This window comes from Kitasatospora sp. NBC_01560, from assembly GCF_045208415.1.
Classification (GTDB): Bacteria; Actinomycetota; Actinomycetes; order Streptomycetales; family Streptomycetaceae; genus Kitasatospora.
Genome location: NZ_CP109364.1, coordinates 57,672 through 288,357, shown reverse-complemented (window position 1 = coordinate 288,357; position 230,686 = coordinate 57,672). Strand labels below are relative to the sequence as shown.

Here is a 230,686-nt window from a genome sequence, read left to right as displayed (position 1 = left end):
GGGGGCCGCCGCCAGCTGCACGCCGGGTTCGGCGCCGACGCCCCAGAGCAGCCCGACCGCCGCCTCGAACCGGTGCCGCTCGGCGAACCGCACGACGTCCACTCCGCGGTAGTAGAGCCGGCCGTCCTCGATCAGGGTGAGCTCGGTGTGCACGGTGACCGGCTCGGTCGACGGCCACTCGGCCCCGGCCCCGCCGGCCGTGCCAGCAGCGCCGGAACCACCCGCGCCGCCGCCGGGCCGGGGCAGCTGCCGGCGCTGCCCCGTCGCCAGCGCCGCCACCTCCGCGGCGTCGAAGGTGCTGCCCTTGCCGCCGGGCACCCGCTCGCTGCTCAGCAGTCCGCGGCTGGCGTAGGCGTACACCGTCTGCACTTTGACTCCGAGCAGCTCGGCGACCTGCTGCGTGGTCAACCTGCCGGTGCTCATCCATGGCCTCCCATCAGGCCCGCCGGCCTCCCGGCGACCTGTCCGCAGTATCTCACATTGACTCCAATCAACGTTGACAACATGTATCAATGCTTGCAGAGTACTGGCTGTCAAGCCGTTCCGAGGAGGTACTCATGTCGACCGCGATAACCCCGTCCCGGACGAACGTCGCCGCCCCCGGCAGCGAGGGCATCGAAGTGCCCCGCGGCCTCAAGGGCGTCGTGGTCACCGAGACCGCGCTCAGCGACGTCCGCGGGCTGGAGGGCTTCTACCACTACCGGCAGTACTCGGCGATCGAGCTGGCCGAGCAGCGCACCCTGGAGGACGTCTGGCACCTGATGCTGCTCGGCGAACTGCCGGACGCCGCCGCCCGGGCCGCCTTCGACGCCCGCACCGCCCCGCTGCGCCGGCTGCCCGAACCGCTGCGCGCCGTACTTCCCGCGCTCGCCGCGGCGACGGCCCCGGCCGGCCCGCTGGCCGCGCTCGGCCCCGCGCTCTCCCTCGCGGCCGCCGACCGCGGCCTGCGCCCGCTCTACGACACCGCCCCCGAGCAGCGGCTGGCGGACGCGCTCTTCGCCACCGCCCTGGTGCCCACCGTCCTCACCGCGGTGCACCGGCTGCAGCACGGCGAGCAGCCCGTCGAGCCGCGCGCGGACCTGTCGTACGCCGCCAACTACCTGTATATGCTGACCGGCCGCGAGCCGGGCCCGGCCGAGGCCCGGGCGATCGAGCAGTACCTGATCGCCACCGTCGACCACGGCTTCAACGCCTCGACCTTCACCTCGCGGGTGATCGCCTCCACCGGCGCCGACCTGGCCGCCTGCCTGGTCGGCGGGCTGGGCGCGCTCTCCGGTCCGCTGCACGGCGGCGCCCCCAGCCGGGCCCTGGACACGCTGGACGCGATCGGCACCCCGGACCGGATCGACCCGTGGATCCGCGCCCGGGTGTTGGCCGGCGACCGGATCATGGGCTTCGGACACCCGGTCTACCGCACCGAGGACCCGCGCTCGCGGATGCTGCGCGGAGTCGCCGAGGGCTTCGGCGGCGGGCTGGTGGAGTTCGCCGTGGCGGTGGAGCGGCAGGTGCTGGCGATCCTGGCGGAGCTGAAGCCGGGCCGCGAGCTGCACACCAACGTCGAGTTCTACGCGGGTGTGGTGATGCACCTGTGCGGTCTGCCGCGCGAGATGTTCACCCCCACCTTCGCGGCCGCCCGCGCGATCGGCTGGAGCGCCAACATCCTGGAGCAGGCCCGCGACAGCAAGATCATCCGCCCGGCCGCCCGCTACGTCGGCCCGGCCGTGCCCCAGCCGGTCCCGCCGGCGTAGGGCGTGTCCTTCGGGTCACGTCGGATCGGCGGGCGTCGTCGAGGTGCGCGCCCCGGGAGGCCAGGTCGCCGTCTCTGCCACCGCCCGACCGCCGCCCGCGGACACACTGTGACCTTCACTGGGTTCAGCGGCAGCATGCACACCCGGGGCCGGCGGCCGGCGCGCTGGTCAGAGCTTCGACGGCGGGCTGCCGTGGCCAGACTCGGCCGACACCAGCCGCCCGTGCGAGACCGAGACGAGACACCACCCCGGATGAAGGAGGATCAGGCCCGCACGGTGGCGGCGCTGTCCGCAGCCGAACACGCGGATGTCGCCGCGCTCCGGCACGGGATCGACCTGCGGGTCGCGGTCGGCGACTTCGACTGGGTCGTCGACCTCGCCGGGGACATCGCCGGGCAGGCCGCAGCGGAAGGGATTCCCTCCGGCAACCACCTCGCGGTGCTGGGCCACCTCCTCCGACGTCTGGCCGGCTGCGCGGCACCGGAGAGCCTGCGCGCTCTGCTCCGGACGCCGCTTTCGCTCGCACCGGACGGCCGGCAACGGCAGCGGGAGGAGCGCGCGCTGGCGGCGCTCGTCGCCCACGGTCAAGGTGCCGAGGACATCGAGCGGGTGGTGTACGGGGAGCAGGCGGATGCGGTGCACCCCCGGGAGGCCCAGCACCGGTGTGGCCCACCACTGTGCCTGCTGTTGCCCGGCTGTTCGGTCCCGGCCCGGTTCGGCCGTGGTGGGCTGCTGCGCGGCGGGTCTTCCGGGGTGGAGTGAGATGACGTTGCCCGGTGGCGCTGGTCAGTGGTTGTTCCACTCCCGGGCGGGAATCGGTCCTTCCGAGGTGTCACCCAGGCGCTCGATCCAGGCCGGGGCGGCGAAGACCGGCCGGGTGAGCAGGATGTCGCCGGCGCGCTGGACGCGCAGCAGGAGGCCGATTTCCCCGTAACTGTAGGTGCCTTCCTGGGAGAAGCGGATCTGCTTGTCCAGGCCGCGGTCCTGGAGCTCGGCGTGTACCGCGTCTTCGGTCGCCGACGGCACGCGTCCGGTCAGGGCCAGACCCTCCCAGCGGACCTGCGGACCGAACCGGGCGTCGACGGCGAGTGCAGCGAGCACGCCACCGCACCTGTGCCCGGGCATGTACTCGTAGCCGTCGTCGATCTCCTCCGTGGGGGAGTGGCCTGGCAAGTCCGGCGGAACGTCGTCCGCTCCGGCGGGGCGGAAGTAGGCCGTGAGCATGGTCCCCCATACCCGTGGGTCGGGCGGGGAGTAGACCGCGCAGTCGCCGCTGCTCATCCCGGGCCCGCGTCCCAACGCGGCGCTGACCTGCCCGCGCGTCATACCGAACCGCAGCGGACCCACCCCCACCAGCGGCATGGCCTCCCACCGCTCACGCTCGCTCTCCGCCAGCACCGACCACATCGAATCCGACACCCGACTTCTCCCGCTGTCCGCCCCTGGAACCGGCCACGCGGCCGAGCACGGCCGGATGCCACTCGGCAGCAACGACACCCCTGTTGGGAGGTGTCGGCCTCATTGGGCCGTGCGCTCCAGGACCGTGCGGTGGCCATCCTTGCACCCCGGCCCGGGCGGGGGTGGTGGGTGCACGGTGCCGGCCTGGAGCTGGAGGCTTGCGGGACCTGCCCGGCCTCCGACAGTGCGACAGCGGCCGTCCGGATACACGGCTGATACACGACTGCGCGATGGCGGAAGCCGCGCCACCACCGGGCCGAAGTGCCGGTCGCGGAGCCTGTAGGCACACCCGGTGGCCACCGCCCCGGGACGTTGTCCCTCTGGCTCCGGGAGGCCGCCGTCGTGTCAGTCCCCACGCAATCCGAAGACCGAGACCGGCGTACCGCGCCCGGTCGGCCCGGTCGGCTTCCCCCGGTCCGCCGCAGGGCGCTGTGGGCCTTGGCCGTTGTCCTGCTCGCCGGAGCCGGTGCCGGTGCCGGGGCCGGCGGTGGCATCCCGGCCATCCGGCAGGGCGGCGACGCGGCCACTGGCAACGACACCCGGGCCGGCGGGGCGCTGGTGCTGCCGGCACCCGACGCGATCGCCGCCCTCGGTCTCCCGTGGCCGGAGGAAGGACAGTCGGCGGTCGCGGCGGCGAAGGTCGGCGTGCTCGGCGTCAAAGGACCGCAGCAGCCGGTGCCGATCGCGAGCGTCACCAAGGTGATGACGGCGTACGTCGTTCTCAGGGACCACCCGCTCAAGGACGGCGAGCACGGGCCGACGATCACGGTCGACGCGCAGGCCGCCGCGGAGGCGGGTTCGGCGGACGAGTCCACCGCCCCCGTCACCGCCGGGCAGCGCCTGACCCAGCGCAAGCTGCTGGAGGTGATGCTGCTGCCCTCCGCCAACAACGTGGCCCGGCTGCTGGCCCGGTGGGACGCGGGCAGCGAGGAGGCGTTCGTGTCCCGGATGAACGCGCAGGCCGCCCGGCTGGGGATGGCCGGCACCACCTACACCGGGGCCAGCGGCCTTGAGGCCACGACCGTGTCCACCGCCGCCGACCAGCTCAAACTGGCCCGTGAGGCGATGAAGGACCCGGCGCTGCGGGCCACTGTGGCCCTGCGCGACACCACGCTCCCGGGCCGCGCCGCACCGCTGCGCAACACCAATGGGCTGCTCGACCTGCCCGGGGTGGTGGGCCTGAAGACCGGTTCGAGCACCCCGGCCGGCGGGAACCTGATGTGGGCGCTGGAGGTGGCCGACGGCAGGACCGGCTCGGGGCGCCGGCTCGTCTACGGTGTGGTGCTCGGCCAGCGTGCCGGCACCACCCCCGCCGACGGCCTGCGGGCCGCCCTGGAGCGCAGCAGCCGGCTCGTCGACGCCCTGCGGCAGAAGCTGCCCGACGTCCTGCCGGCACTCGACGGCGGCCGGCAGGAGTGGGCATGAACGCGCTCACCGGCACGGATCCGACGACACCCCCGACCGTGGACACCGCCACGCCGGCCCACCGACCCGGCAACGACGACGGGCGCAGACCCCGCCGCCGGACGGTTCGCCACCGCGTCCTTCGCCACCGCGTCCTTCACCACCGGGTCCTTCGTCGTCGTGCCGTGGGGCGGCGCGGGCGGCTGATCGCGGGGGCCGCCGCTGTGCTCGCCGCCCTGATGGCCCTGAGCCCCTGGCTGCCGAACGGCCCGTTCAACCTCGTCAGCCTCTGGCAGACCGTGCTGCCCTGGACGGGCCTGGGCATCACGCTGCTGCTCCTCCTCGCGGCACTACGGCGCTCCGCCCCGGCAGCGGTGGCCGTCCTGCTGCCCGCCCTTGTCTGGACCGTTCTGTTCGCACCCGCCCTGGTCGACAAGCGCACGGACGGCGGGGACTTCACCGTCGTCAGCCACAACGTGAACGAGGACAACCCCGACCCACGCCGGACGGCACGCGCCCTCGCCGGCTCCGGAGCCGACGTCGTGGCGGTGGAGGAACTGGCCGGCCGGGCGCAGGAGACCTACCGGCGCGAGCTGGCCGCCACCTACCCCTACTCCCAGGTGCACGGTGGTATCGGCCTGTGGAGCAAGTACCCGCTCCAGGGGGTGGAGCCGGTGGAGATCATGCCCTGGACCCGCGCCCTGCGCGCCACCGTCCTCACTCCCAAGGGCCCCGTCGCCCTCTACACGGCGCACCTCGCCTCGGTCCGGGTGCGCCCGGACGCGGGATTCACCACCGCCGGCCGCAACGAAGCGGCGGCCAAGCTCGCCGCGGCCGTCCAGAACGAGCCGCTCGCGAGGATCGTCGTCCTGGGCGACCTCAACGGCTCCTTCGACGACTCCGCACTGCACAGGCTCACCGGGCCGCTGCGCTCGGCCCAGCAGGAAGCCGGCGACGGCTTCGGCTTCACCTGGCCCGCGCCGTTCCCGGTGGTGCGCATCGACCAGATCCTGGTGAAGGGCATCACCCCGCGCTCCGCGTGGACCCTGCCGGACACCGGCAGCGACCACCTCCCGGTCGCGGCGTCCCTGCGGCTGTGACAGTCCCGCCTGCCCGCCACACCTCCGGCGGCGGGCTCCGCGCGGCAGCCCCGGCGACGGAGACCGCCCCGGACGTGCTGGAATGATGCCCCAACCCCACGGCAATGACAACGGAGAGCTCTTGTCCGCCACCCGAGTACCCGAAGCGGTCAACGTGCTCCTCGTCGAGGACGACGCGGTCATCCGCCGCTCGGTCCAACTGGCACTGGAACGCTACGGCTACCAGGTCGACGTCACCGGCGACGGGCTCGACGGCCTGGACGCCGTCCGGGCCGGCGCACACGACGTCCTGATCCTGGACGTGATGCTGCCCGGCCTCGACGGCATCAGCCTGTGCCGGCGGGTCCGCGAGGAAACCCTCACCCCCATCCTGATGATGTCCGCCCGCGGCGACGCCCTCGACGTCGTGGCCGGCCTGGAGGCCGGTGCCGACGACTACGTGGTCAAGCCCGTCGACATCCCCGTCCTCGTCGCCCGCATCCGCTCCCTGCTGCGCCGCGCCACCTTCCGCGACCGCCCGGCTGCGGAGCCCGTGCGGGAGGAGCCGATCGCGGCGGGCGAGCCGAACGGTCGCCACCGGTACGTACCTGCCGGGGAAGCACCGGACCTGCTCACCTTCGGTGGCCTGACCATCGACCCGCGCGGCCTGGACGTCTGTACGGACGGCCGTGCCGTTGCCCTCACGCCCACCGAACTGCGCCTGCTGCTCGTTTTCGCGGAGAACCCCGGCACGGTCCTGGACCGCCGCCGCCTGCTGCGCGAGGTGTGGGACTACGGCTGGGAGGGCGACACCAGGGTGGTCGACCTGTGCGTGGTACGGCTGCGCAAGAAGATCGGCGCCGACCGCATCGAAACCGTCCGCGGCTTCGGCTACAAGCTTCTGCGGAGCTGACGCGATGACCGCACGACACATCGGCCCGCACCTCCTGGACCCGCGCTCCCTGCGCTGGAAGATCACTGCCCTGGTCGCGCTCGCCTGCGGTGCGGTTGCCGTGGTGATCGGCGTGCTCGTCCACCAGGCGACCGCGGAGCGCGGCGACCGGACCGGGCGCGACCAGGCGGTTGCGCAACTGGCGGCCGCCGAGAAGGAGTTCTCCCGTACCGGCCGCCGCCCCGACAACGCCTCCCTCGAACCCCTCGACGGCCTGCCCCGGCCGCTGGCCCGGGCCGTCGAAGGCTCGAAGGCGCCGGGGGACTACGCCCTGTGGTACGACGTCAAAGCACCGAACTGGTACTGGATGTGGGCAGCCGTCCCGGTCGGTGACGGCCAGGTGCTTGCCGTCCGGACCGACATGAGTGCCACCGTGCGCAGCCTCCAACTGCTGGACCGCAGCATCGTCAAGGCCGCCCTTGTCGCCCTGGCCGTTGCCGTCCCCGTCACCGTGCTGGCGGCGGAGCGGATGAACCGACGCCTGCGCCACGGCTCCCGGACCGCTCGCCGGATCGCGGACGGCGACCTCGATGCCCGGATCGGCCGCCGGGGCCGCGCCCGGGACGAGATCACCGAGATGTCCACGGCCGTGGACGAGATGGCCGCGACGCTGCAGGGCCGGCTCGCCGCGGAGAAGCGCTTCACCGCCGACGTCGCCCACGAACTTCGCACCCCGCTGATGGGCCTGGTCACGGCCGCCGGACTGCTGCCCGAGGACGACGAGGCCACCGATCTGGTCCGCACACAGGTCCGCGCCCTGCGCGCCCTGGTGGAGGACCTGCTGGAGGTCTCCCGCCTCGACGCCGGCGCCGAGAGCGCCCGACTCGACGAGGTCCCCCTGGGCGATCTCGTCGACGAGGTGAGCAGGAAGGGCGACGGCGACGTCCGGCTCCGGCTGACGACGCCCGCCACCGTCCGCACCGACCCGCGCCGCGTGGAGCGGATCCTCAGCAATCTCGTCGCCAACGCCCACCGGCACGGCACCGCCCCCGTCGAGGTCACCGTCACCGGCAGCCGGATCACCGTGCGAGACCACGGACCGGGCTTCCCGGACGCCCTCCTCGCCGACGGGCCGCAGCGCTTCCGCACCGGCGCCGCCGAACGGGGCCAGGGACATGGCCTCGGCCTCACCATCGCCACCGGGCAGGCGGTGGTCCTCAACGCCCGGCTGACCTTCGCGAACGCTCCCGACGGCGGAGCCCTCGCCACCCTCGACCTCCCCGACCCCTGAACCCCGAACCCCGAACGCACCCGGCAACCCCTGCGCCGGCGCCGACCTCGGCTGTGGTACCGGCGCAGCCGTTGTCGCTGAGAAGGATCATGGTTCGAGGCCGTGGCACGGGCGGCGACAACCACCTCTGTGCGGACACGCTCGTCACACGGTTCGCGGTCGGGAGCGAAGGTGTTCAGGGCCTGGCGGAGGTCATCCTCGAAGGCCGCCCGGTCGGGGCCGAGTGCGGCCGGGCTGGTGAAGCCGTAGGAGAGCTGAAGACCGATGATCTCCTCCGCGCTGCGGCTGACCGTCCGGTCCCAGTGGACCTCCTCGATCCGGGAGAACGGCGAGCGGAGCAGGACCTCCTGGTGACGCACGTCGGGGTACCCGGCCGGCCCGGATCCCCGCAGGCGTTCCGGGGCCGGATGGCAACGGCGGACCTCCTCGACCACGCGCAGCCGGGGCGGCGGTTCGAGGTCGTCGTGCTGGGCGCCGCAGGTCGCCAGCACCACCGCACCCCCGGGCTCGATCAGGGTGTCCAGGTCGCGTAGCAGCCGTTCCCGGTCGGTCCAGTGGAACGAGGCTCCCATCACCGCCAGCAGCACCGGTCCCACGTCCATCGCGAGCAGTGTGTCGGAGCTTCCGAGGCGCCAGTCGATGCCGGTCACCCCTGCCCGGGCGGCGAGCCGGCGGCCCTCGGCGAGCATGGCAGGCTCCGGATCGACGGCGATCACCTCGCGCAGGAGGGGAGCCGGCGGCAGCGTGCGAGCCCCGCTGCCCGCCCCCAGGTCCAGCACGCGCTGGGACCCGTCCAGAGCGAAACGCCGGCCGAGCAGGGCGAACAAGTGGGGATCGTACGCGGGCCGGACGTCCGGGATGGTTCCGGCGGGTGGAGCTCCTGACCCTGCCCGCGTTGCCAGGCCTGCTGTCCCGCCCGTTGCTTCGGGGCCTGCTGCTCCTGGCCGCCGCGGCGTTACTGTCCCCGACCCCCCGCCCCTGCCGCTCCTACTCGGTTTTCAGGCGGGTAGCTTTCGTGTCATGACGGTTGGGGGCGGTGCGGGCCGGCGGTGGGCGGTCGGGCTGTGGGCAGTGCTGACGGGGATGTGCGTGTGTGCGGCGGGCATCGCCCTCGTGCTCGGGCTGTCCCTGGTCGCGCCGCAGGAGTCGCTGGAGCGTGTGACGGTGTCGGAGTGTGAGACCAGACATGCCGGCCGCAACGACTACGTGCAGTGCGACGGCCTTCTCGCCGACGGCACCCATGTCTCGCTACGCCACGACGGTCACCCCGGCGAGCATGTGGACGCGGTGAAGACGCCATGGGGCTCCTACGTCGTCCCCTGGAAGGGCTTCACGGCCTGGGCTGCCGCCTTGGCGGCTCCACTGGCTCTGCTCCTGGCCGCAGTCGCGTGCACCATTGCCCTGCGAAAAGCGCTCCGGCAGACGCGGTACCGGGCATCGTTCAGTCTTCGCTGGGACGAGTGTGCGCCACGAAGTACTGGACGATCGCGTGGAGCTGAAAGACCGTCTCGGCCGGGCCGTCGCAACGCTCTGGTGAAGCAGGGGACGGCCTGACCCGGGGAACGCCGGGGAGGGCGCCAAGCTGCCCCGAGAACGGTGGGACGTGCCGGGACCACCGGACGGCGCGGGTCGGTCCAGCGAGGTTGAAGCTCCGTAAGCAAGGAGCCGGCTCAAACCTGGTGGATGGATTCGGGGAGACGTCGTCCACACCAGGGGCAGAAGTCGATAGTGATGCTCGATGTGCCGCCGTCGTGGATGATCAGCCCGTACTCCTGGAACTTGGTGCTGAAGGTGATCAACGCGTCCGGACAGGCAAAGGGATCGTTGTGCTGGTCGCAGGGCACGTTCACCCGGCGGCTCATCGCCTCGCAGCAGTGACTGGTCATGACCTCGGCTTCTCGTTGATCGACACTACGCCCCGAAGTAGATCACGGTCTGTGATGATCGCTGGGTGGCACGTTCGTGCACGACAGTGACCGCATCCGCCCGGTGCCCGAACCCGACGAACCGCCTCCGAGTACCGGCCCCCACCTCGGCACCTGGCGGGACGCCGTCCGGGTTCCCGGCGAACTGGCCGGTCCGCCCGGCACCGTCCAGGCGGACCGCTGCTGGCGCCTGGTCCGGCTGCGCGCGGACGGCGTGTGGCGGGTGTCCGCCCCTGGGCGTACGCCGCAGGTCCCAGGGCTGGATGGTCTCGCGGGATGGATGCCATATCGACCACCGCGTCGCCCGCGGGCGACGCACCGCGCGGCCTTCCTCCGGAGAGGGCACACCGCCTGGAGAGGGCACACCTGCGATGACGAGAACGAAGGTCATGACCTGGGTGGGGGGTGTCCTCTGCGTCCTCGCGGTGGGTCTGCTCATCGGAGGTGCGCCGCGGGCTTCGGGCACGGTCCACGGCATCGGGCGCTGCTGGCGGCGAGCCTGCTCGTCGGCGTTCTGCGACGCGGGCCGATCCTGGCTCTGGCCATGGCACTCTTCGGATCCATCGCCGTGGTTGTGGGCCTCCGGAGCGCCGCCCCGGTGGACCTGTCGGCTTCGTACCAGAACCCGTTTCTGCCGTTCCTGGCGGTGGACCTTGTCCTCGGCTTCATCGTCGCCACCCGCGCCCAGCGGGCTTCGACCGTCGCCTCCTGGACGACACGGTAGGCCGACCGGTCGATGTCGGCCGGCAGCGGGCGCCTTTCCCCCGCTGCGGCGCACGTCGACCTGTACCCCGGTGTCTGCCGCAGGTCCTGCGCGCCCACCTCGCCCGCGCTCTGGCCGACCAGGGCAGTCGTAGCCGGCCTGGCTCCCGCCTCGGATACCGTGTTCCTCTACGGGGTGCCACAACGGATGTGACGCCCCCCACCGGAGGTAGTCAGCGTATGAGTTCAAAGCGCAGCAAGAATCCAGCCCTGCCCGTGCTCGACGACGCATTCCGACTCGCGTCGGTCAAGGACGCCGAAGAGTCCACCCGTGACTTGGCCGCGCGGCTGGCCACCACCGAGCTGCGCCGCGTTTCCCACCCGGGCCGGGTCACCTGGGATCCCACCGATCAGGCCGAGCCCGTGCCGGTCCCGCCGACTGTGGTCGACGGTGACGGGGACCTGTGGCTGCGGGACCGGGGCACTGGCACCTGGACCATGCCCGAGTTCGACCCGAAGGAGTTCCCGGCCCGCTGTGGCGAGGTTCTGACGTGGAACGAGCTTGCCTGCGAGTTCGGCCCGCTGACCGGACTGGCCGACGACCGCCGCATCGGCGGCGGCCGGCGCTGACCGCGCAGCCTTCCGGGACGACCGCGCCCCTGAAGCGCCCGTTGCGGGTAGCTGGGAGCTCCGGCTCACCGCCGGGCCCGACGATGGCGGCGAGCAGGTGAGCGTGGTGGTCGGTCACGATGTCTCCATGTTGCAGCCGGATACGTCGTCGCTGTCCGTGGGGGTCGGGGTGGAAGAAGCGGGTCTAGCGGAGTCCGGTCTCCGGAGTGATGTTGAACACCGCGCATAGGTGCTGCGGGTCAGCGCCGGTGACGGCGGCCTCTTCGAGGATTCGGTCCTCGCGAAGTTGCTGGGCGGTGACCGGGAGGCCGCGCAGCAGAGGCTGCATCCAGCCGGTTGTGACCGGGGCCCGGGTGTGCGCGGTCTGCGAGCTGATGAACTCGTCAGGGTTGCGGGTATGTGGCCAGCGCTGGTGCCGGCGGGGTGTTCACCCTGCTGGCTCCGGCTCGCCGAGCAGCGGGGCCTCACGGACACCGAGGTCGTCGCGGACAGCTGGTAACAGGGCGCGAATTCGATGCTCGCCGATTCGTCCGCTCCTACTCGGCCGGCAAGCGCGCCGCGCGCACGGGTGAGGCGATCGAGACCGCGGCGTCCCGGACGGTGAAGTTCACCGCGGGAAGGCTTTCAAGGACGCCGTCAACACCCGGGGTTGACCTGGCCGCCGGCTGCTGCTGCGTCTGCGCGGCAGGGTGCGGCGGTCCGCCCCGGACGGCGTGGTGTGCGGTGGATCCGGATCCGGATCCGTGGCCGGCTGCGCCGTTGGCGCCTGTCTCGTGCCGGGAACCGGCCGGGCCGGCCGCCCGCATCCGAGATGCGGGCGGTGGCCGTCGTGTGTCGATGGTGCCGGAACCGGTCGCGGGGGCGGGGCCGGTGAGTGGGCCGGGTGCTCATTGGCCATTGAGTGGCCGCCGCGAGGTCCGGCGGGCTGGCCTGTGTCCGTCCGGGCGTCGCCGTCGTCGCGAGTCGGTCACCCTCCGGACCGTGACCGGGACATCCGGCCGTGCGCGGCGTCGTGCGCGAGCGGTGTGCGGGGGTGTGGTGCGGTAGGCGATGTGGAGGGTGTCGCCGCTGCCCCCGGCCAGTGCGGGCCCTGACATCGTGGCCGCGTCGGGAACCTGCTGGTTCCAGCCGGTCCAGGTGCTGCCGTCCGCTGCTCGATGGACACGGCCCGGCCGTCCAACGTCTCCTTCAGGACAGCCGTTTCGGGGTTCAGGTGGACCACGCCGTCGACCAGCACCAAGCGGGCCGCACCCGGGTGGCGGGTGGCCGTACACCCGCTCGCCTGCTGACTACTGGGGCAGTGCGGTCCCGCCTTGGCGGGCGCGGGGTCGGAGTGCGTCGCGCAGGTCGGTGAGGTCGGTGAGGGTGGCCTGTTCGGCGAAGCGGGCCAGGAGCCGGCGCAGGGTGCGCTCGTCGCGGTCGCGGACGGCTTCGGCGAGGGCGGTCAGCAAAGACTCCCTCGTATGGGGGACGGGCGTGCACGCTGCCGACATGTCCCGGATTCCTTCCACCGGTCACCTTCCTGCTCGTCGTCCCTGGTCCCGCGCGGCGTGTTCCGGCCCGCGCGCGGGCCGAAGACTACCTTCCCTCCGAACACCGAAAAATCTGTGCTGGCTGAAGTAGACATTGATGGGGGGAGTGGCTAGTGTTTCTCTCGTAACCAGCAGTCAGCAGGGCCCGCCAGACACGAACTGGCGGGAGGCAGCGCAGAGAAGTTCGCAGGTCGGCACGGTTGTGGGGTTCTGAAGCCAGGTTGGTGCAGTACGGCGACGGGACCGGCGGCCGGGCCGGGCGGCCCGCAGTGATCAGGGGCCGCCGCCCAGCGGTACCGCAGTGAGTGGAGCAGCAGTACCGGCAGTACGCCGGGCGCGCCGTGCAGGCGGGCGTGAGGCAGTGATGCAGGAGAGCGGCACGGCAGCGGAGCTCCGAAGCCAGAGCAGAGAAGTACGGCGACGGGGTTGGCGGCCGGGCCAGGTGGCCCGCGCTGGTCAGGGGCCACCGAGAGCGGCGGTACCGCAGTAAGTGCAGGCGAAGTCGATTCGCAGTCACCAGTGGTTGCAGTACGCAGGGTCTCAGCAAAGGCGCCGGACTGCGGGCGCGCGTGCTGGGAAGTCCGGGCAGTGGGGTTCCGAGCCGAGCGGTGTGCAGGACGGGCGACGGGGCTGGCTGCTGGACAACCGGTGGGCCTGCATGGCCACCACAGCGGTACGCAGTATCGGGCAGTACCCGTGTTGACCAGGCAGTTCGCAGTACCAGCAGTTGGCAGTACCGAAGTTCCAGTAGTTCGCAGGATGTCAGTTGACGCAGAGGAAGAACGGAGGGCGCTAGCGCCATCAGGATCGCCCGGCCCGTGAGATGAGTGGTTCTTCGTCCGGGCGGACACCGCAGACCCCTCAGTTACGAAGGACGGTGGTTTCCGGTCACGCATACGCGATCCCCGCGATCATCCTCCCCGGAGGAGTTGCGGACACAAGGACCGGCCCAGGGCCGGTAGATGGTGAAGTTCCCCTTCGGGGCCCCGGAGCCGCAATGGCGCCGGGGCCCCTCGATGCGTTCCCGAACCCAGATATGAAGAGGTGCAGTGACCACGGCCACCAACCGACCGGACACCCCGGACGCCGTCAGCTCCTTCGACGACGATGACTACCCCGCCTACACCATGGGCCGCGCCGCCGCGATGACCGGCACCACCGCCGGCTTCCTACGCGCCCTCGGCGAACAGGGCCTCATCACCCCACTGCGGTCCGACGGCGGCCACCGCCGCTACTCCCGCTACCAACTGCGGATCGCGATGCGCGCCCGAGACCTCGTCGACCAGGGCACCGCGATCGACGCCGCCTGCCGCATCGTCATCCTCGAGGACCAGCTCGAAGAGGCCTTGCGTATCAACGAGGAACTCCGCCGCTCCGGCGCCGCCCCCCGGACCGCCGCCGACACCTGATCCGCCCGCCCCCGGTCTGCGGTGAGCGCACACTCACCGCCGGCCGCCCGGCACACCCCGCCCGTCCGCGATGCCGTGGTGCGTTCGGCTCCGCCGCCCCTCTGCGGAAACCGCCGGTTGGGCCGGCCGGTGCGCAGCGGACCGCCCGGCCCGGTTTCGGTGGCGGGGTCCACGATCCCCGGGTGCCCGACACGATCACCCCCACCGAGGCCCCCGCACCCGCCGAGACCACCGGCGGGCCGGCCGAGGTGCCACCGGCACTCCAGGTCTGGGATTCGGCGCCACAGGACTGGCGCCGCCGCCGGTGGCGTCGGTGGCCAAGATGGCGCTGGAGGTCACCTCGTGCCGCCGGCCGCACTCGGCACAGCGGACGTCGGTTGGCCCGCCGGTCCAGGTGTGGGCCTGGCTTGTGCTCACCGCGTCGACGTCCAGTACCGATTCCGGGACGAACCTCACCGCCCTCAGTGGCGCGGCTACGGGGCCTGTTCCGTCAGAGCCGAGAGGTCGACCACCTGGTCAGACGGTGGAGCGGTCACCAGAACGGGCAGGCCGTAGTTGCTGAAGTCGATCTGGAAGTCGTAGGCCTGGGACTCCACGCGCACGGGACGCGGTGAGCCCTCCGCCGCGATGTACCCCAGGTACGGCGGGTTGTCCGGGCTGGTGACCAGGAAGCTCGCTGCCTTCCTTCCTCCCACCGTGATCCCACCGCCCGAGCGCGCCTGTTCGGCCGGGTTCGGGGCGCCCACGACGGGGACCTTCGTCAGGTCGCAGAACCCTCCGACGTCCTCGAGTTCCTGACCCGGAGAGAGCCGGACCCATCGTTCGCCGTACCTGGTCGCAACCGCGGCGCCCCACTGTCGGACGAATGCCTGCGGGTCCAATCGGACGAAGGTCTCCTCCTTGATTCGAAGAAACCGGCTCGGGCCCTGTCCCTGCTCGGTCGAGGTGCCCGTGCATCTGCCGTCGCGATCGGCCGATATTGCGAAGACGGCGCGATGCCCGTCCTTCAGGGCGAAGCCCGTCATCGTCACCGAGGCGGCCTTGCGGAACTCGGTCTGCGCCGTTGTCTGCAGAACCGGCCCGGTCATGGACTCCAGCTCCGCACCGGGGCTCACCGTGGTCGTAGGGGCCGTGCGCCCGGCCCGCGCAACCGTCCTGCTGTGGCCGGCCAGCCCGACTGCAGTGACAACGACAAGGGGTAGTGCGAGGCCGGCTGCGACGGCTGCGCGCTTGATACGCGGGATCGGGATCACTCCGTGACTCGTTCTGCTGATCGTATGTTCGAACAGATCCGAAACGATGCCGGTCGCAGCTCCGATACGTCAACAAGAGTTTCACGACCGTGATCGCCGCCACCCGCACCTTCTCCTCGCCCGCCCCCCTGACCGCCGACCTACGACGCCCCTGGCAACGACCGCCGGCACCGAACAGGCTCACCCCGGCCCGGGTGCGCCGCGGGTTCCGGCACCTGCACGCGAAGGTGCCGCCGCCAGCCGCAGTTCCAAAGTCCTCCCGGCCCGGTCCCGGTCGGTAGGCGGTGGCGCGTATGCCGATCGGGGTGTTTACGGGGGCGTGGGCGCGATTTCGGCCGTACCGATGAGTTGTGGGCGGATCCGCAGTCCACACTCCGGATCGACTGACAGCGGTGGGCCCGTGCCGGGAACGTTCCGGTGCGGGAGGAAGCACATGGAGGCAGTGATGGGCATCAACGACTTCGAGCCGGGGCGTACGGTCCGGACGGGCGAGCGGGGGACGGGGACGCGCGGTCCCCGGGTGTTGGTGGCGGGGGCGAGCATCGCGGGACCGGCGCTGGCCCACTGGCTGCGCCGGCGGGGGGCCGAGGTGACCGTGGTGGAGCGGGCTGTCGGGCTGCGGCCCGGTGGGCAGGCGGTGGACGCACGCGGGGTCGCCAAGGAGGTCATCAGGCGCATGGGGCTGGACGCGGCGGTCCGCGCGGCGTGCACCGACACCGCCGGCGCGCACACCGTGGACGCGGACGGGCGGGTGTTGGAGACCTTCCGTGCGGATGACGACGGCGGCGACGGGTTCATCGCGGACATCGAGATCCTGCGCGGGGACCTGTCCCGAGTGCTCTACGACGACACCCGCGACGGCGTCGAGTACCTCTTCGGCGACCGGATCGCCGGGCTCGCCCAGGACGCGGACGGGGTCGACGTGGTCTTCGAGGGTGGCGACCGGCGGCGCTTCGACCTGGTGGTCGGGGCCGACGGGCTGCACTCGGAGCTGCGGGCGACGGTCTTCGGGCCGCATCGGCAGTTCCTGCACCACCTCGGGCACGTGCTGGCCTTCTACAGCGTGCCGAACGAGTTCGCTCTCGATCGCTGGCTGCTTGAGTACCAGGACGAGGAGTCCGGGCGCTCGGTCCTCCTGCGCCCCGTCCAGGACGCTGCCCGGGCGATGGCCATGTTCTACTCCGCCTCGGCCGACTTCGACGTCGACCACCGTGATGTCGCGGCCCAGAAGCGCCTGCTGCGCGAGCGGATGGCGGGCCTGGGCTGGCTGGCCCCGGACATCCTCGCGCACCTGGACGACACCCCGGACTTCTACCTCGACCAGGTCGCCCAGGTGGTGATGGACCGCTGGTCGAGCGGCCGGGTGGGGCTGCTCGGGGACGCGGCGTTCAGCTCGTCACCGATGTCCGGACAGGGCACCGGGCTGGCACTGGTCGGCGCCTACGTGCTGGCCGGAGAGCTGGCCGCCGCCGCGTGGGACCCCGGTACCGGGTTCGCCCGCTACGAGGCACGGATGCGCCCGTTCGTCGAGGCCAACCAGGAGATCGGCCGACTGAACGCCCGCAGCCGCGACGTTCCCGGGCCGGACGCCGGGCCGCTTCCCGATTTCGCCGGCGAATGGTTCACCGAGCTGGTGGGGCGCGCGATCAACGGCATCGAGCTGCCCGACTACGCGGGGGTGCCGGACTCCGCGGCTCCGGCCGGATCCCCGATCACGCGGTCGTCCACGCCGTAGGCAGGTCCCCGTGGCGGAGGCCGTGGCGGGGTGCCGCAGAAGTCGTGGACCGACGCCGGGCGCATCCACGGCCTCGGCATCACCGTGCCCGCGCGGTCGTACTCACCGCGACGTTCGACGTGCGGGTGCTCGGTGCTCGGTGCTCGGAGCCGTCCGGCTTCCGGCAGAAGTCGGACTTTCGCCCGCGTAGCCCGGTGCGGAGCCTCCACGGTGTCCCGACGGAGTGACCGTCGGAGTGACCGCCGGACAGGTGCAGGGGTGCACCCCCGTCGCACGGGCACGGGGCACCAGGGCGGCGGCCTGCCCGAGCCGGTTCGCGCGCCGAGGAGCAGGACGATCGAAGCGCTGGAGGCCGCCACCGGGCGCCGAGCCCCGGACCAGGTGCTCCCCGCGCTCCGGTGCGGTGGCGCGCCATGCAATTACCCTCTATAGGTTGTTGCATACTCTTCGCAATAAGGTGGAGTGGTGGGGCCGCCCGGGGCCGTCGACCGCCGTCCGCGGTCGGGAGGAAGGGCACGCTGATGGAGGAACGCGGAGGCGTGTTGTCGGGGGCGGCGCCGCGGCCGGTGCATCCGGACCACGGCCGGCTGGTCCGCGACGAGGATGTGGACCTGGTGTTCTGTCACCTGTGCGGGCGGGGCTTCCGGTCGCTGGGCGCCCACATCCGGTGCACGGCCTCAGCGCCGCCGAGTACCGTGCCCGCTTCGGCCTGCTCCGGCGCGGGGCGCTCAGCTCCCGCGCCCTGAGCCGGGATCGCTCGATGCGGCAGGCGGGCCTGTTCCGCGCGACACCCGGGATGCGCGAGGACTTCGCGGTCGGGCACGCGATGGCACGCGACGGCTCGCTCACCCGCGCGGCGCGGACGGCGGTCCGCGGCGACCTGCCGGCGGAGCTGATCCGGGTGCGGCGCGAGAAGCTCGACGCCGGGCGTCGCACTCGGGCGCTGCGCGCCGGGCGGCGCACGGACACCCGGGTCCGGTCGGCGGGCTTCCCCGACGTGGCCACCGCGCTCCATGCCCTGTACGTGGAGCGGGAGCTGAGCATCGAGGAGGTGGCTCGGCACCTGGCGGTCGGGCGGGGGAGGGTCCCGGCCCTGCTCGCGCAGCAGGGCATCCCGGTGCGGGCCACCGGCGTGAACTCCGGGGCGGGGAAGCGGGCCCGGGTGGGTCTCAACGACGCCCGGGCAGCGGAGCGGGTGGGTGCGGAGGACATCGTGCTGTGGCTGAGGGAAGGGCAGGCCGCCGGTGCGACGCTGCGTGGCCTGGCCGCGGCGGTGGGGCGCAGCGTGCCGTGGGTCGTGGCCCGCCTTCGCCGGTGAGCCGCGGCGCGCTCCGGTCCGGCGCTCGGGGTGGGTGTGGGTCCGGGCCGGGGCCGATGCGTGGTTCAGGGCGCGTCGGGGCTGTCCGGGCGGTTCGCAGGGCGTGTGCCCGGGCGGCGGGGGATCGGCGGTTCGGGCGTCTTCCCGGTTGGTTCCGCCGCGGCGGGCACAGCCACGTCCGCGGGGTGCGGTACGGGTGCCGATCGCCGGGCAGACGCCGGGCAGGGGATCGGCCCGTCCGGGACCATCCAGCGAAGGAGCCCGGCATGAATCCCGTCGAGCGCTTCCTGCGCGTCGTCGACCGCGCACAGCAGCACCACACTCCGCTCGCCGTTCCGGTCGGGGTGATGAAGAAGTACGGGGACGACCGCGGCGGACTGCTCGCCGCTCTGATCACGTACTACGGCTTCGTCGCACTCGTCCCGCTGCTGCTCCTGCTGAGCACCGCGCTCGGCTTCGTCCTGCACGGCCACCCCGACGCGCAGCAGGCCGTCGTCGACTCGGCGCTCTCCGACTTCCCGATCATCGGCGACCAACTGCGCCAGAACGTCCACAGTGTGCAGGGCAGCGGGCCGGCGCTGGTCGTCGGCGTACTCGGTCTGCTGTACGGGGCCCTGGGTATCGCGCAGGTCCTCCAGCACGCGATGGCCGAGGTCTGGAACGTCCGCGGAGTCGAACGGCCCGGCTACTGGCCGCGCCTGGTTCGCAGCCTTCTGCTGTTCGCCGCCCTCGCCGCCGGCCTGCTGCTGGCCACGGCGGCCGCCGCCCTGGTCGGCACCGCCCTGTCCGGCCTGTTCGCCCGCATCGGCGCCCTCGTGCTGTCCGCCGTGCTGAACGCCGCCCTGCTTCTGGTCTGCTTCCGCATCCTGACCCCCGCCGACGTCCCCACCCGCGCCCTGACTCCGGGCTGCGCCGTCGCCGGCCCGCTGTTCACCCTGCTGCAGGCCTTCGGCGCCGTGCTGGTCACCCACCAGCTTCGCCACGCCACCGCGGTGTACGGGTTCTTCGCCACCGTGATCGGGCTGCTGTCCTGGCTGTACCTCGCCGCCCAGATCACTGTCTGTGCGGCGGAGACGAATGTGGTGCTCCACCGCAGGCTGTGGCCGCGAAGCCTGTTGCAGCCCCCGCTGACCGGAGCGGACGAGGAGGTCCTGGAGGCGGTGGCCCGTCAGGAGGAGCGCCGGCCGGAACAGCGCGTCGATGTCGTCTTCACGGACGAGGTCGAGGACAAGGACGAGGACAAGGACGAGGACGACGCGGCCGGACCGGACCGAAGGGGCCGGACCCGGCACGGTGCTGGTGGGTCGGGCCCGTGACCGCGCCCTCGACGCGGGCGGGGAACGGTCGCCCGCACACCCGGGTCGTTCCCGCTTCATCGGTGACCGACACCACGGCCAGCTCACCCCGGCACGCACTGGTCACGTGCAGTTCGGTGATGTCGTCGAGCACCGGTGCGGCCATGGGAAAGCCTCCTGAGTGGTCGTGCGGACGGGCGCCGTGCACCCGGGTTGCCGAGGAGCGGTCCGTCCGCCTTGTGCCGTCGGCGGTTCGGCGCGATCCGGCTGCCGTCAGGTGTGAAGCGCGCTGGACCGGGCAGCCGGGCGGTACCGAAGTACCGCCGCGCCGGCCCGCCGGACCGGCCACGTCAGGAGGATGCACATGACGAATGATCTGACCGGCCGGCAGGACCCCGCCCGGCTGAACGGGCTGAACGGGCTGAACGAGCCGCGCGAGCTGAACGAGGACGGGCGGAACCGGGACGAGGTGGACGGGGCCGGGCGGGACGCGACCCCGAAGCACCGTGCCGAGGACCGGGGCGGCGAACAAGCCGCACACGGAGCCTCGGACACGCAGGACGGGGCCACCCCTCCGGCCGCGGACACGGTGGCCCCGTGAAAGCGCCGAACGCGGACATGGCCACCCGCTGACGAAAGGAGAGTTCAGTGAAGCGCACACGCACACGCGCAAGCACGCTCCGCGAGACCGCGACGAGGGCCGGGAAGGCCGTTCGCGCAGAGGCACTGCACGTCGAAAAGGCGGCTGCTCGGACGGGCAAGCAGGTGGCAGCCCGGCTGGGCCCGGTCAGCACGGAGGTGCACTCCGCGGTCGGCCATGCGAGCGACCGGGCCCGGGACGGCTACCTCCACCTGGCACGGAACCTGAATCCGCGGGTGACCCGCCGGCGCAGGCGCCGGCGCACCGCGACGGGCTTCGCCGCCGCCGCACTCCTCGGACTGGCGGGGGTGCTGGTGTGGCGCCGGTGGGCCGGAACCGCCGCTCAGGACGACCTCCCGGAACTGGTGGACCGCAAGGGCGAGGTGCCGGCGCCGGACGAGGCCGTGGCGGCGGTCTCGTCCGGCGGTACCGCTGCCGCGGACATGGTCGCGGAGGGAGCACCCACCTCCGGATCCGTCGGGCGTCGGTGACCGGCCTGCACGCGAATCGCAGTGGAGCGGGCTCCCGTTGCCCGCGTGCGGGCGCGGCGCGCATCCGGATCCTCCGCTAGCGGCGGCAGGCGGCGGCCGCCGCAAACGGTCGGGGCACCTCTGCAGACGGGTGCCCCGACCGTTCTCCGTTTCCCGGCTTCGGGGCGCGGCTCGTGCGCCTCACCCTGACCTCGAACCGTACGGGGGGATCGGTGCCTCACCTCCAGGGCGCGAGCACCTCCCTCATCGACTCCGCCATCGCGATCTGCAGCAGCGGGCCGAAGGTGACCCGGCGGACGCCCAGGCGGCGAAAGCGTTCGAGGTCGTGCTTGACGGGATGGGCCGTGGAGTTCACGGGAACGGCGAGGGCACCCGTCACCGTCGCCAGCAGGTCGTCGTTGTCCTGGATGCCGACCGGGTAGACGCTGTCGGCGCCGGCCTGCTCCAGGGCTCGCAGTCGTTCGATGGCCTCGTCGAGGACGGCGGAGGGATCCTCCACGGGCAGAAAGAGATCGGTGCGTCCGTTGACCCAGACCGGGACACCGGCGTTGTCGGCCGCCGCGCGCAGCTCGCCGATGTAGCTTGCGTGTTCCTGTGTGCTGCGCAGGCGTCCTCCGTCCGAGTGGACGGTGTCCTCGATGTTGAGGCCGACGCCGCCGATCCCGATGAGTCCGGCGACGAGATCCGCGGGCTGCTGTCCGTATCCGGCCTCCAGGTCCACGGAAACGGGGATGTCGACCGCGGCGACGATCGGCCTGACAGCGGCGAGTACCTCCTCGAAGGTCTGTCCCTCGTGGTCCTCCGCCCCCCGGGAGTCGGCGAGTGGATGACTGCCGACGGTCAGTGCGGGGAACCCGGCTGCTGCTGCTGTTCGTGCGGACCAGACGTCCCAGACGGTCGGCAGCACGAGCGGCGTGTACTCGGTGTGCAGCTGCCTGAGTCGTTGGGCCCGCTCAACGGTCGTATGAAAGTCCATGTCCTGGACGCTACCCCCGGATTGCCACGAGGAACGCGTTGGCGGGGCCGCGACCGGGCGACCGGCAGCCCCACGAGCTGCGCCCCGTCATGTGGCGCGCGTTCTTCGCCCACCCCGTGGCCATGGTCCTCGGCCACCCCGACTGGGGGCGGGTCGGCGAGCAGCACCTGGCCGTCCCGCAGATGGAGCCGAGCAAGGACTTCATCCTGCGGGCGGTCGCGCTGATCGGTGCTCCGGTCCCGCCGGCGTCGTCCGGGCAGCACTCCGTTCGATACCGCTTGCAGCAGCACCGGTATCGAACGTCCTGTCAGGACCTCGCTGTCCGTGCCTCCGGCCAGTGTGCCGGCGACCGTCGACCAGAGCAGGGAAAGGGTCCTCCGCCATGCCGTCACTCCTTCGCCCACGCGCGCTCTCGCCCGGCGATGTCGTCGGTAGCCGCGCCCTCCGGCCCACTGGACGGAGCGGACGCACCGCTCCTGGCCCGTGGTGTCGGGACACTTCGGCAGCTGGGTTTCGAGGTGCGCGACTCGGCGGTGCTCGCCGAGGGCCGCCCACGCTGGTGGGCGGCGGGCTCATCGGCCACGCCGGCCCCAATCTCCCGCTGCCGCTGGGCATCCACGCGGAGGTCGACGCCACCGCGCGGACCTTGACTCTCCTGGAGGCCGCCGTCACGGTCTGATCATCGGCACGCTCCGCAACGGTCCGAGCCCGGAACGACCGTCCACGTGACCGCCGGCGAGGCGAAGGAGAGCGACGGCACCTCTGTCGGAGGGCGTTCGCGCGCGCCGAACACCGGGTTCCAGGTCACCGCGACGCCGCTGGCACCGGTGTGCGCCACGCTCCCCGCCGCCGGGGAGATCGGCCGGTGCGGGATCGGTTCGGGGACGGCCGGCACCGACCGGCCGAGGCCGTGGCCCTCGTGCAGGGTGCGCTCGTAGGCGGCGCGATCCGGTACTCGCCCAGGGCGTTGGGGTGCGGGTTGTCGTGGCCGGCGGGCAGGTGTTGGTGTCGCAGGTGGAGGCGGCCCTCCCGGTCGACCAGCCTGATCGGGGGAGTGCAGGTGCTCCAGGGACGGCCGGCTCGTCGGGGCTAACCTCCCGAAGTCCCCGATCGGTGGGGCGCGACGGCCGTATCCGGTGGTGGCAGACCCGGCCCACGGGGTGCGCGCGGCTCTCCCGCTGGGCCGCGACCCGCCCGCTCCCCGTACCCGCACCGTGTCGCGGCCTGCGCTATCGGGACGCTATGCGCCTTGGGCAAGATCGACGTCGCAGTCCGGTGGCGGTACACGCCGGGCATGACGAAGGCGTCCCGGTCGGCGCGCGGCCCGTGGGAGCGGGCACCCGCCACGGTCCGGCGACTGATGGTCCTGATCGCGGTGAAGGAGTCCGAAGTCACGATGACGCACCCCGACGGTACGGAAGCACCGCTGCTGTGGACACTGGCCGGCAGCGGCAAGGAGTCGCTGGCGGCCGGCGCGCGCGGCCTGCACGCGTACCTGGCCGGTCGTGACGACTGGAGCCCCCAGGACATCGCGCTCACCCTCGCGCGCACCGCCTCCCGGGGGAGCCGGCGGGCGGCCGTGGTGGCGGACGATCGGGACGGATTCCTGCAGCGGCTGGACGCGCTCGCCGACGGCAGGAGCATGCCCGGCCTGCTGGAGGGCGCCGCAGGGGCAGGCGGGCGGGTCGCCTTCGTGTTTCCCGGGCAGGGCGCGCAATGGCCCCGGATGGCGGTGGACCTGTTGGACACCTCCACGGTGTTCCGCGACCGGATGGACGCGTGCGCGCAGGCCCTGGAACCGTTCGTCGACTGGTCGCCGATCGACGTGCTCCGCGACCCGGACGCGTCGGGCGCACCCGCCGGGGACCGGGCCGACGTGGTGCAGCCCCTGCTGTTCGCCGTGACGGTGTCGCTCGCCGCGCTGTGGCGCTCCCACGGCGTGGAACCGGCCGCAGTGCTCGGGCACAGCGTTGGCGAGGTCACCGCCGCCGCGGTCTGCGGCGCGCTGTCCCTGGACGACTCCGCGCGGGTGGTGGCCCTGTGGAGCCAGGCCCAGGCGACCCTGGCCGGGCAGGGCGACATGGTCTCCGTCATGGCCCCGGCCGGCGAGGTCGAGCCGCGCTTGCGCCGCTGGGACGGCCGCCTCGTCGTCGCCGCGCACAACGGCCCGCGGTCCGTGATCGTCTCCGGCGACCGCGACGCCGCGGCCGAACTCCTGGCCGACCTGGCCTCGGACGCGGTGCACGCGCGGCGGATCGCGGTGGGCCTGGCCGCCCATTCCCCCCACATCGACGCGATCGTCCCCCGGATGCGCGCCGACCTCGCACCGATCCGCCCCCGCACACCGCAGCTGCCCTACTACTCCGGACTGACCGGGGGACGACTGGACGTCCCGGTCCTGGACGCCGACTACTGGTGCCGCAACCTGCGCAACACGGTCAGGTTCCATCAGGCGGCCGGGGCCCTCCTGCGGGACGGGTACGGGGTGCTGCTGGAGGTCAGCCCGCACACCGTGCTGACCTCCGCCCTCGCGGACTGTGCGGAGGAACACGGCGCGCGGGCCGCCGTCCTCGGGACGCTGCGCCGTGACCAGGGCGGTCCGGGCCGGTTCCTGACCTCGCTCGGTGACCTGTACGTGCACGGGGTCACCCCGGAACGGGAAGCGCTGTTCGCCGGGCAGCACGCCCAGGTGCGGGAACTGCCGGCGGCTGCCCTGGCGGCGCTCGCGGAGCCCGGCCCGGCGGACGTGAACGGGCCGGACGGCGCGGGCGGTGACCGGGATGCCGGTACCGCGTTCCGCGAGGAGCTGGCCGGATTGGCCGTACCGGAGCGGCGTGCCGCGCTGGCACGGCTGGTGGGCGAGGAGATCGCCGCGCTGACCGGCCGGTCCGATCCGGTTTCCCCCGGACGGGCTTTCCTCGATCTGGGATTCGACTCCGTCACCGCCGTGGAGCTGCGCAACCGGTTGAGTGCGGCGACGGCGCTGCGCATTCCGGCGACGGTTGCGTTCGACTGCCCGACCCCGATGGCCCTGGCCGAGTATCTCTGCGCCGCGATCGGCGGCGACCGGGCCGGCAGGAACGCCGACAGGAACCCGGACGCGGACGAGCCGGTGCGGCGGGCCGAGGACGACGACCCCGTGGTGATCGTCGGCATGGGCTGCCGCTACCCCGGCGGGGTCGGTAGCCCCGACGAGCTCTGGGAGCTGGTCTCGGCAGGTGCCGACGCCGTCTCCGCGCTGCCCGACGACCGCGGTTGGGACACCGCCGGTCGGTACGACCCCGCACCGGGGACGCCCGGCCGGTACTACCAGCGAGAGGCGGGTTCGCTCGCCGGCGCGGCGGACTTCGACGCGGAGTTCTTCGGCATCTCGCCGCGCGAGGCCCTGGCCATGGACCCGCAGCAGCGGCTGCTGCTGGAGACGAGCTGGGAAGTGCTGGAGCGGGCCGGGATCGACCCGGCCACCCTGCGGCGGACCCCGACGGGCGTCTACGTCGGGGCGATGACCATGGACTACGGGCCCACGCTCGAACAGGGCGCCGACGAGGGCGGCCACCTGCTGACCGGCAACACCGGAAGCGTCGCGTCGGGCCGCCTGGCCTACGCCCTCGGTCTGGAGGGAGCGGCGGTCACCGTCGACACGGCGTGCTCGTCCTCGCTGGTGGCCCTGCACCTCGCGGTGCGGGCGCTGCGGTCGGGCGAGTGCTCGTTGGCGCTGGCGGGCGGCGCGACCGTGATGTCCACGGTCGGCATGTTCGTGGAGTTCAGCCGTCAGGGCGGTCTGGCCCCGGACGGTCGCTGCAAGGCTTTCGCGGCAGCCGCCGACGGCTTCGGCCTGGCCGAGGGCGTGGGCATGCTGCTGGTGGAGCGGTTGTCGGACGCCCGGCGCCACGGGCATCCGGTGCTGGCGGTGATCCGTGGTTCGGCGGTGAATCAGGACGGTGCGAGCAATGGTCTGACGGCGCCGAACGGTCCGTCGCAGCAGCGGGTGATCCGGGCGGCGCTGGCGGATGCGGGGTTGTCGGCGTCCGAGGTGGACGTGGTGGAGGCGCACGGTACGGGGACGCGGTTGGGCGACCCGATCGAGGCGCAGGCCCTGTTGGCGACGTACGGGCAGGACCGGCCGGCGGACCGTCCGGTGTGGATCGGCTCGCTGAAGTCCAACATCGGCCATGCCCAGGCCGCGGCAGGGGTGGGCGGTGTCATCAAGTCGGTGCTGGCGATGCGGCACGGCGTGATGCCCAGGACGCTGCACGTGGACGGCCCCACGCCCGAGGTGGACTGGTCGGCGGGAGCCGTGGAGATCCTCTCCGAGGCCCGCGCCTGGGACGACACGGGCCGTCCGCGCCGGGCGGGTGTGTCCTCCTTCGGTATCAGCGGGACCAATGCTCACGTCATCCTGGAGTCTGCGCCGGCCGAGGCTCCGGCCGGGGCGGTGGAGGGTGTCCGGCGTCCTGGGCCGGTGGCGTGGCCGGTGTCGGCGCGCAGTGCGGAGGCCCTGCGGGCGCAGGCCGGGGCGTTGGCGACGCGGGTGATGGCGGAGCCCGGGCTCGACACGGCGGACGTGGGTTATTCGCTGGGGGTGGGGCGTGCGTCCTTCGAGCACCGTGCCGTGGTGGTGGGCGGGGACCGGAGCGAGTTGCTCGACGGCGTGAAGGCGCTGGCGGACGGGCGGTTGGCACCGGGGTCGGTGTCCGGCGGCGGGTTGGTTTCCGGTCGTTCGGTGTTGGTGTTCCCGGGTCAGGGTTCGCAGTGGGTGGGGATGGCCGCGGAGTTGCTGGCCGGGTCGGTGGTGTTCGCGGAACGGATGGCGGAGTGCGAGCGGGCGCTGGCGCCCTACGTCGACTGGTCGTTGGCGGAGGCGCTGGGCTCGGAGGCGCTGCTGGCGCGGGTCGATGTGGTGCAGCCGGTGTTGTGGGCGGTGATGGTGTCGCTGGCGGAGGTGTGGCGTTCGTTCGGTGTCGTCCCGGACGCGGTGGTCGGTCACTCCCAGGGTGAGATCGCCGCGGCCGTGGTGGCGGGCGGGCTGAGTCTCGACGACGGTGCCCGGGTGGTCGCGCTGCGTTCCCGGGCGGTGGCGGTGCTGGCGGGGCGGGGCGGCATGGCGTCGGTTCCCCTGCCGGTGGAGGTGGTGCGGGAGCGGATCGCCTCGTGGGTGGGGCGGTTGTCGGTGGCGGCGGTGAACGGTCCGTCGTCGACGGTGGTGTCGGGTGACGCGGACGCGGTGGGGGAGCTGGTCGAGGCCCTGGTGGGGGAGGGGGTGCGGGCGCGTCCGATCGAGGTCGACTACGCGTCGCACTCCGCGCACGTGGAGGAGATCCGCGAGCGCCTGCTCTCCGACCTGAACGGCATCACCCCTGTCGCGGGTTCGGTGCCGTTCTTCTCGACGGTGACGGGTGGCCGGCTGGGCACGGAGGCTCTGGACGCGGAGTACTGGTACCGCAACCTCCGGCAGACCGTCGAGTTCGGGCGGGCGACGGTGGCGTTGTTGGGGGAGGGTTTCCGGTTCTTCGTCGAGTCGAGTCCGCATGCGGTGTTGTCGGTTGCGGTGGGGGAGTCGGTGGAGGCCGCGGGTGTGGAGGCGGTGGTGTTGGGGACGTTGCGTCGGGGGGAGGGCGGCCCGGCGCAGGTGTTGCGGTCGGTGGGTCGTGCGTGGGAGTGCGGGTTGGGGGTGGACTGGTCGGGTGCGTTCCCGGGGGCGCGGCGGGTCGAGCTGCCGACGTACGCCTTCCAACGCACCCGCTACTGGCTGACGGCCCCCGCCGCCGCCCCGGCCGCCCTCGCCGAGGACCACTGGGACGACCCGGAACTTCAGGACCCCGCCCAGCTCGCCGAAGCCCTCGGGGTCGGCCGGGAAGCCCTGGACGAAGTCCTGCCCGCGCTGGCGACCTGGCGCTCCGTCAGGAACCGTGAACGGAAGGCGGACTCCTGGCGCTACCACGTTGCCTGGGTGCCCCTGTCGGTCGCGCCGGCGGACGGCCTCCCCGGTCGCTGGCTCGCCGTGCGGCCCGAGGGCGACGACGCGGCGGCCGTCCTGGACACCCTCGGCGAGGCCGGAGCCGACCTCCTTCCGTGCGTCGTCGCCGATCCGGGCGCGACCCGCGGACAACTGGCCGCCCTGCTGACGAAGACCGCCGGGGAGCAGCCGATCGCCGGCGTGCTGTCCCTGCTGTCCTGGGAGGAGCGCGCCCATCCCGACCACCCCGACCTGCCCGGTGGTCCGGCGCTGACCCTCGCCCTGGCCCAGGCGCTGGAGGACGCGGGCCTCCACGCCCGGCTCTGGACGCTGACGAAGGGAACGGCGGTCCTGGGCGGCGCGGAGCGGCCCGGACACGTCGGTCAGGCCGCGTCTGCCGCCCTGGGCCGGACGCTGGCACTGGAGCACCCGCATCGCCGCGGCGGTCTGATCGACCTGCCCGAGGTGCTGGACGTACGGGCCGCCCGCCGCTTGTGCGCGGTGCTCGCGGGAGCCGTGGCCGACGAGGAACAGGTGGCGGTGCGCTCCACCGGGGTCCACGGACGCCGTCTCCGGCCCGCGTCGACCGCGGCGCCGAAAGCCCGTCGGGGTGGCGCGGCCGTGCGGAAGCGACCGCAATGGCAGGGCACGGTCCTCGTCACCGGCGGCACCGGTGGCGTCGGATCGCACACGGCGCGCTGGCTCGCGGGCCAGGGCGCGGAGCGGCTGCTGCTGGTCAGCCGTCGCGGTGCCGACGCACCCGGTACGGACGCGCTGCGGACGGAACTGACGGCGCTGGGCGCCGAAGTGACCTTTGCCGCCTGCGACGTCGCAGACCCGGCCGCACTGGCGGCGCTGATCGCCGACATCCCGGCGCGATGCCCGCTGTCCGCGGTCGTCCACGCGGCAGGCGTCCTCGACGACGGTGTGCTCGACGCGCTGGACCCCGCGCGGCTCGCCGTCGTGCTGCGCGCCAAGCTGACCGCCGCCCGGAACCTGCACGAGGCCACCGCGGGTCTCGACCTGTCGGCCTTCGTGGTGTTCTCGTCCGTGATGGGCGTCGTGGGCAACGCCGGGCAGGGCAACTACGCGGCCGCCAACGCGGCCGTCGACGCACTCGTCGCCGCCCGCCGGGCCGCCGGACTGCCCGGCACGTCCGTGGCCTGGGGAGCCTGGGCCGGGCCGGGCATGCTGGCGGACGAGGTCGCCGCACGGCTGCGGGACTTCGGCATGCCGGTGATGGAGCCCGAAACGGCCGTCACCGCGATCGGCCGGGCACTCGCGGAGGACGACGAGCTGGTCGTGGTCGCCGATGTCGACTGGAGGCGCTTCACCACGGGCAGGGGCCGGTGGACCGCCGCCCTCCTCCACGGGATCCCGGACCCGGCCGCCGAGAGGCCCGCCCCGGATGCCACCGCACCGTCGGCGGCCCGGGAGGGCGGCGACCCCGCCGACGCCCTGCGGCAGCGGATCGCCGTACTGCCGCGCCACGAGGACCGGGTCAGGACCCTCACCGAGCTGGTACGCACCCACGCGAGGACGGTCCTGCGCCACCCCGACGTCGACACCGTCCAGCCCGGAAAGGCGTTCTCCGCGCTCGGCTTCGACTCGCTGACGGCGGTGGAGCTGCGCAACCGCCTCGCCGCCGTCACCGGACTGGCCCTGCCCGCCACCGTCCTGTTCGACCACCCCACACCCTCGGCACTGGCCGGCCGGCTGCTCGCGGACCTGGACCTGCCGGACGCCGCGAGCGGCACCGCCGGGCCCGCCGGCTCCGTCGACGCCGGCGCAGCCAGCACCGCGGCACCCGGCGGCAACGAGCCGATCGCGATCGTCGGCATGGGCTGCCGCTTCCCCGGCGGGGTCGCAGGGCCCGAGGACTTCTGGCACCTGCTCTCGAAGGGCACCGACGCCGTCGGCGACTGGCCGTCGAACCGGGGCTGGGACACTGAGGGGCTGTACGACCCCGACCCCGACCACGCCGGCACCACGTACAGCAGGCAGGGCGGCTTCCTGCACGACGCCGCCGAGTTCGACGCGGAGTTCTTCGGCATCTCGCCGCGCGAGGCGCTGGCCATGGACCCGCAGCAGCGGCTGCTCCTGGAGACCGCCTGGGAGGCGGTCGAGGGCGCCGGGCAGGACCCGACCGCGCTGAAGGACCGGCAGGTCGGCGTCTACATCGGTACCAACGGCCAGGACTACTCCGCGCTGCTGCGGGGCGCCGAGGGCGTGTCCGAGGGCCATCTGCTGACCGGGAACACGGCCAGCGTGCTGTCCGGGCGGCTGTCCTACGTCCTCGGCCTCCAGGGACCCTCGCTCACCGTCGACACCGCGTGCTCCTCGTCGCTGGTGGCGCTCCACCTGGCCGTGCAGGCACTGCGGCGCGGCGACTGCGAGCAGGCCCTCGCGGGCGGGGTGACGGTGATGAGCACCCCGCAGCTCTTCGTGGAGTTCAGCCGTCAGCGCGGGCTCGCCGCCGACGGACGGTGCAAGGCGTTCTCGGCGGACGCGGACGGCACGGGCTGGGGCGAGGGCGCCGGAGTGCTGCTGCTGGAGCGCCACAGCGACGCCCTGCGCCACGGCCACCCCGTACTCGCGCTGATCAGCGGCACCGCCGTGAACCAGGACGGCGCCAGCAACGGGCTCACCGCCCCCAACGGTCCGTCCCAGCAACAGGTCATCCGCGCCGCGCTGGCCGACGCCGCGCTGCGCGCCGACCAGATCGACGCGATCGAGGCCCACGGCACCGGCACGAAGCTCGGCGACCCCATCGAAGCGCAGGCGCTCCAGGCCGTCCACGGTCCGGCGCGCCCGGTGGACCGGCCGCTGTGGCTCGGCTCCGTGAAGTCGAACATCGGGCACACCCAGGCGGCGGCCGGGGTGGCCGGAGTGATGAAGATGGTGCTGGCCGTCCGCCACGGCGAACTGCCGGGAACCCTGCACGCCGGGACGCCGAACCCGCACGTCGACTGGTCCGACGGTGCCGTCCGCCTGCTCACCGCGCAGACCCCGTGGCCGGAGACCGGGAACCCGCGCCGGGCAGGCGTGTCCTCGTTCGGCATCAGCGGCACCAACGCGCACGCGATCATCGAGCAGGCACCGGCCGTCGCGGTCGCGCCCGCCCCGGAGCGGACCGACACCTCGGCCGTACCCGCCCCGGACACCGCCACGACGGCCACCGCGCGCCGGGCCGCCCCGCCCGTGCCGCTGCTGCTCTCGGCCGGCACACCGGAGGCCCTGCGGGCACAGGCGGGCCGGCTGGTGAGCCGGCTCGATGCCGACCCGGACACCGAACTGGCGGACGTCGCCTACTCGCTCGCCACCGGACGGGCCCCGCTCGAACACCGGGCCGCCGTCCTGGGACGGGACCGGGCATCCGTCCGACGCGCACTCACCGCACTCGCGCGCGGCACGGCAGCGAGCCACCTGCTCACCGGAGGCACCGTACGCTCCGGCCGGACCGCCTTCCTCTTCCCGGGACAGGGCAGCCAGCGGGCCGGAGCCGGCGCGGAGCTCTACCGCGACGACCCGGTGTTCGCCGACGCCCTCGACGAGGTACTGACCGGCCTGGACCCGCACCTCGACCGGCCCCTGCGCGACATCCTGTTCGCCGAGCCCGGAACCCCCGGTGCGGCGCTGCTCGACCGCACCCGGTACACCCAGCCCGCGTTGTTCGCCCTGGAAACGGCGCTGTTCCGGCTCGTGCAGCACTGGGGTGTGCGGCCCGACCTGCTGATGGGGCACTCCGTCGGCGAACTCGCCGCCGCCCACGCGGCGGGCGTGCTGGACCTGCCCGATGCCTGCGCGCTGGTAACGGCCCGGGGCCGGCTGATGGACGAACTGCCCGAGGGCGGGGCGATGGTGGCGGTGGAGGCCACCGAGGAGGAAGTGCGGCAGGCCCTGCTGGACGACCGCACCGGGCACCCCCTTCCGGAGGCGGAAGCGGACCGCGACCCGGGCCGGGACGCGGTGGACATCGCCGCCGTCAACGGGCCCTCCTCCGTGGTCCTGTCCGGTGACGCGGACGCGGTGCTGCGCCTGGCCGGGGTGTTCCGCTCCCGCGGCCGGCGCACCCGCCGGCTGAGTGTGAGCCACGCGTTCCACTCCGCCCGGACGGACGGGATGCTCGACGCGTTCCGGGACGTGGCCGAGTCGCTGACCTACCACGCGCCCGCCATCGAGATCGTCTCCAACCTGACCGGGCGCACGGCCACGGCCGCGGAACTCCGTTCACCCGAACACTGGGTGCGCCACGTCCGGGGCACCGTGCGCTTCCTGGAAGGGGCCCGCCGGCTGCGGGCCGAGGGCGCGACGACGTACCTCGAACTCGGACCGGGCGGCGTGCTGTCCGGCATGCTCCACGCCTGCCTCCCCGACGCCACCCCCACCACCGGCGGCCTCGGGACGGTGCCGCTGCTGCGCGACGGCCGCGGCGAGCCGGACGCGGTCCGCACCGCACTCGCCTCGCTGCACCTGCGCGGTGTGGCCGTGGACTGGTCGGCGGGCTGGAGCTGCACCGACGTGCAGCGGGTCGACCTGCCCACCTACGCCTTCCAGCGCAGGCGCTTCTGGCCGGTGGCCGCGCCCGGCCCGGCCCCCGCCGCCCGGCGCTCCCGCCGGGAGACCGAGGCCCCTGCCGGCCCCCGCCGCTACCGCATCGCCTGGGAGCCGCTCACCGCGCCCGCGGAGCCCCGCCTCTCCGGCCGCTGGCTGCTCGTCACCCCGGACGGACCCGGTGCCGAGGACACCGCACTCGCCTGCGAACAGGCGCTCGCCGGACACGGCGCCGACGTGGCCGTGATCCGGGTCGGGGCCGCCGTCGAACGCGCCGAACTGGCCTCGCTGCTGCAGGAGTTCGGCTCCCTGGAGGGCGTCCTGTCGCTGCTGGCCCTGGCCCGGGGCCCCCGCCCGGACCTGCCGGTGCTCGACGCCTGCCTGACCGGGACCCTGCTGCTGGTCCAGGCCCTGGGCGACAGCGGCGTCGACGCACCCCTGTGGTGCGCCACCCGCGGCGCGGTGGCGGCCGACGGCACGGAGGAGGTCCGCCCCGAGCAGGCCCAGGTGTGGGGCCTGGGCCGGGTGGCGGCACTGGAGTACCCGCTGCGCTGGGGCGGCCTGGTCGACCTGCCGGCCCAGCTGGACGGGCCCGCGCTGGACGGGCTGTGCGCGGTGCTGGCCGGAAAGGACGGCGAGGACCAGGTGGCCGTACGCGCGCCGGGACCGTTGGGCCGTCGGCTCGTCCCCGCGCCGGAGCCCGCGACATCCGCGCCCGCACCGTGGACGCCGCGCGGCACGGTCCTCGTCACCGGCGGCACCGGAGGCCTCGGCGCCCAGGTGGCGCGCTGGCTCGCGGAGCGCGGTGCGGAACACCTCGTCCTCCTCGGCCGGCGGGGCCCCGAGGCCCCCGGAGCCGACGCGCTGGTCGACGCCCTGGCGGCGCTCGGCGCCCGGAGCACCCTGCTGGCCTGCGACGTCGCCGACCGCACCGCGCTGGAGCGGGTCCTGGGGCGGCTGCGCGACGAGGGCGACACCGTACGGGCCGTGGTGCACGCCGCCGGACTCACCTCGGACACCGCGCTGATGGACTGCACGCCGGAGGAACTGGCCCGGCGGACGGCGGCCAAGACGCGCGGCGCGGCCCACCTCGACGCCCTGTTCGAAGACCGCCCGCTGGACGCCTTCGTGCTGTTCTCCTCGATCTCGGGCACCTGGGGCAGCGGCGGCCAGGGCGCCTACGCGGCAGCCAACGCCTACCTGGACGGCCTCGCCGCGGCGAGGCGTGGCCGGGGCCTGACGGCGACCTCGGTGGCCTGGGGCCCCTGGGCCGGCGCGGGCATGGCCGAGGGCGCGGTCGGCGACGGCCTGCGCCGCCACGGGCTGGTGCCGATGGCCCCGGCAGCGGCGCTCACCGCGCTCGGCCTGGCGCTGACCCTGGACGAGGGCGAACCGGTCGTCGCCGAGCTGGACTGGAGCCGCTTCGCGCCGATCTTCGGCTCGGTCAGGGACAGTGCGCTGCTGCGCGGCCTGTCCGCCGCCCCGGAGCCCCGGGCGGCGGACGGCGACCCCGCGGAGGCGGACACCTCCGCCGGCCCCGGACCCGGCACGGGCGCCGGCCCGTCGTGGCTGCACCGGCTGGACCGGCTGTCCGAGTCCGAGGGCCGCAAACTGCTGACGGAACTGGTGCGGAGCGAAGCGGCCGCCGTGCTGGGCCACGAGTCGGCCACCGGCCTCACGGCCGACCGCCCGTTCCGCGAGCTGGGCTTCGACTCGCTCACCGCCGTCGAACTCCGCAACCGGCTGGTGGCGGCCACCGCTCTGCCGCTCGCGTTCACCACCGTTTTCGACCACCCGACGGCAGCCGCCCTCGCCGCCCACCTCTTCGCCGAGCTGTGCGGCACCGAACCGGCCGCCGACGGCACGACCGGCGCGACCGGCACGGCCGCGACGGACTCCGCAGCCGCCGGCGGCGCGGCCGGGCCCGCGGCGGCCGACGAACCCCTGGCGATCGTCTCGATGGCCTGCCGGTTCCCGGGCGGCGTCCGCTCGCCCGAGGACCTGTGGCAGCTGGTGGCCGACGGAGTGGACGCGGTCGCCGCGCTGCCCGCCGACCGCGGCTGGCCGCTGGACACGCTCTACGACCCGGACCCCCTGCACCCGGGCACCTTCTACACCACCGGCGGCGGATTCCTGGACGGCGCGGCCGAGTTCGACGCGGAGTTCTTCGGCATCTCCCCGCGCGAAGCACTGGCCATGGACCCGCAGCAGCGACTGCTCCTCGAAACCAGCTGGGAGGCACTGGAGCGGGCCGGACTCGACCCCGCGTCGGTCCGCGGCAGCGAGGGCGGCGTCTACGTCGGCGTCGCCGCCCAGGGCTACGGCACCGGCCCGCAGAACCCGTCCGACGGGATCGAGGGGCATCTCCTCAGCGGCACGGTCACCAGTGTCGCCTCCGGCCGCGTCGCCTACACCCTCGGACTCGGGGGCCCCGCCGTGACCGTGGAGACGGCCTGCTCGTCCTCGCTGGTGGCCCTGCACCTGGCCGGCCAGGCACTGCGCGCCGGCGACTGCTCGTTCGCCCTGGTCGGCGGCGCCGCGGTGATGGCGAGCCCGGACGTCTTCGTCGAGTTCAGCCGTCAGCAGGGCCTGTCGCCCGACGGCCGCTGCCGCTCCTTCGCCGAAGGGGCGAACGGCACGGGCTGGGGTGAAGGGGTGGGCGTCCTGCTCGTGGAACGCCTCTCCGACGCGCGCCGCCTCGGGCATCCGGTCCTCGCCCTCGTCCGGGGCACCGCGGTGAACCAGGACGGTGCCAGCAACGGCCTCACCGCTCCGAGCGGCCCCGCGCAGCAGCGGGTGATCAGGACCGCGCTGGCCGCGGCGGGACTGTCCGGCACCGATGTCGACCTGGTCGAGGGGCACGGCACCGGCACCGTGCTCGGCGACCCCATCGAGGCGCAGGCCCTGCTGGCCACCTACGGCCAGGACCGGCCCGCCGACCGCCCGCTGTGGCTGGGGTCGCTGAAGTCCAACATCGGGCACACCCAGGCCGCCGCCGGGGTCGCCGGGGTCATCAAGACGGTGCTCGCACTGCGCAACGGCGTGCTCCCCGGCACGCTGCACGCACAGGAGGCGTCCAGCCGGGTGGACTGGTCGGCCGGCGCCGTCCGGCTGCTCGCGGACGCCCGCCCCTGGGACGCCCCGGACGGGGACCGGCCGCGCCGGGCCGGCGTCTCCGCGTTCGGCATGAGCGGCACCAACGCCCACGCCGTCCTGGAGGAAGCACCCGCCGCCGACGCCGGCCCGCTGCCCGACGGCACGGACGCCACGGACGGCACGGACGGCGAAGCCTCCGAGGACACCGGGACCACCGTTCCGTGGCTGCTCTCCGCCATGACGCCCGCGGCCCTGCGCCGACAGGCGCGCCGACTGGGCGAGCACCTGCGGGCCCGCCCCGACGGGGGCGCCGCCGCCGCGGCCCGTGCGCTCGTCACCACCCGCCCCGCCCTGCCCGTCCGGGCCGCAGCCGTCGGCCGCGACCGCGACGCGCTCCTCGGCCGGCTGGACGCCCTCGCGGCGGGCGAACCCGCGCCCGACACCGTGCAGGACCGGGCGCGCGGCGGTCGTACGGCCTTCGTCTTCCCCGGCCAGGGCTCGCAGTGGGCCGGCATGGCCGCCGCGGCGCTCGACGCCTCCGCGCCGTTCGCCACCGCCGTCGCCGCCTGCGAACAGGCGCTCGCCCCGCACACCGACTGGTCCCTGACCGAGGTGCTGCGCGGCGCGCCCGGCGCGCCGACGCTCGACCGCGTGGACGTCGTCCAGCCGGTGCTGTTCGCCGTGATGGTCGCGCTGGCCGCTCACTGGCGCGACACCGGGGTCACCCCGGACGCGGTCGTCGGACACAGCCAGGGCGAGATCGCCGCCGCCCACGTCGCCGGAGCGCTGTCGCTCGACGACGCGGCCCTCGTGGTGGCCCGGCGCAGCAGGGCGCTGCTGAGGCTGGCGGGACGCGGCGGCATGGTGTCGGTCGCCGCCTCCGCCGAGCGGACCACGAGCCTGCTGCCCGCCGGTGGACGCCTCTGCGTGGCCGCGGTGAACGGCCCCGACGCCGTGGTCGTCGCCGGGGAGCCCGAGGAGCTGGCCGCCCTGCTCGCGGCCTGCGACCGGGACGGTGTACGGGCCAGGGCGATCCCGGTCGACTACGCGGCCCACTCGGCACAGGTGGCCGAGATCGAGGACGAACTGCGCGAAGCCCTCACCGGGATACGCCCCCGCGCCTCGGCCGTCCCGCTCTACTCGACGGTGACCGGCGGCCCCGTCGCCGGGGAATCGCTCGACGCCGCCTACTGGTACCGCAACCTGCGCGAGCCGGTCGACTTCGTCGGAGCGACCGGCGCCCTGCTCGACGCGGGCCACACCCTGCTCGTCGAGGTCAGCCCGCATCCGGTGCTGCTCGCCGGGATCGAGGCGGTGGCCGCGGAGGCCGGGCGGGAGGTGTCGGCGGTCGGCACGCTGCGGCGCGGCGACGGCGGCCGGGAGCGGCTGCTGGCCTCACTGACCGAGGCGTGGGCGGCCGGCGGCGGCCCGGTGGACTGGTCGCCCTGGACGGGGACCCCCGGGCCGGGCGGCCCGGCACCCGTCCTACTGCCGACGTACCCCTTCCAGCGCGACCGGTACTGGCTGCCCACACCGGGCCGGACGGCCGCCGCGGCCGCCACCGCGGAGCCGGCCGGGGACACTCCGCGGACCGCGGGCGACGAGGACGGCACCCCCGCCGCACGACTGGCCGCCAGGCTGGCCCCGCTGGACCGGCGGGCACGCCGCCAAGCGGTGCTCGACCTGGTCGTCCGGCACGCGGCCGCGGTCCTCGGCCATTCCGGGACCGGTCCGGTGCGCCCGGAACGCGCCTTCTCCGAGATCGGCTTCGACTCGATGCTCGCGGTGCGGTACCGGAACGCGCTGTGCGAGGCCACCGGGCTGGCCGTCCCGCCGACGGTCGTCTTCGACCACCCGACGCCCGAAGCGCTCGCCGCCCACCTGGACGCGGAGCTGTCCGCCGCGCCCGGACCGCCCTCGCCGCTGCTGGCCGAGCTGGACCGGCTGGCCGCGCTCCTCGCGGCCGTCCCGCCCGGAACGGCCGGCACCGACGGGGTCGGCGAACGCCTGGACGAACTGCTCCGCGGCTGGGGCCGGCGCGCCGGCGCACCGGGCGGCGAGGCGCCACCGCCCGGACCGGTGCACGAGACCGCCGCGGCGATGGAAACGGCGACAGCGGACGAGCTGTTCGCCCTGATCGACAACGACTTCGGCAACGCCTGAGAGAGAGCTGGCACTGATGTCCGACGACAAGAAGCTGCTCGAATACCTCAGGCGCGCCACCGCGGACCTCGGTGACGCCCGGAGGCAGCTGCGCGAGGCCGAGCAGGCCCGCCACGAACCGATCGCCATCGTCTCCATGGCCTGCCGCTATCCCGGCGGCGTCGACACGCCGGAACTGCTGTGGGACCTGGTCTCCCGGGGCACCGACGCGGTCTCCGCCTGGCCGGTCAACCGCGGCTGGGACCTGGAGGGCCTCTACGACCCGGACCCCGAGCGGCCCGGTACCTCCTACACCCGGCACGGCGGCTTCCTGCACGACGCCGCCGAGTTCGACGCGGAGTTCTTCGGCATCTCGCCGCGCGAGGCCCTGGCCATGGACCCCCAGCAGCGGCTGGCACTGGAGACCGCCTGGGAGGCGGTCGAGCGGGCCGCGATCGACCCCCGCACGCTGCGGCGCACCGGCACGGGTGTCTTCCTCGGGGCGATCGGCAACGGCTACGGCGCGGGTTCGCGCCACCTCCCCGAGGTCCAGGGCCTGCTGGACACCGGGACCGCGAGCAGCGTGGTCTCCGGCCGGATCTCCTACACCCTGGGCCTCGAAGGGCCCGCGGTGACCGTGGACACGGCCTGCTCCTCCTCCCTGGTCGCCCTGCATCTGGCGATCCGGGCGCTGCGGGCCGGCGACTGCACGCTGGCCCTGGCCGGCGGGGTGTCGGTGATGGCGACCCCCGACGCGTTCGTGGCGTTCAGCCGCCAGCGCGCGCTGTCGGCCGACGGCCGCTGCAAGGCGTTCGGGGCCGACGCGGACGGAACCGGCTGGTCCGAGGGCGCCGGCGTCCTGCTGCTGGAGCGCTTGTCGGACGCGCGGCGCAACGGGCACCCGGTGCTGGCGGTCGTCCGGGGTTCGGCCACGAACCAGGACGGTGCGAGCAATGGTCTGACGGCGCCGAGCGGTCCGTCGCAGCAGCGGGTGATCCGGGCGGCGCTCGCGGACGCGGGGTTGTCGGCGTCCGAGGTGGACGTGGTGGAGGCGCACGGCACCGGCACCACCCTCGGCGACCCGATCGAGGCGCAGGCCCTGCTGGCCACCTACGGCCAGGGGCGGCCCGCCGGACGGCCCTTGTGGCTGGGCTCGTTGAAGTCGAACGTCGGCCACACCTCGGCGGCGGCCGGAGTGGGCGGCGTCATCAAGATGGTGCTGGCGTTCGAGCACGGCGAACTGCCCAGGACCCTGCACGCGGACCGGCCGACGCCCATGGTGGACTGGTCGTCGGGAGCCGTGGAAGTCCTCTCCGAGGCCCGCGCCTGGGACGACACGGGACGCCCGCGCCGGGCGGGCGTGTCCGCCTTCGGCGTCAGCGGCACCAACGCCCACCTGATCCTGGAACAGGCCCCGCCGGAGGAAGCCGAACCGGTGGCCGACACCGCGGCCGGCGGCGACGCGTACCCGCTGCCCTGGGCGCTGTCGGGGCGCACCGACGCGGCGCTGCGCGACCAGGCGGCCCGGCTGCTGGCACACCTGAGCGCCGACCCCGCACCCTTGCGGGCCGCCGACACCGGCCGGGCCCTCGCTCTCACGCGGACCGCCTTCGAACGGCGCGCCGTGGTGGTGGGCGCCGACCCGGACGGGCTGCTCGACGGCGTGAAGGCGCTGGCGGAGGGCCGCTCGGTGCCGGGGCTGGTCCAGGGCGACGGTGTGTCCTCGGGTCGTTCGGTGTTGGTGTTCCCGGGTCAGGGTTCGCAGTGGGTGGGGATGGCCGCGGAGTTGCTGGCCGGGTCGGTGGTGTTCGCGGAGCGGATGGGCGAGTGCGAGCGTGCGCTGGCGCCCTATGTCGACTGGTCGTTGGCGGAGGCGCTGGGTTCGGAGCGGTTGTTGGCGCGGGTCGATGTGGTGCAGCCGGTGCTGTGGGCGGTGATGGTGTCGCTGGCGGAGGTGTGGCGTTCGTTCGGCGTCGTTCCGGACGCGGTGGTCGGTCACTCCCAGGGTGAGATCGCCGCGGCTGTGGTGGCGGGCGGGCTGAGTCTCGACGACGGTGCCCGGGTGGTCGCGTTGCGTTCGCGTGCGGTGGCGGTGCTGGCGGGCCGTGGCGGCATGGCGTCGGTTCCTCTGCCGGTGGAGGTGGTGCGGGAGCGGATCGCTTCGTGGGTGGGGCGGTTGTCGGTGGCGGCGGTGAACGGTCCGTCGTCGACGGTGGTGTCGGGTGACGCGGACGCGGTGGGGGAGCTGGTCGAGGCCCTGGTGGGGGAGGGGGTGCGGGCGCGTCCGATCGAGGTCGACTACGCGTCGCACTCCGCGCACGTGGAGGAGATCCGCGAGCGCCTGCTCTCCGACCTGAACGGCATCACCCCTGTCGCGGGTTCGGTGCCGTTCTTCTCGACGGTGACGGGTGGCTGGCTGGACACGGAGGCTCTGGACGCGGAGTACTGGTACCGCAACCTCCGGCAGACCGTCGAGTTCGAGCAGGCGACGGTGGCGTTGCTGGCGGAGGGTTTCCGGTTCTTCGTCGAGTCCAGCGCGCACCCCGTGCTCACCTTCGGCGTCCAGCAGACCGCCGACGCGGCCGACACCGCCGGCTCCGCGCAGGGCCCCGCCGTGGTCGTGGGCACGCTGCGGCGCGGCGAGGGCGGCCTCGACCGCTTCCTGACGTCCCTGGGAGAGGCCCACGCGGGCGGCCTGTCGCCCGACTGGGACCAGGTGTTCGCCGGACACCGTCCGGACGGCATCTCGCTGCCCACCTACCCCTTCCAGCGTCGCCCGTACTGGCTGGCGGACACCGGCCCCGCGGCGGGCGGTCCGTCCGGAACGTCCTCGGACGGCGACGACTTCTGGGAGGCCCTGGGCGGCGGCGACCTGGACCGGTTCACCACGACGCTGGGGGTGACGCCCGACGACCCGCTGAACGTGGTGCTCCCCGCGCTCGCCACCTGGCGCACCGAGCGTACCGAGCGTTCGGTGGTCGACTCCTGGCGCTACCGCGTGACCTGGCGAGCCCTGCCCGACGGCCCGCCGGTCGCACTGGACGGCAACTGGCTCGTGCTGTCGTCGGACGGCCGGCCCGAGGACGGGGTGAGCCGACCGGAGACGACCGTCCGGGTCATGGAGCAGGCCGGGGCTTCGGTGGTCCACCTACGGATCGCCGAGGCGGAGGCCGACCGTGCCGTGCTGGCAGACCGGGTTCGCGCGTCCCTCGACGCGCTCCCCGGCCCGGTGACGGGAGTGCTGTCGCTGCTGGGCCTCGACGAGCGCCCGCACTCGGCGCACCCCTCCGTCCCGCTGGGCGCCGCGCTCAACCTGGCCCTGGTGCAGGCCCTCGGGGACGCCGGGACCGACGCGCCCCTGTGGTGGGCGACCCGGGGTGCGGTGTCGGTGGGGGGCACGGACACCGGGAGCGCGGTCAGCGCCGCGCAGAACCTGCTCTGGGGTCTGGGCCGGGTCGCCGCGCTGGAGTTCCCGCAGCGCTGGGGCGGTCTGATCGACCTCCCGGAGGTCCTGGACGCGGACACCGCCCCGCAGCTGTGCCGGGTGCTGGCCGGCGGCGCCGGGCACGAGGACCAGGTCGCCGTACGGGCCACCGGCTGCCACGGCCGGCGGCTGGTCCGGTCGGCCCTGGGCGACACCGCGCCGCTGCGCAGCTGGCGGCCCGGGGGCACCGTGTTGATCACCGGCGGCACCGGTGGGATCGGCGCGCAGATCGCGCGCTGGCTGGCCCGGCGGGGAGCCGGGCACCTGGTGCTGGTCAGCCGGCGCGGCGCGGATGCGCCGGGTGCGCCGGAGCTCTCCGAGGAACTGGCCGCCCTCGGCACCCGGGTCACCCTGACCGCGTGCGACGTCGCCGACCTGGAGGCCCTGCGCGAGCTCAAGGACGGCCTCGAACAGGACGGCCACCGGATCAGCACCGTCTTCCACGCCGCAGGGGCCGGGCTGCTGGTGCCACTGCCCGAGACCGACGCGGACGAGTTCGCCGACACCCTCCACGCCAAGGTCGGCGGGGCCAGGAACCTGGACCTGCTCTTCGACCGGGACACGCTCGACGCGTTCGTGCTGTTCTCCTCCATCTCCGGGGTGTGGGGCAGCGCCGTCCACGGCGCCTACGCCGCCGCCAACGCCTACCTCGACGGTCTCGCCGAGGACCGCAGGAGCCGCGGCCTCGCCGCGACCTCCGTGGTGTGGGGCATCTGGAGCCCCGAGGGCGGGGCCGGCGGGATGGCGGCCGACCTGGCGGAGGAGACCCTGCGCGGCCACGGCGTGCTCTTCATGCCGCCCGCGGTCGCGATCACCGGGCTCCAGCAGGTCCTGGACCACGACGAGACGGTGGTCGTGGTCGCCGACATCGACTGGGAGCGCTTCGCGACGGTCTTCACCTCGGCCCGCCCCAGCCCGCTGATCGGGGAACTCCCCGAGGTGTGCGCCGCGCTGGCCGCCGAGGCGGAGCCCGGCGGGACCGCGGCCCGGGGAACGCCCTCGGCGCTGCGCGACCGGCTGGAGCCGCTCCCGGCGGCCGAGCGGACCAGGGTGCTGGTCGACCTGGTCCGGACCCACGCGGCCGCCGTCCTCGGCCACGACTCGCCGGACGCGGTCGCCCCCGGCCGCGCCTTCCGCGACCTGGGCTTCGACTCCCTGACCGCCGTGGACATGCGCAACCGGCTCAACACCGCCACCGGCCTGCGGCTCCCGGTCACCGTCGTCTTCGACTACTCGTCGGCGACCGCCCTCGCCCGGCGCGTGGAGACCGGGCTGCTGGGCGTCGCCGAGGAGCCCGCCACGGTCCGGCCGCTCCCGGTGGCGGAACCCGCCGCGGACGACGACCCCGTCGTGATCGTCTCCATGAGCTGCCGCTACCCCGGCGGCGTACGCACCCCCGAGGACCTGTGGCACCTGGTCGCCGACGGGCGCGACGCCGTCTCCGGGCTGCCGTCCGACCGGGGCTGGGACCTCGACGCGCTGTACGACCCGGACCCCGACCGGCCCGGCCGGAGCTACGCCGCCGCGGGCGGATTCGTCACGGACGCGGACCGGTTCGACCCCGGGTTCTTCGGGATCTCGCCGCGCGAGGCCCTGGCCATGGACCCGCAGCAGCGACTGCTGCTCGAAACCTCCTGGGAGGCGATCGAGCGCGCCGGCATCGACCCGGCGTCCCTGCACGGCACCCCGACCGGCGTCTTCGCCGGCGCCTCCTACCAGGGCTACGGCGGCGCCCTGAACGACGTCCCCGAGGAACTGGAGGGCCTGATCGTCGCGGGCATCTCCACCAGCGTCCTGTCCGGGCGGGTCGCCTACCAACTCGGCCTCCAGGGGCCCGCGGTGACCGTGGACACGGCCTGCTCCTCGTCCCTGGTGGCGGTCCACCTCGCCGCGCAGTCGCTGCGTTCGGGCGAATGCGCGCTGGCCCTGGCGGGCGGTGTCACGGTGATGGGCACCCCGCTGTCGTTCACCGGCTTCAGCCGGCAGCGCGGGCTCGCCGAGGACGGGCGCTGCAAATCCTTCGCCGCCTCGGCGGACGGCTTCGGCATGGCCGAGGGCGTGGGCCTGCTGCTCCTGGAACGGCTCTCGGACGCCCGCCGCAACGGCCACCCGGTGCTCGCGGTGCTGCGCGGCTCGGCGATCAACCAGGACGGCGCGAGCAACGGGCTGACCGCGCCCAGCGGCCTGGCCCAGCAGCGGGTGATCCGCGACGCGCTGGCGAACGCCCGGCTGACGGCCGCCGACGTGGACGCCGTCGAGGCGCACGGCACCGGCACCCGGCTGGGCGACCCGATCGAGGCCGACGCGCTGCTGGCCACCTACGGCCAGGACCGGCCGGCCGACCGGCCGGTGCGGCTCGGGTCGCTGAAGTCGAACATCGGGCACACCCAGGCCGCTGCCGGAGTCGGCGGCATCATCAAGATGGTGCTGGCGATGGGGCACGGCGAGCTGCCGCGGACCCTGCACGTCGACCGGCCGACCCCGAACGTGGACTGGACGGCGGGCGCCGTCGCCCTGCTGACCGAGGCCGCCCCCTGGCCGGAGACGGGCCGGCCGCGCCGGGCCGGCGTCTCCTCGTTCGGCCTGAGCGGCACCAACGCCCACGTCGTCATCGAGCAGCCGCCCGCCGGGACCGAGCCCGCACCCGTACCCGCACCCGAGCCCGTACCCGGGGCGTCCGCCGTCCCGTGGGTCCTGTCCGGGCGGACCGCCGAGGCGGTGAAGGCCCAGGCGGAGCGGCTGCACGCGTACCTGACGGAGCACCCGGAGCTGTCGTCCGTCGACGTCGGCCACTCCCTGGCCACCACCAGGACCGCCTTCGAGCACCGCGCGGCCGTCGTCGGTGACGACCGCGCGGCCCTGCTGGGCGGCCTGGCCGCGCTGGCCGCGGGAGACCGCGCACCCGGCCTGGTCGAAGGCGCCGTCGCCCGGTCGGCCCGGACCGTCTTCGTCTTCCCCGGCCAGGGATCCCAGTGGGCCGGCATGGCCCGGGAACTGCTCGACCACGCCCCGGCCTTCGCCGACCGGATCGCGGCCTGCGCACGCGCCCTCGCCCCGCACCTGGACTGGTCGCTGCTCGCCGTCCTGCGGGACGAGCCCGACGCGCCCCCGCTGGACCGGGTGGACGTGGTGCAGCCGGTGCTGTGGGCGGTGATGGTGTCGCTGGCCGAGCTGTGGCGGGCGCACGGGATCGTCCCGGACGCCGTGGTCGGGCACTCCCAGGGGGAGATCGCCGCCGCCTGCGTGGCCGGCGCGCTCTCGCTGGACGATGCGGCCCGGATCGTCGCCCTGCGCAGCCGGGCCCTGCTGGCCCTGACCGGACGCGGCGGCATGCTGTTCGTGCCGCAGCCGGTCGAGGCCGTCCGTGAAGCGCTGTCCGCCCACGACGGGCTGCTCGACGTCGCCGCGGTCAACGGGCCGACGTCGGTGACGGTCTCCGGCGACCCGGCGGCACTGGAACGACTGCGCGAGCAGTACTCCGAGGCGGGCGTCCTGACCTGGCCGGTCCCTGGCGTGGACTTCGCCGGACACTCGCCCCAGGTGGAGGAGCTCCGGGAGGAACTGCTCACCCTCCTCGGCGGCACCGCGCCGCGGACGTCCGACATCCCGTTCTACTCCACGGTCAGCGGCGGCCCCGTGGACACCCTGGGCCTGGACGCCGCGTACTGGTACGAGAACCTGCGCCGGCCGGTCGAGTTCGGACGGGCGGTCGACGCGCTCATCGCCGACGGACACCACACCTTCGTCGAGTGCAGCACCCACCCCGCGTTGACCGTCTGGCTCCAGCAGGCCGTCGAAGCGGCCGGAGCCGGCGCCGGAGCCGTCGTCGGCACCCTGCGGCGCACCGAGGGCGGCCCCGGCCGCTTCCTCGCCGCGCTCACCGAACTCCACGTCCGCGGACTGCCGGTGGACTGGGGCACGGTGTTCGCCGGCACCGGCGCGCGCAAGCAGCCCCTGCCCACCTACGCCTTCCAGCAGCAGCGCTACTGGCTGGACACCACCCCCGGCCGGCCCGCCGACGCCCTGACCGGCACTGGCGCTCTGACCGGCACTGGCGCCACGACCGGCGCCGGCCCGGCCGACTCCGGCTTCTGGGAGGCGGTCGACCACGGAGACCCGGACACCCTCGCCACCCTCCTGCGGGTCGAGGACGGGGAGCTGAGGGCCTCCCTCGCCTCCCTGGCACCCACGCTCGCCGCGTGGGCGCGCGGCCGGGCCGACGACCGGACCGCCGACAGCTGGCGCTACCGGGTCACCTGGAAGCCCCTGCCGGCATCGGAGCGGCCCCGGCTCGCCGGCAGCTGGCTCGTCGTCGCCCCGGCCGGCGCCGCCGAGGACCCGGCCGTCGCGTTCGCCGTGGACTCCCTGCGCGGACACGGCGCCACACCCGTCCTGGTCGAGGCGGGCCCCGACGCGACCGACCGGGCCCGGTTCGCCGCACTGCTCCGCGACGCCCACGACAACCCCGACGGGCCGCCCGCCGGAATCCTGTCGCTGCTCGCCCTGGCCGAGGAACCGCACGGCGACGGCTCGGCGCTTCCCCGCGGCCTCACCCTGACGGTCGCGCTCCTCCAGGCCCTGGGCGACCTCGGCACCGACGCCCCGCTCTGGTGCGCCACCCGGGGCGCGGTGTCGGTCGGCCGCTCCGACCGGATCGACAGCGCCCTCCAGGCCCTGGTCTGGGGCCTCGGCGGGGTCGCCGGTGTCGAGTACCCGCAGCGCTGGGCCGGCCTGGTCGACCTGCCGCGACAGCTCGACGACCGGGCCGCGACCCGGCTCGCCGAAGCACTGACCGGCCCCGACGGCGAGGACCAGGTGGCGGTGCGCGCCACCGGCCGCTACGGCCGCAGGGTCGTCCACGCCGCACTCGGCGACACCGCGCCCGTACGCGACTGGACGCCCGAGGGCACGGTCCTGATCACCGGCGGCACCGGCGGCCTCGGCGCCCAGATCGCCCGCTGGCTCGCCCGCACCGGCACCGCGCACCTGCTGCTCACCAGCCGGCGCGGCGTACACGCGCCGGGGGCCGACGCCCTGCTGGCCGAACTGCGCGGACTCGGCGCCGCCGCCACCGCGGTGGCCTGCGACGTCGCCGACCGCGACGCACTGGCGGACCTGCTCGCCGGCATTCCGGCCGAGCGCCCGCTGCGCGCCGTCCTGCACACCGCGGGCGTCCTCGACGACGGGGTGATCGACTCGATCACCCCGGAACGCGCGGCCGGCGTCCTGCGCCCCAAGCTCGACGGCGCACGCAACCTCGACGAACTCACCCGTGAACTCGACCTGACCGCCTTCGTGCTGTTCTCCTCGCTCGCCGGCACGCTCGGCGGCACCGGCCAGGGCAGCTACGCCGCCGCCAACGCCTACCTCGACGCCCTGGCCCGGCAGCGCCGCGACCGCGGACTGCCCGGCACCTCGGTCGCCTGGGGCCTGTGGGGCGGCGACAGCCTCGCCGCCGGAGCGGTCGCCGAACGGCTGATCCGCGACGGCCTGCCCGCCATGGATCCCGCCACGGCCACGACCGCGCTGCGCCAGGTCCTCGGCCACGACGACACGGCGGTCCTCGTCGCCGACTTCGCCTGGGACCGCTTCACCCGGGCGTTCACCGCGCTCCGGCCCAGCGCCGCCCTCGGGGACCTGCCCGAGGTACGGGACGTGCTCGCCGCCGCGGACGCGTCCCGGGGCACGGCCGACGGCGCCGGGCCGCCGGCCCTGCGGCTGGCCGCACTGCCCCCGGCGGAACGGGACCGGGCCCTGCTGGACCTGGTCCGCTCCGAGGTCGCCGCCGTGCTCGGTCACCCCGGGCCCGAGGCGGTGGGACCGGACCAGGCGTTCAAGGAAATCGGCTTCGACTCGCTGACCGCCGTCGAACTGCGCAACCGGCTCGCCGCGGCCACCGGCCTGCGCCTGTCGGTGACCCTGGCCTTCGACTACCCCACGGCCACGGCCCTGACCGGACACCTGCGCGCCGAACTGCCCGGGGCGCCCGCCACCGGGACGTCCGACGCCCCCGGGCAGTCGACCGCGGCCGCCGCGGTGCCCGAGGACGAGGCGATCGCCGTGGTCGCCATGAGCTGCCGCTACCCCGGCGGCGTCAGCACCCCCGAGGAGTTGTGGGAGCTCGTCGCCGGCGGACAGGACGCGATCACCGGCTTCCCCACCGGACGCGGCTGGGACCTCGACGGCCTCTACGACCCGGACCCGGACCGGGTGGGCAGCACCTACGCGCGGGAGGGCGGCTTCCTCCACGACGCCGACCGCTTCGACCCGGCCTTCTTCGGGATCTCGCCGCGTGAGGCGCTGACCATCGACCCGCAGCAGCGGCTGCTGCTCGAACTCTCCTGGGAGGCGTTCGAGCGGGCCGGCATCGACCCGCTGTCGCTCAAGGGCAGCGCGAGCGGCGTCTTCGTCGGTTGCAGCCACCACGACTACGGGTCGCGCGTCACCGAACCCTCCGAGGAGTTCGAGGGCTACCTCGGCATCGGCAGCGCGGGCAGCGTGGCGTCCGGGCGGATCTCCTACAGCCTCGGCCTCGAAGGGCCCGCGGTGACCATCGACACGGCCTGCTCCTCGTCGCTGGTCGCGGTCCACCTCGCGGCCCGGTCGCTGCGGGCCGGCGAATGCTCGCTGGCGCTCGCCGGCGGGGTGACCGTGATGTCGACACCGGGCGCGTTCGTGGAGTTCAGCCGGCAGCGCGTGCTGGCCGAGGACGGCCGCTGCAAACCGTTCGCCGCCGCCGCCGACGGCACCTCCTGGGCCGAGGGCGCCGGACTGCTCGTCCTGGAACGCCTCTCGGACGCCCGGCGCAACGGCCACCCGGTGCTCGCCCTGGTACGCGGCTCCGCCGTCAACCAGGACGGCGCCAGCAACGGCCTGACCGCCCCCAACGGCCCCTCCCAGCAGCGCGTCATCCGGGCGGCCCTCGCCGACGCCGGGCTGACCGCCGGCGAGGTCGACGCGGTGGAGGCGCACGGCACCGGTACCCGGCTCGGCGACCCGATCGAGGCCCAGGCACTCCTGGCCACGTACGGCCGGGAACGCGGCGCGCAGCAGCCGCTGTTGCTGGGGTCGCTGAAGTCGAACATCGGACACAGCCAGGCCGCCGCCGGAGTCGCCGGCATCATCAAGATGGTGCAGGCCATGCAGCACGGGACGCTGCCGCGCACCCTGCACGTCGACACGCCGACACCCCACGTCGACTGGTCGGCCGGCGCGGTCCGGCTGCTCACCGACGACACCCCGTGGCCGGAGACCGGCCGCCCCCGGCGGGCCGCGGTGTCCTCGTTCGGAGTCAGCGGCACCAACGCCCACACCATCCTCGAACAGCCCACCGAACCGGCTCCGGCCGCCGTCCCCGCGCCGACCGCGGCGACCACCCCGGACACGCCCGCCCTGCCCTGGCTGCTCTCCGCCCGTGGCGCGGACGCGCTGCGGGAGCAGGCCGCCCGGCTGCTCCGGCACGTGGAGCGGGCCCCGGCCCTCGCCGTCGCCGACCTGGGCCGCTCCCTGGCGCTGAACCGCAGCGCCTTCGAGCACCGGGCCGCCCTCACCGGCACGGACCGGCAGGCCCTGCTCGGGGGGCTCGCCGCCCTCGCCGCGGGCGAGCCGTCGGCGGACCTGGTGAGCGGTGTCACCGGCCCGGCCGCGAAGACCGCCTTCCTGTTCGCCGGCCAGGGCAGTCAGCGCACCGGCATGGGCGCCGGACTGTACGCGCGGTTCCCGGTCTTCGCCGACGCCTTCGACGCGGTCTGCGCGGAACTCGACCCGCTGCTCGACCGCCCGCTGCGGGAGGTGATCGACGCGGCCCCCGGCGACCCCGGCCACGGCCTGCTGGACCGCACCGAGTACACCCAGCCCGCGCTGTTCGCCCTCGGCGTCGCACTGTTCCGCCTCGTCGAGCACTGGGGCGTGCGTCCCGACCGGCTGCTCGGCCACTCCGTGGGCGAGCTGGCCGCCGCCCACGTCGCCGGGGTGTTCACGCTGCCCGACGCCGCGGCGCTGGTGGTCGCGCGGGGACGGCTCATGCAGGCCCTCCCGGCGGGCGGCGCGATGGTCGCCCTGGCCGCAGGGGAGGAGGAGGTGCTGCCGCTGCTCGCGGGCCGCGGGAGCGACGTCGGCCTCGCCGCGGTCAACGGCCCGGCCTCGACCGTGATCTCCGGCGACGCGGCGGTGGTGGACGAGATCGCCGCCGTGCTCGCCGCGCGCGGCCGCAAGACCCGACGGCTGCCGGTCTCCCACGCCTTCCACTCGCCCCTCATGGAGCCCATGCTCGCCGAGTTCCGCGAGGTCGCGGCCCGGATCGTCCCGGGGGAGGCCGTCATCCCCGTCATCTCCGACCTGACGGGCGAGCCGGCCACCGCCGAGCAGCTCGGCTCACCGGACTACTGGGTGGAGCACGTGCGCGGCACCGTCCGCTTCCAGGACGGCGTACGCCACCTGGAGCGCGACGGCGTCACCGCGTTCCTCGAACTCGGACCGGACGGCGCGCTCACCGCCATGGGCCAGGACTGCCTGACCGGCGCCGCCGGCAGCCCCGTGCTGGTGCCCCTGCTGCGCAAGGACCGGCCCGAAGCCCCCGCGGCGACGGCCGCCCTGGCCCGGCTGCACGTCACGGGCCTCCCCGTGGACTGGAACGCCGTCCACTCCGGCGGCCCGTCCCGCTCCACCGTCGACCTGCCGACCTACGCCTTCCAGCGCGGCAGCTACTGGCTGCCGGCCGGCCCGGCCACGGCCGACCTGCCCGCGGCCGGACTGCTGACGGTCGACCACCCGCTGCTCGGCGCCGGAACGGAACTCGCGGACTCCGACGGCTTCCTGTTCACCAGCAGGTTCTCGGTCCGCAGCCACCCCTGGCTGGCCGACCACGGCGTCTACGAGGGCGTGCTGTTCCCCGCCACCGCCTTCCTGGAACTCGCGGTCCACGCGGGCGACCAGGTCGGCTGCGACCAGGTCGAGGAACTGACCCTGGAGGCGCCGCTGGTGCTCCCGGCGGGCGGAGCCGTCACCCTCCAGCTCACCGTCGGAAGCCCGGACGCCTCCGGCACCCGCCCGCTGAGCGTCCACGCCCGGGCCGCCGACGACGGCCCCGACGCCCCCTGGACCCGGCACGCGAGCGGCCTGCTCGGCTCCGCCCCAGCCCCCGAACCGGCGGACCCGGCGGACCCCGGGGCCTGGCCGCCGCCCGGAGCCGTCCCCCTCGACACGGAAGGCCTGTACGACCGGTTCGCGGGAGGCGGATTCGCCTACGGCCCCGCGTTCCAGGGCCTGCGCGCCGCCTGGCGGCTCGGCGACGAGGTGTACGCCGTCGCGAGCCTGCCGGAGGAGCAGCAGCCGGACGCCGCCGCGTTCGGCCTGCACCCGGCCCTGCTCGACGCCGCCCTGCACGCGCTGGTGTTCGACGTACTGGAGGGACCCGCGCAGGGCTGGCTGCCGTTCTCCTGGAACGGGGTGCGCCTGCACGCCTCCGGCGCCACCGAACTCCGGCTGCGGCTGACCCCCACCGGCCGCGACGCCGTCGCCGTACGGGCGACCGACGCCACCGGGCGGCCGGTGGTCTCGGCCCGCTCCCTCGTCCTGCGGCCCGTCTCGGCCGACCGCTTCAAGGCCACCCGCGCCGGACACCACGAGGAACTGTTCCGCCCCGAGTGGCAGGCCCTGCCGGAGCGCGCCGCGACCGCGGTGGACACCGTCCCCGACCCGGAGTCCTGGACCGTGCTCGGCACCGGGACGCACCTGCCCTCCGGCGCCGCGCCGCTCCCCGGCCGTACGGTCACCGACCTCGCCGCGCTGTCCGCACTGCTCGACGCGGGCGCCCCGCCGCCCCGGCTGGTCCTGGCCCCCTGCCCGCCCGTCCCGACCCCGCCCGGCACCCTGCGCGACGCCGTCCACGACGGCCTCGGCACGGTCCTCGCCCTGCTGCGCGCCTGGCTGGCCGACGAGCGCCTGACCGGCTCCAAGCTGGTCCTGGTCACCGCGGGCGCGGTCCCGGTGACCGGCGACGACGTCCCGGCCCCGGCCCTGGCCGCGCTCTGGGGCATGGTCCGCTCGGCGCAGACCGAGAACCCCGACCGCTTCGTCCTGCTGGACCTGGACACCCACGAGACCAAGCCCGCCGTACTCGCCGAGGCCCTCGCGTCCGGGGAACCCCAGCTCGCGATCCGGGCCGGAGCCGTCCACGTCGCCCGGCTGGCCCGTGTCCCGCTGGCCGCCACCGGGCGCACACCCGGCTGGGGCGGCGACGGAACCGTCCTGATCACCGGCGGCACCGGCGCCATCGGCGCCCACGTCGCCCGCCACCTGGCCGCCGAACACGGCGTCCGGCACCTGCTGCTGACCAGCCGCAGCGGCCCCGCCGCCGACGGCGCGGCGGAACTCCTCGCCGAACTCGCCGCCCTGGGCGCGCAAGCCGAGATCACCGCCTGCGACGCCGCCGACCGCGACGCCCTCGCGGCACTGCTGGCCGCCGTGCCTCCCGCACACCCCCTGACCGGGGTGGTGCACGCCGCGGGCGTCCTGGCCGACGGCGTCGTCGCCACCATGACGCCCGAGCAACTCGACCTCGTCCTGCGCCCCAAGGTGGACGCGGCGATCAACCTGCACGAACTCACCGCCGGCCCGGACCTGTCCGAGTTCGTCCTGTTCTCGTCCATCGCCGGCGTCTTCGGCGGCATGGGCCAGGGCAACTACGCCGCCGCCAACGCCTTCCTGGACGCACTGGCCCACCGGCGCCGCGCCGACGGGCTGCCCGGCCGCTCCCTCGCCTGGGGCCTGTGGGCCAACAGCACCGGGATGACCGGCGGGCTCACCGAGGCCGACCTGCGCCGGATCGCCCGGGGCGGGATCGTCGCCTTCGACCCGGCCCAGGGCCTGACGCTCTTCGACACGGCCGGCACCCTCGACGAGCCGGTCCTCCTCCCGCTGCGGCTCGACACCAAGGCCGTCCGCGCCCAGGCCGCCACCGGCGGCGTCCCCGCCCTGCTGCGCGGCCTGGTGCGCCCCGGCGCCCGGCGCGGCGCCGCGGGCCCCGCCGCCGGCACCGGCCCCGACGGGCCCGAAGCCCTGAAGCAGCGCCTCGGCTCCCTCAACGAGACCCAGCGCGGCCGGGTCCTCCTCGACCTGGTCCGCTCCCACGCCGCCCTGGTGCTCGGCCACAGCGGCCCGGCCGCGGTCGAGCCCGGACGCGGCCTGCTGGAGGTCGGCTTCGACTCGCTGACCGCGGTGGAACTGCGCAACCGGCTGCGCGCCGCCACCGGCCACCCCCTGCCGGCCACCCTGCTCTTCGACCACCCCACCCCGGCCGCGATCGCCCTGCACCTCGCCGCCGAACTGGTCCCCGACGCCGGGCCCGGACCGCTCCCCGACCTCGCCGAACTGGACCGCCTGGAAGGCTCCCTCGACGACCCGGCGAGCCGCGAACGGCTCGCCGACCGGCTCCGGGAACTCCTGGGCCGCCTCGACCCGGCGGCCACCGCGGCCGGCGGGGACGGCGCGGCGGCCGACTCCATCGAGGACCGCATGGACGGCGCCAGCGACGACGAACTCTTCGACCTCATCGACAACGAGCTCGGCCTGTCATGACACCGACCCGACACGCTAACCAGGACGGCGGCCCCCGATGGTGAACGACGACAGGCTGAGGGACTACCTCAAGCGCGTGACGGCGGATCTGCACCACACCCGCCGGCGCCTGACCGAGGCCGAGGAAGCGGGCCGCGAACCGATCGCGGTCGTCGCGATGAGCTGCCGCTACCCCGGCGGCGTACGGTCCCCCGAGGACCTGTGGCGCCTGGTCACCGACGGCACCGACGCCATCACCGGCTTCCCCCGCGACCGGGGCTGGGACCTCGACCACCTGGACGACCCGGAACAACTGCGCGAGGGCACCAGCCACACCGCCCTGGGCGGCTTCCTCGACGACGTCGGGCACTTCGACCCCGGATTCTTCGGGATCTCCCCGCGCGAGGCGCTCGCGATGGACCCGCAGCAGCGGCTCCTCCTGGAGACCACCTGGGAGGCGTTCGAACGGGCCGGTATCGACCCCGCGACGCTGCGGGGCAGCAGGACCGGCGTCTTCGCCGGAGTGATGTACCAGGACTACGCGGTGCGGCTGCGCCACGTCCCCGACGACGTGGCCGGCTACGTCGGCAGCGGCAGCTCCGACAGCGTCGCCTCGGGCCGCGTCGCCTACACCTTCGGCCTGGAGGGCCCGGCGGTCAGCATCGACACCGCCTGCTCCTCCTCGCTGGTCGCCATCCACCTCGCCGCCCAGGCCCTGCGGACCGGTGACTGCACCCTGGCCCTGGCCGGCGGCGCGATGGTCATGTCGACACCCGTCCCGTTCGTGGAGATGAGCCGCCAGGGCGGCCTGGCCCGGGACGGCCGCTGCAAGTCCTTCGCCGCCGGGGCCGACGGCACCGGCTGGGGCGAGGGCGTCGGCATGCTCCTGCTGGAACGCCTCTCCGACGCCCGGCGCAACGGTCACCCGGTCCTCGCCGTGATCCGCGGCACCGCCGTCAACCAGGACGGCGCCAGCAGCAGGCTCACCGCGCCCAACGGCCCCGCCCAGCAGCGCGTCATCCGCGACGCCCTGGCCAACGCCGGACTCACCCCCGCCGACGTGGACGTGGTCGAGGCGCACGGCACCGGCACCCCGCTCGGCGACCCGATCGAGGCCCAGGCCCTGCTGGCCACCTACGGGCAGGACCGCGCGGACGGGCAGCCGCTGCTGCTCGGCTCGCTGAAGTCCAACATCGGGCACACCCAGGCGGCGGCCGGCGTCGGCGGCGTCATCAAGACCGTCCTCGCCATGCGGCACGGCACCGTCCCGCCCACCCTGCACGCGCAGGACCCGTCCCCGCAGATCGACTGGACCGCGGGCGCGGTGCGCCTGGTCACCGCCAACACCCCCTGGCCCGAGACCGGGCGGCCGCGCCGGGCCGCGGTGTCCTCGTTCGGCGTCAGCGGCACCAACGGACACGTCGTCCTGGAACAGGCGGACGGACCCGGGGACCTCCTGGACCCCGCAGACCCCGCCGGCCGGGGCGCCGCCCGGCACACCACGGACCCCGACGGCCCACCGCCACCCGTCCTCCCCTGGGTGCTCTCCGGACGCACCGCCGAAGCGCTGCGCGCCCAGGCCGCACGGCTCCGCGACCACCTCGGCGCCCACCCCGGAGCCGGCCCGGCCGAGATCGGCCACGCCCTCGCGACGACCCGCGCCGCGCACGAGCACCGGGCGGTCCTGGTCGGCGCCCACCCCGACGGGTTCCGGGCCGGCCTCGACGCCCTGGCGGCCGGCCGCACCGCCCCCGGCCTGATCCTCGGCACCGCCGGAACCGGCGGTTCCGTCGCGCTGGTGTTCCCCGGACAGGGATCCCAATGGGCCGGCATGGCCGTCGAACTCCTCGACTCCGCCCCCGCCTTCGCCGCCCGCATCGCGGACTGCGAGCGCGCCCTGGCGCCCTTCGTCGACTGGTCCCTGGAAGCCGTCCTGCGCGGCGCCCCCGGCACCCCGCCGGCCGAACGCGTCGACGTCGTGCAGCCGGCCCTGTGGGCCGTCATGGTCTCCCTGGCCGAACTGTGGCGCTCCTACGGCATCACCCCCGGCGCCGTCATCGGCCACTCCCAGGGCGAGATCGCGGCGGCCTGCGTCGCCGGCGCCCTCTCCCTGGACGACGCCGCACGGGTCGTCGCCCTGCGCAGCCGGGCGATCCGCGCCCTGTCCGGTCGCGGCGGCATGGCCTCGGTGGCGCTGCCCGCCGAACAGGTCGCCGAACACCTCGCCCCCTGGGACGGCCGGCTCTCCGTCGCCGCCGTCAACGGACCCGCCTCCACCGTGGTGTCCGGCGACACCGACGCGCTCGACGCGTTCCTCGACCGGACGGCGGCCCTGGACATCCGCAGCCGGCGCATCCCCGTCGACTACGCCTCGCACAGCGCCCACGTCGAGGACATCCGCACCGAACTGCTCGCCCGGCTCGACGGACTGACCCCCCGCCCGTCCGCCGTCCCCTTCTACTCCACCCTCACCGGCGGCCTGCTGGAGGACACCACCGCCCTGGACGCCGACTACTGGTACCGCAACCTCCGCGGGACCGTCCGCTTCGAACAGGCGACCCGCGCCCTGCTCGCCGACGGCTACCAGGTCCTCCTGGAAAGCAGCCCGCACCCCGTCCTCACCGTCGGGATCCTGGAGACCGCCGAGGACGCGGGCGCCGACGCCGCCGCCGTGGGCACCCTGCGCCGCGACGACGGCGGACTGCGCCGGTTCACCGAGTCCCTGGCCGAACTCCACCTTCGCGGAGTCTCCCCGGACTGGGACGCCGTCTTCGCCGACCGCCGCCCGGGACGGGTGGAACTGCCCACCTACGCCTTCCAGCGCGACCCGTACTGGCTGGAGGACGGCGCCGGGCCCGTCGCCGACGTCACCTCCGCCGGACTCACCCCCGCGGACCATCCGCTGCTGGGCGCCGTCGTGGTCCTCGCCGACAGCGACGGCCTGCTCCTCACCGGCCGCCTGTCGGCCCGCACCCACCCGTGGCTCGCCGACCACGCCGTCGGCGGCCGGGCACTGCTCCCGGGCACCGCCTTCCTGGAACTCGCACTCCAGGCCGGAGCCCGCGTCGGCTGCCCCCGGGTCGAGGAGTTCACCCTCGAAGCCCCCCTGGTGCTGCCCGAACACGGCGGCACCGTGCTGCGCCTCACCGTGGGCGCCCCCGACTCCCTGGGCCACCGCCCGCTCAGCCTGCACTCCCGGCCGGACACACCCGCCGACGGCGACCCCGACGACGAGTGGACCAGGCACGCCGAAGGTGTCCTGGCCCAGGGCGACGCGGAAGGCACGGAGGCCGACGGGCCGATGCCCTGGCCGCCGCCCGGCGCCGAACCCCTCGCCCTCGACGGACTGTACGACCGCTTCGCGGCGGGCGGATTCGCCTACGGTCCCGCCTTCCAGGGCCTGCGCGCGGCCTGGCGGCGCGGCGACGAGCTGTTCGCGGAGGCCGTCGTGCCCGCCGGGCCCGCACCCGACGCCGCCCGCTTCGGACTGCACCCGGCCCTGCTGGACGCGGCCCTGCACGCCACCGGCGTGCCCGGCACCCCCGGCGCGGACTCCCGTCCCGAGGGACGGCTGCCGTTCTCCTGGAACGGCGTGACCCTGCACGCCACCGGAGCCGGCGCGATCCGCGTCCGGCTCACCCCGGCCGGACCCGACGCGCTGACGCTCGCCGTCGCCGACGTGACCGGCGCCCCCGTGGCGACCGTGGACAGGCTGGTCCTGCGGCCCGCGGGCAGGGTCGGCCTCGGCGCCGACCGCGCCCCCCACGGGCGTCGCCATCAGGACCTCTACGCGACGGAGTGGGTCACCGCGCCCCCGCGCGGCAGCGGCGCGCCCGTCCACCGCACCGCGGACCTGGCCACGCTGCTGGCCGCCGTCGACGCCGGAGCCCCGGTGCCCGAAACGGTCCTGCTCGCCCGCGCGGAGCCCGCGGCCCCGGTCGGACCGGCCGCGGCCGTCCGCGCGGCCGTCCAGCAGGCCCTCTCCGACGTCCGGACCTGGCTCGCCGACGACCGCTTCGCCGGCTCCCGCCTGGTGTTCGCCACCCGGGGCGCGGTCGGCGCCGGGGAGGGGGAGGACGTACCCAACCCCGCGCACAGCGCGCTCTGGGGCCTGGTCCGTTCGGCCCAGTCCGAACACCCCGGGCGCTTCGCCCTGCTCGACCTCGACGCCGACGACGAGCACGGCACCTCCGCGGGCGTCGCCGCGGCCCTCGCCTCGGGAGAACCGCAGTCCGCGGTCCGCGGCGACGACGTCCGCGTACCCCGGCTGGCCCGGGTGCTCAGGAACGACCCGGACCTCCCGGACGATGCGGCAGGGCCCCTCCGGGCCTTCGACCCGGACGGCACGGTCCTCATCACCGGCGGCACCGGCCTGCTCGGCTCCCACATCGCCCGCCGCCTCGTCACCGGGCACGGCGTCCGGCACCTGCTACTGCTGTCCCGCGGCGGCCCGGCCGCCGCCGGAGCCGAAGAGCTGCGGGCCGAACTCGCCGCGCTGGGAGCCGAGACCGCCGTCGTCGCCTGCGACGCCGCCGACCGGGGCGCACTGGCCGCCGTACTCGCGGATCTGCCGCCCGCGCACCCGCTGACCGCCGTGGTCCACACCGCAGGCACCCTCGACGACGGCGTCGTCACCGCACTCACCCCCGAACGGGTGGACGCCGTGCTGCGCCCCAAGGTCGACGCCGCCCTCCACCTGCACGAACTGACCCGCGATCTCGACCTCACGCACTTCGTGCTCTTCTCCTCGGCGGCGGGGACCTTCGGCGGCCCCGGACAGGCCAACTACGCCGCCGCCAACGCCTTCCTCGACGCGCTGGCCGTCCGGCGCCGGGCGGCGGGGCTGGCCGGCCAGTCCCTGGCCTGGACCCTGTGGGAGCAGCCCAGCGCCCTCACCGCACACCTGGACGAGGACGACGTACGACGCCTCGCCCGGTCCGGGATGCCGCCGCTCCCCACCGAGCGAGGACTCGCGCTCTTCGACACCGCCCTCACCGTGGACCGGGCCGCCCTGGTCCCGATGCGCCTCGACACCGCGGCCCTGCGGTCCGCGGCGGCGGACGGCACCCTGCCGCCGATGCTGCGCGGCCTGGTGCGCACACCGCCGCGCCGGGCGGCCACGGCCGCGGGGGCGGCGGCCGACGACAACGCGCTGCGCCTGCGCCTCGCGGCCCTCGACGGCACCGGACGGACCCGGCTGCTCGTCGAACTCGTCCGTAGCCACGCGGCAGCGGTTCTCGGCCACGCCTCCCCGGACGCCCTCGACCCCGGACGGGCCTTCCGCGACCTGGGATTCGACTCGCTGGCCTCGGTGGAACTGCGCAACCGCCTGAACGCCGCCACCGGCCTGAGGCTTCCCGCCAGCCTGGTGTTCGACCACCCGACCCCGGCGGTGCTCGCAGGCTTCCTGGGCGCCGGACTCACGGGCACGGAAGCGGCCACGGCAACGGCCGTCGTGCCCGCCGGGCAGGTCGGACGGAGCCGGGACGCGGACGACGACCGGATCGCGATCGTCTCCGCGGCCTGCCGCTTCCCCGGCGGTGTCCGCTCACCCGAGGACCTGTGGCGGATGCTGGCCGAGGGCCGCGACGGCATGTCCGGCTTCCCCACCGACCGGGGCTGGAACCCGGACACCCTCTACGACCCCGATCCCGACCGCGTCGGGACGTCCGTCACCCGCGACGGTGGATTCCTGCACGACGCGGCCGAGTTCGACGCGGAGTTCTTCGGCATCTCGCCGCGCGAGGCCCTGGCCATGGACCCGCAGCAGCGGCTGTTGCTGGAGACCACCTGGGAACTCTTCGAGCGCGCGGCCATCGACCCGGCCACCCTGCGCGGCGCCCCGGTCGGCACGTACGTCGGCCTGATGCAGCAGGACTACGCCGCCCGGCTGCTGCCCTACATCCCCGAGGACGTCGAGGGATTCCTCGGCACCGGCAACTCGGGAAGCGTCGTCTCCGGCCGCCTGGCCTACTTCTTCGGCCTGGAAGGCCCCGCGGTCACCGTGGACACGGCCTGCTCGTCCTCGCTGGTGGCCCTGCACCTCGCGGTGCGGGCGCTGCGGTCGGGCGAGTGCTCGATGGCCCTGGCCGGCGGCGTCAACGTGATGTGCAGCCCCGAACTGTTCGTCGAGTTCAGCCGACAGGGCGGACTCGCCCCGGACGGCCGCTGCAAGTCCTTCGCCGCGGCGGCCGACGGGACCGCCTTCGGTGAAGGCACGGGCATGCTGCTGGTGGAGCGGTTGTCGGACGCCCGGCGCCACGGGCATCCGGTGCTGGCGGTGATCCGTGGTTCGGCGGTGAATCAGGACGGTGCGAGCAATGGTCTGACGGCGCCGAACGGTCCGTCGCAGCAGCGGGTGATCCGGGCGGCGCTGGCGGATGCGGGGTTGTCGGCGTCCGAGGTGGACGTGGTGGAGGCGCACGGTACGGGGACGCGGTTGGGCGACCCGATCGAGGCGCAGGCCCTGTTGGCGACGTACGGGCAGGAGCGGCCGGCGGACCGTCCGGTGTGGATCGGCTCGCTGAAGTCCAACATCGGCCACACCTCGGCGGCCGCGGGTGTGGCGGGGGTCATCAAGTCGGTGCTCGCCCTGCGGCACGGCGTGATGCCGAGGACGCTGCACGTGGACGGCCCCACGCCCATGGTGGACTGGTCGGCGGGAGCCGTGGAGATCCTCTCCCAGGCCCGCGCCTGGGACGACACGGGCCGTCCGCGCCGGGCCGGTGTGTCCGCCTTCGGCGTCAGCGGCACCAACGCCCACGTCATTCTCGAACAGGCCCCGGCCGACCCGACAACTTCCGCGGACACGCACGTCGACGGGTCCGGGACACCGGAGACCGTCCCCGCCGCCGTCCCCCTGCTCCTCTCGGCGCGCAGTCCGGAGGCGCTGCGCGCCCAGGCCGCGGCGCTGTCGGCCCGGATCCAGGACGGGTCGGGCGTCCGCGCCGTGGACGTGGCCTACTCCCTGGCCACCGGCCGCAGCGCGCTGGGACACCGCGCGGTGCTGGTAGGGACGGAGGAGAACCTTGCCGAGCACCTGACCGCGCTGTCACAGGGTGCTGCGGTGTCTGGCGGCGGGTTGGTTTCCGGTCGTTCGGTGTTGGTGTTCCCGGGTCAGGGTTCGCAGTGGGTGGGGATGGCCGCGGAGCTGCTGGCCGGGTCGGTGGTGTTCGCGGAGCGGATGGCGGAGTGCGAGCGGGCGCTGGCGCCCTATGTCGACTGGTCGTTGGCGGAGGCGCTGGGTTCGGAGGCCCTGTTGGCGCGGGTCGATGTGGTGCAGCCGGTGTTGTGGGCGGTGATGGTGTCGCTGGCGGAGGTGTGGCGTTCGTTCGGTGTTGTTCCGGACGCGGTGGTCGGCCATTCGCAGGGTGAGATCGCCGCGGCTGTGGTGGCGGGTGGTCTGAGTCTCGACGACGGGGCGCGGGTGGTCGCGTTGCGTTCGCGTGCGGTGGCGGTGCTGGCGGGGCGGGGTGGGATGGCGTCGGTTCCTCTGCCGGTGGAGGTGGTGCGGGAGCGGATCGCTTCGTGGGTGGGGCGGTTGTCGGTGGCGGCGGTGAACGGTCCGTCGTCGACGGTGGTGTCGGGTGATGCGGACGCGGTGGCGGCACTGGTGGAGGAACTCCAGGGGGAGGGGGTGCGGGCGCGTCTGATCGAGGTCGACTACGCGTCGCACTCCGGGCACGTGGAGGGGATTCGCGAGCGTCTGCTTTCCGAGCTGGACGGCATCGCCCCTCTGGCGGGTTCGGTGCCGTTCTTCTCGACGGTGACGGGTGGCCGGCTGGACACGGAGGCTCTGGACGCGGAGTACTGGTACCGCAACCTGCGGCAGACCGTCGAGTTCGGGCGGGCGACGGCGTCGTTGTTGGGGGAGGGTTTCCGGTTCTTCGTCGAGTCGAGTCCCCATGCGGTGCTGGGTGTTGCGGTGGGGGAGTCGGTGGAGGCCGCGGGTGTGGAGGCGGTGGTGTTGGGGACGTTGCGTCGGGGGGAAGGCGGCCCGGCGCAGGTGTTGCGGTCGGTGGGGCGTGGGTGGGAGTGCGGGTTGGGGGTGGACTGGTCGGGTGCGTTCCCGGGGGCGCGGCGGGTCGACCTGCCGACGTACGCCTTCCAGCGCACCCGCTACTGGCTCGACGTTCCGACCACCAGCTGGGACATCGCCTCGGCGGGTCTCGCCACGACCGGGCACCCGCTGCTCGGTGCGGCGATGCAGGTCGCGGACTCCGATGAACTGCTGCTCAGCGGCCGGATCTCGTTGGACACCCACCCCTGGCTCGCCGACCACGCGGTGTCGGGCGTCGTCCTCCTCCCCGGCACGGCCTTTCTCGAACTCGCGCTGCGCGCCGGGGCCGAGGCGGACTGCCCGGTGGTCGAGGAACTCACCCTCGGATCGGCGTGCGTGCTCCCGGGCGAGGGAGCCGTCCACCTTCAGCTCCGGGTCGGTGCGCCCGACGGCGACGGTCGGCGCAGGCTCGGCGTGTTCGCCCGTACGACACGGGACGCCGACGCGCCCTGGACCGAGCACGCCACCGGCACCCTGGCACCGCGGCCCGCCGGGGACGACCCCGCCGGAGCCGCGGCCGGTCTGCTGAGCTGGCCGCCGTCCGGTGCCGAACCCGTGGACACCGGCGACCTCTACGAGCGCTTCGCCGAGGCCGGCTACCACTACGGCCCCGCCTTCCGCGGCATCCGTGCCGCGTGGCTCCGCGGCGGTGAGGTGTTCGCCGAGGTGGTGCTGCCGGAGCCGCAGCACGCCGACGCCGCCGGATGCGTGCTGCACCCCGCGTTGCTGGACGCGGCCCTCCAGACCGCCGCACTGCTGCCCGACCAGGACGGCCGGGCCCGGCTGCCCTTCAGCTGGAACGGTGTGACCGGCGGGATCACCGGGGCCACCACGCTGCGCGTGCGGCTCGCCGCCGACGCGCCGGACGCCGTGACCCTGCACGCCCACGACCTGTCCGGACGGCAGGTGCTCGGTGTGGAGGCCCTGCTGCTGCGGCCTCCGGCCGCGGGCGGGCCGCTCTCCGCGAGCGCCCCCGCCGGCCTGCTGTACCGCCTCGACTGGACCCCGGCCACCGACCCGGCCGTCGGCGCTGTGCCCACCTGGGCCGCCCTCGGCGGCGCCGTCCCCGGAGCGGTGTCATGGCAGGACATCGACGCCCTGGGGGCCGCCCTCGGAGCGGGGGCCGCCCTCCCCGAGGTGGTCGTGGCGACCATCGCCACGGCGGACCTGCCCGACCCCGCCGACCGGGTCCGCGCCACCGCGCACCAGGGCCTCGCCCTCGTACAGCAGTGGCTGGCCGACGAGCGGTTCGCCGCGGCCAGGCTGGCCCTGCTCACCAGGGACGCGGTCCGCACCGGACCGGTCGACCGTCCCGTCGATCCCGCCCAGGCCGCCCTGTGGGGCCTGGTGCGCAGCGCGCGGGCCGAGCACCCCGGGCGCTTCGTCCTCATCGACGCGGCCGGGACGGGTGAGCCGGCGGACGCCCTGGCCGCGGCGCTCGCCGCAGGGGAACCCGAGCTCGCGCTGCGGACCGGCCCGCCGCTGCTGCCGAGGATGGTCCGCGGCGGCCGGCCGGACGGCACGCTGTCCCTGCCGGACGGCCGCGCCTGGCGGCTCACCACCGACGGCCGGGGCTCGCCGGAGGACATCGTGGCGGAGCCCGCTCCCGCGGCCTTCGCCCCGCTGGGCAAGGGCGAGGTACGGATCGCGGTGCGCGCCGCCGGGCTGAACTTCCACGACGTCATCGCCGCGCTCGGCCTGGACCCCGACCCCGAACAGCAGGGCCTGGGCAGCGAGGGCGCCGGCACCGTCGTCGAGGTGGGCCCGGGTGTGGACGACCTGGTGCCCGGGGACCGGGTGATGGGTGTCTTCGGGGGCGCCTTCGGCCCGACCGCCGTCGCCGACCGCCGCACCGTCGCCCGGATACCGGCGGGCTGGTCGTTCGCCCGCGCCGCATCCGTGCCGGTGGTGTTCCTCACCGCCTACTACGGTCTGTTCGATCTCGGCGGACTGCGGCGCGGGGAATCGGTACTGGTCCACTCCGCGGCCGGCGGTGTCGGCATGGCGGCGGTGCAGCTCGCCCGGCACGCCGGTGCGCGGGTGTTCGCGACCGCCTCCCCGGCCAAGTGGGACGTCCTGCGGGCCGGCGGGCTGGACGACGCGCACATCGCCTCGACCCGTACCACCGACTTCGCCGAGAAGTTCCTGACGGCCACCGGCGGGCAGGGCGTCGACGTCGTACTCGACAGCCTGGCGCGGGAGTTCGTCGACGCCGGTCTGCGGCTGCTGCCGAACGGCGGCCGGTTCGTGGAGATGGGCAAGACCGACGTCCGCGACCCCGGGACGGTCGCCCGGCAGCACCCCGGGGTGCGCTACCGCGCGTTCGACCTGATGGAGGCCGGTCCGGAGCGCATCGGCGAGATGCTCGCCGACGTCCTGGACCTGTTCGAGCAGGGAGTGCTGCGTCCCCTGCCCGTCACCGGCTGGGACGTCCGGCAGGCCCCGGCCGCCCTGCGCTCGCTCGGCCAGGCCCGGGGCGTCGGCAAGAACGTCCTGCTGCTGCCCGCTCCGCCGGACCCCGAAGGGACCGTCCTGGTCACCGGGGCCACCGGTACCCTGGGACGGCTCCTGGCCCGGCACCTGGTCGTCGCGCACGGCACCCGGCACCTGCTGCTGGCGGGCCGCCGGGGCGGCTCCGCCGACGGAATGCCGGAGCTGGTGCGGGAGCTGACCGGGCTCGGGGCGTCGGTCACCGTCGCCGCCTGCGACGTTGCCGACCGCGCCGCGCTCGCCGCCCTGCTCGGGTCGGTGCCCGCCGCGCACCCGCTGACCGCCGTCGTCCACGCGGCCGGTGTCCTGGACGACGCCACGATCGCCGGGCTGACCCCGGACCGGCTCGACCGCGTCCTGCGGCCCAAGGCGGACGCGGCGCTGGCCCTGCACGAACTCACCCGGGACCTCGACCTCGCGGCGCTGGTCCTGTTCTCCTCGGGCGCCGCCCAGTTCGGCGCGGCCGGGCAGGCGAACTACGCCGCCGCCAACGCGGTCCTCGACGCCGTCGCCGCCGAACGCCGGGCCGAGGGGCTGCCCGGCCTGTCCATCGGCTGGGGCCTGTGGGAGGAGCGCAGCGGGATGACCGCCGCGGTCACCGCGGGCCGGGGCGCCGGGGCGGGCGCGCTGACCTCGGCGGAGGGCCTCGCCCTGTTCGATGCGGCGCTGGACTCCCCGTACGCCTACCGGCTCGCGGCCAGGATCGCCCCGTCCGTGCTGCGGGCGGACGACCGGCTGCCCGCCGTGCTGCGAGGCCTGGTCCGCCCCGCCCGTGCCGGCGCCGCCTCCGCCGCGGCACCGGCCCGTTCGATGGCGCGCCGGCTCGCCGAGCTGCCCGAGGCCGAGCTGCACCGGACCCTGCTCGACCTGGTGCGCGGCACCGCCGCGGCGGTGCTCGGCCACAGCTCGCCGAACCTGGTCCGCCCGTCCCGTCCGTTCAAGGACGTCGGCTTCGACTCCCTCACCGGGGTCGAACTGCGCAATCGGCTGGCGTCCTCGACCGGGCTGCGGCTGCCGGCCGCGCTCGTGTTCGACCACCCCACCCCGGAGGCACTGGCACGCCACCTCGCCGAGCGGGCCACCGCCGCCCGCCCGACGGGCGACGCGGCGGTCCGGGCCGGGCTCGACACCCTGGAGACCCTGCTCGACGCCCTGCCGCCGGCCGGTGTCGGCGACGAACTCGCCGCGCGGATACGGGAGGTGCTGTCCCGCCTGCTGCCCGGCGGGACACCGGCCACCACCGCCGGCCCCGCGGGCGACGTGGACGACCTGGCCCCCGACCTGATCGAGGCGGCCAGCGACGACGAGGTGTTCGACTACATCGACCGGCAGTTGGGATCCGCATGACCGGGGCAGCGGTCCGCGCCGTCCGCGCCGTCCGCGCCGTCCGCGCCGTCCACGGCGTCCGCGCCGTCCACGGCGTGCACGCACCCCGCGCACCCCGCGCATCCCGAGACGAGACCCGAGCAGCCCGAGACGAAAGCAGCGGTGTCCAGTGAGCGACCAGAGGATGCGCGACTACCTCAACCGGGTGACCATCGACCTGCGGGACACCCGGCAGCGGCTCCGGGAGGCCGAGGCCCGCGCGAGCGAGCCGATCGCGATCGTGGCGATGAGCTGCCGCTTCCCCGGCGGTGTCCGCACCCCGGAGGACCTGTGGGAACTGGTCGCCGAAGGCCGCGACACCATCGCGCCCGTGCCCGGCGACCGGGGCTGGGAGAACGCCTGGCCGTCCGGCGGCACCGTCCCCGGGCGGGGGGCGTTCCTGGACGGCGCGGCCGACTTCGACCCGGAGTTCTTCGGCATCTCGCCCCGTGAGGCGGTCGCGATGGACCCGCAGCAGCGGCTGCTGCTGATGACGTCCTGGGAGGCCGTCGAGCAGGCCGGCATCGACCCGCTCACCCTGCGGGGCAGCCGTACCGGGGTGTACGCCGCGGCCATCGACCAGGGGTACGCGACGCTCGGCTCCGGCGCCGCCCAAGCCGTCCAGGGGTTCCTGATGACGGGGAACTCGATGAGCGTGATGTCCGGGCGGGTGGCCTACGCGCTCGGCCTCGAAGGCCCCGCCGTCACCGTGGACACCGCCTGTTCGGCCTCGTTGGTGGCGCTGCACCTCGCGGCGCGAGCCCTGCGGGCCGGCGAGTGCTCGCTCGCCCTCGCCGGCGGGGTCACCGTGATGGCGCTGCCCGCGGTGTTCGTCGAGTTCAGCCGGCAGGGCGCGATGTCCTCCGACGGCCGCTGCAAGTCGTTCGCGGCGGCCGCGGACGGCACCGGCTGGGGCGAGGGCGTGGGGATGCTGCTGCTGGAGCGGCTGTCGGACGCGCGCCGCAACGGCCGTACGGTGCTGGCCGTGCTGCGCGGTTCGGCGATCAACCAGGACGGCGCCAGCAACGGCCTGACCGCCCCCAACGGTCCCTCCCAGCAGCGCGTGATCCGGGCGGCCCTCGCCGACGCGGGCCTGACCGCCGGTGAGGTGGACGCGGTGGAGGCGCACGGCACCGGCACCACCCTCGGCGACCCGATCGAGGCCGACGCGCTGCTGGCCACGTACGGGCAGGACCGGCCCGCCGGGCGTCCGCTGTGGCTGGGGTCGCTGAAGTCGAACATCGGGCACACCCAGGCCGCGGCCGGGGTCGCCGGGGTCATCAAGACGGTCCTCGCACTGCGGCACGGTGTGCTCCCGCGCACCCTGCACGTGGACGCGCCCACCCCGCACGCCGAGTGGTCCTCGGGCGCCGTCGAACTCCTCACCGAGGCCCGCGACTGGCCCGCCGTCGACCGGCCGCGCCGGGCCGGGGTGTCCTCGTTCGGCATGAGCGGCACCAACGCGCACGTCGTCCTCGAACAGGCACCGGAGCCGGAACCGGCCGACGGACCGGAAGCAGTGACCGGACCGGAATCAGTGACCGGACCGGACACCGTGGCCGGGCCGGGCGCGCCCGGGGCCGTGCTGCCCTGGGTGCTGTCCGGCCGCACCGCGTCCGCGCTCGGGGACCAGGCGGCCCGGCTGCGCGCCCGGCTCGGCACGGAGGCACCCGCACGGCCGGCCGACATCGGGTTCTCGCTGGCGACGACCCGGTCCGCCTTCGAACACCGGGCCGTGGTGATCGGCGACGGGTACCCCGCACTGCTGAACGGGCTCGCCGCCCTGTCCGGACCGGGCACGGACCTGCCCACCGCCCCGGCTCCCGGCCCGGCTCCGGCTCCGGCCGCGGCCGCTGACCTCGTCGCGGGCACCGGCCGGGTCGTCGAGGGCCGGACGGCACTGGTGTTCCCCGGCCAGGGCTCCCAGTGGGCCGGCATGGCGCGGGACCTGCTCGCCACCAGCCCCGTCTTCCGGGACCGCCTCGCCGCCTGCGACGCCGCCCTCCGCGCCCATGTCGACTGGCGGCTCCCCGCCGTCCTGGAAGGCGCGCCCGGGGCACCGTCCCTGGAACGGGTGGACGTGGTGCAGCCGGTGCTCTGGGCGGTGATGGTGTCACTGGCCGCGCACTGGGAGTCCTGGGGCGTCCGGCCCGACGCCGTGGTCGGGCACAGCCAGGGAGAGATCGCCGCCGCCGTGGTGGCGGGAGCGCTGAGCCTGGAGGACGGGGCGAAGGTCGTCGCCCTGCGCAGCCGGGCCATCCGGGCGCTGGCCGGACTCGGCGGCATGGTCGCGGTCTCCCTGCCCGAGGACCGGGTCCGCGCCGCGATCGCCCCCTGGGCCGAGAAGCTGTCGCTGGCCGCCGTCAACGGGCCCGCCGCCGTGGTGGTCTCGGGGGAGACCGGGGCCCTGGCCGAATTCCTCGCCCACTGTGCCGCCCAGGGCGTACGGGCCCGGTCCGTGCCCGTGGACTACGCCTCGCACTCGGCCCAGGTCGAACGGATCCGGGCCGAGGTGCTCGCCGCGCTGGCCGGCGTGCGCCCGCTTCCGGCCCGGATCCCGCTGTACTCCACCGTCACCGGTGACCGGCTCGACACCACGGCCATGGACGCCGACTACTGGTACCGCAACCTCCGCGGGACCGTCCGCTTCGACGCGGCCGTACGCGCCCTGGTCGAGCAGGGCCACGAGGTCTTCGTCGAGGTGTCGCCGCACCCGGTGCTGACCATGGCCCTCCAGGACACCGCCGAGGCCACCGGCGCAGCGGAGCCGCCCGTGGTCGTCGGCACCCTGCGCCGCGACGACGGCGGACTGCGCCGGGCCCTGTGCTCGGCCGCCGAACTGTGGGTGGCGGGCGCGGCCGTCGACTGGTCCGCGGTGTACGCCGGTACCGGTGCCCGCCCGACCGCCCTGCCCGGATACCCCTTCCAGCTGCGGCGCTACTGGCTGGAGCCGGAGGCGGTGCCCGACGCCGGACCGGCCGCCGCCGACCCGCACGACACGGCCTTCTGGCACATGGTCGACCACGAGGCCCCGGCCGAGATCGCCGCGCACCTCGCCGTCGACGAGGACGCCCTCGCTCCCGTCCTGCCGGCCCTGCGCGGCTGGCGCAAACAGCGGCGCGACGAGAGCGTCATCGACTCCTGGCGCTACCGCATCGGCTGGCAGACCCTGCCCGACCGCCCGGCCGCCACCGCCGCCGCCGGCACCTGGCTCGTCGTCCTGCCCGCCGGCCACGACGACGACGCACGGGTACGCGGTTCGCTGCTCGCCCTCACCGAAGCGGGCGCCACCGTCGTCACGGCCGGACTCACGGCCGACGCCGTCCGCCGCACGGACCTCGCGGACACGCTCGCCACCGCCCTCGGCGACCGCGTCCCGACGGGCGTGCTGTCGCTGCTGGCCGCCGCCGACCAGCCCCACCCCGACCACCCGGCCCTGCCCACCGGGACGGCACTCACCGTCGCCCTGGTGCAGGCGCTGGGCGACCTCGCCCTCACGGCACCCCTCTGGTGTGCCACCGCCGGGGCCGTGTCCACGGGCCCGGACGACCCGGTCACCCACCCCCGCCAGGCACTGGTCTGGGGCACCGGACTGGTGGCCGCGCTGGAACTGTCCGCCCGCTGGGGCGGACTCATCGACCTGCCGCCGGACCTCGACGCCCGCGCCAGGACCCGGCTCGCCGCCGTACTGACGGCCTCCGGACCCGGCGCCGGCACGGACGGCGCCGGCCGCGAGGACCAGCTCGCCCTGCGCCCCACCGGCGTGCTGGCCCGCCGCCTCCGGCGCGCCCCCCGGAACGACGCCCGGAACGACGTCCGGAACGACGCCCGGAACGACGTCCGGAACGACGCCCGTACGGGGCACTGGAAGCCCCGCGGCACCGTCCTGCTGACCGGCGGGACCGGGGCCGTCGGCCCGCACCTCGCCCGCTGGCTGGCCCGCAGCGGTGCCGAGCACCTCGTCCTGCCCGGCCGCCGTGGCCACCGGGCCCCCGGCGCGGCCGAACTAGCCGCGGAACTGGCCGCCCTCGGCGTACGACTGACCCTGCCCGTCTGCGACCTGGCGGACCGTCAGGCCGTATCGGCGCTGCTCACCGGTCTGGAGACGGCGGGTGACCCGGTCACCGCGGTCGTCCACGCGGCCGCCTTCGTCGCGCTCGCCCCCCTGGACGGCACACCGATGTCCGCGTTCGAACAGATCGTCGCCGCCAAGGCCGCCGGCGCCGAGCACCTCGACGCCCTGCTCGACCGCGAACTCGACGCCTTCGTCCTGTTCTCCTCGATCGCCGGGGTCTGGGGCAGCGGCGACCACGGCGCCTACGCCGCGGCCAACGCCTACCTCGACGCCCTGGCCCAGCACCGCCGGGCGCGCGGCCTCACCGCCACCACCGTCGACTGGGGCATCTGGCAGGCCGAGAACCCCTGGCAGGACCGCATCGCCGGCGAGGACGCCGACCTGTTCAAACTGGAGCAGCACGGCCTGCCCCGGATCGCCCCGGACCTCGCGGTCCACGCCCTGCAACAGGCACTGGACGACGACGAGACCGTACTCGCCGTCGCCGACGTCGACTGGGAGCGGTTCGCCGCCGTCTTCACCTCCACCCGCCCCAGCCCGCTGCTCACCGGCATCCCCGAAGCCCGCCGCGCCCTGGAGGCCACGACCGGCGACACGGTGGCACCCGCCGCCGACCTGCTGCGCCAACGGCTCGCCGCCCTGGGCGCATCCGAACAGCACCGCCTGCTGCTCGACCTGGTCCGCACCCACGCGGCAGCCGTCCTCGGCCATCCCACGGCGGACGCGATCCGGCCCGGCAGGGCCTTCCAGGAGATGGGCTTCGCCTCCCTCACCGCGGTCGAACTCCGCAACCGGCTCAACACCGCCACCGGACTGCGGCTGCCGTCCACCCTGATCTTCGACCACCCCTCGGCCACCGCGCTCGCCCAGGAGATCCGCGCCGAACTGCTCGGCCGGCAGGCTACCGAGCCGCGCCCCTCCGACCCGGACCCCTCGGGCTCGGACGCCGCCGCGCGCCCGCCCGCGCCCGACGACGAGCCGATCGCGATCGTCTCCATGGCCTGCCGCCTCCCCGGCGGCATCGGCACCCCGGAAGACCTGTGGCGCCTGCTCGCCGACGGCGGCGATGCCGTCTCGGACTTCCCCACCGACCGCGGCTGGGACGTCGAAGCCCTCTACGACCCCGACCCCGACCGCCCCGGCACATCGACCACCCGGCGGGGCGGCTTCCTCCACGACGCCGCCGACTTCGACGCGGAGTTCTTCGGCATCTCGCCGCGCGAGGCCCTGGCCATGGACCCGCAGCAGCGGCTGCTCCTGGAAACCACCTGGGAGGCGATCGAACGCGCCGCCATCGACCCGGCCGCCCTGCGCGGCAGCCGCACCGGTGTGTTCACCGGCGTCAACTACGCCGACTACGCGGCCGTCGTCGCCCGGTCGGAGGAAGGCGAAGGCCACCTGCTCACCGGCAGCGCACCCAGCGTCGTATCCGGCCGGGTCGCCTACACCCTGGGCCTCGAAGGCCCCGCGGTCACCATCGACACGGCCTGCTCCTCCTCACTCGTCGCCATGCACCTCGCAGGCCGGGCGCTGCGTGGCGGCGACTGCTCGCTCGCCCTGGTCGGCGGCGTCGCCGTGATGGCGACCCCCGGCGCCCTCATCAGCTTCTCCCGTCAGCGGGGACTCGCCGAGGACGGCCGCTGCAAGGCCTTCTCGGACGACGCGGACGGCATGGGCATGGGCGAAGGGGTCGGCGTTCTGCTGCTGGAGCGGCTGTCGGACGCCCGCCGCAACGGACACCCGGTCCTGGCGGTGGTACGCGGCTCCGCCGTCAACCAGGACGGGGCCAGTAACGGACTCTCCGCCCCCAACGGCCCCTCCCAGCAGCGGGTGATCCGGGCGGCGCTGGCGGACGCGGGGCTGACGGCGTCCGAGGTGGACGTGGTGGAGGCGCACGGCACCGGCACCACCCTCGGCGACCCCATCGAGGCGCAGGCCCTGCTGGCCACCTATGGCCAGGACCGGCCCGCCGAACGGCCCCTGCTGGTCGGCTCCCTCAAGTCCAACCTCGGCCACTCCCAGGCGGCATCGGGTGTGGCCGGGGTCATCAAGACGGTGCTGTCCATGCACCACGGGCAGGTGCCCCGCACCCTGCACGTCGGCAGGCCCTCCGGGCACGTCGACTGGACGCGCGGAGCGCTGGCCCTCGCGACCGAGCAGCAGCCCTGGCCGCTCCACGGTCGCCCCTTGCGGGCCGGGGTGTCCTCCTTCGGCCTGAGCGGCACCAACGTCCACACCATCCTCGAACACACCCCGCTGGAGGACGACGGCCCGCCGGCCGACCGCACCCCCCTGCCGGCGGTGCCCTGGCTGTTGTCGGCGAAGAGCCCGCAGGCACTGCGCTTCCAGGCCGACCGGCTACGCCGCCACCTGGACGGCGGCCCCGTACCCGACCCGCGCGACATCGGGTCCGCTCTGCACGCGCGCTCCGCCTTCGAGTACCGGAAGGCACTGATCGGGAACCGGGAGCAACTCCACACCCTGCTGGGCCGGATGGCCGACGACGACTCGGGAGCGGGGGACGGCGGTCGCACGGTCGACGGTCGTTCGGTGTTGGTGTTCCCGGGTCAGGGTTCGCAGTGGGTGGGGATGGCCGCGGAGCTGCTGGCCGGATCGGCGGTGTTCGCGGAGCGGATGGCGGAGTGCGAGCGGGCGCTGGCGCCCTATGTCGACTGGTCGTTGGCGGAGGCGCTGGGCTCGGAGGCGCTGCTGGCGCGGGTCGATGTGGTGCAGCCGGTGCTGTGGGCGGTGATGGTGTCGCTGGCGGAGGTGTGGCGTTCGTTCGGTGTCGTCCCGGACGCGGTGGTCGGTCACTCCCAGGGTGAGATCGCCGCGGCTGTGGTGGCGGGTGGTCTGAGTCTCGACGACGGGGCGCGGGTGGTCGCGTTGCGTTCGCGTGCGGTGGCGGTGCTGGCGGGGCGGGGTGGGATGGCGTCGGTGCCGTTGCCGGTGGAGGTGGTGCGGGAGCGGATCGCTTCGTGGGTGGGGCGGTTGTCGGTGGCGGCGGTGAACGGTCCGTCGTCGACGGTGGTGTCGGGTGATGCGGACGCGGTCACGGCACTGGTCGAGGAACTCCAGGGGGAGGGGGTGCGGGCGCGTCTGATCGAGGTCGACTACGCGTCGCACTCCGGGCACGTGGAGGAGATCCGCGAGCGCCTGCTGTCCGAGCTGGACGGCATCGCCCCTGTCGCGGGTTCGGTGCCGTTCTTCTCGACGGTGACGGGTGGCCGGCTGGGCATGGAGGCTCTGGACGCGGAGTACTGGTACCGGAATCTGCGGGAGACCGTCGAGTTCGGGCGGGCGACGGCGGCGTTGTTGGGGGAGGGTTTCCGGTTCTTCGTCGAGTCGAGTCCGCATGCGGTGTTGTCGGTTGCGGTGGGGGAGTCGGTGGAGGCCGCGGGTGTGGAGGCGGTGGTGTTGGGGACGTTGCGTCGGGGGGAGGGCGGCCCGGCGCAGGTGTTGCGGTCGGTGGGTCGTGGGTGGGAGTGCGGGTTGGGGGTGGACTGGTCGGGTGCGTTCCCGGGGGCGCGGCGGGTCGAGCTGCCGACGTACGCCTTCCAACGCACCCGCTACTGGCCCGAGCCGGCGCCCACCACGGCGGCCGATGTGGGCTCGGCCGGGCTCGACCCGGCCGACCACCCCATCCTCGGAGCGGCCGTCGAGCTGGCCGACACGGGTGAACTGCTGCTCAGCGGCCGGTTGTCGCTCCGTACCCACCCCTGGCTCGCCGACCACGCCGTGGCCGGTACGGTCCTGCTGCCCGGCGCGGCCTTCGCGGAACTGGCCGTACGCGCCGCGGACGAGGCCGGTTGCCACACGGTGGAAGAACTGACGCTCCAGTCACCGCTGTTGATACCCGCCGACGCCGCCGTTCGGCTGCAAGTGCGGGTCGGCGCCGCGGACGCGCACGGCAACCGCTCCCTGGACGTGTTCTCCTGCCGCGAGGACGCGGCGACCCCGCACTGGACCGCGCACGCGACCGGCGGACTCACCGGCGCCGCCACGACCGGCAACCCGCCGCCCGCACCCGTACCGGACGGCGCCGGCTCCTGGCCCCCGCCCGGTGCCGTCCCGATCGCCGTCGACGACCTGTACGAGCGGTTCCACGCCTCCGGCTACGGCTACGGACCCGCCTTCCGCGGGCTCACCACTGCCTGGCGCCGGGGTGACGAGATCTTCACCGAGGTACGCCTGCCCGAGGACCAGCACCGGTCCGCCCCGGCCTTCGGCGTGCACCCCGCCCTCCTGGACGCCGCCCTCCAGGGACTGTTCCTGCGCGCTCGGCCGGAAACCGGACCGGGCCCGGACCGGCCGTCCGCCGGACTGCCGTTCTCCTGGAGCGGAGTCAGGCTGCACGCCTCCGGAGCCACCGCGCTCAGGGTACGGCTCGGCTTCCGGGCGGACGGATCGGTGTCGATCGACGCGACCGACCCGAACGGCCTCCCGGTCGCGTCGGTCGAGGCGCTCGCCGTCCGCCCGGTCGACCTCGACACCCTCCGCCCGGGCGGAGGCCCGGAATCCCTCTACCGGCTGCAGTGGTCGGCGGCGCCCGCCACCGCACCCGCCGCGCCCCGCGGGCCCTGGGCCGTCCTCGGCGGCGGGGAACTCTTCCCGGACAGCCATCCGGACCTGGCCGCGCTCGGTGCCGCGCTGGACGGGGGAGCGCCGCCGCCCGCCGCGGTGCTGGCCTGGTGCGACCACACCCCGCCCCTCCCGTCCCCGCCCGACGCCGCATCCGTGCACACCGCACTGGACGACGCCCTGCGGCTCGTCCAGGACTGGCTGGCCGACCCGCGGTGGGACGACGGAACCCGGCTCGTCCTCGTCACCCGGGGGGCCGTCTCCACGGCGGCCGGTGAGGAGGTCACCGACCTCACCGGCGCCGCGGTCCGCGGCCTCGTCCGCTCCGCCCAGTCCGAGCACCCGGACCGCTTCCTGCTGATCGACACCGACGACCCGGCCGCCGTGGCCGGCCTGCTGCCCCGGGCACTGGCCGGAACCGAACCCCAACTGGCGATCCGCGGCGGACAACTCCTCGCCGCCCGCCTCACCAGGGCCACCACCGCCACGGACCCGGCCCCGGGAACGGACGCGCTCCCGGGCCCGGACCCGGACACACCGTCCGGTATCGCCGCCGCCGGGGGAACCGTCCTCGTCACCGGGGCCGGCGGCGCGCTCGGCGGCCTGGTGGCACAGCACCTCGTGACCGCGCGCGGCGTACGGAACCTGCTGCTCGTCGGCAGGCGCGGCGCGGACGCCCCGGGCCTGGCCGACCTCGCCGCCGAACTGCGCGGACTCGGCGCCCGGGTGGACGTGGAGGCCTGTGACGTCGCCGACCGGGACGCGCTCGCCGCCCTGCTCGCCGGCATCCCCGCCGGCCGTCCGCTGAGCGCGGTCGTCCACGCGGCCGGCGTCCTGGACGACGGGACGGTCGAGTCGCTGACTCCCGAACGGATGCGCCACGTCCTGCGGCCCAAGGTCGACGCGGCCCTCAACCTGCACGCCCTCACCCGTGATCTGCCGCTGTCGGCCTTCGTCCTGTTCTCCTCCGCGTCCGCCACGGTCGGCAACGCCGGGCAGGGCAACTACGCGGCCGCCAACGCCTTCCTCGACGCGCTCGCCCAGCACCGCCGGGCGCTGAACCTGCCCGCCCAGTCACTGGCCTGGGGCCTGTGGGCGCGCCGCAGCACCATGACCGGAACGCTCACCGCCGCCGACCTGCGGCGGATGTCCCGGGGAGGCACCGCGGCCATCGGCAGCGAAGAAGGCCTGGCACTGTTCGACGCGGCGCTCGCCCTGGACGAACCGCTGCTCGTCCCGGTCAAGATCGACCTCGGCCGGCTCCGGACGGCGGCCCGGACCGCACCGGTCCCGGCCCTGCTCTCCGCCCTCGTCCCCGGCGCCGCACGCCGCCCCGCCTCCGGGGCGGACGCCGCCGAAGCGGACTCGCTGCGCCGCCGGCTGACCGGCCTCACCCCGGAGGAGCGCGTCGCCACCCTGCTCGACCTGGTACGGAGCCGGAGCGCCGACGTCCTCGGCCACGGCGCAGGCGGGACCATCGACCCGGACCAGGCGTTCAAGGACCTCGGCTTCGACTCGCTCACCTCCGTCGAACTCCGCAACCGGCTCAGCGCCGCCACCGGCCGTCGGCTGCCCGCGACCCTGGTCTTCGACCACCCCACCCCGGCCGCCGTCGCCGCCCACCTCGCCGGGCGCCTGGTACCCGACGGGCCGGGCGGCCCCACCGCCACCGGGAAGGCCGCCGGGACGACGGGCCGGGCGGACCGCGCGGACCACGAGATCAGCTCCCTGCTCGCCGCGATCCCACCCGCCGCACTGCGTCGGGCCGGTCTCCTCGACGCGCTCCTGGACCTCGCCGACCGACCGGGTACACCGGCTCCCGCCGCCGACATCCACGGCATGGCCGTCGACGAACTCGTCCGCATGGCCCTGGACGGCGAACGTGACTGACCGACAGCCGCAGAAGGAGAGGCCCAACCCCATGCCCACCGACACGGACCAGGTGGTCGCCGCCCTGCGCGCCTCGCTGCTGGACAACCAGCGCCTGCGGCAGGAGAACCGACGGCTCCGCGACGACTCCGCCGAGCCCATCGCCATCGTGGCGATGAGTTGCCGCTACCCCGGCGGCGTGCGCACCCCGGAAGACCTGTGGGAACTGCTGGTCAAGGAACGCGACGCGGTCTCGCCGTTCCCCGCCGACCGCGGCTGGGACGTCGAGGGCGGCTTCGACGCCGACCCCGACGCCCCCGGCACCTTCTACGTCCGTGAAGGCGGCTTCCTCCACGATGCGACCGGCTTCGACCCCGGCTTCTTCGGCATCTCCCCGCGCGAGGCCCTGGCCATGGACCCGCAGCAGCGGCTGCTGCTGGAGGCGTCCTGGGAAGCGGTGGAACGCGCGGGCATCGACCCGACGACCCTGCGCGGCAGCCGCACCGGCGTCTACACCGGAGTGATCTACAGCGAATACGGGTCCCGGCTCGGCCGGGTGCCCGAGGAAGTCGAAGGCTTCCTCGGCACCGGCACCATCCCCAGCGTCGCCTCCGGCCGGGTCGCCTACACCCTGGGCCTGGAAGGCCCGGCGGTCACCCTGGACACCGCCTGCTCGTCCTCCCTGGTCGCCGTCCACCTCGCCTGCCAGGGGCTGCGCTCCGGCGACACCACCCTTGCCCTGGCCGGCGGGGTGACCGTGATGTCCACCCCCGGCCTGTACGTCGGCTTCAGCCGCCAGCGCGGCCTGGCACCCGACGGGCGCAGCAAGTCCTTCTCGTCCGCGGCGGACGGAGCCGGGTTCGGGGAGGGCCTGGGCCTGCTCCTGCTGGAACGGCTCTCGGACGCCCAGCGCGCGGGGCACCCCGTCCTGGCCGTCATCCGTGGCTCGGCCGTCAACCAGGACGGCGCCAGCAACGGGCTGACCGCCCCGAACGGGCCCGCGCAGCAGCGCGTCATCAGCGGGGCGCTCGCCCGTGCCGGACTCGCCCCGGCCGAGGTGGACATGGTGGAGGCGCACGGCACCGGCACCACCCTCGGTGACCCCATCGAGGCCCAGGCGCTGCTGGCCACGTACGGGCAGGACCGGCCCGCCGGGCGGCCGCTGCGGCTGGGATCGCTGAAGTCCAACCTGTCCCACACCCAGGCCGCCGCGGGCGTCGGCGGGGTGATCAAGTCGGTGCTCGCGATGCGGCACGGCGTGATGCCGCGCACCCTGCACGTCGACCGCCCCTCGCCCCGCGTCGACTGGACGGAGGGAGCCGTCTCCCTGCTCACCGAGGCCACCCCCTGGCCGGAAACGGGACGGCCGCGCCGGGCCGGGGTGTCCTCCTTCGGCGCCAGCGGGACCAACGCCCACGTCATCCTCGAACAGGCCCCCACCGGCCCTGTGCACGCCACCGCCCCGGCCGACGCAACGGCCGTCACCGACGAGCCGGTCGACCGGCCCGGCACGCCGGAAACGGTGCCCGCCGCCGTCGCCTGGATCCTGTCGGCGCGTACGCCGGAGGCACTGCGCGCCCAGGCGGCGGCGCTGCACGAGCGGGTGGTGGCGGAACCGGGCCTGAGCGTGGTGGACGTCGGTCATTCGCTGGCCGTGGGGCGTTCGCGGTTCGCGGAGCGTGCGGTGGTGGTGGGGGCGGACCGGGGCGAGCTGCTGGCCGGTGTCGCCGCCCTGTCGCGGGGCGCGGGCTCGGCGGGCGTGCCGGCCGGCGGTGGGCTGCTCCCGGGCCGTTCGGTGCTGGTGTTCCCGGGCCAGGGTTCGCAGTGGGTGGGGATGGCCGCGGAACTGCTGGCCGAATCGGCGGTGTTCGCGGAACGGATGGCGGAGTGCGAGCGGGCGCTGGCGCCCTACGTCGACTGGTCGTTGGCGGAGGCGCTGGGCTCGGAGGCCCTGCTCGCGCGGGTCGATGTGGTGCAGCCGGTGCTGTGGGCGGTGATGGTGTCGCTGGCGGAGGTGTGGCGCGCGTTCGGCGTCGTCCCGGACGCGGTGGTCGGTCACTCCCAGGGTGAGATCGCCGCGGCCGTGGTGGCGGGCGGCCTGAGCCTCGACGACGGTGCCCGGGTGGTCGCGCTGCGCTCCCGCGCGGTGGCGGTGCTGGCGGGCCGTGGCGGCATGGCATCGGTTCCCCTGCCGGTCGACGTGGTGGCCGAGCGCCTTGCCGGGTGGGCGGGCCGGTTGTCGGTGGCGGCGGTGAACGGCCCGTCGTCGACGGTGGTCTCGGGCGACGCGGACGCGGTCACGGCACTGGTGGAGGAACTCCTGGAGGAAGGGGTGTGGGCGCGTCCGATCGAGGTCGACTACGCGTCGCACTCCTCACAGGTGGAGGAGATCCGCGAGCGCCTGCTGTCCGACCTGGACGGCATCACCCCCCTCCCGGGTGCCGTGCCGTACTACTCCAGCGTGACCGGCGGCCTGCTGGACACGAAGGCCCTGGACGCCGAGTACTGGTACCGCAACCTCCGCCGGACCGTCGAGTTCGAGCGGGCGACCCGCGCGCTCCTCGCGGACGGGCACCGCGTCTTCATCGAGTCCAGCCCCCAGCCCGCCCTGATGTACTGGATCGAGGACACGGCCGCCGACGCGGGCGCCCCGGAGACGCTGGTGCTCGACACCCTGCGGCGCGGGGCCGGAGGGCTCCGCCGGCTCCAGCTCGCCCTCGCCGAGGCACACGTCCGGGGCCTGCGCGTCGACTGGGAGCGGCTGTTCGAGGGAACCGGCGCCCAGCGCGTGGACCTGCCCACCTACGCCTTCCAGCGTCGCCGCTACTGGCTCGACGCCCGGTCGGCCGGCCCGGACCAGGCGGCCGTCGGTCAGTCCGCCGTGGACCACCCGCTGCTCGGCGCCGCGGTCGAACTGCCCGACGACGCGGGCACCCTCTTCACCGGCCGGCTCTCCCCGGCCACACACCCCTGGCTCGTCGACCACGCCGTGGCCGGAGCCGTGATCCTGCCCGGCGCGGCCCTCGTGGAGCTCGCCGCGTACGTGGGCCGCCGCCTCGGCTGCGCCCTCGTGGAGGAACTGACCCTCGCCGCCCCGCTGCTGCTGCCCGGTGACGCCGCCGACGACCACGCCGTACAACTGCGCGTACGGGTGGGTGCCGAGGACGGTACGGGGCGGCGCCCGGTGGAGTTCCACTCCCGGCCCGAGGCCGCCTCCGGCGCCGCCGACCGGCCCTGGACCCGGCACGCCACCGGCACGGTCGGCCCCCGGGACCTCTCGGCCGACCGGGACGACACGACCGAACCGGCCGGCGCGTGGCCCCCACCCGACGCGGTCCCCCTGGACGTGGAGGAACTGTACGGGCTGCTGGAGGCCCGGGGCGTCGCCTACGGCCCGGCGTTCCGGGGCCTGCGCGCCGCCTGGCGCACCACGGACGCGATCCACGCCGAAGTGGCCCTGCCCGACGGCCTCCCCGGCACCGGACCGGACGGTTTCGCCGTGCACCCGGCGCTCCTGGACGCCGCCCTCCAGACGACCGGACTGCGCGAAGGCGCCGCGACCGCGGAGGCCGCCGACGGCGTCCCCCTGCCGTTCTCCTGGCAGCGCGTCGCGATCGAAACCTCCGACGCGCCGGTCCTGCGCGTCCGGCTGCGCCCCGACGGCCCCGACGCCGTCGCCGCGCGGATCACCGACCCCTCGGGGCGTACCGTGGCGACGGTCGGCTCGCTCACCCTGCGCACGGCGTCCACCGCCGCACTGCGGGCGTCCTCCGGCTCCGTCTTCCACGTCGGGTGGACGCCGGTCACCGCCGGGCCCGGCCCGCGCCCGGTCACCCGCTGGGGCCTCCTCGGCCCGCGGGACGAGCGGCTGCTGCCGGCGGGCTTCCCCGTCGAACCCCCGTCCGGGACACCCGACGTGATGCTGCTGACCTGCCCCCCGTCCGCCGACACCGTGACCGCGGACACCGTGACCACGGACGCCCCCGCTGCGGCGGTGCACGCGATCGCGTCCGGCGTCCTGGACCGGCTCCAGGCCCACCTGGCCGACGACACCGCCGCCCGGACGCCCCTGGTGGTGCTCACCCGGGGTGCGACCGGCCCGCTCGGCGCGCACCCGCAGCCGGTGGACCACGCAGCGGCGGCCGTCTGGGGCATGCTCAGGGCCGCTCAGCTCGAACACCCCGACCGATTCGTGCTGCTGGACACCGAAGGGCCGGAGCCGGACGGTCTCGGCGACGCGCTCGCCGACCTCCTCGCCACGGGCGAGCCGCAGGCGGCCCTGCGCGGCGGCGTCCTGTACGCGCCCCGACTGATACGGCCGCCGGTCATCACGGCCACCACGGCCACCGCCCCCGTGTCCCCGACAGCGACCCGGTCGGCCCACCCGTTCGGGCCGTCCGAGGGGACGGTACTGGTGAGCGGCGGCGGCGCGCTCGCGGCCGTCCTGGCGCGCCATCTGGTCGCCGCGCACGGCGTACGCCACCTCCTCGTGCTGAGCCGCCGCGGCGCCGACGCCCCCGGCATGCCGGAGCTGACGGCGGAGCTGGCCGAGGCCGGAGCCGAACTGGTCGCCGTCGGCTGTGACGTGTCCGACCGTCCGGCCCTGGCCGCCGCCCTGGCGGCCGTCCCCGAACGCCATCCGCTGTGCGCCGTGGTCCACACCGCCGGAGTGCTCGACGACGGTCTGCTGGACGGGCTGACGAGGGAGCGGATGACCGCCGTCCTGCGGCCCAAGGTCGACGCCGCCCGCCACCTCGACCAGCTGACGCGCGGAGCGGACCTCTCCGCGTTCGTCGTCTTCTCCTCCGCCGCGGGCGTGCTGGGCAGCCCCGGCCAGGCGTCCTACTCGGCCGCCAACGCCGCGCTCGACGCCCTCGTCGCGGAACGCCGGCGGCTCGGGCTCCCCGGCCTGTCCCTGGCCTGGGGGCCCTGGGAGCGGGTGAGCGGGATGACGGCCGAGCTCGGCGGCCCCGACCGGCGGCGCATCGACCGCCGCGGCGCTCGCGGCCTCTCCGACGAGGAGGCCATGGCCCTGCTGGACGCCGTGTGCGCCGCGGACGCCGCCCCGCCGGGGGACGGGAGCCCCGTCGTCCTGGCCCACCTCGACCTCACCGTGCGCGGCAACGGCCCGGTGCACCCGATGCTGCGCACCCTGGTCCGGCGCAGCCCGACCGCGACGACCGGAGCGAAGGGGACGCCGACCGCCGCCGCAGCGCTGCGGCACCGGCTCGACACCGCCGCCGACGCGCAGGAACGCGAGCTGGTCCTGCGCGAACTCGTCCTCGCCCAGGCCGCCGAAGTCCTCGGCCACACCGACGCCGGGGCACTGTCCGCGACGGCACCCTTCCTCTCCGTCGGATTCGACTCGCTGACCGCGGTCGAGCTCCGCAACCGGCTGGCCGCCGCCACCGGACTGCGGCTACGGCCCTCCGCCGTCTTCGACAGCGGCACCCCCGCCGCGCTCGCGGCGCGCCTCGCCACCGAGGCCCGGACGGAGGACACCCCCCGGCCCGGAACGGCACCCGCAACCGCAACCGGAATCGGAGCCGGTGCCGGAGCCGCCGGGTCCGGCACCGACGCCACCGACACCGACCCGGTGAGCGTGCTGTTCCGCCGGGCCTGCGCACTCGGCCGGATCGACGAGGGCATCGCCCTGCTCAAGAACGCCTCCGCCCTGCGCCCGGCCTTCCACAGCGGTGGCGACCTCGCGGCCGCCGGCACCGGCCCGCGGCTGCTGCGCCTGAACGAGCGCGCCGACGCCCCCGTGCTCGTCTGCTTCGGCTCGATCGTCGCCCTCGGCGGCGCCCACCAGTACGCCCGCTTCGCCTCCCGCTTCCGGGACCGCTACGCCGTCGCCGCCCTGGACGCCCCCGGATTCACCCCCGAGGAGGAACTGCCCGCCGACATGCCGGCCCTGCTGGACTTCCACGCGACGACACTGCTCCGGGAACTGCCCGGCCGGACGCTCGTCCTGGCCGGCTCCTCCTCCGGCGGCACGCTCGCCCACGCGGTGGCCGCCTCGCTGGAGCAGCGCGGCGAGGGCCCGGCGGCCGTGGTGCTGCTGGACACCTACCTCTCCGACAACCAGGGCATCACCCAGTTCAACGACGTCCTGCTGGGTGGCATGTTCGCCCGCGAGGACCGGGCGGCCCCGATGGACGGGACCAGGCTGACCGCGATGGGCGGCTACTTCCGTCTGCTCGACGACTGGACGCCCCCGGCGGTCCGCGCCCCGCTGCTGCTGGTCCGCGCCTCCACTCCGCTCGGCCGCCCGTCCGCCGAAGCCGGTGACTGGCGCTCGTCCTGGGCCGGTGCGGACACCGTCGTCGACGTTCCCGGAGACCACTTCTCGATCATGGAACAGCATGTCGCGACCACCGGCGACGCCGTCGCCGACTGGCTCGGCACCACCCTCCGCACCACCGACGACCTGTGAAGACGAAGGAGAACCCGTTGACCACGGCCCCGTACGACGATCCCCCCGCGCGACACGCCCTCACCGTGCTGGGAGCCGGGGTGATGGGTGTCGGCATCACCGTCCTCGCCCTCGGACACGGCCTGCCGGTCCACCTGGTCGACATCGACCGGGAACGGCTCGACCGGGCCGCGGACCTGATCGACGGCGAACTCCGGCTGGCCGAGCTGATGGGCGCCCTGCCCGCCGGGACGCCCCTCGGCACCCTGGCCACCGGCACCTCGCTCAAGGCCGCCGCCGGAGCCACCGCCGTCGTCGAGGCGGTCACCGAGAACGCCGCGATCAAGGCCGCCGTCCTGTCCGAGGTCTCCGGACTCGTCCGGCCCGGAACCCTGCTGATCACCAACACCTCCTCCATCCCCGTCGACGAACTGGCCGGCGCCCTGGAGCGGCCGGAGGAACTGGTCGGCACGCACTTCATGAACCCGCCCTACCTGATCGGAACCGCCGAAGTGGTCCGCGGCGCAAGGACCGGGGACCCCGCGATGGCCGACGTGGCGGCCCTGCTCACGGCACTGCGGCGGCGGGCGGTGGTCGTCCGGGACGCACCCGGCTTCGTGACCAGCCGCATCCTGCACCCGATGATCAACGACGCGGCCCGGGTCGTGGAGCAGGGCACGGCGGCCGCCGAGGACGTCGACGCCCTGATGCAGGGCTGTCTGGGACACCCCACCGGCCCGCTGCGCACCGCGGACCTGATCGGCATCGACAACCTCGTCGACTCCCTCACCGTGCTCCACGAGCGCACCGGCGACGACGGCTGCCGCCCCACCGAACTGCTGCTCCGGCTGGTCCGCGAGGGCCGGCTGGGCCGCAAGTCCGGGCGCGGCTTCTACGACTACACCTGATCACCTGATCACCCCCGAGGAGACAGCCATGACCACGGCGAACACGCCCAACACCCACGACCTGGAGAAGGAACTGCTGGGATTCCTGGAAGGACACACCGGAACCGCCTGGGACGCCGACACCGACCTGTTCGACGCCGGCGGCCTGTCGTCCCTGTTCGCCATGCAGGTGGTGATGCACGTGGAGAAGACCTACGCCATCACCGTCCGCGGCGCGGACCTGCGGCTGGACAACTTCCGCACCGTACGGCGGATGGCGGAGCTGGTGGACCGGCTCCGGGTGCCCGCCGCCGGAGGCCGGCATGGGTGAGGACCTGAGCGGCGCCATGACCTCCGTCACCCTGCGGGTCGGCGACCTCGCGGGGGAGTGGGACCGCAGCGGCCTCATCCCGCCGGACCTGCTCCGCGAACTGGGCGCCGAGGGCCGGTTGTGCGCCGAAGTCCCGGAGCAGTACGGCGGCTGGGGGCTCAGCAGCATGCACAGCGGCGCGTACACCGCCCACGTGGGAGGCCTGTGCAGCTCGCTGCGCAGCGTGATGACCTCCCAGGGCATGGCCGCATGGACCATCCAGCGCCTGGGCACCGCCGAGCAGGCGGCCACCCACCTTCCCCGGCTGACCGGTGGCGGACTGGCGGCGGTCGGCTTCAGCGAGCCCGGCGCCGGCAGCGACCTCGCGGCGATGACGACGACCGTCCGCCGCGACGGCGACTCGGTCGTCGTCGACGGACACAAGAAGTGGGTGACCGCCGCCCACTACGCCGACCTGCTGGTCGTCGTCGGCCGCTACGAGGACGGCGCGGTGGCCGTCGTGGTGCCCGCCGACACGCCCGGCGTCCGGATCGAGCGGATCGCCGACCCGCTCGGCTGCCGCGCGGCCGGGCACGCGGACGTACACCTCGACGGGGTCCGGCTGCCGGCCGACAGCGTCCTGGGCGGTCACGGCCTGCCGCCCGCCCTGCTGGTGACGACCGCGCTGGCCTACGGCCGGATGTCCGTCGCCTGGGGGTGTGTGGGCATCCTGCGGGCCTGTCTGGCGGCGGCCACCACGCACGCCGCCGGACGGGAGCAGTTCGGCAGACCGCTCGCGGAGCACCAGCTCGTCGCCGGGCACCTCGCCGACCTCTACACGGCCGAGCAGGTGGCCGCGCGGGTCTGCGAGCACGCCAGCCGCTGCTGGGACGAAGGGTCGCCGGACCAGGTGGTGGCCACCGTACTGGCCAAGCACGTCAGCGCGAACCAGGCCGCCCGGGGCGCGGCGACGGCCGTCCAGGTACTGGCCTCGGCCGGATCCCGGGACGGGCACGCGGTGGCCCGGGCGTACCGGGACGCGAAGCTGATGGAGATCATCGAGGGCAGCAACGAGCTGTGCCGGCTGATGCTGGCACAGCACGCCCTCTCCGCTCCGGGGGCACGGTGAACGGGCCCGCGGCCGACGGGACGAGGAAGGACGACATGGCTGAGACCGTCAAGTGCCTGGTCTGGGACCTGGACGACACCCTCTGGCAGGGCACCCTGCTGGAGGACGGCGAGGTGCACCTGCCGGACGAGGTGCGCAAGGTGGTGATCGAGCTCGACTCCCGCGGCATCCTCCAGTCCGTCGCCAGCCGCAACGACCACGAGCACGCCTGGGCCCGGCTGGAGGCATTCGGCGTGGCCGAGTACTTCGTCCTGCCGGAGATCGGGTGGGGCGCCAAGTCCGAGTCGGTGCGCCGGATCGCCGACCGGCTGAACTTCGCGCTCACGACCGTCGCCTTCGTCGACGACCGGCCCGCCGAACGCGCCGAAGTGGCCTTCCACCTGCCCGACGTGCGGTGCTACCCGGCCGAGCAGGTCCTCACCCTCCCCGAACTCGCCGAGTTCACCCCCGCGACCAGCACCGTCGACTCCCGGCGGCGCCGCCGGATGTACCAGGCGGGCTTCCGCCGCGAGGCCGAGCGGGCGGCCGCCACCGGCCCCGACGAGGAGTTCCTGCGCTCCCTGGACCTGCGGATGCGCATCGGCCGGGCCACCGGTGAGGAGCTGTCCCGGGTCGAGGAACTCACCCTTCGCACCAGCCAGATGAACGCGACCGGGGTCCACTACCCGGACGCGGTGCTGCGCGGCCTGATCACCGACCCGCGGCACGAGGTCCTGGTGGTCACCCTCACCGACCGGTTCGGCCCGCACGGCGCGGTCGGCGTCCTGCTGCTGGAGCGGCACCCGGGCCTGTGGCACCTCAAGCTGCTCGCCACCTCCTGCCGGGTCGTCGCCTACGGCGCCGGCGCGACCCTGCTGAACTGGCTGGCCGACGCCGCCGCCCGGTCCGGAGTCCACCTGGTCGCGGACTTCCGGGCGACCGAACGCAACCGGATGATGGAGATCGCCTACCGGTTCGCGGGCTTCGAGGGCCTGGACGAAGCCCCGTGCCCCTGCGCCGCCGTCCTCGCACCGGCTCCGGAGGACACCGGACTCCAGCGCCTGCACCTCGTCCCCGGCCCGCGCGTGGTGTCCACCGTCATGAGCGTGGACGCACCCGGGCTGGACGTGCCGGAAGGGAGCCCGGGAACGTCGTGACCGCCGCGGCGGCCGGCGCTCCCGGGCTCCGGCCGCCGCGGTCAGCGCTTGCGGACGAGTGTGATCCCGTCGGCCATCACCAGCAGCGACAGCTCCACCCGGGGGTCCTCGTGCAGCAGCCGGTTCAGAGCCCGGACCCCGGCGGTCTCCGGGTCCACGGCGGCCGGATCGGCGACCCGGCCGAAGAAGAGCGTGTTGTCGACCACGATCAGACCGCCGGCGCGCAGCAGCTCCAGCGAAGTCTCGTAGTAGCGGACGTAGTTGGTCTTGTCGGCGTCGATGAACACCAGGTCGAAGCTCTCCGGCCCGCGCTCCGCCAGCAGCGCGTCCAGGGTCGCGGCGGCATCGCCGATCCGCAGGTCGATCCGCGAGTCGACCCCGTCCCGCTTCCAGAAGTCGGCGCCGACGGCCGGCCACCGCTCGTCGATGTCGCAGGACACCAGCACCCCGTCGGCCGGGAGTGCGCGGGCCATGCACAGGGTGCTGTAGCCGGTGAAGGTGCCGATCTCCAGCACCGCCCGTGCCCCCGTCAACCCGACGAGCAGGGCGAGCAGTTGGCCCTCCTCTGCCATCACCTGCATGGCGGTCCCGCCCGGCAGGTCCGCGGTGGTCTCCCGCAGCTCCCTGAGGAGATCGTCGTCACGGAGGGAGACCTCCCGGACGTAGGCGAGCAGGTCGTGGGTGGCTGCTGTCTGACCGGCCATGGCGAGGGGGTCCTCTCGAAGGAGATCGGGTCGAAGGAGATCGGGTCGAAAAGGAGCGGGTCGAAAAGGAGCGGGTCGAAGGGGGACCGGGCCGCCGGGACGGTCAGGACGGTCACCCGGCGCGCATGTACGGGTGACCGTGCTGCTCCACGGCCGCCGCCTGCGCCCGCTCGCGGGCGTACGCCCGCAGCAGCGGGTCCAGCCGGTAGCTGTCCTCCGCCGGCGCACCCAGCAGATTCGCCTCGACCAGGGCGTCCAGGGCCTCCTCGGCCTGCGCCGCGGAGCAGCCGAACATCACCGCGACCCGACTGCTGGAGACCGAGCACGCACCGGCAGCCCCCAGCGCGGTGAACACCTCGGCCGGGTCGACCCCGGCCGGAGTCGTCCGGCGGAGCCCGGCGTGGTCGGCGTCGAGGCAGGGCCGGACACCGAGGTCGCCCGCGCACAGTTCGTCCAGCAGCCGCGGGGCCTCCGTGAGCCGCCGGGCGAAGTGCCCGATGCTCCAGTGCGGGCGCTCCAGCAGCCGGGTCCCCGCGATCCGGATCGCCAGCGGCAGGCCGGCGCAGACCGTCAGCACCGAACGGGCCGCCCGCGGTTCGGCACCGATCCTGGCCGGGCCGACGATGCTGCCCAGCAGCTCCAGCGACCCGGCCTCGTCCAGCGGGCCGATCCGGAGGGTGTGCGCCCCCTCCAGATCGGCCAGCCGCCGTCGGCTGGTCACCAGTAGTCTGCTGCCCCCGCTGCCCGGTATCAGCGGCCGCACCTGTGCGGTGCTGGAGGCGTTGTCGAGCACCACCAGCAGACGGCGGCCCGCGGTGAGCGAGCGGTAGAGGCTCTCCCGCTCCGACTCCCCCTCGGGGATCTTGTCCCGGGGCACACCGAGGTCCGCCAGGAACCGTGGCAGCACCGCCCGGGCGGTCAGCGGCCGGGCGGCTCCGCCGAGATCCGCATACAGCTGGCCGTGCGCCGAGGAGCCGCGTACGGCGTGTGCCGCGTGCAGGGCCAGCGCGCTCTTGCCGACACCGCCCCGGCCCGTCACCACCGCTGTCGCCACCATGCCCGCGGGCATCGTGCCGGTCGTGAGGAAGTGCTGGAGCCGCGCCAGCGCACCGGAGCGGGCCGACAGGGGCAGCGGCACCGAGGGAAGCTGCGCCGGACTCGGCCAGCAGGACCTCTCCCAGGCAGCGGTCGGCGCCGGCGCGACGGCCACCACCGGGGATGTCGCGGGCTGCTCCAGCGGGTCGGGCGTACGGGGCCGGTCGTGGGGCCGGTCGTGGGGCCGGTCGTGGGCCGAGAGGATGTGCCCGTGGACCTCGCGCAGCTCGGCGCTCGGCTCGGCGCCGAGCTGCTCGACGAGCAGCACCCGGGTACGCCGGTAGAGGTCCAGGGCCTCCGACTGCCGTCCCGAGCGGAACAGCGCCAGCATCAACTTGCCCACCAGGGCCTCCCGCAGGGGGTGCTTCCGCACCAGCCGCACCAGTTCCGGCACGACCTCGGCGTGCCGCAGCAGTGCCAGCTCCGTGTCGAACCGCAACTCCATGGTCTGCAGGCGAAGCTCCTGGAGGTAGCGGCCCTCCACATCGCGCAGCGTCTGCGACGGGATGTCCGCCAGCGGCTCCTCGCGCCACAGGGCGAGCGCCCCGGCCAGCTCGGCGGAGGAGCCCTCCAGGTCTCCGCGCTCGGCGAGCTCCGCCGCGCGCCGGCGGTGGGCCGTGAACTGGCCGAGATCGCTCTCGTGCTCGCCGAGTTCGAGGAGGTAGCCGGGCGCCCGGGTGAGGATCCGGGCGGAGGCGCACTTGCCCAGCGACTGCCGCAGGCGCATCACATAGGTGCGGACGGTCGCGGCGGCACTCGGCGGCGGCGCGCCGTCCCAGACGTACTCGGCGATCCGGTCGACCGAGATCACCCGGTTGGCGTTGAGGAGGAGCGCTGCCATGACCACGCGCTGCCTCGGCGCCGACACGTGCACTTCACACGCGTTCAGCCGGACGGAAAGCGGGCCCAGCAACAGGAAGTTCAAGGGGGGAGTCCTCTTCATCGTACGACCGGTGGGCAAGACTGCCTCCAGCCTCTTGGGTGACCATGTACGGGTCAACGCGGTCCTGTCGTATCTAGGTGTATTCCTAGAGCGCAGGTCTTATGCTCATGCCGGGTTTACGCTGCGCGGTACCGTCACGGCGGTCACGACCGGGCCGCCCGTCACGGCCCGCCGGCCGGTGAAGCCGCCCGCCACTGCACCGCCGCCGACCCCGTGACCCGCCATGGGGTGCCGTCGCCTCCTCGGCCGGATCCGCGGTGCACGTCCTGCCGGACCGTCGCTGTCGGGCCGGAGCCGAGTAAATCCCACAGGATTGCCCCGCGCCGCAACGCTCTCACCATTCACCGAAGCGACGGCCGGAATTGAACCCGGACGTGAGTGGCCGGATTCGTACCGATGCGCACTTGCTGACATTCCGAGTGGCATGGCAGGCTGTCATATGCGCTGTCCGTGACTCGCCGATCGCCGCCGGTCACCGTCGATCGGAGCTCCCCGTATTACCGCGTACAGGCGGCCCGCCGGTGCGGAGGATGTCCCACGTGGTCACCACACCCTGCCCGCCGGCACCGCGCGGATTCGAGAAAGGAATGAAAGGCCGACATGACCTCCCTCTCCTTGGACAGCGACCTGTGGTGCCGTCGCTTCCATCCCTCGCCGACGGCCGCACGCCGACTGGTCTGCTTTCCGCACGCCGGCGGCTCGGCGAGTTACTACTTCCCCGTGTCCGCCGCACTGTGCGGCCCGGTCGACGTCCTGGCCGTGCAGTACCCCGGCAGGCAGGACCGCCGGGAGGAACCCGGCGTCCAGGACCTGCACCGCATGGCCGACGAGGTGTCCGAAGCGCTGCGCCGCTGGGACGACCTCCCCCTGACCCTCTTCGGGCACAGCATGGGCGCGCTCGTCGCCTTCGAGGTGGCCCGGCGGATCGAGCGCGCGGGAGGCCGGATCGACCACCTCTTCGTCTCCGGCCGCAAGGGGCCTTCCGCGGACGGGCCCGGGCCCTCCCACCCACTCGACGACGAGGGCATCCTGGCCGAGGTCAGGGCCATGAGCGGCACCGACGCCCGGCTCCTGGAGGACCAGGAACTGCTGGGGATGGTGCTGCCCGCGCTGCGCGGCGACTACCGGGCCCTGGGGACCTACCGGGCCGACCACGACGCCGCGGTCACCTGCCCGGTCACCGCCGTGGTCGGGGACCAGGACCCCTGGACACCGGTTGCCGAGGCCGGGCACTGGCGCGACCGCACGACGGCCGCGTTCGACCTCAAGGTCTTTCCCGGCGGGCACTTCTACCTCAGCAGCCGGGCGGACGAGGTGACCGGCATGCTCCGCGACCACCTTGCCGGCACACTGCGCACCTGAGAGCACCGACGACAGGGAAGGGGGGCCAGGAGTGACACCGTCAGCGACCTCGGAGGAGATCACGTCCACGCGGCGGCCGCCGCGGACCGGGCCCGCCGGCTACGCCCGTCCGGCAGGCGGGGGCCCGGCCGTCGGCGCGGGCGTCCGGCGGCTGACCGCCGTGGACGCCCGCATCCTGGAAGGTGTCGCGGTCGGCACCTCGACCGTCCAACTGGCGGCATTGCTCTACCTGAGCCGGCAGGGCATCGAGTACCGCATCGGGCTGCTGATGCGCCGTTTCCAGGCCGCGAACCGGCCCGCTCTGGTCTCCCGGGCGCACTCCCTCGGAGTGCTGAGCGTCGGGGCATGGCCACCCCGCGTCCTCCCGGAATTCCTCGAGTCCTAGAAGCGGGCGGGGCGCGCTGTTCCCTCGCCCTCGTAGGCCCCTCCCGGAGGGCGGGCCGAAAAGAAATCATTTCCGACGGTGGGGAACCGACGCAGACGATATGCTGCCGGATATTTTCCCAGGCCTGGATATCGTATCGATATCGCGCCACGAGACGGGTTCCCGCGCGTCCGGTCGAACGCCGGATTCTGCGGCATTGTGTTGTCGGGCCCACTTCTGCCGCACTGCGTCCGGGCCGCACCACCAACCCCTCCTTTCACACCGATGCCCGTCCTCCCGACTCCCTCGTGGAAAGGCTCACGCATGACTGCCCTCACCGGACAGCACGAGAACGGACAGCACGAGAACGGCCGGCACGTGAACAGCCCGTCGGACCACGACCCGGACCCGCACGAGGCCGACCTGCGCCGGATCCGCGCCCTGATCCTGGCGGCGGACGGGCCCGAGGAGCAGCTCGCGGTGGTGATCAGGTCGGCGGGCGCCGAGCAGACGGCCGCCGACCTGGTGGACGAACTGCTCAGCCGGGCCGACCTGAGCGAGCAACCCGCCGCCGCGGCCGTGGTGGTGCAGTTCGAGCTCGCCTTCGACGGCCAGGTGCTCCGGCACCACCTGCTGACCGGCCCCAAGGCCGAGCACCGCACCGGGCCGGCCGACGAGCCCAACGCCACCGTCGAGCTGGACCTGCTCGACCTGGCCCGCGCCGTCTTCGGCGCCCGGCACACCGCAGGCCACCGCACGCCCGTGATCACCTGGCACGGCATCGAGGACCCGGCTCGGCTGATGCCCGCGCTGGCGGCCTTCCCGGTCGTCCAGCAGGTGCTCCGCGGCTTGGCGGAACAGCCGCTCGACCTGGCCGAGTTGTCGCTGCGCCACGGTTCGGACAAGTGGGGGCTGCACTACTACACCGATCACTACGCCCGGCACTTCGCCCCGCTGCGGGACCGGCCGCTCACCGTCCTGGAGCTGGGGATCGGCGGCTACGCCGACCCGGCGGCCGGCGGCGGCTCGCTGCGGATGTGGAAGCGCTTCTTCCGGCGGGGCCTCGTCTACGGGGTCGACGTCTACGACAAGACGGCGCTGCGCGAGCAGCGGATCCACACCGTCCGGGGCGACCAGGCGGACCCGGCCTTCCTCACCGCGCTGGCCGAGCGGATCGGGCCGATCGACATCGTCATCGACGACGGCAGCCACTACTGCCCGGACGTCATCGCCGCCTTCGGTGCGCTCTTCCCGCACGTGGTCCCGGGCGGGCTCTATGTGATCGAAGACCTGCAGACCTCCTACTGGCCGGGCTACGGCGGCAGTTCGGAGCGGCTCGGCGACCCGACCACCAGCATGGGCTTCCTCAAGCAGCTGCTCGACGGCCTCAACCACGAGGAGCACGAGCCGCCGTCCGCACACCGCCCGAGCGGGACCGACCGGACGCTGGCCGGCGCGCACTTCTACCACAACCTGGCGATCCTCGACAAAGGCCGCAACGAGGAGGGCACCGTCCCCCCCTGGATCCCGCGCCGGCAGCTGAGCGCCGAGGAGATCGCGGCCGCCCGGCGGGCCGCCGAGCAGCAGTTCGAGCAGCAGTCCGCGGCCGGTCCGGACCAGGACCCCAGCTGAGCCGCGCCGCCCGCCGCGCCCCTTCTCCCTCCCCCCGGCGCGCTGCTTGCCTCCCTCCTCCCTCGTTCCACTTCCTCGTTCCCCGCTCTCGTTCCACTCCCTCATTCCTCTTCCCGATACCGACGGAGTAGCAGTGAGCCACATCCTGATGGTCAACATCCCGACCCACGGCCATGTCTTCCCCACGCTGGCGGTCGTCGGTGAACTGGTACGCCGAGGGCACCGGGTCACCTACGCGGCCGTCGACGACTTCGCCCAGGCCCTGGCCGAGGTCGGCGCCGAACACCTGCGCTACGACTCCACCCAGCCGCTGGAGAGCGTGGGCGGTCCCGAGAACGGGCGCACCCCGCTGATCTTCCTGGACGAGAACATCGCCATCCTGCGCGCGGTCCAGGAGCGGTTCGGCGACGCCAGGCCCGACGCGGTGGTCTACGACGCCGTGGCCTTCCAGGCCGGCCGGGTACTGGCCCACACCTGGGGGATCCCGGCCGTCCAGTCGACGCCGTTCTTCGCCTCCAACGACACCTACTCCTTCGTGCAGCAGATGATGGAGGCGGACGGCGCGGTCCCGCTCACCGAGGAGGTGGTGGTCGAATTCGGGGGCCGGATGGTCGAGTTGCTGGCCTCGCACGGCGTCGAAGAGCCGGTGCAGGAGTTCATGCTGCGCACCGAGGGCCTCAACCTCGTCTACGTGCCGCGGTTCTTCCAGCCGCACGGCGAGAGCTTCGACGAGCGCTTCGCCTTCGTCGGGCCGTGCCTCGCGGACCGCTCCTTCCTGGGGGAGTGGCAGCCCCCGGCGAGCGGCCTGCCGGTGGCGCTGGTCTCGATGGGGACGGTGCACAACAGGCATCCGGAGTTCTTCCGGCTGTGCGTGGACGCCTTCGCCGAGCTGCCCTGGCACGCCGTCATCTCGGTCGGCGGGGGGATGGACCCGGCCGACCTCGGCCCGCTGCCGGACAACGTCGAGGTCCACCGCTGGGTCTCGCACCTGGCGGTGCTCCGGCACGCTCGGCTGGTGATCACCCACGGCGGCGTGGGCGGTGTGATGGAGGCCCTGGACACCGGCTGCCCGATCCTCGGAATACCGTCCTGGCCGGACGTCGCAGCCAACACCGCGCGGGTGGCCGAGCTCGGCCTCGGCCGGACACTGCTGCCGGCGGAGGCCGACGTGAGCCTGCTGCGGGCCGCGATCACCGAGGTGGCCGCCGACGCGGCCGTGCGGGAGCGGGGCATCGAGGCGCAGCGGCTCACCCGGGAAGCCGGCGGTGCCACCCGCGCCGCCGACGAGATCGAGGCCTACCTGAAGCGCACGACCTGATCCCACCACAGGGCCGGCGTCCCCGACGAGAAGCGGAACGATCAACGGCCGCCCAGTACTCCAGCAGGACTTCTCCACTCCCGCTGCCAACGGCCCGGGAGTGGAGAGTGCGGCGGGCGGACGATCTGTCAGGGGCGGTCTCCATGGGGACCGCCCCTCGATCGTGTGCAGGCGGCGTTGACAGTGGCAACGACGGGTGACTGCCAGGAGCCGCCGGATCTCCGCCACGGTGAGATCGACCACGGTGCGGGAATCGTTTCCCCGACCGGCAGCCCGGGTACGGGCACCGGCTGCTGCGCCGCCCACGAGCCGGCCCCGCCTCCGTCCTGGGGCGGGGCGGCTGGGATACTCGGCCCGATCGTTGATCGTTCGGGGGGACACCGTGCTGACCTGGTCTGTTCGTGCATCCGCAGCGCTCGCGTACGCCGCGATGGCGGTGGTGGTCCTGTGGACGGCCGGGCTGCCCGGCGGTGCCGCCCCGTACGGGGGCGGGCCGGTCACCGCCGTCTGGGTGGCGGGCGGTCTGCTCTGGCTCCGGGTCGTCGCGCTCTGGGTCTGGTGGTCGGACGAGGAGTACTCCTGGGTGTCGGGCCTGGCGGCCCGCCGCAGGACCGTCTCGCTGCTCAAGGCCGTGCGGCCCGGCCGGCTCCGGGCCCGTGACCGGAGCCGCAGGAAGTACCGGAGCCGCAGTCCGTTCGACTTCGGGAGCCGCTGGTGGGTGTACGTCCGTCAGTCGGCGGTCTGGCTGCTGCTCCCGTTCGCCTGCGCGGCCCTGGCGGGGTTCGCGCAGGCGAACGAGTCCGAGACGGTCCGCTCGGTGGTCCGCGCCGGGGCCGCGGTCTCCGTCGCCACGGTGGTGGAGGCGCACGACGTCGTCGAGAACACCAGCGAAGGGTCGACCATCGGCTACTTCTCGAAGCTGACACTGGCCCTCCCCGGCGGCGGCACCGTCCGGGCCGAGGGCGCGTACACGCCGCGGGAGCCGGAGCCGGACGACAAGGTCGAGGTGCTCTGGGCGCCCTCCGCACCGGAGTTGGGCGGCAGGGTGCACTACGAGATCAAGATGTCGCGCTACCTCGACCGGGAGTGGGGACTGACCCGCGCCGACCTGCCCGCGCTGGCGATCGGCATGGTCCTGGTCCTCGCGTTCGTGGTCACGCTGGGCTGTGCCGCGGAGGAGGACGGGCTCGACGACGTCGCCTGGCGACCGGTGGCCCAGACGGTGCACGCGGTGGTGGTGAGCGGCGTCCTGCTCGCCGCGCTGCCCTACCTGGCCGGCACGGCAACGGGCCGCGAGGGTGCGACAGCGCTGCTCTACCTCGGCTCCCTCGCCCTGCTCTTCCTCTACATCGGGATGTACCTGCGAACCCTGCTGGACTGACGCCCGGCCGTGCCCGGCGCGGCACGCCCGCCGCGGTCACGCGTCCGCCTCGGCCGCCAGGAAGGCGAGCCCGACGAGATCGCCTACCACGGACGTAGTCGCGCATCCGACGGCGCGGCTCCACGCGGCCGAGGTGAACGCCAACGCGGAGGAAGAGATCATCGAGCTCACGGTCCCACCGCTGGGCTTCCAACTCATTGATCACGGCCGGAGGCTGCCCCGGCGTTGCCACTACCAACACCGCTTGCAGACGATCGAGGGGCGGTCTCATGAAGACCGCCCCTGACAGATCATCCGCCCGCTACACTCCCACTCCCACTCCCACCCCTAGGCCGTTGACCAGCGGAAATGGAGAAGTTCGGCTGGAGTACCAGGAGGCCATGTCTCTCCGGTCATCGGATCGTTGGCTTGGCATGTCCCCTGCTCATCTTCGCTGCCCTGGCCTGGGCCCAGCGCAGCAGTAGGACCGCAACCACCACCGCCATCAGGGCGGCTTTGCCGACCGGTACGCTCGCTCCGCCGCGCAGTGCGGAGGAGAACATCGGCGTCAGCGCGGCCACGCCAACGGCGGGCCCGGCTGCGTACCAGGCGGCGAACAGCACTGGGCCTGTCCCGCCGCCCGCGCCCTGGGCCGGGGAGAACATCAGGTCCTTGCGCAGGACCCCACGGCAGGCGTTCACCAGCCCGGCCGCGACCAGTGCCGGTGCGGCGGCCGGTGCGAGCCAGGCTGCCGGGCCCGTACCCGTTGCCAGCAACGCCCCGGTACAGGCCAGCCCGAGCAGAACCCCGGCCAGCGTCGGAACGATGGCATGGCGCAGCATCAGAGCGGCGAACGGATAGGGCGACCAGGAGGCCCGTCGGACGTCGTCCGTCTCGATCCGGGCCGGTTCCAGGAACTGTGCGACGGCCAGGTAGCCGAACACCAGGGCGACGGCGGTGGCCAGCCAGGACAACCCGCCCGTGGCGCTGTGCGCGAGTACGGCGCAGAGCAGGGCCGGCACCGCCAGCACCACCGCGCGACCCAGCCGGGCGGGGGAGCGCAGCAGGGCGAGGGTGTCGCGCCACGGGACCACCAGCCAGGCGCGCCGCGGCGCCGGCAGCCGGACCCGGCGTTGCCGGGCGCTGCGGTTGGCGCTGTTCACTGCCAGTCGTGCGCTGCGCAGCTCGACCGTCCGGAGCGCGGCCAGCACCCCGGCGGCCGTCCTGGCCCGTTCCCGCAGTCGGGCCAGTGGCACCGTTGGTGCGGCCCGGTCGGCGAGTACCAGGGCGCCACCGGTGGACACCAGCAGGAGCGCGGCGGCCACCCAGTTGCCCGCCACGGCGGCCGGGGTCGGCGCCAGTGCGGCGATCGCGGCCCAGCCCCACGGTCCCGACCACATTTCGACCAGTTCCAGCCAGTGCACCGGGTGTCCGGCGACGGCCAGTGCGCTCTGCCCGGCCAGCGCGATGATCAGCAGTGTCAGACACGGAGTGAGGCGGCGCACCCAGTGGGCTGCGCGGTCGCTGCGCTCCACCACCAGCGCGGCGCTGGTGGCCAGCAGCGGCAGGCAGAGCCCGCCGAGCAGGCACCAGCCGAGCGCGGCCGGGAGGCCGACCCGAACGGTCAGCCCGAGCGCGATCATGCCGCCGACCGCCGCCACCAGGCCGGGGAAGGCGGCCACGGCGCAGGACAGCCAGAACCACGGGCGGAGAACCGGTCGGGGCCGGACGGGGTGGACAAGCAGCCAGTCGGTCGCCGCCCGGGGTGGCACCACCGGGCCGCGCCACAGGCCGTCCCTGACCAGCAGGAGGAAGGTGAGCAGCCCGATCGCGGTGATGCCGGCGGGCATGGCGGCGAGCAGATCGCCGCCGTGGCCGGTGTAGTCGGCGCCCATGGATGCCTGGAGGAACAGGCCGAGGCTTGGCACGCCGCCCCAGATGATCAGGATGAGTACCACGCAGTAGACGGCGAAGCCGACCGACTTGGCGCGGTTGCGTCGGTGGGGCGCGCGCAGGGCGCGGAGCAGGGCGAGTGTCTCGTCGGTCCAGTCGTCGTCGTCCGTCCAGGCTTCGACGGCGGGGCCGGGGTCGGTTTCCGGGAGGGTGGTGGTCACCGGGCACTCGCCGAGCCTGCAGCGGTGCGGGCTGCGAGATCCGCCGCCAGCACCTTGCGGGTCGCGCCCTGCTTCAGGATCTTGCCGTCCTCCAGCACCACCACCCGGTCGGCCACGTCCAGGGCGAGGTCGGTGTGGTGGGTGACGAGCAGTACCGCGACACCGTCGGCCAGTTCTGCCTTGAGCAGATCGGCGAGGTGTCGGCGGGCGTCGGGGTCCAGCCGCTGCTCGGGCTCGTCCAGCAGCAGCAGATCGCGCGGGCGCACCAGCGCGCAGGCCAGCAACAGGGCCTGCATCTGTCCCGAGGAGAGGGCCGAGGGCAGTGCTTCGGCCCGTGCGGTGAGCATCCGGTCGGTCAGTACCTGGGAGACCCAGTCGGGCGCATCGGCGACCCCGTGCGCGACCGCGACCAGGAGCAGGTGTTCGCGGACGGTCAGGTCGGGGTAGCAGGCGACGGTGTCGCCGACCACCGCCACCCGGGCCCGGACCCGGGGGTCGTTCTCGTCCATCGTGATGCCGTCGAAGACCACGGTGCCCTTGCTGGGCGCGTCGCGTCCGGCCGCGACCCTGAGCAGGGTCGACTTGCCCGATCCGTTGTGTCCGAGCAGAGCCACGCACTCTCCGGCGGCCAGCGACAGGCTCATCGGGTGCAGCACCTCCCGCTCGTCGTACGAGCGGCTGACGCCGGTCAGCTGCAGCAGGGGCTTGCGGGCTGCGGCACGTGGTTCGGCGGCGTTCTTGGCCATGGGGGAGGGCGCCTCTCAACGGGGTGTCCGGCCACACTACCGATCCGTCGGCGGTTACCCGGGTGAGGGTGGCAGGCAGCTTCTTCGGGCGAAGTTGCGTGAACCCGCGGTCCGCCTGATCAGGTCACGGACTCATCCGGCAGCCGCCGGCGAACGCGGACTCGTCCAGGCCCCGGCGCTGCTCGTCGGTGAGCTTGCCCCACTCCACCGCGCACAGCACGTCGGTGACCTCCTGGGCGCGGCTCCGGATGAGAATGCCGTGCACCCGGCCGAGGTCGGCGGACCGCTTCACCTTCGCGTCGTACGCCTGAATCCACTCGGGGCTGCCCTCGGTCGGTCCGGCCGGCGGCTTCGGGTCTCCGGCGAACGTGACGACCGCGCCGACAATCGCACCCAGCACCACCAGCGCACCGCCGGCCTCTACGGCAATCCGCCGCCGCCCCGTGATCTTCATGAACGGGACGCTAGCAGGGCACCTGTGGAGTCGGCGGACCGCCTGCGGAGTCCTCCCAGGTCGATGCGTCCGTACGGCTGGGCGATGTCGGCTACTTCTCGGCGGGGGATCGCGCGGCCGGTACCGGCCGGAACCCGGCGACCGGGGAGACCAGGCAGATCGCGGGGCACACGGTGGTGATGTTCCGCGCCGGTAAGGCGCTCAAGGACTTCGTCAGCCACTGCTGTGCTGCACGGCCCCGGCCCGGCGGGGCGGGGCCGCGCAGCAAGCGGGGGCGCCCTCGCAACTCACGCAGCACAGGTCCGCCGGGCCGCCGAGCTCCTGTGTCCGGTGTCGCGGTGGTCGGCCGGTCGCCGCGTTGTGGCGAGCCGGTCCGGTCGGGGCCGTGCTGTCAGCGGGCGGACCAGATCGGGCAGTCGGGCGTGTGGAGGGTCAGGAAGACCACGGTCCCGCCGTCGGTGACGTGCCGGTCGCGGGAGACGGTGCAGCACATCACCGGTGCCGGAGGCAGTGCCCGGAACGCGGCAGGGGCTTCGTCCCGGTCGGGCAGGGCGGTTTGCGGCCACGCGGGCTCCGCGGTCGGCGGCGCGGGCCGGCGGAGGGAGGTCCGGCGTCGGGCCTGCTCGACAGGTACGCCGAGAGCGCGGGCACGGGCGTGGAGACGGCGGCGGTCGCGGCGTTCGGACATAGGTGACACCCTGCACCCTCCCACCCCTTTCACGCCAATGGTCCGGCGGGCGCTGCCGGATCGGTCTACCCGCAGGCGCTGTGTCCCGGGGCCGGCGTCGAAGCGGTTCCCTTTCCGGTCAGGACCCCGGCCGGGCCCCTGACCGGGGCCAGGGGCGGGGCCGGGGCCCGGGCCGGGGTCAGTAGGTGTCGTTGTCGATGAACGAGCTGGCGTAGATGCTGAAGCAGGGGAAGGGGTAGGCCTCCTCCGCCTGCTCGGTCTGGAGTTCCAGCTGCTGGAGGGCGAGGATCTCGGTCATGGACGGTTGCCTTCGCTTTCCTGGGGGTGGGCGGGATCCAGGGTGAACCAGTCGTCACCCGGGCCGTGGAGGGCGCGGTGCAGCGCCAGCAGGATCCCGGCGCTGCCGCTGGCCACGTCGGCGCTGAACCGGAGCGAGCCCGTGCCGAGCCAGCGGACGCCGTCACCGTGCGGGACGGCGTACTTGAGAAGCCCGGTCGCGAGCCGGAGCGCATCCTGGCGGTCGGCGTCGTCCCGGGTGAAGTCGGCGTGTTCGGCGAGCAGGTAGACCAGTCCGGCGAAGCCGTCGTGCAGGCCGGCCTGCATCGCGCTGACCTTGCGGGCGTCGGCGATGACGCGGGGCAGGGCCGTGGTGAGGCGTTCGTCCGCCGAGGTGGTGCCGGCGTAGTGCAGCAGGACGGTGCCGATTCCGGCGGATCCGGTGGCCAGGTAGGGCATGACGCGTCGGTTCACGGCGTTGTCCGCGAAGGAGAGGGAGCCGTCGGGCAGCGTCACCGCGCGGTCCAGCTCCTCGTGGAGCAGTGCGCATCCCGCCGCCAGGTAGCGCTGTTCGCCCGTCTCGCGGCTGAGGTGGTGGAGGAAGAGTGCCAGTCCGGAGCGGCCGTGGAACAGGCCGCGGGCGTCGTGGGCGCCGAGGGTCGGCCCCAGGTCGTCCGCGGCGTACCGCAGGAGCGCGTCGCCGGCGGCGGCCGCCCGCTCCAGGTGGTGGGGGTCGCGGGTGCGCCGGTGCAGGGCGAGCCAGGCCAGGCCGACCCCGGCCCGCCCGCCGGCCAGCGTGGTCGTGGTGGTCGTGAGCGGGTGGCCGTCGGCTGCGCGCAGCAGGTCGAGCGCCTCGTCGAGGTGCCCGGTCCGGGCCAGGGCCCGTCCGACGCCGGCCGAGCCGACGGCCAGTCCGGGGGGCAGCGCGTCCCCTGTCGCGAGCGCGTCCTTGCGCAGCCGCTTGCGGACCTCGTCCGGGACGGCGATACCGGCCCGGTGCAGGGCGTGCACCACGCCCGCCGTTCCGTACGCCACGCACACCGTGTTGGTGCGGAACGCTTGGGGCGACGGCGGGAAGGCCCAGTCGGGCCGGTCGGTGTCCGCCAGGGCGAGGAGCCCCGACGCGGTTCTCTCGGCGAGCCGGGCCAGGCACCCCAGCGGATCGGCGTCCACCTCCCCGGGGTCGGGCAGCGACGACATGCGGTCCGCGCCGGACCCGCCGGACGGTTGGAAGGCGGTGGCCCGTTGCCACAGGTCGTCCGGCACCGGCGTCCGCGCCGCCAGGTCGCGCCGCAGCAGGGCGAAGTTGGCAGGCGTCAGCTGGGGCGCGTTGTGGAAGGGCGCCAGCAGGGTGAGCACGAGGGCCGACAGGCCGTAGCGGTCGGAGAGGAGCGGGTCGGCGCGGTGTTCGGCAGCCAGGCCCGGGGGCGGTGCGAACCCCGGGGTGCCCATCCGGGCGGGGCGGGCGTCCAGCGCGGTCACGGACTCGAAGTCGACGAGCCTGGCCTCCCCGGCGGGGGTGACGATGACGTTTCCGGGGCTGACGTCGCCGAACCGCAGCCCCAGTGCGTGGAGCCGGCCCAGGGCCACGTCCAGGGAGGCGAGGAGGCGGCGGCAGTCGCCGTGGTACCGGTCGAAGTCCGCGGCGGGCCGGTTGGCCAGCAGGACGGGCGACGAGCGGTTGATCCACTGCACCAGCGGGATTCCCTCGACGTGCTCCATGACCAGGAAGTCGTGCTCCCACTCGGTGAATCGCTCCAGCGGTTCGGGGCACACGCCCGCGGCTGCCGCGTGGACGGCGGCCAGGGTGTCGTACTCCCGGTGCAGCCGTTCCCGGGCGCTGACGCCGTCCCAGGTGTAGCCGTTGTGCGGGCGTGCCTCCTTGATGAGGACGAGGCGCCCGGTGCGGGTGTCGCGGGCCCGGTAGGCGCCGCCGGCGTTGCTGGGCTGCAGCACCTTGACGATCTCGTAGTCGCGGATGCGGATCTTGCCCCGGTGCGCGGCCGGCTCCCGGTCCACGAAGGGGTCGCTGACGCCGTCGGGCAGGACGAAGTACGGCAGTCGCACGTCCGGCACGTCGTGCCCGTGGCCGTCGGCGAGCAGCGGCTCCGCGGTGCCGTCGGGCAGCAGCCGGCTGCGGTGGCCGAACGCGCCGTAGCGGTAGTGGACCGTCCGGGAGTCCCGGTAGCGTCGGTCGCTGAGGACGTAGGCGCCCTCCTCGCCGTCCAGGGCCTCGGCGAGGAGGGCGAGGAGCCGTTCGGCGGCCGGGGTGTCCGGCGGGTACACGGCGCAGAACTTGCCCGACTGGGACCGGGCGCCGTGCTTGTGGTGGAGGGCGAGGAAGAAGAAGTGCGCCGACACGTGCTTGAACGGCACTCTCTCGGCGAAGCAGGTGTCCGCCACCGTGTCGAGGACGTGCTGGGCCCGCTCCGGGCGCGCCGACACGTGGATCTTCCAGCCCTGCGCGGCACGGCGGGCCCCGGGCCCGCTCCACCCTGTCCAGATGCCCCGGTCGCTTCCGTGCCAGCCGGACGCGACCCGCACGGGCGCGAAGCGCCGGCCGGGGTCGGCCACCGTGCCGAGCGGCGCGTAGAACTGCTCGTCGGCGAGGGCGTCGGACAGTGCGTCGAACAAGAGGGTCCCCTTCTCGTGGTCGTTCGTCCGCCAGGGGCCGCGGTCGGGTTGCCGTACGACCGTGGGCGGGCGGCGGTCCGGAGTCCGTGGTCCCGCCGGGTGGTCCGCCGTCGCGCGAGGAGCCGTCCGACGCGCCTCCCCGGTCCGTCCGCGTTCGCCGGAACGGCCGTCGCCCCGATGGAGGGGACGCTAGGTACGGCGGGTTCGACAACGGTTCGGCAGCGGTATGGGAACGCTTGTCCGGTCCGGCGCCGCCGCTCGGTGCCGCCGCTAGGCACCGCTGTACCGCGAGCACCCTGCCGCCCGCGCCCGGCGGGCGGCGTCGGCCCGCCACGAACCCACCGGGCCGCAGCCGAGCGTGGTCGGGCCGACGCCTGCCCGACCATGATGGTGGCGGCGATCGGCTGACATGAACCGGAGTAAACGCGCACAGGTGTGTAGACGGTGGTCGGCGGAATGATCAACCGGGGACGGAGCATCGGGCCGACGACCCACCGTGCGTGCTAGAACCTTCGACGGCGGCGAACGCTCACCCGCGACCACCGCCGTCGGCACCGTGCATCCATCGGCAACTCCTCCACCACCGAGGGAGTCTCATGTCCATCGCACGAACCGCACGAACCGCACGAACCACACGAACCGCGCGAGCGACTCGAGCTGCGCGTACCGTTAGGTCCGCCCTGCTCGCGGCCCTCGCCGCGCTGGCGCTGTTGCTCTCCGGCGCGGCCGCCACCACGCCCGCCTCCGCCGCCACGACCGGGCTGGACGGCGTGTGGGCCTGTGACGTCCCGGCCGGCTACGTCTACGACCAGGTGTCCATGAACCGCAGCTGTAGCGGCGGCGGCACCTGGAACTCGCCGCAGTTCCACCTGCGCACGCCCGTCGACGGCCTGACCGCGTGCATCAGCACCCCGGCCTTCGTCTACGACTCCATCTCCTGGGGCTACGCGTGCAGCCAGCAGTCCGGCGTGGTCTCCAACGCCTACCACCTGCGGACCCCGTACGACGGCCTCACCGCCTGCGTGGGGACCCCCGCCTTCACCTATGACTTCGTCGGCCGCAGCACTTCCTGCAGCCTGCTGTACGGAAGCGGGGTCCCCTCCACCACCTTCCACCTCCGTACGCCGGTCAACGGAATGTGGGCGTGCGACGTCCCCCGGGGCTGGACCTACAGCGCCACCACCTCGAACCTGGACTGCGCCGGCATCCAGGGTGTGCCGACCACCAAGTTCCGCCTGGTCGGCTGAGTGCGAGTTGTCGGTCCGTCCCCGTCTGGACTCGACGTTCCGGTGTTGACGGCGCAGGAACTACCAGCCCGGCCCGGACAGTCCGCTACGCCTACTCCGCGCCGTGTTCGGCGCGCTGTGCGAGCTGGCCCGGGGTCAGCTTCGCCCGGCGGGCCTTCTGGTTGTTGAGCCAGGTGCCCAGCGCGAAATGAGGTACGGCCGCCTGCTCCTCACTGCCCGGCCCGGCCTCCACGGCCTCTACCGGCTCCTTGTGCGGGCGGGGCACCCCGGGTGGTGCCGGCGCATGCTGCGGGCAGGCCGGAGGCGCACCAGACATGGGCGTCGGCCTTGTTGCCCGGGGCCGGACGCGCGGTGGCGACCACGAGTCGGGTGTCGGCGTCGATGACGACCTGCACGTTCGCCGAGAAACGGTAGTTGCGGCTCGACGCACCGACCGTGCTGTCCCGCACCGGGATCAGGGTGCCGTCCACGATCCACAGCCGCTCCACGCCCGCGACCGAGCGTGGAGCGGCTTCCAGAGCCAAGAACAAGCCCAGGCGCTGGACGATGCGGCACCGTTGCCGTCGAGATCCCGAACAACGGCGCCGGCTGCCGCATCGTGAGATTCGTGCGGTAGTACACGGCCACCAGCAGGATCCGGTCCGCCAGTGGCAGGCACCACGGCCTGCCACCGCCCGGCCCGTTCCCACCGCGCTCACGCACGACGCGGACCAGGCCCTCGAACTGCCGCACCCGCAGACCTTGGTTCTTTAGGGCGAGCTGGTTGACGGCCCGGACGAGGGCGGCGCGGTCGGAGCGGAGTTGGGCGATCTCCTGGTCGGCCCCTCGCCCGGTGAGGGCGAGGGGCGCGGCTCCGGTGGGTCGTCTCGCGGCTTCGTGGGGGAGGAGCCGCGAAATGCCGGCCGCTGGCGGTCAGGCGGAGGTCGTCCACCGTTGCTCGGCGCCGCCGTAGCAGGACCATTGGACGACCGGGGCACCCGGCGTCGTGCTCGAGGCGCCGACCGCGGCGCACAGGCCGCTCGCCCGGTTCCGCATCTGGGCGAAGCCGGTGTCGGGGTTCCGGTCGAAGTACCAGGTCTGCTCCGCCCCCTTGTCGCAGCCGTACTGGATCAGCTGGACGCCGGCGTTCGGCGAACTCGCCGGATCGGCGAGGCACTTGCCGCTGTTCTTGTTCACGATCTCGTAGCCGCCGCCGGAGTTCGGCATGGGGTAGAGGCCCCAGTACTGCTCGGCGCCGCCGTAGCAGGACCACTGGATGATCCCGGCTCCGCCCGCCGTGCTCCCGGCGCCGACCGACAGGCAGTGCTGGCTGTTGTAGTTCCAGAGCTCCACGATCTCCCCGTTCCTGAGCGAGGGGGACGCGTTCGCGGTCGGTGCCGCCGCCGAGGCCGGCGTCACCCCAACCGCGAACGCGATCGCGGCGGCGAATCCCACGGCCCCCACGCCGATCTTCCTCCGGGTGCGTTCCACTGCATTCATGCGTGTTCCCTCCTTGTCGAGACGTGCTGTTCACCGGGCACCGGCGCCGACGGCGTCGAAGACGTCACGCGGTCCGGATGTCCCACCACTGCTGGGACTGGAAGTTCTTGCCCCACAGCTGGGCCTGGGCGCCGTTGCCGGGGACGTCGGTGTCGCGGTCCAACACGGTGTTCTTGCCGTTGCTGAAGCGGACGTTGTAGATGGCCTGGTCCCCGGAGGGGTGGTACCACTGCTGCTGGGTGGTGCCGTTGCACTGCCACAGCTGCACCCGGGTGCCGTTGCCGCCGGCGCCGTTGGTGTCGGCGTCCAGGCACATGCCCGGGAACCGGACGCTCCGCAGGCTGCCGTCGCCGGACAGCAGCCACTCCTGCTGGGAGGTGCCGTTGCACCCCCACACCTGGACCTTGGTGCCGTTGCCGCCGGCGGTGGCGTCGGCGTCCAGGCACTGGCCCGGGGTCGCCCGGTACAGGCTGTAGATCCGGACGTGGATGCCCGAGGTGAGGGAGCCCGCCCGGGCGCCCGGCGCCCGGCCCTGCTCCCAGGCCACGTGGTGGGCGGCAGGCTCGGCGGCCCGGGCGGATTCCGCGCTGGTGGAAGCGACGGTGAGGGCTGCCACAACGGTCGCGACGGCGGCCAGCTTTTTGTGAACGATCACGGGTCCTGGATTCCTCTCGGGGCCGGTCTGTGCGGTGAATCCAGGAAACTCCATGCCGATTGACGGGTCGAATGATTCGATTTCTTTCGAAGGAAATGACGATGGGGGCATGCGTGTGATCCGGATCCGCCTGGGCGCCCGGGGGCTGGGGGCCGTGAGGTTCGCAGTCTCACCAGTGGGCTCGGCCAAGGACCTGCTCCGCCTCGTCGGCTCAGGCCCGGGCACCCTGACCCCGCCCTGGCGGACCAGGGCCACGGACGCACTGACCCGGCACCGGCTGGGTCTGCTGGCCGTAGTCGGCGCGGGAGGCCCCCTCGGTTACGCCCCGGACTTCCTGCGGCCGGAACCCCCGGCCTTCCTGACCGACATCGACTCCGCGCTGCACCAGATCGCGACGACCCCGCAGGAACGGATCCGCTACGAGCTGGCGGAGGCCCTCAACGGCCACTCCTGGGAGCCCGGTTCCGGCCACTCGGCGCCGCGGCGGCTCCTGCGGGCCCTCGACCGGGGGGAGGACCGCTTCGCGCACCGACTCGCCGACGAGATGGCGCGGTTCTGGCACGCTGCACTGAACCCCTTGTGGCCGGCCATCCGCGCCCGACTGGAAGCCGACGTCACCGCCCGGGCCTCCGAGATCGCCCAGTACGGGCTCGCCGAGGCCCTCAACCAGCTGGCCCCGAACCTGGAATGGCGCGACGGCGAACTGCTCGTCCACCTCCTCACGGACAGCATCCACCGGCTGACGCTGGACGCGGAAGCGGTGGTTCTCACGCCGAGCGTCTTCGTCGATCGGGCCCTCTTCTGCGCCGGGGAACCGCCCGGGACGCCGGCGCCGCGCACTCCGCTCATCGTCTATCCCGCCGCGCGGGTCGACTGTCTCCCGCCCGTCCAGGACCATCCGCTGATCGGGGCGATGCGGCGCAAGCTCCTGGCCGAGCTCGGCCAACCGCTTTCCACGACGGAAATCGCCCAGCGGCTCTACCTGAGTCCGGCCACCGTCTCCTACCACCTGCAGATCCTCCACCGGGCCGGGCTCGTTACCCGTGTCCGCCGGTCCCGGCACGTGCTCTACCAGCGACTCGGGGGAGCGGTGTAGGTCTACCGGCCGCGCCCGCCCGGCTCTCATCGTCCGTGCCCGGCGGCCGTCGATGACATCCGCCGCTTTCCGGCAGGCGTAACAGGCGTTCTCCCGTTCCGGCCGCCATCCATGGTCGGACGGCGACATACCGGCTTCCCGAACTTTGCCGAGCGTCCTGTCGAGGATGCCTGCCGCCTGCCTGCTGGCGCTCGGTCGTCGGCCCGCGGGCCCGACCCTGCCGGCCGACCGCCTCGTCGTCTGCTGCCGGCCTCACACTCCCGGCTCCGCACCGGTCGGGCCGCCGTTCGCTGTCCCGGCTCCGGCGTCTCCTCGGGCGCCATGGCCGGTCCCGAGGCGGGCGACGGTGGGTGTGGCGACAGACGGGCGGCCGGCAGGCGGACAAGGAGGTTGTAGGGAGGGTGGTGTGTGCCGCAGTGGGCTACAGGGGTCAGCCGATGCTGATTGTCGTGTACGTCTCTCCGGGGCCAGGCGGGCGGCTCCAGGAGAGCGACTCGAAGGTGTGCAGCCGGCCTTCGGCGAGAGCGAGGCGGGGCACGGTGACACCGTGGAGGTGGGCGATGGCGTCCAGGGCGCGGGCTGCGGCCTCGGCCTGGCCTTCCGTGTCGGGGCCGTCGAACCCGAGGGCGGGCGGGGCCAGTTCGGCGGGAACGGCGCCGGAGGTGGCTTCGAGCGTTCCGCCGCGTACGGTGATCGCGTAACGCTGCGTGCCGCCCTCGGCGGCCGACACGTGGAACACCGAGGTGCCTCGGCGTCGCTCGTGCCAGATCACGATCGCCCGGCCGCCGCCGGCCGAGGCTGCCGGCGCGGGAGAGACGAAGCGTGCGGTGTCGAAGCCGGCGGACGGGTCCTGTTCGAAGGCGAAACTCCAGCCCTGCCCGGCCCGTCCGACGCTGAGCAGCGCTTTGTCGTCGTAGCCGGAGATGACCAGCCGGCCGGGGGGTCGGTAGTGTCGGCCGACATCCCACTGCCGCAGGGGCGCAGAGAGCACCGCTGCGGGCGATGAGCCGAGCAGGGCAGGCAGCTCGTCCGGGGCGACGCCTTCGACGAGGATCATCCGGTAGTCGCCGATCGATGTCTGCCAGGGGCGCAGCCCGCCGGGCCGGACGAGCCAGGACAGGCCGTCGGGGTTCCGGTCGCCGGCGGGGGCCGGGGCCGGGCCGCTCTCGCCGCCGCGCGGGGTCCGCAGGAGTTCGAGGCTCCGTTCGGCGGTCAGCACCGGGGCGAGCAGGGGGTCTGCGAGCAGGCCCACCGGTGCGATGTGGCCGGGGCCGAGCGGTTCCCACGACGGGATCGCGGCACGCAGAACCTGCCAGGCGGCATCGGTGTCGCCCCACCGGGCCTGCTCGCGGGCCTCGTGGACGGCCTCGCCGAACGCTCCGCCGGGCCGGTAGCGGTGTGTCCCCTCGCGTACGGCCCGCAGGATGTCGGCCGCGGCCTGCGCGGTATCGGGGAAGGTCCCGGGGTCGGAGTAGTGCCAGTTCTCTGCGGGCCGGCCGCTCGTGAGCAGATCGGCGGCCTTCAGGGGGAGCTGCTCGCTGATGAAGCGGGGGTTGTCGGGGTGCGGCGGCTGGACCCCGACCCCGCGCAGCCCGTCCAGCTGTGTGATCTGTTCGAGGAGTTCGAGTGCGTACGGCCGACCGTACTTCTGTGCTTCCGCCAGCAGGGTGGCCGCCTCTTGGTGCCGCCCGCGCAGTGCCGCGGTCCGGGCCCGGGCCACGGCGTCGTCCTGGGCCCGGGTCGTGCTGTTGACGAATGCGGGGCCGTCCTCCTGCTTCCGGGCGGGGGCGTGCGTGTGGAACTCCTGATGCATGGCGATCATGAACGCCGCGAACGACGGATACCGCTCGGGGTCCGCGGCCCGCCAGGAGGCCCACACCCGCACTGCCCATTCGCCGTCCGGCCCCACGTCCTGAGGGTCGAGCAGCACGAACGTGATGTCCGACTCGACGTCCAGTTGGAGCGCCCGGGACCACAGGCCCACCTGAGCCCGCACTTCCCCGGGGTTGTCCTCCTCGCCCCAGGCTTCGTCGAATTCCTCACCGAGGCTCATCGCGTCGTTGTGCCAGTGCGCCTCTCGGGTACCAGCCAGTTTCCAGACGAACGCGCCGGCGTGCCGCCAGCCGTTGCTGACCCGCAGGAACTCCCGGTAGGAGGGCGGCAGTGCGCGGCCGAGCCGGTCCTCCATCGCGGCGATGTCCGCCTCGGTGGCGGGGTCGGCGCCGAGCCATCCGCGCCGCCGCGCCGCGGCATCGTCGGGACTCAGCGCCTCGGCGTGCCTGTGCGAGTCCGCCCACTCCTCGCTCCACCGGGTCAGGAAGGTTCGCCAGTCGACATGTCCGATGTCCATGCCGGTGATCCTCGCAGCGGGCACCGACAACGGGGTGCCGCGACGTCACCTGCCTCCGTAGGCTCCACAAGCCGTCGATCTGCACGCGCGGGGCCTCGGCCCGGCGCCGCTCCCATGCCCGGGCCGGTGGTTGTCCTGCCTCCTGCTGGCCGGTCCCGACTATTGCTGGGCCGGGCTGGTCCGTCGCCGCCTGTGCCGGCCGGCGCTGGGTCGGCCTGTCCTGGCGGCGTCGGCCGTCATCGTTCCGTGGGCGCCGTTCGGCCGCTGTCCGGGCCGTTGTCCGGTCGTCGGTGCGGGCTTTCGTCGGGTCGGGGGCCGAGCCTTACTCTCCTGCTGGCCGGTGCCCGGCCTGGCCTGACGCCGGCTTCGGCTTCGGGCTCGGTGCCGCGCCGGCCCGGTCCCGCCGCCGGCTCGGCCGTTGTTCAGTCCTGCCTGTGGACGGGGCGTTGTTGTGTGCCGATTCTGGAGGAACGCGACCGCAGGTGCGGTCGGATTCTCACGGATCGGGGGGCGTCATGACGGGCCATGGCCATGGCCATGGCCATGGCCATGGGCACGGTGGCACCGGCTCAGGTCCGGCAACTGGCAGCAGGCGGCGGAGGACCGCCGCCGTCGGGAGGAGCTGGCCCGCCGTCACCGCGAGGCGGAGGAGTACCGACGTCGCGGACTGTGGGAGGAGGAGCAGCGCCGCCAGCAGGAAGCGGAAGCCCGGGAGCGTCGGGCGAGGGAAGAGGAAGCCGAAGCAGGCGCTGTCGGGGACGGCGTCGAGGAGGAGTAGCGGCGGTTCTGTCAGCCTTGAGCTGCTGCCGTCTGCTGTGCCTGGCTGTGGTCCTGGTGGTCGTGCTGCTGTCTGGGGGTGGCTGTGGGGGTTCCGGCCGTCGTGGGGTGATTACGAGGCAATCACTCCGGTCCCGGTTGCGGCGGGGGGCGTCTCCCTCGGGGCCGCAGGGCGGCCGCCTCCGCCCGCGGTTCGTGCCGGGCCGGGGATGCAGGCCCGGCCCCGCCCGGCGGCCCCTGTTCGCCGGCCCCGGTCCTTGGTGGGCTGCGTCCGCCGGTCCCGACCCCCGGGGGGGCTGCGCCCGGTGGTGGTCGGGGTGGTGGGTGTTCTCTGCTCCCGGACGCCGCCCGCCTCCCCGGTCAGGCCCTTCGTCGGGCGGCGTCGAACACCGTGGCCCGGCGGGCGCTGTGCGATCTCGCCCTGCACGGCCTGGTTGCCTCCGACGGCAACACCAAGGCCGGGCACAAGACCTGGCGGCTGGAGGGCACGGCCGGGCTGGATGCGGCCGGGCAGGTGCTCGGCCTGCCCCGCGCCCCATGGTTCCATCGCCCGGGGCGCCGGGCGCTCGGGTGCGCAGCACGCGATGGCCGTCAACGAGACCGTGCTCGCCTTCGTCCTGGGCGGCACCGCCGACGCCATGGCCGTCGGCTGGACGGAAGGAGTACTCGGCCGCGCACAGCAGAGCTCTTCAACAACTTCTACCCCGCCAGGCCGATTATCTGGCCCAGCCAGCTTTTTTCGGAGTCGATGCCGGCCTCAACATCGCCTCGGCCCAAGAACTCATCGAGGCACTGTCGGCTGAAGAGAACGCCATGATCCGGCGCGAGCGTCACCGCCGCCGAGAATCGAGAGCCCGACGGGGAGCGCAGGTGGGAGAGCACCTGCGCGGCGAAGTCCGAGACCTCGTCCCTGGTGAGGTGGGCGGTGTCATCGGCTGACAGCGATGAGCACCAGTCGGCGGTGACCCGCCAGCTGTCCTCACCGGCCTGAACCAGCTCCAACCAGGCTCCACCGCTGCCGGGGCGTATCTGCGGCGTTTCCATCGCCATGCCCTCCAGCCCTCGCACCCTGGGCCCGCGATCTTACAGAGGCGGCTCCTGCAGGCCGCCGGCCCCGCCACCGCGGACGACCACGCCTGGACCGCCGCCGTGGGCCTCCCCGGCCTCGGCCTTGCCGCGGCCGCCGGCTACGGCCTCGACCTGTGCCGCCTCGTGGTCGCCGACCACCCCGGTGACCACCACCTCGAAGTCATCACCTCGAAGTCATCGCCGCCCTCGCCACCGCCTGCCCCGTCGTCCTCACCTCCACCCCCGCCAACCCGGCACCGCGCGCCCTGGACCGCCTCGCCGCCCACCTGCGCCGCACCGGCACGGTCCTCCTCACTCCCGGCCCCTGGCCCGGCGCCCGGCTGCGCTTTCAGGTGAGCGCCGGGCGGTGGTTCGGGCTGGGGGACGGGCACGGGCAGCTGGGCCGGCAGGCGGGTGCAGGTGAGTGTGTCCGGGCGGCGCTCGGTGCCGCGGCCGCGTACGGCGGAACTGTGGCTGCCGGACGCTTCCGTCGCTGTCGCCTTGCCGGAGGACCGCGCTGTCGTCGAGAGGCCATGGACGGGCATGGCCCTCGCCGTCCCGGCCGAGGGCTCCCCGGGCACGCCCCTTCGCGGCTCTCGTGCCTCAATCGATGCGGATCGAGGTCACTATGTAGGTGCGCACCTCGTTGCGGGTGCGCTCGGCGAGCGTCGAGTCCGTCGAGTAGGCGCTCACCGTCATCCAGGTGTTTCCGCCCTGCGGGACGCAGACGATGTTGGCGATCACGTCGTTGTTCCCGCCGATCACCTGGTAGTCGCCGTCGCCGGCGAGGTCCCAGATCTGGAAGCCCCGCTCCCTCAGCGCGCTCTGCGCCAGGCCGAGGCAGTAGCCGAGGGTGTCGTTCTTCGTGAAGGTTCCCCAGTGCACGTACATCCGTGTGTCCCTTTCGTCCGCGGGTCGCGGGCCGTTGCTCCGGCCCGTACACCGAGGATCGGGCGGCCGACGTCCCGAGGGCACGGGGCCGGAGTCCCGTTCCGGCCCCGCGTCGTGTCCCGGTCCGGTCCGGTCCGGTCCGTCCTGGCGGGGCGCCGCGCAGTGCCGCATCAGGCAACGTTTGCCCTGGTGCGGGTCCTGCCGCTGCTGCGAGGTTGAGCGGCCTCCGACCGGCACTTCTCGTGAGCCCGGCAGGAATTGTGGGGTTCGTCCTCCGAGGCGTCGAGCCCCCACGCCGGCAACGCCCGCCCCAGTACGTCCGCGCCCACCCCGCACAAGCCGGCCCACCCCGCACAAGCCGGCCAGTACCCGCCGCCCGGCCACATCCACCAGCACCTCGGCATCCGCCCGCCACACACCGCCCTCATGCCGCGGGCGGTGACCGTGCCACTGCCAGGCCGGCAGCAGGGCGGCATCGTCCAAGCCGTAGCGGCCGGCGACTGGCCGGGCAGGGCCGGCCGTCGGCTCGCCGCCCGTCCCGGCCTGCCTGGTTCTGCTGGTGCGGCCGGCCGCGGTGCTGCCTGTCGTCGGTTCGGCCGGTGCTCGGCTGCTCCGTCGCATGGTTGGGTCGCGCTGCCTGCCTGCCTGCCTGCCTGCCTGCCTGCCTGCCTGCCTGCCTGCCCGCCCGCCCGTTCCGGGCCGGGCTGTTCCGGCGCACGGCCGCGGGCCGGATGGTGCCCGCTTGGTGCTCGCCGGTGCCCGGCCGCTGTGGACAGGGCTCCAGAAACGACTTGTCTTCCCGACTCGCGGGCGATGTCCGGCGATCTGACCGACTGTTGGGCATCAGTTCGGACGTGTCATGGGGCCCAGGATCCGGGCAGTTCCAGCGAAGGGTTGCCGACGATCGTCGGCGGCCGGCGGGAGTGCCACTTTGCACCGTCCTTCTGGCCGTGCAGCGGCACGGTAGCCGGCTCGTAGCGGGCGTCCAACGCGTCGAGTTCTGCCTGTCGCTCCACCCGGATCCTGTCGGTGAACTCGGGCCATGCCTCCGCCGGCCAGGCACGGCAGCGAAGCATTTGCTCGTACTCCCGGACGAGCTCGGCCTCGAACCCCTCCTCAATACCGGCCGATCTGGCCCTTGACGCCACATGGGCGCCGCCGGTGCCGGGCTGTCCGGCTTGTCCTTCCGCCCGTGTCCGGTCGGTGGTCGGCTTGTCCCGTTCTGGTGTGGGGTCGCGGCGCTGCGCGCTCGGCTGCTTTGCCGCCCGGCCCGCCTGTCGCCGGGGGGCGTCGCCGCTCGCCTGCCGCTCGCTCAGCCGGTTGTCGTCCCGTTGCTGCCTGTGCCGGCTGTTGCTGGGTCGGGTTGCTTTGTTGGCGGCGTGGTCCGGGGGCTGGTGGTAGTACCGTTCCGGGGACGGCCTGTAGTACCGGAAGGATCCCGTGAACGCGACCGAACTGACAGCGAAGGTACCCTCGATCGCGGCTGTCATGGCCACTGCCGGCGTGTCTCCCGGAATCCAGCCGGCGCAGACCCGTTACCGGGCCGCACTCGTCTCCGGGTGGGACATTCCGGCGGGAGCGTCGGTTCTGGAGGTCGGTTGCGGACAGGGTGACACCACGGCTGTCCTTGCCGAGGCCGTCGGTCCGCGGGGCCGGGTGGTTGCCGTCGACATCGCCGATCCCTCGTACGGTGCCCCGGTCACCCTGGGTGAGTCGGCGGAACACCTCGAGGCGACGCCGCTGGGCTCCCGCATCGACTTCCGCTTCGGCCTGGACGTCCTCGACGAGGCGGTCACCTTCCCCGAGGGCGGGTTCGACCACGTGGTCCTGGCGCACTGCTCCTGGTACTTCGGCTCCCTGGACCAGCTCGCGGCCACCCTCGTCCGGGTCCGCCGCTGGGCGCGGAACCTGTGTTTCGCCGAGTGGGACATCGAACCCTGCTCGGCCGGACAACTGCCCCACCTGCTCGCCGTCCTGATCCAGGGCCAGATCGAGGCGGGCGGCTCGCGGGGCGAGGGCAACGTGCGTACGCCGTTCTCGCGCGAGAGCCTGCTGCGGATCCTCCCGGCGACAGGCTGGAACCCCGCCTCGGCGCAGCCGGTCGACACGACCGCCCTCCAGGACGGCGACTGGGAGGTGGACGCCTGCACGGCGCTGCTCGACGACGCGCACCGGATGGCCCAACTTCCGAAGGCTGTAAGGGAGTTGGTGCTGAGCCAGGGGGACGTGCTCCGGTCCCTGGCGAAGCGCCACGGCAACACGCCGCTGCCGGCCTACTCATTGACCGCCCGCTGACCGCCCGGGCGAGCGGGTCCGAACCGGCATTGTCTGTCGGCTGTCCCCGGGTCGTCCTCGGGGGCCGGGCCGTTGGAGGGTCGGAGTGCGCCGTCCGCGACCTCCGGATCGAGCGCACCGTCGACCTGTCGCTCAACCCCGCCGGGGCACCGTTCGCTCGGCACATGGTCCACGGGCCTTCGATGCCGGTGATCGTGCGCGACGGTTCGCGCAGCTGGGCGATACGCCGGCCCGGCTCGGCCGTCGGCGGCCGCGGTGGTGCTCGCAGCCGGCCTCCGGCAACCGCTCGCGAGCTTGGTCGACGTCGTTCACGCCCCCGTACACGACCGGGCTGCCGTCCCGGGGGTTGCGCTCGTCGTCGACGGGGTGGAAGCCGACCTCGATCCCGGCCGGTCTCCACCCGGGCGTAGACCGCCCCGGTGTCGCTGACGTCTTATCTTCACGGGGGTCTTCAGGAGTTCACCCCACCACCGGCCGACGCCTCGGGGTTCACGGCGAAAGTCATCACGGTACGGACGCTGTTGAACACGATCCCACCTCCGGGGATGGATTGGTCTTGCTCTGTCGGGGTCTGCACGGACCGGTCGGCAGCGCGGGTAGCCGACCGGATCGTCGGGGCCGTCCTCGCGGGCTCAGGGGCCCTGGCCGGCCCCGGGTTGGCCGGGTTCGGCCCCGAGTGCCAGCCCTCCGCCCTTCGTCCTGTGCCGGTACGGGATCATGCGGCCTCGTTGGCGGCTGACGGTACGACAACGGCCCTCCAGGGGCGCGGGAGGTTGCCGGCAATCGCCGTGGTGAAGTCTGGGTGAGCCGCCTGGACGGCCTCCGGGTACACGGTACGCGCCGCCTTCTACCTCAGGAGCGCACTCCCGCAGTCCCGCGACCAGCTCCCGTCCGGCCTGCTCGCGCCCGCCCCGGTTGTCCCTGCTCGTCGAGCGCTGCTGGTTCGACGCCGAGCCGGTCACCGGGAATCCCGCTGGGGTCGAGGCCGGGCGCTGCCTGCGCCTGTACCCGGGTAATCGCGCGCTTGCGTTGCTGGCCCGCGGCACCTGGCTGCCCTACGGGGACCTGTTCCACTACGCGCATTCGGCGCACTCCGCTGTCCGGTGGGACTCCCTGCCGGCGCTGGACCGCGCCATTGGAGTGCCGCACTACTCCCCGGCCGGGCTGCTGGTGGGCGAACCTGCGGTGATCGGCCACCACTGGAGCTCCCTGCACACCGGTGTCCCCGCGGGGCTGGGGCGGGATCGGTGTCTGGGTGGGCGGCCTGTTTGAGCTTCATGGGCGCGGTCCTGGCGGACTGTCGCAGAGGTTGCGGTTGGGCGTCTTCCGGCGTACGCGGCGGGCGGCGTTGGAATCATGGGCGTGACCGTTGTCGTCCAGGGGGGCTTCTTCGATGAACGCGTTAGACGATCTGGCATCTTCCGTGGTCCAGCTGCTGGCCAGCGCCGGTACGGCGGCCGCGACCGGCGCGGGTACTTCCGCCGCGGAGCTGGTGGGGGATCTGGTCCGCGGCCGCCTCGCGAGTGCGGGGCAGAGCTAGGCGGTGACCGCGTTCGAGTCGGCCCCGCAGGGGCCGGCCGTCCAGGCCGGACTGCACAGTGCCCTGGTGGCCGTGCTTGCCGCCGACCAGCCTCTTGCCGCCTACCTCAGCAGCGTCGTGCCCGTCCCGGAACCGGCCACCGGGCCGAGCGCGGTGACACCCGTGAACGCCGCCTCCGGAGGCGGCGTCACCATCCAGGGCAGCGGGAACAAGGTCCGGGGCAACTTCGCCGGCCGCGACCAGATCATCAACAACATCCGCCACGGTGATGTCCGAACCATCGCCGTCGTCGTCCTGGTCGTCGTGGTCCTGCTGGCCGCCGCCGTCTACGGGACCGGCTGCCTGCTCGAAGACTCCCAGGACACGGTCAGGGCGCTGAACGACGTCCGCACGGTCGAAGCGGTCCTGCCCGACCCGCCGAGCCTGCTCCCCGACTGGGACACCAACCCCAACCCGGGCTACCAGCCAAGCACGACGCCGGGAAAGGACTGCAAGGACCAGGTGGCCGAGTTCTGCCGCGGCATGCTCAGCACCTCGACCGCGAACTTCATCAAGGACCACGACGCGCACAGCAGGCTGTCCTTCACGGTGTCGGCCTACTCGTCCGTGAGTCAGGTCGCAGCTGTGTACGCCCTGACCATCAAGGGCGACGTGGGCACCGGCGATGTGTCGATGTCCGCCGACCAGATCCGCAACCGCAAGAAGCTGGGCGCCCGCGGTGGCCGTCCGCCGAAGTTCGACAAGGCCGACTACCGCGAGCGCCACGCGGTCGAGTGCGGGATCAATCGCCTCAAGCGCCACCGGGCGGTGGCCACGAGATACGACAAGCTCGCCGTCCGCTACGAGGCCACCGTAACGATCGCCGTCATCAACGAGTGGCTCTGACCTTGCTCGCCAAGCGCGGTCAGCGAGAAACGCGGTACCGCTGCAGCTAGCCAGGCATTTAGCCTGTGGCGCATGCATCAGCCCCGAAGGCGCGACCGGCGCCTGGCTCGCCGTGTGCCGTCGGAGCCGGCCCAGCGCCAGGCGTTCCGATTCACGGCCGTGGGCGCCGATGTTGTCCTGGTTGGCTACTTCTCTGCGAAGCAGAAGGACTTCGAAACGCTCATGGCGTCGGCGTCCACAGAACTGGCAGCGCGCGGCGCCCGGGTCGTCGTGCAGATGGTGCAACGACGGGGCGTCTCGGACGGCGGGGTCCAGAAGATGGGTCTGCCCTACTCCTCGCGGACTCTGCTGAGCTACGGAAAGGTCCGCGAGGTGGCTCAGGCCTGTGACCAGGCCAACGCTGACGCAGTGATCTTCGTTGCCTCCTTGACCGAGCGCCAACAGCGCGCGCTGACAGACATGCTTGGCCGCCCCGCCGTGAGTCTTTCCGACATCCTCGCTGCCGACTGACCGCTCACTCGAAGCGGGCTTTTGAAACACGCCCTAGCCTGCGCGTTTCATTCGGGGTCGCGTCCGGATCATGATCGGAAAAGCGAAAGTGCCTTCTGAGCTGCAACGATGAGGCTTGTCTAAGGTCCCAGCCGTACCAGCAGGAAGGCACTTTCTGCGTGCACCCTACCCGGTCCCGACCCAAGCTCGTCGTCAGCGCCGACGGGCACGGGGTGGTCAGCCACGCCGGCTCGCGTCTGCTGGCGGATCTGGCCGACGCCACCACGCTGACCAACGCCTTCAGCGACGCCCTGCGCCGACTGCGGCCGCGCGGGACCGGGCACGATCCCGGCCGCGTCGCGGTGGACCTGGCGGTGATGCTCGCCGACGGCGGCGAGGCGATCCGGGACCTGGCCGTGCTACGAGACCAGGGCGACGTGTTCGGTCCGGTCGCCGCCACCTCCACCGCATGGCGGGTGCTGGCAGGTATCAGCCCGGCTGCCTCGGCCGCGCTGCGAACAGCCCGGGCCCAAGCGCGCGAGGTCGCCTGGCCGCAAGCGGACGAGACCGGACGCGCCCTGCCTCCAGCGCACGCCGGAGGGCGTCAACTGCCGGGCCTGGTCCTGGACATCGACGCCACACTGGTCACCTGCCACTCCGAGAAGGAAGAGGCCGCCGCGACCTACAAGCGCGGCTTCGGCTACCACCCGATGCTCCGCACAGTCTCGGCCGTCCACTGCACCGCCCACGACTACCGGGATCCGGGCAAGCCCCGCATCGCCTGGAACGACGAACAGGCCCGGGCCGATCTCGTGGACGCCTTGGTCGGCGACGCACTGCTGCTGCTCGCGCATCTGCCCGAGCAGCAGCTCGGGGAGAAGGCCGCCAACGCGGTCGGTCTGCTGGATCGTCGGAGGGGAAGAAATGAACAGGGGTACTTCTCGAATTGCTGGCGCGGTCGTCGGTGTGGGAACTCTGCTGGCGCTGGCGGCGCCGCAGGCGACGGCGGCCACCGCGCCCGCCACCGGACCGGTCCCGGCGTCGGCGACGACGGTGCAGCTTCCGGCCGGCGCGGTGCCGGAACACTGGACGATCGACCGCAAGGCGCCGGGGTGAAGCTCTCGCCCGGCGGCGCGGCGGCCGGCTCCCAGGGGGTGCAGGAGTCGACCACGGACAACGCGTGGCTGCAGACCCGCAACTCGAGGTACCAGGGGCAGACCTGCGGAACGAACCGGGTGGACATCGTCACCGGCCAGGGCCCGATGACCCTGTCGCTGTCCCAGAGCCGGGCCGTGGCCAGCCAGTGGTCGGCGAGTGTGTCGGTCGCCGCGTGGAAGGTCACCGGTACCGTCGGGTTCAGCGTCACGGACACCGCCACCAACACCGAGACCGGCACGTATGCCGTCCCGGACGGCAAGTTCGGCACCCTGGAGGCCTACCCGCTGTTCGACCACTTCACCTTCGAGATCTACGACACCTCGGTCGGCGGCCGCTACGTCGGCGGCGGCGACGCCTACCACCCGGTAGGCTTCTGCTACAACCACTGGGCCAACTAGGAGAGTTCAGCACATGCGGCAATCGAGTCGGCTCGCGAGCACGGTACTCCTCACGGCCGGACTCGCGACCGCATGCACCAGCGGCGGTACCCCGACTCAAGGTGGAGACGGGCCATGGACGTTGGACGGCCTCGTCGCCACCTCCGTCGACGCGCCGATCCAGCGCAGCATCGATGCCCCACCGTCCACGGGGGTCGCGAAGATCCTGGGCACAGCCGGGATCGCAGGCACCGACGTGATCCTCTCGCTGAGGGACGGAACCTGCCAGGTGGCGCTCCTACCGACCTCGCTCTCGGAGCCGACCGCCGCAGCTCCGGCATCCGTCGGGTCGCCGCGGCCTGCCGGCCACGCCTTCTCGGACACCCATCAGGAATTCCCCGGAAAAATTCTCGACGGGAAATATACTGCGGCGTCCACCCGGTTGGATCCCTTCCAATTTGCAACCGTCGGATGCTCGGAAAAGGCAATGGCGGTCAAAATAGAAGGGACCGGAGGATCTGTACCGGTAAAGAAGTCGGGTGATTCGCTGCACCTGTGGCGAGAAGGTCAGGGTACTGTGTTTATCGTCGGCCTCCCTGAAGCCATCCACTGGCCGGCCCCGGAACAGAGCTCCTCCTGACTGCACGTGAGGGTGCCCGCTGGTAGCGGGCACCCTCACGGAGTCCGGGAACCCAGCCCGTCGTCCGCTCGCTCCCGGCGGCCTCACCTTGTCCGACCCGGACCGCCAGACCTGAGTAGCTACCACCACCGGTAACGCGACCGTCCTGCGGCGGGTACAACAGCGGCGTGGAGAAGTTCGGCAGCAAGGTCATGAAGAACCAGCGGACCGTGAAACAGATGGCGGAGCGGATCGCCGACCTGGAGGTCAAAGTCATCGAGTTGAGCGTCCGCCCGCCCGCCGCAAGTGCCTGGAATGCGGCCGCGGGTGCCCGGTCACCGCTCACACATACGGCGACATCGCCCACCCCGTTCGAACACCCCGGGACGCCCCGCCCCGGCCAATCGCTCATCCTCCCGGCACTACGGGCCGCCCGCCAGGGCTGACGAACACCGGGTGCGCGTCCCACCGGCTGGCCTGGCGTGGCGGCCACCGTGCACCCGGCCAGGCCTGGCTGCATGGCGGACCAAGGCGTCCTCCCCGCCCGGGAAGGCCCAGGCTGACGCCTGGGCCTTCCGCTTGGCCGGGCCGAGGGACCAGGCGTCGGGACCGCCAGCTCCACACGGCGCATGCCTCTTCGCGGACTCGCAGGCCGAACGGGGTCTTCGACCCGTCGAGGTGGCCGCCGCGGGCCAGGACGAGGAGCGCGATCCGGCGGATGTTCGCCGGCGCCTCCTCCGGCAGTTGTCCGTCCGGTAACCGGCCCCTGGGGCCCAGTGGCCGCCTCGACGGACTGGGGGCGGGGCGGTGGTGCCGGGACCGCTTCCGCGGCGTCAGGGCGGGGCGACGCGCCGGTGAAGCGCCATTTGAGTGTTCGAGCGGATGCGCAGCGTATGGTGGTGTCGGATTTTCGGTGCGGTTGGGTACCGCATCGGGTTTTGACTCTGGGGGAGTTTGCGTTGGCTGACGTCAACGTCGTTCTGCAGGAGCTGCATGCGTCGGCGCAGGTGGTGAGGGGGCTCGCGGAGGACCTGGGCACTCCTGTTCAGGCCGCGCTGGCCTCGGCCACGACGACGGGTGGGCAGCTCGCGGGCTGGTCGGTCTCGGCGGGGCTCGGGCAGTTGGGGTGCGCCACTCGCGGCGCTCCAGGAGCGGATCACGGCCACGGGCAACAACCTCGACGCGAACGCCGATGCCCACCGCCACACCGAGCAGGCTGTGGCCGGTGCCTGGAGCCAGCAGGGGGCCAAGCAGTGAGCAACCTCTACGAGCTGCTGCTGAAGTTCGACCCGCAAGGGCTGCGTGACGTCGCGAAGAACTGGAAGGCGCTGGCGCACACGGCGGAGATGGTGGGCTCGCGTCATCGCAACCAGGTGAACGGGCCCCTTCACCAGCACTGGGAGGGCGCCGATGCGCAGGCGGCGTTTCCGTTCATGGCGCGTACCGAGCAGCAGCTGGACGTGGTCCGGGTGGAGGCGGAGACGGTCGCGCTGACGCTGAACACGGTCGCCGACCGGATGTACCAGGCGCAGACGAACCTGACGAACGCGGTGCACCGTGCGCAGGACTGCGGCCTGACGGTCTCCGCGGACGGGAGGGTCGACCTTGCGCCGGAGCGCCCGGAGGACCGCAACGACCCGGACGCCCAGAGCGCCCGGCGCAACCTCATGGGTCTCAAGGCCGGATACCAGACGCGGTCGACCAGGCGCTGAAGGACGCCCAGACGGCGAGCGACCAGGGCAACACCGCCCTCGGCGCCTGAGCGGGGACATCCTGAACGGTCAGCGGGTGAACGGGGCCGTCGCCGAGACGCGCACCGACGCCGCGGACGTGATGAAGGACCTGGGCCTGGCCGACTCCTACATTCCGGACGGCAAGGACCCGAAGAAGAACGCCGAGTGGTGGAACAGTCTCGCGCCCGGTCAGCAGGAGACCTACCTTGCCCTGGACGCGGCCAGGATCGGGAATCTGGACGGCCTGCCGGCCACCGTCCGGGACGAGGCCAACCGGCTCGTGCTCGACCAGAAACTCGATGCCCTGCAGGCCGGCACCGCGGCCTCGTTCGGCCTCGACCAGGCGGCGTACGACAAGCGCAAGGCGGCACTGGCCGAGATCAAGAAGAAGCTGGAGGACACGGCCGATGCGAAGGACGAGCAGCACCAGATGTTCCTCCTGGGCATCGACCCCGAGGCCTACGGCGGGGACGGGCGCGCCATCGTCGCCACCGGCAACCCGGACAAGGCCACCCACACCTCCGTCTTCGTGCCCGGGACCAACACCGAGCTGCCAGGTGTCCCCGGCCAGATCGACCACATCCGCAAGCTTCAGAGGTATGCCGGCTCGTCCACGAAGGAAGGCGAGACCGTCGCGGTGATCTCCTACCTGGGCTACGACGCGCCGGAGAGCATCCCGAAGGCGGCGAACCCCATGCGCGGCCTCGATGCCGCCGACGACATGCGCCGCTTCTCCGACGGTCTCAGGATGGCGCACGGCGAACCGAAGACCCACCTCAGCTACATCGCCCACAGCTACGGCAGCTTCGCCGTCGGCGTCGCGGACAGCGAGAAGGGCGGCCTTCAGGCCGACGACATCGTGACTCTCGGCAGCCCGGGCATGGGAGTGCTGACCGCGGACCAGCTGACCGTCAGCCCGGACCACCTCTGGATCGGGGAAGCCACCGACGACGCCACCCGAATTGTTGGTGGGAGGTCCCTGGGACCCAGCCCGCACATCGTGGGATTCGGAGGCCACAACATCAACATCGACACCTCCGGGCACGGCGGCTACTGGGACGACGGCTCGCAGAGCGTGATCAACCAGGGCAAGATCATCGCCGGCCGGAAACCCACCACGACCCCCAAGGAAGACCCGATCTGGGGCTCGATCCCCCACTGAGCCCCCGCCGGGAGAACCCATGACCCGCCCGTCCGCCATGGCACTGAAGTACCTCGTGGCAGTGACCCTGACAGCCTCAAGTCTTGGAGCCTGTATGGCGAATCCCAACTCCGGCAAGGACGACCCCTTGCCGGTCAAGTCCCGCGACGACGCACTCACCTGGGCGCGACAGATCACCGAGCACCTGGCCCAGACCGCGGGCATCCAGATCAACGCCGAACCGGTCGACCCGTTTTACAGCCCCTGCGTTGGACGAAACGGAGAATCCGCACCCGACGACCGCTACACCCTGTTCTACGCAGTCCACAGCTACGTCCCGAACGGCCGGCACAATGACGTGGTGCGTAAGGCCAGGGACCTCCTCACGACCGAAGGTCTCAAGATCTCCGCCTACGAGGAGACGTCCACCGCCGCGCCGAGCTCGACCGTCACCGCGCGCCATCCCGAGAGCCGGTACGTCGTCGACGTCTCCAGCACCGCCGGCGACAACCGCATGGTCCTGGGCGTCACCACCCCCTGCCTGAAACCCCCCACCGGACCGAGCGCACCCGCCCCATGAACCCGGTCCCCCTCCACACCGCGGCCGGCCACGGCGCCGGTCTCCTGCCGCCGTCGGGGCCAAGTGGCTGCCGGGGGAGCCGTTCAGCCCGCTTGCTCACGTCCGGACGTTCCCGCAGCATCCTTTTGTTCAGACGGTCATTCGTATTCGGACATTGCCAAAGGTGATCCGGTCAGTCAGAGGATCCGTGGCACCTGAAGGCCGTTCGTTCGATAGTCATGTCTCTGACAGCCGGGGGGCTGTCAGATTGAAAGGGGAGGGACATGACGTACCGCAAGATCGCCACCGCGGTGGCGACTGCAGCACTGGCGATGTCGGGGGCACTGACGACGGCGCCCGTCGCATCGGCTGCCCCGGTGGACCAGGACGGGCCGACAGCGACCTCGGTCGAGGTGGGCCTGGTCTTCAAGGGCTACGACAAGGCGGTGGCCGAGGCCCACGGCTACACGATCAAGACCAGCCCGGCCGGCTTCGAGTACTCCGTGGTCAAGGACGCCACCCCCGAACAGGACACCGCCGCACAGGCGAAGGCCGCCCTCCGATGGGGCAAGACGGTGAAGAACACCGGCCAGAGCGTCCAGCCCATCCAGGAGGACTACTCGGACTTCATCTCGCCTTCCTGCGGAAAGGCCTGGTTGTCCGGCATCGCGGTGGGCAACCTCTCCGTCGACATCTCCACCGGCTTCGACTCAACGCCGGCGACGCCGCGATCTTCTACTACTGGAACATCTACCTCTCCGACGCGGGCGGCACCAGCCACCAGGACTTCGGGCCCTCCGGGCTTCTCGAGCGCCGAAGCTGGAGCGGCCACCGCACCGTCGGCGGCCTCAGCCCCAGCAACGGAAGGGCCTGGATCGACAGCTCCACCAGCTACGCCGCCCTGATCGACGGCGCCTACTGCTACCCCGGGCCGGTCACCGTCCACTACGGCATCAACTGACACACCACCATCGGGTCGGGGCGGGGCGCCTCGCGCACCCGGCCCGACCACCGGAAGGAACCCGATGATCCGCGTTCCCGGCCCGCTCGGGCCCCACCACCCCGACGGCCCCAATTGGGAGCGCACGCTGCGCGAGTTCGGCCGGCGCGTGGCCGTCCTCGCCCACCCCCACCCGGGCTGGAAGGCCCTGCACGGCCGCCAGGCCTCCGACGGCTTCCTCACCGACATCGACGTCCAGTACCACCAGGACGGCCGGCACCGCCTGCTGGTGCGCACCACCCGCCCCGTGCCGGCCGACGCCCGCGTCAGGCCCGCCTTCGCCCTCGACGGCTTCCTGCAGACCTACATCGCCAACCAGGCCGACGACGGCTCGCCGCCGCTCATCCTTCCCGATTTCGATGGGCCCGCGGTCCTCCACCTCGACGGCACCCCGGCCACCGCCACCGCAATCGCCCACGACGGCTACTTCGCCCTGAGCGCCACCCTCGGCACCGAGACCTTCGCCGTCGCCGGCACCGACGACCTGCGCACCATGGCCCACCACCTGGCCTTCCAACTCGCCGCAACACCTCGCTGACCGGGCCAAGCACCGGCCCGGCGTCCGCACGCCGCCGGCGACCTGAACTTCCTCGACCCGGACCGGCCGAGCTGAGCGGCTCCGGCAGCGTCACGCACGTCTGACAGCGAGCAGCTCGGCCTGGTCCTCGTCGTCGACGGCCGGGCTGCATCCAGCGGCTACCGGGTGGGTTCGGCGTCCTCGATGGCGGTGAGCAGGTGGGCGTGGACGGCTTCGGCGGCTTCGCGGGTGGCCGGGTCCGGGTCCTCCAGCTGCCCGGCGATCAGTGCGGCGGCCGCGGCGAGGACCGGCACCGGGACGGTTGCCGTCCGCAGGTGGAGAAGCTGGGCGGCGGCTTTCTCGCCGGGCGTCGTCTGAGTGCGGACGGTGGGGATCAGGGAGCCGATGCCGCGCGGCTGAGTGCTGGTCACCCAAGCCATTCTCCCGGTTGCGGGCCCTGCTGATCACCACGGCCAGGCGTCCTCGGTGCGTCCGGCGTCGGTGGCCCAGTCGGGCAGGAGCCGGCCCCGCACGGCCGCGGTGAGCTCCCGGCCGAGGTCGGAGACGGCCCGCCGCAGGGCGGTGCGGCTCACCCGGTGGCCGGTCCTGCCGGGCGGTCGTCGGTGGTGCCGTCGCCGTTCGCGCCGCCCAGGTCCTCAACCACGCGCAGGCTCAGCTCGGCGGCGATGCGGTGCAGGTGCTCCCACTGGCCGGTGTCCAGGCCGAGCGCCGGATCATCGGCCACCCGCAGCAGGGCGGCGGCCGCGATGCCCGGCCCGGCCGCGGCGAGCGCGTTGTGAAGGGCCTACGCGCACGCTTCCTCATCGCGGCCGCCCTGGTAGTGCAGGGCGGCCGCGAAAGCTGCGGCCGCGCTCTCGGCGACGCGCCGGTAGGCGAGGCAGTCGAGCGGATCGCCGTGCTCCTGGCCCAGGGTGCGTTGCCGGGGGACCGGCAGTGCGCGGGCGTCGCCGGCGGCGGTGGCGAGGCGGCCGGCCTCGGCGGCGCAGGCCACCTCGGCGAGCACCGTCAGCTCGCGCTCCAGGTCGCCGAGCACACAGGACGGAAGCGCCGCAGCGAGCGCGCACGCCGTCACCAGCGCGGCCCGCTCGCCGGCGTGGAGCTCGGGCAGGGTGCCGGTGGTGTGCGAGGCGCCGAGGACCACGTCCGCCGCCAGGGTGTAGCGCAGCTCTTCGGCCAGCAGGCCCTCGCTGCCGGGGATGATCTCGCGGCTGCTCGCCCAGGTGATCGCCTCGGCCACACGCCCCAACGCCCGGGCGTGCTCCTCCTCGCACTGACGGCCGGCCAGCTCCCGCACCCACGCGGCCGCAGCCTCTCCAGCGTCGCTGCCCCGGTGGAGCGCGGCCGGCAGGACGGGGTCGAGCGCCTGGTCGTCGGACCCGGACGCGAGCTCGTCCTCGGCCCGGTCGGGCGAGCAGGGCAGCGGCAGCCAGGACAGCGGAGAAGGCGTCACGCCGGTCCAACCTCCCGCCGGGTCGGACGGTCACGGGTGCGACAAGGCCGGCCTTGTCGCACCCGTGACCGTGCCGCACCTGGTGCGGTGCGGCACGCCCGCCATCGCCTGGCTGTTTCACCCCCGGGGGGAAACAGCGCTGGTCACAGGGCTCGACATCCCCGGTTCCTCGACGGACGACTGGGTCACCCCGACCACCTGGACGAACACCGGAAACCGTAACCAGGTTTTCGACCTGACAGCCACCCTGGGCGGCTGGAACCTTCGTGCTCAGCACAGTGGCAAATGCCTGGACGTGCCTGGTTCGAGCATGCAGACCGCCAGCCTCATCCAGTACTCGTGCACCGCGAACACGGCCAACCCGGCCATGGTGGGGGACATGGTCCGGCTCAACGAGGCCTTCCGTATCTGGGGTGATCACGGAAGGGGGTTCAGTATCACCCTGGCCCACTCCGGGATGGCCCTGACCGCTTCCGGCGGGGCCGGCTCGGCGGTGGTCCAGGCACCGAACACGGGTGCCGCCAACCAGGTGTGGGACCTCGTGCGGGCCTGAGCCGCGACCATCGGGGCGGACGGCGCCCCGGGCGCACCGCCGATGCGGGTCGCCATCGAGAGTGACCGGGTCCTCGTCATCACGTCCCTCGGTCGGACCAAGGGGCGGAACCTGCGCCACGACCCCCGGCCGATGCCGTCGACCGGATCCAGATCCACGGCCGGGCCGTCGAGTTCGTGACCCGGTCGCGGCCGTTCCTCTGCTGGGCGCTCACCCCGTCGTCGATCCGCTTCGGACACAGGTCGGGCACCGGGGAGTGGCCGAAGGCGGGGACGAGGCCCCACCGGCCGCGAAGTCACGGACCTCGTGGCCGGTGCCGGGGTAGCCGGCGAGCCGGGTGCCGACCTCGTGCCGGGTGACGTCGGAGAGCGCAACATCCACCACGCCCCGGCAGTGAACACGCGACACCTGCACGTGCGAGCCACTGGTGCGCCGTCTCCTCTGTCTCACCGGATCGGGCCCCGTCAGCTCTTGAACTCCCGTTCATCCGGGCGTTGCCCGCCACCGTGCGGGCCGGGTCGATACTGCTTCCCGAAATCGGGCGACCCATCGGGAGACAGCATGTTCAGCAGGTTCTACGCGGCCGCGGGTCTCGCCCTCGCGATGACCGTGGTGCCGGCCACCGCGGCGACGGCGGACGACGGCCGCGCCGCGCGCGGTGCCCGCGCACCGTTCACCCTGGCCGTGTACGGCGACGCCCCGTACGGCACCTCGCCCACCGACACCTCCGAGTTCCGGGCGACCCCGGCGTTCATCGCCTCCGTCAACGCCGACCCGGACGTCAGCACCTTGATCCACGTGGGCGACATCCACTCCGGCAAGCAGTACTGCACCGAGGCGTACGACCGGTCGATCGCCGCGCTCTGGAAGACCTTCGCCGACCCGCTGGTCTACACGCCCGGCGACAACGAGTGGTCCGACTGCCACAAGGCCGCCGAGGGCGGCGGCAAGTACAACGCCGCCACGGGCCGGATCGACCCGGTCCTCGACCCGGCCACCGGCCAGCCCGTCGACCACGCCGCCGGCAACCCCGTTCAGAACCTGGACCTGGTCCGCCGGACGTTCTTCGCCCGGCCCGGCCACACCCTCGGCGGCGACACCCTGCGTGTCCTGTCGCAGGCCCAACTGCCGAACTGGAAGCACCCGGAGGACTCCGCGTACGTGGAGAACGTGTTGTGGGTCAAGAACGGCACGCTGTTCGTGACGGTCAACCTGCCCGGCGGCTCCAACAACGACGCCGACCCCTGGTACGGTGCGCCGACCGCCTCCCAGGAGCAGCTCGACGAGGTCGCCCACCGCACCGCCGCCGACCTGCGCTGGCTGGACACCGCCTTCGTCCTCGCCCGGGCCGGCGGTGTCTCCAGCGTGGTGGTCACCGCCCAGGCCGACATGTGGGACCTGGACGGCAAGCCGGCCTCGCATGTGGCGAACTACGAGCCGTTCGTCGCCGACCTGGCTTCGCGCACCACCGCCTTCGGCAAGCCGGTCCTGCTGCTGATGGGCGACTCGCACGTCTACCGCTCGGACAACCCGCTCACCCAGGGCTCGGCCTGCACCGGCGACGAGGGCGTCTGCTCCTACGACGCCTGGAACAGCCACCCGAGCTACCAGGTGCCGAACTTCCACCGCATCGTCGTCCACGGCAGCACCGTCCCGCTGGAGTGGCTGAAGCTGACCGTGACCCCGGGCGCCCACAACCCGACCACCGCGACCTCCTTCGGCCCGTTCACCTGGACCCGCATCACCAAGGGCTGACCGCATACCAGCACGCACACACGTGCGAGTGGGCCCGGCCCGGTGCCGGCCGTCTTGCGGGGGTGGCGTTCGGCCTGGTCGCCGGCCCGCTGCCGTTGTCCCTGCTGTCGTCGTCGCGGCCGTCGGGGCGTCCCGTCCCGGCCGTCCGTCTCCCGCCTCTGCCGGTCCCGGCCGCTGCCCGGACCACTTGCAGCGTTCCGAGCGCCCTGACCGCGAGTCTGCCGACCACTGCGTCCTGACCTTTCACCGGACTGCGGGCCGGCCCGGTCCCCCTGCACCAGGGGGACCGGGCCGGCCCGTCTCGTCATTCACACCCCCGCGGCCCGGAATGCCGGTGCCTTGCACCGTGCACCGGCGTGCCGGGCGCTGCCCACCCCCGTGCCACCCGAAGAACCGCCCGGGCGGCCCGCCCCCCCGGCGGTCGCCTTGGTAGCGGCCGCGCGAAAGCCCCCCGTTCGCCGACCGGTCGACCGGGATGACGCGGCACCGTCCTGTCCGGTGGTCACTTCCGGCCGCCGGGAGAGGTCCTGCCGATCCCGAGGCGGCAGCATGGGCACCGGACAGGGACGAGCAGGGGGCCTGGAGACCGGCCCGGAGCCTCGGTGAGCCCCGTCACGGCCGGCGGTGGCACCGCGGGAGCTGTCCGTCGCGGATCCGGGATCGAACCTTGCCAGGAACAGTGGGAGTTCGTCGACCGGTGCGGCCCTGACCGCATACGTTCGGCGGGTCGGGGGAGTGGGCCGGGCTTGATGCAGCAGGGGGAAGCCGCCTCTGTAGGCTCATGGGCCCAGGGCGCGAAGGTCGGAGTGTGTGACGATGGAAATGCCGCAGATACGCCTCGGTGGCGATGGTTCGTGGCTGGAGCTGGTTCAGACCGGTGAGGACAGCTGGCGGGTGACTGCCGACTGGTGCTCATCACTGTCGGCCGACTTCACCGCCCACCTCACCGGGGAGGAGGTTGCGGACTTCGCTGCACGGATGCTCTCCCATGTGCGCGCCCCGTCGGGCTCCCGATTCTCGGCGGCGGTGACTCCCGGCCGCAACAACCCGCTGAGGCTGAGCGCCGAACCCGTCGGTGACAGGTTCGCCTTCTTCGTGCAGCTGACTCCCAACGGTGACGACGACGTGTGTCACCTGCAGATGGAGATCAATCCCATCGACGCCACCGAACTCCGCGGCATGTTCGCCGAGTTGCTCGCATCATTGGGGTTCTGACCGCCCGGACTTCCTACCGGGCCCGGCTGTGGTGCGGAGCAATCGGCCGCCCCGACGAATGCCCTTGGACCGTGTGTTCCCGGCCCACCGCCGGATCTTCCTGCCGTTGTGGGCGGAGAGGTTGGCCGGGATCGCGGAGACCGGGGCGCCGGCTGGACGGGCGGCCCGGATCGACCTGAGCGCGGCCAGAGTGTTCGTTGCCGTTGCGGCGGTGGTTGACGCCCCACAGGGTTTCGTCGCCGATCGAGTAACCACCGGGGGAGTACATGACGCCGTGGGCCCGCTTGCAGGTCACCGGGAGCCGGTTGCAGTGGTCCTGTTCGGCCCAGCAGGAGCCGACCGTGAGGCGGATTCCGGGCAGCCCGAACTCGTCGAACGCGAACGTGAGGTCCGGGAAGCGTCTCCAGGTCGTGTTCGATCAGGTCGAGCTCGGCGCCCGGGCGGTCGTCCTTCCCCGGGCCCGAGCAGACCCAGGCGACAACGGGTCCGGCCGCCCGGCACAGGTGTGCCGGGCAGCCCGAGGGCTGGCGTGACAGCTGATGGTCGGGCGGTGGCGGTGGGCAGCTCGGGGTAGCCCGGATGCTGCACTCCGCACTACCGGGCCCGGCGGTGGGGGATTGGGGTGCGCGATCGAAGGCGCTCCCCCTGCGGTCCGAACATGATCAGGTATTCGACCGGTCCGCCCGGTCCGGCGTTCGCGACTCCGTGGGCGGTGCGGGTGTCGAACTCGACCACATCCCCGGCGCACAGCACGAGGTCCTGCTCGCCGAGTGCCAGCCACAGCCGCCCGTACAGGACGCACAGCCATTCGTACCCGTCGTGGGAGACCTGCTGCGGCCGCGCCGACGGCGTGTCGATGGCGGGCAGGACGTGCTTGTGGGCGTGCAGGCCCCCGACGTACCGGGTCAGCGGTAGCACCGCCTTCTCACTGCCGGAACGCTGCGGCACCGGGGAGCGCGGCACGGCTGCCGCTGCCGCTGCCGCTGTGGGTGCCGGTGCAGTGTCGGCCAGCGTGTCCAGGGAGACGTCGTACGCCTTCGCGAGCTGCAGCAGCACCTCCAGGGTCGGCCTTCGCCGGCCGGTCTCGATCCGCGACAGCGTGCTCAGCGAGATGCCGGTCGCGCGGCTGACGTCGCTGAGTGTGGCGTCCTGCTGCTTGCGCGCGGTCCGCAGCCGGGAACCCATGGCCGCCAGCGTGTCGGCCGTGCCGTCGTCCGTCACCGTCGCCCCGCTCCCTCCGGCCGTGCCGTCTCCACGGCCCTGTCCTGCCAGTTTGCCAGGATGACAAGGGTGCTCGCGCTGCGCTGCCGCCGCGCCGCATGATCGGTGGGTAACCGCAGCCGCCCCGAACCGAGGAGAAGCGATGCACCAGCCCGCGCCGTCCGCCCACCTGCGCCACCGCACCATCGAGGCACCCGCCGGGCGCCTGCACCTGGTCGAGCAGGGCACGGGACCGCTGGTCCTGCTCGTCCACGGCTTCCCCGAGTCCTGGTACTCCTGGCGCCGCCAACTCCCGGCTCTCGCGGCGGCGGGGTACCGGGCTGTGGCGCTCGATGTGCGCGGCTACGGCCGCTCCTCCAGGCCGGCCGCGGCGGACGCGTACCGGATGCTCGACCTGGTGGCGGACAACGTCGCTCTGGTACGCGCCCTGGGTGAGGAGAGTGCGGTGATCGTCGGGCACGACTGGGGCTCCAACATCGCGGCGGCCTCCGCGCTGCTCCACCCCGAGGTCTTCCGCGCCGTCGGACTGCTGAGCGTCCCCTACGCGCCGCCAGGCGGCCCCCGGCCCACCGACGTCTTCGCGCAGATCGGCGGCGACCAGGAGTTCTACGTCTCGTACTTCCAGGAACCCGGCCGGGCCGAAGCAGAGATGGAGCCCGACCTGCGGGGATGGCTCGCGGGCTTCTACGCGGCGATGTCCGCCGACACCAGGCCCGGCCCGGGCGAGCCCGACCCGCACTTCGTGGCCCGCACCGGCGGCCGGCTGCGCGACCGCTTCCCCGGCGGCAGGCTACCCGCCTGGCTGACCGAGGACGACCTCGACGTGTACGCCGGAGAGTTCGAGCGCACGGGCATGACCGGGGCCCTCAATCGCTACCGCAACATGGACCGCGACTGGGAGGACCTCGCCCAGTACAGCGGGGCCCCGATCAAGCAGCCGTCCTTGTTCATCGGGGGCGCCCTGGACGCTTCGACAACCTGGATGGCCGACGCGATCGATGCCTACCCGTCCAGCCTCCCCGGCTTGGGCGCCGCGCACATCCTGGATGGCTGTGGGCACTGGATCCAGCAGGAGCGGCCCGAGGAGGTCAATCGCCTGCTGACCGCCTGGCTCGCCTCCCTTCGGAGCTGAATCGACAGGGTGGTGAGGTGCCGACGGCCTCCTCGGGGAGACCGGCGGAACGTGGAGTCGGCCCGCCGCACGCGACCACCTACGGTCACCATCCGGCTGGGGTCCCAATGAGTCACCGACGGTTGAAGCTCAGATCTCGTCCCGGGCCGGCTGCGGGTAGCCGATCTCGGCGAGGTCCTCGGCCAGCTCTGCGAGGGTGACCTCCGCGTTCAGGGACGACACGAGCTTCTGGCTCAGCGGTCGCAAGGCATACACGTCGCGCACCGCCTCCAGGTCCACGGGAACCTCGTAGTAGTCCTCGGCGAAGCGCTGGAACGCCTCCGGCGAGCGGTCGACCAGGAGCCCGAACAGGCCCGTTGCCCCGTCGGGGTCGGAACTCCCGGCGGGGAAGTCGATCACGCCGTGCCGCCACCGATCATCCGTCGCCTCCCGCCACAGGCAGGCCGTCACGACGGGGACGTCGTCCTCGTCGGTGAAAGCCGGCTCCTCCACGAAGGGCTTGAAGGCCTCCGGAACTTCGTCGATCACGCCCGGCCAGGGCTCGCCGTCGTTGTCATATGGGCTCATCGGTGCCTCGTGGTCGAATCCACGAACGTAGGCCCCGGCCGCCGAGAACACGATGGAGTACTCGGCCCCCGACCCGTTGCGCATCGACGCCATCTCCTCGCCGTCGGCCCAGCCGGCATTGAAGGAGTAATACCGGTCTTCCCGGTCCGGGCTCAGGATCGCATCGAGCATCGCCAGGGAACGGCACAGGTTCCGCAGGTCAGCGATGGAAGGGAACTGGCGAGCTACGTCATGGACAGTCACGTGCTCATCCAACCGGATGCCCCTGACACCCAGAATCTCCCCCCACGGCTGTCACTGTCAGTAGCGGTGCCGGAGTGAGGTGGTTCGACTCGCGACGGTTGAATACGCGAGCCCACCGGTCCGCCGGGCTGTTGCTCGGCTCAGCCCGCGGGCCCGTCCTGCCCGGTCCCGGCCCGGCCCGCCTGCTCGCTTGTCGGCGGCCGGTGCCCGCAGTCCCGTTCCGGCCGCTCCGGCGCCGCGCTTCCCGGTCGCCGGCCCGTGTGTCCGGCCGGCTGTTCTGGCTGGCGCGGTCCCGTTGCTCGTTGCTGGGCTGGTTCTGCCGGCCCCGGCTCGGTCCGTCCCGTCGTCCCGTTGCTGTACCGCCCGGCCGGTGCCGGACGGGCGCCGTGCTGCCCGTCCGGCCCGGCCCGCCGGGCCGTCGTTGTCCCGCTCGCCGGTGCCTGTCCGTGCCGGCTGCTCGCTGTGCTGCTGCCGGCTCGGCCTCGGCTGTGCTCTGCTCTTGTTCCGGTTGCTCCGGCCGGCGACTCCGCGGTCGCGGCGTCCGGCCCCCGTCCGGTTTCAGGGCAGTCCGCCCGGGCCTGCCGGGGTGGGCTTCCGCGGGGCGTCGGGCCCGGGCTTTCCTCGCACACCGGTCCGTGCCGGCTTGCTGCCGTCCCGCCTGGTCCGTCGCGCGGGACCCCCGGCTGCCCGCTGGTGGCCGGTGCCGGGCCGGTGCCCGCCGGCCTGCCCCTGCCTCAGCCGGAGGCCTGGCAGAGGGCGTAGCTCTTCTCGGCGTGGAGCAGCGACTCCAGCTCGGGGTATCCCTGAGTGCGGTAGCTGTAGTAGGCGACTGTGTACTCGACGTCGCACCGGTGGGCGGCCGCCTGCTGGGTGTAGGGCTGGTCCACCACGAGCGGGACCTGGGTCGAGGGGTCGACGGCGGTGGCATGGGCGGCCCCGGCCCCGCCGGCCAGAACGGCGGTGACGGCGAGTGCGGCGACTGCGAGCGGGCGGGTCAGGCGGTTCATCAACTGGGATTCCTTCCAAAGGAGTTGGTGTGTCTCCATTCTGCTGCGCCGGGTGTTCGCGGTCCTATCCCAGAACGGTGGGGGAGTGCGGGGCGCGGCCGCCGCACTGCTTCCCCACCGCTCCCGGCGGCGGGCCGGGGCCCGTCGGCCCGTCGGCCCGTCGGTTCGCTCGCGTGCGTCCGGTCCCCGGCGCGGCCGGCTCGTCCGGGAGGCGATCGGCTGTTGCGCGGCGTGGGGCTGTTGCCGTTCGGGCACCGGCTTGCCGGTGCCGCGTCTTCCGCGTCCTGTCCCGGCCGTCCGGCCGCTGCCGTTCCGCCGCGGCTCGTCCTCCTGCCCGGCTGGCCCGCCCGCCGCCACCGGGCTGGTGCCCGCCGACTTGTCGGGGTCCCCGGCTGCTCCTGCCGTCCGCGGCCCAGTCGTCGAGCTGCTCGGCCTGGGCGGGCGCCGGTTTTGGCCGGCGAGGCGGACATTTCGGTCCGGGCGGCATCCGGCCCGCGCACCGCCATGTCGCCGAATGCGCGTACCTGTATGTCGATCACCCGTCGACGCCACCGTGCCGTTCCGTACCCGCCGGTGCCGCCGGCCGCCCGGCCCGCGCGGCGCCCGCCGTCGGCGGCAGGATCCGCGGCGACAGCGTGTCACTGGGCCTCTCCCGGCGGTTGCCACCGGCGCGACGATGCCCTGGGGGCCGACAGGGTGTTGCCGCGCCCCCGACGGAGAACCGGCCGGTGCGCCGGTGGGTCACTCGGTTCTGAACCCGGGGCACGGGCACGAACGCTCGCGCCAGGTGCCGATCCAGTTGCCGCCGCCGTCGTAGCGGTCCGGGCCGTCGTACTCGGTCTCGCTGCAACTGCCGCCGGAGCCATGGCTGTACGCGCTGTGCCGGCACGCGACGCAGCCCGGCGGTCCCGGCCTCGTCGGCGGAAACGGCGTCCCGCTCCGCCACACGGCCACAATGGCAGCCACGCACACGAGCAGGACCACGATCCCGACCGTACCGATGATGCTGTCCGTGCTCATCCCGGGCCCCCCGTCGTGTTGCCGTACGGTCCACGCACAGGCGGGCAGTGGTGGTTCCGTCCAGGACACGCGGGACTGCGGCCCGGGGCCTCCAGGACAGTTCGCAGCCGCCCGGGCTCGTCCCGGCGGCGGGTGCGCGCCGGGCGCAGCGCGGGGGATCCCTGGCGGGGCGCTGCGCAGTGGCGCCGGCGGGATGGCGCCTTGCTGCGGAGGATCGGGGGTGATCCTGTCGTTGAGGTAGGTCTTGCCGACGACCCGGGGCCGAGGGGCCCGGAGGCCACGGCCCTGACGGCCGAGATCCCTCGCTGCCTGCACTGGCCCGATGCCCCGCTTCTTGATCAGCATGCGCACCATGCCCAGGGCCGTGACACTGGCCGCTGCGGGTGTGCTCCTCGGTATGGCCGCGGCATGCGGCGCTGGTACGTCGCCCGCGGCCGCGCCGCCTCCGTCCTCCGCGCCGGCCGCATCATCCGTACTCCCCTTGTCCGCCACCCAATCGCTGTCGCCCGTGCCGACGACGGCTTCCACCCCGCCGGCCCCGTCCCGGACCGTGTCGCCCACCGCGCCCGTGGCCGGTGGCGCCGCAGCACCCTCCAGGAGCGGCGGGACCGGGAAGCCCGCGGGGAGTGCAGGCCCGGACGTCGATTCCCCCGGGCGGCACGACGGGAGCAACTACGACAACCTGTCCGCCGAGGGCAAGGAAGCGCACGACACCGAGAACTGCGCCGAGATACCGGGCAAGAAGAAGGGGAGTTGCAACGAACCCCACCGCAAGTGCGGCGAGGCCGGCGCCACTGCCACCTCCTCGAAGGGTCTGGCCCTCACCTGCCGGACCTCTCCCAGGGACGGGCGCCTGCGCTGGCTCACCGCGGGGGTGTGACCGTGAAGCGGTCGTGACACGCCATGACGCCCTGTCGCGGCCGACTCGTGTTCACCCGAGCACCGGAGAACGCCCAACCATGAAGCTCGCGCCTTCCACCGCCGTATCGCCGCCCGCCGCCGGGTACGGGCCACGGGCGAGATCCGGTGCGGGAGTGACGACGCCGACGACAGCTCCGAGGCACTGCCTGCACCCACCTCACCTGGTCCCTGCCGGGCCGGACGCGATCTGGCAGGCCGTCACCGGCCGCCGGGTGGGTGAGCTGGTGGTGGAGAACCACGACCGGACCATCGTCGAGGCCACCGACGGTCACCTGACCCCGGCCCCCGCCGGCGTTCGGCCCACAGGAACCCGCGAGATCCGTGAGGGCACCGTCGACGAGGATGCCGAACGCTCCGTGCAGGCCGGTTGCACCGTCACCTCCCTGCCGGACGGCACGGCGACCGTCAGTCCGCCGCGGCGGTGCTGCGCGACCGAGGCCGGGCCGGGCCCGCACCCGGTGCCCTCCGTCGGCCTGCCGGTGACGTGATGTGACGGGCCGCCTGACCGTAGGTGACACGACGGGTCACCACGCCCGCCGCGTTCACCGCGGCCAGGGTGAGTCCGAGCCCCGCACCGAAGAGCAGCACCGCCAGTGCCAGGACCGCCACTATCGCCATCATGACTGTCACCCTCGTGTCGTCCGGCCTCCGACGGCCGGTTCCCGTGAGTCGCCGTGCGGGCTCCGCCTGCCCCGTCGTCGCCGGACCACACGTCGATCGTGGTGAGCCGTGGCAGCAAGTCTTGCGGTCGATCGCCGCTCACACGGGTATATCGCTTCGGGGTGGCCCCGAAGATCTTCCTGTTCGGGACCGTGGTGTTCTCGCGTCCAGCTGGGCGGTGCGGCGCCTGGGGCCCGCTTCGCTGCGGGTCGACCGTCCCGGGAAAGGCGCTCCGGTGTCCACGTCCCCGGGCCCCGGTAGGCTCGGCACCGCCCGGGCAGCGCCAGCTCTTTCCGCCCGACGGCTCGAGCACCGGGAACGGATCGCGGGGCCGGCGGGGATTCGCCGGACCGGGGTGGAGGCGGAGCATCCTTCGAAGTGCCGGCCACGACACCCGCGAGCCGCTCGTGATCGTGGCAGGGACGGTGGCCCGGATGCTCCCGGCGCCCGCCCTGCGCGACCGTCCGGCCACCCACCAGGGCCCGACCGTCCGGGCAGAGGTCTGCGCCGCCCTCGGCCGCGCCCTGCTCCTTCTGCACTGGCCGAGCGACCGCCGGCTCCAGAAATCCGACCGTGACCTCGTCGTCCCCACGCTCGAACAGGGGAGTCCGCTGCCGCTGGAGCCCAACTCCACCGGCACGGCGATCGGCACCCCACCGGCGTTCCCTCCGGCGCCGCCACCGTGCCGGCCGCGCCCACCACCCCTGCCCAGGGTTTCGCCGACCTCCTGCACACCGTCCTCACCGACCTGCCGACCCGCTCCCTGCTGCTGCTCGCCGCGTTCACCACCCTCGCTGCGCTGTTCGCCTGGTGGGCCGCACACCACTCCCTGCGCCGCCTGCACCGGGTCACCACTGCGGCCTGGCTAATCAGCACCGGCAGCGCCCTGGACAAACGGCTCGGCCTCACCGGCCGAGGAGGCAGCCAAAACGGCGGTCACCATCACCACCGACCGCAAACCCGTACCGGTCGCCGGCGACCCCGCCCTACTGCGCCGGATCGCTGAGCCTGCTGGCCGACGCCGCACGGCACAACCACCGCGGCGGAACGGCCACCTCCACGTTGAACTAACGCTGCGCGACGACCCGGAGCCTCGGAACGGCCGGGCCTGAGCACCGCACTTCCCCTGCTGACCATCCTTCGTCGAATCTTCTGGCAGATCGAAGAGCACTTCCGGACTGCCACGACGGCCGCATCGGGCAGACCCCGATCAGCCTGCCAGAACCCCTGCGCCTGCTGATGGCTGCTGATCCTCCCCGGCTCCGACACCGATATACGGCTGACAGCTCAGAATGCGTATTCCAGCCACCCGAAGAAGAGCACCAACGCCTTCTTGGCCGAGCATGTCGGTCGGTGACCGGAGGCCGCGAAGTAGCTGAATGCGGCGATCACGATGGCGAGCGCGAAGGCCAGCACACCGAGCCCGGGCGCCGGCCCGACGAAGGCGAACAGGACCACCGACAACACAGCCAGGCAGGCCATGGTGAGCCCGTCCAGCATTGCGGCTCCGGAGCGAGGACCGGCCTCGGCCTCTGACGGCAGCCAGGCGGGGCTGCAGCGGGCATGGCGAAAAGATCCACCACCGCTCAGGTGTCACCACGCCTCGTTCGGCCGTGTGCCGGAACCGGGCGTGCGCCCGGTTCGCGATCGGTGCAAAGCCCCCGGCCCCTGGCGAAACCCGACGGCGCAGCACCCGCGAACGCCTCTACACCCGGCTGACCGAAGGCCTGGGGGAGGCGGTCGACGACCTCACCTACCCCGTCCTCAGCGGCCTGGCCCGGACCGGCCCGTGCAGCGCCGCCGACCTGGGGCGGGAGATCGGACTCGACCGCACCACCGTCACCCGCCGCGCCGACCGCCTGGAGACGGCGGGCCTCCTGCGGTGCCAGCCCGACCCGGCCGACGGCCGCGCGACCCTGCTCGCCCTCACCGGCGACGGCCAGGACATGGTGGCCCTCTCCCGGGAGCGGCTCGCCGCCGGCATCGAGGACTCGCTCAGCGGCTGGCCGCAGGCCGACGCCCAGGCCTTCGCGCGCCTCCTGCGCCGCTTCGTCGACGAGCGCCCCTTCGCCGCCGACCACGACCGCCCCCTCGACGCACGAACCCGCCGCCCGGGCCCGGCTCCATCCCGGGGCTGAGATCGCCGGCCTGGGGGCGCGGACGTTGCTGTGCCCGGGGGTCATGCCCGGTCCCATGCGGCTGCGGGAGCGTGCGAGATGGCGCCTGCCCGTCTGCGGCCTCCTGTCCCGGTTCCGCCGGCCCGGGCTGTACCAAGTGGCCTGATCGCGGCTCGTGGCGCCGGCCGGGGCGGCAAATCGCTGCCGGAAGGGGAGGACTTGGCGGAGTGTCGGTTTGGCGGAGTGTCGTCGGGGCGGGCGTCGGATGTGGGACGGGCGGTGCGCGGGCTCGCGGGGTGTGGACTCGCGCACCGTTGTCCTGCGGCCGGCGGGTGTCGGGAACAACGAGCCGGCCCCGAACGGGTCACGTCGACCGGAGTGTCCCGCCGGAAGGGGCCGGCCGCGGCGGTGTAGGTATGGCATTCGGGTGGTTCTCGTCGTGTGCGCCGTGCGGTGGGACTGCCGGCCGCGAAGCCGGGGCGAGCAGCTCGAACCTACGCCTCACGCAGAAGAGCGACCGCGGCCGAGCCTTTCGTTGCCGCCCGGGTGCGGTTGGCACTCTCGGCCTTCCACGTGTCAGCCTTCGCAGTACTGGCCTCAACAGGTTGTGCGGGCAGATACCGCCGCCCGGGCGACTCGGCACTATGCAACCGTCCGATCGCGTGCTTCTCGATCCCCCGCGGTATCCAGCGGCCGCCCGCCCACCCCGTTCCCTGCCTGCGGACCAACTCCCTTCCCGCAGGTCTTCCGCCAGAACGATCCACCAGCTGGAGGGGTGGAGGTCGGGCGACCGGGCTCGCGGTCAGCCCACGGACGTCCAGCCCGAGGCGTCCGGGCGCGCCGGGAGGTCCGGGTGGCCCCGGGATCAGGGATGCCACTGATCGTCGAGGTCGGCGTGAGGTCGGCAGAGGGCTCCGCGCCGAGCCGGTGGCGCAGCTGTACGAGCAGCAGAGCGTTCACCACGTCGGCCACCGGCCGCAGTGGCGCCCGGCGAGCGCGGCGTCGTGCGCAGTGCCGTCCAGGTGACAGGCGGGCAGCCCCTGGCTTGAGCCTGCTCGGGACTTCAGGACTACGCATCGTCATGTGCTCCGGGCGTGATCGACCGTGCCCTGAGTGCATCCGGGTGCTGAGACCGCCCCGACCTGTGCGCCAGGGCGGGATCGTGGCCGGCGTGCCACGGTTGTGCACGCCGTCGCCGTCGCCGTCGCCGCCGCCGCCGTGCGTCCGTTCGGCACCGGGGCGGGCCCTCACGGGGCGCGGCGGTCATGGTCGGGCGGCGCCGCCGGCGACGGCGACGGCGATGGTGGTCAGCGGGATGCACAGGTACAGGGACTCCCACAGGCGCCGTACCGCAGCACCGAGAGGCTCCCCTTGCCAGCGCGGATTCTCACGGCGCAAGGTCTGCACGGCCTCGTGCACGAGGGCAGCGTCCACCTGCCGGGGGAGTCCCCGGCATTCCGCTCTCAGGAAGTGGTTGATCGTCACGGCGAGTTCGTCACGTTCCAGACGCCCCGGGGCGGGTTCGGCCGCGAGGATGTGGGGCGGGCGCGGGGGGCAGCCGGCGGCGCCGATCGCGTGCCGCAGCCGGTTCGCGAGACCGCTGCTCCACGGCGCCGTGATCGTGGCGGACGGCGCCGGAGTGCAGTGGTCGAGGACGCCGCAGGCCAGGGAGATCAGCGTGCTGTCGACGTACACCGGTTCACCGGCTCGTCCGTGGGGCGGCGTTGTTGTGGTCGGGGCGGGGCGGGCGTTGTTCGCTGCTGTCATGACGCAGAGCCTGTGGGGCGCGGATCGTCACCGCCATCAGGGGCCGTCCTGTGGAGTGACGTCACTTCCGCGGCGTCCGGCCGTGCGGTCGGCGTGGTGAACTAGTGCCGCATCAGACAACGTTCGCCCCGCCGGTACGGTCGGGGCATGAGTGCCATTTCGCAGCCGACCCTCGATGAGATCGAAGACCGTTTTGTTGCTCTTGTCGAGGGTCGGCTGACGCGGGACGAGGTCGACCGCTGGGCCGCAGGGTGGGTGACACAGGACGAGTTGGACTGGGACGACCTGTCCTGGTGGGCGTTGAGCCTCCTTCATGGCATCGATCTCTTCGAGGGGCCGGGCGGCGGCTACCTGCATGACGACGAGCAGGTTCGGCTGTGGCTCGCTGAGCTGAGGAAGCGTCGGATGGCGTGAACTGATCCCGGAGCTGGAATGGATGGTGCCGGTCACGGCAAGCTCTCTGCGTGGCTGAGCGTGTGAGGGTGCGCGAGATCGATGACGACGAGGGGCAGCGACTGCTGCGGATCATCCGCCGGGGAACGGGGTCGGTGGTGACTTGGCGGCGGGCCCAGATGGTGCTGTTATCGGCCCAGGGCATGGACGTGGCCAAGATCGCTGAGGTGACGTTCACCAGCCCCGACCGGGTCCGTGACGTGATCCACAACTTCAATGGCGACGGCTTCGCCTCGCTCTACCCGAAGTACCAGGGCGGCCGGCCCAGGACGTTCACCCTGCCCGAGCGACGTGAGATCAAGAAGATCGCCAAGTCCAGGCCGGTCGAGCACGGCCTGCCGTTCTCGACCTGGAGCCTGGTCAAGCTGGCCGACTTCCTGGTCGCCGAGGGGGTGGTCGACGACATCAGCCACGAGGGCCTGCGCATCCTGCTCCGCGAGGAAGGCGTCTCCTTTCAACGCCTGAAGACCTGGAAGACCTCGAAGGATCCCGACTACGCGGTCAAGAAGGCTCGTGTCGAGCACCTCTACGCCATCGCCGACGGCGAGGTCCTGCCCGAGCCAGGCGAGCCCGAGGTCGTGTTCTGCCTGGACGAGTTCGGGCCGCTCAACCTCCAGCCCCACCCCGGCCGGCAATGGGCTGAACGCGGCGGCAGACACAAGGAGCCCGACCGTGAACCCCGACGGCGCCGCCGGGCGACCTACACCCGCCCGCACGGGGTGCGGCACCTGTTCGCTGCCTACGACCTGGGCAAGGACCAGCTCTACGGCCACATCAAGCCGAGGAAGCACCGCACCAGGTTCCTGGAGTTCTGCCGATACCTGCGCAGCCTCCACCCGCCCCGGACCCGCATCGCCATCGTGCTCGACAACTACTCGCCCCACCTGAGCACGAAGAAGGACACCAGAGTCGGCGACTGGGCCGCGGCCAACAACGTCGAGTTCGCCTACACGCCCACGAACAGCTCATGGCTGAACCGCATCGAGGCCCAGTTCACCGCCCTGCGCTACTTCGCTCTCGACGGTACCGACCACCCCAGCCACAAGGCCCAGGGCAGCATGATCCGCCGCTACATCATCTGGCGAAACAAGCACGCCGCCGACAAGCGCCTCCGCACGGTGATCAACAGGGCGAACGTTGCCTGATGCGGCACTAGGTAAGGGTTGGGCCGATCGGGTGAACCAGGCTCGGCGGAGCCGTCCGCGCCGGAGCCGGACACGAAGCAAGGGTGTGCGCGCCGCGGAGACCTCGGACGAGGCGGCCGGCACGGGCGAGGTCCGGCGGTACAGGGCCGGGCCTCGCCCTTCCCGCGCATGCGGCACGGGAGGAACGGACCAGAGACCGGTCGGAGACCGAGCGCGCCAAGGCCAGCAGGCCGTAGCCGCCCTGCCCGAACCCGTTGCTGCCGCAGCCGCTCTGCCGGTGGCCGTCCTGCCCTCCTGCCCGTAGCCGTTGTTCCGGTAGCCGGAGCCGGTGCCTCAGAGGAACCGGGTGCGCTCGCTGTGGCTCACGCGGCGCGGCCCGGCTCAGGGGCTGCGGAGCAGGGTGGCGCTGGGCGGAACCTGGTAGGCGTCGCGGTAGCGGGCCGCGAAGTGGCCCGGGTGGGCGAAACCCCACTGCATCGCCACCTGCGTCACCGTCGTGGTCCCCGGGTCGGCGGCCAGCAGTTCACGGTGCGCGGCATCCAGTCGCACCCGCCGCAGGTAGGCCATCGGCGTCATGTCCAGGCCCCGGCGGAACGCGTACTGCAGTGCCCTCGGCGTGACCCGGGCGGCCGCGGCGATGTCCGTGAGACGGATGTCCAGCTGGGCGTTCGACTCGATGTACGCAATCGCCCGGCGCAGCGTCGCCGGGCCGGTGGACTCCTCGGGTGCGGGCGGCGGTGGGGCGGTGGGGAACGCGGCGACGGCGGCAGCACCCAGAAGCCGGGCCGCCTGGGAGACGACCAGCGGCGGAACGTGCTTCGCTCCGGCGAACTGCTCGGCGACCAGATCGACGCACGCCCGCCACACCCGCGCGGCGGCCGGACCCACCGGCCCGGCCGGGGCAGAGGTCAACGCCAGCGGCTCACCGGCAAGAGCACCGGCGGCATCGCGGACCACGTCGGTGTCCACGGTGACGCTGTCGATCGTGCTCCCGGCGCTGCGCGCCCCGTACGGGACCGCGACCGGGTTGAGGACCAGGTCGCCCTCGACCGCCTGCTCCTCACGGTCGCGGCTGCTGACCTCCAGCTTCCCGGCCCGCAGGTCATTGACCACGATCCGGTCGATCGGCTCGCACGCGAAGGACAGCGTCCCCGGAAGGGTGATCCGGTCGACCGTGAACAGCCCGGCATCGATGCGCTCGTAGCGCAGCAGCCCGCCCTCGGACAGGCCCGACAGACGCAGGCGCGAACCGTAGGCGGCGTCAAGGAACTGCCGCGCCGCGTCCTCCTCGTGGGTGACGAACAGCGCCCGCTCCACCTCGACCCCGTGTTCCGTGCCCGCATTTCCCATGGGCAACCACCGCCTCGACCGACCCTGTCCTGACCGCCGACGCTGCGCCCTCGGCAGGAGATTGCGAAAGCCCGCGACCGGGCCGTTCGGAGTATGCCACCGCGGGTGCGCCCGGTTCGTCGGGGGCCGCCCGGGGCGGGGTGGGGCTTCGCTTCCGTACCGACGTCGTCCGGCGGGTTTCGTTTTCATGGCTGCACACGGGTGCGCGATCGATCATGGTCGACCCAGGACTGCTGCACCCGGGGGACGGAGCGGGGCGTAGGCCGCTCACCCGACCCTTGCCCGCCCTTCGGAGAACACGACATGGCCCCTCACGCCGATCCCGCCGATTCGAGGGCGACCGCAGGCATGTGCACGCGGATCGCGGTCCTCGCCGACGAAGCGGCACGGCAGGTGCGCGACGGCCGGTGGGACCTCTCCGGCCAGGACGTCGCCGTGGCCCGCGCGACCGCGGACGGCCTCGCCGCCGGCCTCGGCGCGGGCGAACTGCCGTGCATCGAACGCCTGGAGCACCTGCGGGAGGCTCTGGCCCACCTGGCTGTCGGGACCGCCCGCACCCATGGTCGCCTCGCCTGGTTCCTCGCGCAGGCCAGTACGGTCCTCGCGCCGGTGCTCCAGTGGCGGGCCCTGGCCGTCGCCGACCCGAACCAGGCTTTCGGTACCCGTCTGCCCGACCCCGCGGAGCTCACCGACGCCGAGGACGCCGTTCGCCGCCTCCACACGACCATCACCCGCGCCGTGCTCGCCGGCACCCCCCTTCCCGCCGACCCCGGCGCCGAGCCCGGCATCTGACCCGGTCCGGCCGTGCCGGCGCACCTGCAGCACATGCTCCACCACCACTGCCGGCACTACCGTCGACACCGGACCGGCCCTCGGCGCCGACCAGCACTCCACGGTCCGCCCCGGGCGCGGTGCGGCTGCTGCGATGAGGCCCGGCCGCCGGTGCGACGACCCGCTCGACCGGCCCGTCCGTGTCGTGTTCCACCACCGCCGTCACGTGCGGGTCACCGCTGCTGCGACGACCCGCCGGGCCAGTGGACCCGGCCGCCGTCGGGCCGGCCGGAGGGCCAGGGCATGGTGCGGCGCGGCCCCTTCGGTGAGGGGTGGTCCGGCCCGGCCGGGCTTCTACAGACTCGTCCGGGAGAGGGTGACGGCGAACACGATGCCGCCCGTGCGTCCGGAGCCGTTGAGCCGGCGGACGGAGGTTCCGGTCAGGCAAGTCGGCGTGAGGACGAGCGAGTAGCTGAGGGGGGAAGGGACCGCCCGTCGCGACGGGGAGGGTCATCCTGACCGTCCCGGACCCTCCGACGGCCGGCGTGCTGGCCGCGACGGCGAACGCGCCGGTGCTGTTGTGGAAGGTCACGGTGCTGTCGCTGTTGACCGTCACGGATCCGCCCTCGGGTGGATTGGTGACGGGGGTGGTGGCGATGGTGAACGCGCTGCCGGTGCAGTCGGCGAGGTTGTTGCCGCAGTCGGCCGGTGCTGCGTGGGCGCCGGGAGCGAATGCGGCTCCGCAGGCGAGGAGGAGACTGCTCGTGGCGACGGCTGCCGCCCGATGCAGGATCCCGTACACGGCGGCTCCGGCATCGGCCGTCCTGGACGGCTACGACAGCCTCCGGCTACCACGCCTTCCTGGGCGACGTTGTCAGCGACGAGGTCAAGGACGGCATACGCGCAGAGTTCTACCGCCAGGGCCCCGACCCCGACCACCCCGAGTACCCGACGTGCCGTCCACGTCACCTCCTTCGCCACCGGCGCCGACCGGAGAGGGCAGGGAAACCTCGACCCGACCACCGGTGGCGCTGACGCTCCGCACGCATCGACCGATCATGCCCGGAGACCAGGGTCTGCCCCGGTGTCACGGCAGAGGCTCGACGGGAGGTTCCGTGTCGGCCCGGGGCACGCCGGCGGGTGCGCCCCGGCCGGTTGGCGGCCGACCCGGTGCCGGTGGGTGCGGCACCACGGTTCGCGAGGGCCTTGTGCGGTCGTGCTGCGGATGCCACGCTTCGCGCTGTGATCGACACCTCGATGCGGTCCGCCGTGCCGTCCGCCGCGGGCGGGTGGTGGGAGCGGGCGGTGCCCGGTGGCACGCCGGCCGGTGCGAACCCGCCGTCGTGGGCCGGGTTCGTGGACGCGGTGGTGGCCGCCGCGTCCGCGCCGACCGCGCTCCCGGCCGGTGAACTCCCGGGCGTCACCGGCTTCGTCCCCGTGACGGCGCCCTTCGCCGAGCGGGCCGCCGCGTACCTGCCGGAGGGCGCCGGGCGGTGCGCCGCGGTGGATCTGCCGGCGGTGCGTGCCGGGTTCGCCGAGCGGCTGGCCCACGCACTGGCGGGCCTCGCGGCCCGTGCCCTGGTCCAGGAGCTGCACCGGACCCGCGTGGACGGGCGGTTGAACGGGAGCACCCCGGGCGCGCGGTTCCGCGCCTTCGTCCGGTGGGCGGGCAGCAGCGAGGGGCTGGCCGCCCTGCGCGACGAGTACCCGGTGCTGGCACGGCTGCTCGGTCAGACCGCCCTGCACCGGGCGGCGGCGGCCGCCGAGCTGCTGGAGCGGTTCACGGCCGACCGTGCCCGGATCGTCGAGGCCCTCCTGGGCGGCGTCGACCCCGGCCCGCTCACCGCGGTGCACGAGGGGGCCGGCGACCGGCACCGGCAGGGGCGCGCCGTCGCGCTGCTCCGCTTCGCCGACGGTCGCCGGGTGGTCTACAAGCCCCGCCCGCTCGGCGCGCACCGGCACTTCAACGAACTGGTCGTCTGGTTCAACGCCCGGCCCGGCCTGCCGCGGCTGCCGGTGGTGGCGCTGGTGGACCGCGGTGGGTACGGCTGGGTCGAACACGTCGCGCCCCGACCCTGCGTGACGAAGGACGAGTTCGACCGCTTCTACCGGCGGCTGGGCGCGCTGCTCGCACTGGTGCACGCCCTGGACGGCACCGACCTGCACTTCGAGAACCTGATCGCCCGCGGTGACGAGCCGCTGCTGATCGATCTGGAGACGCTCTTCCATCCGCAGCCGCCCGCCGGGTCGCGCGACCCGGCCGGGCTCGCCCTGCGCTCCTCCCTCCACCGGACCGGGCTCCTGCCCCACCTGCTGGTCGGCGAGCGGACCGCGACGGACGTCTCGGGACTGGGCGGGGACCCGGGGGCGGTGCTGCCGACGACGGGGGTGGACTGGGCGGATCCGGGCACGGACCGGATGCGGCTGGTCCGCCGGGCCAGGACGGTCACCGGTGGCGCCAACCGGCCCGGCGTGGAGGGCGCGTGGGCGGAGCCCGCCCTGCACGTCGAGACGCTGCTCGCCGGCTTCCGCGCTGCCCACCGGGCCGTCGCTGCCGGCGCGGACGCCCTGCTCGCCCCGCACGGACCGGTGGCACGCTTCGCGCGCGACGAAGTCCGGGTGCTGCTGCGACCGACCCGGACGTACGGGACGCTGCTGGCCGGGACGACCCACCCCGAGGTGCTGAGCGACGCCGCGGGGAAGGACGCGCTGCTGGCCCTGCTGGGGACCGGCCCGTTTCCCGGGCCCGGTGGCCTCGGGGTGCTGGAGCAGGAGAAGGCACAGCTGTGGGAGGGTGACGTCCCGCTCTTCACCACCACCCCGGACTCGGTCGACCTGGGCGGCGGGGAGGGCACGCGGATACCCGGCGTCCTGGAGCGGACCGGCCTGGACCGGGTGGCCGCCCGGATCCGCGGCATGGACGAGGCGGACCGCACGGCGCAGGAGTGGATCGTCCGCGCGGCGATGACCGCCAGGTCCACCGCTCCCGCCCACGGCCCGCACCACGGCCCGCAGCTCTCGTGGTCCGCACCGGGGCCCGGTGTGGACCGGCGGGGGACGGCCCCGGTGACCGCCGTGGACCCGGCGGAGCTGCTCGCCGCGGCCCGCGGCCTCGGCGACCGCCTGATCGACTCGGCCCACACCGACGGCACGCGGCTGAACTGGCTCGGCCTCGAACTCCTCGCGGACCGCTACTGGCAACTCCGGCCCTGCGGCGCTGACCTGGGCGGGGGCTACCTGGGCGTGGCCCTGTTCCTCGCCGAACTCGCCCGGCTCACCGGCGCCGAGCGTTACGCGGAGGCGGCCCGCCGGGCGCTGCGCCCGCTGCCCGCACTGCTGGACCGGCTGGCGGACCGGCCGGAGGACCGCACGGGCGTCGGCCCCGGGGCCTTCGCCGGGCTGGGGGGCATCGCCTACGCCCTGACCCGGCTGGCTGGCCTCCTGGCGGACCAGGAGGTGGCCGTCCGGGCCGCCCAGGCGACGGCCCTGCTGACGGCGGTGGTCGGGACCGAGCAGACGCCGGGTGTGGCGGACGGCCTGGCCGGTGGGCTCGCGACGCTGCTCGCGCTGCACCGGGCCACCGGGTCGACCGAGGCGTGGAGCGGTGTGCAGGCCTGCGCCGCCCGGCTGCTGGAGCGTCCGTTGCCGGCCGACGCCGGGTTCGCCACCGGTGCGGCGGGGGTCGGCTGGGCGCTGCTCGGCATCGCGGCCGCGTCGGGAGCCGCGTCGGGAGCCGCATCGGGAGCCGCATCGGGGGTGACAGCGGGGGCCCCGCACCAGCAGGCCCACCACGAGCAGGCGCGCTACGAGCAGGCCCACCACGAGCAGGCGCGCTACGAGCAGGCCCACCACGAGCAGGCGCGCTACGAGCGGGCCGGTCTGGCCGCCCTGCGTGCGGCGGCCGCCCGGGCCTCCGGCGACTCCTGGTGCCGGGGCCGGCCCGGCCTCGCGCTGGCACTGGCCGACCACCAGGCCGCCCGGGCCGACCCGGAGCTGGCCGCAACGGTGCGGTCGGTGGTCTCGGACCTCGCCCGCAGCGGGCCGTCGGCGGACCAGAGCCTCTGCCACGGTGGCTGGGGCACCGCCGAACTGCTCGCCCGGGTGGACGATCCCCTCGCCCGCGCGGCCCGTGCGCGCCACACCCGTCGGCTGTTCGGTGCGCTGGGCGGGCGCGGGCCGCGCTGCGGGACCCCGGACGGGGTCGTCGTCCCCGGCCTGCTGACCGGACTGGCCGGTATCGGCCACGGGTTGCTGCGGGCGGGTTTCGCCGATTCGGTCCCCTCGGTGCTGCTGTTGCGGCTGCCGGACCCTGAGCTTGCGTCAGCGGCGTCAAGGCCGTGACGTTCGAGGAGAGAGAAGAGATCACGCATGAAGACGATCGATGCGGTCCGCCCGTGGCAGTCGACCGGGGAGCGGGAGGTCGCGGGGGGCGGACCGGTGGCCGGGCTCCTGACGGCCGTGGGCGAGAGCCCGTTGACCGAGGTCGGATCGGGCGCCGGCGGCGGCCTCGCGCACCGCGCGGACCTGCTCGCGGACCACGGGGACGTGCTGCTCTCCTTCGACACGTTCAACCCGTTCGAGACGCTGTCGCACCAGTAGCGGCCGGCCGGCACCCGGGAGACGACGGGCGGGCCCCTGGCAGGTACCGGGCGGGCGGCATCCTCCCTGGTGGAGGGGCCGCCGCCTCGAATAGCCTGCCGCCATGCGTACCACGTCACCTGTCACGGTCGGCCGAGCGTCCGAACTGGCGCTGCTCACGCTTGCCCTGAAGAATCTTCAGGACCGGTCCGGAAGTGCCGTGTTCCTGTCCGGCGAGGCCGGCATCGGCAAGTCCCGGCTGGCGGACGAGTGCGGGCGGTGGGCCGTTGCCGCGGGCCTGCCGCTGCTGCGCGGCCGCGCCAGCGCGAGCGGCGCCGGCACGCCGTTCCGACCGTTCGTCGAGGCGCTCAGCTCGCGCTTCCGCCAGACCGGCCCGCCGCACGACCGGGAACTCGTGCCCTACCGGCCGGCGCTGGCCCGGGTGGTCCCCGAGTGGCGGAGTGCAGTGGGCCGGCATCATCCGGAGAGCACGGTCGAGCTCGCCGAGGCGCTGCTGCGCCTGCTCGCTGTCCTCGGGCGGGGCGGCGGCTGCGTCCTGCTCCTGGAGGACCTCCACGACGTGGACGCGGAGTCCGTCGCCGTGCTGGAGTACCTGGTGGACAACGTCGCCGACCTGCCGGTGCTGCTGCTGGCCACGCTGCGGCCGGGGTCGGGCCCGGCCGCCGACCTGGCGCATGCGGCGCACCGGCGCCGGACGGCGTCCGTCCTCGCCCTCGGACCGCTCGGCGCACCGGAGGTTCGGCAGCTTGCCGGCGGCTGCCTCGGCGTACCGCCCGAGCAGGTGCCGCCCGCGGCGGCCGACCGGCTGGCCGAGAGCGGCGGCGGCAACCCGTACCTGGTGGAGGAACTGCTGGCGGCGCTGGTCGCCGAGGGATCCTTGCGCCGGGACGCTGCGGGTTGGCAGGTGGCGGGGGACCTCTCCGCCACCGTCCCGGCCGGCGTGGTGCGCGCCTACGGGCTGCGCGGCGAGCAACTCGGCCCCGGCGTGCGGGACCTCCTGGTGCTGGCCGCGCTGATCGGCCCCGAGTTCTCGCTCGCCACCCTCCGGCTCATCACCGGGAACGACGACCGGACCCTCTTCGCCGACCTGCGCGCGGCGGTGGCCGCGGAACTTGTGGTGCCCGACGCCGCCGTGCCGGGCCGGTACGCGTTCCGGCACGCCCTGATCGGAGACGCGCTGCTGGCCGGCGTCTCGCCGGCCGAACGGGCCGCCGTCGCCCGGCGGGCCGCCGCCGCGCTCCGGCCGGCCGGCTCCGCGCAGCACGAACCGCCGGACCCGGACCTGGCCGGCGACTGCGGCGCGGCAGGCGACCCGGACCGGACGACCGACCACGGCCTGACCGACGACCCGGACCGGCCGACCGTCCGGGACCGGCACGCGGACACCGGCCTACCGGCGGCCACCGATCCGGCCGACGGCCGATGTCACCTCGCCGCACGGCTCCTGGAGGCGGCGGGCGAGGACGAGGCCGCCGCCCGCCAGTACGCCGAAGCCGGCCGGCAGGCACTGGCCGGCGGCACCTCGGGCCTGGCCGTACGGCTGCTGGAGCGCGCCCACCGGCTGGCCGCCCGCACCGACCGGACCGAGATCACCGAGTCACTGCTGTACGCCCTGGCGGAGGTCGGGCGGCTGGACCGCGCGTGGGAGCTGCTGGACACCCTGCCGACCGTCGGCACCTCGGCGCTGGGCACCGACCGCCGGGTCGCCCTGCACACCCGGCTGGCCTGGGCCGCGGTGCTCGCCGAGCGGACGGCCGACTGCTGCCGCCAGCTCGCGGCGGCCCGGGCACTGCTCGGCGGCGCCGGCGAGCCGGCCCAGACCGCCGCCCTGGCGGTGGTCCGGGGGCACCTGGCCCTGCTGCCCGGGCAGGACGGTCAGCTGGCGGCCGCCGAGGAGCAGGCCCGGGAGGCCGCCGAGGTCGCCCAGCGGGCCGGCCTGCCGGTGCTGGAGTGCCAGGCCTGGCAACTGCTCGCCATGCTGGCGCGCGAGCGCGGCTTCGACGAGGCGGACGGCTGCCTGGAGCGGATGCTCGTGGTGGCCGAGACCCATGCGCTGCCCGGGTGGCGCTTCGAGGCGCTGATCCGGCTCGGTGCCAATGTCTTCCTGCGGACCGGTTCCGCCCGCACCCTCGAACAGGCCCTGCTGGCGGCGGACGAGTTGGGGTCGATCACCCGGTCGCACCGCGCCGAGGGGCTGCTCGCGATGAACGCCGTCCTCACCGGCGACACGGCCCGCGCCCGGGAGATCGTCGACCGCTGCCTGGACGCCACGGCCCGGATGCGCAACCTCGCCACCCACCGCTACCTGCTGCTGACCGCCGCGACCGCCGCGGCCCACGGGGGCCGGCGTCGGGAGATGGAGAGCGCGTTGCAGGCGTTCGACCGCGCCGGCGGCGGACGCTCGTTCCTGGTGCCGGTGATGCTCGGGCTCTGCCGGGCCGTCTGTGCCCTGCTGGAGGAGGACCGCGAACTGGCCGAGACCGAGCTGGCGGCGGCCGCGGACTGGGAACGCGACCACCCCAACGTCTTCTACCTGGCCGGCCGGTACGGTCTGCGCCCGCTGCTCGACGTGCTCGCGGGCCGCGCGGGCCGGGCCGAGTACGCCGTCGCGGCGGGCGCACCGGCTGCCGAACTCGCCTGGAACCGTCAGTTCCTGCTGCTGGCCGACGCGGTGCTGCTCGGCCGCGAGGGCCGGGCGGCGGAGGCCGCGCGGACCGTCGAGGAGTTCCGGACCGCCGAGGAGACCCCGTCCGGCACCGCACTCTTCCCGACGGGCCGCCAGCTCGGCCTGCGGCTGGTCGCGCAGGCGGCGGTGGAGGACGGCTGGGGCGAACCGGTGGCCTGGCTGCGCGAGGCGGAGGCGTACTTCCACGGCGTCGACGTGCCCGCGGTGGCGGCCGCCTGCCGCGCCCTGCTGCGCACCACCGGTGCCACCGTCGCGCAGCACCGCAGCGGCCGGGACCAGGTGCCCGCAGAACTGCTCGCGGTCGGGGTCACGGCCCGCGAGTACCAGATCTTCGCGTTGATCGCCGAGCGGCTCGGCAACCAGGACATCGCCCGCCGGCTCACCATCTCCCCGCGCACGGTGGAGAAGCACATGGCGAACCTGCTCCGCAAGACCGGGCGGCCCGACCGGGCGGGGCTGCACGCCCTGGCGGCCGAGCTGACTGAGGGCTGAACCGTCGGGGCCCGTCGCCGAACGGGCCTGCCCGGGGGACGACGGGGCCGAGCGCAGCCTCCGGGACCCCGGGACCCCGGGACGCGGGGCCCGGGCCCCGGCGATGCTGCTGGGGCCGCGGGCAGATGGGTGGGGCCGTCGCGGATGAACCTTCGTGCGCCGCACGGATGCCCGCAGTGCGCCGCCGCCACGAACATCGGTGCTGCGAGCGGGACGACGTCGAGTCCCGCTCCTCACAGGCACCGGAGGTGTGGCGATGGCAGCACAGGAACAGCAGGGCGGGACCGGCCCGGTGGTCGGCCTCCCGCTGCGCACCGTGGTGCGGGCGGTCCTCGCCGGGCTCGGCGCGGACGACTGGTCGGTCCAGGAGTCCGGTGTCTGGTGCCGGGTCGAGCCGGCCGGCCGGGCGGACCGGGTGCAGGGCTGGAAGCTGCACGTCTCGGCCACCCGGCTGAGCGCACCGGAGGTGCTGCTGCGCGCGGCCGAGGTGCTCGTCCGCGGGGGCTGCGCCTTCAAGTGCGCGCGGGACCTCGCGCTGGTCGAGGAGATGACCTCGCACCGCTACGACCGGGCGCAGTGCGGCAAGGTCATCACCGCCTACCCCCGGGACGACGAGCACTTCCGTCGGCTCGCCCGGGAGCTGGACGCCGCCACGGCGGGGCTGCCCGGCCCGGCGGTGCTCTCCGACCGCCCCTACCGGCCGGGCAGCCTGGTCCACTACCGCTACGGTGCCTTCCTCGGTGTGCCGACGCTCACCAACGACGGGACGCACGAGGTGCGGCTCCGGGCACCGGACGGGACCACCGTGACCGACCCCCGGAAGGCCTGGTTCTCGCCCCCGGCCTGGGCCGTCGACCCGCTGGCACCGGAACCCGCCGCCGACGCCACGTCCGGTGCCGACGCCGGCGCCACGCCCGACGCCACGGCCGGTGCCGCTGCTCCCGCCGTGCCGAGGCCGGTGCTCCTGAACGACCGCTACGTGGTCCGCGAGGCGATCGGCTTCTCCGCCCGCGGCGGTGTCTACCGGGCCCACGACCGGCGCACCGGCGCCGAGGTGGTGGTCAAGCAGGCCCGGGCGCACGTCGGGGTCGGCCTGCCCGCCCAGGACGCCCGCGCGGCGCTGAGCCGGGAGGCGGAGAACCTGTCCGCTCTCCAGGGCCTCGGCCCGGGGCTCGTCGAGTACTTCGAGGCGGACGGGCACGCCTTCCTGGTCCAGGCGTTCGTGGAGGGGCGCAGCCTCACCGCGCACGTCCACGAGCGGATCACCCGGGAGGGGACGGGCGCGCTCACCGTGCGGTACGCCGTGGACCTCGCCCGGCGGCTGACCGCCCTGCTCGCCGGGATCCACCGGCGCGGGCTGGTCTACCAGGACTTCACCAGCAACAACGTGATGGTCACCCCCGGCGGTGACCTGGTCCTGATCGACACCGAACACGCCGTCGTCCGCGGTGGGTTCGGGGTCCGCGCCTACACACTGGGCTACGGGGCGCCCGAGCAGGTCGGCGGCCGGCGGTACGGGCGGGTCGACGACGTCGCGGTGGACCTGCACGCCCTCGGCGCTGCCTTCTGCCACCTCGCCACCGGGATCGTGCCGGCCTTCCTGGCGGACGAACCTGCGCAGCGCACCGGACGCGACCGGACGGCGGCGCTGCTGGCGGGCGCCGGTGCGTCCTTCCCCGCCGCCGCCGTGCTCGCGCCCGCGATCCTGGGCCTGTTGGCGCAGGACCCGTCCGAGCGCTGGTCGCTGGAGCGGGTGACGGCGTTCCTCGCCGACCTGCCGGACGACGCCGGCCCCGCCACCGCTGCCACCGTGCCCACCGCTGCCACCGGGCCCACCGTCGTCGTTGAGGCCGCACCGGCCACCGCGACCGCCGGTCCGCCGCTCGCGCAGCCGCTGCGGCGGCGCCTGCTGGACGACGGGCTGGCGCACCTGCTGGCCACCATGGCCCCCGAAGGGAGCGACGAACGCCTCTGGGAGAGCTCCGCCTTCGCCGCCACCGCCGACGTCCTGGGCGTGCAGCACGGCGCGGCCGGCGTCCTCGCCGTTCTCACCCGCGCCGACGCCGCCCTGCACCACCCCGATCTCCGGACGGCGGTCGAGCGGACCGCCCGCTGGGTCGGCGCCCGCCTGGAGCGGGCCGATCCCCGGCTGCCCGGCCTGCACTTCGGCCGGTCCGGCACCGCCTGGGCGCTGCACGACGCGGCCCGCCACCTCGGTGACGGCGGACTCGCCGCGCACGCAGCCGACTTCGCGCTCACCCTGCCGGTGCGCTGGCCCAACCCCGATGTCTGCCACGGCGCGGCCGGGGCGGGCCTCGCCCAGCTCCACCTGTGGCGGGCCACCGGCCGGGAGGAGTTCCTCGCCCGGGCCGACGCCTGCGCGGACGGGCTGGTGTCCGCCGTCGAACGGAACGACGGACAGGTGTACTGGCCGGTCCCGGCCGACTTCGACTCCCAGCTGGCCGGGATCCGCCAGCTCGGCTTCGGTCACGGCGTGGCCGGGGTGGGGGCGTTCCTGCTCGCCGCCGGGCTCGCCACGGGCCGCCGGCGCTACGTGGACCTCGCCGGGGAGGCCGGTCGGACCCTCGCCACCGAGGCCGAGCACGGCCCCTGGGGAGCGCGCTGGCGCAGCGACCGCGACAGCCCACCCGGGCAGGGCATGCTCTACCACTGGTGCAACGGCTCCTCGGGCGTGGGCACGTTCCTGCTGCGGCTCTGGCAGACGACCGGCGACCCCGGCTTCCGGCAACTGGCCGAGCAGGCCGCGCTGGCGGTCCGGCACAGCGCCTGGCACAGCGGCACGGCGGCCTGTCACGGGCTGGCCGGCAACGGGCAGTTCCTGCTCGACCTGGCCTCGGCCGTCGGCGGCCCCTACCGTGGCTGGACCGAGGAGCTCGCCGGGGTGCTGTACGGCCGGCACGCCGTGCGCGAGGGGCGTCTGCTGCTGCCCGACGAGGGGGGTCGCGGCGTCAGGGCGGACTACCAGACCGGCCTCGCCGGCTCGCTCGACCTGCTGCTGCGGCTGGACCACGGCGGCGGGCGGCTCTGGATGGCCGACGCCGAGGCCGACGCCGGGCCGCTCCGCACGCCGGCCCCGCTGCTGGGCGCCGCACGGTGAGCGCGCCCCGGCAGAGCCCGCTGCCCCCGGCGGCCCCGCGGCCCCCGCGAGGTCGGCAGGCCCCGCAGGACCCGGCAGCCGCGCCCGTCCTGCTGCGCGGCGGGTTCGCGTTCGCCCCCGCCGGCGGGTACGCGGCCGCACTGGCCACCGACCCGGCCGGGCGGCGGTGGGTCGAGCAGTGGCGGCTGCCGACCACCGGCGCGCGCCTGCTGCGCCGCCACCCGCTGCGGGGGGACGCGAGCTACCTGAGCCTGCACCCGCGCGACGACGGCAGCGTGCTGGTCTCCTGGCACTCCGGCGCCGGCCAGCACCTGGCGCTGTACGGCGCGGGCGAGGGCCTCGACCTGCCGGTCCGCCGCGGGCGCGGGCTCACCCTGCTGCCCGTTCCCGCCGGCACCGGCCTGCTGGCGCTGGCCACCGACCGGGCCGAGGACGGTACCGGCACCCTGTACGGGCTGCGCACACCGGGCGACCCCTGGCGGCGGCTCGCCCGGCTGCCGGGGACGTTGCAGAGCGCCCGGCTGTCCGGGGGGCGGCTGGTGGCCACCCTGGTCACGGCCGGCCGCCCGCACGCCGTCCGGATCGACCTGCCGGGCGCCGGCCTCCCGGCCGCCGCCCCCGACCCGGACGGCCCGGACCCGGACGGCCCGGACCCGGACGCCCAGGCACCGGACGGCCCGGCGCCGGCGGTCACCGTGCCGCTCGCCGGGCGGCCGGCCCACGTACTGACCGCCGGCGGTGGCCAGGTCCTGCTGGCCCTGGCCGAACCGGGCGGGCACCGACTGGCCCTCGTCCCGGTCGGGACCGACCGGCCGCCGCGGCTCCTCGACCCGGAGTCGGCCCTGCACCGGGCCGGCGTGCCGCTCCACCCGGTGGCCGTCGACCCGTCCGGGCGCCACGTCCTGCACCTGGAGACCCGCGGCGCGCGGTCCGGCCTGCTGCGCCACACCTGGGCGACCGACGAGGTGCAGCCTGTCGACGTGCCGGAGGCGGAGCTGGCGGCCGACTGCGCCTGGACCGGTGCAGGGGCCTGGCTGTCCTGCGCCACCCCGTACGGCCCGGCCGTGCCGGCGCTGCTGCCCACCGGCGGAGCGGCGCTGCGGTTGCCGCCGACCGGCCGCGGTCGCGGGCGCCGGGCGCCGGGCGACCAGGTGCGGCTGGAGAGCCTGCCGGGCGCCGCCGGACCGGTGGAGGCCGTCGTGCACGGCCCCGACTGGCGCACGGCCGACCGGCTGCTGATCGCCCTGCACGGCGGCCCGAACAGCCACTGGACGCTGCGTCACGAGCCGTTCCTGCGCTCCTGCGCGGCCGCCGGGATCACCGTCGTGGCGCCCAACCAGCGCGGCAGCACCGGCTACGGGGCGGCCCACACCCTGGCCCTGGTCGACGCCTGGGGCGGCCCCGACCGCGACGACGTCGCCGCGATCGCCGCCCACCTGCGCCGCCACCGGGCCCGGCACCGCGCCGCCCCGGCCCTGTACGGGGCCAGTTACGGCGGCTACCTCGCACTGCTGACCGCGATGACCGACCCCGGGCCGTGGTCCGCCTGCGTGGCCTACGCACCCTTCCTCTCCGGGCCCCGGCTGCACGCCGACGCCGCAGAACCCGTCCGGGACATGGTGGTCCGCCTCGGCGGCCTGCGCCCGGCCGAGGACGCCATCGGTCCGCGCGACCTCGAACGGCTGGCCGCGGGCCTGCGCACCCGCACGCTCGTCCTGCACGGCGTTTACGACGAGTCGGTGCCCGTCGCGCACTCCCGCACCCTCGCCCGCCGTCTGGCGGCCGGCCACCCGAGCGGCGTGGACTTCCAGTACGAGGAGCTCGCCGACCGGGGCCACGCCGGCCCCGGTGCGGCCGGCACGGACCCGCTCGTCGCGCGCGTGTTGGCGTTCCTGACGACCCCGCCGGCCGCCCCCGCCGCCTGACGGCGCCGTTCCCCCCGTCTCCCGGGGCCGCCCGACCGGCCCCGGGCCCCGTCCGGTACCGATCCACGATTCCCGAGAGGAGGTGACCCCATGGAGCTGGACCTCGCCGTCCTGCAACAGCTGCCCGAACCGCGCCCACCCGTCGGCGCCCGCGACGCCGCGCACTTCTGCGACGAGACGCTGACCGACTACTGCAAGTTCACCTGCTTCGTCACCCGGTGACCCACCGCCGGTGAACTTCCGGCGACCCACGGCCGGTGACCCGGAACCACCGGGCGACCGGCACCGCACCACCGACCGAGAGGACCCACCCCGTGGAGCTCGACCTGAACGCCCTGCAGCAGCTCCCGCCCGTCGAGGCGCAGGCCTCCGACGGCGGCGGCCTGGACCCGTACTGCACCTACAGCTGCCAGGGCAGCTGCACCGTCACCTGCAACATCACCAACTGACCCTCCCCGCCCCGCCACCACCACCAGCGTCCCAGGAGGACTTCGTGGAGCTCGACCTGAACGCCCTGCAGCAGCTCCCGCCGGCCGAGGCGCAGGCCTCCGACGGCGGCGGCCTGGACCCGTACTGCACCTTCAGCTGCGCCATCACCTGCCAGGCCACCTGCGGCAGCAGCTGCGCCCTCACCTTCTAGGAGGACCCGATGGAGCTCGACCTGAATGCCCTGCAGCAGCTCCCGCCCGTCGAGGCGCAGGCCTCCGACGGCGGCGGCCTGGACCCGTACTGCACCTACACCTGCCAGGTCACCTGCCAGGCCACCTGCAACAACACCTGCGGCACCTCCAACATCTGAGGAGAACCTCGTGGAGCTCGACCTGAACGCCCTGCAGCAGCTCCCGCCCGTCGAGGCGCAGGCCTCCGACGGCGGCGATCTGGAGCCGTACTGCACCTACACCTGCCAGGTCACCTGCCGGGTCACCGGCAACACCACCTTCTAGGAGGACTTCGTGGAGCTCGACCTGAACGCCCTGCAGCAGCTCCCGCCGGCCGAGGCGCAGGCCTCCGACGGCGGTGGCCTCGAGCCCTATCCCGGCACCTGCACCCTCTCCTGCCAGCAGTCCTGCGCGGTCACCTGCACGGTGAGCAACTACTGAGTCCCCGCCCTCGACGGTAGGGCCCGGTAAGGGGCCGGGTGCCCGGGGACTCTCCCCGGGCACCCGGCCCCGCATCCATCACAGAGAGGAGCCAACGGTCTTGCGGAACCCCACGAGCACGAGGGTGCTGCTCGCCACGGCCGGGCACGTCCGCGGACGGCTGCTGGCGGCCGCGGCCGTCGTCCTGGTCTCCGCGGGCGTGTCGGTCGCCACACCCGGGCTGCTGGCCGCCGCGGTCGACGCGTTGCTGCACCGCTCGTCCGACCTGTCGGCCGCCGCGGCGCTCGCCGTGCTGCTCACGCTCGGTGCCCTCGGCGAGGCCGTCCTGGCCCCGTTGGGCACGTCCGCCGTCGCGCGCGGCACCGCCTGGCTGCGCACGGCCACCGTTCGCCACCTGCTGGGCCTCGGCCCCGCCCCGGGCGTGGCGGCCGGCGAGGCGGTCACCCAGCTCGTCCAGGCCGCCCCGCAGGCGGCCGGCCTGCCGTCGGCGCTGGTCCAGGTGTCGGCTTCGCTGGCCGCCTCGGGCGCGGCGTTCGTGCTCCTCTGGCTGGTCGACGCGGCCTCCGGCCTGGCGATGACGATCGGCATGCTCCTCCCGGTGCTGCTCGCGCGCAGGTTCGTCGGCGACGTCACCGCCGCGCAGGGCCGGTACCTCGCCGCGCAGGGCCGAATTGCCGGACGGCTGATCACCGCGCTGGCCGGTGCCCGGACCATCCGGGCCTCCGGCACGCTGCGGGCCGAGACCGAGCGGGTGCTGACTCCGCTGGCCGAGGTCTCGGCGGCCGGTCATGCCCTCTGGGGCCTGCAACGGAGCACCGTCTGGCGGCTCACCCTGACCGCCGCGCTCACCCGGACCGGTGTGCTGGCGGTGGCCGGGCTGGGGGTCAGCAGCGGCCGGATCAGCCCGGGGGAGCTGCTCGCCGTCGTCGGCTACCAGCAGCTCGCGGCCGGCGCGGTCCAGCAGATCGACGCCTTCCTCGCACTGGCGCAGGCCCGCGCCGGAGCCGGCCGGCTCGCCGCCACCCTCGCCCTGCCCGCGCCCGCCGACGGCCGGGGCGTCCTGCCCCCGGGCCCCGGGGCCCTCCGGCTGCGCGCGGTCACCGTGCGCCGCGCGGGCACCGCGGTCCTGGACGGAGCCGACCTGGACGTCGCGGCCGGTACCTCGGTTGCACTGGTCGGGCGCACCGGCGCCGGGAAGAGCGTGCTGGCCGGCCTGGCCGGGCGGCTCACCGACCCGGACGCCGGTGAGGTGCTGATCGACGGCGTGGCGGTGCACACGGTGGCCCGCGAGGAGTTGAGCCGAGCCGTCGTGCACGCCTTCGAGCGGCCCGTGCTGATCGGCGCCACCGTGCACGAGGCGATCGCCTACGGCCGCCCGGACGTCTCCCGCACGGACGTGGTGCGGGCCGCCCGAGCCGCCTGCGCCGATGCTTTCGTCCGCCGGTTGCCGGCCGGCTACGACACCGACCTGGGGGCCGTCGCACTCTCCGGCGGTGAGCGCCAGCGCCTGGGCCTGGCCCGCGCGCTGGCCCGCCGCGGCCGGGTGTACGTGCTGGACGACGCGACCTCCGGGCTGGACACCGTCACCGAGGCCGAGGTCAGCCGGGCGGTCACCGAACTCCTGGCCGGCCGGACCCGCCTGGTGGTCACCCACCGGGCCGCCACCGCCGCGCGCTGCGACCAGGTGGCCTGGGTCGAGGCCGGCCGGGTCCGCGCGCTGGCCCCGCACGCGCTGCTCTGGCAGGACCCGGCCTACCGGGCCGTCTTCTCGGCCGCCTGCCCGGTCCCGGATGCGACAACCGCGGCCCCGCCCCCGCCCCCGCCCCCGGTTCCGGGCCCGACGACCCCGGGCCCGACGACCCCGGCCACCCACTCGGCAGACCAGGAGGAGACATGCCGTACCGCGGTGTGAGCCGTCCCGCCCCCACCGTCGCCCGGGGCCGCCCCCGGGCCCGCAGTGTCGGTGGCGGGGCGCGGCTGCTGCGGGAGGGGCTGCGCGGCAGCCGACGGCCGTTCGGGCTGCTGGCCGCCTGGTCGGTGGTCGAGGCGCTCCCGGTGCTGGCCTCCGGGGCGGCCACCGCCGCCGCGCTGGACGACGGGTTCCTGGCCGGTCGGCCGGCCGTGGGGCTGGCCTGGCTCGGGCTGCTCGGGTTGCTCCAGCTCGGCGGCGCCGTCTCCGAGCGCGCCATGTTCGCCCTGCTGCCCCGGGTGGTGGAGCCGCTGCGCGACAGCCTGGTGCGGCGGGTCGTCCACGGCGCGCTGGACCAGGCGGTGTACGGCGGCCGGACAGCACCCGGCCTCGGCGCGGGCGACGCCGCCGGGGTCTCCCGGCTCAGCGCGCAGACCGACACGGTGCGCGCCCTGGTCGGGACCTTGCTGCGGACCGCCCGTCCACTGGCGGTCCGGCTGGTGGCCACCGTCGTCGGCCTGACCACGCTCAGCCCGGTGCTGGCCGGCGTGATCCTTCCGCCGCTGCTGCTGGCGCTGGCCGCCTTCCTGCTGTCGATGCGTACGCTCGCCGCGCGTCGCCGGGACGCGGTGCTCGCCGAGGAGGACGTGGCGGCCCGGGCGGGCACGGTGCTCGCCGCCGCTCGCGACCTCACCGCGCTCGGGGCGCAGGCGAGCGCCGCCGCCCTGGTCGCGGTGGCCTCCGACCGTTCCCGCCGGGCGCTCGTCGCGGTCGCGGTGGCCTCCGCCGCCCGGGTGCCGATCGTGCTGGTGGGCGGCTATCTGCCGCTGTTCGTCCTGCTCACGCTCGGCCCGCGCCTGATCGGGCACGGAGCCGTCGGCCCGGGCGGGCTGGTCGGGGCCGCCACCTACCTGGCCGGCCACCTGGTGCCCGCGCTCCAGCAGTTGACCGGCGCCGTCAGCGGTTACGGGACGCAGCTGAAGGTGGTCCTGGACCGTCTCGCCGAGACGGGCACGGTGGCGACCGGCCGCACCGACCCGGCCGCTCCCGCCGGCACGACCGTCGGCCAGGTGGTGGGGGCACCGCAGGGGTACGGCCTCGTGGCCGCCGACCTCACCTTCGCCTACGGCCCGGCAGCCGTCCCGGTGCTGGACGGCCTCGACCTGGCCGTCCCGGAGGGCGACCACCTGGCAGTGGTCGGCGCCAGCGGCATCGGCAAGTCCACGCTGGCCGGCCTGCTCGCGGGGATCGAGACCCCCGGCCGCGGCACCGTCCGGATCGGCGGGCATCCGGTCGGCGGCCTGGCGGAGCCGGTGCGCTGCGGGCTGGTCACGCTGCTCCCGCAGGAGGCCTACGTCTTCCCCGGCACCGTCCGGGAGAACCTCGACTACCTCGCTCACGGCCTCGGCCGGGACGAGCTGGACCGGGCGGTCGCCGCGGTCGGCCTGACCGAGGCCGTCGCCCGCTGGGGCGGCTACGACGCCCGGCTCCCCGACCCGGGCGCCGTCCTCTCCAGTGGTGAGCGTCAACTGATCGCCCTGGCAAGGGCGTTCGCCTCACCGGCCCGCCTGGTGATCCTCGACGAGGCGACCTGCCACCTCGACCCGGCCGCCGAGGCGCTGGCGGAATCGGCCTTCGCCGCCCGGCCGGGCACCCTGATCGTGATCGCCCACCGGATCACCTCCGCCGCCCGGGCCCGCCGCGTCCTGCTCCTGGACGGTGACCACGTGGCCCTCGGCGCCCACCGCGACCTGCTGGCCGACCCCCGCTACGCCGAGCTGGTCGGCCACTGGTCCCCGGATACCGCCCTCGTGACGCCCTGACGCCGGGGCCCTGACGTCGACGCCCCGGCCCTCGGCGGCCCCGGCGCCTGGCGCCCCCGACGGGTGGGCCGGGCGCGCGCCCCCTTGGGCTACGGGTCGACGGCGTCGTGGACGGCTCGCACGTGCGGGCTCTCAAAGGGGGGATCATGTCGGCCCATCGCCCATCGCCCGTCGACCGTGCCCGCCCCTGCCCCGTGGCGTCCCGGCGGGAACCGCAAAACCGGCGGCCGGACCGGACGGCGCTGCAATTCCCGGATTGGAAACCCGCGAACAGGAAAGACGCAGTAGCGCCGCTTTGTCGCGGAAAGCCGCGGCAGCGTGAGCCGGGTCCTTGTGGGCCCGTCCAGGTGGTGTGGCAGCATCCCCGTCGTGGACGACCGTACGACGGATGACGTGGACTGGTCCGGCTTGTTCCATGCCTCGGGCCCCGCCGGCGACACGCCGCGGCGTCCGGCGGCCCTCCTCGGCGACGATGCGAGGGCCTTCGTCGACGGATACTCGCACCTGTGGTCGGAGACGCTTCGCCGCGAGGGCAAGGCCTGGCCGGCGACGGCGCCCACCGCGATAGCTGAGGCCCGTGGGGGCCGGGCGACACGGTGATGGCGCGTATGCGCGGGGGCCGGGCGCGAGCATCACCGGGCACGGGGACGGGGGTTGAAGGCCGGCGGCTGCGGTGCGCAGCGGCGGTCGGCTGCGGGATGGCGTCGGCAGGGGAGATGGGCGTGGACAGTCTTCCCGGCGCCCGGGTCGAGGGTGACCTGGAGGATGCCGCAGAGTGCGGCGACGAGGTGCAGGCCGAGGCCCCCGGTACCGGCCTGGGGGTCCGGCAGGCGTGGCAGGGGCGGGGTGCGGCTGGTGTCGGAGACGGCGATGTCGAGTTCGTCGTCGAGGGCGGTGACGCTGATGGTGCCTGGCCCGTGGGTGTGGCGCACCGCGTTGGTGACGAGTTCGCTGACGACCAGCACCAGGTCGTCCTCCTCACCGGCGCGGCCGGGGCGGACCTGCTCGAAGAAGGCCCGCGCTGCGCAGCGGATGTCTGCGACGGCCTCGAGGGAGGCGTCGAACGCGGCCTCCCAGTGCTGCACGCCGACCTCCCGCGAGAAGCGGGTGCCGGGCGTGGTGCGCGGCTCCACGGGGGTGCGGGCCCTGGCACAGGCGGAGACGGGGGCGGGGGCTGTGGTGGACATGGTGGTGGCCTGCTTCCGTGCGGGCGCTGACGGGGCAGGGCGCGGGTGTCCCGAGAACATTCTCAACGGTGGGGATCGCGGTCGGGGGCTCCCGCTCCCCGGCGGGTGCGGGAGCCCCGGGACCTTTCCTGATCACTGGTGCTGCGGGGAGGTTCAGCGGTGCTCCCAGTAGCCGTTGTGCCAGGTCTTCATCCAGTGGCCGGTCACCCAGCGGTGGCTGTCGTAGGCCTTGTGCCAGGTCTTGTGCCAGTACCCGGGATGGGAGTGGTGCTTGCTGTCGGTCCAGCCCGCGTGCCACTGGTTCTCCCAGTACCCGGCGTGGTGGGTGTTCTCCCAGTGGCCCGGGATCCACTTGTTCTCCCAGTACCCGGCATGCCAGGTGTAGTGGCCGTTGTGCTGGTGGGCCTCGTACTGGCTGTTGTAGGAGGACACGGACCTGCTGTCCTGCGGGGTGGTCGCCGAGGCCGCGCCGGCCGTGGTGATCGCCGCGCCGCCGGCCAGCAGCGCTGCGGCTGCGGCCAGGGAGAGCGAACGCTTCGCGTTCATGGAGGTCATCGCCTTTCACAAGGGGTGCGGCACGCATGACCGCACCCCTTGTCCCGTCGGGCGGGACAAGGGGTGAAGCGGGTGGGAGGCGGAGGTCGTGGCCGGGGCGAGCGGCCCGGTGGGCCGTGCCGTCGGACCGGACCGTGCTCCCTGAGTACCGCGTTGGACGTTCATGCCCTGGGTTCGAAGACACCGGAGGCTGCGGATGGGTGACTTATGACGTATATGGTTTTTGATGCTTTTTCTGGTACCCAGTCGTGGTCGTCAGGGTCCAGCAGTGACCGGACGAGCCGGGGAACGGCTCAGCCGTACCCTCACGGTCGTCGAGTGCTGCCCGGGCACGTGCCGGACGGGTTCTCCCCGTCGGCCCGGCTCGTGTGACCCTGGGCCCCGCACCCTGGCAGGGAGCCGCCCCGACGCGAACGGTGCGAGCACGGCCACGCCCGCTGCTCCTTCGGGACCCCGGTCAGGGCCACCGCATCCTGGCCGGCCCCCGCGCCGGCACAGACGCACCGTGTGACCGCCCGAGGCGGTGCACAGGGGAACCGCGGCTCTGCTGGTTCGGCCACCTCCCGTCGCGCGGTCGGGGCCCTGGGGCGCCCGCCCGGCTTCATGGGCAGGCAGGCTGACATTCAGCGGTTGGCCCGGCCGTTCTTGCGGAAGCGCGCGCCACCGAGGGCCAGCGCGAGGAGGAGGACGAGGATGCCGATGAAGAGGAGGTACAGCAGGCCGTGCGTTGCCACGCCGATGATCCCCAGGACGATCGCGACGAGGACGAGGAAGAGTATCCAGGCCATGGTGGGGCCTCCTGCTTCTCTCATGGGCTGCGGCCGGCGGGCGATCCCTGGGACTGGCTTCCGGGGGACCGCGGTCGGCGTGACCGTACGTACCTAGCGTCTGATCGCTGGTTCGGCGGCCAAACCGGGGCGGCGGACCGAATCGGGCACGCTTCGGGACCAGCCGGGTCCAGGGACCGCGGATCTGCTGCCGGGCGGTCTGCTCGCCGGTGTCGGCCAGGGCGAACAGCAGCCGCGAGAAGACGACGCAGTGTGCTGCCGCCCTGGCAGAGCAGCCCCCGGCCGACGGGCGATTCACCGCGAAGCCGCCTACGACGTTGCGCACGTGGCCGGCGCGGTTCGTGCCGGCCCGCGCACCCAGGCGTGGAGGTGGTCGGTTTTGCTGTACTGATGCTACGACAGGTATACCGGTTCCCAAGGAAGTTGGAGCTCAATGGGACACGGCCGGGCCGAGTTCGGCGACGGCCGGTCGTGCGGTGACTTCGGGGATCCTGATCAGCCGATCGGAGCCACGCGCGAACTCCCATACGACCGGGTGTGCGGGATGCCGCGTCTGCGCAGGTGGGCGCGGATCCTGCGGGGCCGCGTCCTTCTCCGCCTGGATCGCCCGGAGCATCCGGGAGAACGTCCCGTCCAGCGCCCACCTGCGGAAACGCGTGTACAGAGTCTTCCACGAGCCGTAGCGCTCCGGCACGTCCCGCCAGGACGGGCCGGTCCACAGCTTCACACGATCCCGTTCAGCACCAGCCGGTCGTCCGACCGTGCACGACCGCCTACCCCCGAAGCCGGCAGGAACCGCGACAGCACAACCCACTCGGCCTCTGCTCACGACCGGCAGGCGGATCAGTGGGCTGTGGAACGTGGGGCGGTCGCGGTAGCTGCGTCCGGGTAGATGGTGAAGACCCGGTCCAGGCCGACGATGCCGAGGACGCGGGCAGTGTTGGCGGGGACCGCGGCCAGGGCGATGGTGGCGCCTTGTTCGGAGGCCAGGTTCCGGGCCGCCAGCAGGACGGTGATACCGCTGGAGTCGCAGAAGTCCAGGGCCGCCAGGTCCAGCACCAGCAGCTGACCCTCGGTCAGGGTGAGGCCGTCCACGGCCTTGCGAAGCTCGGGTGCCGTCTCGTGGTCGAGATCACCGGCGATCTGGAGGACAGGACCGGTGACCGCGTCGCGGGAGGTGATCGTCAGCGAAGTCATCTCAGGTTTCACTCACGGGGGCGGAAACAGCGGCCGGTGCCGGCACGCCGAGGGCGAGCAGTGCGGTGTCGTCGTCGAGGCCGTCGCCGAAGGAGGCGAGCAGTCCGGTCAGTGCGGTGATCAGGGCGCGTGGGCCGGCCGGCGGCTGGGCGGTGGTGAAGGCGCGCAGTGCCTTCTCGCCGTACAGCTCGCGCCGGGGACCCGTACGGGCTTCGGTGAGGCCGTCGGTGTACAGGAGCAGGTTGTCGCCGGGCAGCAGACGGGTGCGGGCGGCGGTGAACTGGGCCTGGGGCAGGACGCCGATGAGCATGCCGTCCGGGGTGGGCAGGTAATGGGCGGTGCCGTCTGCGCGCTGGATCAGCGCCGAGGGGTGGCCGCCGGAGGCGAGGTGCACGTCGACGTGGTCGCCGCCGGGTTCCAGGATGCCGAAGACGGCGGTGCAGTAGCGGGGGTCGCCGCTGGTGTACCGATCGTGCAGGACGGTGTTCAGGGTGGTCAGCACGGTGACCGGGTCGGCATCGTGCAGGGCGGCGGCCCGCAGGGTGTAGCGGGTCAGGGAGGTGACCGCGGCCGCCTGGGGGCCCTTCCCGCACACGTCGCCGAGGAAGAACGCCCACCGGCCGGTGTCCAGCGGGAACAGGTCGTAGAAGTCACCGCCCAGCTGGTCCGGGGAAGCGGTGTGGTAGTAGGAGGCGGCCTCCAGGCCCGGGACGGAAGGCAACTCGGCGGGCAGCAGGCTCTGCTGGAGCACGGCGAGTGCTTCCTGGAGCCGCTCACGGTCGGCCTCTGCCTGGCGGCGCGCCGCTTCGGCCTGGCGGCGGGCTTCCTCGGCGGCCTGGCGGCCGCGCAGCAGCTCGGCCTCGTAGGCGCGCCGGTCGCGGGCATCGAAGACGGTGGTGCGGACCAGCAACGGTTCGCCGTCCTCGCTGGTCTTCACCTTCGAGGTCACCAGCACCGGCATCCGGCCGGCAGCGGCCTTGATGTCCAGAGCGATTCCGCTGACCTCGCCGGCCATCTGCAGCAGCGGCGCGAAATGCGTCTCGTGGTAGAGCTTGCCGCCCACGGTGAGCAGATCGGTGAACCGCATCCGCCCCACCACCCGGGAGCGGTCCAGGCCCAGCCACTCCAGCAGCGTGACGTTGATCCTCGCGATGGTCCCGTCCATCAGTGTCGACAGGTACCCGCAGGGCGCCTGCTCGTACAGCTCCTCCGCGCTGTCCTCCAGCAGGGCGGTGAACATCGCGTCCGTGGTGTCCACGTACTCCTCGCCCGGCTCGTCCGCCTGGCCGGTGCGGCACATCACCGGCGTGTCCCGAGGAAGCCGGTGATTGCCGCGGCGGTGGCCTGCGGTGCGCTCAGCTGCGGGCAGTGCCCCGTCGCCTCCAACGTCACCAGGTGGCTCGCGGGGATCGCGTTGCGGACGTAGGCGCCCACCTCCTTGGGGGCGATCACGTCCTGCCGGCACTCCAGGATCAACGTCGGCACCGCGACCGACTTCAGGTCCTCACGGCTGTCGGACAGGAACGTCGTGCGGGCGAAGACCCGGGCCATGTCCGGGTCGGTCGCGCAGAACGAGGCGGTCAGCTCCTGGCCGAGCTCGGGACGGTCCTCGTTCCCCATGATCACCGGAGCCATCGCCGCCGACCAGCCCAGATAGTTCGACTCCAGCGACTCCAGCAGCTCGTCGATGTCCTCCTCGCTGAACCCGCCCCGGTAGCCGTCGTCGTCGATGTAGCGGGGCGACGGGGCGACCAGCACCAGACGCGAGATGCGCTCCGGGGCCTTCGCCGCCGCGAGCACCCCCACCATCGCACTGACCGAATGGCCCACGAACGTCACTTCTCGCAGGTCCAGCTCCTCGCAGACTTCCAGGGCATCGAGGGCGTAGCCCTCCAGCGAGCTGTAACGCTGCTCGCTCCAGGCCGCGGGATCGGACCGGCCCGACCCCACGTAGTCGAAGAGCACCACCCGGAAGTCCTCGGCCAGCGCGGGCAGGACCAGGCGCCACATGTTCTGGTCGCAGCCGAACCCGTGCACCAGCAGGAGCACCGGTCCGTCCGCACGGCCGGTGACGGTGACGTTGTTCCTGCGACGGATACCCATACCCGCCAGTTTCCCATCACGCTTCCCCGCTCCCGGCGCCCGGGCCCGTGATCACGCCAGGCCCGGCGTCGATCGCTGTTCCAGCAGCACGGCACCTGGACGGACGATCGCGAACACTGCCGGTCGGCGGGGATCGACGACGAGGTCGAGTTCGCCACCAAGGTCCAGCTCGCGAGGGCGATGGTCCGCCGCGCGATCGACGACGAGATCCCGTTCCGATGGGTGACCGCGAATGCGGGCTACGGCTACGGTTACAGCAAGAGCTGGCGCCACGTGTTGGAGCAGGCCGACGTCTCCCACGACCGTCGCCCGCTGCCCGGTCTCGTCCCGCCCGCCGGCCCTGCAGCGCCGTTCCGGGCCCGCCCGCCCGCTCGTCCGGCCGGCGCCCGCCGGTGCCCGCCGGTGCCTGGCCGCCAGCTTGGCCCGCTGGCTGCCCCCGCCGTCCCGGCCCGCCCGGGTCCGCCGCGGTGCTGCTCCGCCGCACCGTCGGGGATGGCGGCGAGGCTGCCGGCCTACCGTTGCCCCGCCCGGCGGCTTCGCCGGCACGCCGGCTGCCCGTCCGTTCCGGCCTGCGGCCATCGTGCCGGGTCCGCCGGGCCGTCGTCTCGTTCCGGCGTGCCGCCTGCTCCGCCGGGCCGGCCCGCCACCGCGCTCTTGTTCCGGCGGGGCTGTCCCGGCCGCCGTTCCGGCCCTGCACGGCCGCCCCGCTGCTGCGCCGCCGCCCGGCAGCCGCCCCTCCGCGGCGCTGTTGTTCCGGCTCGCCTGCCGTTCCGGTGCCGTGCTGCTGTTGCCCGTCCCGGTCGGCCCGTCGCCGGCCCGTCCGGCCGCCGCCGTGTGCCTCACCTGGTCGGCCGCCCCGTTGTCCCGCCGCGGTGCGGGTTCGGCGGTGGTGAGAGTGGCGTCGTTCGGTCGCGATGTCACCATCTCGTCTGCTTGGAGCCTGAGGTGACGGTACGTCTTGCCCTTGCCAGACACTACGGTGATCGTACTATGGTGGCGGGTATGACGAAGAAACGCTCCATGCAGGAGCCCACCTTCCTCCTGCTGACAGCCCTCGCGGACCAGCCCCGGCACGGCTACGCGCTCGGTGACGAGGTGGCCGCGATCTCCGGTGGCCGGGTACGGCTCGGCGCCGGTTCCCTCTACGGGACCCTGGACCGGCTGCTGGCCGAAGGGCTGATCCGGGTCGAGCGGGAGGAGACGGTCGACGGGCGCCCCCGCCGCGTCTTCGCCCTCACCCCGGCCGGCACCACGGCGCTCACGCAGGAGAGCGAGCGGATGCGCACCGCGCTGCGCGAGGCCGACCGGCGCCTGGCCGCCTCCCGGCCCCGGCTTGCTGGGGGTGCGGCGTGACTGCGGACCAGTTCTCGGTGAGGGCCCGGCTGCTGCGGTGGGCGCTCGCGGTCTACCCGGCCTCCTACGGACCCGGCGCACGGGCCGAGGTCGCCCACCACGCCGAACGCCACATCGCCGGAGCCGGCCGCCTCGCCGGGCTGCGCGAGGTCGCCGACGTGGCCGGACACGGCGCCCGGGTCCGGCTGGGCCTGGTCTCCCACCGGCCGCCGGGCCGGGCCCTGGCCACGGCCGCCCCGCTCGCCGCAATGCTCGCCGGCACCTTCGCGGCCTGGCACCTGTGGGCCTTCGTCCGGATCGTCCGCGGTGGAGGGCTCGATTCCTTCGGGCCCTCCGGTGCCCGCACCGTCGCCGTCACGGTGCTGATGCTCGCCCCGGCCGTCCTGATGATGCTGGCGGTACTGGCCGGGCAGCGGACGACGGCGAGGGTCCTGGCCCTGGTGGCCGCCACGGCCACGCCGCTGTTCGCGGCGCTGTTCCAGCCGGTCCTGTGCGACTACCAGGTCGTCCTGATCGCCTTCAACGCCCTCGTCCTGCTGGCCGCCCCGCCGGACCACACCTCCCACCAGGGCCGCGCCCTCCCATGGACGGTGGCCCTCTCGATCACGGCCGGGGACGTCATTGTGGCCTCGGCCGGAGGCCGGCTCGGGGACTGGGCGGCCGGTACGGCGTTCTACTTCGTCGCCCCGGTGGTCACCGGCGCGGCCGTCGCCAGCACCGCACGCACCGTCCGAAACGCGGCCTCGGCCACAGCCGTCCTGGCCGGACCGCCGCTGCTCGGCCCGCTGCTGCTGGACATGGGACCCAACCACCGCGCGCTCGTCCTGCTGCCGGTCGTCCTGTTCACCGCCGGATACGCGATCGCCTACGTCACGGTCGGGCTCACCACCCGCATCGCCCACCGTCCCGGCCCCCAGCATCCCTGACCACCCACCGACCACACGACCACCGCAGTGGCAGGGCGGGCCACGGCGCCCCGGCACGCCGGAGGGAAGGCAGGCCGGGGCGCCCCGGGTCCGCGGTGCGGGGTTCGTCGTGGGCGCGGCCGCCGGCGCCGTGGCGGGCGGTCCCGGTCAGGAGCGCGGCGCGGCCGGTGACGTCCAGGGGCAGTCCGTGGAGCGGGCCGACGACGAGCTCGCGGTGTGCGTGGCCCGGGCGGAGGCCGGGGTTCGGGGTTCGGGGTTCGGGTCAGCATCCCGGCCGGCACCGGCACCGGCACCGACACTGCCAACGGGCCCGGGGTGACGTGCGGGGTCGGCCGGTCGGGCGGGGCGCGCAGGCGCCCGGTGGGGCCTCGCCGTGGTCGTCCCATCGGCCGCAACTGCCGCAGCCGAGTAAGCGGATCGCACCGCCCCGTCAGCGAGGTTGGCTGCGCCGGCCCGCTGCTGCCGCCGCCCGCGGCCCGCCAGCCCGCCGCCGTTCCGGCTCGCCTGCCGCTGCCGCCCGCTGCTCGGTTGTCCGGCTCGGGGGTGGAGTCGAGGTCCTGTTCGTCCGGCGGCCGGTACGGCAGGGCCGCGACCGGCGGTGCGGTCGCGGCCCTGCCGTGTGTGCTGGCTCAGCAGCAGCCCCCTGCGGCCGGGGCCTGCTCCGGCGGGGTACCGATGGTGGTGGCGACCGGGCCGGGCGCGGCGACAGTAGCTGTGCAGCAGCCGCCGTCGGCGTCCTGGTCGGCGGCCGGTTCGTCGAACAGGCCGGCACCGCTGCACACCCCGGTCTCCGGGAGGGTGAGCTCGACGCGCCGGGCGGCCTCGCTTGGCGAGGTCGGCGAGGTCGGCGAGGGCGGTGTAGGCGGAGGCGCCGGAGCCGACGACGGCGGTCCGCTTGCCCGCGTGCCGAGCACGCGCGGCCGGGTCGTTCAGGGCGGGGACGCGGTAGGAGATGGTGGGCGGCGTGGGTCTTCTCGCCGATCGCGGGCAGGCCGTCGGCGCCGAGGGGGCTGGGGGTGGACCAGGTGCCGGAGGCGTCGATGACCGCGGCGGCGGTGATCCGCTCCTCGCGGCCGTCGGTGGTGGTGACGTGGACGGTGAAGGGCTGGCCCTCGCGGCCGGAGTGAACTTTTGGGCCTCGGGGGGCCGTTCGACTGAGTGGTTGGGCGGTGCGTCCGGCCCGTGCTGTGAGGCCGGGCCGGACCGGAGACATGCCGGCCGTCGGTGTGGAGTGGCGACGTGTCGGGTGATGAAGCCCCTCACCGGGTCCCGGTCCGCGCCGTCCGGAACGAGACGTCCAGAAAGGGAATCCATGAGGACAAGAACCCCCAAGGCTGTACCGGCCGTGCTGCTGGCTACCGGTGTGTTTGTCATGGTCGCCGCCGCTCCCTCGTCGGCAGCGGACTTCAAGGGCAGAGCGTCGTACTACAGCCCCGGTCTGGGGGCGTGCGGCTGGGTGTCCAACCCGAACCAGGACGTCGTCTCGTTGAACTCCGCGATGTTCGGCGCCGGGTTCCCGGGTCCCAATTGCGGACGGAAGATCAAAGTTACGTATGGCAAGAAATCGGTGACCGTGACCGTGGTCGACGAAGCCCCGGGCGAGCCGATGTACGGCATCAGCCTGACGGAAGGGGCGTTCCGGAAACTCGCTTCCCTCGACGCGGGGGTGATCCAGGTGAAGTGGCACTGGGTCGACTCCAAGCCCGATCCGCAGACCACGACCCCGAAGTGGAAGCCCAAGCCCGATCCGGGGCCTTCCACCCCGGTGCAGCCCGATCCGGGGCCTTCCACCCCCGTGCGGCCCGGGCCCCGGGCGCAGCTCGCTGCCGCACAGCCTGCCCCCCAGCCACAGCCCGACACCGCACGGACTTCACCCCACCCGCGTTGAGCTGCACACCAGGTCGACCGTGGTCACCTGGTCCGCCGTCCCCGGGGTGCACGGCCCCGGGGACGGCGGGCTGATGCGGCCCGGGATGCGGACGGGGTTCCACGGGGACCCTGAGGGCCTGTCGCCGTCCGGCAGGACAGCTCAACCTAGTCTTGCTTCGTTGTCCGGCTGACGGGTGCTCGTCCGGCCCGCGCTCCGGTGTGGCCCGTTCGTTGGGTCCGTTCCGGGGGTGGTGTCGAGGGCCTGTTCGTCCGGCCGGCCCGCCGCCGCGCCGTCGGGGCTGTGTTCTTCGATGTCAGCGAGGCTGCCTGCCCGCCCGCAGTCCTGCGTCTGCTGCTGCTGCCGCCGTTCCGGCCCGCGGCCCTGCCCGCGGCTGCCCTGCCCGCCGGCGGGCCTGCGTGACGTTCCGGCCCGCTGCCGCGCCGGCCGCCCGGGGCCGGCCCGCCTGGCCCGGCCGTGAGCTGCTGCCCGTTGCTGCCCACCTGCCGGCGCTGCGCTGCTGCGTCGCCTGCCGTTCCGGCCCGTTGTCGCCCGGACGTCGGACGCCTTCGCGGCGTCGGCCTGGGAAGCCCGGGTCTCCTCCTTCGCACGCTCCGCCGCCTGCTCCGGCAGGGCCTCGTCGTGCTCCTCGGTCTCGCTCACGCTCCATATCTACCCCGGCCGTGTCCTCTGTCCCTGTTCAGACGAGCGGAGCAGATCCGGACCGGGTACTGATCACAAACTCATCAGCTCCGTCAACGAGGCGATCACCCGGATATCGGCGTCCACGGCACCGGAACCTCCGGAAGCCGAGCGGTCCAGCCAGACGGCCTGCAACCCTGCGTCCCGCGCCCCGACCGCGTCCTTCTCGTAGTCATCACCCACGTACGCCACCTCGGCGGGCGTCAACCCCAGGGCCTCGCAGCCCGCCAGGAAGATGCTCGCCGCCGGCTTGGCGGAACCGTGTTCCTGGGAGCAGACCAACGGCTCCGTGAAGTAGCCGAGCAGCCCGATCGCATCCAGCTTCGCGCGCTGGTGCGCGGTCACCGAGTTCGACACGACGCCGAGCCGGAATCGACCCGCCAACGCGCCCAGCGCCAGCTGAGCATCGTCGAACGCCTGCCGGCTCGCGTCCCTCTGTACCGCGTAGCTCGCGAACCACGCCGTAGCCGCCTCGTCCGTCCACTCAAGTGCGCCGACCACCCCGGCATGGGCGAGAAATCGCCGTATTCGTGCGGCCTTCTGGGCAGCGAACGTCAACTCGCCGTTCAGAAACCGCGGGTACTCCTCCTCCCTGACTTCCCGCCACACACGCAGCGCCTCCGCTGGCGACTCGAACCGGGCGGAGAGCCCTTCGGCCACCAGGTGTTCGTGGAGACCGGCCTCCTCGGCCTTCTCGTAGTCGTACAGGGTTCCATCGACATCGAACAGCACTCCGCGGATCGTCATATCGATCATTCTGGCGGGCAACGCCGGTCCGGAACAGTTCCTTGATCAAAAGCGACATTCAAAAACAGGCTCATACCGGAAACGGCGCAGGAGGTACGGGACACGTACGGGGCCGCGGGCTCACCCGCACGACCGATGAGCGAGGACGCTGCGGGGCCCGGCGGCCGCCGGCCCGCTGTCGGCCCGGGCGGGCCGTCGTGGTGCCGCGCTGGCGGCTGGAGGTCGTGCCGGTTGCTCTGTCGTGCGGTCCCGGCCTCCGCTCGCTCTCTGGCCGGTGCCTGCCCGTCCGGCCCGCTGTCTCGTCGGCCGGCTGCTGGGGGTGGTGTTGAGGGGCTGTTCGTCCGGCGGGCAGGTGTCCGGCCTCCTGCCGGCTGTTCCGCCACTCCTTCGGGGCCGTGTTCTTCGATGTCAGCGAGGCTGGCTGCGCCGGCCGGCCGGCTGCCGGGCTGTTGCTGTGCCGCTGTTCCGGCCCGCCGTCCGTTCGTCGCTGCGCCGCCGTCCGGCCCGCCCGCGGCCAGCGGCTCCGTCGCTCGGTGGGGGGCCGTCGAGCGTCCTGGGGGGTGGACTACCTCAAGTACGACAACTGCGGCAACCAGGGGATCGATGCGGTCCAGCGCTACAAGGCGATGGGTGACGCTCTGAAGGCCACGGGCCGCCCGATCGTCTACTCCATCTGCGAGTGGGGCCAGAGCAAGCCGGCGACCTGGGCGCCGGCGGTGGGCAACCTGTGGCGAACCACCACGGACATCGGAGACTACTGGACGAAGGTCATCAACCGGGCCCACATCAACCAGAAGTTCGCGGCCTACGCCGGCCCGGGCGCCTGGAACGACCCGGACATGCTGCAGGTGGGCCGCGGCGGCCAGACGGACACCGAGTACCGCACGCAGTTCAGCCTCTGGTCCATGATGGCCGCCCCCCTGCTCGTCAGCACGAACCTGGCCAATGCCAGCGCGGCGACCCTGGCGATCCTGAAGAACACCGACGTGATCGCCGTTGACCAGGACCGCCTGGGCCGGCAGGGAACGGTGATCTCCAGCTCTGGTGGCCTGGTCGTCATGAGCAAGCTGCTGAGCGACGGCAGCCGGGCGGTGAGCCTCACCAACGAGACCGATACCGCCCAGACGATCTCCACCACGGCGGCGGCGGCCGGAATCGGGGGGCGCCCTCCTACACGGTCAAGGACCTCTGGTCCAAGACCACGGTCACCTCGACCGGAGCCATCAGTTCATCGGTCCCCCCGCACGGCACCGTGATGTACAGGGTCACCCGGAACGGGTAGCGGCTGGGGCCGGGTCGAACGGAACCACAGAGTCCGTGACCTGGCAGCCGGAAACGGCCCGTGCCCTCACCATCGAGGGCACGGCCTACCCCGGAGGTCCCGGAGTCCACCCCGCCTCCGACATCGCGTGGTGCTTCGGCGGCAGGCGCGCCGGCCTCGGCGTGGACGTCGGCGTCGAAGACTGCGTGAACTCCCAGTTCGGTGATCTTCCGGACATACCGGGATCAGGTCCTCGTCGCGGAATAGGTGCTGACAGTGCTGGTCGCGGCCACTCGTCGGCCACGACCAGAACCGTTGCTTCGTGGCGTACGGCCGGCCAGTCCTTCCTCACGAGGAATCCACCCCCATCAGGATGGTCGACACCACCAACTGGCGGGCCGCGGCTCTCACGTGCAGCGGACCCAGCCCCCGCGCCTGGTCGCAGTGCAGGGAGAGCAGCAGGACCTCGCGATCACTTGCACCATTTTAATGTTGACGCAAACATGTGATGGTGAGAGTGTCGGGGTAATCGGTGTTGTCAGGAGTTCCGGCTGATTCAGCCTGGCCTCCGAGGGTGTGCGGCACGGGGGCCAGGACGCGAGGCAGAACGTTGCAGGGCGTCCAACCGGTCGGGCTCCGCGTTCGGGTGCGGTCGTTCGGGAGGTGGCCGGTCCCTGTACCGGATGATCCGGGTGAGGTGGGAATCGGCCGGCCGTCCTGGGTGAGGGGCCCGGGTCAGGATGTCGACGATTCGGCGGGCGAGGCCGGCTGCTCCTGGTGGCAGGCCGTGGAACCGCCTGTCGGTGTCCTCGTCCCGGGCGAGTCGCAGCAGGTACAGCACGGCCTCGCCAACGCCGATGCGGACCCGAAGGTCTGCTGAGGTTCTACTGCAAATGTTTTCAAGATATCGACGGCAAGGATTGCACATGACGGACGCGCCCGTACGGATCGGACTGGTCGGCTACGGCTTCGGCGGCAGGTACTTCCATGCGCCGTTGCTCGCCTCCACCCCGGACTGTGAGTTTCTCGGGGTGGTCACCACATCCCCCGAGCGCCGCAAGCAGATCGCCGGGGAGCTGGGCCGGCCGGCGTACGACTCGTTGGAGGAACTGGCCCGGGCCGGAGCGGAGGCGGTTGCGATCTCCACTCCGGCGGCCACACACATCCCATTGGCCCAGGAGGCGCTGAAGCTGGGTCTGGCAGTGGTCTGCGACAAGCCGTTCGCGCTCGACGCCGCATCTGCGCGGGAGACGACGGAACTGGCGGAGCGGCTGCGGGTTCCGCTGACGGTCTATCAGAACCGTCGCTGGGACTCCGACTTCCTGACTCTGCGGCGGCTCGTGGCCGAGGGTGATCTCGGTACTCTGACCCGCTTCGAGTCGCGCTTCGAGCGGTTCCAGCCCGAGCCCGGCCCGCCGGCCGCGGGTGGCGGCACCCTGCTCGACTTCGGCAGCCACCTGGTCGACCAGGCGCTCGTCCTGTCCGGGCCGGTCGAGCGGGTGTATGCGGAGATGCGGAGCCGCGACGGCGGCGAAGGGCTCGACGAGGACGTCTTCGTCGCGCTGACCCACCGCAGCGGAGCCCGGTCACACCTGTCCGGCAGCTGGCGGCAGGGTGCACCCGGTCCGCGCTTCCGTGCCACCGGCACCACCGGGACGTACGTGGTCGACGGTGTGGACGGTCAGGAAGCCCTGCTGATCGCAGGTGCCTCCCCGGCCTCCGAGGGGGAGCGCTGGGGCATCGAGCCCGAGCGGCGTTGGGGCAAGGTGCTGCGCGGCGACCAGGTCGAGCCCGCGCCGTCCGCCCGCGGCGAGTGGGACACCTTCTACCCGGCCTTCGCCGCCGCAGTCCGTGGCACTCGTCCGCTGCCCGTGGACCCCTGGGATGCCGTGACCACCGCGACCGTACTGGACGCCGCGCGCACCAGCGCCGCCACCGGTGAGGTCGTACGCCTGTCCTGACCCCGCCGGCGGCCGGCAGCTGCGGCGCGGGCGCAAGGGAGGTCCCGGGTCGCCGCAGCCCGGGGAGTGGCTTGCGGCGACTGACCCGGTGCCCGCGGCCGCCCGGCAACTGCGCCGTCCTGTCGCCGCCCTGTCCCCGTCGTGCTGCCCTGTGGTCCGGCAGGCAGGCCCGTCCCTGGTGCTGCTCGTTGCTCGGGCGGGCCGTGATGCCGCGCTGCTGCGTTGCCCGGTGCCCCGTTCGGTCGGTGCTGGGCTGCTCTGTCGCGCCGTCCAGCCGCCGGTTCGTCACCGGTCCGGGCCGGCTGGGCCTGTCCCGGTCTGCCGCCGCGGCGCCGCGCCGGCCGGTTGCCCGGCCGGCCGGTGCCGTCCGGTCGAACTGCGCACCTGGCTCCTCCCCGGGCACAGGGCCGGACTGCCGCGCGACCCCTCGCTCCTCCGCGGGCATCCCCGCCCTGCACGGATGCACCGCCGCCAGGCGCCAACTCGTCTTCCGGGTCCCGCCTTCCATGGTCACAGGGATGCTCGGCCACCACTTCGTCCACGCCGAGGCGATCGCCGCGAAGCCGGAGGAACCTGGAAGTACGAGGCCCCGACGACCACAGTCGACAGCCACCGATGCCGTTGACGGCCTCAGCCCGTCAACGCCCGGAGGCAGCAGCCACCGAGTCGATGACACCGCGCCAGGTCCTGCGACAGCCCTTGCGAAGAGGCCCGCCGACCAAGTCGAGAATTCCCGACACCGTGCCGATCATGGGCCCCGGGTCGCCCGACCTGCACAGGTGCAGGTGCCCTTCGAGCAGGACGGCCCCACGATCTGCCTCTGCTTCCAGTAGGCGCCGCGGCAGCCACTTCCCACTGCCGATCCACGCGTGGTGATGGTCGCAGAGCAGATCGGCCGCAGCGTTGAGAACGAGGCCGGCCACCGCAAGGCGCCCGAACTGGTCTCCGGCGCCGGCGAGATCGTCCAGAGCGTCCGTCAGCCCGTACCTCCTCGTTTCGACCGTCTCCGGTTCCAGCGACGGCGGACCCTTGCGGAGGTCCGCCTCGGCCGAGGCGCGAGCGCGTCCGGCCTCACCATTCGTGTTCCTGCCGGTCGGCGGTCACGCCCAGCTCCGGCCGTCTGCGTCCAGGCTCAGGTGGTGGCCACTCGCCGAAGGTGAAGCCGGCGGTCGGCCCCTGGTGAACGGCGTCGGCCAGGGTGCCTCTGTCGCCCGCGTGGCCGTGGTCGGGTGCTGCCTCGTTGCGCCGGGCCGGGCAGGTGAAGAGCCGTCTGTCAGGACGACTTCGACTGCGGGATCGATCCGACGCCCACCGTTGCCCGCAACAGGGGGGCACAGTCCGTCAGGCGGTGGTGTGGTCGGGAAGCAGGCGGGCGCGCAGGAAGGCGAGGACTTCGTCGCGGGCTTGCACGGTGGGGTGGCCTTCCTCGTCGACGAGGTGTGCGGTGAGCACGCTGTGGGGGGTCTGGACCAGGTCGCGGAAGAACGGCGGTGGTTCGGGGTTCGCGTACTCGCCGGGGAGGACGCGGCCGTCGAAGCGGTCACCGAGAAGTTGTGCGTAGGCGGCGAAGCGTTGGCCGGTGCACCACTTGTCGGTGTCGAAGCGCAGGCCGAGTGCGGTGAGTCCGTCGCGCTCGAACCGCCCGCGGATGGCGGCCTCGTCCTCGGGCGACAGCTCCAGGGCGGCCGGATCGTCCAGCGGCAACGAGGGCTGGCCGAGGACCGGAGCGATGACGGCCGGTTCCAGCGTCATGCTCAGCGCGAAGTTGCCGGTGAAGCACATCCCCACCGCGCCGACGCCCGGTCCGCCGCACTCGTCGTGCGCGGTCCTGGCCAGCGCGCGCAGCCACACCGCCACCGGACTCGTGCCACCGCCCGCGAACGCCCTGAACTCCTCGCTGACGCACGCCCGTTTGAGGATCGGCCCGGCGATCTCGACGGTGGGATACGCCCCGTCCACACCAAAGAGCGAGGGCACGTAGACGGTGAACCCCGCATCGCGCACCCACCCGGCGAAGCGCACGACGTCGGGGCTGATACCCGGCATTTCAGGCATCACGACCACCGCAGGTCCGCTTCCGGCCACGTGGACGGTTTTCTCGCCCCCGGAGAGCGAGAGCACGCGTTTCGCAAAGCCGTCCAGTCCGGCATCGCCGTCGACACCCATGACCTGCGCCTCCACTATGCGATCGATCGGTCGTCATTGTCGCGGCACACTACACGACCGATCGGTCGCATATAATCGGCGCATGGCCCCGGACACCCCCGACTCCGCTGCGGATTCCGCCGCGCCGCGCGCCGACGGCCGCCGCGCCCGCGGCGACCGGACACGGCACGAAGTCGCCCGGCAGGCAGCCATGTCCGCGACCGTGCACGGGCTGGACGCGATCACTGTCGGCGCGCTCGCGGCCCGGACCGGGCACAGCAAGAGCGGCATCCTCACGGTGTTCGCCAACCGGGAAGCCATCCAGATCGCCGCGGTCGCCGAGGCCCGCGCCCTGTACCTGCAGCACGTCGTCGAGCCGTCGTGGCCCGCCGCCCCGGGTCGGCCCCGGCTCTGCGCCCTGCTCGACAACTGGGTCGCCCACCTGCGCGGCAACGTCTTCCCAGGCGGGTGTTTCATCACCACGACCTCGGTCGAATACGGCCGCCGCGAAGGCCCCGTCGCCGACGCGGTCCGCGACCTCGTCCGCGAGTGGCTGCACCTGCTGGAGGCCGAACTGTCCGTCGCCGGCAGCCGCTTCCCGGCCGACGACGCCTTCCGTATCGACGCCTACCTGCGTGCTGCCAACACCCGCTACCAACTCTTCGGCGACGATGCCGATGTGGACCGTGCCAAACGCCTGTCCCTGGACGTGCTCGGCGCCTGACGCCGCTGCTCGAAGGCGCCATCTCCGGCAACGAGCGGATCGTTGGACCGACGCAGGACCGCCGGCTCCCCGCGGTAGCCCGGCCGTTGGACTGGGCCCCAGTTGGAGCGTAGGCGAGTGAGGCCCGGTCGCCACATGCCGGCCGGGCGGGGGCGGGTCCGGCTCCTGGCCCTCCGCCGGCTCACGACTGACCGTCAGGCCCGTCAGGCCCGTCAGGGCAGCCGCATGGTTGGGTGGGGGTCGGAGCCCAAGTCAGGCCGGGGGCCGGGACGTGAGGATGGTCCGGGCGCTGCACGTGGCAGCGGTCTCGACGACAGTCATCAACTCGCCTCCCTCGTCAGGTGTCGCACGGGAGCGGTTTGTCACCGCGCCCCACCGACATCACACGGTCGCCATCGTTGTCCAGGCGATTGCACCCAGGGGTGGCAACGCCACCTGGAAGGCAGCGTGCGCGGCATGGCCCTACCGTCCGGCCGCGCAGCCGCAGCTGCCGCGCACTACGAGGTCGGCGCTCGGGGTGTACGGGCGCGTGGCCTCGCCGAGCAGGAGGGCGACGGCGCGTTCGGCCATGGCCTTGAGCGGCTGGCTGGTGACGGTGAGTGCCGGGGCGGTGTAGGCGCTCTCGGGAGCTCCGTCGAGGCTGATGACGGCGAGGTCCTCGGGTACACGCACGCCGGCGGCGAAGGTCGCGGCCAGGATGCCGATGGCTTGTTCGTCGGTCGCCGCGATGAGTGCGCGCGGCAGGCGTCCGTCCGCCGCCAGGGCGGCGATCAGTTCGGCGGCCGCGGCGCGGGTGTAGTCGCAGCGCAGCAGCAGCGGTTCGTCTTCGAGGTCGGCGGTGCTGCTGCGCCAGGCTTCCCGGCGCAGGCCGACCGGTCCGGAGTCCCGGGGGCCGGCGAGGAAGGCGATCTCGTGCAGGCCGTGGGTGTCGCGCAGGTGGGCGACGGCCGCGCGGACGGCGGTGTCGTTGTCGGCGGCCACGGCTGGGGTCCGTGCTCCGGCGGGGGCGTTGTGCACGTACACGGACGGGACGCCGGCGGCGGAGGCCTCGGCGGCGACGTCGTTGCCGCCGTCGCCGGAGACGATGATCAGGCCGTCGACCTGGGCGGCGAGGAAGCGTTCGACCAGGTGCTGCTGGCGGTCGGCCGCGTAGCCGGCGTTGCCGGTCAGGGTGAGCTTGTCGTGCTCCTCCAGCGCCTCTTCGAGGTGGCGGGCGAGGGCGGCGAAGTAGGGGTTGGAGGCGTCGGCGAGGACGAGGCCGACCACCCCGCTGGTGCGTGAGCGAAGTGCCCGGGCGATGCGGTTGGGCCGGTAGCCCAGTTCCGCCGCGGCCTTGAGGACCTTCTCGCGGGTGGCCGGGGCGACCGGCCGTGGGCCGTTGTTCATCACGTAGCTGACCACCGCCGTCGAGGTTCCGGACCTGCGGGCGACGTCCGCCAGTGTGACTGCCATGCCTGTGCTCCCTGGGTGTCGGCCGGGTTGCCGTCTTCGCGGGCCCGGGTCCCTTGCATTCTCTCATCTAAACGATTAGACATGTCGTATGAGCATGTTTCCCTCCCCCCGCGTACTGGTCATCGGGTCGGTGAACATCGACCGCGTCCTGCGCTGCCCCGTCCTCCCCGCTCCGGGGGAGACGGTGCTCGCCACCGCCGCGACCACCGGTTTCGGCGGCAAGGGCGCCAACCAGGCAGTCGCTGCGGCGACCATGGGTGCCGTCACCCACCTCGTCGCCAGGATCGGCGGTGACACCGAGGGCCTGCGGGCCCTGGTCGACCTGCGCAGCCACCGGGTGATGACCGACACCGCCATCACCGACCTGTCCGCCCCCACCGGACAGGCGGTCGTCCTGGTCGACACGGACGGCGAGAACAGCATCGTCGTGGCCCCGGGAGCCAACGCCCTGCTGTCCGCCGACGACGTCACCGACGCCCTCACCGTCATGCGCCCCCGCGCCGGCGACCTGATCCTCACCAGCGGTGAGGTCCCCCAGCCGGCCGTCACCGCCGCCGCGTCATTCCTGGCCGCCGGAGCCCGGTGGATCCACAACGTCGCACCCGCCACCACCCTGCCGCCCCACCCCGACGGCGCCCACCCACTGCTGGTCGCCAACGCCGTCGAGGCCCGCCAGATCACCGGACTGCGCCGGCTCACCGAAGCCGCCGCGGCCCTGGCCGCCCAGGGCTGCGCCGCCGTCGTCACCCTCGGCGCGGAAGGTGCCCTGATCGCCGACGACCACGGCGTCACCTGCCTGCCCGCACCCGCGGTCACCGCCGTGGACACCACCGGCGCCGGCGACGTGTTCTGCGGAACCCTCGCCGCCGAGATCGTCCGCGGCAGGCCCCTGCCGCAGGCCGTGGCCACCGCCGTCGCCGCCGGAGCGTTCGCCGTCACCGGCCACGGTGCCCGCGGCGCCCTGCCCCGCCCCGGCGACCTCAAGCGCCTCACCAGGCACTGACCCCGCCCCCCCACACCCGACGTCCCCGCGTTCCGAGAGGCCGGCCCCGCCATGACCCCGCTGCCCCTGATCATCGACACCGACACCGGCTCCGACGACGCCGTCGCCCTCCTCCTGGCCGCCGCCAGCGGCCTCGGCGACATCCGCGCCGTCACCACCGTCGCCGGCAACGTCCCGGTGGCGACCGCCACCCGCAACGCCCTCATCTCCCTCGAAGTCGCCGGCGCCACCCATGTCCCCGTCCACCCGGGCTGCGAGCGCCCGATGACGCGCGACCTGTCCAGCGCCCAGCACGTCCACGGCGAGGACGGCATGGGCGACACCGGCCTGCCCGACCCCGCGCGCGGCGCGGAACCCCGCCACGCCGTCGACGCGCTCATCCAGTGGCCCCTCCGCCACCCCGGCGAGCTCACCCTGGTCACCCTCGCCCCGCTCACCAACATCGCCGCCGCCCTCCTGCGCGACCGCGACCTGTTCACCCGCTACCGCCACGTCTACTGCATGGCCGGCGCCGCCGACACCCGCGGCAACATCTCCGCCACCGCCGAGTTCAACGTCTGGGCCGACCCCGAGGCCGCCCGCATCGTCCTGCAGGCCGCCACCCCCGACAAGGTCACCTGGATCGGCTGGGACGTCTCCCGACAGGACGCCGTCATGACCCCCGCCGACCAACAACACCTCGAACAACTCGGCACCCCCATGGCCCATTTCGCCCACACCATCAACCGCACCGTCTCCGACTGGGTCCGCGACGTCACCGGCCTGGCCGGCTACGACCTGCCCGACCCCATCGCGATGGCCGTCGCCCTCGACCCCGGCCTGATCACCGAACAGGAACGGGCCCACGTCGACATCGCCGTCGGCGACGAGGCGCGCGGCCAGATGCTCATCGACCGGCGCGTCAACGCCCCCGCCCCCAACGTCACCCTGGTCCGCCGCGCCAGCGAGGCCGGATTCAAGAAGCTCCTGTTCGACACCTGCGCCACCACCCCGCAGCGCGCCTGAGCCATCCCCACCCCAGTCGTCCGCCCCGGGCCACCCCCCGCTTCCGCCCGGGGCGGACACCCCCGACCCACAAGGACACACCGTGACCGCCCCCGCCACCCGCCCGCCCCGCTACGAACTCCACTGCCACCTCGACGGCTCCGTCCGCCCGGCCACCATCGCCGACCTCGCCCGCCGACAGGGACTCGTCCTCACCGCTCCTGTCGAACACCTGGCCGTCGCACCCCCCGACTGCGGCAGCCTCACCCGCTACCTCACCTACATCGACCTGCCCCTCCAGGTGCTCCAGCACCCCGACGCCCTCACCCGCGCCGCCCGCGAACTCGTCGAGGACTGGCACCGCGACGGCGTCGTCCACGGCGAGGTCCGCTTCGCCCCGCAACTGCACACCCGCCACGGCATGACCACCGACGACGCCGTGCGCGCCGTCGCCACCGGCCTCGCCCAAGGCCGCGCCGCCACCGCAGTGCGCACCGCCCTGCTGCTGTGCTGCCTGCGCCACCAGAACCCCGACGAGAGCCTCGCCGTCGCCGAAACCGCCCTGCGCCACCGCGACCTCGTCGCCGGACTCGACCTCGCCGGCGACGAACGCCTCCACCCCGGAACCCCCCACCGCCCCGCCTTCGACCTCGCCCACAGCGCCGACCTGCCCTGCACGGTCCACGCCGGCGAAGCCGCCGGACCCGACAGCATGTGGGAGGCCATCGACGTCCTCGGCGCCCGCCGCATCGGCCACGGCGTCCGCTGCACCACCGACCCGGCGCTCCTGCACCGCCTGCGACGGGACCGCATCGCCCTGGAGATGTGCCCCACCAGCAACGTCCAGACCGCCGCCGTCCCCACCCTCACCGACCACCCCGCCACGGGCCTGCTCACCGCCGGCCTGCCCGTCACCATCAGCACCGACACCCGCACCACCTCCGACACCACCCTCGAACGCGAATTCACCCGGCTCCGCCACAGTGCGGGCTGGACCGACGACATGGAGGCACAAGCCCAGCGCAACGCCGCCGACGCCGCCTTCCGCACACCCGCCTGACCCGCCCCGATCCGGGCACACCGGCGGACCCGTGCGTGCCACCGCGCACCCGGCACAAGGACACCCCCATGACATGGCTGCTCTGGCCGCTCGCCATCAGCGCCGCCGGCGCGATCACCACCCGACTGATCGGAGACAGGATCACCGCGATCCTGCCCGAACGCCTCGCCCCCGCCGCCCGACGACTGTTCCTGGCCGCAGCCGTCGGGCGCCGCCTCCTCCGGGACCCACGGGCGCCCCGCGACGCCCGCGCGGCGATCGCCCTCGCCCTCGCCTACTCCCTGTCCCCGATCCAGCTCGTCCCCGCAGTCATCCCCGTACTGGGCCAGGCCGACGACCTGCTCGTCCTGGCCCTGTGCACCCGCTACGCCGTCAAACGCATCCCGCCCCACGTCCTGAACGAACACCTCGCTGCACACCACGCCGGCAGCCGCCAGGAAGACGATGCCGCGGCTCCGTCCGACCCCGGCCACGTCCTCGAAGCCCGAGACGCACGGCCCACAGCTCCCCGCTGAGCTCGCGCTCCGAACCCGCCGACCACAGCTCTCGTACCTCTGAGCTTGATCCTCGCGATGCCGGGCCCCGCGGCGTCCTCGGGGGATATCCCCACCACGCGTGCGCCCGCTGCCCGGACCACGGCTCCACCGGCTACCACCGTGGCCCGGTGGATCTTCGACGAGCAGGCTGAACACGTACGCATTCCGAACAAAGGGATATTCTTCGTGTTCAGTCTGAAGTCCGCCCGTCGCCGTACGACCCGCACCGCCGTCGTCGGTGCTCTCGCCGCCGTCGCCTGTGCCACCCTGATGGCAGGCAGCGCCGGAGCGATCGTCAACGGTGGTGACTCCACCGAGAGCTACCCGTTCATGGCGACCATCCCGGAATCGGCCCCGGACTACGGCCTGGTCGACGGCACCTGCGGGGCGTCGCTGATCGACCCGCAGTGGATCGTGACCGCGGCCCACTGCCTGACGGGCGACGGGCTGAAGCTGGAAGGCGTCGTCCGGCTCGGCAGCGACCACCGGAAGGACGGCGGCACCGTGCGGCGGATCGACCGGACCTTCATCCACCCCGCCTACGTGAACGGCAACAACAAGGTCGCCAACAAGGACGACATCGCGCTCGTCCGCCTCGACCGGCCGGTCAGCCAACAGCCCGTCAGGATCGCGGAGAAGGTGGGGCAGCAGGGTACTGCCACCCGGCTCCTCGGCTTCGGCACCACCATGGACGGGGAGTTCGCGTTCCCGGACCGGCTCCAGGAGCTGGACGCCCGCCTGGGCACCGAGTCCGAGTGCGCGCCCGGTTACGCGGACCCGACCCGGCTCTGCACGATCAGCACCAAGCCCAAGGCCATGGCCTGCTTCGGCGACTCCGGCGGCCCGCAGCTCCAGAAGGGCCGGGACGGGCGGTGGGAGCTCATCGGGGTCACCTCGGGCCCGGGCGCCCCGAAGGTCCCGTGTTCGGCGGGGCCGGGCCTCTACACCAGCGCACCCGCGTACGCGAACTGGATCGGGGAGACCCTGGCGGCCAACGGCACCCAGGCGCCCGGCCGGGGCGGCACCGGCCTCGCCGAGACCGGCCCGGACGACAACACCGCGGCCCTCACAGGCGTCGCTGCCGCCCTGCTCCTCGCCGGCGGCGGCACCACCCTCGCGCTGCGCCGCAGGAACGCCCGCGCCCGACGGTCCGCCTGACGCAGCCGGCGTGGGAAGTCGACGGGGCAGACTTCCCACGCCGGGCGGCCGAGGGGCGCCGGCCCCGTTCCGGCGTGGCCGGCCCCACTGCGTGCAGGACAGCACCACGTCGGCTGTGCGCGAGCCGGGCGGAAGGCGGGCGTTCGGCACGATTCAGCACCAGCGGGCGATGATGCTGCCGGCCTCGGCCGGTGGCGGACCGGCCCGACGGCGCTCATCGACCTCCACAGCGCAGCGGCCGGCCCGGCACGGGTGCGGGGCCGGCCGCTGCCCGCCCGTCCTCCAGGGGTGGCGGGCAGCGCGGATCCGAGGGCGACGGGAGCCGTGGGCGGTGGGTCAGGCCAGGCGGCGCCGGACGGCGGCGGAGAGCTGGTCGACGGCGATGATCAGGACGAGGACCACCAGGATGTGGGTGAGCATCTCGTCGAAGCGGAACAGCTTGATGGACTGGTTGATCAGGAAGCCGATGCCGCCGGCCCCGACCAGGCCGAGGATGAGGGAGGCACGGACGTTGACGTCCAGGCGGTAGAGCAGCAGGCCCGCCAGCCGGGGGGTGACGGTGGGCAGCAGGGCGTGCAGGGCGACCTGGACGCGGGAGGCGCCGGCGGAGCGCAGGGCGCGGGAGGGGCCGGGGTCGGCGTCCTCCAGGGCCTCGGCCCACAGCTTGCCCATCACGCCGACGTTGTGGACGACCAGGGCGAGGACGCCGGGGAACGGGCCGAGGCCGACGGCGGTGACGAAGACCAGGGCGAAGACCACGTCGGGCACCGAGCGCAGGAAGGACAGCAGGGCGCGCGCGGCCTGCTGGACGGCGGCGGAGGGTGCGACACCGCGGGCGGCGAGCAGGGCCAGCAGCAGGGACGGCGGGATGGACAGGGTGGTGCCGAGCAGGCCGATCCACAGGGTGACCAGGGCGGCGTCGATGCTGGGCTTCAGGACGGACCGGTCGAGCCTGGGCGGGAACGCCTCGGCGAGGAAGGAGGCCATGCCGTGCCAGCCGTCGACCAGCGCGCCCAGCGAGATCTCGGTGGTGTTCCACGCGATCACGTGCACGACGGCCAGGGCCGCGGTGACGAGCGCCGCGGTGACGAGGGTGCGGGGTCGGCGGGGGCGGGCCGGTACGGGCAGGCGGCGAAGCGGGCGGGGGGCGGTCGTCATGACAGGCTCCCGGCGAGTGCGGGCTGGTAGAGGTGGTCGACGTCCTGGCCGGGGTCGCCGTCGAACAGCACCCGGCCTTCGCGCAGCCCGACGATCCGGTCGGCGTGGCGGGCGGCCAGCGAGGGCTGGTGGAGGACGGCGAGGACGGCGAGTCCTTCGTCGTGGGCGAGTTCGGCGAGCAGGGAGAGAACCTGTTCGGTCGCGGCGGGGTCGAGGGCGGAGACGGGTTCGTCGGCGAGGATCACTTCGGAGCGCTGGCACAGGGCACGGGCGACGGCGACGCGCTGCTGCTGGCCGCCGGAGAGGCGGTCGGCGCGGTCGTGGGCGCGGTCGGCGAGGCCGACCCGCTCCAGGCAGGCCATCGCCTCCTCGCGCAGCTCGCGGGGGAACAGCCGCGGGTGCAGGGAGTGGCGAAGCGGCAGGCGCCCGAGGGCGCCGGCGCACACGTTGTCCAGGACGGTGCGCCGGGCCACCAGGTGGATCTGCTGGAAGACGGTGGCCAGGGCGAGCGGGTCGGCCGCCTTGCCGTCGAGGGTGACGGTGCCCTCCGCCACCGGTTCGAGGCCTGCGGCGGCGCGCAGCAGGGTGGACTTGCCGCAGCCGTTGGCCCCGAGCACCGCGAGGAACTGGCCGCGCGGGACGGTGAGGTCGACGCCGCGCAGCACCTCGCGTTCGCCGTAGCGCACCGTGATGGCGGAGAGCGCCAGCATCACAGGTCCTTGTCAGTGAGGTGGAGGGTGGTGGCGAGGTCGAACAGCGGCTGGTAGGTGGTCTTGTCGACGGCGACCAGCGGGGCGGCGGGCTTGACGGCGAGCAGCGCGCCGATCTGGCCGACCTTGTCGGTGGGCAGGTGCAGCAGAGTGTCGGCGACGGCCTTCTTGAATGCGGGGTCGAGGTTGCCGCGGACGGTGATCGGGTCGTTGGGGATGGCTTCGGAGGACCAGATCCTGCGGAACTTGGCGGGGTCGAAGGTCTTGGACGCGGTGGCGCTGGCCTGCTGCTGGGAGTTGATCTCGGCGGCGTCGACGGTGCCCTTGGCGAGCGCGAGCAGCGATTCGGCGTGCCCGCCCGCGTAGTTGACCTTGACGTCCTCGGGCTTGAGGCCGGCGTCGACGATGGCCTTGCGGGGCAGTGCGTCGCCGGAGGTGGAGCCGACCGAGGACAGTGCGAGGGACTTCCCGGCGAGGTCCCTGACGCCCTGGACGGGGGAGTCGGCGGGCACCCAGATGCCGGCGGTGTAGCTGGATACCTTGCCGGTGCTGTCGCCGAAGGAGGCCACCGCCTCGGCGCCGGCCCGCTGCTGGGCGAAGACGTAGCCGAGCGGGCCGAACATGGCGATGTCGAGCTTGCCGTTCTGCAGGGCCAGCACCTCGGCGGAGTAGTCCTCGGTGATGGTGAGCTCGACGGGGCACTTGAGCTGCTCGCCCAGGGAGTCGGCGAGCACCTTGGCGGCGGGGGTGAGCTTGGCGGGGTCCTCGAAAGGTTCGACGCCGAAGCGGATCTTCCCGCCCGGGCAGGTCGCGGACCTCGCGTCCGAGGAGGAGCCGCCGCTGCCGCAGGCGGTCAGGGACAGCGCGGTGAGGGCACCGGTGAGCAGCAGGGCCAGGGGACGAAGACGCACGGTGGGCTCCGGGTGAGCAAGGAGGGCGAGCGGAAAGGGGTTCAGCGGGGAGGGGCCGGCGGGCGCGAGCCGACGGTGACCGCCCGGGGCGCCGCTGGAGGCCGGCACCCGGAACGCTGTCAGGCCCTGCCACCGCCGGTCAACCACTTGTTGTGACAAGTCATTTCCTGTTCACCCGCCCGTGACCTCCCTTCCGAGTGGGAGACGGTCGGCCGAAGGGGGAAGTGAACAGCTGGGCAACCTGAGAGTCGGCCGCCTGCGTGCACCGCGGGAAGGGGGTGCGGCTCGCGGTCGGGTGGCCGCTCATGGCGCCTGGCGGGTGAACAGTGAATGACTTGTCGTGACAGGTTATTGCCGGTGCGCGAGGTGCGCTGCGACGGTTGCCGCCGGAAAAGGAGGAACACCTGCCATGAGCCCTGACGGAATCCACCGACGGTCCTTCCTGGTCGGCGGCGCGGCCGCCCTGACCACCGCCGTCGCCACCACCGCCCTCGCCCCTTCCGCCCACGCGGACACCGCCACGCCGCCGCGCGCCGCGGTGCTGGAGTACCTGGACCAGTGGACCAAGGCCACCGGCCTGGCCGAACTGTTGCGCCGGGCCGGTTTCACCGTCGTCCCGCTGGACACCACCAAGGCCGCGACCGCGCAGGGCGTCGACCTGATCGCGTTCGGCAGCTTCACCAACAACGGCACCGCCTACCCCGCCTACGTGGCGGCGCAGGCCGCCGCGCTGCGCGACTTCGTGGCCGCCGGCGGCACGGTGCTGGACCTGGCCCAGTCCGACCAGTACGGCGCGCCGGTGTCCTACCTGCCCACCGCGCTGGCCGCAGTGCGCACCGACACCGACTACGACACCGTGCTGCCGGTGGCCGCCGGCCACCCGCTGGTCGCCGCGCTGCCGGTGACTGCCGGCAAGGTGCTCACCGGGCGCGCCGCCGGGATCCGGGTCAGCTGGGAGACCGTCGGCTCCTGGCGCGGGATGCGCGTGCTGCTGGCCTGCACCACCAGCGGCACCAGCCCGGCGCTGCTGGAGGGCGCGTACGGCGCGGGCCGGTTCCTGGTGACCAGCCTGACCGTCGACAAGTGCTTCAACAGCGCGGGAACGGCGATCCAGCCCGCCTCCGCGGTGCAGGACAGCGTCGCCTTCTTCACTGCGCTCGCCGGCTACGTCACCGCCGTCCGCGCGGGCGCCGCCCCCGCCGTCACGCCCACCCCGATGCCCGCGCAGGCCCCGGTCGGCCCGCTGGTCGGCCACGTCGACACCACCACCGCGCGCCTGTGGGCCCGCCCCGGCCTGGACCCGGTCGCGTACCCGACCTGGCGCTGCACGGTGCGCCGGGCCGACGGCTGGACCACCTCCGTGGAGGTCCCGGTCGCCACCGCCAACGACAATACGGTGCTGGCCGACGTCGCCGGCCTGCAGGCTGCCACCCGCTACACGTTCACGATCGCCCCCACGCTCCCCGCACCCGGCTTCACCCCGCCGGCCGGCTCCTTCACCACCTCCCCGGCCGCGGGTGCGGCCGCCGTGGTCACCATGGGCCTCGGCTCCTGCGCCCCCTCCGACCCGAACACCGTGTGGACCAGGATCGCCACCGAGGGCTGCGACAGCTTCGTCATGCTCGGCGACAACCCCTACATCGACTCCGGCGACCTCGCCGTCGCCCGCACCAAGCACCGCACCTTCCTCGCCCAGCCCGAACTCGCTGCCCTGATCGCCGCCACGCCGACCTGGTTCACCTGGGACGACCACGACTTCGGCACCAACGGCGTCAACGGCTCCTTCAGCGGCAAGGCCAACACCCGCACCGCCTTCGTCGACTACCGCGCCAACGCCTCCTTCGGCCATGCCGCCGACGGCACCCCCCTGACCACCAGGACCGCCGGCCAGGGTGTCTACACCTCCTTCCGCCGCGGCCCCATCGAGGTGTTCCTGCTCGACCCGCGCTGGTTCAGCACCACCGCCCCCAGCTTCGCCGACCCGGCCCGGACCACCTGCATCGGCCAGGTGCAGTGGGAGTGGCTGCGCACCGCGCTGCGCGCGAGCACTGCTCCGTTCAAGGCGATCGCCTCCGGCATGATCTGGGACGACAAGGGCAACGCGGAGACCGACGACTGGGCCACCTACCAGTACGAGAAGGACGCGATCCTCGACTTCCTGGCCGCCGAGAAGATCCCCGGCTGCTTCCTGGTCAGCGGCGACATCCACAGCTCCCAGGCCCTCAACTACGGCCCCCGGATCGGCTACGACCTGTGGCAGTTCGTGGTCAGCCCGCTGCACGGCAGCACCATCTCCGGCCTCAACGCCACCAACCCCGCCCTGGTCGCCAAGGCGGTGGAGCCCTACACCTTCCTCAAGCTGGTCGCGGACACCACCGCATCCCCGGCGACGCTGACCGCGACCTGGATCAACCGGGACGGCAAGCGCCTGTTCGAGGTCAGCCGCACCGCCACCGACCTCGGCCACCCCGCCTGACCCACGCTCCTTCCCGACCCCTGTTCGCGCCGCAGCCGGCGGCGCGAACAGGGGTTCACCCATTCTTCCCCATACTTATAATGACAAGTACTTGATCGTGGTCGAGTTTCATGACAAGTTCGGTGCATGAGCGTCACCTCCGACACAATCCCGGTCCGCCTCGCCCGCTGGGAGGGCATCCACGGGTCCTTCACCCTGCTGGAGACCGACACCGCCCGGACCCCCCGCCCCGGCGAACTACTGGTCCGCATCGACCTCGCCACCGTGTGCGGCAGCGACCTGCACACCGTCGAAGGGCGCCGCCCCTCCCCGGCCCCCTCGCTGCTCGGCCACGAACAGGTCGGCACCGTCATCGGTATCGGCGACGGCGGCGCGCGCTGCGTGGACGGCACCCCCGTCACCGAGGGCACGCGGGTGGTCTGGTCGGTGGCCGCCGCCTGCGGCACCTGTGAACGCTGCACCCGCAACCTGCCCAACAAGTGCCTGGAGCTGCGCAAGTACGGCCACGAGCCGTGGTCTCCCGACGCCCCGTTGAACGGTGGCTTCGCCACCCACTGCGTGGTAGTGCCCGGCACCGCCGTCGTCGCCGTCCCCGTCGACGTGCCCGACGCCGTCGCCAGCCCCGCCTCCTGCGCCACCGCCACCGTCGCCGCCGCCCTCGACGCCGCCGGCCCCCTCTCCGGACGCCGCGTCCTGGTCACCGGCACAGGCATGCTCGGCCTGACTGCCACCTCGATGGCAGCCACCGCCGGCGCCCGCGTCACCGCCGTCGACCCCGACCCCCAACGCCGCGCCCAGGCCGTTCACTTCGGCGCGAGCTTCGCCCTCGACACCGATCAGGAGAGCGGCCCGGCCGACATCGCCCTCGACTTCTCCGGCCACCCCGCAGCCGCCCAGCACTGCCTGGACTCCCTTACCATCGGCGGCCGCGCTGTCCTGGTCGGCTCCGTCTCACCCGGCCCCGCCCTCGCCCTCGACCCCGAACGCCTGGTGCGCGGCCTGCACACCGTCACCGGCGTCCACAACTACCGTCCCGAGCACCTGGACACCGCCGTGCGCTTCCTGGCCGCCCACCACCGCGACTTCCCGTTCGCGGACCTCGTCGCCGACGCCCACCCACTGGAGCGGATCGCCGACGCCATCGAGGCCGCCCGCACCGGCTCCGCCCCCCGCCAGGCCCTCGCCCCCAACCCTCGGTGAGAACGGCAGGAACGGCGAGTGCGGCGGACCGGCGGGCGCTAGAGCTGGGCAGAGCGCGCGGAACGGGTATTGGTGACCGTCACGTTCGCCACGTCCGGCCGGTAGCGGTCCTCCGACCACTCCACCGCCACCCCCCGCACATCCCGCGTCAACCGCCGCTCCCGCAGCAGCGGCGCGCCGACCTCCACCTCCAGCAACTCCGCGTCGACCTCGTCGGCGGCCACCGCGTCGAAGGTGTGCCGGGCCGCGGCCAGCTCCACCCCGTTCGCGGTCAGCAACGCGTAGATCGACCCCGCGTCCAGGTCCGCGTCCAGCAGCGGACGGCCCACCGCCTCGACGTACGTCATCCGCTCCAGCATCGCCGGACGCCCGTCGAGCAACCGCAGCCGCAGCAACTGCACCACCAGCGCCTCCGGATCCACCTCCAGCGCCGCCGCGACCGCGGCCTGCGGCCGCCGCAGGGCGATCTCCTGCAACCGCTGCCCGGGGGCGTACCCGGTCAGCCGGGCCCTGGTGGTGAACGACAACAGCGACTCGAACGGCTGGGACGGCACCGCGTCCAGCACCACAGAACGCCGCCCCTGCCCTCCACTGACCAACCCCTCCTCCCGGAGGGCCGCCAACGCCTGGCGCACCGGCGTGCGCGAGGCCCCGAACTCCTCGCACAACTCCGCCTCCGACGGCAGGAACTCGCCCACCCTCAACGAGCCGCCCCGGATCCTTCGGCGCAGTTCCGCGGCGACCACGCCGTGCAGTGATTCCTTCACGCAGCCGACCCTACAGGCCCCGCCACCCCGCCCGACACCACCTGTCACCACATGTTTCCCCCGCTGCCCCGACCCCCACCGCACCCGTATTCCCGGCAAATCCGCCACCCCGCTCCGGCAGCCACCGGATGAACAACCGGCCTCCTGTACGGACAAGATGCCACCGACCGTCCAAGCCGCACAGCCCCGCCCCACACGTCCACTCCTTCACGAACAGGACACCACCATGACCAGCACCCGCCCGCCCGTCCAGCTCGTCTGCCTCGACATGGCCGGCACCACCGTCCACGACGACGGCGCCGTCCTCGCCGCCTTCCACCAGGCCCTCGACACTATCGGCATCCCCGCCGGCACCCCCGAACACGACACCGCCGTCGCCCACGCCCTCGCCACCATGGGCCAGTCCAAGATCGAGGTCTTCCGCGCCCTGACCGCCGGCGACGAACACTTCGCCCAGCTCGGCAACCAGGCCTTCGAAAACGCCTATGACCGGTCCGTCGACACCGAAGGCGTCCGCGAGATCCCCGGCGCCGCCGACACCATCGAGCACCTGCGCAGTACCGGACACCACGTCGTCCTCACCACCGGCTTCTCCCCGACCACCCGCGAGCGCATCCTGCGCGCCCTCGGCTGGCACGACCTCGTCACCCTCGCCCTCTCACCCGCCGATGCCGGCCGTGGTCGTCCCCACCCCGACCTGCTCCTCACCGCCCTGCTGCGCACCGGCACCGAATCCGTCCACCACCTCGCCGCCGTCGGCGACACCACCAGCGACCTGCTCGCCGCCCACCGCGCCGGCGCACGCATCGCCGCCGCCGTCCGCACCGGCTCCCACACCGACGCCGACTTCGCCACCGTCCCCCACACCCACGTCCTCGACAGCGTCACCGACCTGGCCGCCCTCCTCGACACCGCCCCCACCCCGGCGGACGCCTCCTGACCGACCGAGAGCCAACGCACTGCCCAGGACGCGCGACAAGCCGGGTGGTGCCCGCACCACCCGACCCACAGAAGGCACCCGCCCGCCCCTGGTGCTGCGACCGGCAAGGCTCGCCGGGGTGGCGGCTCGTTCTGTGGCAACTGCGTAAACCGGTTGAAATCGGTGGTCACGGCGGCAGGGTGTCGTCCGTGATGGAGTTCGACCGGTTCGAAGAGGACGAGGAAGACGACCCCAGCAAGGCAGAGCGTGCCCTCCTGGCGCATCTGCGTATGCGGGCCAGCGGCTGTGCCCTGCAGGCCACGGACCACAGAGCTTGTGAAGCGTGTGGACGGCGACCCGTCGGTGACCCGTACTGGCGGGCCGCGCTGGACGTCAGCGTCGGGACGGAATCCGGGGCCTCTGCTTGCTCGCGGTCGGTGTGTGCTGCGACCGCACCAGCATCCGGTGCATCGGCGTTGCGGCAGCGCAGGTAGTGGTGCAGCGTGCCGGTCTGGACCGGATGGTTCGGGTGACTGGCGCGGGTGGGTGTGACCTCTCGCAGGGGTCCGCAGTGCGCCTCGATCGAGTTCGCCCAGGAGGCGTTGGCCGGAGTGAAACACGGGTGGACGTTGTTGTGCCGCCGTTCCACCGGTGGAGTGGCATCGGTCGATCGGCGTGTCCCGGCTCGGCAGGACCCGGAACCCCTAACCCGGCTATCGGCCTGTACCGGAGGAGGCGGGGTCGGGGTTCCGGGTCCTGGGTGAAGGCCGGGGTCAGGCGCCGGTGTTGCGCCTGCGGCGGAGGGCGAAGACACCGCCCGCGAGCGCCAGGGCGGCGCTCGAACCGCCGACGAGTGCGGGCGTCGAGGAGGAGGTGTTTTCCGTCGTCGCCACAGGGCCGTAGCCGCCGGACAGACCAGTGGTGTCGTACTCCGAGCCGGGCAGCTTGTCGGCGTAGCGGGCCTTCAGCAGCTTCTGGTAGTCGCTCAGTGACACCGACGACCGGCCGTCCAGGCCCTGCCGTGCCTGATCGTTGAGCGGTTCGACCGTGGTGAGCTTGAGCTGGTACCAGCCGCGGATCTGCGGCTCGTTGAAAACGAGGGTCCCCACCGTGGCCCTGCCCGCGTACGCGGCGTCGGTGTCGCCGTCGCGCACGGCTGCCAGGTGCCAGCCGCCGCCCTGGGTAAGGGCGAGCATGACGGTGGCGTTCCGCCCGTTGACCGGGGCGTTCAGTGCGGAGACCAGATAGCTCAGCCTGACTGCTTCGGCAGGAATCGGGAGGGACGTTCCGGCGGCGAAGCCGGGGGTGATCTCGTTGAGGGCCAGTGGGTCGTTGACCGTGAACCCAGCACGCCCTCGCACGGATCGGCCGTCTCGGGGATCGTCTGCGCAGTTCCGGGGCCGTCGCCCTGGGGCACCGGAACGCTCAGGAATCGGCAGACGGCGTTGCGGACATCGGCCGACTTCACCAGGTCGAGGGCGGCCCGGTAGTCCGGGATGTCCGCGGGGAGCGGGTCCATGAGGGCGACCGCCCGGGCGGGACCGGCGACGGACAGGAGTGCGGACGCACCCAGGACCAGGACGGCGCCCAGGCGGGGGATCCGGTAGGCCGGGGCCACCCTGCCGGACATTCTTGCTTTGTGCATGCCGCCCGCCTTGACGGGAGATGCCGATCCGGGAGTGGGTCCACTTGAACGAGCTGTTGCTGACGTAGTCGTTGTAGTCCCACCACGTGTAGGCGGCGGTGTCCGGCCACGGGTCGGCGACGCCGATGGTGTTGTTCGACGTGTCGAAGCCGTAGACGACGTTCATGTGGCCACCGCCGGACGTCCAGCCGATGCGGGCGGCGACCGGCCGGGCTGCCTTGACGTCGGTGTAGACCTGGTTGAACGTGGCCGCGTTGCTGAGGCCCGAGCCGGGACTGGCCATGCCGAGGCTGCTCCAGCCCTTGGCCATGTCGCCGAGTGTGGCGGGCTCGTTGGAACCGTTCGCCGCCTTGCGCGTGCCAGCCGCCTACCGGCGGGTCGTCTCCTGTCCGGTCAGTACGGCGACCGCGCGGGTCAGGGTCTCGTGGGTCGCCGTGTAGGGGAGCCGAAGGTAGTGGGTGAGGGTGCGGTCGGCGGAGAAGGTCGGCCCGGGTGACAGCTTCAGGCCCTGGCCGGCTGCGCGGGTGGCCAGGGCGGTGGCCGTTGTGCCGTGCAGCCGGAGCCACAGGCACAGACCGCCCGGCGGCAGTGTGAAGCTCCACTCGCCCGCGCCCTCCAGCAAGGCCGCGAGGTGGTCGCGCTGGGCGCGGAGCCGGTCCCGCCGGTCGCGCCGCAGGTCCTGCAGGTCGGCCAGGAGCTCGCAGGCGATGAGCTGCTCGAGCGGCGGTGGTGACAGTCGCGCTTGGAGTGGGTTGTGCAGGAGCTCGCGGATGCGGGCGGCATCGGTACGCAGCCAGCCGACGCGCAGGCCGCCCCAGACGAGTTTGCCCATCGAGCCGATGGCGACCACGGCCCTGCCGGCCAGGTGCGGGACGGGCTCCGGTGGAGTGCGCAGGTCCAGGTCGCGCAGGGTTTCGTCGGCGATGACCGTCATGTCGTTGCGGGACGCCAGTGCGGCCACGTGGTCGCGCTGGTCGGCGGGCATGAGGGCACCGGTGGGGTTGTGGAAGTCCGGTGTCAGGTAGGCCAATCCCGGCCGCACCGTCTTCACGGTGTGGGCGAAGCGGGCCGGATCCCATCCGTCGGAGGTGACGGGCGAGGCCGCCAGCCGGGCGCGTCGGCGCCGCAGGACGGCCAGTGCGCCGTGGTAGGTGGGGCTCTCCACCAGGACGGGGCGGGCACGGTCGTGCAGGTGCTCGGCCAGGAGGGTGAACGCGGCCCGGGCGCCCGAGGTGACCAGGATCTGGTCCGGGCGGGTCGGCAGGCCCTCGCGGGTGTAACGGTCGGCCAGCAGTTCCCGCAGTTGTGGTAGCCCCGCGTCGGGCTCGGCCGAGTCCATGAGCAGGGATGCCGATCGCTCCACCGCCCGCCGGGATGCCTCCAGGTAGGCGGCGTGGGGGGCGGCGGGCACCGCGCGGGTGAAGTCGAGGCCGTCCCCGTGGTCCACCGACCAGGGCGCGGTGCGCTCGGTGATCTCCGGTGGGAGCCGGACGTTGCTGCCGCTGCCGTGGTTGGTGCGCACCCAGCCGGTGTCGCGGAGCTCGGCCAGGGTGGTGACCACGGTGCCGCGGCTGACCCGGAGCGCTGCGGCGAGGGCGCGCTCGGAGGGCAGCCGGGTGCCGACCGGGATCCGTCCGTCGATGACGGCGTCCCGGACCGCCGCGGCGAGTGTCTGCGCGAGCGGTCCTGTCTCCTGGCGCCAGTTGCCCAGAACTGAGGCGATCCCGGGACTGCGGGTCTCGATCATTGGTCCAGTTTGCCAAATGTGGACCAGGACTCGGGCACCGGCGGCCCGTAGCGTCTCGGGCACCGACCCGTGAACGTGCACCGAGGAGCCGACCCTTGCATCCCCGACGAATGAGTGGCTGGCTGCGGCAGACGGCGGGCGGACTCCCGGCCGCGTTCTGGTACCTGTGGACAGCGTCGCTGGTCAACCGGACCGGCGCGGTGGCTCAGATCTACCTCGGCGTGTACCTGCTCTCGGTCCTGCACTTCGATGCCTCCTACACCGGGCTGGTCATCGGTCTGGGTGGCATCGGCACCGCCCTGGGCTCGCTGCCGGGCGGGATCATCGCCGACCGGTGGGGACGGCGCCCGGTGGTGCTCGGCGCGACCGTGCCGGCGGCGGTGACCATGCTGGCGCTGGGCTGCACGGACGACCGGGCGGCCGTTCCGGTGCTGGCGCTCCTGCTCGGGGTGTTCCTCGGTGTCGTCCGCCCGGCGTTCACCGCGTCGATCATCGACGTGGTCGCCGAGGTCGACCGGGTCCGTGCCCTGAACCTGAACTACTGGGCGTTCAACCTGGGTTCGGCAGCTGCCGCGCTGCTCGCCGGCCTGCTGGTCAGGATCGAGCCTGTGCTGCTGTTCGCGGCGAACGCCGCCGTACTGCTGTGTTCGACGCTGCTGCTGGCGCTGAAGGTCCCGGAGACCCGTCCCGCCGTGGCGGCGGCCAGGACCGGCCCGGTCGGGCTCGGCCCCGTCTTCAGAGACCGGACGTTCATGGTCTTCGTCGGGCTGACCCTGCTCGGCTGGACGATGATCGAGACCAACAAGATGCTGCCGGTCTCCATCGTCGCCGACGGGCTGGACGCGACGTCGTACGGGCAGGTCATCGTGGTCAACATGGTGCTGATCGTCGCCGGGCAGCTCATCCTGCCCGGGCTCGTGGCACGGTTCCGTCACGAGCACGTACTGGCCGCCGCGGCCGTGTTCGCCGGGGTCGGCTTCGGACTGGCCGCCCTCGCCGACACTCTGTGGGCGTACGCGCTGACGGTCGCCGTCTGGACTCTCGGTGAGATGCTGATGACGCTGGCGAGCTCCGCGGTGATCGTCCAGCTGTCGCCGCCCGACGCCCGGGGCCGGTACCAGGGCGTCTTTGGATTCGGCCCCCCGGGCGCGCTGTTCCTCGGCCCGGTCGCCGGCGGACTCGTCGCCGACCACCTCGGCACGGACACGCTGTGGGTCGGAGTGTTCTGCCTCGGTCTCGTCCTGGCGGCGGCGAACCTGGCGGCCGGGCCCGCCCGGTCCCGTCGGGTGGCGCTCCTGCAGACCGCCACCGAGGAGCGAACACGGGAACCGGCGGGCAAGGAGCTCCCCAGGGTGCCGTGATCACGGAGGAGCCCGGCCCACCGCTCCGCCCTACCCATGCTGCTGCCTGGGCTTTACCCCGGATTGTGGACACTTCTGAGAAGCTTCGCCGGTTGCGCAGGCAGGTCCGCGAGCTGGAGCTGGAGAAGGAGATCCTGCGCAAGGCGGCCGCCTGTTTTGCCAAGGAGATGGGCTGGCTTCCTGGATGCGAGGGCCGGGCGGATCGCGGAGCTGAGGGCTGGCCGCCGCGCACGCTCGGGTCCGTCCGCCGGGGCATACGCATCCTCTGCGCGATCCACGAGGTCGGCGAGCCGGTCCGGGCGTCCACCATTGCTCAGCTCACCCACACCGCGATCCCCTCCAACCACATGCTGGAGGTCTTCGAGGACCTGGACCTGCTGGTGGACGACCGGCCGGACTCCGTGCACCTCTGGTGCGACGAGCGCCTGAGCTTCCTTGCGGACGGGATCCGTGCGGAAGTCGATGCCTGGGTCTCGATCCTGCGCAACGGCAATCGGCGTCGGAGCCCCCGCGCCCGGTCCACGGTCATCACCCGGCTCGGACTGGTCCGGCCCTTCCTGCGCGAGCGAACGGCGGCCTACACCACACTGCGTCAGGTCACCCGCGACGACGTCACCACCTGGCTCTCCAATCGGCCGAACCGGGTGCAGGAAGCCAGCGCCCTGCGCAGCCTGTTCGGCGTCCTGAAGAAGGAAAAGCTGGTCTTCGCCAATCCGATGCGCGGGGTGACCGCGGGAAAGCCGCACACCTCGATTCCCGTCCCGCTCACCGACAGGAAGTCGCAGCCGTCGCCGGCGCGGCCCGCCAAGACCTCGTCCTGCGGACGGTCGTCGCGCTCGCGGGCATCCACGCGATCCGCCCGCACCTCATCCGCACCCTCCTGCGGGGCCAGGTCGATCTGGCAGGCCGCCGCCTGGACCCGGAAGGCTGGAACCGCCCGCTGGACGACTACACCGCCGAGGCGATCAGCGACTACCTCGCCTACCGGCACGAACGCTGGCCCAACAGCACCAACCCGCGCTGACCTCCGTCTGCGCGGGGAGGACCCCGAAGCTCCGCCGGTCTTGCTCCCGTGCGGCGGCTGACCCCCGCGCCGGCGGGGAGGACGTGCTGCCCGAGGCGTTCGCCTCCCGCAGCCACGACTGACCCCTGCATGCCAGGGAAGACCAGGCCGATCGGCAGGGGTACTGGCCGTACTCGCCGATCGGCAGGTACGGCCCGATGAACTCCCAATCGGCGTCAGTCAGTTGCACTCGCGTCACGCAACACGGTCTACCGGATCAGGCGCGACCACGAGGGCGAATCCCACAGATTGATCACGACCCGATACCCGTCCTAGCGGCGCACCTTGAATCTCAGGTGCAGCACCCGGTTGCCCTGGATGACCACGTGGGGATCCTCCAGCAGCTGCTGCCCGTCGAAGCTACCGAAGAAGCGCTTGCCCGACCCGAGCACCACCGGCGCCACGTCCATCGCGACCTCGTCCACAAGGCCGGTGGCGAGGATCTGGCCGCCTACTTCACCGGCGCTCACGGCGACTACCCGGTCGCCGGCGAGCTCCTGGGCCTTCTCGATCGCGGCCTTCACGCCATCGACGAAGTGGTACGGAGCCCTGGGGTGCCAGCCCTCGGGCTTGGGCCGGTGGGATACCACGACCACGTGGTCGCCCGCGGGCGGCTGGCCCTCCCAGCCGTTCACCAGGTCGAACTGGTGGCGGCCCATCACGATCACACCGATCGAGTCCCACATCGGCTGGACGTAGGCCGCCGAAACACGTGAGAGCTTGAAGCCGCCGCCACCCTGGGAGTGGTCGTAGCCCCCGTCCCCGGCGCCGGTTTCCGTGAGCTGGGTGTCCCCGCTGAAGTACCAGTCGTGGAGCGGCCCGACTTCGTCGTTCTCGTCGGCGATGAAGCCGTCTACCGACACTACGTTGTGCATGATCACTGAGCCCATGCTGGTCTCCCTAAATCTTCAGGAATGGTCACCTCCGATTGTGTGCGCCTCCAGAGGGGCTGCGCTTGTAGAAAATCAAAAAGCAGGCATCGGACCGTCGTCGGGCGGGAACTCCCGCTGGGGAGGGAACCGGCGTCTCAGCGCCAGGTACTCCGTCGGGGTGTGGCCTGTGAAGTCCTTGAACTCCTTGCCGAAGTGGGCCTGGTCGAAGTAGCCCGCGATGAGAGCGAGCTCCGACCAGTCGACCGGGCGCGTGGTGTCCACGGACCTGATCAGCTGTGCGAAGCGGTACATTCGAGCCACCTTCTTCGGGGTGACCCCGACGTTCGCCTTGAACTGCGTGGCCAGGGTGGTGCTGCTGACTCCGGCGGCGTCGCTCAGCGCACCGACGGGGACCGTGCCGTGGGAGGTCTCCAGCCATCCGCCGGTGTGCTGGACCAGGTCGAGCCCGCGCGACGGTGCCTCGATCAGGCGCGAGCGCAGCTCCTCCTCCAGGATCCGCAGCGTCTCGGCGGTGGACGTGGCCTCGCCGACCCGGTCGCGGATCCGATCCACAGACCGTTGCCACACGGCGTCGATGGGCACCCATCGGTCCCGCAGCTCGGTCGCCGGCATGTCGACGAACGCCGCCATCCCCCAAGGCTTGAAGTGCACCCCGACGAGCCTTACCCGTGTGGGGTACTCGTAAAGGAAACGCCGGGTCCATAGACCCACGAACCACCCGTCCGACACCACTTTTGGAGGCACCGAAGGGTCGGAATCCCACAGGCGGGCAGGTTCGCTCAGATTCATGACCAGGTGCGCCGACGGCATCGGCGGGACGACCATACGGCGGTGACCCGGCACCCCGCTCAGGCAGTAGATGTCGTCGATGAACCGGTCGAGCGGCGGGGCGGGCACCCGGCCGACGTACTCCATGGACCCAGTATCGCCGATCAGGTCGGCCAGCGCTAATGATCATCGAACCTCGGGCCGGCGGTGTGGGGTAGCTTGCTGTCTCGGGGCTGCCGACACGAAAGGCGCCGTGGTGAAAACCTGGTGTACCGCCGGTCCCTCCTGGCGCTGTTGGTGTCCGAGTGGGCTAGTGCCGGGGCGCGGAAGGCTCCGGCGGATCTGGTGATGCGGGCGCGGATCATCGCGCTGAGCTGGGACGGTCTGCGGGTCGCGGCGATCGCCGGGGAGCTGGGCTGCCATGCGAAGACGGTCCGCTGGTGGCTGCACCGGTTCAACGATCGGGCTCGAGGGGCTGGAGGACCGGCCGATCACGGGCCGGCCCAGGCGGCTCACCGAGCTCGAGCGGTCCCGGGGCATCGCCCTGGTCAAGCAGGTGCCGCCCGGACGGCCCGCCCGGCAGGCGAACGGGGAGTTGGTCCCTGCCGACGAGGCAGGCCCGCCGGAGTGGACGCTGGACGCTCTGGCCGAGGAGGCCCGGCGGCTGAGGATCGAGGTCGGCCGCTCACAGGTGCGGCGGATCCTCCTGACCGAGGGCGTGCGGTGGCGCCGCACCCGCTCGTGGACCCGCTCGAAGGACCGTGACTTCGAGGGAAAGAACGCGGATCATCGGCCTGTACACCCGCCCGCCCGACGACGCGACCGTGGTCTGCGCCGACGAGCTCGGGCCGGTGATCCCGCGTACCTTCCCGCCGGCACCGGGCTGGTCACCGGACGGGCACCGCATCAAGAACGAGATCGACTACTCCCGCGGGCCGGAGAAGACCTGGGTCTACGGCGGCCTGCGTGTGCGGGACGGGCAGCAGGTCACGATGTGCGCCCCGTCCCGTAACAGCGTCTTCTACCAGCAGTTCCTCCAGCTGATCGAGGATGCCAATCCCGCAGGCGACATCTACGTGGTGATCGACAACCTGTCCTCCCACAACAGTGTTGCGACCCGCGCGTGGCTGGAGGGCCATCCCCGCATCCGACATGTCTTCATCCCGGTCGGCGCCTGCTGGCTCAACCCGCAGGAGGCGTGGTGGCGTATCTTCCGCAAGGCCGCACTCGCCGGGCAGTCCTTCGCCGACCCCGACGAGATCACCCAGGCCACCAGAATCGCAACCGCCCAGCTCAACGCCCGCGCCCGACCGTGGAGATGGGGCCGGCCCGCTTCGCCAACCCGACAACTACGACGCCGCTATGTCTACCTGATTTGAGGAATCCAGCACTAGCCTGCGCGTTTCATCCGGGGTTGCGTCCGGATCATGATCGGAAAAGCGAAAGTGCCTTCTGAGCTGCAACGATGAGGCTTGTCTAAGTGGCTGTTGTCTTTCCGGGCTTGAGGGCTGCGTTTCCGCTGTTCAGGCATGGGGTCGGCGGTCTCGGGGAGTGGTGACGTGTCGTGTCGTCACTCTGGTGGAGGTCGGGGATGCCGTCGGTCGTGGGGCTGCTGGAACAGCGTGAGCGGACCGCTCGCCGTCGTGTGGACGCGCTGCGGGAGGAGGCGGACCGTATCCAGGCCGAGCTGGTCGTAGCCGAGCGGGACTGGAACGAGTGGGTCATCGCCCGTTCACGCGTCGGCGAGGTGCTGTCCCCGGGCGAAGACGACACCACCGGCCCGGACGCCGCCGAGGAGCTGCCGGATCGCGGTGAACCGCCCGTGCTGCCTGCGTCTTCGGAGGCGGCGAAGCCGAAATCGGTGGTCCCGATGTGGCGTGCGGGACTGGCCTGGTCGGCACTGTCGGCGGACTACCAGCGCATCCTGCAGATCCTCGCGGACCGTAACCGGCTCGGCCAGAGCCCGCTGACGTGTCAGGAGATGGCCGGCTGCTTCGGCCTGGACCCGGTGCCGGCGAAGATCGAGGCGTTGCGGTCGAAGGCGAAGCGGCTGACAGCGCGCGGGTGGCTGGCCGAGCCGGCGCCGGGCCGGTTCACGCTCGCGAAGGCCGTTGCCGGGCCAGGCGGCGGGTCATGAGCAGGGTCATCGACCAGTAGACCATCGCCTCCGCGCTGCCGGTGGACCGTTCGAAGTCCCGCACGAGGCGGCGGCTTCGCATCAGATGGGCGAAGAACCTCTCCACGATCCACCGCTTGGGAAGCACGACGAAGCCGCGCATGTCGTCACTGCGCTTGACGATCGCCAGGACCAGGGCGAGGACGGTGAGGCCGTACCCGACGAGGCTGCCCGTGCAGCCGCCGTCGGCCCAGACCAGCGCCAGCCGGTGGTGCGCGGTGGCGACCCGGGCGAGCAGGACCTGGGCGGCGGCGCGGTCGCCGATGTCCGCGGAGGTGACCATCACGGCGAGCAGCAGGCCGAGGGTGTCGACCACGGCGTGGCGCTTGCGGCCGTTGATGAGCTTGCCGCCGTCGAAGCCCCGGCTGTCGGCGCCGACGACGGCGTCCGCCTTGACCGACTGGGAGTCGATCACGCCCGCGCTCGGCTCCGGGTCCCGCCCGGCCTGCTCGCGGACCGTGCGGCGGAGCCGGTCGTGGAACTCTTTGACCAGGCCCAGGTCGCGCCAGCGGCGGAAGAAGGCGTAGACCCGGTCCCAGGGCGGGAAGTCGGCCGGGATGGCCCGCCACTTCGTTCCGTTGTCGACCAGGTAGCCGATCGCGTCCAGTATCGCGCGGTGGCAGTACGCCTCCGGCTGCCCGCCCCGCCCGCGCAGCCAGCCCGGCACCGGCAGCAGCGGCCGCACCACCACCCACTCCGCATCGGACATGTCCGTCGGGTAGCGGCGCGCACGGACCCCGTGGTCGGCGGCGTTCCCGAACCGGTGTGCCAGGCAGTCACACGCGAGAGTGACCGAACTGGACCCCGCTCCCGCGATGCCGTAGAACTGCGACAACAGGGCCTCCTGGACCGCTCTTTGGCGTAGACACCCTTCGAGCTACCAAGAGGCCCTGCTTTCATGCGCGACGACCGCCGCACTCACCCGATCGAGACTCCCGTTCGACCAGCACCCCTCAAGATCGGAACGACAGTAGCCACTTGGATCGGGACACCTCGCTCAGCGCAGTCGGTGGCTTCACCGCCCGGTGGGGAGTGCCTGCGCGGGGGAGGTGGGGTTCAGCGGGTGTCATAGGCGCTTCTCGACGATGGCGTGGTTGGGGAAGAGGTAGTTCTGGGCGCTGAGCCAGGTGAGGGAGGCATTGAGTGCCTCGCGCATGCCGTGGATCTGGGGGCTGTCCTCGGAGGGGGCGAAGCTTTCCCTCAGTGCTCGCCAGTTCCCCGCGTTCCCTGGGCGGCCTCCGTTGTTGTAGTGCCCCACCGTCAGTATCCCCGCCGTGGGGACCAGGATGGTGATCCCCACCTGCTGTTCCTGGAAGAACTCCTCACTGGAGGTATCCGTGCTCAGGCGGTCGTCGCGTCCACCGTGGGCGATGCTGGGTCCGTGACCGACCAACGACGAGGCACCCGCCAGCCGCTGAGGGCCGTTGTTGTTGCGGATGGTGGCGGCGAGGTTGCCGGAGAACACGGGTGCTGCGGGGATGCCGACGCTGAGCAGGTGCTCGCTGAACACGGTCCAGCCATGGTCGTCCATCCCGGTGGCCACCCCCATGATCTCCGTGCGGCCGTTGAGCGGGTTGTAACGGCTGGTCACGTCCGGGCGGGAACGGTAGACGCCGTGGGTGTCCTCGGTCCACCCGCCGAACCCCGGATATTCCGGGAGGTGAAGGTCCATCTGGGTTCCGGCGACGTGACCGTTGGTGCGGGTGACGAAGATCCCCAGGTTACTCCCGTCCGTGTCGATCACCGTCACGGAGGGCGCCATGGTGGTGTCGGCGAAACCGGGGATCGAACGCCACTCCGTCCAGCGGCCTTCGTAGGTCCCCTGCACCGTGCTGCTGTAGTAGACCTGGTGGTCGGTGCCGGTATGGAAGGCATACAGGTGTCCGCGTGCCACGATGATCTCCGGGGCCACGTAAGTGGTGCCGGCGGGACCCCTCCCGACGTTCATCCTGGAGGCCTGGCCGTTGTTGCGGGAGATCCACAACCCGTTGTCCTCACCGCGGATCAGCCGCCACTGCGTCGTGCCGTCGGTGGTGAACGCCGGGGTCGACGGGGTGCGCGCGCTCCCGCCCGAGTTCATCCAGTGTCCCTCACTCCAGGTCGCCGCTGCCGGCGGTGCGCCCGCTACCCACGTCAGGAGCAATGCCGCCAGCACCGCGACCCCCGCCCGAATTGACCCGGCCACGCCGAGCCTCCTTCCTGCCCTGCCCATGACATCCCGCCCTTGTCATTCGTCCTGAACCTCTGCACGGAGTTGCCGTACGGCCGGACATGCACCGCCCGACTCCGAACCCGACGGCCGCCATCCTCCCGGCTGCGGAAACCAGTCAGTATTCCGAGCGTGCCGGAAGGCCATGCAGGCAGCGCACAACACCTGAGTCGCCGACGTTCCCGAACCGGTGAGCCAGACAGTCACGCGCAAGAGTGGCCGAAGTGGACTCCACCCCAGTGATGCCGTACAAATGCGACAACAGGGCATCCTGGAAAGCTCGTTGGCTTCGACGCTATTCGAGCTGCCAAGAAGCCCTGCTCTCATGCACGGCTGTCGCCACAGTCACCCGATCGAGACTCCCGTTCGACCGGCACCCCTCAAGATCGGAACGACAACAGCCACTTAGAACGGGAAGGGTGCGTCACCTCGCCCGTGTCGATGGCGGGGGCGGCGTGGTGTCACCCCACCACCTATTATCGTCAGATGGACGATAATAGGTGGGGCTGACCAACCATCACCGAACCGGCCAGCCACCGCGATACACTGCCCATCGGCAGCGCGCCTGCCAGCGTCCGATCCGATGCGCCCACGCAGCATCGCGAACCTGACGACCAAGGGTCTACAACTCGCGCGACGCAGAACCGTGTCCACGGCGAACACCCGGCCGGATGCGTGGGACCCGGCTCGGAAGAGACCGTGATGACCGCTGACCGCGCCCGCAAGCAGGCCGCCCGAGAGCTCAAGGCCGTCACAGGCGAGCCCTACAACAGCGCCCGGCGCCGGACCCAGCACCCCAAGCTGACCGCCATCTGTGACACCTGCACCGCGCCCGTCGCCGACGGCATCCTCTGGATCCCCAAGGCCGAACCTTGCCCGGGCGGAACCCGCTCTCCAGGCGTTCAAGCAGCAGCAGACCCAGCGGTTCGTCGCCCTCAGTGACTACCCGGAACTCGCCCGCTGGCGCGTGGACCACCACACCTGCGCCGGTCCCGACGACGCGGCCTACGCCATCGAGCTCCACCGCGTCCGCAACTGGCCCAACCTCATCAACTGGACCGCCCACCTCATGGGCAAGGTCTGGCTGTCCAGCACCGACTGGCACCGGCTCCTCAAGGACGCCGTCAACGCCGCCGGCCACGTGACCGCCCTGCTGCGCCACACCGCGGAGACCTTCCGGCTGGCGCGGGTGCGGGGCGAGGTGCGACTGGACCTGCAGACCACCGCCCGACTGTACGACTGCCTGGTGCAGTACGCCGCCGACCTCGACGCCTCCTTCGCCCACGCCGATGCGCACGGGCAGCCCGGCCCGGGCTCGGTGACGGACCGCGCGCGGGCGGACGAACTCGCGCGGTACCTGGCCGAGGTGACCGGCGCCTACCTCGCTGCCGGCGAGTCCTCTCCGGCACCGGCCGCCTGCTGACCCTCGCACCCAACCCAACCGTCCTGGGTCCGTACCGGCAGGGACGGGCCCGCTTCCCGAAGGAGACGAGTGACCACCACCCACACCACCCAGCAGCCGCCGAAGATCTCCTGGTACGCACAGTGGGAATGCGGCTGCGGAGACGGCGGGGACGAGCTCTTCGAGGACGGCACCCTGGTCGACGCCGACCACGACTGCGACGAGGAAGGCGGCGGCGAGATCAGCTGGGAGGGCCGCGCCGAGTGCACCTGCCGCTGGTCCTTGGAGACCCAGTTCGACGACGGCGACTACGTCGAGGCGGACCACGACTGCGCCACCGACCAGTAGCACCCTCGTTCTCGTCTCCGCAGGCACCCCTTGGACCACACCACCGGAGGAACCAGTGTCATACCCGCAACTGCTCACCCCCGAGGAGAAGCTCGCCGACGCGGAGAAGCTGTTGAGCCTCCCGCGTATCGTCGTGATCTGTGGCTCCACCCGCTTCATGGCCGAGATGACCGAGGCCGATCTGCGGGGGACCACAGCCGGAAAAATCCGACCAGTTCGCTGAATCCCGGAGGGCTGAGACGACGAACCCGCTGGCCTTCGCGGCAGCAACTGCCAGTTACCAGCGGGTTCGCCCGGTACTCGAGGATCTGGCGTCCGCAGAAGACATTCGTAGGGGAGGTTACGAACCATTCCAGTTCGGCCCCGGTGTCCTATCCGTGACCCACGGTGCAAAGTAGCTGCCGCTGACCTCCGACCTCCCGTTGCTTCGGGCCCCGCCTGTTCGTTAGGCCGAACGAGTAGTCGGTGGAGGGTAGGGGTTCATACGCCGGGAGTGGTCGCCCGAGGACGTGGTGGCGTGTTGGACGCCGGTGGGGAGTGACTGGGACCTGGTCGCGAACAAGTCGGGCCCGACCCGGCTCGGCTTCGTGCTGATGCTGAAGTATTTCGAGCTGGAGGGCCGGTTCCCCCAGTTCCTGGAGGAGTTCCCCCCGGCCGCGGTCGACTACGTCGCCGACGTGGTCAAGGTGCCGGGAGGGGACCTGGCGAAGTACGACCTGTCGTCCCGCTGCGCCCCGAGCTGAAGGCGTGCCACGCCTTCCTCGACCCCGGCGACACCCTCGTGGTCCCCTCGCTTGACCGCTATGGCCGCAGCCTCCAGGACCTCATCAACATGGTCGCCGAGCTGCGCGAGCGCGGGATCGGCTTCACCTCGCTGCACGAGAACCTGGACACCACCACCCCCGGCGGCCGGCTCGTCTTCCACGTCTTCGCCGCCCTCGCGGAGTTCATCCGCGAACTCATCGTCATCGGCACCAACGAGGGCCTGGCCGCAGCCCGCGCCCGGGGCCGCGTCGGCGGACGCCCCACAGTCGCCACCGAGGAAGTCATCCGGGCCGCACGCGACCTGCTACCCGACCCCGGCCGCTCCATCACCTCGATCGCCAAGCTGCTCGACGTTTCCCCGGGTACCCTGTACAACCACATCCCCGACCTACGCGAACTGCGCGCGGGCGCCGGCCCCCGCCAGCTCGAAGCCCCCGCGAAGTAGCCCAGCACGAGCAAGATCAATCTCAGCGGCACTTTCTGTACGGCAACTACTCACACCCGGATCAGCGGGGCAGGATGCGCAGTACTGCCTCGTGTTCGCCGCTGAGCCGCAGGCCTTGCTGTACTGCGGCGCTCAGATCGAGGTCGCCGAGCAGGGTCGCGGCCAGCAGGTGCGGCGGTCCGGTCAGGGACGCGGTGGGGTGGTCGACCCGGCCGGCGTGGGTGTGCACCGAGCCGTCCTTGACTTCGATGACCAGGTCTTCGTTGCCGTCGGCGTGCAGTTGCAGGGCGATTGCCGGTTGGTCGGGGCGGTGGTCGGTCAGTGCCCGGGCGGGCATGTCCAGCCAGTGGGTGCGGAAGGTGTCGCTGCCGCCCGGCTCACGCAACAGCGGCACGCCCCACCGGCTCAGCTCCTGCAGCACCGGCTCCAGCGCGCGGCCACGCTCGGTGAGGGAGAACAGGGTGGTGGCCACCGGCGGCGGGGCGGCCTCGCGGTGGATCAGGCCGGCTTCCTCGAGTTCGCGGAGCCGGTCGACCAGCAGGTTGCTGGCGATCCCGGGCAGCCCGTTGCGCAGGTCGGTGTGCCGGCAAGGACCCAGGGCGAGCAGTTCACGGACGATCAGCAGGGTCCATCGGTCGCCGATGGTGTCCAGTGCTTTCGCGATGCCGCAGTACTGCCCGTAGGTGCGCATGCCAGCACTCTACCTCGGAGCGTTGAGATTCAAAACTCGCTTGTTGACTTTCTCAACAAGGTCGGTCTAGCGTCGCTGCCCATGACTCCCACCCTTTCCGTGCGGCGGTTGGCCTGGGCCGGCGTCGAGATCCGTCTCGGCGACACCCGCCTGCTGATCGACCCGCTCGAGAACGTCGCTCCGCTGGCGCCGGTGATGGGGCCGCCGCACCGGCCGGTCGACCCGGTCGACACCCCGCCCGGCACCCACGCCCTCATCACCCACCTGCACCCCGACCACTACGACCACGACCTGATCGCCCGGATCGCGGCCACCGGCACGATCGGCTGCCACACTCCCAGCGCGGCGGCGCTGCGCGAGGCGGGCATCACCCCCGTCGCCCAGGACCTGGGCCGCTCACGCCGCATCGGAGAGCTGACCGTCACCCCGGTGACCTCGCTGGACTGGCGCGGCAACGACTGCGACCAGGTCGCCTGGGTCGTCGAAGGCGCCGGCCGGCGGGTCATCCACTGCGGCGACACCCAGTGGCACGGCAGCTGGTGGCAGATCGCCCGCGATCACGGGCCGTTCGACGTCGCGTTCGTCCCGGTCAACGGCGTCATCGCCCACTTCGAGGGCTACGCGGCCAACGTCCCGGCGACCATGACCCCCGAGCAGGGCGTCGAGGCCGCCGTCGCACTCGGCGCCGGCACCGTCTGCGCCATGCACTACGGCCTGTTCCACAACCCGCCGTTCTACACCGAACAGCCCGACATCGAGCAGCGCTTCCAGCACGCCGCCGACGAGCGCGGCATCACCGCGGCCATCGTCGCCGACGGCCGGCCCGTCCTGTGACCATCGGAAACACGGAGCAACACATGAAGATCGTCCTGTTCGGTGCCAGCGGCAACATCGGCCGTCCCGCCACCGAGGAACTCCTGCGCCGCGGCCACACCGTCACCGCGGTCACCCGAGCCGGCCACCTCGACGGACTCGAGCACAAGGCCCTGACCGTGACCACCGGTGACGTCACCGACCCCGTCGCGGTCGCCGGCCTCGCGGCCTCCCACGACGCCGTGCTCTCGGCCGTCGGTCCCCGGATCGGCCAGGAGAACGACCGCGCCACGATCGTCGGTGCCGCCCGTGCGCTGATCGACGGACTGCGCCGAGCCGGCGTCACCCGCCTGGTCACCATCGGCGGTGCCGGCAGCCTGCGCACGCCGACCGGCGCCCGGGTCATGGACGACCCGGAGTTCCCCGCGCTGTGGAAGGCCAACGCCGAGGCCCAGTCCGAAGCGCTCGACCTCTACCGCGGCGTGCACGACCTCGACTGGACGTACGTGTCGCCCGCCGCGGTCATCGCAGCGGGCGAGCGGACCGGGGCCTACCGCAGCGCCGGCGACACCCTGCTCACCGACCACGACGGCAACAGCCGCATCTCGTACGCCGACTACGCGATCGCCTTGGCCGACACGATCGAGAGCGGCACCGCGATCCGCCGCCGCATCACCGTGGCCTACTGAGCCATGAGCAACGACGCCGCCGGCCGGCACACCCGATTCATCGTCCTGCTCGCAGCGCTCGTGGCCCTGGGACCACTGTCCATCGACGGCTACCTGCCCGGACTGCCGGACCTTGCCGGCGACCTGCGCGCCGGCGCCGCGGCCACCCAGCTCACCATCACCGCCTGTCTGGCCGGGCTGGCCGTCGGGCAGCTGATCGCCGGGCCGCTGAGCGACACCTACGGCCGGCGGCGTCCGTTGCTGGCGGGCCTCGCCCTCTACACGATCGCCAGCGCGCTTTGCGCGGTGGCGCCCGACGTCCGGACCTTCGTCGGCCTGCGTCTGGTCCAGGGCATCGGCGGGGCGTTCGGCATCGTCATCGCCAACGCCATGGTCCGCGACCGCACCTCCGGAACCAGCACCGCACGTCTCTTCTCCGCACTGACCTTGATCACCGGCCTGGCGCCGGTGTTCGCGCCGGTCCTCGGCGGCCAGCTGCTGCGTGTCACGGCCTGGCCTGGAATCTTCGTGGCCTTGGCCGTACTCGGCGCCGTGATGCTGGCGGCCTCCGCCGCAGGACTGCCGGAGACCCGGCCCTCCGCGTCACGCCAGCCGCTGCTGGCTGTCGTCGGGCAGCTGCTCAGCGACCGGGTCTTCACCGGGTACGTCCTGGCCAACGGCCTGGTCTTCGCGGCGATGTTCGCCTACATCTCCGGCTCGCCGTTCGTCCTGCAGGAAATCCACGGCCTGTCACCGCAGCAGTACAGCGCCGTGTTCGCCGTCAACGCCGCCGGACTCATTGCGGCCGCCCAGATCAGCGGCCGGCTGGTGGCCCGGGCCGGCGCCCGCGTGCTGCTGCTCGCCGGTCTGCTGGGCGCGACAGCCGGTGGCACCACGGTCCTGGGCGCGGTGCTGACACGGGCACCCCTGCCCGTGCTCCTGATCGGCCTGTTCGTCCTGGTCTCCAGCGTGGGCCTGGTCATGCCGAACGCCGCGGCCCAGGCCCTTGCCCACCACGGCGGACACGCCGGGTCGGCCGCCGCTCTGCTCGGCTTCAGCCAGTTCATGTTCGGCGGGGCACTTGCTCCGCTGGCCGGCGCGGGTGGCGCCACCGACGCCTTGCCGATGGGAATCATCGTCGCCGTGCTGCCGGCGCTCGCTCTGCTCACACTCGGCGTCCTCACCCGGTCGATGCCCGGTGAGCGCACTCGCAGGCCGGCTCGCCAAGGACCTGCCGGGCACCGGCGACCGCGCCGGCACCCACGCGGATCTTCTCCATGACCGGCTCGAACTGGGTGCAGTCCGCCCGCTGTCCGGGTGTGACCAGCAGCGACAGCGGGCGGCAACGGCCATCCGCGCTCAGGTGGACCTTGGTGGTGAAGCCGCCGCGCGAGCGGCCCAGGCCCTCACCTGGAGCACCACCTCCTCCAGATGGCCTGCCAGGCCTGTCCACGCCGGATCGATCTGATGTTCCGTCACGGTCGCCCCCTTTGAGGCGACCTGCGGCGGGGCAGCCTTGCGGGCGCCGGCGGCGTGCTGATGGGCGCGCATCACCGTGGAGTCGACCGAGACATCCCAGTCGATGGATCCCTCGGCGTCTGCGACGGCCTGGACCTGCTGCAAGGGTCGCTTCCCTGCTGGACCGGATCGCGGCCACGGCCGACGCCACGACCTGCCTGGTCGCCTGGGTATGCCTGGCCGCCAGCGAGACCTTCGGCGCCCTGCCCGAAGACCTGACCGACAACCCGTGGCTCCCGGCACCCTGGCGCGAGATCGCCACCGCCTACGAACGCACCCTGTCCCCGGAGACGGTCGCCGACCTGTGCGCGGCGATGACCGCCGAGCAGCGGCGAGAGGCAGGTTGACCCGTCTCATCGAAGTTTGACGAGGCTCACCGATTCCTAATGCCGTATGTCAAGCCGCGAGGGTTACCGGCGGGGCTGGCTGGTAGCACCGTTGGTCGCGCAGGAGTGCCCAGATGACGTTGACCCGGCGGTGGGCAGCTAGGGCGAGGACGGCTTGGGTGTGGCGCTTGCCCTCGGCGCGCTTGCGGTCGTAGAAGCGCCGTGATTCCTCGCAGTTGCGGATGCTGATCAGCGCGGAGGTGTAGAAGACCCGTTGGACGAGCCTGGTCTGCTGGTCTTGTACGGAACGTGGGAAGGCACGCTTCGACACTGTCGCCCGGGAGGGAGGCGAGAGGGAGCTCCCCAAGCGGCTGAACCGCAAGCGGTTCTGACGGTCCGTTCCCCGGTGGAAGGTGTTGACCTGGCTGTTGGGCCGGCCGAGACCACCTCCTGGTGGTCGACTCCCTGATGTGGCACGCCCCCTTATGACCAACGGTCAGTTGTCGAGCAGTCGGTTCACGAGGAGTTCGGGGTAGCCGGTGGCCGGTGGGTCGATGCCGAAGATCGCCCGTAGGTAGAACGGTGCGATGAGCTGGTCGAGGATCTGTTCCAGGGGTGGTGGGTTCTCGCCGCGGGCGGTGGCCCGTCGGCGGATCTGTTCGATGGAGTGCGTCCGGCGCTGGAAGTGCTGCGCACGCTCGTCCTGGGCGTGGGTGCTGTTGGGCATGGACAGGATGACGGCGCGGACGAGGGCGCGTCCTTCGGGTGTGCGGATGCTCGTGGCGCTGGCCTGGGCCCAGGCGAGGAGGTCGCCGCGCAGGGTGCCGGTGTCGTTCAGCGGTGAGTCGCGTTCCAGGCGGGTGGTGACCGTGTCGGCCAGGAGTGCGTCGAGGCTGCCCCAGCGCCGGTAGACGCTGGTGTGGTTGACGCCGGCGCGTTGCGCGATGGCGGGGATGCCGAGTTCGGCGCCCTGCGGGTCGCAGAGCAGGTCGATGACCGCTTGGTGGACGGCCGCGCGGACCTGTTCGGGGCTCTTGCGGATGCGTTCGGTCGGTTGTTTCGGAGTCACCCCCTCACCCTACGCCCCAAGCACAGATATTTGCTTAAAGGTGCCTCGAGGGTCTACAGTCCTCATCACAAGCACAGATCAGTGCTTAATGCCGAGGAGGTTGTCATGAAGAACCTGCTGTTCCCGAACAACACCCAGTTCTGGTACGAGACCCTGCGCTCGATGAGCCACATCGCCTACGGCGGCGCCGACTTCGGCGAGGTCGTCGCCACCGGCGAGCGCATCGTCGAGGGCGACTACGACAGCTGGCACGACGAGTGGCTGGCCACCGCGGACCGGGTGGCCGACGAGGCCGAGCGCGCGCTGAAGGCCGGTCACCGGGTCAGCGCCCGGGACGGGTTCCTGCGGGCCTCCAACTACTACCGCTCGGCGGAGTTCTTCCTGCACGGCCACCCCTGCGACCCCCGCCACGACCACGCCTACGACCGCAGCGTGGCCTGCTTCCGGGCGGCGGCGGCCTTGTTCACCCCGGTCATCGAGCCGGTCGCCATCCCGTACGAGGGCACCACGCTGCCTGGCTACCTCTACCGGGTGGACACCACCGGCACCCCGCGCCCGACCGTGATCATGCACTCCGGCTTCGACGGCACCGCCGAGGAGATGCACTTCGGCGGCGCGCTGGCCGCCGTCGAGCGCGGCTACACCGTCCTGACCTTCGACGGCCCCGGCCAGCCCGGACCGCGCCACCACCAGGGCATGGTCTTCCGGCCCGACTGGGAGAACGTCATCACCCCCGTGATCGACTTCGCCGAGACCCTCCCGGACGTCGACAACAGCCGGATCGCGCTGCTGGGCTCCAGCATGGGCGGCCTGCTCGCCCCCAGGGCCGCGGCCTTCGAGCACCGGCTGGCCGCCTGTATAGCCGTCGACGGCGTCTTCGACCTCGGCCAGGTCTCCGTCCGCTTCACCCCCCACGACCGCGAGGAGGCCGAACGCCTCCTGCGCGCCGAGCACGCCCCCGAACTCGACACCGCCCTTGACGCGGTCATCGCCGACAACGCCACCGCCCGCTGGGCGTTCAACCACGGCATGTACGTCATGGGCGTCGACACCCCCCGCGCCTTCGGTGCCGCCTACCTCGACTACACCCTCGCCGGCGGCATCGCCGAGCGCATCCAGTGCCCCACCCTGGTCTGCGACGCCGAAGAGGACGAGTTCTTCAAGGGCCAGCCCGCACAGCTCTACGACCACCTCACCTGCCCCAAGACCCTGATGCACTTCACCGTGGCGGAGGGCGCCGGCGCCCACTGCCACCCCGGCGCCATGCGCCCGGCCCTCGCCCGCATCTACGACTGGCTCGACGACACCCTCGCCACCACCAGTGCCTGACGCCCGCCAGGCACCGCCCCGCAAACCCCCACTCGAAACCGCACTCAGGGACCTGCCATGACCCGCACCGCCCTCCACACCGACATCCGCACCGCCCTCACCGACCTGCTCCTCACCCCGGGCCTGGACCTGGAGGAGGCCGCCGAGCGCCACTTCGCCCCCGACTACCGCCAGCGCGCCGACGGCAGCTGGGCCGACCGCACCGAGTTCCTCGCCCACATCGCCCACCTGCGCACCGTCCTGGCCGGCGGCTCGGTCCAGGTCCACGACGAACTCACCGACGGCACCCGCTACGCCGACCGCCACACCATGGAGGTCGACAAGACCGACGGATCCACGGTCCGGATGGAGGTCTACCTGTTCGCCGAGTTCGCCCCCGACGGCCGCTTCCGCCGCATCGAGGAGACCACCCTCCTGGTCGAAGGCGCCGACGGTGACCGCAACCTCGGCAGCGCCCGCTGAACCACGTCACGCCGATACCCGGTGCCGATCTGTCCAGGTCGCCGTGGTCCACGACCTGTGAGCGGCCGGGACGTCATCGGCGTGACGGTCCGGGGTGGACTACGGGGCGGCCTGTCGGCGCCAGGTAGTCCGCCCCGGCCCCGCTGCCGGTCCGCCCCGGGCCCGAGCATTCGGCAGCCGGTGCACACTGGACGTCCCCCGTCTCGGTGAAGCCGGCCCGGCGCCCGGCCGCCGGGGTCAGGGGCGGCGGCCACAACCTCGGATGGCGGCCGGGAGAATGAAGTAGTCCCCAGCTGCAGGGAGTTCGAGTTTGCGCGCACCCGCCTGCGGCCTGCCGGGGCCGGTCCGGGACCGGCGGCGGGAGCCGTCGAAGGCGCGTTCCTCAACGACCCTGCCGTGTTCTCCTTGCGCGAGGCGGCCGACGGGCCTGCCCCGACGAGTGTCTCTGCCTCGGGGTGGTCGCGGCGTCCGCAGTGGCGGCGCGCTGCTGCGGTGCGTGGGTGGACAGCGTCCAGTGGGCGTCGGTGACGGAGAGGTGTAGTTCACCGGCATCGGGTGGCCGTGGCGTAGGGAGGGTTCGCCGGTGGCGCGGCGTTTCCTGTCCGTGAAAACGGTCGGGAACCAGAAGAGCCGGTGAGTCGTCATCACATTGTGACGAGGTTGGGCTGGCTTTCCCTCGTGTCGTTGTTCATCGATCCGCGCTGATTATCGGTCGAATGGTCCCGGCTTTCCGCGGCGCCTGCATCGTTGGTCGGCCCAGGCACCCTGGCCTGGGGTGATCGCTGCCGTCCTGCCGCTTCGGATGCTGCCTCAGACGGTGCCCGGTAGCGCTTTCTCCAATGGGCGTCAGGACGTATCCGGATCTCTGACGGTTTGTCTCGTGATCTTGGCCACGAACCCGCCGGTAACCCTTTGTCCAGGCGACGCACGTCGGATAGATGTTCCGGGATTCTTCGGTGTCTGCCCGATGGGGTTTACTGGTGTTCGCGGCTCGTCGTTCCCTTGCTGTCACCCTGGCCATGGTCCTGGCTGTCCTCGGTACCGCTGATGGAGCGTCCGCGTTGGAGGCCCTCGCCGCCCGGCAGGCGGCCGAGGCACCGGCCGATCCCGGTCCGCTCCCCAAGCAGGGTCAGGACACCGCCGGCGGTCGAACTCATGACGTCACGTCCGGCGCCACCGCAGCCCGGGCGGAGGGCGGCAAGCCCGGCGCCGCACCGGCCCCGGGTGAACTTCCGGAGGACCAGCAGACCGGCGCGCAGCCGTCCGCGTCGGCGACTTCGCCGCAGGCCAAGCTTCCCAAGACCGAGGCGAAGGTCGTCGACACGCCGCCGCGCCCGCAGGCCACGGCCACCGGTCCGGCGAAGAACGTGGACCCGGCGAAGAGCTTCGACCCGGCAACGAGCAAGGAACTCCCGCAACAGCGCACCGCACAGCAACGCACCTTCCAGAACACGGACGGCACCTTCACCACCCGCAGCTACCCGCAGCCGGTCAACTTCCGTCGGTCGGACGGCTCCTGGGCAGCGGTTGACTCCACGCTGATTCCCGCCGGCAAGGCCTCGGCGGGGCGTGCTGCTCCCACCCAGGACGGTTGGACCACCACTTCGGGGGAGCGGGAGCTGAAGCTCGCCGTGACCGCGAACGCAGATCCTCTGGTCCGGCTCCAGCTGGGTGACGGTGTCTCGGTCGGCTACGCACTCCAGGGCGCGACGGCCGCCCAGGGCGCCGCCAAGGGGTCCACCATCACCTACCCCGACGCACGCCCGCAGGCGGACGTGAGTATGGTCGCGGGCAGTTCCTCGTTCAAGGAGATCCTGACTCTCAAGGCCGCCTCCGCGCCGACGGAGTGGGTGTTCCCGCTGCGCCTGCAGGGCGTGACCGCGTCGCTGAACGCGGACGGTGCGGTGGTGTTCACTGACGGCTCGGGCGCGGTGCGCGGCCGGATGCCGGCCGGCTGGATGGAGGACTCCGCGTCGGCGCCGAACAGCGGCGAGGGCGCGGTCTCCGGCGGTGTCTCCTACGAGCTGGTATCGCTCGACGGTGGCCAGGCACTGAAGGTGAGGCTGGACGAGGTCTGGCTGCACGCACCGGAGCGGGTGTACCCGGTCAAGGTCGACCCTTCCTTGTCTTCGGTGAAGGCCGTGGACGGCACCTACGCCGAGTCGCCGTACAACCTGGACTTCTCCGGTGACGGCATCCTCAAGGTCGGCACCTACGACGCCGGCAAGCACCAGGCGTCCTCGTTCATCCGCTTCAACGGCATCGAGAACTCCCTGTCCAACGCCACGGTGCTCGGTGCCCGCCTGTCGCTGTTCGACGCCTGGTCCGCGAGCTGCACGCCCCGGACGGTGAGCATCCACCCGATCACCCAGGACTGGCAGGAGGGCACGGCCGCGACCCGTCTCCTGCCGGGTCCCTCCACCGGCCCGGCGCTGGCGGCTCCGTCCTTCGCGCACGGTTGGCGTCCCAACAAGAACTCGGGCAACTGGGTGTGCGGACAGGCCTGGGAATCGATCGACCTGGGCGCCGACGGCCGCAACCTCGTGAACGCCTGGACGCACCACTGGACGCCCAACTACGGGCTGGCGATCAAGGCCGACCTGTGGGACTCCCTGGCGTGGAAGGAGTTCGGCAGCGACGACAACGACGGTGGCCAGCCGACCCTTGACGTCACCTGGTCCAAGTACGGCGCGGACTACGAGAACTGGGGCCTGATCCAGCCCGTCACCGCCACCCAGGAGGGCATCGTCAAGCTGCGGGTGTGGAACCGCGGCATGGAGACGTGGACGCCGACCAACAGCTACAAGATGTCGTACCAGCTGTTCGACCAGTGGCACAACGAGATCACCGACTACGGCAGCAACATCGCCTGGACTCCCATGCCGCACGACGTGGCGCCGGGCGAGTCCGCAGTCGTCGACGCGCACATCCGCACGCTGCCGCAGGGCGCGTACTTCGTCGCGTTCACGATGGACGACTTCATGCACAGCAACTTCTGGCTCGACGCCTACGTGCCACCGGTCACGATCGAGCTCTCCTCCATCAACGTCCCGCCCCACCTGACCGGCCTCGCACCGCCGTCGAACGCAGTCGTCTACCAGCTGCAGCCGACCCTGACCGCCGAGGGCCAGGACCCCGACCGTGCACCGAACCCCGAACTCGACTACAGGTTCGCGGTGTGCCGGGTGGTCGGCAGCGACCCGAGGGTCGACTGCCGCGACAGCGGAGGCCTGTACCGGCAGTCCCGCTTCGCCGTACCGACCGGCTGGCTGAGCTGGAACGAGCAGTACGCCTGGTACGCCAAGACCGGCGACGGCCTGGCCGAGAGCGACTGGTCGCAGCCCTCCTACATCCGCACCATCCTCCCTCAGCCCACCCAGTACACCACCGGCGCCGACGCCGGGCGCAGCATCAACACCGCCGCCGGCAACTACACCACCGCCGCGACCGACGCCTCCCTGCCCACCGTGGGGCCCGAGCTGTCGGTGACCCGCAGCTACAACTCGCTGGACCCGCGGACCGACGGCGCTTTCGGCGCCGGCTGGAGCACGCCCTGGGACATGCGCATCCAGGTCGAGTCGAGCAGCTGGCTCGCCCTGCCCGGCAACGTGCTGCTCACCGCGTCCAACGGCTCGCGTGCCCGGTTCGGCTGGGACCCGGGCAAGAACGCGTACGTCGCCGGTTCGGGAATGGCGGCGGACCTGGCCAAGGTGGACGGCGGCGGGTGGACGCTGACCGACCGCGGCGGCAAGGTCCACACCTTCGACGCCGACGGCCGTCTCAGCAGGATCACCGACAGCGCGGGGCACACCCAGGAGCTCGTCTACGCCGACGGCAGGCCGGCCCAGGTCAAGGACACCGCTTCGGGCCGTTACCTGAACCTCGCATGGACGGGCAACCACGTCACCTCCGTCACCGCGTCCGGCATCACCGGCAGCTGGTGGTACCAGTACACCGGCGACCAGCTGACCAAGGTCTGCCCGCCCGGTGTCGCGCTGACCGCGGACAAGGGCTGCACCGTCTACGAGTACGGCACCGGCTCCCGCTACCGCACCGCCGTCCGCGACGCCGGCGCGTCCGGATACTGGCGTCTGGGGGAGAGCACCGGCACCACCGCCGCCAACGATGCCCTGGTCAGCGACCGGGCACCCGGCGACGCCCAGGACATCGCCTGGGGTGCGCCGGGCGCGCTCGGTACCGGCGGCGACACCGCCGTCACCTTCAACGGCCGGTCCACCTCCTACGTCGAACTCCCCAACAAGAGCGTCAGTGCCTCCGTCAACCGCACGGTCGAGCTCTGGTTCCGCACTGCGGCGCCCGGGGTGATCCTCAGCTACCAGAACCGCGCCATGGGTGAGGACCCGTACAACGTCGTCCCCGCGCTCTACGTCGGCTCGGACGGCAAGCTGCGCGGCAAGTTCAACAGCCCCGGCGAACCCGTCACCACCCCCGGCGCGGTCACCGACAACACGTGGCACCACGCCGTGCTCTCCGCTGCCCGCGACAACACCGCCCTCTTCCTCGACGGCGTCAAGGTCGGTACCACCGCCGGTGACATCAACCATCTGAACATGGACCGCGCCTACCTCGGCGGCGGCTACACCGGCAGCTGGCCGGGTGGCAACGGCGGCTGGTCGTGGTTCAACGGCCAGATCGACGAGGCCGCGGTCTACGACTACCCGCTCACCGACCAGAGCGTCGCCGAGCACTACGCCCTGCGCGGCGGCAGCCCGCAGCTGACCAAGGCCGTCCTGCCCACCGGCCGCACCAGCGCCCAGGTGACGTACGACCAGGTGACCGAGCGGGTCACCAAGGTGAGCGACGCGTCCGGAGCCGACTGGAAGCTCTCCGACCCGACGTTCACCGGCGGTTCCTTCCTCTACACCAACGCCGTCAAGGCCTCCGGCCCGGCCGCCTACTGGCGGCTCGGCGAACGCGACGGGGCCCTGGCCGCCAGCGAGACCGGCACCGGTCTGACCGGCACCTTCGGCGACGGCATCACCAAGAAGGCCCCCGGCGTGTTCGCCCCCACCGACGACACCGCCGTCCACTTCGACGCCGGCCCCGCCTCACAGATCGAGATCCCGCAGGACGTCCTGCACGCCAGGACCGACCTCGCCGTCGAACTCTGGTTCAACACCGACCGCGCCGGCGTGATCCTGGGCGACCAGAGCCGCGCCCTCGACGACCCGGCCGGCGTCGGCGGCACCTGGACCCCGGTCCTCTACGTCGGTGACGACGGGCTGCTGCGCGGCCGCTTCTACGGCTCGACGACCAGCACCGTGTCGCAGAAGCAGGTGTCGGACAACGCCTGGCACCACGTGGTGCTGTCCGCGCAGGGCAGCAAGCAGACCCTGTACCTCGACGGCCAGGTCGTCGGCGTCCAGGACGGCGCCGTCAACCACCAGGCCAACACCCACACCTACCTCGGCGCCGGCTTCGCCGCGATGTGGCCTGCCGCCCCCGGCGACGTCAGCCACTTCATGGGCACCATGGACGAGGTCGCCGTCTACCAGCACCCGCTCAGCGACGCCGACGTCGTCGCCCACTACCGCGCCCGCAGCGCCCAGGTCGCCGGTCAGGGCATCGGCTACCGCGGCTCGGTCGTCGCCGACGCGCCCGCCGGCCTCTGGCGCCTGGACGAGACCGGCGGCACCACTGCCGCCAGCGAGGTCGCCGCGACCAAGGGCAACGGCACCTACGCACCGGCCGCCAAGCCCGGTAACACCGGGGTGTTCGGCCCCGGCGACGGCCACGCCGCCGAGTTCAACGGCACCGCCGCCTCCTACGTCGACCTGCCGACCCCGATCCTGCAGACCACGACCGACCTCGCCGCCGAACTCTGGTTCCGCACAGGCCAGGCAGGAGTCCTGCTGAACGTGCAGAGCGAACCGATGGGCGCCGCGCCGTACAACACGACCCCCGTGCTGTACGTCGGCTCCGACGGCAAGCTGCGCGGCGCGTTCAACGGCATCGACGGCGGCCCGATCGCCTCCGGCGGCCCGGTCACCGACGGTTCCTGGCACCACGCGGTGATCAGCGCGGGGCAGGGCGTCCAGTCCCTCTACCTGGACGGCACCCTGGTCGGCACCGCGACCGGCACGGTCGACCACCTGAACATGAACCGCACCTACCTCGGTGGTGGCTACGTCGGTTCCTGGCCGGGCGGCAACGGCGGTTGGTCCTGGCTGGACGGCCAGATCGACGAGGTCGCGCTCTACCAGCACCCGCTGACCGCGGAGCGGGTGGCCGCGCACTACCAGGCCCGCACCAGCTCGTCGTCGGCCGAACTCGCGTCCCGCGTCACCCTGACCGACCCGGCCGGCAACGTGTCCACCGAGATCCACGACCTCACCCGCGGCGGCCGCCTGATATCGCGCACCGACGAGGCGGGCGGGACCACCAGCTACTCCTACGACACCGGCGGGTTCGTCCACACCGTCACCGACCCGAACGGCCACTCCACCGTCAGCGGCCAGGACGAACGCGGCAACACCCTCTCGCTCACCACCTGCCGGGACGTCAACTCCTGCTGGACGTCGTACACCAGCTACTTCTCCAACAAGGACAACCCGCGCGACCCGCGCAACGACAAGCCGACCGAGACCCGCGACGCCCGCTCCGCCGGCCCCGCCGACAACACCTACCGCACCAGCGTCACCTACAACGCCCTCGGTCTGCCCGAGACCACGACCCGCCCCGACGGCCGCACCACCCGCGCCGCCTACACCACCGGCACCGAACCGGCGGTCGGCGGCGGCACCACCCCGCCGGGCCTGCTCGCCGCCGAGACCACCGCAGGCGGCGCCGTCACCACCTACACCTACCGGGCCTCCGGCGACCTCGCCACCACGACCCAGCCCAGCGGCCTCACTCTCACCTACGCGTACGACACCGCGGGCCGCAAGACCTCGGCGACCGAGACCTCCGACGCCCAGCCCGCCGGCGTGACCACCACCTACGCGTACGACGCCCTCGGGCACCTGACCACCCAGACCGGCCCGAAGGTCACCGACGCCGTCACCGGCGCCGAGCACCAGACCCGGACCACCGTCGCCCTGGACGCCGATGGGCGTCCCACCAGCACCACCACCGCCGACATCGTCGGCACCGACGGCTCCCGCACCGCCACCAGCACCTACGACAGCGCCGGCCGCCCGGAGACCGACACCGACCCGGCGGGCAACACCACCCGCTACGGCTACGACAACCTCGGCCGCCGCGCCACCGTGACCGATGCGCTCGGGCAGGTCACCCGCTACACCTACACGCCGCGAAGCCAGCCGGCGACCACCGTCGTCGAAGGCTGGAACGGCGACGGCAAGGGCACCCGCGACCTCACCGCCGAATCCCGCGCCTACGACCCGGCCGGCCGCCTCGCCTCCGTCACCGACGCCATGGGCGCCACCACTTCCTACACCTACTTCGACGACGGCCTCCCCGCGACCACCACAGCGGACAACGTCACCCAGGCCGACGGCACCACCCACGCCGTCGTCCTGGAAGCCGACGAGTACGACGGCGCCGGCTACCCGATCAAGCGCACCACCGGCGGCGGTCGCACCACCACCGTCAACACCGTCGACAGCGCCGGCCGCATCGTGCAGAGCGTCCTGGACCCCGACGGGCTCAAGCGCACCACCATCCTCGGCTACGACGCCGACGACCATGTCACCACCAGCACGCTCAAGGTCAGCGACACCGAGAACAGCGTCCAGGCCAAGACCTACGACATTGCCGGCCGCCTGACCCGCACCGAGCTCTCCTCCTCCACCGGCGGCCCCACCGCGGTCTCCACCTTCGGCTACGACCAGCGCGGCCTGCTCACCAGCAGCACCTCACCGAACGGCAACGCTGCCGGGGCCGACCCCGCGGCCTACCGCACCACCTACCAGTACGACGTGCTCGGCCGACGCACCACCGCCCTCGCCCCCCAGGTCCTGGCCGAAAGTGGCGGAGCGGCCGCGACCCCGGTCCGGCCCGCCGCCACCGTCGGCTACAACGCCTTTGGCGAGGCCGTCAACGGCAAGGACCCGCTCGGCCGGATCACCCGTACCACCGTCGACCAGCTCGGCCGCACCACCTCGGCCACCCAGCCCGACTACACCCCGCCCGGCTCCACCACCGCCCTCACCGCCACCAGCCGGGTCGAGTACGACAAGCTCTCCCGCATCAGCGCCAGCACCGATGCGGCCGGCCGGCGTACGACCTTCGGCTACGACCGCCTCGGCCACCAGATCCAGCGCGTCGAACCCAACTCCCTCGGCGGCCTCCAGCCCCCCGTCGACAACAACCCGCCCACCTCGACCGCCACCTTCACCCCCACCGGTCTCCAACTGTCCGCCACCGACCCGGTCGGCGCCCGCAGCGAAGCCACCTACGACCAGCTCGGCCGCACCCTCACCGCCACCGTGATCGAGCGCCAGCCCACCCCGCAGAACCTGACCACCAAGTTCACCTGGGACGACGCCGGAAACCAGACCGCCCTCACCACCCCGGCCGGCAGCACCAGCACCGCCACCTACAACACCGCCGGCCAGCCCGTCACCGCGACCGACCCCCTCGGCCGCGTCAGCAAGGCCGAGTACGACAACCTCGGCCGCACGGTGCGCGCCATCGCCCCGCTCGGCGAATCCACCCGCACCCGCTACGACGGCCTCGGCAACCCCGCCGCCACCGACAACCTCGACCCCACCGGCACCGTCCTGCGCACCACCACCGCCGGATTCGACCTCGAAGGGCGGGCCCTCACCTCCACCAGCCCGGCCACCGGCGCCGTCACCAGCACCCAGTACGACCCCCTCGGCCGCTCGGTGAAGCTCACTGAACCGGTCGCCGCCGGCCAGAGCATCGTGACGACCTTCGGCTACGACGCCGCGGGCAACCGCACCCGCCTCACCGACGGCAAGGGCAACACCACCGTCTACACCTTCAACTCGTGGGGCCTGCCCGAATCCACGGTCGAACCCGCCACCACCGCGCACCCCGCCGCGGCCGACCGCACCTGGACCACCGCCTACGACATCGCCGGCCAGGCGGTGCGCAGCACCGAACCGGGTGGCGTGGTGCGTACCAGCAGCTACGACCCCGCCGGCCGCCTGGTCCGCGAGAGCGGCACCGGCGCCGAGGCCGCCACCACCGACCGTGAGCTCGCCTACGACAAGGCAGGCCACCTCGTCCGGCACAACTCCTCGACGCTCAACGGCCAGAACTACGCCTACAACGACCGCGGCCAGCTCATCAAGGCCGGCACCGACCTGACGGTGCCCACCCAGACCTGGGAGTACGACGCCGACGGCCGCGTCACCAAGCACCAGGACAAGGACACCGACCTCACCGCCTTCGGCTACACGGCTGATGGCCGGCTCGACTGGGCCAACAACCCCAAGTTCAAGACCCAGAACCGGTACGGCTACGACGGCGACGGCCGCCTGACCCGGCAGTGGAGCGTCGCCCCGGACCCGGCCGACCCCGCCACCCTCAAGTCCACCTCCGAACGGCGCCTGAACTACGACGCCCTCGGCCGCCTGTCCGGCGACCAGGCACTGGCCGGCAACCCCGCCACCACCCCGCTCACCGGCACCGCCTACGAGTACGACCTCGACAACCATCTGACCCGAAAGACCGTCAGCGGGGGCGCCACCGACCCGGTCAAGGACAACCGCTACGGCTACGACCAGGCCGGCCGCCTCACCTCCTGGACCGCCGACGGAACCACCACCGCGTACGGGTGGGACGCGGCAGGCAACCGCACCACCAACGGCACCGCCACTGCCAGCTACGACGAACGCAACCGCCTGCTCACCGACGGCACCAGCACCTACCGCTACACCCCGCGCGGCACCCTCGCCGCCGTCACCACCGGCCTCAAGCAGGACACCCTCGCCAACGACGCCTTCGGCCGCCTGATCACCGAAGGCACCACCACCTACACCTACGACGGCCTCGACCGCGTCACCAGCCGCAACGCCGCCAAGTTCACCTACGACGGCGGATCCAACAACCTCACCGGCGACGGCACCTGGACCTACGCCCGCGACGCCGCCGGCAACCTGCTCGGCGCCGCCAACAGCACCACCACCGTCCGTATCCGCACAGACCAGCACACCGACGCCACCGCCACCCTCAACGCCGACGGCACCAGCGTCACCGGCACCACCACCTACGACCCCTTCGGCAAGCCCACCGCCACCACCGGCACCCGCTCCAGCCTCGGCTACCAGTCCGGCTGGACCGACCCCGACACCGGCGACGTCAACATGGCCGCCCGCTGGTACCGCCCCGGAACCGGAGGCTTCACCAGCCGCGACTCCTGGCAGCTCAACCCCAGCCCCTCCGTCCAGGCCAACCGCTACACCTACGGCAACGGCGACCCGTTGGGCGGCACCGACCCCAATGGTCACCAGAGGTTCGTCGGGGCTGAGGGCGGCGGTACTGGCACTCTGATTCTCCTTCCGATTCGTGGGGCTTCCAACGCTGCCGTCCGCGCGGCCACGACAGCTGCCGCAGCGACAACGGCCGGCGTCGCTACCCTCGGAACCGTCTACCACATCGTCGACGAGATCTACGAGGAGAAGCAAGAAGCCCGGAATCGCAGGCGTCCAGGCCCTCGACTGCCGGATGGGACTGACATCCCTGGCCCCAACCCTGGTCCTGGTCCTGGCCCCAACCCCAACCCCAACCCTGGTCCTGGTCCTGGTCCTGGCCCCAACCCCAACCCCAACCCCGGTCCTGGCCCTGGCCCCGGAAAATGCGTGGTTAACTGCGGGAACGTCAAGACGCCACCTCGTCCGCCGGCACCTAAGGCGGAACCGCCCAAGCGAGACTGGGATCCCAACAGGACCACTATCCTGCGGCCCACTCCCAAACCCGACTGGGAGCCTCCCAAGCCCGAGGACCCTATTAAATGGCTGACCGCCACCTACTCGACGGCTGACCTCCTAGCGATGCTGAGTGTCGATCAGAACGCGAATCCGATCGTTATCGACCTTCCGTGGCCGCTTTCCTCCCAAGGGTTCGGTAACCCTCTGGACCGGTCGAGCAACAATCGCGGAAACTGCTATCGCAACGGCAAGCCCTACATCGACTACGGCGAACTCGACGCGGCCAGGGGCAACCGGGCCACCGCCGCGGACGCCTGCATCGACGACACGCTCATCGGGACAGGCACCAGTGCGAGCAAGCATCCACCTGGCTACCAGGATGCTCGTGACCTGGCCGATGACGAAGGGCTCAGGCCAGAAACCGCGATCAATGCCTGCCACCTGATTGCGGACAAGCTCGGCGGATCCGGAACGACCCTCAAAAACCTCTCCACGTGTGCACGTCAGGCGAACTCCTATCGGAGCGTTAACAACGGCCGGCTCGAGGACAACATGCGCGCCTTTGAGAAGGAAGTCATCGAGCAGGTAGATAAGAAAAAGCAGATCGTGCGCTACAACGTGGAACCGATATACGCCGGTGACAGTAAGGTGGTCCCCGCGGCGTATTTCATGATGGCTTTTGGGACGGATGCGGCTGGGAATCCCGGATACCAGCGGGCCGAGGTCGTTCCGAACTCCCTCTACGGGCCAAAATCCAAGACCTGGTACAATCTCGGACTTCAGTGAGAGGGATCGATGGCACACAACTTCGACATCAACAGGCTCTTGGAACTCATGCCCCCGCAGCCGGGCGCCGGTGAGTCCGGTGACTGGGGGGCGGTTGAGTCCGCGTGGGGTTTTCGGTTCCCGCGTGACTACGTCGAGTTCATCAAGAGATACGGGGAGGGAAGCATCGAGGAATGTATCGCCGTGGGCGCCCCTGACGAGCTGATGCCACCGGATGCTCCGCAACCTGGCATGCGCGGTATGACGGAGGAGGCGCGCTGGCTCTTTGAGGAGGACGGCGAGACCACTGACGAGGTGCGTTCCGCCGAGCAGATCATCGCTTGGGGTGGCTCCTCCACTGCTGATACCCTCGCCTGGCTGACGGTCGGTAATGACCCTGATAGGTGGCCAGTTCTCGTCCTGGGCAGGAACGGCGGCGCCCCCCGGGTCTACAGCATGGGCATGGCAGAGTTTCTCCACAAGATGCTCACGGCTGAGATCAGCCCGTGTCCTGTTGGCATCACTCTCGCTTGGGGCTGTGAGTCTCCCCGGTTCGTCCATTGGCGGCTCAGGCAGCAGAGGTCGCGCGACAGGCTTGATCCGTTTACTGGTGGACCGCGGAGCTGACGCATCGTGCTGTCCGGCGGCCGGGCGGGAGGGATCACTGATTACCTGGCCCAGGTCGCCGGAACCCGTGCCCGCCGATGGGGCGCAGGCGACCCTCCCCGGTTGTACTGAGGAGATATCTCGTTTGGACAGTCGCCGGATGCATATGCATATGAGGGCCGCCGCGATGCTGCTGAACTTGAATTCGTGATGTCGGCCTGAGGGCGGTCAGCCGTCCATGATCAGGCCGGTCGCGGCGAGGCAGCCGTCGATGAGCCAGGGTCGGTACTGGATTTTCTTCAGGCTGCGCTTCACGGCCTGGGCGAGTTGATTGAGGTTGGCGGCGGCGAGGTTGCCGATGGTGCGCTTGACCAGCGACCAGATGCCTTCCTGCGGGTTGAGGTCCGGTGCGTACGAGGGGAGTTGGAAGACGGTCAGCCAGTCCTTGCTCGCCTCGATGAACTGCCGCATCGGCGGCGTCAGGTGGGCGCGCAGGTTGTCCCACACGAGCACGATCGGACCGCCGAGCTGGATGTGCGTGCGAATGAGCAGGTCCCGGAAGTCCTGCCAGGTCAGGCCCTTCTTCTCGCCCTTGCGGCCTCGGTAGACGTGGAAGCTGTAGAACATCCGCGAGCGCCGGCCGGATTTGAAGCAGCTCAGCTCGGCCATGGAGACCCGGCCGCCTCCCCGCCCGCGCACCCGCACCTCCGGTGTGCGGCCGACCTTGCCCCAGGTCCTGGCGCGCGGCGGCCTCATCGACTGCCCGGCTTCGTCCTCGAAGACAAGCCAGGCCCCACGGGCCGCCGCGGTGCTTTTACCCGGGGCCACACCTCCTTCTTCCACAACTCGACGGCGGCATCGTCCCGCTCGATCGCCCGGCGCGTCGGCTGCTGCCACGACCAGCCGTGCCGCTTGAGCAGCGCCCAGGTCCCCTCGACGGTGTAGCTGACGTGGAACATCCGCCCGATGAGCGTCTTGATCCGGGCGAGCGTCCAGCGCTGGTCCTCCCAGCCGTGCGAGAGCGGTCCACGCTCCAACTCGCGCTCCAGTCTGGCTACTTGCGCATCGCTCAGCTTCGACCTGCCCGGTGACCCCTTCGACTGGACACCGGCCTCGCCGCGCTCACGCCACTGCCGCCGCCAGCGTTCCACCGACCGCTCGGACACCCGCAACGCGGCAGCGATCTCTCTGGTCTTCTCCCCGCCCTCGAAACGGACGACCGCCTCCAGCCGGATCCGCTCCCGCCTGGCCCTCTCGGCGTCGGTCAAGCCGCCACCCTGCGCGTACCTCACGGTCCACAGGTACCGGCCCCCGACCCGCACCGTCAGAAGAACAGCCCGGCTTCACTCAATCAAGTTCAGTAGTAGTGGCGGCGGCATAGCTTGAGGGTCCTGTACTCCTTCGCCTCCCGAGGGCACCAGCCACCGACCGCGATGCAACGGATCGGCTCCCTGGGGGTCGGCCGTTGAAGCTCTCCGTTCTCTTGCGCCTTTGCGCCACCTGATCACCGTTGAGGCATGGAGGTTGTACCGCTTCAGAACGTCCTTCTTCGTGCCAGGCGGTGCGGCGTCGTAGGCGTCAAGAACTTCGATCTTGAACTCGTAAGGGTGGTCTCGATACGGCACGGTCTCAGCATGCCAGCACCCTCTGACGCCCTGTCCACTGCCGGGGGCCCTGACCAGTCAACAAGGCGGAGGCTGGCCCTGCTGCTGGGCGCGCGTCCCGGGGCCTCACCCGCAGCGGTCCAACTTCGCTGTCACGAAAGGCTGCCGGTCCAACTTCGGTGGCAATCGGTCCAGGTTCGTTGTCACAGGACATTTGACGGTCGCCCGGGATACCTTGACGGCCCATCAAGGTGCCCGGCATCGGCGCGGGCCGGGAGCTCACAGCTCCCACGCCCCGCACTGGGCCCGGTGCTGGTCGGCGAGCGGGGACCAGACGGCGGCGCCGGGGCCGTGCTGCTCCAGATCGGCCAGCAGGGCGGCGCCGGCCTTCACCCGCGTCAGCATCCGGGCGACCAGCGGGTGGCCGGCGGCGATGGCATGGAGGTCGCGGACGCGCTGGCGGGCGGCCCGCTCGCCGGTGTCCGCCAGGACGAACAGCCGCCGCGGGAAGACGACGTAGTGCTGCTGCCAGGCCGGGAGCACGTCCAGGGCGTGTGAGGTGCGCCGCAGGTGCGCCGGGACCGGGTGGTGGTCGTGGAAGCGGGCGTAGCCGATCAGCTTGGCGGCGAGCTTCTCGCTGCCCATGGTGCCGCGGTCGACCTCCACGAACGCCCGGTACAGCGTGCGGCCCGGACCGCCGGTCGCGTAGTGCAGCAGACCGTCGGGGATCACTGCCCCATCCCGGCCCTCGCCGAAGCGGTGGTACACCTCCGGCCGCAGGTCCAGCGGCGCGCACTCGTCCCCCGCCGCCCGGGCGCCGGACACGAACGCGGTGTGGGTGCGGACCACGGCCAGGATGTGCCCGAGCCGCAGCCGCGCCGCGCTCTTGTCCCCGGGCAGCGGCGGCGATGCCACGCCCTCCAGCTCGGGGAACGTCCCGGCGATCCTCGCGCCGTGCTCGGTCAGGAACCAGGCCCGCAGCCAGCCGGCCTGCGACAGCACCACGTCCTCGACCAGGCCCTCGTCCTTGAGCCGACGAAGACGACGGCGCATCTGCTCCGGCCCGGCCCCCGGCGTGTGCAGCACGCGCAGCTGCTCGGCGGTGGCCATCCGGAACTGGAACAGCGCGGCGACCACGGCGTGGTCGATCTCGGGCGGCATCGCCATCACGGACTCCTCAACGTCAGCACCTGCCGCCCCGGTGGCGGCGGACACCGGATGGAAGCCCACGGTTCTCACCGGATTTCTCACCACCGGCCGCCCCTGCGGTCACGATCCGACAACGGGTGTTCTAACCGGCCCGACAACCGGTGGTGAGAACCCGTGCGCCAACCGGTGGCCGCCTCTCCGGGCCGCTGCGCCCGTTTTCCGGGCAAGTTTGCAGGTCAGGTGGCATGGTGAGTGGCTATCAAGGGTGAACTCACCACCCCGACAACCCTAATCCGTAGTGAAGGTGGTTCCGGATCACCCGAGTTGGGCTTCCGGATCCGTCTGGTGTGACGGACGCCTTGGGTGGCTCCTGGCCTTTGAGGCCTTGCGCTGGAGCGGCGCCGTCGCGGCGGTGCTGGTGGGTTTCGTGGTGGTCGCGTGGGCGCCGGGCTGATGCCTACGACAACCCCGACCTGCGAGGTCCGTATAGAAGAGCGGCGCTGTCCGGCGTCTTCGGGCCGCCGCGAAACCCACCGAAGATCGTGTTTCCGTGGTCATGGCGCGAGCCCGTTCCAGGGAGGACCCCTTCTTGATCCGCGAGCCTTCGAGCTCTGGCACAGACGGGGGCCCGTGGGACGCGCTGGTGTCATGAACGGCTACTGAGATGGCGGACCAAGAGTCCTGGGATTAGGGCGCCGCATGACCCGCATGTGCTCGTGACCTGCGAAAACAGGCAACCTTGGGAGAGTCGGTTGAAGATCTTCTGCGGTATCGACTGGGCCGAATCGCACCACGACGTCGCCCTGGCCGACGACACCGGCGAGCTGCTGGCCAAGCGCCGGATCACCGACGACGCGGCCGGCTACCGGCTGCTGCTGGACCTGCTCGCCGAACACGGTGACACCGAAGGGGACCCGATCCCGGTGGCGATCGAGACCAGCCACGGCCTGCTGGTGGCCGTCCTGCGCACCGGCGCCCGGCAGGTGTTCGCGATCAACCCGCTGGCCGCCGCCCGCTACCGCGACCGCCACGGCGTCAGCCGCAAGAAGTCCGATCCGGGCGACGCCCTGGTCCTGGCGAACATCCTGCGCACCTACATGCCCATGCACCGGCCCCTGCCCGCAGACTCCGACCAAGGCCGGGCCGTCACCGTACTGGCCCGCGCCCAACAGGACGCCGTCTGGAACCGGCAGCAGCTGGGCAACCAGATCCGCTCGCTCCTACGCGAGTACTACCCCGCCGCCCTCGAAGCCTTCCAGAGCAAGGCCGGCGGCCTGGCCCGGCCAGATGCCCGCGCCGTCCTCACTTCGGCCCCGACCCCGGCCCGGGCGGCGAAGCTCTCCCCGGCCCAGCTGCGGGCCGCGCTCAAGCGTGCTGGCCGCAGCCGCGGCATCGACGCCGAGGCCGAGCGCCTCCGTGAGCTGTTCCGGGCCGAGCGTGCTCGCCACCCTGAAGCGGTCGAGGACGCCTTCGGCCACCAGTTGGCCGCTCTGCTGAAGCAGTTCGACGCGGCCTGCCAGGCTGGAGACGACCTCGCCGAGGCGGTCGAGGCCGCCTTCCGCGAGCATCCCGATGCTGAGATATATCTGAGCTTTCCCGGCCTCGGCGTCCAGCTCGCCGCCCGGGTCCTGGCGGAGATCGGCGACGACCGGACCCGCTTCGCCGACGCCCGCGGCCTCAAGGCCTACGCCGGCTCCGCGCCCATCACCCGGGCCTCCGGCAAGAAGAGCTACGTCGGCCGGCGCATGGTCAAGAACAACCGGCTCATGCACGCCGGATTCCTCTGGTCCTTCTCCGCCCTCACCGCCTCGCCCGGAGCCGGCGCCCACTACCGCCGCCGACGCGATCACGGAGACTGGCACGCAGGTGCCCAGCGCAACCTCTTCAACCGACTCCTCGGCCAGATTTTCCACTGCCTCCAGAACCGCCGAACGTTCGATGAACAGCTCGCCTTCGCTGTGCCACAGCGGCTTGCGTCAGCACCGGCGGCGTAGCCACCGGATGGTAGTGCGGAGCACCATCAGAACGGAGGTTCGCTGGACCAGTGGTGGCTCCATTGACCGGTCGGACGAGGGTCGTGCTGCTGGAGAAGTTCCACGGCGCAGTCGGTCATGTAGAGGCTGATGAAGTAGCCGGCCATGTCACTGCGGTTGGCCGGGGCTCGGACAGCATGCGAGCGGCGTCTTCGTCCAAGCCGGCAAGCTCGGCGACATCGACCAAGGCGGTGGCAAGGACCCAGTCCTCGATTCCGGCGCTCAACAGCTGATAGGCCTCCGCAGCATGCCCGTGCCCGGCCAGCAGGCGCGCGAAGAACTCCAGCGCCTGTCCCCCGGCCTCCGCGTACGGGCGAGCCAGCGTGAGCGCCTCCGACGCCCGGCCCCAGCTCTCCAACAGCTCCGCCTGGGCCCGGGCGGCCGGCCACCATCCGGTGGAGACGTACGGAGCCAGCACCGCCAGCGCATCGTCCCGCCGGCCGCGCTCGCCAAGGAGTTGGGCCCATGCCCGTGCGCAGAACCACTCGCCCTGGCCGGCTTGCAACGCCACCTCGTGTTCGTGGCCTCGTTCAAGGATCTGCACGACGAACTCGGGCGGGATACAGCCGGACAGAGTCCTGGCCTGACGATCAAGATCAGCAGCGTCCACGGCACCGCACCCTAGACCCCACCACCGACGAGCGGCCCAAAATCGGCATGCCGTTCGGCCAACATGGTGTCCCGCTTGAC

Annotated in this window: 161 protein-coding genes and 11 pseudogenes (1 of these 172 running past the window's edge); 103 read left to right on the top strand and 69 right to left on the bottom strand. The window is 73.1% G+C overall.

What is annotated here, in order from left to right; all coding sequences use genetic code 11:
* Positions 1-423, bottom strand: the start of a protein-coding gene (locus OH807_RS01110) for a citrate/2-methylcitrate synthase (protein ID WP_406192533.1). The gene continues 885 nt to the left of window position 1, outside the view; 423 of the gene's 1,308 nt are visible here — the first part of the coding sequence; the start codon lies at positions 421-423; its stop codon lies beyond the left edge, outside the window.
* 134 nt (positions 424-557) lie between these two features.
* On the opposite strand from OH807_RS01110, the gene OH807_RS01105 reads away from it, so the two are divergent.
* Both OH807_RS01105 and OH807_RS01100 read left to right on the top strand, forming a co-directional pair.
* Positions 558-1,748 carry a citrate/2-methylcitrate synthase gene (locus OH807_RS01105; RefSeq protein WP_406192530.1) on the top strand — a complete coding sequence of 397 codons (1,191 nt, stop codon included), beginning with the start codon at positions 558-560 and terminating at the stop codon, positions 1,746-1,748.
* A gap of 252 nt (positions 1,749-2,000) precedes the next feature.
* On the top strand, positions 2,001-2,510 hold the full coding sequence (locus OH807_RS01100) for a DUF6183 family protein (RefSeq protein ID WP_406192528.1): 510 nt from the start codon (positions 2,001-2,003) through the stop codon (positions 2,508-2,510).
* Positions 2,511-2,534: 24 nt separating this feature from the next.
* Here OH807_RS01100 and OH807_RS01095 read toward each other — a convergent pair whose 3' ends face one another.
* Positions 2,535-3,167: a hypothetical protein gene (locus OH807_RS01095; protein ID WP_406192525.1), complete on the bottom strand. Its 633-nt coding sequence runs from the start codon at positions 3,165-3,167 to the stop codon at positions 2,535-2,537.
* Between the two features lie 477 nt (positions 3,168-3,644).
* On the opposite strand from OH807_RS01095, the gene OH807_RS01090 reads away from it, so the two are divergent.
* From OH807_RS01090 to OH807_RS01070, 5 genes are all read left to right on the top strand, one after another.
* Positions 3,645-4,631 (top strand): D-alanyl-D-alanine carboxypeptidase family protein, encoded by a 987-nt coding sequence (locus OH807_RS01090; protein ID WP_406192522.1) that lies wholly within the window; start codon positions 3,645-3,647, stop codon positions 4,629-4,631.
* On the top strand, positions 4,628-5,710 hold the full coding sequence (locus tag OH807_RS01085; protein ID WP_406192519.1) for an endonuclease/exonuclease/phosphatase family protein: 1,083 nt from the start codon (positions 4,628-4,630) through the stop codon (positions 5,708-5,710). Before OH807_RS01090 ends, OH807_RS01085 begins: the two co-directional genes overlap by 4 nt.
* Positions 5,711-5,795: 85 nt before the next feature.
* Positions 5,796-6,602: a response regulator transcription factor gene (locus OH807_RS01080; protein ID WP_406210622.1), complete on the top strand. Its 807-nt coding sequence runs from the start codon at positions 5,796-5,798 to the stop codon at positions 6,600-6,602.
* A 4-nt stretch (positions 6,603-6,606) separates the two neighbouring features.
* On the top strand, positions 6,607-7,872 hold the full coding sequence (locus OH807_RS01075; protein ID WP_406192516.1) for a sensor histidine kinase: 1,266 nt from the start codon (positions 6,607-6,609) through the stop codon (positions 7,870-7,872).
* A 350-nt stretch (positions 7,873-8,222) separates the two neighbouring features.
* Positions 8,223-8,405, top strand: coding sequence for a hypothetical protein (locus tag OH807_RS01070; protein WP_406192513.1), 183 nt, complete (start codon positions 8,223-8,225; stop codon positions 8,403-8,405).
* Between the two features lie 15 nt (positions 8,406-8,420).
* Here OH807_RS01070 and OH807_RS01065 read toward each other — a convergent pair.
* Together OH807_RS01065 and OH807_RS01060 are read right to left on the bottom strand one after the other, a co-directional pair.
* A pseudogene (locus OH807_RS01065) lies at positions 8,421-8,651 on the bottom strand (methyltransferase domain-containing protein); the annotation flags it as partial.
* A gap of 891 nt (positions 8,652-9,542) precedes the next feature.
* Entirely contained in the window at positions 9,543-9,758 is a 216-nt protein-coding gene (locus OH807_RS01060; protein ID WP_406192510.1) for a DUF6980 family protein, read from the bottom strand.
* 583 nt (positions 9,759-10,341) lie between these two features.
* Here OH807_RS01060 and OH807_RS01055 point away from each other — a divergent pair.
* Together OH807_RS01055 and OH807_RS01050 are read left to right on the top strand one after the other, a co-directional pair.
* A complete protein-coding gene (locus OH807_RS01055) occupies positions 10,342-10,521 on the top strand; it encodes a hypothetical protein (RefSeq protein ID WP_406192507.1) in 180 nt (59 codons plus the stop codon).
* 218 nt (positions 10,522-10,739) lie between these two features.
* Positions 10,740-11,129: a hypothetical protein gene (locus OH807_RS01050; protein ID WP_406192504.1), complete on the top strand. Its 390-nt coding sequence runs from the start codon at positions 10,740-10,742 to the stop codon at positions 11,127-11,129.
* Between the two features lie 184 nt (positions 11,130-11,313).
* On the opposite strand, the gene OH807_RS01045 is transcribed toward OH807_RS01050, so the two are convergent.
* Both OH807_RS01045 and OH807_RS01040 read right to left on the bottom strand, forming a co-directional pair.
* Complete coding sequence (locus OH807_RS01045; protein ID WP_406192501.1) at positions 11,314-11,457, bottom strand: hypothetical protein; 144 nt, start codon at positions 11,455-11,457, stop codon at positions 11,314-11,316.
* A 961-nt stretch (positions 11,458-12,418) separates the two neighbouring features.
* Complete coding sequence (locus OH807_RS01040; RefSeq protein ID WP_406192498.1) at positions 12,419-12,580, bottom strand: hypothetical protein; 162 nt, start codon at positions 12,578-12,580, stop codon at positions 12,419-12,421.
* A gap of 1,208 nt (positions 12,581-13,788) precedes the next feature.
* On the opposite strand from OH807_RS01040, the gene OH807_RS01035 reads away from it, so the two are divergent.
* The gene (locus OH807_RS01035; protein ID WP_406210619.1) at positions 13,789-14,070 is read left to right on the top strand and encodes a MerR family transcriptional regulator; all 282 of its coding nucleotides are present in this window, start codon (positions 13,789-13,791) and stop codon (positions 14,068-14,070) included.
* A 473-nt stretch (positions 14,071-14,543) separates the two neighbouring features.
* On the opposite strand, the gene OH807_RS01030 is transcribed toward OH807_RS01035, so the two are convergent.
* Positions 14,544-15,158, bottom strand: coding sequence for a hypothetical protein (locus OH807_RS01030; protein ID WP_406192495.1), 615 nt, complete (start codon positions 15,156-15,158; stop codon positions 14,544-14,546).
* A 598-nt stretch (positions 15,159-15,756) separates the two neighbouring features.
* On the opposite strand from OH807_RS01030, the gene OH807_RS01025 reads away from it, so the two are divergent.
* The 5 genes from OH807_RS01025 to OH807_RS01005 all read left to right on the top strand — a co-directional run bounded on the left by OH807_RS01025 (position 15,757) and on the right by OH807_RS01005 (position 20,802).
* Positions 15,757-17,058, top strand: a complete 1,302-nt coding sequence (locus OH807_RS01025; RefSeq protein WP_406192492.1) for an FAD-dependent monooxygenase — start codon at positions 15,757-15,759, stop codon at positions 17,056-17,058.
* A gap of 667 nt (positions 17,059-17,725) precedes the next feature.
* Positions 17,726-18,376, top strand: coding sequence for a hypothetical protein (locus OH807_RS01020; RefSeq protein ID WP_406192489.1), 651 nt, complete (start codon positions 17,726-17,728; stop codon positions 18,374-18,376).
* A 266-nt stretch (positions 18,377-18,642) separates the two neighbouring features.
* Complete coding sequence (locus OH807_RS01015; protein ID WP_406192486.1) at positions 18,643-19,692, top strand: YihY/virulence factor BrkB family protein; 1,050 nt, start codon at positions 18,643-18,645, stop codon at positions 19,690-19,692.
* A gap of 343 nt (positions 19,693-20,035) precedes the next feature.
* A complete protein-coding gene (locus tag OH807_RS01010) occupies positions 20,036-20,272 on the top strand; it encodes a hypothetical protein (protein WP_406192483.1) in 237 nt (78 codons plus the stop codon).
* 47 nt (positions 20,273-20,319) lie between these two features.
* The gene (locus OH807_RS01005; protein WP_406192480.1) at positions 20,320-20,802 is read left to right on the top strand and encodes a hypothetical protein; all 483 of its coding nucleotides are present in this window, start codon (positions 20,320-20,322) and stop codon (positions 20,800-20,802) included.
* Positions 20,803-21,019: 217 nt separating this feature from the next.
* Here OH807_RS01005 and OH807_RS01000 read toward each other — a convergent pair whose 3' ends face one another.
* Positions 21,020-21,778: an isocitrate lyase/phosphoenolpyruvate mutase family protein gene (locus OH807_RS01000; RefSeq protein WP_406192477.1), complete on the bottom strand. Its 759-nt coding sequence runs from the start codon at positions 21,776-21,778 to the stop codon at positions 21,020-21,022.
* Between the two features lie 1,360 nt (positions 21,779-23,138).
* On the opposite strand from OH807_RS01000, the gene OH807_RS00995 reads away from it, so the two are divergent.
* The 9 genes from OH807_RS00995 to OH807_RS00955 all read left to right on the top strand — a co-directional run bounded on the left by OH807_RS00995 (position 23,139) and on the right by OH807_RS00955 (position 84,882).
* Positions 23,139-37,547 carry a type I polyketide synthase gene (locus tag OH807_RS00995; protein ID WP_406210616.1) on the top strand — a complete coding sequence of 4,803 codons (14,409 nt, stop codon included), beginning with the start codon at positions 23,139-23,141 and terminating at the stop codon, positions 37,545-37,547.
* Positions 37,548-37,563: 16 nt separating this feature from the next.
* Positions 37,564-52,587, top strand: a complete 15,024-nt coding sequence (locus OH807_RS00990; RefSeq protein WP_406192474.1) for a type I polyketide synthase — start codon at positions 37,564-37,566, stop codon at positions 52,585-52,587.
* Positions 52,588-52,627: 40 nt separating this feature from the next.
* The gene (locus OH807_RS00985; RefSeq protein WP_406210613.1) at positions 52,628-64,462 is read left to right on the top strand and encodes an SDR family NAD(P)-dependent oxidoreductase; all 11,835 of its coding nucleotides are present in this window, start codon (positions 52,628-52,630) and stop codon (positions 64,460-64,462) included.
* A gap of 148 nt (positions 64,463-64,610) precedes the next feature.
* Complete coding sequence (locus OH807_RS00980; protein ID WP_406192471.1) at positions 64,611-75,026, top strand: type I polyketide synthase; 10,416 nt, start codon at positions 64,611-64,613, stop codon at positions 75,024-75,026.
* Between the two features lie 31 nt (positions 75,027-75,057).
* Entirely contained in the window at positions 75,058-81,441 is a 6,384-nt protein-coding gene (locus OH807_RS00975; RefSeq protein WP_406192468.1) for a type I polyketide synthase, read from the top strand.
* Between the two features lie 17 nt (positions 81,442-81,458).
* Positions 81,459-82,328 carry a 3-hydroxyacyl-CoA dehydrogenase family protein gene (locus OH807_RS00970; RefSeq protein ID WP_406192464.1) on the top strand — a complete coding sequence of 290 codons (870 nt, stop codon included), beginning with the start codon at positions 81,459-81,461 and terminating at the stop codon, positions 82,326-82,328.
* Between the two features lie 28 nt (positions 82,329-82,356).
* Entirely contained in the window at positions 82,357-82,638 is a 282-nt protein-coding gene (locus OH807_RS00965) for an acyl carrier protein (RefSeq protein WP_406192461.1), read from the top strand.
* The gene (locus OH807_RS00960; protein ID WP_406192458.1) at positions 82,631-83,746 is read left to right on the top strand and encodes an acyl-CoA dehydrogenase family protein; all 1,116 of its coding nucleotides are present in this window, start codon (positions 82,631-82,633) and stop codon (positions 83,744-83,746) included. Before OH807_RS00965 ends, OH807_RS00960 begins: the two co-directional genes overlap by 8 nt.
* Positions 83,747-83,781: 35 nt before the next feature.
* The gene (locus OH807_RS00955; RefSeq protein ID WP_406192455.1) at positions 83,782-84,882 is read left to right on the top strand and encodes an HAD-IIIC family phosphatase; all 1,101 of its coding nucleotides are present in this window, start codon (positions 83,782-83,784) and stop codon (positions 84,880-84,882) included.
* Between the two features lie 41 nt (positions 84,883-84,923).
* Here the strand turns inward: OH807_RS00955 and OH807_RS00950 are convergent, their stop codons facing one another.
* Complete coding sequence (locus tag OH807_RS00950; RefSeq protein ID WP_406192452.1) at positions 84,924-85,586, bottom strand: class I SAM-dependent methyltransferase; 663 nt, start codon at positions 85,584-85,586, stop codon at positions 84,924-84,926.
* 112 nt (positions 85,587-85,698) lie between these two features.
* On the bottom strand, positions 85,699-87,624 hold the full coding sequence (locus OH807_RS00945; protein ID WP_406192449.1) for a BTAD domain-containing putative transcriptional regulator: 1,926 nt from the start codon (positions 87,622-87,624) through the stop codon (positions 85,699-85,701).
* A 600-nt stretch (positions 87,625-88,224) separates the two neighbouring features.
* Between OH807_RS00945 and OH807_RS00940 the strand changes: the two genes are divergently transcribed.
* The 5 genes from OH807_RS00940 to OH807_RS00920 all read left to right on the top strand — a co-directional run bounded on the left by OH807_RS00940 (position 88,225) and on the right by OH807_RS00920 (position 93,681).
* Positions 88,225-88,986, top strand: coding sequence for a thioesterase II family protein (locus OH807_RS00940; RefSeq protein ID WP_406192446.1), 762 nt, complete (start codon positions 88,225-88,227; stop codon positions 88,984-88,986).
* A gap of 31 nt (positions 88,987-89,017) precedes the next feature.
* Entirely contained in the window at positions 89,018-89,371 is a 354-nt protein-coding gene (locus tag OH807_RS00935; RefSeq protein WP_406192443.1) for a helix-turn-helix transcriptional regulator, read from the top strand.
* A gap of 303 nt (positions 89,372-89,674) precedes the next feature.
* On the top strand, positions 89,675-90,982 hold the full coding sequence (locus OH807_RS00930; RefSeq protein ID WP_406192440.1) for a hypothetical protein: 1,308 nt from the start codon (positions 89,675-89,677) through the stop codon (positions 90,980-90,982).
* A gap of 133 nt (positions 90,983-91,115) precedes the next feature.
* On the top strand, positions 91,116-92,300 hold the full coding sequence (locus OH807_RS00925) for a macrolide family glycosyltransferase (RefSeq protein ID WP_406192437.1): 1,185 nt from the start codon (positions 91,116-91,118) through the stop codon (positions 92,298-92,300).
* Between the two features lie 382 nt (positions 92,301-92,682).
* Positions 92,683-93,681, top strand: a complete 999-nt coding sequence (locus tag OH807_RS00920) for a hypothetical protein (RefSeq protein ID WP_406192434.1) — start codon at positions 92,683-92,685, stop codon at positions 93,679-93,681.
* 36 nt (positions 93,682-93,717) lie between these two features.
* On the opposite strand, the gene OH807_RS00915 is transcribed toward OH807_RS00920, so the two are convergent.
* From OH807_RS00915 to OH807_RS00900, 4 genes are all read right to left on the bottom strand, one after another.
* On the bottom strand, positions 93,718-93,843 hold the full coding sequence (locus tag OH807_RS00915; RefSeq protein ID WP_406192431.1) for a hypothetical protein: 126 nt from the start codon (positions 93,841-93,843) through the stop codon (positions 93,718-93,720).
* 230 nt (positions 93,844-94,073) lie between these two features.
* Complete coding sequence (locus OH807_RS00910) at positions 94,074-95,774, bottom strand: hypothetical protein (RefSeq protein ID WP_406192428.1); 1,701 nt, start codon at positions 95,772-95,774, stop codon at positions 94,074-94,076.
* A complete protein-coding gene (locus OH807_RS00905; protein ID WP_406192425.1) occupies positions 95,771-96,520 on the bottom strand; it encodes an ABC transporter ATP-binding protein in 750 nt (249 codons plus the stop codon). The genes OH807_RS00910 and OH807_RS00905 overlap by 4 nt, the downstream gene beginning before the upstream one ends.
* A gap of 124 nt (positions 96,521-96,644) precedes the next feature.
* Positions 96,645-96,974, bottom strand: a complete 330-nt coding sequence (locus OH807_RS00900; RefSeq protein ID WP_406192422.1) for a hypothetical protein — start codon at positions 96,972-96,974, stop codon at positions 96,645-96,647.
* A gap of 74 nt (positions 96,975-97,048) precedes the next feature.
* Between OH807_RS00900 and OH807_RS00895 the strand changes: the two are divergent.
* Positions 97,049-97,177 (top strand): annotated as a pseudogene (locus OH807_RS00895) (HU family DNA-binding protein); the annotation flags it as partial.
* Between the two features lie 188 nt (positions 97,178-97,365).
* Here the strand turns inward: OH807_RS00895 and OH807_RS00890 are convergent.
* Complete coding sequence (locus OH807_RS00890) at positions 97,366-97,662, bottom strand: hypothetical protein (protein ID WP_406192419.1); 297 nt, start codon at positions 97,660-97,662, stop codon at positions 97,366-97,368.
* 294 nt (positions 97,663-97,956) lie between these two features.
* A complete protein-coding gene (gene lanKC, locus OH807_RS00885) occupies positions 97,957-100,572 on the bottom strand; it encodes a class III lanthionine synthetase LanKC (protein ID WP_406192416.1) in 2,616 nt (871 codons plus the stop codon).
* A 710-nt stretch (positions 100,573-101,282) separates the two neighbouring features.
* On the opposite strand from lanKC, the gene OH807_RS00880 reads away from it, so the two are divergent.
* Positions 101,283-101,819 carry a hypothetical protein gene (locus tag OH807_RS00880; RefSeq protein ID WP_406192413.1) on the top strand — a complete coding sequence of 179 codons (537 nt, stop codon included), beginning with the start codon at positions 101,283-101,285 and terminating at the stop codon, positions 101,817-101,819.
* Positions 101,820-101,910: 91 nt separating this feature from the next.
* On the opposite strand, the gene OH807_RS00875 is transcribed toward OH807_RS00880, so the two are convergent.
* The 4 genes and pseudogenes from OH807_RS00875 to OH807_RS00860 form a co-directional block, all read right to left on the bottom strand.
* Complete coding sequence (locus OH807_RS00875; protein WP_406192410.1) at positions 101,911-102,051, bottom strand: hypothetical protein; 141 nt, start codon at positions 102,049-102,051, stop codon at positions 101,911-101,913.
* 37 nt (positions 102,052-102,088) lie between these two features.
* Positions 102,089-102,557: pseudogene (locus tag OH807_RS00870) on the bottom strand (transposase family protein); the annotation flags it as partial.
* 174 nt (positions 102,558-102,731) lie between these two features.
* The gene (locus OH807_RS00865) at positions 102,732-103,298 is read right to left on the bottom strand and encodes an RICIN domain-containing protein (protein WP_406192406.1); all 567 of its coding nucleotides are present in this window, start codon (positions 103,296-103,298) and stop codon (positions 102,732-102,734) included.
* Positions 103,299-103,362: 64 nt separating this feature from the next.
* The gene (locus tag OH807_RS00860) at positions 103,363-103,953 is read right to left on the bottom strand and encodes an RICIN domain-containing protein (RefSeq protein ID WP_406192403.1); all 591 of its coding nucleotides are present in this window, start codon (positions 103,951-103,953) and stop codon (positions 103,363-103,365) included.
* A 109-nt stretch (positions 103,954-104,062) separates the two neighbouring features.
* On the opposite strand from OH807_RS00860, the gene OH807_RS00855 reads away from it, so the two are divergent.
* Positions 104,063-105,049 carry a winged helix-turn-helix domain-containing protein gene (locus OH807_RS00855; RefSeq protein WP_406192400.1) on the top strand — a complete coding sequence of 329 codons (987 nt, stop codon included), beginning with the start codon at positions 104,063-104,065 and terminating at the stop codon, positions 105,047-105,049.
* Positions 105,050-105,479: 430 nt separating this feature from the next.
* On the opposite strand, the gene OH807_RS00850 is transcribed toward OH807_RS00855, so the two are convergent.
* The 5 genes from OH807_RS00850 to OH807_RS00830 all read right to left on the bottom strand — a co-directional run bounded on the left by OH807_RS00850 (position 105,480) and on the right by OH807_RS00830 (position 111,625).
* Positions 105,480-107,399, bottom strand: coding sequence for an SMI1/KNR4 family protein (locus tag OH807_RS00850; RefSeq protein WP_406192397.1), 1,920 nt, complete (start codon positions 107,397-107,399; stop codon positions 105,480-105,482).
* Positions 107,400-108,875: 1,476 nt separating this feature from the next.
* Complete coding sequence (locus OH807_RS00845) at positions 108,876-109,226, bottom strand: hypothetical protein (RefSeq protein WP_406192394.1); 351 nt, start codon at positions 109,224-109,226, stop codon at positions 108,876-108,878.
* 33 nt (positions 109,227-109,259) lie between these two features.
* Positions 109,260-109,418, bottom strand: a complete 159-nt coding sequence (locus tag OH807_RS00840; RefSeq protein WP_406192391.1) for a hypothetical protein — start codon at positions 109,416-109,418, stop codon at positions 109,260-109,262.
* Positions 109,419-109,847: 429 nt separating this feature from the next.
* Positions 109,848-110,135 carry a hypothetical protein gene (locus OH807_RS00835; RefSeq protein WP_406192388.1) on the bottom strand — a complete coding sequence of 96 codons (288 nt, stop codon included), beginning with the start codon at positions 110,133-110,135 and terminating at the stop codon, positions 109,848-109,850.
* An 857-nt stretch (positions 110,136-110,992) separates the two neighbouring features.
* Positions 110,993-111,625: a hypothetical protein gene (locus tag OH807_RS00830; RefSeq protein ID WP_406192385.1), complete on the bottom strand. Its 633-nt coding sequence runs from the start codon at positions 111,623-111,625 to the stop codon at positions 110,993-110,995.
* Here OH807_RS00830 and OH807_RS00825 point away from each other — a divergent pair.
* From OH807_RS00825 to OH807_RS00765, 13 genes and pseudogenes are all read left to right on the top strand, one after another.
* Positions 111,624-112,430: a class I SAM-dependent methyltransferase gene (locus tag OH807_RS00825; protein WP_406192382.1), complete on the top strand. Its 807-nt coding sequence runs from the start codon at positions 111,624-111,626 to the stop codon at positions 112,428-112,430. The two genes, OH807_RS00830 and OH807_RS00825, sit on opposite strands and share 2 nt — an antisense overlap.
* Positions 112,431-113,345: 915 nt before the next feature.
* Entirely contained in the window at positions 113,346-113,702 is a 357-nt protein-coding gene (locus OH807_RS00820; RefSeq protein ID WP_406192379.1) for a hypothetical protein, read from the top strand.
* A gap of 121 nt (positions 113,703-113,823) precedes the next feature.
* Positions 113,824-113,970: a hypothetical protein gene (locus OH807_RS00815; protein WP_406192376.1), complete on the top strand. Its 147-nt coding sequence runs from the start codon at positions 113,824-113,826 to the stop codon at positions 113,968-113,970.
* Positions 113,971-113,973: 3 nt separating this feature from the next.
* The gene (locus OH807_RS00810; RefSeq protein WP_406192373.1) at positions 113,974-114,855 is read left to right on the top strand and encodes a hypothetical protein; all 882 of its coding nucleotides are present in this window, start codon (positions 113,974-113,976) and stop codon (positions 114,853-114,855) included.
* Between the two features lie 72 nt (positions 114,856-114,927).
* Positions 114,928-115,365, top strand: a complete 438-nt coding sequence (locus OH807_RS00805) for a hypothetical protein (protein WP_406192370.1) — start codon at positions 114,928-114,930, stop codon at positions 115,363-115,365.
* 95 nt (positions 115,366-115,460) lie between these two features.
* Positions 115,461-116,249 (top strand): annotated as a pseudogene (locus tag OH807_RS00800) (transposase); the annotation flags it as partial.
* Positions 116,250-117,021: 772 nt separating this feature from the next.
* Positions 117,022-117,519: a hypothetical protein gene (locus OH807_RS00795; RefSeq protein WP_406192367.1), complete on the top strand. Its 498-nt coding sequence runs from the start codon at positions 117,022-117,024 to the stop codon at positions 117,517-117,519.
* 167 nt (positions 117,520-117,686) lie between these two features.
* Entirely contained in the window at positions 117,687-117,944 is a 258-nt protein-coding gene (locus OH807_RS00790) for a hypothetical protein (protein ID WP_406192364.1), read from the top strand.
* An 807-nt stretch (positions 117,945-118,751) separates the two neighbouring features.
* Positions 118,752-119,210 (top strand): WXG100 family type VII secretion target, encoded by a 459-nt coding sequence (locus tag OH807_RS00785; RefSeq protein ID WP_406192361.1) that lies wholly within the window; start codon positions 118,752-118,754, stop codon positions 119,208-119,210.
* 76 nt (positions 119,211-119,286) lie between these two features.
* Positions 119,287-120,393, top strand: coding sequence for an alpha/beta hydrolase (locus tag OH807_RS00780; protein WP_406192358.1), 1,107 nt, complete (start codon positions 119,287-119,289; stop codon positions 120,391-120,393).
* A gap of 94 nt (positions 120,394-120,487) precedes the next feature.
* Positions 120,488-120,952, top strand: coding sequence for a hypothetical protein (locus OH807_RS00775; protein ID WP_406192355.1), 465 nt, complete (start codon positions 120,488-120,490; stop codon positions 120,950-120,952).
* Positions 120,953-121,215: 263 nt separating this feature from the next.
* Positions 121,216-121,836, top strand: coding sequence for a hypothetical protein (locus OH807_RS00770; protein WP_406192352.1), 621 nt, complete (start codon positions 121,216-121,218; stop codon positions 121,834-121,836).
* 120 nt (positions 121,837-121,956) lie between these two features.
* Positions 121,957-122,469, top strand: coding sequence for a hypothetical protein (locus tag OH807_RS00765; RefSeq protein WP_406192349.1), 513 nt, complete (start codon positions 121,957-121,959; stop codon positions 122,467-122,469).
* Between the two features lie 158 nt (positions 122,470-122,627).
* Here the strand turns inward: OH807_RS00765 and OH807_RS00760 are convergent, their stop codons facing one another.
* From OH807_RS00760 to OH807_RS00745, 4 genes are read right to left on the bottom strand one after another with little or no spacing between them, the layout of a single operon-like run.
* Positions 122,628-122,879 carry a hypothetical protein gene (locus OH807_RS00760; protein ID WP_406192346.1) on the bottom strand — a complete coding sequence of 84 codons (252 nt, stop codon included), beginning with the start codon at positions 122,877-122,879 and terminating at the stop codon, positions 122,628-122,630.
* A 33-nt stretch (positions 122,880-122,912) separates the two neighbouring features.
* Entirely contained in the window at positions 122,913-123,041 is a 129-nt protein-coding gene (locus OH807_RS00755) for a hypothetical protein (protein WP_406192343.1), read from the bottom strand.
* Positions 123,038-123,193 carry a hypothetical protein gene (locus OH807_RS00750; protein WP_406192340.1) on the bottom strand — a complete coding sequence of 52 codons (156 nt, stop codon included), beginning with the start codon at positions 123,191-123,193 and terminating at the stop codon, positions 123,038-123,040. Before OH807_RS00750 ends, OH807_RS00755 begins: the two co-directional genes overlap by 4 nt.
* A gap of 60 nt (positions 123,194-123,253) precedes the next feature.
* On the bottom strand, positions 123,254-123,919 hold the full coding sequence (locus OH807_RS00745; RefSeq protein ID WP_406192337.1) for a hypothetical protein: 666 nt from the start codon (positions 123,917-123,919) through the stop codon (positions 123,254-123,256).
* A 64-nt stretch (positions 123,920-123,983) separates the two neighbouring features.
* Here OH807_RS00745 and OH807_RS00740 point away from each other — a divergent pair, with 64 nt between their 5' ends.
* The 4 genes from OH807_RS00740 to OH807_RS00725 all read left to right on the top strand — a co-directional run bounded on the left by OH807_RS00740 (position 123,984) and on the right by OH807_RS00725 (position 127,442).
* Positions 123,984-124,472 (top strand): RICIN domain-containing protein, encoded by a 489-nt coding sequence (locus OH807_RS00740; RefSeq protein ID WP_406192334.1) that lies wholly within the window; start codon positions 123,984-123,986, stop codon positions 124,470-124,472.
* A 9-nt stretch (positions 124,473-124,481) separates the two neighbouring features.
* Positions 124,482-124,652 carry a hypothetical protein gene (locus OH807_RS00735; RefSeq protein ID WP_406210611.1) on the top strand — a complete coding sequence of 57 codons (171 nt, stop codon included), beginning with the start codon at positions 124,482-124,484 and terminating at the stop codon, positions 124,650-124,652.
* Positions 124,653-125,033: 381 nt separating this feature from the next.
* Positions 125,034-126,227, top strand: coding sequence for a hypothetical protein (locus tag OH807_RS00730; RefSeq protein ID WP_406192331.1), 1,194 nt, complete (start codon positions 125,034-125,036; stop codon positions 126,225-126,227).
* An 810-nt stretch (positions 126,228-127,037) separates the two neighbouring features.
* A complete protein-coding gene (locus OH807_RS00725; protein ID WP_406192328.1) occupies positions 127,038-127,442 on the top strand; it encodes a hypothetical protein in 405 nt (134 codons plus the stop codon).
* 81 nt (positions 127,443-127,523) lie between these two features.
* Here OH807_RS00725 and OH807_RS00720 read toward each other — a convergent pair.
* A pseudogene (locus tag OH807_RS00720) lies at positions 127,524-127,842 on the bottom strand (IS630 family transposase); the annotation flags it as partial.
* A gap of 194 nt (positions 127,843-128,036) precedes the next feature.
* On the bottom strand, positions 128,037-128,663 hold the full coding sequence (locus tag OH807_RS00715) for a helix-turn-helix domain-containing protein (protein WP_406192325.1): 627 nt from the start codon (positions 128,661-128,663) through the stop codon (positions 128,037-128,039).
* Between the two features lie 142 nt (positions 128,664-128,805).
* Between OH807_RS00715 and OH807_RS00710 the strand changes: the two genes are divergently transcribed.
* A complete protein-coding gene (locus tag OH807_RS00710; protein WP_406192322.1) occupies positions 128,806-129,795 on the top strand; it encodes an alpha/beta fold hydrolase in 990 nt (329 codons plus the stop codon).
* Between the two features lie 129 nt (positions 129,796-129,924).
* On the opposite strand, the gene OH807_RS00705 is transcribed toward OH807_RS00710, so the two are convergent.
* The 3 genes from OH807_RS00705 to OH807_RS00695 all read right to left on the bottom strand — a co-directional run bounded on the left by OH807_RS00705 (position 129,925) and on the right by OH807_RS00695 (position 132,632).
* Positions 129,925-130,605, bottom strand: coding sequence for a hypothetical protein (locus OH807_RS00705; RefSeq protein ID WP_406192319.1), 681 nt, complete (start codon positions 130,603-130,605; stop codon positions 129,925-129,927).
* Between the two features lie 734 nt (positions 130,606-131,339).
* Entirely contained in the window at positions 131,340-131,612 is a 273-nt protein-coding gene (locus OH807_RS00700) for a hypothetical protein (protein ID WP_406192316.1), read from the bottom strand.
* Between the two features lie 741 nt (positions 131,613-132,353).
* Positions 132,354-132,632, bottom strand: a complete 279-nt coding sequence (locus tag OH807_RS00695; RefSeq protein ID WP_406192313.1) for a hypothetical protein — start codon at positions 132,630-132,632, stop codon at positions 132,354-132,356.
* 481 nt (positions 132,633-133,113) lie between these two features.
* Between OH807_RS00695 and OH807_RS00690 the strand changes: the two genes are divergently transcribed.
* The 3 genes from OH807_RS00690 to OH807_RS00680 all read left to right on the top strand — a co-directional run bounded on the left by OH807_RS00690 (position 133,114) and on the right by OH807_RS00680 (position 135,219).
* On the top strand, positions 133,114-133,512 hold the full coding sequence (locus OH807_RS00690; protein ID WP_406192310.1) for a hypothetical protein: 399 nt from the start codon (positions 133,114-133,116) through the stop codon (positions 133,510-133,512).
* Between the two features lie 154 nt (positions 133,513-133,666).
* On the top strand, positions 133,667-134,041 hold the full coding sequence (locus OH807_RS00685; RefSeq protein ID WP_406192307.1) for a hypothetical protein: 375 nt from the start codon (positions 133,667-133,669) through the stop codon (positions 134,039-134,041).
* Between the two features lie 854 nt (positions 134,042-134,895).
* The gene (locus OH807_RS00680) at positions 134,896-135,219 is read left to right on the top strand and encodes a hypothetical protein (protein WP_406192304.1); all 324 of its coding nucleotides are present in this window, start codon (positions 134,896-134,898) and stop codon (positions 135,217-135,219) included.
* A gap of 281 nt (positions 135,220-135,500) precedes the next feature.
* On the opposite strand, the gene OH807_RS00675 is transcribed toward OH807_RS00680, so the two are convergent.
* Positions 135,501-135,713 carry a hypothetical protein gene (locus OH807_RS00675; RefSeq protein WP_406192301.1) on the bottom strand — a complete coding sequence of 71 codons (213 nt, stop codon included), beginning with the start codon at positions 135,711-135,713 and terminating at the stop codon, positions 135,501-135,503.
* A 113-nt stretch (positions 135,714-135,826) separates the two neighbouring features.
* Here OH807_RS00675 and OH807_RS00670 point away from each other — a divergent pair, with 113 nt between their 5' ends.
* Positions 135,827-136,351, top strand: a complete 525-nt coding sequence (locus OH807_RS00670; RefSeq protein WP_406192298.1) for a MarR family winged helix-turn-helix transcriptional regulator — start codon at positions 135,827-135,829, stop codon at positions 136,349-136,351.
* Positions 136,352-137,593: 1,242 nt separating this feature from the next.
* On the opposite strand, the gene OH807_RS00665 is transcribed toward OH807_RS00670, so the two are convergent.
* Positions 137,594-138,097, bottom strand: a complete 504-nt coding sequence (locus OH807_RS00665) for a hypothetical protein (protein WP_406192295.1) — start codon at positions 138,095-138,097, stop codon at positions 137,594-137,596.
* Between the two features lie 147 nt (positions 138,098-138,244).
* Between OH807_RS00665 and OH807_RS00660 the strand changes: the two genes are divergently transcribed.
* Positions 138,245-138,511 (top strand): hypothetical protein, encoded by a 267-nt coding sequence (locus OH807_RS00660; RefSeq protein WP_406192292.1) that lies wholly within the window; start codon positions 138,245-138,247, stop codon positions 138,509-138,511.
* A gap of 50 nt (positions 138,512-138,561) precedes the next feature.
* On the top strand, positions 138,562-139,695 hold the full coding sequence (locus OH807_RS00655) for an IS630 family transposase (protein WP_406192289.1): 1,134 nt from the start codon (positions 138,562-138,564) through the stop codon (positions 139,693-139,695).
* A 381-nt stretch (positions 139,696-140,076) separates the two neighbouring features.
* On the opposite strand, the gene OH807_RS00650 is transcribed toward OH807_RS00655, so the two are convergent.
* Complete coding sequence (locus OH807_RS00650; protein ID WP_406192286.1) at positions 140,077-141,045, bottom strand: helix-turn-helix transcriptional regulator; 969 nt, start codon at positions 141,043-141,045, stop codon at positions 140,077-140,079.
* A 348-nt stretch (positions 141,046-141,393) separates the two neighbouring features.
* Here OH807_RS00650 and OH807_RS00645 point away from each other — a divergent pair, with 348 nt between their 5' ends.
* From OH807_RS00645 to OH807_RS00580, 14 genes are all read left to right on the top strand, one after another.
* Positions 141,394-141,837, top strand: a complete 444-nt coding sequence (locus OH807_RS00645) for a hypothetical protein (protein ID WP_406192283.1) — start codon at positions 141,394-141,396, stop codon at positions 141,835-141,837.
* A 1,221-nt stretch (positions 141,838-143,058) separates the two neighbouring features.
* Complete coding sequence (locus OH807_RS00640; protein WP_406192280.1) at positions 143,059-146,157, top strand: type 2 lanthipeptide synthetase LanM family protein; 3,099 nt, start codon at positions 143,059-143,061, stop codon at positions 146,155-146,157.
* Positions 146,158-146,184: 27 nt separating this feature from the next.
* On the top strand, positions 146,185-146,415 hold the full coding sequence (locus tag OH807_RS00635) for a hypothetical protein (protein ID WP_406192277.1): 231 nt from the start codon (positions 146,185-146,187) through the stop codon (positions 146,413-146,415).
* A gap of 103 nt (positions 146,416-146,518) precedes the next feature.
* Entirely contained in the window at positions 146,519-149,593 is a 3,075-nt protein-coding gene (locus OH807_RS00630) for a helix-turn-helix transcriptional regulator (protein WP_406192274.1), read from the top strand.
* 256 nt (positions 149,594-149,849) lie between these two features.
* On the top strand, positions 149,850-152,711 hold the full coding sequence (gene lanL, locus OH807_RS00625; protein ID WP_406192271.1) for a class IV lanthionine synthetase LanL: 2,862 nt from the start codon (positions 149,850-149,852) through the stop codon (positions 152,709-152,711).
* On the top strand, positions 152,708-154,636 hold the full coding sequence (locus OH807_RS00620; protein WP_406192268.1) for an alpha/beta hydrolase family protein: 1,929 nt from the start codon (positions 152,708-152,710) through the stop codon (positions 154,634-154,636). The genes lanL and OH807_RS00620 overlap by 4 nt, the downstream gene beginning before the upstream one ends.
* Before the next feature lie 90 nt (positions 154,637-154,726).
* A complete protein-coding gene (locus OH807_RS00615) occupies positions 154,727-154,858 on the top strand; it encodes a hypothetical protein (RefSeq protein WP_406192265.1) in 132 nt (43 codons plus the stop codon).
* Positions 154,859-154,950: 92 nt separating this feature from the next.
* Entirely contained in the window at positions 154,951-155,085 is a 135-nt protein-coding gene (locus OH807_RS00610; RefSeq protein ID WP_406192262.1) for an ALQxL family class IV lanthipeptide, read from the top strand.
* Positions 155,086-155,129: 44 nt separating this feature from the next.
* Positions 155,130-155,276 (top strand): ALQxL family class IV lanthipeptide, encoded by a 147-nt coding sequence (locus OH807_RS00605; RefSeq protein WP_406192259.1) that lies wholly within the window; start codon positions 155,130-155,132, stop codon positions 155,274-155,276.
* A gap of 9 nt (positions 155,277-155,285) precedes the next feature.
* Positions 155,286-155,435 (top strand): ALQxL family class IV lanthipeptide, encoded by a 150-nt coding sequence (locus OH807_RS00600; protein ID WP_406192256.1) that lies wholly within the window; start codon positions 155,286-155,288, stop codon positions 155,433-155,435.
* Between the two features lie 10 nt (positions 155,436-155,445).
* Positions 155,446-155,580, top strand: a complete 135-nt coding sequence (locus OH807_RS00595) for an ALQxL family class IV lanthipeptide (protein WP_406192253.1) — start codon at positions 155,446-155,448, stop codon at positions 155,578-155,580.
* 9 nt (positions 155,581-155,589) lie between these two features.
* The gene (locus tag OH807_RS00590; RefSeq protein ID WP_406192250.1) at positions 155,590-155,736 is read left to right on the top strand and encodes an ALQxL family class IV lanthipeptide; all 147 of its coding nucleotides are present in this window, start codon (positions 155,590-155,592) and stop codon (positions 155,734-155,736) included.
* A 100-nt stretch (positions 155,737-155,836) separates the two neighbouring features.
* Positions 155,837-157,648: an ATP-binding cassette domain-containing protein gene (locus OH807_RS00585; RefSeq protein ID WP_406192247.1), complete on the top strand. Its 1,812-nt coding sequence runs from the start codon at positions 155,837-155,839 to the stop codon at positions 157,646-157,648.
* On the top strand, positions 157,630-159,468 hold the full coding sequence (locus OH807_RS00580) for an ATP-binding cassette domain-containing protein (protein ID WP_406192244.1): 1,839 nt from the start codon (positions 157,630-157,632) through the stop codon (positions 159,466-159,468). Before OH807_RS00585 ends, OH807_RS00580 begins: the two co-directional genes overlap by 19 nt.
* Positions 159,469-160,100: 632 nt before the next feature.
* Here OH807_RS00580 and OH807_RS00575 read toward each other — a convergent pair.
* The 7 genes from OH807_RS00575 to OH807_RS00545 form a co-directional block, all read right to left on the bottom strand.
* On the bottom strand, positions 160,101-160,655 hold the full coding sequence (locus OH807_RS00575) for an ATP-binding protein (RefSeq protein WP_406192241.1): 555 nt from the start codon (positions 160,653-160,655) through the stop codon (positions 160,101-160,103).
* 153 nt (positions 160,656-160,808) lie between these two features.
* Positions 160,809-161,201: a hypothetical protein gene (locus OH807_RS00570; protein ID WP_406192238.1), complete on the bottom strand. Its 393-nt coding sequence runs from the start codon at positions 161,199-161,201 to the stop codon at positions 160,809-160,811.
* 632 nt (positions 161,202-161,833) lie between these two features.
* Positions 161,834-161,998 carry a hypothetical protein gene (locus OH807_RS00565; RefSeq protein ID WP_406192235.1) on the bottom strand — a complete coding sequence of 55 codons (165 nt, stop codon included), beginning with the start codon at positions 161,996-161,998 and terminating at the stop codon, positions 161,834-161,836.
* Positions 161,999-162,428: 430 nt separating this feature from the next.
* Positions 162,429-162,725: a transposase gene (locus OH807_RS00560; RefSeq protein ID WP_406192232.1), complete on the bottom strand. Its 297-nt coding sequence runs from the start codon at positions 162,723-162,725 to the stop codon at positions 162,429-162,431.
* 116 nt (positions 162,726-162,841) lie between these two features.
* The gene (locus OH807_RS00555) at positions 162,842-163,195 is read right to left on the bottom strand and encodes an STAS domain-containing protein (protein WP_406192229.1); all 354 of its coding nucleotides are present in this window, start codon (positions 163,193-163,195) and stop codon (positions 162,842-162,844) included.
* 1 nt (position 163,196) lies between these two features.
* A complete protein-coding gene (locus OH807_RS00550; protein WP_406192226.1) occupies positions 163,197-164,495 on the bottom strand; it encodes a PP2C family protein-serine/threonine phosphatase in 1,299 nt (432 codons plus the stop codon).
* The gene (locus OH807_RS00545) at positions 164,495-165,298 is read right to left on the bottom strand and encodes an alpha/beta fold hydrolase (protein WP_406192223.1); all 804 of its coding nucleotides are present in this window, start codon (positions 165,296-165,298) and stop codon (positions 164,495-164,497) included. The genes OH807_RS00550 and OH807_RS00545 overlap by 1 nt, the downstream gene beginning before the upstream one ends.
* A 93-nt stretch (positions 165,299-165,391) precedes the next feature.
* Here OH807_RS00545 and OH807_RS00540 point away from each other — a divergent pair.
* From OH807_RS00540 to OH807_RS00530, 3 genes and pseudogenes are all read left to right on the top strand, one after another.
* Positions 165,392-165,649: pseudogene (locus tag OH807_RS00540) on the top strand (transposase); the annotation flags it as partial.
* Positions 165,650-166,300: 651 nt separating this feature from the next.
* The gene (locus tag OH807_RS00535) at positions 166,301-166,651 is read left to right on the top strand and encodes a PadR family transcriptional regulator (RefSeq protein WP_406192220.1); all 351 of its coding nucleotides are present in this window, start codon (positions 166,301-166,303) and stop codon (positions 166,649-166,651) included.
* On the top strand, positions 166,648-167,577 hold the full coding sequence (locus OH807_RS00530) for a hypothetical protein (protein WP_406192217.1): 930 nt from the start codon (positions 166,648-166,650) through the stop codon (positions 167,575-167,577). Before OH807_RS00535 ends, OH807_RS00530 begins: the two co-directional genes overlap by 4 nt.
* A 629-nt stretch (positions 167,578-168,206) precedes the next feature.
* Here OH807_RS00530 and OH807_RS00525 read toward each other — a convergent pair.
* Together OH807_RS00525 and OH807_RS00520 are read right to left on the bottom strand one after the other, a co-directional pair.
* Positions 168,207-168,359, bottom strand: a complete 153-nt coding sequence (locus OH807_RS00525) for a hypothetical protein (RefSeq protein ID WP_406211456.1) — start codon at positions 168,357-168,359, stop codon at positions 168,207-168,209.
* Between the two features lie 43 nt (positions 168,360-168,402).
* Positions 168,403-168,772: pseudogene (locus OH807_RS00520) on the bottom strand (flavoprotein); the annotation flags it as partial.
* A 150-nt stretch (positions 168,773-168,922) separates the two neighbouring features.
* Between OH807_RS00520 and OH807_RS00515 the strand changes: the two are divergent.
* On the top strand, positions 168,923-169,465 hold the full coding sequence (locus tag OH807_RS00515; RefSeq protein ID WP_406192214.1) for an RlpA-like double-psi beta-barrel domain-containing protein: 543 nt from the start codon (positions 168,923-168,925) through the stop codon (positions 169,463-169,465).
* Between the two features lie 141 nt (positions 169,466-169,606).
* Here OH807_RS00515 and OH807_RS00510 read toward each other — a convergent pair whose 3' ends face one another.
* Both OH807_RS00510 and OH807_RS00505 read right to left on the bottom strand, forming a co-directional pair.
* Complete coding sequence (locus OH807_RS00510) at positions 169,607-170,107, bottom strand: hypothetical protein (protein WP_406192211.1); 501 nt, start codon at positions 170,105-170,107, stop codon at positions 169,607-169,609.
* Positions 170,108-170,179: 72 nt separating this feature from the next.
* Entirely contained in the window at positions 170,180-170,893 is a 714-nt protein-coding gene (locus tag OH807_RS00505) for an HAD family hydrolase (RefSeq protein ID WP_406192208.1), read from the bottom strand.
* Between the two features lie 548 nt (positions 170,894-171,441).
* Here OH807_RS00505 and OH807_RS00500 point away from each other — a divergent pair.
* Positions 171,442-172,160, top strand: a pseudogene (locus OH807_RS00500) (glycoside hydrolase family 27 protein); the annotation flags it as partial.
* A 920-nt stretch (positions 172,161-173,080) separates the two neighbouring features.
* Complete coding sequence (locus OH807_RS00495) at positions 173,081-174,115, top strand: Gfo/Idh/MocA family protein (RefSeq protein ID WP_406192205.1); 1,035 nt, start codon at positions 173,081-173,083, stop codon at positions 174,113-174,115.
* A 1,341-nt stretch (positions 174,116-175,456) separates the two neighbouring features.
* Here the strand turns inward: OH807_RS00495 and OH807_RS00490 are convergent.
* A complete protein-coding gene (locus OH807_RS00490; RefSeq protein ID WP_406192202.1) occupies positions 175,457-176,281 on the bottom strand; it encodes a dienelactone hydrolase family protein in 825 nt (274 codons plus the stop codon).
* 82 nt (positions 176,282-176,363) lie between these two features.
* Here OH807_RS00490 and OH807_RS00485 point away from each other — a divergent pair, with 82 nt between their 5' ends.
* Positions 176,364-176,984: a TetR/AcrR family transcriptional regulator gene (locus tag OH807_RS00485; RefSeq protein ID WP_406192199.1), complete on the top strand. Its 621-nt coding sequence runs from the start codon at positions 176,364-176,366 to the stop codon at positions 176,982-176,984.
* Positions 176,985-177,446: 462 nt separating this feature from the next.
* Here the strand turns inward: OH807_RS00485 and OH807_RS00480 are convergent, their stop codons facing one another.
* Positions 177,447-178,436 (bottom strand): LacI family DNA-binding transcriptional regulator, encoded by a 990-nt coding sequence (locus OH807_RS00480; protein ID WP_406192196.1) that lies wholly within the window; start codon positions 178,434-178,436, stop codon positions 177,447-177,449.
* 88 nt (positions 178,437-178,524) lie between these two features.
* Here OH807_RS00480 and OH807_RS00475 point away from each other — a divergent pair, with 88 nt between their 5' ends.
* From OH807_RS00475 to OH807_RS00455, 5 genes are all read left to right on the top strand, one after another.
* Complete coding sequence (locus tag OH807_RS00475; protein WP_406192193.1) at positions 178,525-179,439, top strand: ribokinase; 915 nt, start codon at positions 178,525-178,527, stop codon at positions 179,437-179,439.
* A 51-nt stretch (positions 179,440-179,490) separates the two neighbouring features.
* Positions 179,491-180,444 carry a nucleoside hydrolase gene (locus OH807_RS00470; RefSeq protein ID WP_406192190.1) on the top strand — a complete coding sequence of 318 codons (954 nt, stop codon included), beginning with the start codon at positions 179,491-179,493 and terminating at the stop codon, positions 180,442-180,444.
* Between the two features lie 82 nt (positions 180,445-180,526).
* A complete protein-coding gene (gene add, locus OH807_RS00465) occupies positions 180,527-181,483 on the top strand; it encodes an adenosine deaminase (RefSeq protein WP_406192187.1) in 957 nt (318 codons plus the stop codon).
* A 68-nt stretch (positions 181,484-181,551) separates the two neighbouring features.
* Positions 181,552-181,998, top strand: coding sequence for a YkvA family protein (locus OH807_RS00460; protein WP_406192184.1), 447 nt, complete (start codon positions 181,552-181,554; stop codon positions 181,996-181,998).
* A 207-nt stretch (positions 181,999-182,205) separates the two neighbouring features.
* Entirely contained in the window at positions 182,206-183,177 is a 972-nt protein-coding gene (locus tag OH807_RS00455) for a S1 family peptidase (protein ID WP_406192181.1), read from the top strand.
* A gap of 336 nt (positions 183,178-183,513) precedes the next feature.
* Here OH807_RS00455 and phnE read toward each other — a convergent pair whose 3' ends face one another.
* From phnE to OH807_RS00440, 3 genes are read right to left on the bottom strand one after another with little or no spacing between them, the layout of a single operon-like run.
* Positions 183,514-184,335 carry a phosphonate ABC transporter, permease protein PhnE gene (phnE, locus tag OH807_RS00450; RefSeq protein ID WP_406192178.1) on the bottom strand — a complete coding sequence of 274 codons (822 nt, stop codon included), beginning with the start codon at positions 184,333-184,335 and terminating at the stop codon, positions 183,514-183,516.
* Complete coding sequence (locus OH807_RS00445) at positions 184,332-185,045, bottom strand: phosphonate ABC transporter ATP-binding protein (RefSeq protein ID WP_406192175.1); 714 nt, start codon at positions 185,043-185,045, stop codon at positions 184,332-184,334. Before OH807_RS00445 ends, phnE begins: the two co-directional genes overlap by 4 nt.
* Positions 185,045-185,956: a phosphate/phosphite/phosphonate ABC transporter substrate-binding protein gene (locus OH807_RS00440; RefSeq protein WP_406192172.1), complete on the bottom strand. Its 912-nt coding sequence runs from the start codon at positions 185,954-185,956 to the stop codon at positions 185,045-185,047. Before OH807_RS00440 ends, OH807_RS00445 begins: the two co-directional genes overlap by 1 nt.
* Before the next feature lie 409 nt (positions 185,957-186,365).
* Here OH807_RS00440 and OH807_RS00435 point away from each other — a divergent pair, with 409 nt between their 5' ends.
* Positions 186,366-188,432, top strand: coding sequence for an alkaline phosphatase D family protein (locus OH807_RS00435; protein ID WP_406192169.1), 2,067 nt, complete (start codon positions 186,366-186,368; stop codon positions 188,430-188,432).
* 126 nt (positions 188,433-188,558) lie between these two features.
* On the top strand, positions 188,559-189,632 hold the full coding sequence (locus OH807_RS00430) for a zinc-binding dehydrogenase (RefSeq protein ID WP_406192166.1): 1,074 nt from the start codon (positions 188,559-188,561) through the stop codon (positions 189,630-189,632).
* Between the two features lie 38 nt (positions 189,633-189,670).
* Here the strand turns inward: OH807_RS00430 and OH807_RS00425 are convergent, their stop codons facing one another.
* Positions 189,671-190,399: a GntR family transcriptional regulator gene (locus OH807_RS00425; protein ID WP_406192163.1), complete on the bottom strand. Its 729-nt coding sequence runs from the start codon at positions 190,397-190,399 to the stop codon at positions 189,671-189,673.
* Between the two features lie 226 nt (positions 190,400-190,625).
* On the opposite strand from OH807_RS00425, the gene OH807_RS00420 reads away from it, so the two are divergent.
* Positions 190,626-191,339 carry an HAD family hydrolase gene (locus OH807_RS00420; protein ID WP_406192160.1) on the top strand — a complete coding sequence of 238 codons (714 nt, stop codon included), beginning with the start codon at positions 190,626-190,628 and terminating at the stop codon, positions 191,337-191,339.
* Positions 191,340-192,091: 752 nt separating this feature from the next.
* Here OH807_RS00420 and OH807_RS00415 read toward each other — a convergent pair.
* The 3 genes and pseudogenes from OH807_RS00415 to OH807_RS00405 all read right to left on the bottom strand — a co-directional run bounded on the left by OH807_RS00415 (position 192,092) and on the right by OH807_RS00405 (position 194,710).
* Positions 192,092-192,679 carry a hypothetical protein gene (locus OH807_RS00415; protein WP_406211454.1) on the bottom strand — a complete coding sequence of 196 codons (588 nt, stop codon included), beginning with the start codon at positions 192,677-192,679 and terminating at the stop codon, positions 192,092-192,094.
* A 396-nt stretch (positions 192,680-193,075) separates the two neighbouring features.
* A pseudogene (locus tag OH807_RS00410) lies at positions 193,076-193,246 on the bottom strand (papain-like cysteine protease family protein); the annotation flags it as partial.
* Between the two features lie 84 nt (positions 193,247-193,330).
* Complete coding sequence (locus tag OH807_RS00405) at positions 193,331-194,710, bottom strand: PLP-dependent aminotransferase family protein (RefSeq protein ID WP_406192157.1); 1,380 nt, start codon at positions 194,708-194,710, stop codon at positions 193,331-193,333.
* A 110-nt stretch (positions 194,711-194,820) separates the two neighbouring features.
* Between OH807_RS00405 and OH807_RS00400 the strand changes: the two genes are divergently transcribed.
* Both OH807_RS00400 and OH807_RS00395 read left to right on the top strand, forming a co-directional pair.
* A complete protein-coding gene (locus OH807_RS00400; RefSeq protein ID WP_406192154.1) occupies positions 194,821-196,071 on the top strand; it encodes an MFS transporter in 1,251 nt (416 codons plus the stop codon).
* Positions 196,072-196,163: 92 nt separating this feature from the next.
* On the top strand, positions 196,164-197,156 hold the full coding sequence (locus tag OH807_RS00395; RefSeq protein WP_406192151.1) for a hypothetical protein: 993 nt from the start codon (positions 196,164-196,166) through the stop codon (positions 197,154-197,156).
* Positions 197,157-197,406: 250 nt separating this feature from the next.
* Here OH807_RS00395 and OH807_RS00390 read toward each other — a convergent pair whose 3' ends face one another.
* Together OH807_RS00390 and OH807_RS00385 are read right to left on the bottom strand one after the other, a co-directional pair.
* Entirely contained in the window at positions 197,407-198,024 is a 618-nt protein-coding gene (locus OH807_RS00390; RefSeq protein ID WP_406192148.1) for a dihydrofolate reductase family protein, read from the bottom strand.
* A gap of 75 nt (positions 198,025-198,099) precedes the next feature.
* Entirely contained in the window at positions 198,100-198,942 is an 843-nt protein-coding gene (locus tag OH807_RS00385) for a helix-turn-helix domain-containing protein (RefSeq protein ID WP_406192145.1), read from the bottom strand.
* Positions 198,943-199,143: 201 nt separating this feature from the next.
* Here OH807_RS00385 and OH807_RS00380 point away from each other — a divergent pair, with 201 nt between their 5' ends.
* The 3 genes from OH807_RS00380 to OH807_RS00370 all read left to right on the top strand — a co-directional run bounded on the left by OH807_RS00380 (position 199,144) and on the right by OH807_RS00370 (position 200,932).
* Complete coding sequence (locus tag OH807_RS00380) at positions 199,144-199,560, top strand: helix-turn-helix domain-containing protein (protein ID WP_406192142.1); 417 nt, start codon at positions 199,144-199,146, stop codon at positions 199,558-199,560.
* Positions 199,557-200,174, top strand: a complete 618-nt coding sequence (locus OH807_RS00375; protein ID WP_406192139.1) for an IS630 family transposase — start codon at positions 199,557-199,559, stop codon at positions 200,172-200,174. The genes OH807_RS00380 and OH807_RS00375 overlap by 4 nt, the downstream gene beginning before the upstream one ends.
* Positions 200,175-200,386: 212 nt before the next feature.
* Positions 200,387-200,932: a hypothetical protein gene (locus tag OH807_RS00370; RefSeq protein WP_406192137.1), complete on the top strand. Its 546-nt coding sequence runs from the start codon at positions 200,387-200,389 to the stop codon at positions 200,930-200,932.
* Here the strand turns inward: OH807_RS00370 and OH807_RS00365 are convergent.
* Both OH807_RS00365 and OH807_RS00360 read right to left on the bottom strand, forming a co-directional pair.
* The gene (locus OH807_RS00365) at positions 200,889-201,680 is read right to left on the bottom strand and encodes an IS5 family transposase (RefSeq protein WP_406192134.1); all 792 of its coding nucleotides are present in this window, start codon (positions 201,678-201,680) and stop codon (positions 200,889-200,891) included. The two genes, OH807_RS00370 and OH807_RS00365, sit on opposite strands and share 44 nt — an antisense overlap.
* Before the next feature lie 357 nt (positions 201,681-202,037).
* Complete coding sequence (locus OH807_RS00360; protein WP_406192131.1) at positions 202,038-203,156, bottom strand: hypothetical protein; 1,119 nt, start codon at positions 203,154-203,156, stop codon at positions 202,038-202,040.
* Positions 203,157-204,147: 991 nt separating this feature from the next.
* Between OH807_RS00360 and OH807_RS00355 the strand changes: the two genes are divergently transcribed.
* The 5 genes from OH807_RS00355 (at position 204,148) to OH807_RS00335 (ending at position 206,140) form a co-directional block, all read left to right on the top strand.
* Positions 204,148-204,603 (top strand): hypothetical protein, encoded by a 456-nt coding sequence (locus OH807_RS00355; RefSeq protein ID WP_406192128.1) that lies wholly within the window; start codon positions 204,148-204,150, stop codon positions 204,601-204,603.
* A 69-nt stretch (positions 204,604-204,672) separates the two neighbouring features.
* On the top strand, positions 204,673-204,930 hold the full coding sequence (locus OH807_RS00350) for a hypothetical protein (protein WP_406192126.1): 258 nt from the start codon (positions 204,673-204,675) through the stop codon (positions 204,928-204,930).
* 55 nt (positions 204,931-204,985) lie between these two features.
* The gene (locus tag OH807_RS00345) at positions 204,986-205,153 is read left to right on the top strand and encodes a hypothetical protein (protein ID WP_406211453.1); all 168 of its coding nucleotides are present in this window, start codon (positions 204,986-204,988) and stop codon (positions 205,151-205,153) included.
* 259 nt (positions 205,154-205,412) lie between these two features.
* Positions 205,413-205,673, top strand: coding sequence for a DUF4158 domain-containing protein (locus OH807_RS00340; RefSeq protein WP_360268515.1), 261 nt, complete (start codon positions 205,413-205,415; stop codon positions 205,671-205,673).
* A gap of 38 nt (positions 205,674-205,711) precedes the next feature.
* Positions 205,712-206,140: a recombinase family protein gene (locus tag OH807_RS00335; protein WP_406192123.1), complete on the top strand. Its 429-nt coding sequence runs from the start codon at positions 205,712-205,714 to the stop codon at positions 206,138-206,140.
* 61 nt (positions 206,141-206,201) lie between these two features.
* Here the strand turns inward: OH807_RS00335 and OH807_RS00330 are convergent, their stop codons facing one another.
* Positions 206,202-206,831 (bottom strand): helix-turn-helix domain-containing protein, encoded by a 630-nt coding sequence (locus OH807_RS00330; protein WP_360268509.1) that lies wholly within the window; start codon positions 206,829-206,831, stop codon positions 206,202-206,204.
* A gap of 81 nt (positions 206,832-206,912) precedes the next feature.
* Here OH807_RS00330 and OH807_RS00325 point away from each other — a divergent pair, with 81 nt between their 5' ends.
* Genes OH807_RS00325 through OH807_RS00315 form a run of 3 tightly spaced genes read left to right on the top strand, consistent with a single transcriptional unit; the run spans position 206,913 to position 209,593 of the window.
* Entirely contained in the window at positions 206,913-207,665 is a 753-nt protein-coding gene (locus OH807_RS00325) for an MBL fold metallo-hydrolase (RefSeq protein WP_406192120.1), read from the top strand.
* Between the two features lie 23 nt (positions 207,666-207,688).
* Positions 207,689-208,333 carry an NAD(P)-dependent oxidoreductase gene (locus tag OH807_RS00320; protein ID WP_406192117.1) on the top strand — a complete coding sequence of 215 codons (645 nt, stop codon included), beginning with the start codon at positions 207,689-207,691 and terminating at the stop codon, positions 208,331-208,333.
* Between the two features lie 3 nt (positions 208,334-208,336).
* A complete protein-coding gene (locus OH807_RS00315) occupies positions 208,337-209,593 on the top strand; it encodes a multidrug effflux MFS transporter (protein ID WP_406192114.1) in 1,257 nt (418 codons plus the stop codon).
* On the opposite strand, the pseudogene OH807_RS00310 reads toward OH807_RS00315, so the two are convergent.
* From OH807_RS00310 to OH807_RS00300, 3 genes and pseudogenes are all read right to left on the bottom strand, one after another.
* Positions 209,574-209,941, bottom strand: a pseudogene (locus tag OH807_RS00310) (transposase); the annotation flags it as partial. The gene OH807_RS00315 and the pseudogene OH807_RS00310 sit on opposite strands and share 20 nt — an antisense overlap.
* Before the next feature lie 285 nt (positions 209,942-210,226).
* A pseudogene (locus OH807_RS00305) lies at positions 210,227-210,442 on the bottom strand (IS110 family transposase); the annotation flags it as partial.
* 210 nt (positions 210,443-210,652) lie between these two features.
* Positions 210,653-211,225: a TetR/AcrR family transcriptional regulator C-terminal ligand-binding domain-containing protein gene (locus tag OH807_RS00300; protein WP_406192111.1), complete on the bottom strand. Its 573-nt coding sequence runs from the start codon at positions 211,223-211,225 to the stop codon at positions 210,653-210,655.
* Positions 211,226-211,330: 105 nt separating this feature from the next.
* On the opposite strand from OH807_RS00300, the gene OH807_RS00295 reads away from it, so the two are divergent.
* The 4 genes from OH807_RS00295 to OH807_RS00280 all read left to right on the top strand — a co-directional run bounded on the left by OH807_RS00295 (position 211,331) and on the right by OH807_RS00280 (position 225,231).
* Positions 211,331-212,554 (top strand): alpha/beta fold hydrolase, encoded by a 1,224-nt coding sequence (locus tag OH807_RS00295; RefSeq protein ID WP_406192108.1) that lies wholly within the window; start codon positions 211,331-211,333, stop codon positions 212,552-212,554.
* Between the two features lie 57 nt (positions 212,555-212,611).
* Positions 212,612-213,016 carry a nuclear transport factor 2 family protein gene (locus OH807_RS00290; protein WP_406192105.1) on the top strand — a complete coding sequence of 135 codons (405 nt, stop codon included), beginning with the start codon at positions 212,612-212,614 and terminating at the stop codon, positions 213,014-213,016.
* Positions 213,017-214,035: 1,019 nt separating this feature from the next.
* Positions 214,036-224,625: a LamG-like jellyroll fold domain-containing protein gene (locus OH807_RS00285; protein ID WP_406192102.1), complete on the top strand. Its 10,590-nt coding sequence runs from the start codon at positions 214,036-214,038 to the stop codon at positions 224,623-224,625.
* Positions 224,626-224,634: 9 nt separating this feature from the next.
* Positions 224,635-225,231 carry an SMI1/KNR4 family protein gene (locus OH807_RS00280; protein WP_406192099.1) on the top strand — a complete coding sequence of 199 codons (597 nt, stop codon included), beginning with the start codon at positions 224,635-224,637 and terminating at the stop codon, positions 225,229-225,231.
* A gap of 207 nt (positions 225,232-225,438) precedes the next feature.
* On the opposite strand, the gene OH807_RS00275 is transcribed toward OH807_RS00280, so the two are convergent.
* The 3 genes from OH807_RS00275 to OH807_RS00265 all read right to left on the bottom strand — a co-directional run bounded on the left by OH807_RS00275 (position 225,439) and on the right by OH807_RS00265 (position 227,981).
* Positions 225,439-225,966 carry a transposase gene (locus OH807_RS00275; protein ID WP_406192096.1) on the bottom strand — a complete coding sequence of 176 codons (528 nt, stop codon included), beginning with the start codon at positions 225,964-225,966 and terminating at the stop codon, positions 225,439-225,441.
* Entirely contained in the window at positions 225,963-226,502 is a 540-nt protein-coding gene (locus OH807_RS00270; protein ID WP_406192093.1) for a winged helix-turn-helix domain-containing protein, read from the bottom strand. Before OH807_RS00270 ends, OH807_RS00275 begins: the two co-directional genes overlap by 4 nt.
* Before the next feature lie 591 nt (positions 226,503-227,093).
* Positions 227,094-227,981, bottom strand: coding sequence for a replication-relaxation family protein (locus tag OH807_RS00265; RefSeq protein WP_406192090.1), 888 nt, complete (start codon positions 227,979-227,981; stop codon positions 227,094-227,096).
* Between the two features lie 692 nt (positions 227,982-228,673).
* On the opposite strand from OH807_RS00265, the gene OH807_RS00260 reads away from it, so the two are divergent.
* Entirely contained in the window at positions 228,674-229,957 is a 1,284-nt protein-coding gene (locus OH807_RS00260) for an IS110 family transposase (protein ID WP_406192087.1), read from the top strand.
* Between the two features lie 115 nt (positions 229,958-230,072).
* On the opposite strand, the gene OH807_RS00255 is transcribed toward OH807_RS00260, so the two are convergent.
* Positions 230,073-230,606: a hypothetical protein gene (locus OH807_RS00255; protein ID WP_406192085.1), complete on the bottom strand. Its 534-nt coding sequence runs from the start codon at positions 230,604-230,606 to the stop codon at positions 230,073-230,075.
* Between the last annotated feature and the right edge of the window lie 80 nt (positions 230,607-230,686).

Excerpts from the sequence above, each read along its gene's own strand:
- OH807_RS01105 (WP_406192530.1), top strand. The coding sequence starts at position 558 with ATGTCGACCGCGATAACCCCGTCCCGGACGAACGTCGCCGCCCCCGGC.
- OH807_RS01100 (WP_406192528.1), top strand. The coding sequence starts at position 2,001 with ATGAAGGAGGATCAGGCCCGCACGGTGGCGGCGCTGTCCGCAGCCGAA.
- OH807_RS01085 (WP_406192519.1), top strand. The coding sequence starts at position 4,628 with ATGAACGCGCTCACCGGCACGGATCCGACGACACCCCCGACCGTGGAC.
- OH807_RS01080 (WP_406210622.1), top strand. The coding sequence starts at position 5,796 with ATGCCCCAACCCCACGGCAATGACAACGGAGAGCTCTTGTCCGCCACC.
- OH807_RS01075 (WP_406192516.1), top strand. The coding sequence starts at position 6,607 with ATGACCGCACGACACATCGGCCCGCACCTCCTGGACCCGCGCTCCCTG.
- OH807_RS01060 (WP_406192510.1), bottom strand. The coding sequence starts at position 9,758 with ATGACCAGTCACTGCTGCGAGGCGATGAGCCGCCGGGTGAACGTGCCC.
- OH807_RS01055 (WP_406192507.1), top strand. The coding sequence starts at position 10,342 with ATGGCACTCTTCGGATCCATCGCCGTGGTTGTGGGCCTCCGGAGCGCC.
- OH807_RS01050 (WP_406192504.1), top strand. The coding sequence starts at position 10,740 with ATGAGTTCAAAGCGCAGCAAGAATCCAGCCCTGCCCGTGCTCGACGAC.
- OH807_RS01045 (WP_406192501.1), bottom strand. The coding sequence starts at position 11,457 with ATGCAGCCTCTGCTGCGCGGCCTCCCGGTCACCGCCCAGCAACTTCGC.
- OH807_RS01035 (WP_406210619.1), top strand. The coding sequence starts at position 13,789 with ATGGGCCGCGCCGCCGCGATGACCGGCACCACCGCCGGCTTCCTACGC.
- OH807_RS01030 (WP_406192495.1), bottom strand. The coding sequence starts at position 15,158 with ATGACCGGGCCGGTTCTGCAGACAACGGCGCAGACCGAGTTCCGCAAG.
- OH807_RS01025 (WP_406192492.1), top strand. The coding sequence starts at position 15,757 with ATGGAGGCAGTGATGGGCATCAACGACTTCGAGCCGGGGCGTACGGTC.
- OH807_RS01015 (WP_406192486.1), top strand. The coding sequence starts at position 18,643 with ATGAATCCCGTCGAGCGCTTCCTGCGCGTCGTCGACCGCGCACAGCAG.
- OH807_RS01010 (WP_406192483.1), top strand. The coding sequence starts at position 20,036 with ATGACGAATGATCTGACCGGCCGGCAGGACCCCGCCCGGCTGAACGGG.
- OH807_RS01000 (WP_406192477.1), bottom strand. The coding sequence starts at position 21,778 with ATGGACTTTCATACGACCGTTGAGCGGGCCCAACGACTCAGGCAGCTG.
- OH807_RS00995 (WP_406210616.1), top strand. The coding sequence starts at position 23,139 with ATGGTCCTGATCGCGGTGAAGGAGTCCGAAGTCACGATGACGCACCCC.
- OH807_RS00990 (WP_406192474.1), top strand. The coding sequence starts at position 37,564 with ATGTCCGACGACAAGAAGCTGCTCGAATACCTCAGGCGCGCCACCGCG.
- OH807_RS00975 (WP_406192468.1), top strand. The coding sequence starts at position 75,058 with ATGCCCACCGACACGGACCAGGTGGTCGCCGCCCTGCGCGCCTCGCTG.
- OH807_RS00965 (WP_406192461.1), top strand. The coding sequence starts at position 82,357 with ATGACCACGGCGAACACGCCCAACACCCACGACCTGGAGAAGGAACTG.
- OH807_RS00960 (WP_406192458.1), top strand. The coding sequence starts at position 82,631 with ATGGGTGAGGACCTGAGCGGCGCCATGACCTCCGTCACCCTGCGGGTC.
- OH807_RS00955 (WP_406192455.1), top strand. The coding sequence starts at position 83,782 with ATGGCTGAGACCGTCAAGTGCCTGGTCTGGGACCTGGACGACACCCTC.
- OH807_RS00950 (WP_406192452.1), bottom strand. The coding sequence starts at position 85,586 with ATGGCCGGTCAGACAGCAGCCACCCACGACCTGCTCGCCTACGTCCGG.
- OH807_RS00945 (WP_406192449.1), bottom strand. The coding sequence starts at position 87,624 with ATGAAGAGGACTCCCCCCTTGAACTTCCTGTTGCTGGGCCCGCTTTCC.
- OH807_RS00940 (WP_406192446.1), top strand. The coding sequence starts at position 88,225 with ATGACCTCCCTCTCCTTGGACAGCGACCTGTGGTGCCGTCGCTTCCAT.
- OH807_RS00930 (WP_406192440.1), top strand. The coding sequence starts at position 89,675 with ATGACTGCCCTCACCGGACAGCACGAGAACGGACAGCACGAGAACGGC.
- OH807_RS00915 (WP_406192431.1), bottom strand. The coding sequence starts at position 93,843 with ATGATCTCTTCCTCCGCGTTGGCGTTCACCTCGGCCGCGTGGAGCCGC.
- OH807_RS00905 (WP_406192425.1), bottom strand. The coding sequence starts at position 96,520 with ATGGCCAAGAACGCCGCCGAACCACGTGCCGCAGCCCGCAAGCCCCTG.
- OH807_RS00900 (WP_406192422.1), bottom strand. The coding sequence starts at position 96,974 with ATGAAGATCACGGGGCGGCGGCGGATTGCCGTAGAGGCCGGCGGTGCG.
- OH807_RS00890 (WP_406192419.1), bottom strand. The coding sequence starts at position 97,662 with ATGTCCGAACGCCGCGACCGCCGCCGTCTCCACGCCCGTGCCCGCGCT.
- OH807_RS00865 (WP_406192406.1), bottom strand. The coding sequence starts at position 103,298 with ATGAATGCAGTGGAACGCACCCGGAGGAAGATCGGCGTGGGGGCCGTG.
- OH807_RS00855 (WP_406192400.1), top strand. The coding sequence starts at position 104,063 with ATGCGTGTGATCCGGATCCGCCTGGGCGCCCGGGGGCTGGGGGCCGTG.
- OH807_RS00850 (WP_406192397.1), bottom strand. The coding sequence starts at position 107,399 with ATGGACATCGGACATGTCGACTGGCGAACCTTCCTGACCCGGTGGAGC.
- OH807_RS00845 (WP_406192394.1), bottom strand. The coding sequence starts at position 109,226 with ATGGCGATGGAAACGCCGCAGATACGCCCCGGCAGCGGTGGAGCCTGG.
- OH807_RS00835 (WP_406192388.1), bottom strand. The coding sequence starts at position 110,135 with ATGTACGTGCACTGGGGAACCTTCACGAAGAACGACACCCTCGGCTAC.
- OH807_RS00825 (WP_406192382.1), top strand. The coding sequence starts at position 111,624 with ATGGCCACTGCCGGCGTGTCTCCCGGAATCCAGCCGGCGCAGACCCGT.
- OH807_RS00830 (WP_406192385.1), bottom strand. The coding sequence starts at position 111,625 with ATGACAGCCGCGATCGAGGGTACCTTCGCTGTCAGTTCGGTCGCGTTC.
- OH807_RS00815 (WP_406192376.1), top strand. The coding sequence starts at position 113,824 with ATGAACGCGTTAGACGATCTGGCATCTTCCGTGGTCCAGCTGCTGGCC.
- OH807_RS00805 (WP_406192370.1), top strand. The coding sequence starts at position 114,928 with ATGCATCAGCCCCGAAGGCGCGACCGGCGCCTGGCTCGCCGTGTGCCG.
- OH807_RS00775 (WP_406192355.1), top strand. The coding sequence starts at position 120,488 with ATGGCGAATCCCAACTCCGGCAAGGACGACCCCTTGCCGGTCAAGTCC.
- OH807_RS00770 (WP_406192352.1), top strand. The coding sequence starts at position 121,216 with ATGACGTACCGCAAGATCGCCACCGCGGTGGCGACTGCAGCACTGGCG.
- OH807_RS00765 (WP_406192349.1), top strand. The coding sequence starts at position 121,957 with ATGATCCGCGTTCCCGGCCCGCTCGGGCCCCACCACCCCGACGGCCCC.
- OH807_RS00730 (WP_406192331.1), top strand. The coding sequence starts at position 125,034 with ATGTTCAGCAGGTTCTACGCGGCCGCGGGTCTCGCCCTCGCGATGACC.
- OH807_RS00710 (WP_406192322.1), top strand. The coding sequence starts at position 128,806 with ATGCACCAGCCCGCGCCGTCCGCCCACCTGCGCCACCGCACCATCGAG.
- OH807_RS00700 (WP_406192316.1), bottom strand. The coding sequence starts at position 131,612 with ATGAACCGCCTGACCCGCCCGCTCGCAGTCGCCGCACTCGCCGTCACC.
- OH807_RS00695 (WP_406192313.1), bottom strand. The coding sequence starts at position 132,632 with ATGAGCACGGACAGCATCATCGGTACGGTCGGGATCGTGGTCCTGCTC.
- OH807_RS00675 (WP_406192301.1), bottom strand. The coding sequence starts at position 135,713 with ATGCTGGACGGGCTCACCATGGCCTGCCTGGCTGTGTTGTCGGTGGTC.
- OH807_RS00665 (WP_406192295.1), bottom strand. The coding sequence starts at position 138,097 with ATGACAGCAGCGAACAACGCCCGCCCCGCCCCGACCACAACAACGCCG.
- OH807_RS00660 (WP_406192292.1), top strand. The coding sequence starts at position 138,245 with ATGAGTGCCATTTCGCAGCCGACCCTCGATGAGATCGAAGACCGTTTT.
- OH807_RS00650 (WP_406192286.1), bottom strand. The coding sequence starts at position 141,045 with ATGGGAAATGCGGGCACGGAACACGGGGTCGAGGTGGAGCGGGCGCTG.
- OH807_RS00645 (WP_406192283.1), top strand. The coding sequence starts at position 141,394 with ATGTGCACGCGGATCGCGGTCCTCGCCGACGAAGCGGCACGGCAGGTG.
- OH807_RS00635 (WP_406192277.1), top strand. The coding sequence starts at position 146,185 with ATGAAGACGATCGATGCGGTCCGCCCGTGGCAGTCGACCGGGGAGCGG.
- OH807_RS00630 (WP_406192274.1), top strand. The coding sequence starts at position 146,519 with ATGCGTACCACGTCACCTGTCACGGTCGGCCGAGCGTCCGAACTGGCG.
- lanL (WP_406192271.1), top strand. The coding sequence starts at position 149,850 with ATGGCAGCACAGGAACAGCAGGGCGGGACCGGCCCGGTGGTCGGCCTC.
- OH807_RS00615 (WP_406192265.1), top strand. The coding sequence starts at position 154,727 with ATGGAGCTGGACCTCGCCGTCCTGCAACAGCTGCCCGAACCGCGCCCA.
- OH807_RS00600 (WP_406192256.1), top strand. The coding sequence starts at position 155,286 with ATGGAGCTCGACCTGAATGCCCTGCAGCAGCTCCCGCCCGTCGAGGCG.
- OH807_RS00580 (WP_406192244.1), top strand. The coding sequence starts at position 157,630 with ATGCCGTACCGCGGTGTGAGCCGTCCCGCCCCCACCGTCGCCCGGGGC.
- OH807_RS00575 (WP_406192241.1), bottom strand. The coding sequence starts at position 160,655 with ATGTCCACCACAGCCCCCGCCCCCGTCTCCGCCTGTGCCAGGGCCCGC.
- OH807_RS00570 (WP_406192238.1), bottom strand. The coding sequence starts at position 161,201 with ATGAACGCGAAGCGTTCGCTCTCCCTGGCCGCAGCCGCAGCGCTGCTG.
- OH807_RS00565 (WP_406192235.1), bottom strand. The coding sequence starts at position 161,998 with ATGGCCTGGATACTCTTCCTCGTCCTCGTCGCGATCGTCCTGGGGATC.
- OH807_RS00555 (WP_406192229.1), bottom strand. The coding sequence starts at position 163,195 with ATGACTTCGCTGACGATCACCTCCCGCGACGCGGTCACCGGTCCTGTC.
- OH807_RS00550 (WP_406192226.1), bottom strand. The coding sequence starts at position 164,495 with ATGTGCCGCACCGGCCAGGCGGACGAGCCGGGCGAGGAGTACGTGGAC.
- OH807_RS00545 (WP_406192223.1), bottom strand. The coding sequence starts at position 165,298 with ATGGGTATCCGTCGCAGGAACAACGTCACCGTCACCGGCCGTGCGGAC.
- OH807_RS00535 (WP_406192220.1), top strand. The coding sequence starts at position 166,301 with ATGACGAAGAAACGCTCCATGCAGGAGCCCACCTTCCTCCTGCTGACA.
- OH807_RS00505 (WP_406192208.1), bottom strand. The coding sequence starts at position 170,893 with ATGACGATCCGCGGAGTGCTGTTCGATGTCGATGGAACCCTGTACGAC.
- OH807_RS00495 (WP_406192205.1), top strand. The coding sequence starts at position 173,081 with ATGACGGACGCGCCCGTACGGATCGGACTGGTCGGCTACGGCTTCGGC.
- OH807_RS00490 (WP_406192202.1), bottom strand. The coding sequence starts at position 176,281 with ATGGGTGTCGACGGCGATGCCGGACTGGACGGCTTTGCGAAACGCGTG.
- OH807_RS00485 (WP_406192199.1), top strand. The coding sequence starts at position 176,364 with ATGGCCCCGGACACCCCCGACTCCGCTGCGGATTCCGCCGCGCCGCGC.
- OH807_RS00480 (WP_406192196.1), bottom strand. The coding sequence starts at position 178,436 with ATGGCAGTCACACTGGCGGACGTCGCCCGCAGGTCCGGAACCTCGACG.
- OH807_RS00475 (WP_406192193.1), top strand. The coding sequence starts at position 178,525 with ATGAGCATGTTTCCCTCCCCCCGCGTACTGGTCATCGGGTCGGTGAAC.
- OH807_RS00470 (WP_406192190.1), top strand. The coding sequence starts at position 179,491 with ATGACCCCGCTGCCCCTGATCATCGACACCGACACCGGCTCCGACGAC.
- OH807_RS00460 (WP_406192184.1), top strand. The coding sequence starts at position 181,552 with ATGACATGGCTGCTCTGGCCGCTCGCCATCAGCGCCGCCGGCGCGATC.
- phnE (WP_406192178.1), bottom strand. The coding sequence starts at position 184,335 with ATGACGACCGCCCCCCGCCCGCTTCGCCGCCTGCCCGTACCGGCCCGC.
- OH807_RS00445 (WP_406192175.1), bottom strand. The coding sequence starts at position 185,045 with ATGCTGGCGCTCTCCGCCATCACGGTGCGCTACGGCGAACGCGAGGTG.
- OH807_RS00435 (WP_406192169.1), top strand. The coding sequence starts at position 186,366 with ATGAGCCCTGACGGAATCCACCGACGGTCCTTCCTGGTCGGCGGCGCG.
- OH807_RS00430 (WP_406192166.1), top strand. The coding sequence starts at position 188,559 with ATGAGCGTCACCTCCGACACAATCCCGGTCCGCCTCGCCCGCTGGGAG.
- OH807_RS00420 (WP_406192160.1), top strand. The coding sequence starts at position 190,626 with ATGACCAGCACCCGCCCGCCCGTCCAGCTCGTCTGCCTCGACATGGCC.
- OH807_RS00405 (WP_406192157.1), bottom strand. The coding sequence starts at position 194,710 with ATGATCGAGACCCGCAGTCCCGGGATCGCCTCAGTTCTGGGCAACTGG.
- OH807_RS00400 (WP_406192154.1), top strand. The coding sequence starts at position 194,821 with ATGAGTGGCTGGCTGCGGCAGACGGCGGGCGGACTCCCGGCCGCGTTC.
- OH807_RS00390 (WP_406192148.1), bottom strand. The coding sequence starts at position 198,024 with ATGGGCTCAGTGATCATGCACAACGTAGTGTCGGTAGACGGCTTCATC.
- OH807_RS00385 (WP_406192145.1), bottom strand. The coding sequence starts at position 198,942 with ATGGAGTACGTCGGCCGGGTGCCCGCCCCGCCGCTCGACCGGTTCATC.
- OH807_RS00380 (WP_406192142.1), top strand. The coding sequence starts at position 199,144 with ATGCGGGCGCGGATCATCGCGCTGAGCTGGGACGGTCTGCGGGTCGCG.
- OH807_RS00370 (WP_406192137.1), top strand. The coding sequence starts at position 200,387 with ATGCCGTCGGTCGTGGGGCTGCTGGAACAGCGTGAGCGGACCGCTCGC.
- OH807_RS00365 (WP_406192134.1), bottom strand. The coding sequence starts at position 201,680 with ATGTCCGATGCGGAGTGGGTGGTGGTGCGGCCGCTGCTGCCGGTGCCG.
- OH807_RS00330 (WP_360268509.1), bottom strand. The coding sequence starts at position 206,831 with ATGCGCACCTACGGGCAGTACTGCGGCATCGCGAAAGCACTGGACACC.
- OH807_RS00325 (WP_406192120.1), top strand. The coding sequence starts at position 206,913 with ATGACTCCCACCCTTTCCGTGCGGCGGTTGGCCTGGGCCGGCGTCGAG.
- OH807_RS00320 (WP_406192117.1), top strand. The coding sequence starts at position 207,689 with ATGAAGATCGTCCTGTTCGGTGCCAGCGGCAACATCGGCCGTCCCGCC.
- OH807_RS00315 (WP_406192114.1), top strand. The coding sequence starts at position 208,337 with ATGAGCAACGACGCCGCCGGCCGGCACACCCGATTCATCGTCCTGCTC.
- OH807_RS00295 (WP_406192108.1), top strand. The coding sequence starts at position 211,331 with ATGAAGAACCTGCTGTTCCCGAACAACACCCAGTTCTGGTACGAGACC.
- OH807_RS00290 (WP_406192105.1), top strand. The coding sequence starts at position 212,612 with ATGACCCGCACCGCCCTCCACACCGACATCCGCACCGCCCTCACCGAC.
- OH807_RS00285 (WP_406192102.1), top strand. The coding sequence starts at position 214,036 with ATGGTCCTGGCTGTCCTCGGTACCGCTGATGGAGCGTCCGCGTTGGAG.
- OH807_RS00280 (WP_406192099.1), top strand. The coding sequence starts at position 224,635 with ATGGCACACAACTTCGACATCAACAGGCTCTTGGAACTCATGCCCCCG.
- OH807_RS00275 (WP_406192096.1), bottom strand. The coding sequence starts at position 225,966 with ATGAGGCCGCCGCGCGCCAGGACCTGGGGCAAGGTCGGCCGCACACCG.
- OH807_RS00265 (WP_406192090.1), bottom strand. The coding sequence starts at position 227,981 with ATGGCGATGCCGCCCGAGATCGACCACGCCGTGGTCGCCGCGCTGTTC.